Origin of the sequence: Salipiger sp. (assembly GCF_048261495.1) — a bacterium.
Taxonomy (GTDB): domain Bacteria; phylum Pseudomonadota; class Alphaproteobacteria; order Rhodobacterales; family Rhodobacteraceae; genus Salipiger.
Window position 1 is genome coordinate 1 of sequence record NZ_JBLXFX010000002.1, and the last position, 217,087, is coordinate 217,087.

Annotated in this window: 223 protein-coding genes, 2 tRNA genes, 1 pseudogene and 1 riboswitch (1 of these 227 cut by a window edge); of the genes and pseudogenes, 108 read left to right on the forward strand and 118 right to left on the reverse strand. The window is 67.4% G+C overall.

Translation table 11 applies throughout. The features are described 5' to 3' along the window. Nucleotides 1-187 (forward strand): annotated as a pseudogene (locus tag ACN0RJ_RS03350) (ribulose-phosphate 3-epimerase); the annotation flags it as partial. A 31-nt stretch (nucleotides 188-218) separates the two neighbouring features. Here the strand turns inward: ACN0RJ_RS03350 and ACN0RJ_RS03355 are convergent. The 6 genes from ACN0RJ_RS03355 to ccrA form a co-directional block, all read right to left on the reverse strand. Then, entirely contained in the window at nucleotides 219-629 is a 411-nt protein-coding gene (locus tag ACN0RJ_RS03355) for a PaaI family thioesterase (RefSeq protein ID WP_417719230.1), read from the reverse strand. Then, nucleotides 626-2,161 carry an ATP-dependent DNA helicase gene (locus ACN0RJ_RS03360; RefSeq protein ID WP_417719231.1) on the reverse strand — a complete coding sequence of 512 codons (1,536 nt, stop codon included), beginning with the start codon at nucleotides 2,159-2,161 and terminating at the stop codon, nucleotides 626-628. Before ACN0RJ_RS03360 ends, ACN0RJ_RS03355 begins: the two co-directional genes overlap by 4 nt. Nucleotides 2,162-2,269: 108 nt before the next feature. After that, nucleotides 2,270-2,905: an acyl-homoserine-lactone synthase gene (locus ACN0RJ_RS03365; protein WP_417719232.1), complete on the reverse strand. Its 636-nt coding sequence runs from the start codon at nucleotides 2,903-2,905 to the stop codon at nucleotides 2,270-2,272. A 138-nt stretch (nucleotides 2,906-3,043) separates the two neighbouring features. Next, the gene (locus ACN0RJ_RS03370) at nucleotides 3,044-3,754 is read right to left on the reverse strand and encodes a helix-turn-helix transcriptional regulator (RefSeq protein ID WP_417719233.1); all 711 of its coding nucleotides are present in this window, start codon (nucleotides 3,752-3,754) and stop codon (nucleotides 3,044-3,046) included. Next, nucleotides 3,720-3,917 (reverse strand): hypothetical protein, encoded by a 198-nt coding sequence (locus ACN0RJ_RS03375; protein WP_417719234.1) that lies wholly within the window; start codon nucleotides 3,915-3,917, stop codon nucleotides 3,720-3,722. The genes ACN0RJ_RS03370 and ACN0RJ_RS03375 overlap by 35 nt, the downstream gene beginning before the upstream one ends. 228 nt (nucleotides 3,918-4,145) lie before the next feature. Further along, nucleotides 4,146-5,432, reverse strand: coding sequence for a crotonyl-CoA carboxylase/reductase (gene ccrA / locus ACN0RJ_RS03380; RefSeq protein ID WP_417719235.1), 1,287 nt, complete (start codon nucleotides 5,430-5,432; stop codon nucleotides 4,146-4,148). A 337-nt stretch (nucleotides 5,433-5,769) separates the two neighbouring features. On the opposite strand from ccrA, the gene ACN0RJ_RS03385 reads away from it, so the two are divergent. The 3 genes from ACN0RJ_RS03385 to deoD all read left to right on the forward strand — a co-directional run bounded on the left by ACN0RJ_RS03385 (nucleotide 5,770) and on the right by deoD (nucleotide 8,909). Further along, entirely contained in the window at nucleotides 5,770-7,734 is a 1,965-nt protein-coding gene (locus ACN0RJ_RS03385) for a methylmalonyl-CoA mutase family protein (protein ID WP_417723410.1), read from the forward strand. Nucleotides 7,735-7,893: 159 nt separating this feature from the next. Next, nucleotides 7,894-8,205: an H-NS family nucleoid-associated regulatory protein gene (locus tag ACN0RJ_RS03390; RefSeq protein WP_417719237.1), complete on the forward strand. Its 312-nt coding sequence runs from the start codon at nucleotides 7,894-7,896 to the stop codon at nucleotides 8,203-8,205. After that, on the forward strand, nucleotides 8,205-8,909 hold the full coding sequence (deoD, locus tag ACN0RJ_RS03395; RefSeq protein ID WP_417719554.1) for a purine-nucleoside phosphorylase: 705 nt from the start codon (nucleotides 8,205-8,207) through the stop codon (nucleotides 8,907-8,909). The genes ACN0RJ_RS03390 and deoD overlap by 1 nt, the downstream gene beginning before the upstream one ends. Nucleotides 8,910-8,924: 15 nt before the next feature. On the opposite strand, the gene ACN0RJ_RS03400 is transcribed toward deoD, so the two are convergent. Next, entirely contained in the window at nucleotides 8,925-9,770 is an 846-nt protein-coding gene (locus ACN0RJ_RS03400; protein ID WP_417723754.1) for an urea carboxylase-associated family protein, read from the reverse strand. 129 nt (nucleotides 9,771-9,899) lie between these two features. Further along, nucleotides 9,900-10,202 (reverse strand): hypothetical protein, encoded by a 303-nt coding sequence (locus tag ACN0RJ_RS03405; RefSeq protein WP_417719238.1) that lies wholly within the window; start codon nucleotides 10,200-10,202, stop codon nucleotides 9,900-9,902. A gap of 279 nt (nucleotides 10,203-10,481) precedes the next feature. Here ACN0RJ_RS03405 and ACN0RJ_RS03410 point away from each other — a divergent pair, with 279 nt between their 5' ends. The 13 genes from ACN0RJ_RS03410 to ACN0RJ_RS03470 all read left to right on the forward strand — a co-directional run bounded on the left by ACN0RJ_RS03410 (nucleotide 10,482) and on the right by ACN0RJ_RS03470 (nucleotide 18,319). Continuing rightward, nucleotides 10,482-11,333 carry an HpcH/HpaI aldolase/citrate lyase family protein gene (locus ACN0RJ_RS03410; protein ID WP_417723411.1) on the forward strand — a complete coding sequence of 284 codons (852 nt, stop codon included), beginning with the start codon at nucleotides 10,482-10,484 and terminating at the stop codon, nucleotides 11,331-11,333. 38 nt (nucleotides 11,334-11,371) lie between these two features. Beyond that, nucleotides 11,372-11,917 carry an NnrU family protein gene (locus ACN0RJ_RS03415; RefSeq protein WP_417719240.1) on the forward strand — a complete coding sequence of 182 codons (546 nt, stop codon included), beginning with the start codon at nucleotides 11,372-11,374 and terminating at the stop codon, nucleotides 11,915-11,917. A 5-nt stretch (nucleotides 11,918-11,922) separates the two neighbouring features. Continuing rightward, a complete protein-coding gene (locus ACN0RJ_RS03420) occupies nucleotides 11,923-12,126 on the forward strand; it encodes a DUF1737 domain-containing protein (RefSeq protein WP_417719241.1) in 204 nt (67 codons plus the stop codon). A gap of 1 nt (nucleotide 12,127) precedes the next feature. After that, the gene (locus ACN0RJ_RS03425; protein WP_417723412.1) at nucleotides 12,128-13,159 is read left to right on the forward strand and encodes a MaoC family dehydratase; all 1,032 of its coding nucleotides are present in this window, start codon (nucleotides 12,128-12,130) and stop codon (nucleotides 13,157-13,159) included. A 93-nt stretch (nucleotides 13,160-13,252) separates the two neighbouring features. Beyond that, complete coding sequence (locus ACN0RJ_RS03430) at nucleotides 13,253-13,456, forward strand: hypothetical protein (RefSeq protein WP_417719243.1); 204 nt, start codon at nucleotides 13,253-13,255, stop codon at nucleotides 13,454-13,456. A 229-nt stretch (nucleotides 13,457-13,685) separates the two neighbouring features. After that, nucleotides 13,686-14,081 carry a succinate dehydrogenase, cytochrome b556 subunit gene (gene sdhC, locus ACN0RJ_RS03435; protein ID WP_417719244.1) on the forward strand — a complete coding sequence of 132 codons (396 nt, stop codon included), beginning with the start codon at nucleotides 13,686-13,688 and terminating at the stop codon, nucleotides 14,079-14,081. Nucleotides 14,082-14,090: 9 nt separating this feature from the next. Continuing rightward, nucleotides 14,091-14,462 (forward strand): succinate dehydrogenase, hydrophobic membrane anchor protein, encoded by a 372-nt coding sequence (gene sdhD / locus ACN0RJ_RS03440; RefSeq protein WP_417719245.1) that lies wholly within the window; start codon nucleotides 14,091-14,093, stop codon nucleotides 14,460-14,462. 18 nt (nucleotides 14,463-14,480) lie between these two features. Continuing rightward, on the forward strand, nucleotides 14,481-16,286 hold the full coding sequence (sdhA, locus tag ACN0RJ_RS03445) for a succinate dehydrogenase flavoprotein subunit (RefSeq protein WP_417723413.1): 1,806 nt from the start codon (nucleotides 14,481-14,483) through the stop codon (nucleotides 16,284-16,286). Further along, entirely contained in the window at nucleotides 16,286-16,609 is a 324-nt protein-coding gene (locus ACN0RJ_RS03450) for a hypothetical protein (RefSeq protein WP_417723414.1), read from the forward strand. Before sdhA ends, ACN0RJ_RS03450 begins: the two co-directional genes overlap by 1 nt. After that, a complete protein-coding gene (locus tag ACN0RJ_RS03455) occupies nucleotides 16,606-16,923 on the forward strand; it encodes a hypothetical protein (protein WP_417723415.1) in 318 nt (105 codons plus the stop codon). Before ACN0RJ_RS03450 ends, ACN0RJ_RS03455 begins: the two co-directional genes overlap by 4 nt. A 9-nt stretch (nucleotides 16,924-16,932) precedes the next feature. Next, nucleotides 16,933-17,712 (forward strand): succinate dehydrogenase iron-sulfur subunit, encoded by a 780-nt coding sequence (locus tag ACN0RJ_RS03460; protein ID WP_417719249.1) that lies wholly within the window; start codon nucleotides 16,933-16,935, stop codon nucleotides 17,710-17,712. A 184-nt stretch (nucleotides 17,713-17,896) separates the two neighbouring features. After that, nucleotides 17,897-18,055 (forward strand): hypothetical protein, encoded by a 159-nt coding sequence (locus ACN0RJ_RS03465; RefSeq protein ID WP_417719250.1) that lies wholly within the window; start codon nucleotides 17,897-17,899, stop codon nucleotides 18,053-18,055. 69 nt (nucleotides 18,056-18,124) lie between these two features. Continuing rightward, nucleotides 18,125-18,319, forward strand: coding sequence for a hypothetical protein (locus ACN0RJ_RS03470; RefSeq protein WP_417719251.1), 195 nt, complete (start codon nucleotides 18,125-18,127; stop codon nucleotides 18,317-18,319). Nucleotides 18,320-18,332: 13 nt separating this feature from the next. On the opposite strand, the gene ACN0RJ_RS03475 is transcribed toward ACN0RJ_RS03470, so the two are convergent. Then, nucleotides 18,333-19,088, reverse strand: a complete 756-nt coding sequence (locus ACN0RJ_RS03475; RefSeq protein WP_417723755.1) for a sulfite exporter TauE/SafE family protein — start codon at nucleotides 19,086-19,088, stop codon at nucleotides 18,333-18,335. Nucleotides 19,089-19,244: 156 nt separating this feature from the next. Here ACN0RJ_RS03475 and mdh point away from each other — a divergent pair, with 156 nt between their 5' ends. From mdh to lpdA, 10 genes are all read left to right on the forward strand, one after another. Beyond that, nucleotides 19,245-20,207, forward strand: a complete 963-nt coding sequence (gene mdh, locus ACN0RJ_RS03480; RefSeq protein WP_417719252.1) for a malate dehydrogenase — start codon at nucleotides 19,245-19,247, stop codon at nucleotides 20,205-20,207. Nucleotides 20,208-20,317: 110 nt separating this feature from the next. Continuing rightward, nucleotides 20,318-21,196 carry a hypothetical protein gene (locus ACN0RJ_RS03485; RefSeq protein ID WP_417723416.1) on the forward strand — a complete coding sequence of 293 codons (879 nt, stop codon included), beginning with the start codon at nucleotides 20,318-20,320 and terminating at the stop codon, nucleotides 21,194-21,196. Next, nucleotides 21,193-21,936 (forward strand): class I SAM-dependent methyltransferase, encoded by a 744-nt coding sequence (locus ACN0RJ_RS03490; protein WP_417723417.1) that lies wholly within the window; start codon nucleotides 21,193-21,195, stop codon nucleotides 21,934-21,936. Before ACN0RJ_RS03485 ends, ACN0RJ_RS03490 begins: the two co-directional genes overlap by 4 nt. A gap of 204 nt (nucleotides 21,937-22,140) precedes the next feature. Then, nucleotides 22,141-23,334 carry an ADP-forming succinate--CoA ligase subunit beta gene (gene sucC, locus ACN0RJ_RS03495; protein WP_417719255.1) on the forward strand — a complete coding sequence of 398 codons (1,194 nt, stop codon included), beginning with the start codon at nucleotides 22,141-22,143 and terminating at the stop codon, nucleotides 23,332-23,334. 4 nt (nucleotides 23,335-23,338) lie between these two features. After that, the gene (locus ACN0RJ_RS03500; RefSeq protein WP_417723418.1) at nucleotides 23,339-23,761 is read left to right on the forward strand and encodes a hypothetical protein; all 423 of its coding nucleotides are present in this window, start codon (nucleotides 23,339-23,341) and stop codon (nucleotides 23,759-23,761) included. A 1-nt stretch (nucleotide 23,762) separates the two neighbouring features. Beyond that, nucleotides 23,763-24,647, forward strand: a complete 885-nt coding sequence (sucD, locus tag ACN0RJ_RS03505) for a succinate--CoA ligase subunit alpha (protein ID WP_417723419.1) — start codon at nucleotides 23,763-23,765, stop codon at nucleotides 24,645-24,647. Nucleotides 24,648-24,812: 165 nt separating this feature from the next. Then, a complete protein-coding gene (locus ACN0RJ_RS03510; protein ID WP_417719258.1) occupies nucleotides 24,813-27,785 on the forward strand; it encodes a 2-oxoglutarate dehydrogenase E1 component in 2,973 nt (990 codons plus the stop codon). A gap of 4 nt (nucleotides 27,786-27,789) precedes the next feature. Further along, nucleotides 27,790-29,310 (forward strand): 2-oxoglutarate dehydrogenase complex dihydrolipoyllysine-residue succinyltransferase, encoded by a 1,521-nt coding sequence (gene odhB, locus ACN0RJ_RS03515; RefSeq protein ID WP_417723420.1) that lies wholly within the window; start codon nucleotides 27,790-27,792, stop codon nucleotides 29,308-29,310. A gap of 277 nt (nucleotides 29,311-29,587) precedes the next feature. Next, nucleotides 29,588-29,977, forward strand: a complete 390-nt coding sequence (locus ACN0RJ_RS03520; protein WP_417723421.1) for an MAPEG family protein — start codon at nucleotides 29,588-29,590, stop codon at nucleotides 29,975-29,977. 95 nt (nucleotides 29,978-30,072) lie between these two features. Continuing rightward, nucleotides 30,073-31,467, forward strand: coding sequence for a dihydrolipoyl dehydrogenase (lpdA, locus tag ACN0RJ_RS03525; protein ID WP_417723422.1), 1,395 nt, complete (start codon nucleotides 30,073-30,075; stop codon nucleotides 31,465-31,467). A 115-nt stretch (nucleotides 31,468-31,582) separates the two neighbouring features. On the opposite strand, the gene ACN0RJ_RS03530 is transcribed toward lpdA, so the two are convergent. Genes ACN0RJ_RS03530 through ACN0RJ_RS03540 form a run of 3 tightly spaced genes read right to left on the reverse strand, consistent with a single transcriptional unit; the run spans nucleotide 31,583 to nucleotide 33,911 of the window. Beyond that, nucleotides 31,583-32,335 (reverse strand): lysophospholipid acyltransferase family protein, encoded by a 753-nt coding sequence (locus ACN0RJ_RS03530; protein WP_417719262.1) that lies wholly within the window; start codon nucleotides 32,333-32,335, stop codon nucleotides 31,583-31,585. Next, nucleotides 32,335-33,240 (reverse strand): cell division protein FtsX, encoded by a 906-nt coding sequence (locus ACN0RJ_RS03535; protein ID WP_417719263.1) that lies wholly within the window; start codon nucleotides 33,238-33,240, stop codon nucleotides 32,335-32,337. Before ACN0RJ_RS03535 ends, ACN0RJ_RS03530 begins: the two co-directional genes overlap by 1 nt. Then, on the reverse strand, nucleotides 33,237-33,911 hold the full coding sequence (locus ACN0RJ_RS03540; protein ID WP_417719264.1) for a cell division ATP-binding protein FtsE: 675 nt from the start codon (nucleotides 33,909-33,911) through the stop codon (nucleotides 33,237-33,239). The genes ACN0RJ_RS03535 and ACN0RJ_RS03540 overlap by 4 nt, the downstream gene beginning before the upstream one ends. Nucleotides 33,912-34,071: 160 nt before the next feature. Here ACN0RJ_RS03540 and ACN0RJ_RS03545 point away from each other — a divergent pair, with 160 nt between their 5' ends. Continuing rightward, a complete protein-coding gene (locus tag ACN0RJ_RS03545) occupies nucleotides 34,072-35,007 on the forward strand; it encodes a zinc-ribbon domain-containing protein (protein ID WP_417719265.1) in 936 nt (311 codons plus the stop codon). A gap of 30 nt (nucleotides 35,008-35,037) precedes the next feature. Here ACN0RJ_RS03545 and ACN0RJ_RS03550 read toward each other — a convergent pair whose 3' ends face one another. The 3 genes from ACN0RJ_RS03550 to ACN0RJ_RS03560 all read right to left on the reverse strand — a co-directional run bounded on the left by ACN0RJ_RS03550 (nucleotide 35,038) and on the right by ACN0RJ_RS03560 (nucleotide 38,215). Then, nucleotides 35,038-36,303, reverse strand: a complete 1,266-nt coding sequence (locus tag ACN0RJ_RS03550; RefSeq protein ID WP_417723423.1) for an ABC transporter permease — start codon at nucleotides 36,301-36,303, stop codon at nucleotides 35,038-35,040. Then, nucleotides 36,300-37,109, reverse strand: a complete 810-nt coding sequence (locus ACN0RJ_RS03555) for an ATP-binding cassette domain-containing protein (RefSeq protein WP_417719267.1) — start codon at nucleotides 37,107-37,109, stop codon at nucleotides 36,300-36,302. Before ACN0RJ_RS03555 ends, ACN0RJ_RS03550 begins: the two co-directional genes overlap by 4 nt. Nucleotides 37,110-37,225: 116 nt before the next feature. After that, nucleotides 37,226-38,215 carry an ABC transporter substrate-binding protein gene (locus tag ACN0RJ_RS03560; protein WP_417723424.1) on the reverse strand — a complete coding sequence of 330 codons (990 nt, stop codon included), beginning with the start codon at nucleotides 38,213-38,215 and terminating at the stop codon, nucleotides 37,226-37,228. A gap of 336 nt (nucleotides 38,216-38,551) precedes the next feature. Between ACN0RJ_RS03560 and ACN0RJ_RS03565 the strand changes: the two genes are divergently transcribed. Further along, complete coding sequence (locus ACN0RJ_RS03565) at nucleotides 38,552-39,937, forward strand: aspartate aminotransferase family protein (protein ID WP_417723425.1); 1,386 nt, start codon at nucleotides 38,552-38,554, stop codon at nucleotides 39,935-39,937. Nucleotides 39,938-39,940: 3 nt separating this feature from the next. Beyond that, nucleotides 39,941-40,651: a GNAT family N-acetyltransferase gene (locus ACN0RJ_RS03570; RefSeq protein ID WP_417723426.1), complete on the forward strand. Its 711-nt coding sequence runs from the start codon at nucleotides 39,941-39,943 to the stop codon at nucleotides 40,649-40,651. On the opposite strand, the gene ACN0RJ_RS03575 is transcribed toward ACN0RJ_RS03570, so the two are convergent. After that, complete coding sequence (locus tag ACN0RJ_RS03575; RefSeq protein ID WP_417723427.1) at nucleotides 40,648-41,082, reverse strand: MarR family winged helix-turn-helix transcriptional regulator; 435 nt, start codon at nucleotides 41,080-41,082, stop codon at nucleotides 40,648-40,650. The genes ACN0RJ_RS03570 and ACN0RJ_RS03575 overlap by 4 nt on opposite strands. A 107-nt stretch (nucleotides 41,083-41,189) precedes the next feature. Between ACN0RJ_RS03575 and ACN0RJ_RS03580 the strand changes: the two genes are divergently transcribed. Next, entirely contained in the window at nucleotides 41,190-41,618 is a 429-nt protein-coding gene (locus ACN0RJ_RS03580; protein ID WP_417719557.1) for an organic hydroperoxide resistance protein, read from the forward strand. A 90-nt stretch (nucleotides 41,619-41,708) separates the two neighbouring features. Here the strand turns inward: ACN0RJ_RS03580 and ACN0RJ_RS03585 are convergent, their stop codons facing one another. Then, on the reverse strand, nucleotides 41,709-41,996 hold the full coding sequence (locus tag ACN0RJ_RS03585) for an HU family DNA-binding protein (protein WP_417719272.1): 288 nt from the start codon (nucleotides 41,994-41,996) through the stop codon (nucleotides 41,709-41,711). A 142-nt stretch (nucleotides 41,997-42,138) separates the two neighbouring features. Further along, entirely contained in the window at nucleotides 42,139-43,623 is a 1,485-nt protein-coding gene (locus tag ACN0RJ_RS03590; RefSeq protein ID WP_417719273.1) for an AMP nucleosidase, read from the reverse strand. Nucleotides 43,624-43,723: 100 nt separating this feature from the next. On the opposite strand from ACN0RJ_RS03590, the gene ACN0RJ_RS03595 reads away from it, so the two are divergent. Beyond that, a complete protein-coding gene (locus ACN0RJ_RS03595) occupies nucleotides 43,724-44,710 on the forward strand; it encodes a DNA topoisomerase IB (RefSeq protein WP_417723756.1) in 987 nt (328 codons plus the stop codon). A 33-nt stretch (nucleotides 44,711-44,743) separates the two neighbouring features. On the opposite strand, the gene ACN0RJ_RS03600 is transcribed toward ACN0RJ_RS03595, so the two are convergent. Beyond that, nucleotides 44,744-45,229, reverse strand: coding sequence for a transglycosylase SLT domain-containing protein (locus tag ACN0RJ_RS03600; protein WP_417719275.1), 486 nt, complete (start codon nucleotides 45,227-45,229; stop codon nucleotides 44,744-44,746). Between the two features lie 153 nt (nucleotides 45,230-45,382). On the opposite strand from ACN0RJ_RS03600, the gene ACN0RJ_RS03605 reads away from it, so the two are divergent. Next, nucleotides 45,383-46,240: an SDR family oxidoreductase gene (locus ACN0RJ_RS03605; RefSeq protein ID WP_417723428.1), complete on the forward strand. Its 858-nt coding sequence runs from the start codon at nucleotides 45,383-45,385 to the stop codon at nucleotides 46,238-46,240. An 85-nt stretch (nucleotides 46,241-46,325) separates the two neighbouring features. Here ACN0RJ_RS03605 and dxs read toward each other — a convergent pair whose 3' ends face one another. From dxs to ACN0RJ_RS03635, 6 genes are all read right to left on the reverse strand, one after another. Next, the gene (gene dxs, locus ACN0RJ_RS03610; protein WP_417723429.1) at nucleotides 46,326-48,251 is read right to left on the reverse strand and encodes a 1-deoxy-D-xylulose-5-phosphate synthase; all 1,926 of its coding nucleotides are present in this window, start codon (nucleotides 48,249-48,251) and stop codon (nucleotides 46,326-46,328) included. Nucleotides 48,252-48,267: 16 nt separating this feature from the next. Beyond that, entirely contained in the window at nucleotides 48,268-49,176 is a 909-nt protein-coding gene (locus tag ACN0RJ_RS03615) for a polyprenyl synthetase family protein (RefSeq protein ID WP_417723430.1), read from the reverse strand. Beyond that, the gene (locus ACN0RJ_RS03620; protein WP_417723431.1) at nucleotides 49,176-49,418 is read right to left on the reverse strand and encodes an exodeoxyribonuclease VII small subunit; all 243 of its coding nucleotides are present in this window, start codon (nucleotides 49,416-49,418) and stop codon (nucleotides 49,176-49,178) included. Before ACN0RJ_RS03620 ends, ACN0RJ_RS03615 begins: the two co-directional genes overlap by 1 nt. Beyond that, nucleotides 49,415-50,341 carry a histone deacetylase family protein gene (locus ACN0RJ_RS03625; protein ID WP_417723432.1) on the reverse strand — a complete coding sequence of 309 codons (927 nt, stop codon included), beginning with the start codon at nucleotides 50,339-50,341 and terminating at the stop codon, nucleotides 49,415-49,417. The genes ACN0RJ_RS03620 and ACN0RJ_RS03625 overlap by 4 nt, the downstream gene beginning before the upstream one ends. A 241-nt stretch (nucleotides 50,342-50,582) precedes the next feature. Beyond that, nucleotides 50,583-51,284 (reverse strand): response regulator, encoded by a 702-nt coding sequence (locus ACN0RJ_RS03630; RefSeq protein ID WP_417719281.1) that lies wholly within the window; start codon nucleotides 51,282-51,284, stop codon nucleotides 50,583-50,585. After that, nucleotides 51,281-51,793: a MarR family winged helix-turn-helix transcriptional regulator gene (locus ACN0RJ_RS03635; RefSeq protein WP_417719282.1), complete on the reverse strand. Its 513-nt coding sequence runs from the start codon at nucleotides 51,791-51,793 to the stop codon at nucleotides 51,281-51,283. Before ACN0RJ_RS03635 ends, ACN0RJ_RS03630 begins: the two co-directional genes overlap by 4 nt. 162 nt (nucleotides 51,794-51,955) lie before the next feature. On the opposite strand from ACN0RJ_RS03635, the gene ACN0RJ_RS03640 reads away from it, so the two are divergent. Then, nucleotides 51,956-52,825 carry a branched-chain amino acid aminotransferase gene (locus ACN0RJ_RS03640; RefSeq protein WP_417723433.1) on the forward strand — a complete coding sequence of 290 codons (870 nt, stop codon included), beginning with the start codon at nucleotides 51,956-51,958 and terminating at the stop codon, nucleotides 52,823-52,825. Between the two features lie 121 nt (nucleotides 52,826-52,946). Here the strand turns inward: ACN0RJ_RS03640 and metK are convergent, their stop codons facing one another. From metK to miaB, 8 genes are all read right to left on the reverse strand, one after another. Beyond that, the gene (gene metK / locus ACN0RJ_RS03645) at nucleotides 52,947-54,128 is read right to left on the reverse strand and encodes a methionine adenosyltransferase (protein ID WP_417723434.1); all 1,182 of its coding nucleotides are present in this window, start codon (nucleotides 54,126-54,128) and stop codon (nucleotides 52,947-52,949) included. A 3-nt stretch (nucleotides 54,129-54,131) separates the two neighbouring features. Then, a riboswitch (SAM-SAH riboswitch) is annotated at nucleotides 54,132-54,180 on the reverse strand. Nucleotides 54,181-54,217: 37 nt separating this feature from the next. Further along, nucleotides 54,218-55,663: an apolipoprotein N-acyltransferase gene (gene lnt / locus ACN0RJ_RS03650; RefSeq protein ID WP_417723757.1), complete on the reverse strand. Its 1,446-nt coding sequence runs from the start codon at nucleotides 55,661-55,663 to the stop codon at nucleotides 54,218-54,220. A gap of 73 nt (nucleotides 55,664-55,736) precedes the next feature. Continuing rightward, nucleotides 55,737-56,759, reverse strand: a complete 1,023-nt coding sequence (locus tag ACN0RJ_RS03655; RefSeq protein WP_417719559.1) for a hemolysin family protein — start codon at nucleotides 56,757-56,759, stop codon at nucleotides 55,737-55,739. A gap of 41 nt (nucleotides 56,760-56,800) precedes the next feature. Then, on the reverse strand, nucleotides 56,801-57,307 hold the full coding sequence (gene ybeY / locus ACN0RJ_RS03660; protein ID WP_417723435.1) for an rRNA maturation RNase YbeY: 507 nt from the start codon (nucleotides 57,305-57,307) through the stop codon (nucleotides 56,801-56,803). Between the two features lie 71 nt (nucleotides 57,308-57,378). After that, nucleotides 57,379-58,356, reverse strand: coding sequence for a PhoH family protein (locus ACN0RJ_RS03665; protein WP_417723436.1), 978 nt, complete (start codon nucleotides 58,354-58,356; stop codon nucleotides 57,379-57,381). 149 nt (nucleotides 58,357-58,505) lie between these two features. Next, a complete protein-coding gene (locus tag ACN0RJ_RS03670) occupies nucleotides 58,506-58,814 on the reverse strand; it encodes a hypothetical protein (RefSeq protein ID WP_417719287.1) in 309 nt (102 codons plus the stop codon). A gap of 13 nt (nucleotides 58,815-58,827) precedes the next feature. Further along, nucleotides 58,828-59,394 (reverse strand): OmpA family protein, encoded by a 567-nt coding sequence (locus ACN0RJ_RS03675; protein WP_417719288.1) that lies wholly within the window; start codon nucleotides 59,392-59,394, stop codon nucleotides 58,828-58,830. A gap of 257 nt (nucleotides 59,395-59,651) precedes the next feature. Next, nucleotides 59,652-60,959 carry a tRNA (N6-isopentenyl adenosine(37)-C2)-methylthiotransferase MiaB gene (gene miaB / locus ACN0RJ_RS03680; protein WP_417723437.1) on the reverse strand — a complete coding sequence of 436 codons (1,308 nt, stop codon included), beginning with the start codon at nucleotides 60,957-60,959 and terminating at the stop codon, nucleotides 59,652-59,654. 114 nt (nucleotides 60,960-61,073) lie between these two features. Here miaB and ACN0RJ_RS03685 point away from each other — a divergent pair, with 114 nt between their 5' ends. Further along, nucleotides 61,074-61,943, forward strand: a complete 870-nt coding sequence (locus ACN0RJ_RS03685; RefSeq protein ID WP_417723438.1) for a hypothetical protein — start codon at nucleotides 61,074-61,076, stop codon at nucleotides 61,941-61,943. Nucleotides 61,944-61,961: 18 nt separating this feature from the next. On the opposite strand, the gene ACN0RJ_RS03690 is transcribed toward ACN0RJ_RS03685, so the two are convergent. Beyond that, nucleotides 61,962-62,648 carry an FAD-binding oxidoreductase gene (locus ACN0RJ_RS03690; protein WP_417723439.1) on the reverse strand — a complete coding sequence of 229 codons (687 nt, stop codon included), beginning with the start codon at nucleotides 62,646-62,648 and terminating at the stop codon, nucleotides 61,962-61,964. Between the two features lie 127 nt (nucleotides 62,649-62,775). Then, nucleotides 62,776-63,192 carry a Fur family transcriptional regulator Irr gene (gene irr / locus ACN0RJ_RS03695; protein WP_417719292.1) on the reverse strand — a complete coding sequence of 139 codons (417 nt, stop codon included), beginning with the start codon at nucleotides 63,190-63,192 and terminating at the stop codon, nucleotides 62,776-62,778. Nucleotides 63,193-63,378: 186 nt separating this feature from the next. Here irr and fabA point away from each other — a divergent pair, with 186 nt between their 5' ends. The 3 genes from fabA (at nucleotide 63,379) to ACN0RJ_RS03710 (ending at nucleotide 66,103) form a co-directional block, all read left to right on the forward strand. Then, nucleotides 63,379-63,888, forward strand: coding sequence for a bifunctional 3-hydroxydecanoyl-ACP dehydratase/trans-2-decenoyl-ACP isomerase (gene fabA, locus ACN0RJ_RS03700; protein ID WP_417723440.1), 510 nt, complete (start codon nucleotides 63,379-63,381; stop codon nucleotides 63,886-63,888). Nucleotides 63,889-64,049: 161 nt separating this feature from the next. Further along, nucleotides 64,050-65,279, forward strand: a complete 1,230-nt coding sequence (gene fabB / locus ACN0RJ_RS03705) for a beta-ketoacyl-ACP synthase I (RefSeq protein ID WP_417723441.1) — start codon at nucleotides 64,050-64,052, stop codon at nucleotides 65,277-65,279. Between the two features lie 32 nt (nucleotides 65,280-65,311). After that, a complete protein-coding gene (locus tag ACN0RJ_RS03710; RefSeq protein ID WP_417719295.1) occupies nucleotides 65,312-66,103 on the forward strand; it encodes an enoyl-ACP reductase FabI in 792 nt (263 codons plus the stop codon). A gap of 54 nt (nucleotides 66,104-66,157) precedes the next feature. Here ACN0RJ_RS03710 and ACN0RJ_RS03715 read toward each other — a convergent pair whose 3' ends face one another. From ACN0RJ_RS03715 to ACN0RJ_RS03730, 4 genes are all read right to left on the reverse strand, one after another. Beyond that, on the reverse strand, nucleotides 66,158-66,451 hold the full coding sequence (locus ACN0RJ_RS03715; protein WP_417723442.1) for a hypothetical protein: 294 nt from the start codon (nucleotides 66,449-66,451) through the stop codon (nucleotides 66,158-66,160). Next, nucleotides 66,448-66,648 carry a hypothetical protein gene (locus tag ACN0RJ_RS03720; RefSeq protein ID WP_417723443.1) on the reverse strand — a complete coding sequence of 67 codons (201 nt, stop codon included), beginning with the start codon at nucleotides 66,646-66,648 and terminating at the stop codon, nucleotides 66,448-66,450. The genes ACN0RJ_RS03715 and ACN0RJ_RS03720 overlap by 4 nt, the downstream gene beginning before the upstream one ends. 136 nt (nucleotides 66,649-66,784) lie before the next feature. Further along, nucleotides 66,785-66,868: transfer RNA gene (locus ACN0RJ_RS03725), tRNA-Leu, on the reverse strand. A 63-nt stretch (nucleotides 66,869-66,931) separates the two neighbouring features. Next, entirely contained in the window at nucleotides 66,932-67,408 is a 477-nt protein-coding gene (locus ACN0RJ_RS03730) for an Lrp/AsnC family transcriptional regulator (protein ID WP_417719298.1), read from the reverse strand. A gap of 105 nt (nucleotides 67,409-67,513) precedes the next feature. On the opposite strand from ACN0RJ_RS03730, the gene putA reads away from it, so the two are divergent. The 3 genes from putA to ACN0RJ_RS03745 all read left to right on the forward strand — a co-directional run bounded on the left by putA (nucleotide 67,514) and on the right by ACN0RJ_RS03745 (nucleotide 72,155). Next, entirely contained in the window at nucleotides 67,514-70,957 is a 3,444-nt protein-coding gene (putA, locus tag ACN0RJ_RS03735) for a bifunctional proline dehydrogenase/L-glutamate gamma-semialdehyde dehydrogenase PutA (RefSeq protein WP_417723444.1), read from the forward strand. An 86-nt stretch (nucleotides 70,958-71,043) separates the two neighbouring features. Beyond that, nucleotides 71,044-71,790, forward strand: a complete 747-nt coding sequence (locus tag ACN0RJ_RS03740; RefSeq protein WP_417723445.1) for a rhomboid family intramembrane serine protease — start codon at nucleotides 71,044-71,046, stop codon at nucleotides 71,788-71,790. Further along, a complete protein-coding gene (locus ACN0RJ_RS03745; protein ID WP_417719301.1) occupies nucleotides 71,787-72,155 on the forward strand; it encodes a GFA family protein in 369 nt (122 codons plus the stop codon). The genes ACN0RJ_RS03740 and ACN0RJ_RS03745 overlap by 4 nt, the downstream gene beginning before the upstream one ends. Before the next feature lie 21 nt (nucleotides 72,156-72,176). Here the strand turns inward: ACN0RJ_RS03745 and ACN0RJ_RS03750 are convergent, their stop codons facing one another. From ACN0RJ_RS03750 to ACN0RJ_RS03765, 4 genes are all read right to left on the reverse strand, one after another. Further along, nucleotides 72,177-72,968, reverse strand: coding sequence for an inositol monophosphatase family protein (locus ACN0RJ_RS03750; protein WP_417719302.1), 792 nt, complete (start codon nucleotides 72,966-72,968; stop codon nucleotides 72,177-72,179). 96 nt (nucleotides 72,969-73,064) lie between these two features. Continuing rightward, nucleotides 73,065-73,412 (reverse strand): hypothetical protein, encoded by a 348-nt coding sequence (locus tag ACN0RJ_RS03755; RefSeq protein ID WP_417723446.1) that lies wholly within the window; start codon nucleotides 73,410-73,412, stop codon nucleotides 73,065-73,067. A 117-nt stretch (nucleotides 73,413-73,529) separates the two neighbouring features. Next, nucleotides 73,530-73,955 carry a hypothetical protein gene (locus tag ACN0RJ_RS03760; RefSeq protein WP_417719304.1) on the reverse strand — a complete coding sequence of 142 codons (426 nt, stop codon included), beginning with the start codon at nucleotides 73,953-73,955 and terminating at the stop codon, nucleotides 73,530-73,532. Between the two features lie 52 nt (nucleotides 73,956-74,007). After that, nucleotides 74,008-75,210, reverse strand: a complete 1,203-nt coding sequence (locus tag ACN0RJ_RS03765; protein ID WP_417719305.1) for a pyridoxal phosphate-dependent aminotransferase — start codon at nucleotides 75,208-75,210, stop codon at nucleotides 74,008-74,010. A gap of 109 nt (nucleotides 75,211-75,319) precedes the next feature. Here ACN0RJ_RS03765 and ACN0RJ_RS03770 point away from each other — a divergent pair, with 109 nt between their 5' ends. From ACN0RJ_RS03770 to ACN0RJ_RS03780, 3 genes are all read left to right on the forward strand, one after another. Next, the gene (locus tag ACN0RJ_RS03770) at nucleotides 75,320-75,712 is read left to right on the forward strand and encodes a helix-turn-helix domain-containing protein (RefSeq protein WP_417723447.1); all 393 of its coding nucleotides are present in this window, start codon (nucleotides 75,320-75,322) and stop codon (nucleotides 75,710-75,712) included. Further along, nucleotides 75,709-75,969, forward strand: a complete 261-nt coding sequence (locus ACN0RJ_RS03775) for a succinate dehydrogenase assembly factor 2 (protein WP_417723448.1) — start codon at nucleotides 75,709-75,711, stop codon at nucleotides 75,967-75,969. The genes ACN0RJ_RS03770 and ACN0RJ_RS03775 overlap by 4 nt, the downstream gene beginning before the upstream one ends. 91 nt (nucleotides 75,970-76,060) lie before the next feature. After that, nucleotides 76,061-76,558, forward strand: coding sequence for a MarR family winged helix-turn-helix transcriptional regulator (locus tag ACN0RJ_RS03780; protein ID WP_417719308.1), 498 nt, complete (start codon nucleotides 76,061-76,063; stop codon nucleotides 76,556-76,558). Nucleotides 76,559-76,574: 16 nt separating this feature from the next. Here ACN0RJ_RS03780 and ACN0RJ_RS03785 read toward each other — a convergent pair whose 3' ends face one another. From ACN0RJ_RS03785 to ACN0RJ_RS03800, 4 genes are all read right to left on the reverse strand, one after another. Then, entirely contained in the window at nucleotides 76,575-77,288 is a 714-nt protein-coding gene (locus tag ACN0RJ_RS03785) for a DUF1194 domain-containing protein (protein WP_417723758.1), read from the reverse strand. Then, nucleotides 77,282-77,716, reverse strand: coding sequence for a VOC family protein (locus ACN0RJ_RS03790; RefSeq protein WP_417723449.1), 435 nt, complete (start codon nucleotides 77,714-77,716; stop codon nucleotides 77,282-77,284). The genes ACN0RJ_RS03785 and ACN0RJ_RS03790 overlap by 7 nt, the downstream gene beginning before the upstream one ends. Before the next feature lie 66 nt (nucleotides 77,717-77,782). Beyond that, nucleotides 77,783-79,195 (reverse strand): surface lipoprotein assembly modifier, encoded by a 1,413-nt coding sequence (locus ACN0RJ_RS03795; protein WP_417723450.1) that lies wholly within the window; start codon nucleotides 79,193-79,195, stop codon nucleotides 77,783-77,785. Between the two features lie 6 nt (nucleotides 79,196-79,201). Beyond that, the gene (locus ACN0RJ_RS03800) at nucleotides 79,202-80,239 is read right to left on the reverse strand and encodes a hypothetical protein (protein WP_417723451.1); all 1,038 of its coding nucleotides are present in this window, start codon (nucleotides 80,237-80,239) and stop codon (nucleotides 79,202-79,204) included. A gap of 209 nt (nucleotides 80,240-80,448) precedes the next feature. Here ACN0RJ_RS03800 and ACN0RJ_RS03805 point away from each other — a divergent pair, with 209 nt between their 5' ends. From ACN0RJ_RS03805 to parE, 6 genes are all read left to right on the forward strand, one after another. Next, nucleotides 80,449-81,228, forward strand: coding sequence for a thymidylate synthase (locus ACN0RJ_RS03805; RefSeq protein WP_417723452.1), 780 nt, complete (start codon nucleotides 80,449-80,451; stop codon nucleotides 81,226-81,228). Beyond that, nucleotides 81,225-81,728, forward strand: a complete 504-nt coding sequence (locus ACN0RJ_RS03810) for a dihydrofolate reductase (protein WP_417723453.1) — start codon at nucleotides 81,225-81,227, stop codon at nucleotides 81,726-81,728. The genes ACN0RJ_RS03805 and ACN0RJ_RS03810 overlap by 4 nt, the downstream gene beginning before the upstream one ends. 85 nt (nucleotides 81,729-81,813) lie before the next feature. Then, entirely contained in the window at nucleotides 81,814-82,614 is an 801-nt protein-coding gene (locus tag ACN0RJ_RS03815) for a TIR domain-containing protein (protein ID WP_417723454.1), read from the forward strand. 248 nt (nucleotides 82,615-82,862) lie between these two features. Continuing rightward, nucleotides 82,863-83,468 carry an outer membrane protein gene (locus ACN0RJ_RS03820; RefSeq protein ID WP_417719315.1) on the forward strand — a complete coding sequence of 202 codons (606 nt, stop codon included), beginning with the start codon at nucleotides 82,863-82,865 and terminating at the stop codon, nucleotides 83,466-83,468. A gap of 80 nt (nucleotides 83,469-83,548) precedes the next feature. Next, entirely contained in the window at nucleotides 83,549-83,836 is a 288-nt protein-coding gene (locus tag ACN0RJ_RS03825; RefSeq protein ID WP_417719316.1) for a hypothetical protein, read from the forward strand. Nucleotides 83,837-83,930: 94 nt separating this feature from the next. Next, on the forward strand, nucleotides 83,931-85,889 hold the full coding sequence (gene parE / locus ACN0RJ_RS03830) for a DNA topoisomerase IV subunit B (protein WP_417719317.1): 1,959 nt from the start codon (nucleotides 83,931-83,933) through the stop codon (nucleotides 85,887-85,889). Nucleotides 85,890-86,918: 1,029 nt separating this feature from the next. On the opposite strand, the gene ACN0RJ_RS03835 is transcribed toward parE, so the two are convergent. Next, nucleotides 86,919-87,089: a hypothetical protein gene (locus tag ACN0RJ_RS03835; protein ID WP_417723455.1), complete on the reverse strand. Its 171-nt coding sequence runs from the start codon at nucleotides 87,087-87,089 to the stop codon at nucleotides 86,919-86,921. Nucleotides 87,090-87,351: 262 nt separating this feature from the next. Here ACN0RJ_RS03835 and ACN0RJ_RS03840 point away from each other — a divergent pair, with 262 nt between their 5' ends. Beyond that, entirely contained in the window at nucleotides 87,352-88,050 is a 699-nt protein-coding gene (locus ACN0RJ_RS03840) for a DUF1194 domain-containing protein (protein WP_417723456.1), read from the forward strand. Nucleotides 88,051-88,089: 39 nt separating this feature from the next. Beyond that, nucleotides 88,090-88,773: a hypothetical protein gene (locus ACN0RJ_RS03845; protein ID WP_417723457.1), complete on the forward strand. Its 684-nt coding sequence runs from the start codon at nucleotides 88,090-88,092 to the stop codon at nucleotides 88,771-88,773. A gap of 55 nt (nucleotides 88,774-88,828) precedes the next feature. Here ACN0RJ_RS03845 and ACN0RJ_RS03850 read toward each other — a convergent pair whose 3' ends face one another. Together ACN0RJ_RS03850 and ACN0RJ_RS03855 are read right to left on the reverse strand one after the other, a co-directional pair. Beyond that, complete coding sequence (locus ACN0RJ_RS03850; protein WP_417719322.1) at nucleotides 88,829-89,026, reverse strand: CsbD family protein; 198 nt, start codon at nucleotides 89,024-89,026, stop codon at nucleotides 88,829-88,831. A 102-nt stretch (nucleotides 89,027-89,128) separates the two neighbouring features. Further along, the gene (locus ACN0RJ_RS03855; protein ID WP_417723458.1) at nucleotides 89,129-90,637 is read right to left on the reverse strand and encodes a bromoperoxidase; all 1,509 of its coding nucleotides are present in this window, start codon (nucleotides 90,635-90,637) and stop codon (nucleotides 89,129-89,131) included. A 272-nt stretch (nucleotides 90,638-90,909) separates the two neighbouring features. On the opposite strand from ACN0RJ_RS03855, the gene ACN0RJ_RS03860 reads away from it, so the two are divergent. Continuing rightward, complete coding sequence (locus ACN0RJ_RS03860) at nucleotides 90,910-92,967, forward strand: hypothetical protein (RefSeq protein WP_417723459.1); 2,058 nt, start codon at nucleotides 90,910-90,912, stop codon at nucleotides 92,965-92,967. Between the two features lie 109 nt (nucleotides 92,968-93,076). Here the strand turns inward: ACN0RJ_RS03860 and ACN0RJ_RS03865 are convergent, their stop codons facing one another. Continuing rightward, nucleotides 93,077-94,198 carry a phosphatase PAP2 family protein gene (locus ACN0RJ_RS03865; protein ID WP_417719325.1) on the reverse strand — a complete coding sequence of 374 codons (1,122 nt, stop codon included), beginning with the start codon at nucleotides 94,196-94,198 and terminating at the stop codon, nucleotides 93,077-93,079. Between the two features lie 173 nt (nucleotides 94,199-94,371). On the opposite strand from ACN0RJ_RS03865, the gene ACN0RJ_RS03870 reads away from it, so the two are divergent. From ACN0RJ_RS03870 to ACN0RJ_RS03885, 4 genes are all read left to right on the forward strand, one after another. Next, a complete protein-coding gene (locus tag ACN0RJ_RS03870) occupies nucleotides 94,372-95,973 on the forward strand; it encodes an AfsR/SARP family transcriptional regulator (protein WP_417719326.1) in 1,602 nt (533 codons plus the stop codon). A gap of 215 nt (nucleotides 95,974-96,188) precedes the next feature. Continuing rightward, nucleotides 96,189-97,238, forward strand: a complete 1,050-nt coding sequence (locus ACN0RJ_RS03875; protein ID WP_417719327.1) for a hypothetical protein — start codon at nucleotides 96,189-96,191, stop codon at nucleotides 97,236-97,238. Between the two features lie 130 nt (nucleotides 97,239-97,368). Next, nucleotides 97,369-97,656, forward strand: a complete 288-nt coding sequence (locus ACN0RJ_RS03880; RefSeq protein WP_417723460.1) for an I78 family peptidase inhibitor — start codon at nucleotides 97,369-97,371, stop codon at nucleotides 97,654-97,656. A 278-nt stretch (nucleotides 97,657-97,934) separates the two neighbouring features. Further along, entirely contained in the window at nucleotides 97,935-98,225 is a 291-nt protein-coding gene (locus ACN0RJ_RS03885; protein WP_417719329.1) for a hypothetical protein, read from the forward strand. A gap of 119 nt (nucleotides 98,226-98,344) precedes the next feature. On the opposite strand, the gene uvrB is transcribed toward ACN0RJ_RS03885, so the two are convergent. After that, entirely contained in the window at nucleotides 98,345-100,543 is a 2,199-nt protein-coding gene (gene uvrB, locus ACN0RJ_RS03890) for an excinuclease ABC subunit UvrB (RefSeq protein ID WP_417719330.1), read from the reverse strand. A 436-nt stretch (nucleotides 100,544-100,979) separates the two neighbouring features. Here uvrB and ACN0RJ_RS03895 point away from each other — a divergent pair, with 436 nt between their 5' ends. The 4 genes from ACN0RJ_RS03895 (at nucleotide 100,980) to ACN0RJ_RS03910 (ending at nucleotide 102,738) form a co-directional block, all read left to right on the forward strand. After that, nucleotides 100,980-101,291, forward strand: a complete 312-nt coding sequence (locus ACN0RJ_RS03895) for an ETC complex I subunit (RefSeq protein ID WP_417719331.1) — start codon at nucleotides 100,980-100,982, stop codon at nucleotides 101,289-101,291. Between the two features lie 48 nt (nucleotides 101,292-101,339). After that, nucleotides 101,340-101,416: transfer RNA gene (locus ACN0RJ_RS03900), tRNA-Arg, on the forward strand. A 68-nt stretch (nucleotides 101,417-101,484) separates the two neighbouring features. Beyond that, on the forward strand, nucleotides 101,485-101,880 hold the full coding sequence (locus ACN0RJ_RS03905; RefSeq protein WP_417723461.1) for an excinuclease ABC subunit B: 396 nt from the start codon (nucleotides 101,485-101,487) through the stop codon (nucleotides 101,878-101,880). A 267-nt stretch (nucleotides 101,881-102,147) separates the two neighbouring features. Continuing rightward, on the forward strand, nucleotides 102,148-102,738 hold the full coding sequence (locus tag ACN0RJ_RS03910; protein ID WP_417723462.1) for a hypothetical protein: 591 nt from the start codon (nucleotides 102,148-102,150) through the stop codon (nucleotides 102,736-102,738). Nucleotides 102,739-102,743: 5 nt separating this feature from the next. On the opposite strand, the gene ACN0RJ_RS03915 is transcribed toward ACN0RJ_RS03910, so the two are convergent. After that, nucleotides 102,744-103,298 (reverse strand): hemerythrin domain-containing protein, encoded by a 555-nt coding sequence (locus ACN0RJ_RS03915; RefSeq protein ID WP_417723463.1) that lies wholly within the window; start codon nucleotides 103,296-103,298, stop codon nucleotides 102,744-102,746. Nucleotides 103,299-103,335: 37 nt separating this feature from the next. After that, complete coding sequence (locus ACN0RJ_RS03920; RefSeq protein WP_417719335.1) at nucleotides 103,336-103,743, reverse strand: universal stress protein; 408 nt, start codon at nucleotides 103,741-103,743, stop codon at nucleotides 103,336-103,338. Between the two features lie 245 nt (nucleotides 103,744-103,988). On the opposite strand from ACN0RJ_RS03920, the gene ACN0RJ_RS03925 reads away from it, so the two are divergent. Then, nucleotides 103,989-104,684 (forward strand): winged helix-turn-helix domain-containing protein, encoded by a 696-nt coding sequence (locus ACN0RJ_RS03925; RefSeq protein WP_417723464.1) that lies wholly within the window; start codon nucleotides 103,989-103,991, stop codon nucleotides 104,682-104,684. A 28-nt stretch (nucleotides 104,685-104,712) separates the two neighbouring features. Here ACN0RJ_RS03925 and ACN0RJ_RS03930 read toward each other — a convergent pair whose 3' ends face one another. Next, the gene (locus ACN0RJ_RS03930) at nucleotides 104,713-105,033 is read right to left on the reverse strand and encodes an antibiotic biosynthesis monooxygenase family protein (RefSeq protein WP_417719337.1); all 321 of its coding nucleotides are present in this window, start codon (nucleotides 105,031-105,033) and stop codon (nucleotides 104,713-104,715) included. A 206-nt stretch (nucleotides 105,034-105,239) separates the two neighbouring features. Here ACN0RJ_RS03930 and ACN0RJ_RS03935 point away from each other — a divergent pair, with 206 nt between their 5' ends. The 6 genes from ACN0RJ_RS03935 to pssA all read left to right on the forward strand — a co-directional run bounded on the left by ACN0RJ_RS03935 (nucleotide 105,240) and on the right by pssA (nucleotide 109,657). Then, nucleotides 105,240-105,947 carry a DUF484 family protein gene (locus ACN0RJ_RS03935; protein WP_417719338.1) on the forward strand — a complete coding sequence of 236 codons (708 nt, stop codon included), beginning with the start codon at nucleotides 105,240-105,242 and terminating at the stop codon, nucleotides 105,945-105,947. After that, complete coding sequence (locus ACN0RJ_RS03940) at nucleotides 105,944-106,870, forward strand: tyrosine recombinase XerC (RefSeq protein WP_417719339.1); 927 nt, start codon at nucleotides 105,944-105,946, stop codon at nucleotides 106,868-106,870. The genes ACN0RJ_RS03935 and ACN0RJ_RS03940 overlap by 4 nt, the downstream gene beginning before the upstream one ends. Before the next feature lie 4 nt (nucleotides 106,871-106,874). Beyond that, nucleotides 106,875-107,495 (forward strand): FMN-binding negative transcriptional regulator, encoded by a 621-nt coding sequence (locus tag ACN0RJ_RS03945; RefSeq protein WP_417719340.1) that lies wholly within the window; start codon nucleotides 106,875-106,877, stop codon nucleotides 107,493-107,495. Nucleotides 107,496-107,555: 60 nt separating this feature from the next. Beyond that, a complete protein-coding gene (locus tag ACN0RJ_RS03950) occupies nucleotides 107,556-108,161 on the forward strand; it encodes a glutathione S-transferase (RefSeq protein ID WP_417719341.1) in 606 nt (201 codons plus the stop codon). An 82-nt stretch (nucleotides 108,162-108,243) separates the two neighbouring features. Beyond that, nucleotides 108,244-108,921 (forward strand): phosphatidylserine decarboxylase, encoded by a 678-nt coding sequence (locus tag ACN0RJ_RS03955; protein WP_417723465.1) that lies wholly within the window; start codon nucleotides 108,244-108,246, stop codon nucleotides 108,919-108,921. Beyond that, nucleotides 108,911-109,657: a CDP-diacylglycerol--serine O-phosphatidyltransferase gene (pssA, locus tag ACN0RJ_RS03960; protein WP_417719343.1), complete on the forward strand. Its 747-nt coding sequence runs from the start codon at nucleotides 108,911-108,913 to the stop codon at nucleotides 109,655-109,657. The genes ACN0RJ_RS03955 and pssA overlap by 11 nt, the downstream gene beginning before the upstream one ends. A gap of 7 nt (nucleotides 109,658-109,664) precedes the next feature. On the opposite strand, the gene ACN0RJ_RS03965 is transcribed toward pssA, so the two are convergent. Then, nucleotides 109,665-110,327 (reverse strand): lipid A oxidase, encoded by a 663-nt coding sequence (locus tag ACN0RJ_RS03965; protein ID WP_417719344.1) that lies wholly within the window; start codon nucleotides 110,325-110,327, stop codon nucleotides 109,665-109,667. A gap of 229 nt (nucleotides 110,328-110,556) precedes the next feature. Here ACN0RJ_RS03965 and petA point away from each other — a divergent pair, with 229 nt between their 5' ends. The 3 genes from petA to ACN0RJ_RS03980 are packed head-to-tail and all read left to right on the forward strand — an operon-like array spanning nucleotide 110,557 to nucleotide 113,281. After that, nucleotides 110,557-111,120 (forward strand): ubiquinol-cytochrome c reductase iron-sulfur subunit, encoded by a 564-nt coding sequence (gene petA, locus ACN0RJ_RS03970; protein ID WP_417719345.1) that lies wholly within the window; start codon nucleotides 110,557-110,559, stop codon nucleotides 111,118-111,120. Nucleotides 111,121-111,132: 12 nt separating this feature from the next. Next, on the forward strand, nucleotides 111,133-112,476 hold the full coding sequence (gene petB / locus ACN0RJ_RS03975; protein WP_417719346.1) for a cytochrome b: 1,344 nt from the start codon (nucleotides 111,133-111,135) through the stop codon (nucleotides 112,474-112,476). 19 nt (nucleotides 112,477-112,495) lie between these two features. Further along, complete coding sequence (locus ACN0RJ_RS03980) at nucleotides 112,496-113,281, forward strand: cytochrome c1 (protein ID WP_417723466.1); 786 nt, start codon at nucleotides 112,496-112,498, stop codon at nucleotides 113,279-113,281. An 83-nt stretch (nucleotides 113,282-113,364) separates the two neighbouring features. Here the strand turns inward: ACN0RJ_RS03980 and ACN0RJ_RS03985 are convergent, their stop codons facing one another. From ACN0RJ_RS03985 to ACN0RJ_RS04020, 8 genes are all read right to left on the reverse strand, one after another. After that, entirely contained in the window at nucleotides 113,365-113,889 is a 525-nt protein-coding gene (locus ACN0RJ_RS03985; RefSeq protein ID WP_417719348.1) for a cell wall hydrolase, read from the reverse strand. A 79-nt stretch (nucleotides 113,890-113,968) separates the two neighbouring features. Continuing rightward, nucleotides 113,969-114,754, reverse strand: a complete 786-nt coding sequence (locus ACN0RJ_RS03990; protein WP_417723467.1) for an amino acid ABC transporter permease — start codon at nucleotides 114,752-114,754, stop codon at nucleotides 113,969-113,971. 10 nt (nucleotides 114,755-114,764) lie between these two features. Next, nucleotides 114,765-115,553, reverse strand: a complete 789-nt coding sequence (locus ACN0RJ_RS03995) for a transporter substrate-binding domain-containing protein (RefSeq protein WP_417723468.1) — start codon at nucleotides 115,551-115,553, stop codon at nucleotides 114,765-114,767. A gap of 63 nt (nucleotides 115,554-115,616) precedes the next feature. Further along, the gene (locus ACN0RJ_RS04000) at nucleotides 115,617-116,678 is read right to left on the reverse strand and encodes a HesA/MoeB/ThiF family protein (RefSeq protein WP_417723469.1); all 1,062 of its coding nucleotides are present in this window, start codon (nucleotides 116,676-116,678) and stop codon (nucleotides 115,617-115,619) included. After that, nucleotides 116,678-117,133 carry a dUTP diphosphatase gene (dut, locus tag ACN0RJ_RS04005; RefSeq protein ID WP_417723470.1) on the reverse strand — a complete coding sequence of 152 codons (456 nt, stop codon included), beginning with the start codon at nucleotides 117,131-117,133 and terminating at the stop codon, nucleotides 116,678-116,680. Before dut ends, ACN0RJ_RS04000 begins: the two co-directional genes overlap by 1 nt. Nucleotides 117,134-117,214: 81 nt before the next feature. Then, nucleotides 117,215-118,414, reverse strand: a complete 1,200-nt coding sequence (gene coaBC / locus ACN0RJ_RS04010; RefSeq protein WP_417719353.1) for a bifunctional phosphopantothenoylcysteine decarboxylase/phosphopantothenate--cysteine ligase CoaBC — start codon at nucleotides 118,412-118,414, stop codon at nucleotides 117,215-117,217. Between the two features lie 56 nt (nucleotides 118,415-118,470). Then, the gene (locus ACN0RJ_RS04015; protein WP_417723471.1) at nucleotides 118,471-119,295 is read right to left on the reverse strand and encodes a ChaN family lipoprotein; all 825 of its coding nucleotides are present in this window, start codon (nucleotides 119,293-119,295) and stop codon (nucleotides 118,471-118,473) included. Beyond that, nucleotides 119,292-120,170 (reverse strand): RNA polymerase factor sigma-32, encoded by an 879-nt coding sequence (locus tag ACN0RJ_RS04020; RefSeq protein ID WP_417719355.1) that lies wholly within the window; start codon nucleotides 120,168-120,170, stop codon nucleotides 119,292-119,294. Before ACN0RJ_RS04020 ends, ACN0RJ_RS04015 begins: the two co-directional genes overlap by 4 nt. 243 nt (nucleotides 120,171-120,413) lie before the next feature. On the opposite strand from ACN0RJ_RS04020, the gene ACN0RJ_RS04025 reads away from it, so the two are divergent. Then, nucleotides 120,414-121,280, forward strand: a complete 867-nt coding sequence (locus ACN0RJ_RS04025) for a glutathione S-transferase N-terminal domain-containing protein (protein ID WP_417723472.1) — start codon at nucleotides 120,414-120,416, stop codon at nucleotides 121,278-121,280. Nucleotides 121,281-121,283: 3 nt separating this feature from the next. Here ACN0RJ_RS04025 and ACN0RJ_RS04030 read toward each other — a convergent pair whose 3' ends face one another. Continuing rightward, the gene (locus ACN0RJ_RS04030; protein ID WP_417723473.1) at nucleotides 121,284-123,473 is read right to left on the reverse strand and encodes a primosomal protein N'; all 2,190 of its coding nucleotides are present in this window, start codon (nucleotides 123,471-123,473) and stop codon (nucleotides 121,284-121,286) included. Nucleotides 123,474-123,587: 114 nt separating this feature from the next. On the opposite strand from ACN0RJ_RS04030, the gene fsa reads away from it, so the two are divergent. Beyond that, entirely contained in the window at nucleotides 123,588-124,241 is a 654-nt protein-coding gene (gene fsa, locus ACN0RJ_RS04035) for a fructose-6-phosphate aldolase (RefSeq protein ID WP_417719358.1), read from the forward strand. A 90-nt stretch (nucleotides 124,242-124,331) separates the two neighbouring features. Here the strand turns inward: fsa and ACN0RJ_RS04040 are convergent, their stop codons facing one another. Further along, nucleotides 124,332-125,168, reverse strand: a complete 837-nt coding sequence (locus tag ACN0RJ_RS04040; RefSeq protein WP_417723474.1) for a DUF6206 family protein — start codon at nucleotides 125,166-125,168, stop codon at nucleotides 124,332-124,334. A 37-nt stretch (nucleotides 125,169-125,205) separates the two neighbouring features. Further along, nucleotides 125,206-125,847, reverse strand: coding sequence for a ParA family partition ATPase (gene parA / locus ACN0RJ_RS04045; RefSeq protein WP_417723475.1), 642 nt, complete (start codon nucleotides 125,845-125,847; stop codon nucleotides 125,206-125,208). Between the two features lie 173 nt (nucleotides 125,848-126,020). Here parA and ACN0RJ_RS04050 point away from each other — a divergent pair, with 173 nt between their 5' ends. Further along, nucleotides 126,021-126,689: a hypothetical protein gene (locus ACN0RJ_RS04050; protein WP_417723476.1), complete on the forward strand. Its 669-nt coding sequence runs from the start codon at nucleotides 126,021-126,023 to the stop codon at nucleotides 126,687-126,689. A gap of 56 nt (nucleotides 126,690-126,745) precedes the next feature. Here the strand turns inward: ACN0RJ_RS04050 and ACN0RJ_RS04055 are convergent, their stop codons facing one another. The 3 genes from ACN0RJ_RS04055 to ACN0RJ_RS04065 form a co-directional block, all read right to left on the reverse strand. Next, nucleotides 126,746-129,034 carry a glycosyl hydrolase family 28-related protein gene (locus ACN0RJ_RS04055; protein WP_417723477.1) on the reverse strand — a complete coding sequence of 763 codons (2,289 nt, stop codon included), beginning with the start codon at nucleotides 129,032-129,034 and terminating at the stop codon, nucleotides 126,746-126,748. 133 nt (nucleotides 129,035-129,167) lie between these two features. Continuing rightward, nucleotides 129,168-129,584: a DUF4864 domain-containing protein gene (locus ACN0RJ_RS04060; RefSeq protein WP_417723478.1), complete on the reverse strand. Its 417-nt coding sequence runs from the start codon at nucleotides 129,582-129,584 to the stop codon at nucleotides 129,168-129,170. 120 nt (nucleotides 129,585-129,704) lie between these two features. After that, nucleotides 129,705-131,282: a lysine--tRNA ligase gene (locus ACN0RJ_RS04065; protein WP_417723479.1), complete on the reverse strand. Its 1,578-nt coding sequence runs from the start codon at nucleotides 131,280-131,282 to the stop codon at nucleotides 129,705-129,707. 98 nt (nucleotides 131,283-131,380) lie between these two features. Here ACN0RJ_RS04065 and ACN0RJ_RS04070 point away from each other — a divergent pair, with 98 nt between their 5' ends. Together ACN0RJ_RS04070 and ACN0RJ_RS04075 are read left to right on the forward strand one after the other, a co-directional pair. Further along, nucleotides 131,381-131,806 carry a tellurite resistance TerB family protein gene (locus ACN0RJ_RS04070; RefSeq protein ID WP_417719365.1) on the forward strand — a complete coding sequence of 142 codons (426 nt, stop codon included), beginning with the start codon at nucleotides 131,381-131,383 and terminating at the stop codon, nucleotides 131,804-131,806. A gap of 119 nt (nucleotides 131,807-131,925) precedes the next feature. Continuing rightward, entirely contained in the window at nucleotides 131,926-132,354 is a 429-nt protein-coding gene (locus ACN0RJ_RS04075; RefSeq protein ID WP_417719366.1) for a L,D-transpeptidase, read from the forward strand. Between the two features lie 6 nt (nucleotides 132,355-132,360). On the opposite strand, the gene dacB is transcribed toward ACN0RJ_RS04075, so the two are convergent. From dacB to ACN0RJ_RS04090, 3 genes are all read right to left on the reverse strand, one after another. Next, nucleotides 132,361-133,866 carry a D-alanyl-D-alanine carboxypeptidase/D-alanyl-D-alanine-endopeptidase gene (gene dacB / locus ACN0RJ_RS04080; RefSeq protein ID WP_417723480.1) on the reverse strand — a complete coding sequence of 502 codons (1,506 nt, stop codon included), beginning with the start codon at nucleotides 133,864-133,866 and terminating at the stop codon, nucleotides 132,361-132,363. Between the two features lie 58 nt (nucleotides 133,867-133,924). After that, nucleotides 133,925-134,542 carry a nicotinate-nucleotide adenylyltransferase gene (locus ACN0RJ_RS04085; RefSeq protein WP_417723481.1) on the reverse strand — a complete coding sequence of 206 codons (618 nt, stop codon included), beginning with the start codon at nucleotides 134,540-134,542 and terminating at the stop codon, nucleotides 133,925-133,927. Between the two features lie 108 nt (nucleotides 134,543-134,650). After that, nucleotides 134,651-137,044, reverse strand: coding sequence for a methyl-accepting chemotaxis protein (locus ACN0RJ_RS04090; RefSeq protein WP_417723482.1), 2,394 nt, complete (start codon nucleotides 137,042-137,044; stop codon nucleotides 134,651-134,653). Between the two features lie 183 nt (nucleotides 137,045-137,227). Here ACN0RJ_RS04090 and ettA point away from each other — a divergent pair, with 183 nt between their 5' ends. The 3 genes from ettA (at nucleotide 137,228) to ACN0RJ_RS04105 (ending at nucleotide 139,734) form a co-directional block, all read left to right on the forward strand. Then, nucleotides 137,228-138,883, forward strand: a complete 1,656-nt coding sequence (gene ettA, locus ACN0RJ_RS04095) for an energy-dependent translational throttle protein EttA (RefSeq protein ID WP_417719370.1) — start codon at nucleotides 137,228-137,230, stop codon at nucleotides 138,881-138,883. A 195-nt stretch (nucleotides 138,884-139,078) separates the two neighbouring features. After that, nucleotides 139,079-139,399 (forward strand): hypothetical protein, encoded by a 321-nt coding sequence (locus ACN0RJ_RS04100; RefSeq protein ID WP_417723483.1) that lies wholly within the window; start codon nucleotides 139,079-139,081, stop codon nucleotides 139,397-139,399. Continuing rightward, nucleotides 139,396-139,734 carry a hypothetical protein gene (locus ACN0RJ_RS04105; protein ID WP_417723484.1) on the forward strand — a complete coding sequence of 113 codons (339 nt, stop codon included), beginning with the start codon at nucleotides 139,396-139,398 and terminating at the stop codon, nucleotides 139,732-139,734. Before ACN0RJ_RS04100 ends, ACN0RJ_RS04105 begins: the two co-directional genes overlap by 4 nt. Nucleotides 139,735-139,952: 218 nt before the next feature. On the opposite strand, the gene ACN0RJ_RS04110 is transcribed toward ACN0RJ_RS04105, so the two are convergent. Then, the gene (locus ACN0RJ_RS04110; RefSeq protein ID WP_417723485.1) at nucleotides 139,953-140,429 is read right to left on the reverse strand and encodes a DUF2938 domain-containing protein; all 477 of its coding nucleotides are present in this window, start codon (nucleotides 140,427-140,429) and stop codon (nucleotides 139,953-139,955) included. A gap of 228 nt (nucleotides 140,430-140,657) precedes the next feature. On the opposite strand from ACN0RJ_RS04110, the gene ACN0RJ_RS04115 reads away from it, so the two are divergent. Further along, nucleotides 140,658-140,864, forward strand: a complete 207-nt coding sequence (locus ACN0RJ_RS04115) for a cold-shock protein (protein ID WP_417719373.1) — start codon at nucleotides 140,658-140,660, stop codon at nucleotides 140,862-140,864. Nucleotides 140,865-140,999: 135 nt separating this feature from the next. Continuing rightward, complete coding sequence (locus ACN0RJ_RS04120) at nucleotides 141,000-142,130, forward strand: geranylgeranyl reductase family protein (protein WP_417723486.1); 1,131 nt, start codon at nucleotides 141,000-141,002, stop codon at nucleotides 142,128-142,130. Here ACN0RJ_RS04120 and ACN0RJ_RS04125 read toward each other — a convergent pair. After that, on the reverse strand, nucleotides 142,127-142,729 hold the full coding sequence (locus ACN0RJ_RS04125) for a CDP-alcohol phosphatidyltransferase family protein (RefSeq protein ID WP_417719375.1): 603 nt from the start codon (nucleotides 142,727-142,729) through the stop codon (nucleotides 142,127-142,129). The genes ACN0RJ_RS04120 and ACN0RJ_RS04125 overlap by 4 nt on opposite strands. 124 nt (nucleotides 142,730-142,853) lie before the next feature. Between ACN0RJ_RS04125 and ACN0RJ_RS04130 the strand changes: the two genes are divergently transcribed. The 5 genes from ACN0RJ_RS04130 (at nucleotide 142,854) to ACN0RJ_RS04150 (ending at nucleotide 146,486) form a co-directional block, all read left to right on the forward strand. Continuing rightward, on the forward strand, nucleotides 142,854-143,228 hold the full coding sequence (locus ACN0RJ_RS04130) for a winged helix-turn-helix domain-containing protein (protein ID WP_417723487.1): 375 nt from the start codon (nucleotides 142,854-142,856) through the stop codon (nucleotides 143,226-143,228). 63 nt (nucleotides 143,229-143,291) lie between these two features. Continuing rightward, nucleotides 143,292-144,062, forward strand: a complete 771-nt coding sequence (gene modA, locus ACN0RJ_RS04135) for a molybdate ABC transporter substrate-binding protein (RefSeq protein WP_417723488.1) — start codon at nucleotides 143,292-143,294, stop codon at nucleotides 144,060-144,062. A 10-nt stretch (nucleotides 144,063-144,072) separates the two neighbouring features. Next, nucleotides 144,073-144,765, forward strand: coding sequence for a molybdate ABC transporter permease subunit (gene modB, locus ACN0RJ_RS04140; RefSeq protein ID WP_417723489.1), 693 nt, complete (start codon nucleotides 144,073-144,075; stop codon nucleotides 144,763-144,765). After that, a complete protein-coding gene (gene modC / locus ACN0RJ_RS04145) occupies nucleotides 144,762-145,850 on the forward strand; it encodes a molybdenum ABC transporter ATP-binding protein (protein ID WP_417723490.1) in 1,089 nt (362 codons plus the stop codon). The genes modB and modC overlap by 4 nt, the downstream gene beginning before the upstream one ends. A gap of 45 nt (nucleotides 145,851-145,895) precedes the next feature. Then, entirely contained in the window at nucleotides 145,896-146,486 is a 591-nt protein-coding gene (locus ACN0RJ_RS04150; RefSeq protein ID WP_417719380.1) for a thymidine kinase, read from the forward strand. Between the two features lie 6 nt (nucleotides 146,487-146,492). Here ACN0RJ_RS04150 and ACN0RJ_RS04155 read toward each other — a convergent pair whose 3' ends face one another. From ACN0RJ_RS04155 to hemE, 4 genes are all read right to left on the reverse strand, one after another. Beyond that, on the reverse strand, nucleotides 146,493-147,455 hold the full coding sequence (locus ACN0RJ_RS04155) for a 2-hydroxyacid dehydrogenase (RefSeq protein ID WP_417723491.1): 963 nt from the start codon (nucleotides 147,453-147,455) through the stop codon (nucleotides 146,493-146,495). Further along, a complete protein-coding gene (locus ACN0RJ_RS04160; RefSeq protein WP_417723492.1) occupies nucleotides 147,452-147,790 on the reverse strand; it encodes a tRNA-binding protein in 339 nt (112 codons plus the stop codon). The genes ACN0RJ_RS04155 and ACN0RJ_RS04160 overlap by 4 nt, the downstream gene beginning before the upstream one ends. After that, entirely contained in the window at nucleotides 147,783-148,598 is an 816-nt protein-coding gene (proC, locus tag ACN0RJ_RS04165; RefSeq protein ID WP_417723493.1) for a pyrroline-5-carboxylate reductase, read from the reverse strand. The genes ACN0RJ_RS04160 and proC overlap by 8 nt, the downstream gene beginning before the upstream one ends. Nucleotides 148,599-148,688: 90 nt before the next feature. Then, nucleotides 148,689-149,753, reverse strand: coding sequence for a uroporphyrinogen decarboxylase (gene hemE / locus ACN0RJ_RS04170; RefSeq protein ID WP_417723494.1), 1,065 nt, complete (start codon nucleotides 149,751-149,753; stop codon nucleotides 148,689-148,691). A gap of 87 nt (nucleotides 149,754-149,840) precedes the next feature. Here hemE and hemC point away from each other — a divergent pair, with 87 nt between their 5' ends. After that, on the forward strand, nucleotides 149,841-150,800 hold the full coding sequence (gene hemC, locus ACN0RJ_RS04175) for a hydroxymethylbilane synthase (RefSeq protein WP_417719385.1): 960 nt from the start codon (nucleotides 149,841-149,843) through the stop codon (nucleotides 150,798-150,800). A gap of 133 nt (nucleotides 150,801-150,933) precedes the next feature. On the opposite strand, the gene ACN0RJ_RS04180 is transcribed toward hemC, so the two are convergent. The 3 genes from ACN0RJ_RS04180 to ACN0RJ_RS04190 all read right to left on the reverse strand — a co-directional run bounded on the left by ACN0RJ_RS04180 (nucleotide 150,934) and on the right by ACN0RJ_RS04190 (nucleotide 153,712). Continuing rightward, entirely contained in the window at nucleotides 150,934-151,920 is a 987-nt protein-coding gene (locus ACN0RJ_RS04180; RefSeq protein WP_417719386.1) for a quinone oxidoreductase family protein, read from the reverse strand. Nucleotides 151,921-152,031: 111 nt separating this feature from the next. Then, complete coding sequence (locus ACN0RJ_RS04185; protein WP_417723495.1) at nucleotides 152,032-153,015, reverse strand: NAD(P)H-quinone oxidoreductase; 984 nt, start codon at nucleotides 153,013-153,015, stop codon at nucleotides 152,032-152,034. 10 nt (nucleotides 153,016-153,025) lie between these two features. Next, complete coding sequence (locus ACN0RJ_RS04190; RefSeq protein ID WP_417719388.1) at nucleotides 153,026-153,712, reverse strand: COQ9 family protein; 687 nt, start codon at nucleotides 153,710-153,712, stop codon at nucleotides 153,026-153,028. 200 nt (nucleotides 153,713-153,912) lie between these two features. Here ACN0RJ_RS04190 and rpsU point away from each other — a divergent pair, with 200 nt between their 5' ends. Continuing rightward, nucleotides 153,913-154,119 carry a 30S ribosomal protein S21 gene (gene rpsU, locus ACN0RJ_RS04195; protein ID WP_036556662.1) on the forward strand — a complete coding sequence of 69 codons (207 nt, stop codon included), beginning with the start codon at nucleotides 153,913-153,915 and terminating at the stop codon, nucleotides 154,117-154,119. A 283-nt stretch (nucleotides 154,120-154,402) separates the two neighbouring features. On the opposite strand, the gene ACN0RJ_RS04200 is transcribed toward rpsU, so the two are convergent. Both ACN0RJ_RS04200 and ACN0RJ_RS04205 read right to left on the reverse strand, forming a co-directional pair. Continuing rightward, nucleotides 154,403-155,833, reverse strand: coding sequence for a D-alanyl-D-alanine carboxypeptidase family protein (locus tag ACN0RJ_RS04200; protein ID WP_417723759.1), 1,431 nt, complete (start codon nucleotides 155,831-155,833; stop codon nucleotides 154,403-154,405). Nucleotides 155,834-156,162: 329 nt separating this feature from the next. Then, on the reverse strand, nucleotides 156,163-156,861 hold the full coding sequence (locus ACN0RJ_RS04205; protein WP_417723496.1) for an HAD family hydrolase: 699 nt from the start codon (nucleotides 156,859-156,861) through the stop codon (nucleotides 156,163-156,165). Nucleotides 156,862-156,984: 123 nt separating this feature from the next. Here ACN0RJ_RS04205 and clpS point away from each other — a divergent pair, with 123 nt between their 5' ends. The 4 genes from clpS to hemF are packed head-to-tail and all read left to right on the forward strand — an operon-like array spanning nucleotide 156,985 to nucleotide 160,125. Next, on the forward strand, nucleotides 156,985-157,323 hold the full coding sequence (gene clpS, locus ACN0RJ_RS04210; RefSeq protein ID WP_417719562.1) for an ATP-dependent Clp protease adapter ClpS: 339 nt from the start codon (nucleotides 156,985-156,987) through the stop codon (nucleotides 157,321-157,323). A gap of 28 nt (nucleotides 157,324-157,351) precedes the next feature. Next, nucleotides 157,352-158,329, forward strand: coding sequence for a class I SAM-dependent methyltransferase (locus tag ACN0RJ_RS04215; RefSeq protein WP_417723497.1), 978 nt, complete (start codon nucleotides 157,352-157,354; stop codon nucleotides 158,327-158,329). 40 nt (nucleotides 158,330-158,369) lie between these two features. Beyond that, complete coding sequence (locus ACN0RJ_RS04220) at nucleotides 158,370-159,173, forward strand: SDR family NAD(P)-dependent oxidoreductase (RefSeq protein ID WP_417719391.1); 804 nt, start codon at nucleotides 158,370-158,372, stop codon at nucleotides 159,171-159,173. 58 nt (nucleotides 159,174-159,231) lie between these two features. Next, on the forward strand, nucleotides 159,232-160,125 hold the full coding sequence (gene hemF / locus ACN0RJ_RS04225; RefSeq protein WP_417723498.1) for an oxygen-dependent coproporphyrinogen oxidase: 894 nt from the start codon (nucleotides 159,232-159,234) through the stop codon (nucleotides 160,123-160,125). Nucleotides 160,126-160,191: 66 nt separating this feature from the next. On the opposite strand, the gene ACN0RJ_RS04230 is transcribed toward hemF, so the two are convergent. Together ACN0RJ_RS04230 and ACN0RJ_RS04235 are read right to left on the reverse strand one after the other, a co-directional pair. Then, on the reverse strand, nucleotides 160,192-160,731 hold the full coding sequence (locus tag ACN0RJ_RS04230; protein WP_417723499.1) for a pseudouridine synthase: 540 nt from the start codon (nucleotides 160,729-160,731) through the stop codon (nucleotides 160,192-160,194). Then, the gene (locus tag ACN0RJ_RS04235) at nucleotides 160,725-161,189 is read right to left on the reverse strand and encodes a nucleoside deaminase (RefSeq protein ID WP_417723500.1); all 465 of its coding nucleotides are present in this window, start codon (nucleotides 161,187-161,189) and stop codon (nucleotides 160,725-160,727) included. Before ACN0RJ_RS04235 ends, ACN0RJ_RS04230 begins: the two co-directional genes overlap by 7 nt. Nucleotides 161,190-161,267: 78 nt before the next feature. Here ACN0RJ_RS04235 and ACN0RJ_RS04240 point away from each other — a divergent pair, with 78 nt between their 5' ends. The 8 genes from ACN0RJ_RS04240 (at nucleotide 161,268) to ACN0RJ_RS04275 (ending at nucleotide 168,212) form a co-directional block, all read left to right on the forward strand. Continuing rightward, a complete protein-coding gene (locus ACN0RJ_RS04240; protein WP_417719395.1) occupies nucleotides 161,268-162,080 on the forward strand; it encodes a pseudouridine synthase in 813 nt (270 codons plus the stop codon). A 98-nt stretch (nucleotides 162,081-162,178) separates the two neighbouring features. Beyond that, nucleotides 162,179-162,376 (forward strand): hypothetical protein, encoded by a 198-nt coding sequence (locus ACN0RJ_RS04245; RefSeq protein ID WP_417723501.1) that lies wholly within the window; start codon nucleotides 162,179-162,181, stop codon nucleotides 162,374-162,376. Between the two features lie 11 nt (nucleotides 162,377-162,387). Then, complete coding sequence (locus ACN0RJ_RS04250) at nucleotides 162,388-163,224, forward strand: hypothetical protein (RefSeq protein WP_417719397.1); 837 nt, start codon at nucleotides 162,388-162,390, stop codon at nucleotides 163,222-163,224. 174 nt (nucleotides 163,225-163,398) lie between these two features. Then, on the forward strand, nucleotides 163,399-164,292 hold the full coding sequence (locus ACN0RJ_RS04255; RefSeq protein WP_417723502.1) for a 5-bromo-4-chloroindolyl phosphate hydrolysis family protein: 894 nt from the start codon (nucleotides 163,399-163,401) through the stop codon (nucleotides 164,290-164,292). 32 nt (nucleotides 164,293-164,324) lie between these two features. After that, nucleotides 164,325-165,527, forward strand: a complete 1,203-nt coding sequence (locus ACN0RJ_RS04260) for a toxic anion resistance protein (RefSeq protein WP_417719399.1) — start codon at nucleotides 164,325-164,327, stop codon at nucleotides 165,525-165,527. A gap of 5 nt (nucleotides 165,528-165,532) precedes the next feature. Further along, nucleotides 165,533-166,507, forward strand: a complete 975-nt coding sequence (locus ACN0RJ_RS04265; RefSeq protein ID WP_417723503.1) for a DUF2927 domain-containing protein — start codon at nucleotides 165,533-165,535, stop codon at nucleotides 166,505-166,507. A gap of 51 nt (nucleotides 166,508-166,558) precedes the next feature. After that, nucleotides 166,559-166,984 (forward strand): globin domain-containing protein, encoded by a 426-nt coding sequence (locus tag ACN0RJ_RS04270; protein WP_417723504.1) that lies wholly within the window; start codon nucleotides 166,559-166,561, stop codon nucleotides 166,982-166,984. Nucleotides 166,985-167,087: 103 nt separating this feature from the next. Then, complete coding sequence (locus ACN0RJ_RS04275) at nucleotides 167,088-168,212, forward strand: SPFH domain-containing protein (protein ID WP_417723505.1); 1,125 nt, start codon at nucleotides 167,088-167,090, stop codon at nucleotides 168,210-168,212. 34 nt (nucleotides 168,213-168,246) lie between these two features. On the opposite strand, the gene ACN0RJ_RS04280 is transcribed toward ACN0RJ_RS04275, so the two are convergent. Beyond that, nucleotides 168,247-168,816, reverse strand: a complete 570-nt coding sequence (locus ACN0RJ_RS04280) for a hypothetical protein (RefSeq protein ID WP_417723506.1) — start codon at nucleotides 168,814-168,816, stop codon at nucleotides 168,247-168,249. Between the two features lie 126 nt (nucleotides 168,817-168,942). Here ACN0RJ_RS04280 and ACN0RJ_RS04285 point away from each other — a divergent pair, with 126 nt between their 5' ends. The 3 genes from ACN0RJ_RS04285 to dtd all read left to right on the forward strand — a co-directional run bounded on the left by ACN0RJ_RS04285 (nucleotide 168,943) and on the right by dtd (nucleotide 171,440). After that, a complete protein-coding gene (locus ACN0RJ_RS04285) occupies nucleotides 168,943-170,031 on the forward strand; it encodes a primosomal protein N' (replication factor Y) - superfamily II helicase (protein WP_417723507.1) in 1,089 nt (362 codons plus the stop codon). Nucleotides 170,032-170,100: 69 nt separating this feature from the next. Continuing rightward, nucleotides 170,101-171,000, forward strand: coding sequence for a carbohydrate kinase family protein (locus ACN0RJ_RS04290; protein WP_417723508.1), 900 nt, complete (start codon nucleotides 170,101-170,103; stop codon nucleotides 170,998-171,000). Further along, nucleotides 170,997-171,440 carry a D-aminoacyl-tRNA deacylase gene (gene dtd / locus ACN0RJ_RS04295; RefSeq protein WP_417723509.1) on the forward strand — a complete coding sequence of 148 codons (444 nt, stop codon included), beginning with the start codon at nucleotides 170,997-170,999 and terminating at the stop codon, nucleotides 171,438-171,440. The genes ACN0RJ_RS04290 and dtd overlap by 4 nt, the downstream gene beginning before the upstream one ends. A 144-nt stretch (nucleotides 171,441-171,584) precedes the next feature. On the opposite strand, the gene ACN0RJ_RS04300 is transcribed toward dtd, so the two are convergent. The 4 genes from ACN0RJ_RS04300 to ACN0RJ_RS04315 all read right to left on the reverse strand — a co-directional run bounded on the left by ACN0RJ_RS04300 (nucleotide 171,585) and on the right by ACN0RJ_RS04315 (nucleotide 181,956). Further along, nucleotides 171,585-172,766 (reverse strand): HlyD family efflux transporter periplasmic adaptor subunit, encoded by a 1,182-nt coding sequence (locus ACN0RJ_RS04300; RefSeq protein ID WP_417719407.1) that lies wholly within the window; start codon nucleotides 172,764-172,766, stop codon nucleotides 171,585-171,587. Between the two features lies 1 nt (nucleotide 172,767). After that, the gene (locus tag ACN0RJ_RS04305) at nucleotides 172,768-174,945 is read right to left on the reverse strand and encodes an ATP-binding cassette domain-containing protein (protein WP_417723510.1); all 2,178 of its coding nucleotides are present in this window, start codon (nucleotides 174,943-174,945) and stop codon (nucleotides 172,768-172,770) included. Nucleotides 174,946-174,962: 17 nt separating this feature from the next. Continuing rightward, on the reverse strand, nucleotides 174,963-176,255 hold the full coding sequence (locus ACN0RJ_RS04310) for a TolC family protein (RefSeq protein ID WP_417723511.1): 1,293 nt from the start codon (nucleotides 176,253-176,255) through the stop codon (nucleotides 174,963-174,965). 115 nt (nucleotides 176,256-176,370) lie between these two features. Then, nucleotides 176,371-181,956, reverse strand: a complete 5,586-nt coding sequence (locus ACN0RJ_RS04315; protein ID WP_417723512.1) for an Ig-like domain-containing protein — start codon at nucleotides 181,954-181,956, stop codon at nucleotides 176,371-176,373. A gap of 286 nt (nucleotides 181,957-182,242) precedes the next feature. Between ACN0RJ_RS04315 and ACN0RJ_RS04320 the strand changes: the two genes are divergently transcribed. Continuing rightward, the gene (locus ACN0RJ_RS04320) at nucleotides 182,243-182,794 is read left to right on the forward strand and encodes a flavin reductase family protein (protein ID WP_417723513.1); all 552 of its coding nucleotides are present in this window, start codon (nucleotides 182,243-182,245) and stop codon (nucleotides 182,792-182,794) included. A 22-nt stretch (nucleotides 182,795-182,816) separates the two neighbouring features. Here the strand turns inward: ACN0RJ_RS04320 and ACN0RJ_RS04325 are convergent, their stop codons facing one another. The 8 genes from ACN0RJ_RS04325 to ACN0RJ_RS04360 form a co-directional block, all read right to left on the reverse strand. Then, complete coding sequence (locus ACN0RJ_RS04325) at nucleotides 182,817-183,275, reverse strand: NUDIX hydrolase (RefSeq protein WP_417719412.1); 459 nt, start codon at nucleotides 183,273-183,275, stop codon at nucleotides 182,817-182,819. Between the two features lie 180 nt (nucleotides 183,276-183,455). Beyond that, nucleotides 183,456-183,587, reverse strand: a complete 132-nt coding sequence (gene cydX / locus ACN0RJ_RS04330; RefSeq protein ID WP_417719413.1) for a cytochrome bd-I oxidase subunit CydX — start codon at nucleotides 183,585-183,587, stop codon at nucleotides 183,456-183,458. A 17-nt stretch (nucleotides 183,588-183,604) separates the two neighbouring features. Beyond that, nucleotides 183,605-184,765, reverse strand: a complete 1,161-nt coding sequence (gene cydB, locus ACN0RJ_RS04335) for a cytochrome d ubiquinol oxidase subunit II (protein WP_417723514.1) — start codon at nucleotides 184,763-184,765, stop codon at nucleotides 183,605-183,607. A gap of 6 nt (nucleotides 184,766-184,771) precedes the next feature. Then, the gene (locus tag ACN0RJ_RS04340) at nucleotides 184,772-186,409 is read right to left on the reverse strand and encodes a cytochrome ubiquinol oxidase subunit I (protein ID WP_417723760.1); all 1,638 of its coding nucleotides are present in this window, start codon (nucleotides 186,407-186,409) and stop codon (nucleotides 184,772-184,774) included. A gap of 151 nt (nucleotides 186,410-186,560) precedes the next feature. Further along, a complete protein-coding gene (locus tag ACN0RJ_RS04345; protein ID WP_417723515.1) occupies nucleotides 186,561-188,228 on the reverse strand; it encodes an amino acid ABC transporter ATP-binding/permease protein in 1,668 nt (555 codons plus the stop codon). Beyond that, nucleotides 188,225-189,880, reverse strand: coding sequence for an ABC transporter ATP-binding protein/permease (locus ACN0RJ_RS04350; RefSeq protein WP_417723516.1), 1,656 nt, complete (start codon nucleotides 189,878-189,880; stop codon nucleotides 188,225-188,227). Before ACN0RJ_RS04350 ends, ACN0RJ_RS04345 begins: the two co-directional genes overlap by 4 nt. A gap of 76 nt (nucleotides 189,881-189,956) precedes the next feature. Then, on the reverse strand, nucleotides 189,957-191,504 hold the full coding sequence (locus ACN0RJ_RS04355; RefSeq protein ID WP_417723517.1) for a glycerol-3-phosphate dehydrogenase: 1,548 nt from the start codon (nucleotides 191,502-191,504) through the stop codon (nucleotides 189,957-189,959). 143 nt (nucleotides 191,505-191,647) lie between these two features. Next, nucleotides 191,648-192,526, reverse strand: coding sequence for a LysR family transcriptional regulator (locus tag ACN0RJ_RS04360; protein WP_417723518.1), 879 nt, complete (start codon nucleotides 192,524-192,526; stop codon nucleotides 191,648-191,650). A 100-nt stretch (nucleotides 192,527-192,626) separates the two neighbouring features. Between ACN0RJ_RS04360 and glyA the strand changes: the two genes are divergently transcribed. The 4 genes from glyA to ACN0RJ_RS04380 all read left to right on the forward strand — a co-directional run bounded on the left by glyA (nucleotide 192,627) and on the right by ACN0RJ_RS04380 (nucleotide 201,064). Continuing rightward, a complete protein-coding gene (gene glyA / locus ACN0RJ_RS04365) occupies nucleotides 192,627-193,949 on the forward strand; it encodes a serine hydroxymethyltransferase (protein WP_417723761.1) in 1,323 nt (440 codons plus the stop codon). A 321-nt stretch (nucleotides 193,950-194,270) separates the two neighbouring features. Continuing rightward, nucleotides 194,271-198,149 carry a beta strand repeat-containing protein gene (locus ACN0RJ_RS04370; RefSeq protein ID WP_417723519.1) on the forward strand — a complete coding sequence of 1,293 codons (3,879 nt, stop codon included), beginning with the start codon at nucleotides 194,271-194,273 and terminating at the stop codon, nucleotides 198,147-198,149. Between the two features lie 336 nt (nucleotides 198,150-198,485). Then, on the forward strand, nucleotides 198,486-200,366 hold the full coding sequence (locus ACN0RJ_RS04375) for a PAS-domain containing protein (protein ID WP_417719421.1): 1,881 nt from the start codon (nucleotides 198,486-198,488) through the stop codon (nucleotides 200,364-200,366). Then, entirely contained in the window at nucleotides 200,363-201,064 is a 702-nt protein-coding gene (locus tag ACN0RJ_RS04380) for a response regulator transcription factor (protein ID WP_417719422.1), read from the forward strand. Before ACN0RJ_RS04375 ends, ACN0RJ_RS04380 begins: the two co-directional genes overlap by 4 nt. 40 nt (nucleotides 201,065-201,104) lie before the next feature. Here ACN0RJ_RS04380 and ACN0RJ_RS04385 read toward each other — a convergent pair whose 3' ends face one another. The 19 genes from ACN0RJ_RS04385 to uvrC all read right to left on the reverse strand — a co-directional run. Beyond that, on the reverse strand, nucleotides 201,105-201,260 hold the full coding sequence (locus tag ACN0RJ_RS04385) for a hypothetical protein (protein ID WP_417723520.1): 156 nt from the start codon (nucleotides 201,258-201,260) through the stop codon (nucleotides 201,105-201,107). Between the two features lie 99 nt (nucleotides 201,261-201,359). Next, a complete protein-coding gene (locus ACN0RJ_RS04390; protein ID WP_417723521.1) occupies nucleotides 201,360-202,559 on the reverse strand; it encodes a hydantoinase/carbamoylase family amidase in 1,200 nt (399 codons plus the stop codon). A 43-nt stretch (nucleotides 202,560-202,602) separates the two neighbouring features. Further along, entirely contained in the window at nucleotides 202,603-203,076 is a 474-nt protein-coding gene (locus ACN0RJ_RS04395) for an acyl-CoA thioesterase (protein WP_417723522.1), read from the reverse strand. Continuing rightward, nucleotides 203,073-203,837, reverse strand: coding sequence for a TIGR02186 family protein (locus ACN0RJ_RS04400; protein ID WP_417723523.1), 765 nt, complete (start codon nucleotides 203,835-203,837; stop codon nucleotides 203,073-203,075). Before ACN0RJ_RS04400 ends, ACN0RJ_RS04395 begins: the two co-directional genes overlap by 4 nt. Then, nucleotides 203,834-204,739: a sulfite exporter TauE/SafE family protein gene (locus ACN0RJ_RS04405; RefSeq protein WP_417723524.1), complete on the reverse strand. Its 906-nt coding sequence runs from the start codon at nucleotides 204,737-204,739 to the stop codon at nucleotides 203,834-203,836. Before ACN0RJ_RS04405 ends, ACN0RJ_RS04400 begins: the two co-directional genes overlap by 4 nt. A gap of 178 nt (nucleotides 204,740-204,917) precedes the next feature. Continuing rightward, complete coding sequence (locus tag ACN0RJ_RS04410) at nucleotides 204,918-205,478, reverse strand: hypothetical protein (protein WP_417719428.1); 561 nt, start codon at nucleotides 205,476-205,478, stop codon at nucleotides 204,918-204,920. A gap of 144 nt (nucleotides 205,479-205,622) precedes the next feature. Next, nucleotides 205,623-206,588 (reverse strand): ABC transporter permease, encoded by a 966-nt coding sequence (locus ACN0RJ_RS04415; protein ID WP_417723525.1) that lies wholly within the window; start codon nucleotides 206,586-206,588, stop codon nucleotides 205,623-205,625. A gap of 3 nt (nucleotides 206,589-206,591) precedes the next feature. Beyond that, complete coding sequence (locus tag ACN0RJ_RS04420) at nucleotides 206,592-207,227, reverse strand: LysE family translocator (RefSeq protein ID WP_417719430.1); 636 nt, start codon at nucleotides 207,225-207,227, stop codon at nucleotides 206,592-206,594. Nucleotides 207,228-207,231: 4 nt separating this feature from the next. Then, nucleotides 207,232-208,332, reverse strand: a complete 1,101-nt coding sequence (locus tag ACN0RJ_RS04425; RefSeq protein WP_417719431.1) for an ABC transporter permease — start codon at nucleotides 208,330-208,332, stop codon at nucleotides 207,232-207,234. Further along, on the reverse strand, nucleotides 208,325-209,926 hold the full coding sequence (locus tag ACN0RJ_RS04430; RefSeq protein WP_417723526.1) for an ABC transporter ATP-binding protein: 1,602 nt from the start codon (nucleotides 209,924-209,926) through the stop codon (nucleotides 208,325-208,327). The genes ACN0RJ_RS04425 and ACN0RJ_RS04430 overlap by 8 nt, the downstream gene beginning before the upstream one ends. A gap of 8 nt (nucleotides 209,927-209,934) precedes the next feature. Continuing rightward, complete coding sequence (locus ACN0RJ_RS04435) at nucleotides 209,935-210,237, reverse strand: hypothetical protein (RefSeq protein WP_417719433.1); 303 nt, start codon at nucleotides 210,235-210,237, stop codon at nucleotides 209,935-209,937. A 68-nt stretch (nucleotides 210,238-210,305) separates the two neighbouring features. Further along, a complete protein-coding gene (locus ACN0RJ_RS04440) occupies nucleotides 210,306-211,310 on the reverse strand; it encodes a BMP family lipoprotein (protein WP_417719434.1) in 1,005 nt (334 codons plus the stop codon). 156 nt (nucleotides 211,311-211,466) lie between these two features. Further along, complete coding sequence (locus ACN0RJ_RS04445) at nucleotides 211,467-211,880, reverse strand: GNAT family N-acetyltransferase (RefSeq protein ID WP_417719435.1); 414 nt, start codon at nucleotides 211,878-211,880, stop codon at nucleotides 211,467-211,469. Beyond that, nucleotides 211,877-212,443 carry a tRNA (adenosine(37)-N6)-threonylcarbamoyltransferase complex dimerization subunit type 1 TsaB gene (tsaB, locus tag ACN0RJ_RS04450; RefSeq protein ID WP_417719436.1) on the reverse strand — a complete coding sequence of 189 codons (567 nt, stop codon included), beginning with the start codon at nucleotides 212,441-212,443 and terminating at the stop codon, nucleotides 211,877-211,879. The genes ACN0RJ_RS04445 and tsaB overlap by 4 nt, the downstream gene beginning before the upstream one ends. A gap of 19 nt (nucleotides 212,444-212,462) precedes the next feature. Beyond that, nucleotides 212,463-213,020 (reverse strand): NifU family protein, encoded by a 558-nt coding sequence (locus tag ACN0RJ_RS04455; RefSeq protein ID WP_417719437.1) that lies wholly within the window; start codon nucleotides 213,018-213,020, stop codon nucleotides 212,463-212,465. A gap of 196 nt (nucleotides 213,021-213,216) precedes the next feature. Continuing rightward, complete coding sequence (locus ACN0RJ_RS04460) at nucleotides 213,217-213,672, reverse strand: universal stress protein (RefSeq protein WP_417719438.1); 456 nt, start codon at nucleotides 213,670-213,672, stop codon at nucleotides 213,217-213,219. 69 nt (nucleotides 213,673-213,741) lie between these two features. Further along, the gene (locus ACN0RJ_RS04465; RefSeq protein WP_417719439.1) at nucleotides 213,742-214,605 is read right to left on the reverse strand and encodes a branched-chain amino acid aminotransferase; all 864 of its coding nucleotides are present in this window, start codon (nucleotides 214,603-214,605) and stop codon (nucleotides 213,742-213,744) included. A gap of 70 nt (nucleotides 214,606-214,675) precedes the next feature. Beyond that, complete coding sequence (locus ACN0RJ_RS04470) at nucleotides 214,676-215,158, reverse strand: VOC family protein (protein WP_417723527.1); 483 nt, start codon at nucleotides 215,156-215,158, stop codon at nucleotides 214,676-214,678. An 89-nt stretch (nucleotides 215,159-215,247) separates the two neighbouring features. Continuing rightward, nucleotides 215,248-217,087: the 3' portion of an excinuclease ABC subunit UvrC gene (gene uvrC, locus ACN0RJ_RS04475; protein WP_417719441.1), read on the reverse strand. The gene runs 29 nt beyond the window's last position; 1,840 of the gene's 1,869 nt are visible here — the last part of the coding sequence; its start codon lies off the right edge, out of view — the gene reads right to left on this strand; it ends in the stop codon at nucleotides 215,248-215,250.

Here is a 217,087-nt window from a genome sequence, read left to right on the forward strand (position 1 = left end):
GATCGGCGACCGCCCCGTCCATATCGAGATCGACGGCGGCGTCGACCCAGACACCGCCCCGCTCGTCGTCAAGGCCGGCGCGGACGTCCTCGTCGCCGGATCGGCGGTGTTCAGGGGTGGATCGGTGGACACGCCCGAGGTCTACGGCGAAAACATCCGCGCCATCCGCGCCTCGATCGGGGGCTGATGACGCCCGGCGCGGGGGCGAACCCGCGCCGTTATTCCGCCGGGCGGCTGCGGTAGCGGAACACGCCAGTGCCCTTGGCGATCAGCAGGCCGGTGTCGTCGTGAACATCGCCTTCGGCAAAGAAGATGCTCCTGCCTCCCCCGGTCTTGCGCGCCTCCGCGATCAGGCGCGTCCCGGCCGGACGCCCCAGGTACTGCACGTCGAGCGACAGGGTCAGCGTCATCTGCCGCACTGCCTCGCTGCCGGTCCAGCAACCGCAGATGCCCATGGCGCTGTCCAGCAGGGTGGCATGGATGCCGCCGTGCGGAAGCCCCTGACGGTTCGCGTGAAAGGCCTTGAGATCCAGTTCGTAGCGTCCGTAATTCTCGCTCCATCCGGTCAGGCGGTAGCCGAGATGGTCGGAAAAGGCACTAGGAGGGTCATGGGGAAAGTCGTCGGTCATTCCGTCTCCAGATCGGTCATGTCGAGCGCCAGCGGCGCGGGTTTTCCTCCCAGGTCGTCCACGCGCAGGGGGCCCGTCGGTTTCGACAGCCGGTTGCGCACGATCCAGTACAGCCGGTCAGAGGCGCGGGTGATCGCCACGTAGGCCAGCCGTTTCCACAACTGCTGTCCCGCCTCGATCCGCCCCATGCGCGCCGCGACGAAAAGGTCGGGCGCAAAGACCTGCACGTTCTCCCATTGCGACCCCTGCGCCTTGTGGATGGTGACCGCCGCCCCGTGCAAGAACGCCGCCCCCATGCGCGCCGCGAAGGGGATGAAGGGCTCTTCCTCGTCCGGCTTCTCGATCTTCACGATCGAGGCCGCGGACACCTGCGGCTCGAGCGCGCCCATCACGTGCAGGCGGGAAAAGCCGGGCTTGCGCCCCGGTCCGAGGTAGATCACCTGCGCGCCCTTGATGAGCCCGCGCGCTTCGAGATCCAGCCGCTTCTTGCGGTGCTTGACCGGCAGTTCGATGCCGTCGCAGATCAGCGGCTCTCCCTCGAGCAGCTCGGTCTCCGGGGCGCCGTGCACCGCGCGAAAGGCATTGATGAGCCGGATGCGCGTCGCATTGCGCCAGACCAGCACCGGAGAGCGCGCCATCAGGTCGACTTCGACCCGTTGCCCCCAGACCACCCGGTCGTCGGTGCGCGCCTTGTCCTCGACCATGCGCTCGAAATCCTGGAACTCCAGCGCGGGATCGGCCAGAGCATGGGCGAGGTCGAGGATGGGATTGTCCGCCTCCTGACGGTGGATGCGGTGAAGCTCGAGCCGCTGGCTGTCCTTCATCGCGTCGAACACCATGCGCCCGGACTGGTTCACCGGGGCAAGCTGCGCCGGGTCGCCGAACAGCAGAAGGGTCGGAAAGATCTCTTTCAGATCCTCGAACTGCCGGTCGTCCAGCATCGAGGATTCGTCCACGAAACCGATGTCCAGCGGCTCTTCGCGGCGTTTCCATCCGGTGATGAAGTCCGATCCGCGCAACCCGGCCGAGGCCAGCGCGGCCGGCACCGACTTGTGAACCTCGTAGGCCGCGAAGGCGCGGTCCAGCGCCTCGGGGGTCAGCGCCTCGGTCTCGGGCTTCTCGTCGTTGCCCATCAGCCATTCGGCGATGCGCTCGTATTCGGGATCGTAGACCGGGGTATAGAGGATGCGGTGGATCGTCGTGGCCGGAACGCCGCGCATACGCAGCACCGAGGCCGCCTTGTTCGTCGGGGCCAGCACCGCGAGCGTGCGCTTCTCGCGCTTGCGGCGGCTTTCGAAGTCGCCCGAGACGATCTCGACCCCGGCGGCTTCCATCGCCTTGTAGAGTTCGGCCAGGAGCAGCGTCTTGCCCGATCCCGCCTTGCCCATCAGGCCCATGACGCGGGACGGCCCGTCCTTGGCGGGCAGGCACAGGCCCTCGTCCGGATCGACACCGGCCTCGCGCAGCATGGAGGCGGCGCGGTCCCAGGCTTCGGCCTGGTCGGGGGAAAAGGTGATGGAGGGCACATTCATGCGGCGGACCCTACCCAAGCGCCGCGCCGCGCACCAGAGAGCATCGCCCGCAAAAGACCCGGGGCTCGGGTCCGGCCGGCAGGACCGGCCGGGGGGGGGAGCGGAGCGTCAGGCGGCGACGGATACCTTGGCCTCGGCCCCGCCGAAGCTGGCGTCGAACCAGGCCGCCGACTGCTCGGCGGTGATTCCGGCGCTTTCGGACACGCGGGCCTGCGCCTCGGGGGTGAACTCCCAGAGTCCGACGCTGATCCTTTCGCGCCCTTCGCCCTGCGCGCCGATGACTTCGGGGCAGGACCCGATGCGGCGGTAGATCCGCACCATGCGGGCATCGAACACGCCGACGTAATGCGCCACGCCGAAGTTCTGCATGACTTCGCCCCCCGCCAGCATCAGCGCGGCGGCGGCGCCCGCTTCGGTGTCGCGCGACAGGCAGAAGCGGGTGCATTCCCAGATCAGCGGGCTTTCGATGCGCACGCCGCCGGTCAGGTCGAGGAAATGGTCGTTGACCATGCAGCGCCCGACCGTCGGCAGCAGCCGCATCGAGCCGCCATGGGTGCCGTCGGCGCGTTCCCAGATCACGTAGAGCGGGTTCATCGCGTCGTATTCGTCGCGCTCCTCGCCGGTCTCGTCGACCGTCACCTCCCAGCCGAGGCGTGTCTTGAACTGGTCCGCGCGGTCCAGGAACATGGTGCGCTTGAGCAGGGGATAGGCGTCGAGTTGGTCGGCGTAGATGTAGCGGATCATGGTGTCTCTCCCTTCAGTCCGATGGGAGAAAGTTTGCGCAACCAGGCTTAAGAGGCTCCGACACCACCGCGCGCCGCGATTACCGGAAACCTGCCCCGGCGTACGGTGGGGTTAACAAACCCTTGCGCCGGGGCCGCTTCAGACCACGATCAGCCCTCTCGAAAGGGCGCGGGCGACGGCGTGGGTTGTGTTGAGCGCCCCGAGCTTGAAGCGCGCGCTCTCGACATAGACCCGCAGCGTATGTTCCGAGATCGCCAGCGTTTCGGCCACCTGGGCGCGGGAATAGCCGACCGCGAGAAGGGTCATCGCCTCAACCTCGCGCGGGGACAGGGACTGCGCCGCTTCGGGCGTGCGCCCCGGTTCGAGCTCGAGCGCCTTCTGGTTGAAGTAATGCGCCATCAGGATCAGGTCGCGCCGATGCTCCTCGGTAAAGGCGGACCAGGTGTCGTCGTCGCAGGAATGGCTGACGGTGAACAGGGCGAACTGGCCGTTCGGCCCGCGGATCGGGATGGAATAGCCCTGGTTTCCGACCCCGTGGGCGATGGCATCCTTCTGAAACGCCCGCGCCGCCTTGGATGACCAGTCGAGCCGCTTCCAGTCGACCGGGTGGAACCTCTGGTAGCATCCCTGCACAACCGGATCTATGCGCAGGTATCCCTTCTCCAGATAGCGGTCGACCCATTCCGGATCGTAGGTTCCGCACCCGTATTGCTCTCCGTTCGCGCTGACCCAGTGGTAGACATGATGGTCGACCCGGTAGTGCGCGCGCACGGCTTCGCTTATGGCCTGAAGATCCTCCAGTGCCGTGGCCTTCTCAAGCCGCTCCAGAAGCCCGTCTGTCGCGGGCATGTCCCCTGAATAGCCCAATGCTGCTTCCCTTGGCGGACGACGCGATCTCGATCTGCGCCACCAGTTCCGCATCCGCCAGCTGTTCGGCAAGCGCCTCGAGCTGGTTGGAACGCGCGTAGGTCGTCAGGTCGGTCAGGACGTCGATGATCCAGTCGTGTTGCATGGGGAGCCTCCGCCTCAAGTGGTTAACAAAGCATTAACACAACTATAGCATGAGCCGCCTCGCCCTTGATATTCACCGATTTCAACTCCCCAGAAACGGTGAGGGGCCGCTCGGGGAAGTCATTGTTTCCTCTCGGACGGCCCGACGGATGCGAAAACGCCCGCGAGTCGCAGGGGCGATTCGCGGGCGTCCGCCGGACCGTTTCAGGCCCGGTTCGGGATCGAAATGTTACTTGCCGGCGGCCAGCGCGTCCTCGAAGGTCCGCAGCCCCGTGCGCGGCGCCTGGACCAGCACCGACATGTTGCCGGGCTTGTGCTCGTTGCGCAGCATCTTCATGTGGGCGTCGGGGATCTGCGACCACTCGAACACTTCGGACATGCAGGGGTCGAGACGGCGGTTCACCATCAGCCGGTTGGCCGAGGCGGCCTGCTTGAGGTTGGCAAAGTGGGAGCCCTGCAGACGCTTCTGGTGCATCCACATGTAGCGCACGTCGAAGGTGCAGTTGAACCCGGAGGTGCCGGCACAGATGACCACGATGCCGCCCTTCTTGACCACCAGCGTCGAGACCGGGAAGGTCGCCTCGCCGGGGTGTTCGAAGACCATGTCGACGCTCACGCCCTTGCCGGTGATGTCCCAGATCGCCTTGCCGAACTTGCGCGCTTCCTTGAGCCACTCGTTGTATTCCGGCGTGTTCACCGTCGGAAGCTGGCCCCAGCAGTTGAACTCCTTGCGGTTGATGACGCCCTTGGCGCCCTGGTCCATCACGAACTGCCGCTTGCTCTCGTCCGAGATCACGCCGATGGCATTGGCCCCGGCCGTGTTGGCAAGCTGGATCGCGTAGGAGCCGAGGCCGCCCGACGCGCCCCAGACCAGGACGTTCTGGCCCGGCTTCAGTTCGTGCGGGTGATGGCCGAACAGCATCCGGTAGGCCGTGGCGAGGGTCAGCGTGTAGCAGGCCGCCTCTTCCCAGGTGAGGTGCTTGGGACGCGGCATGAGCTGCTGCGCCTGCACGCGGGTGAACTGGGCGAAGGAGCCGTCGCCGGTCTCGTACCCCCAGATCCGCTGGCTGGGCGAGAACATCGGATCGCCGCCGTTGCATTCCTCGTCGTCGCCGTCATCCTGATTGCAGTGGATCACGACCTCGTCGCCGACCTTCCAGTTCTTCACCTTGTCGCCGACGGCCCAGACGATGCCCGAGGCATCGGAGCCCGCGATGTGGTAGTCCTGCCCGTGAACGTCGAAGGGCGAAATCGGAACGCCCTTGCCGGCCCAGACGCCGTTGTAGTTCACGCCCGCCGCCATGACGAGGACGAGAACCTCCTGGCTGTCGATCTTCCAGGTGTCGACCACTTCCTGCTGGAAGCTGGTATCGGGATCGCCGTGACGCTCGCGGCGGATCGCCCACGAGTACATCTTCTTGGGAACGTATCCGAGGGGCGGCATCTCGCCGATCTCGTAGAGGTCTTTCTCCGGCGCGTCGTAGGGCGCGATCTCGGTATGAATGTCCAGAGCCATCGGGGCCACCTTCCTTATGTCTGCCGTTCAGCCATTTTAGCACGTCTCCGGTCGCGCCGCAGCGCAGAATCGCGGACCGTTGGATCATCGAGATACCGCCCATCGCGCAACATTGCAACAGAACCTTAGTCTATTTTGTAATTTTATGACCCAGCGACTGCAGCATATCTTTTGCACACGCAGAAAAATCCAAATCGGTGTACGCTGATTGCAAGGGGACCTGCCCGGCCGTGCCGCGCCGCAGCGCGGCGAATTGACGAGACATAAAATTTCACGTACCCCACCCCGAACGCAACAAGATTGCCCACCCGAATCGATTCCGCCCCCGGAGGATGACATGACCGAAGTGAAGAAAGACAAACCCTGGCTGATCCGCACCTATGCGGGCCATTCCACGGCCAAGGCCTCGAACGAACTCTACAGGTCGAACCTCGCGCGGGGGCAGACCGGCCTCTCCGTGGCCTTCGACCTGCCCACGCAGACCGGCTACGACAGCGATCACATCCTTGCGCGCGGAGAGGTCGGCAAGGTGGGGGTGCCGGTCTGCCATCTCGGGGACATGCGTACCCTGTTCGATCAGATCCCGCTGGACCAGATGAACACCTCGATGACGATCAACGCCACGGCACCCTGGCTGCTGTCGCTCTACATCGCGGTGGCCGAGGAACAGGGCGCGGATGTCAGCAAGCTGCAGGGCACGGTTCAGAACGACCTCATCAAGGAATACCTGTCGCGCGGCACCTATATCTGCCCGCCGAAACCGTCGCTCAAGATGATCGGTGACGTCGCTGAGTACTGCTATACCCATGTTCCCAAGTGGAACCCGATGAACGTCTGCTCCTATCACCTGCAGGAGGCCGGAGCGACGCCGGAGCAGGAGCTGGCCTTTGCGCTTGCCACCGGGATCGCGGTTCTGGACGAACTGAAGCCGCGCGTCGCGCCGGAGGATTTCCCGGCGCTCTGCGGACGCATCTCGTTCTTCGTCAACGCGGGCATCCGCTTTGTCACCGAGATGTGCAAGATGCGCGCCTTCGTCGACCTCTGGGACGAGATCCTCGCCGACCGCTACGGCATCGAGGATCCGAAATTCCGCCGCTTCCGCTACGGAGTGCAGGTGAATTCGCTCGGGCTGACCGAACAGCAGCCGGAAAACAACGTCTACCGCATCCTGATCGAAATGCTCGCCGTCACGCTGTCCAAAAAGGCCCGCGCCCGCGCGGTGCAGCTTCCCGCGTGGAACGAGGCGCTCGGCCTGCCGCGCCCGTGGGATCAGCAATGGTCGATGCGGATGCAGCAGATCCTGGCCTACGAGACGGACCTTCTCGAATACGGCGACCTGTTCGACGGGAACCCCGCCGTGGATGCCAAGGTCGAGGCGCTGAAGGACGGCGCCCGCGCCGAGCTTGCCAACATCGGCAGCATGGGCGGCGCCATCGGGTCGATCGAATACATGAAGGGCCGGCTGGTCGATGCCAATGCCGAACGCCTCAACCGGATCGAGCGCAATGAGACCATCGTGGTCGGCGTGAACCGCTGGACCGAGGGCGAACCCTCGCCCCTCGTCGGCGAGGATGGCGGGATCATGGTGGTCAATCCCGAAGTGGAAAAGGAACAGGTCGCGCGCCTCGACGAATGGCGCGCGAGCCGCGACGACGCCGCCGTGAAGGCCGCGCTGGCCGATCTGCGGGCGGCGGCCAAGGAGGGGCGCAACGTCATGCCCGCCTCGATCGCCTGCGCCAGGGCCGGGGTCACGACCGGGGAATGGGCGACCGAAATGCGCGCCGTCCACGGCGAATACCGCGGCCCCACCGGCGTGTCCCGCGCCATGAGCAACAAGACGGAGGGGCTCGAGGATATCCGCGCCTCGGTCGATGCGGTATCCGACCGGCTGGGCAAGCGCCTGCGCTTTCTGGTCGGCAAGCCCGGTCTGGACGGGCATTCCAACGGCGCCGAGCAGATCGCCTTCCGGGCGCGGGATTGCGGCATGGAGATCGATTACGAAGGAATCCGCCTGACACCCGAACAGATCGTCGAAGCGGCGCGCAACGGCGCGCATGTGGTCGGACTCTCGATCCTGTCAGGCAGTCACATTCCCCTCGTCGAGGAAATGATGGAGCGCATGCGCGCCGAAGGGCTCGGCCATGTGCCGGTCATCGTCGGCGGCATCATTCCCGAAGACGACATGAAACGGTTGAAAGCGATGGGCGTCTCCAAAGTGTATACGCCAAAGGATTTCGAACTGAACGCGATCATGAAAGACATCGTGCACCTTGTTGACCCTGCGGCAGTTGCCGCTGAATAGCACCAATTCAGGTCAAGATAGAACGCAAATACCTCCGCTCATCCCTCGGGATGGGCGGATACCGGCTGTTTTGTGCAAATTGTCGCGGTGACACATTCTGCGGACTTGCAATCATGATATTGTTGGAAAAGAAAGATTCCGGAATATCAGGAGAGATAAATGGAAATTGCACTGGACGCCTTGTCGAAAGACGAACTGAAACAACTCAAGTCGGATGTCGAAAAGGCACTGAAGACCATAGATACCCGCCGCAAGGCCGAAGCGAAACGCGCGGCTGAGCAGGCGGCAAAGGAGTTCGGCTTTTCCCTGGACGAGATCATTGATGCCGGCGGCACCAAGGGATCCAAAGGCGCCCCGAAATACGCCAATCCCGCCGACACCTCGATGACCTGGACCGGCCGCGGCCGCAAACCCAATTGGGTGATCGAAGCGCTGGATGCCGGAAAGACGCTGGACGACCTGCGTCTCTGATGACGGTTCACATCGGCGCCAATCCCGGTGAAATCGCCGAGACGGTCCTTTTGCCCGGAGATCCGCTTCGGGCGGAATGGGCGGCAAGGACTTTTCTGGACGATGCCGTCTGCGTCAACAGGGTGCGCGGCATGCTCGGGTTTACCGGAACGTGGAAAGGCCATCGGGTCACCATCCACGGCTCCGGAATGGGCATGCCGAGCCTGTCGATCTATGCGAACGAACTGATGTCGGAATACGGCGCTAGGACGCTGATCCGCATCGGTTCCTGCGGGGCGATGCAGAAACACGTGGCCGTGCGCGACGTCATCCTCGCGATGACGGCGTCCACCCTGTCCACGCCGTCACGCGGCATTTTCCGGGAGCTCAATTTCGCCCCCTGCGCCAGTTACGATCTGCTCCGGGCGGCCGCCGATGCGGCAGAACGGATGAAGGCGCGGCATCACGTCGGGGGCATCTATTCCTCGGACGTGTTCTACGACGAAAGGCCGGACCTGAACGAGATCATGGTCCGCCACGGCATTCTCGGCGTGGAAATGGAAGCGGCGGAACTCTACAATCTCGCGGCACGCCACGGTGCGCGGGCGCTTGCGGTGCTCACCGTCTCCGACCACCTCCTGACCGGAGAGGCACTTCCGGCATCCGATCGGGAAAGTTCTTTCGGCGACATGGTGGAAATCGCCCTATCCGCAGCCTTTGCCTGAAAAGTCGCGGCGCCGTCAGGTGCCGTGACTCCGGTCATAGCCACTCGGCGCCGGAGACTGCCATCCGACCATATCCCCGTCTCGCGGTTTCAGAATGTCGATGCGCAGCGGATGGCATTGCGCTTCGTCCGAACTGTGTTCCGACGAACAATCCCCTCCCGGACAGGCGCTGAGTGCGCCCAGAAGCGGAATCTCCGCAAGGAATGTCAGCGAATCGCCGGGGCGCACCGGACTGGCCTTCATGAAATACTGCCCGGTGTCCTTGGTGAACCCGGTACACATGAAAACGTTCAGCACGTCGTGAACATGAGCTTCAGCCTCGGCGAGCGGCATGTTCCGAGCGGCCGAAAGCGCTCGGGTCAGATTGGAATGACAGCAGTGATGATATCGGGCGCCGGTCAGGAGCGCGCCGGTATAGGGATCACACCGGGTCCCGATGACATCATGCACCGCGCCTCCGTGCGAATCGCGCCCGTACCAGTCGAGGCTGTCCTCGACGATCGTCGCCATGGGCCGCAGGAACGGAAAGGCGGACCAGAGCCGATTTCCCGTCGTCACATGCGTTCCATGCAGCGCACGGGTCTTCCCGGAATAGAACCGCTCCGAAAGATCGGCGGCATTCCACAGGTCGAGATCCCCGACCTGCGGTCCCTCGACGCTGACGATCCTGAAAAAGCAACCGGCCGGAACTTCGAAACAGCGGGCATCCCGTGGGGGAACCGTGATGCTGTCGGTCAGGACCGCACCGGACAGCGCGGACCGATAGAGCGGCATATCAGCACCGGGCAGCGTATCGGTCGGATAGGCGATGACCGGGGGAATGGCGCGGCGCGCGTCGGCATCCTTGGGGGCTTGGGTCACGGTGGATACTCCTTCCGGAGCGACTGAAACCCGAGCGACCGAGGAAGGCAAGATCCCCGCCAGGATCCGCACCCTGCCCTTTCTTCGCGCGCCGTCCCTCCGCCGTGTTCGGCGAAGGGGGCGCCAGCCTCAGGCGTCGCTGTCGGGAACGGCGAGAACCTCGACCAGTTCCTCGAATGCCTGACCGCTCGCCACGAGGCAGGTCATGCCGTTGGTCATGGTCACGGTGATGGTCCAGCTGCCGGTCTCGTCGGAGGCAAACACCTCCATCACGGCGTTGTTGCTGCCGAGCCCCATGGACTGGCGGGTTTCGCCGTATTTGCTCGCCAGCCGCTCGACCACCTGATCGCGGGGGGCGCAGGCATTGTTCTGTGCGGTCGCGGCGCCGCCCAGCGCCGCAAGCATCATGCTCAGTGCAATCGTCCGTTTCATCGCTTTGCCCTTTCGGCATCTCGCGCTCCGGCCTTCTGCGGCTTTGCCGCCTGCCCTCGCGCCACTATCCCCTCGGCACCTGCTTCGCTCCTGGCGACCTCTCTCAAGGGTCGCGCTCCATGATCCGGAAGCCTGCGCCCGAAACGCCAAAGAATGGTTAACCGAGCGAACGGAGCAGAAACGTCCGCGCTTTTCTCTGCGCTGCGGCATCGCAGCCCTTGCACGTTTCGCAACACCCGGGGCATAAGTTGCGCAACAATATTTCTTCGGGAGAGTCACATGGACCTGACGCTGCGCCCCTACCGCTCGGTGCTCTATATTCCTGGATCGAAGGACCGCGCGCTCGACAAGGCGCGGACCTTGCCGGTGGACGCCATCATCTTCGACCTCGAAGATGCGGTCACGCCCTCCGAAAAGGAGGCAGCCCGCAGCACGCTCGCGGCGGCACTGGCCGAGGGCGGATACGGCAAGCGTGCGCGGATCGTGCGCATCAACGGGCTCGACACACCCTGGGGTGCGGAGGACGCGAAGGCGGCGAACGAGATGGATTGCGATGCGATCCTGCTGCCCAAGGTGGAAAGCGCGGCGCAGCTCGACGCGCTGGCGGCCCTGACCGACAAACCCTTGTGGGCCATGATGGAAACGCCGCGCGGCATGATGGCGGCAATGGAAATCGGCGCCCACCCGCAGCTCGTCGGCATGGTCATGGGGACCAACGACCTCGCCAAGGAACTGAACTCGCGTTTCCGCTCCGACCGCCTGCCGATGCTGACCTCGCTCGGGCTCTGCCTGCTCGCCGCGAAGGCGACCGGCTGCATCATCGTCGACGGTGTCTACAACGCCTTCAAGGATGACGCGGGGCTCAAGGCCGAATGCGACCAGGGGCGCGACATGGGTTTTGACGGCAAGACCCTGATCCACCCCGCGCAGGTCGACGTCGCCAATTCCGCCTTTGCCCCGACGGAGGCGGAAATCGACCTTGCCCGCCGCCAGATAGAGGCCTTCGAAGCCGCCGAAAAGGCGGGGGCGGGCGTTGCGGTCGTCGATGGCAAGATTGTCGAGAATCTGCACGTCGCGACGGCGCAGGGACTGCTTGCCAAGGCGGAGGCCATTGCGGCCCTCTCCGATTGATCGCACCCTGAGCGGGAACCGGCCCGAAGGAGATTCCCATGTTTCTGCTGATTCTCGGCGTAGCGCTCTGGTGGGGCGCGCATCTGTTCAAGCGCCTCGCGCCTGCACGGCGCGCGGCTCTGGGCGATCGGGGCAAGGGCCTCATTGCCGGTCTCCTGGCGGTCTCGGTCCTGCTCATGATCTTCGGCTACCGCGCGGCCGACGGCGCCTTTTTCTGGGGGCGCCATCCGGCAACGGTCGGCATCAACAACCTGATGATGCTCGCCGCGCTCTATTTCACCTCGCCCGGTCCGTCGAAAGGCGCGATCTTCTACCGCATGCGGCACCCCATGCTGACGGGTTTCCTGCTCTGGACGCTCGCGCATCTTCTCGTGAACGGCGACGTGCCGTCCTTCGTCCTCTTCGGCGGCCTCGGCCTCTGGGCCGTGGTCGAGATGGTGGTGATCAACCGGAGCGAGCCCGCCTGGACGCCGCCCGCGAAGGGGGTGATCCGCAAGGATCTGACCTTCGGCGCGGCAAGCCTCGTCCTGCTGCTCGTGATCGGCACGATCCACACCTGGCTCGGCTACCCAACCTTCGGATAATGCACATGAAACTCTACCGCTTTCTTTCCGAGGACGACACCTCGGCCTTCTGTCACAAGGTCACCGCCGCGCTCAACAAGGGCTGGGAGCTGCACGGCCAGCCGACCTATGCCTTCGACGCGGCCAACGGCGTGATGCGCTGCGGCCAGGCCGTCGTGAAGGAGGTGCCCGGCACCTACACCCCCGACATCAAGCTGGGAGAGCAGTAACATGGCCAAGACCAACCCGGGACGTTTCTTCGAAGATTACAGCATCGGCCAGGTGATCGACCACGCCGTGCCGCGGACGATTTCGGGCGGAGAGCGGGCACTCTACCACGCGCTCTACCCGGCCCGCCACGCGCTCTATTCCTCGGACGAATTCGCCCGGGCAAGCGGCCTCCCCGCCTCGCCCATCGACGATCTCGCGGCCTTTCACGTGGTCTTCGGCAAGACCGTGCCGGATGTGTCGCTGAACGCCGTGGCCAACCTCGGATACGCCGAGGGGCGCTGGCTGTTGCCGGTCTACGCCGGCGACACGCTGCGGTCGTCCTCTGAGGTGATCGGTCTAAAGCAGAATTCCAACGGCAAATCGGGGGTGGTCTACGTCCGCACCAAGGGCACCAACCAACGCGGCGAGACCGTGATGGACTATGTCCGCTGGGTCATGGTGCGCAAGAACGACCTTGATGCCCCGGCCCCCGAGACGGTCGTGCCGTCGCTGAAGCCGGCGCTCGCGGTCGAGGATCTCACCGTGCCGCAAGGGCTGGATTTCAGCGGCTACGATTTCACCCTCGCCGGGGAGCCGCATCGCTGGGGCGATTACGAGATCGGCGAGACCATCGACCATGTCGACGGCGTGACCATCGAAGAGGCGGAGCACATGATCGCCACCCGCCTTTGGCAGAATACCGCCAAGGTGCATTTCGACGCCACCTTCCGCACGGGCGGCCAGCGTCTGATCTACGGCGGACACATCATTTCCATGGCGCGGACGCTGTCCTTCAACGGCCTCGCCAATGCCCAGATAATCGTCGGGCTGAACGCCGGTGCCCATGCAAACCCCTGTTTTTCCGGCGATACGGTCAAGGCCTGGTCCGAGGTGCTCGACAAGGCCGAAACCGCGGCACCGGGGGTCGGTGCCATCCGCCTGCGGCTGGTCGCCACCAAGGGCGGCGCCCCCTTCGCCCTCAAGGGCGACGATGGCAAGTACCTGCCCGAGGTGCTTCTCGATCTCGATTACTGGGCCCTGATGCCGCTCTGACCGGGCAGGTCACGAAACTTTCGCGCGCCGGTCATGGATCAGTTACCATGACCGGCGGGTGGAGATTCGTTTCAGGCGACAGTGGGGGCTGTGATGACTGCAATTGACCTGCCGACCGGAACCGCGGAGGTTCTGGATATTCCCGATCGCAACATGCCGGACGTGTTCAGCGCGCTGATCGCCGAACGCCGGCTCAGCCGGCTCGTCGCGACGATCCACGGCGATCTCTGGTCCGGCAATCCCGGCCTCAGGCAGCGCAGCAGGCTGGCCCTGCGCAAACTCGGCTTCACCGACTGAGTCGTTCCTGCCCGTCACGCCGCGCTGCCGCATTTCCGCCAACCCCAAGAAAGCGCCCGGAAAACTGTTAGCGCCACAATTGTGATCACACTTTTTCTGGTGTGATCACATAATTCGCCCATTTTTGTGAAATGGGGCGAAAAAACCTGTCCGAGGCGTCACCACCCGCGTGACAGGTGCGCCCAAAACCCGCTAATACCCGGACACAAGGGAACCGAAAGGACTAGCCATGGCCGAAGCCAAGCGGATCGAGCGCCCGCTCTCCCCCTTCATGATCGGGCCGTATTACCGCCCGCAGCTCACCTCGATGAGCTCCATCCTGACACGTATCACCGGAAACGCCCTGATCGTCGGCATCGTGCTGATGGTCTGGTGGTTCCTCGCCCTCGCCGCGGGTCCCGAATATTTCGAGACCGCCGAATGGTGGATCACCTCCTGGGTCGGCAATCTGGTGATGTTCGGCTCGCTCTGGGCGGTCTGGTATCACTACCTTGCCGGGATCCGGCACCTGATCTGGGACAGCGGCCATTGCCTCGACATTCCGACGGCGGAAAAGCTCGGCTGGGCCTGCGTCTACGGATCGGTCGTGCTGACCGTCCTCACCGTCATCATCTTCTGGATCTGAGGGGGCAACATGCGTTACCTGACCGACCGCAAGCGCGCCGTGGGCAAGGGGTCCGCCCATTCCGGGTCCGAACACCACTGGTACATGATGGTCAGCGCCGTCGCGCTGGCATTCCTCGTCCCCACCTTCCTCTTCATCTTCGGCCGCGCCCTCGGCTCCGGCTACGAGTCCGCGCTCGCCACCTTCCAGCGGCCCTTTCCCGCCATCCTCGCCGGGCTGACCCTGTTCGTCGGCCTGCAGCACTTCCACAAGGGTGCCCGCAGCATGATCGAGGATTACACCCGGGGCTCCACCCGCAAGCTGCTGATCATGGCATTCGTGGGCGTCAGCTACGCGCTGACCGCCGCCGGCCTCTTCGCCATCGCCAAGATCGCTCTCTGAGACAGAAAGACCTGAAAAATGGCTGCATACGAATACGAGACGCATGACTATGACGTCGTGGTCGTAGGGGCCGGGGGCGCCGGCCTCCGCGCGACCCTCGGCATGGCCGAACAGGGCCTGCGCACCGCCTGCGTGACCAAGGTCTTCCCGACCCGCTCGCACACCGTCGCCGCGCAGGGCGGCATCGCCGCGTCGCTCTCCAACATGGGCCCCGACAACTGGCAGTGGCACATGTACGACACCGTCAAGGGGTCGGACTGGCTGGGCGACACCGATGCGATGGAATACCTCGCCCGCTCCGCCCCCGCCGCGGTCTACGAACTCGAACACTACGGCGTGCCCTTCTCGCGCACCGAAGAGGGCAAGATCTACCAGCGTCCCTTCGGCGGCCACACCACCGAATTCGGCGAAGGCCCGCCCGTGCAGCGCACCTGCGCCGCGGCCGACCGCACCGGCCACGCCATCCTGCACACGCTCTACGGCCAGTCGCTGAAGAACAACGCGGAATTTTACGTCGAATACTTCGCAATCGACCTCGTCATGTCGGAAGACGGCGTGTGCCAGGGCGTCGTCTGCTGGAAGCTCGACGACGGCACCATGCATGTCTTCAACGCCAAGATGGTCGTGCTGGCCACCGGCGGCTACGGGCGCGCCTATTTCTCCGCGACCTCGGCGCACACCTGCACCGGCGACGGCGGCGGCATGGTGGCCCGCGCGGGTCTTGCCCTGCAGGACATGGAATTCGTGCAGTTCCACCCCACCGGCATCTACGGCTCCGGCTGCCTCATCACCGAGGGCGCGCGGGGCGAAGGCGGCTACCTCACCAACTCCGAGGGCGAGCGCTTCATGGAACGCTACGCGCCGACCTACAAGGATCTCGCGCCGCGCGACTACGTCTCGCGCTCGATGACGATGGAGATCCGCGAAGGCCGCGGCGTGGGCGAACATGGCGACCACATCCACCTCAACCTGTCGCACCTGCCCGCCGAAGCGCTGGCCGAGCGCCTGCCCGGCATCTCGGAATCCGCCAAGATCTTTGCCGGCGTCGATGTCACCAAGGAACCGATCCCGGTCCTGCCGACGGTACACTACAACATGGGCGGCATCCCCACCAACTACTGGGGCGAAGTGCTGAACCCGACCGCCGACAACCCCAATGCGGTGGTTCCCGGCCTCATGGCCGTGGGCGAGGCAGGCTGTGCCTCGGTGCACGGGGCGAACCGCCTCGGCTCCAACTCGCTGATCGACCTCGTGGTCTTCGGCCGCGCCGCCGCGATCCGCGCCGGCAAGGTCGTCGACAAGGACGCGGCCAAGCACACGCTCAACCAGCCCTCCGTCGACAAGGCCTTCGACCGCTTCGACGGGCTGCGCCATGCCGACGGCGGCACGCCGACCGCGGAACTGCGGCTCGAGATGCAGCGCACGATGCAGGCCGACGCGGCGGTCTTCCGCACCGACAAGACCCTCAAGGAGGGTGTCGAGAAGATGACCGCCATCGCCGGCAAGATGAGCGACATCAAGGTCACCGACCGGACCCTGGTCTGGAACTCCGACCTGATGGAGACGCTGGAGCTGACCAACCTCATGCCCAACGCGCTGGCCACCATCGTCGGCGCCGAGGCGCGCAAGGAATCCCGTGGCGCCCATGCGCACGAGGATTACCCGACCCGCGACGACGACAACTGGCGCGTGCACACCATCGCCCGTGTCGACGGCACGTCGGTGGCGCTCAGCAACCGCCCGGTGGTTCTCGATCCGCTGACGACGGAGGCCGAGGGCGGCATCAGCCTCGCCAAGATCGCGCCCAAGGCCCGGACGTTCTGATGCATCGCGCCGCGCTCGCCCTCGTGCCCTTGCTCGCCGCCTGCTCCGCGCAGGCGCGGGACGGGCTCGCGCGCGAGACGGCCGAAGCGGCCATCACCCCGGTGGTGGCCGAGCGCATCCGCGGCGTGCCGACGACCAAGGCGGTGCGCTGCATCCTCGACAACGCCGACCGCTCGCAGATCAACGCGCTGGCGGCGGACAACGTGCAGGGCCGGACCGGCATCGCTGACGACATTGTCACCGATGTGCTGTTCAGGGACGGAACACGGGAATGCTTCCGCCGTTGGGGCATTGTCACCGCACTGAGCAAGGTTCTCGCATGAAACGTCTTTTCGCCCTGATCGTCCTTCCCCTGATCCTCGCCGCCTGTACCCCGGCCACGCAGGACCAGATCGCCCGCGACGCGGCGCGCTCCACGATTTCCAAGGTGGTCGTCGACCGCTTCCCCGGTGTGCCGGTCCAGCCGGCCATCGACTGCATCATCGACAATGCCTCGTCCACGCAGATCTTCGCGCTGGCCGCGGACAGCGTCACCGGCCCGACCCAGAGCACGGTCGAAGTCGTGTCCGACATCGTCTCGAAACCCGAGACCCTGACCTGCCTGGCAGCCGAGGGGCTGCCGGCGCTCATCCGATAGGAGAGAGAGATGGTTCAATTCACGCTACCCAAGAACTCCAAGGTCCGCACGGGCAAGACCTGGCCCAAGCCGGAGGGCGCGACCAACGTGCGGGCCTTCAAGATCTACCGCTGGAGCCCGGAAGACGGCGAGAACCCGCGCGTCGATACCTATTACCTCGACATGGACAAGTGCGGCCCGATGATCCTGGACGCGCTCATCAAGATCAAGAACGAGGTCGACCCGACCCTGACCTTCCGCCGCTCCTGCCGTGAAGGCATCTGCGGCTCCTGCGCGATGAACATCGACGGGATCAACACCCTCGCCTGCATTTACGGGCTGGACGAGGTCAAGGGCGATGTCCGCATCTACCCGCTGCCGCACATGCCGGTGGTCAAGGACCTGATCCCCGACCTCACGCATTTCTATGCCCAGCACGCCAGCATCATGCCCTGGCTGGAGACCAAGACCAACCGTCCCGAGAAGGAGTGGCGCCAGTCCATCGAGGATCGCAAGAAGCTCGACGGTCTCTATGAATGCGTGATGTGCGCCTCCTGCTCCACCGCCTGCCCGAGCTACTGGTGGAACTCCGACCGTTATCTCGGCCCGGCCGCGCTGCTGCATGCCTACCGCTGGATCATCGACAGCCGCGACGAAGCCACGGGCGAGCGGCTGGACGATCTCGAGGATCCTTTCAAGCTCTACCGCTGCCACACCATCATGAACTGCGCCAAGACCTGCCCCAAGGGTCTGAACCCGGCCAAGGCGATCGCCGAGATCAAGCACATGATGCTGAACCGCGTGGTCTGATCGACCATCCCATATCGCGCCTGTTCTGCCGCCGCCCTCCCCCCGGGGAGGGCGGCGGTTTCCTTTGGGGAACCTTGCGCTCCGCGCATTTCGCACTTGCAGCATCGGTGGTTCCCCCCGCGCCCGCGACTGTTATCTACACCGCGAGGGAGGAACCGACAGACAGAAGACAAGGTCCCGACCGATGCAAGATCTCTCCACCCGAACCGCCGCCGCCCGTGATGCCCTCGCCGCGCTCGATCAGGCGTTCGCCTATTACGCACCCGAGGCCGAGGCGGCCCCCCTTCCCGAAAAGACCGCTTACGAGCCACTGGATGCCGGGGCCTTTGCGCGCGCCGCGTGACCTGCTGGCCATGCGCCGCGGATCGCGGCAGGGTAGCCGCATGACACATGCCGTTCACCGGGGCCGGCGATGATCCTTGTCGTCGGTCTCGTCATCGCCTTCGTCCTGTTGCTGATCTTCACCAACCGGAAAACCCGCCTGTGCCGCTGGCGCGAATCCCGCGCGGGCGAACAGAGCACCTGGCGCTGTATCTCCTGCGGCGCACGGACCACCGGCCCGAAAGGCCAGGCGCCCGAAACCTGTTTCCGCCCGGACCCTCGCTGACGACAGGGGGCGCTCAGCTCAGCCCGTCCCAGATCAGCTTGCCGCCGGTGACGACCAGCAGCATATAGGTCAGTCCGAAGAAGACGCGCTCGGGCACAACCCCGTGCGCGCGGATGCCAAGCCATGTGCCCAGCAAGGCAAAGGGGGCCAGCGCGATGTCGAAAAGCAGGCTTTCCACCGTGAAGATACCCATGGCCGCGTAGAACGCCGCCTTGATGATGTTCACCGCCCAGAACACCAGCACCGTCGTCGCCTGGTAGCGCGTCTTGTCCAGGCCGCGCCCCAGAAGGAAGATCGCCGCCGCCGGTCCGCCGGCGTGACTGACGAAACTGGTGAAGCCCAGAACCCCTCCCGACACCCAGCCCGCGACCACCCCGAACCGCCGCACCGCCCTGCCCCGGCGGCCATAGGTCTGCCACCCCTGCCAGGCCACGAACCCGACCGAAATCACGCCGATCAGGAGGCGGATCATGTCGGGATCGCTGCGGGCATAGAACAGCGCGCCCAGCAAGGTGCCGGGCACCGCCCCCGCCAGAAGCAGCGCCGCATCCGGCCAGGACCACTTGCGCCAATAGGCGGGCAGGCTCGAGGTATCGACCAGCATCAGCAGCGGCAACATCACCCCCAGCGCCTGCCCCGGTTCGATCACCAGCAGGAGAATCGTCGCCGAGGCAAAGGCAGCCCCGGATCCGAAGCCCGCCTTCGAGACACCGGCAAAGATCACTGCCGGGACGGCCACGCAAAAGACCTGCCAGGAAAAGAGCTCAATCAACCGCCTAACCTCTCGATTTCCTTGTCTTTAGCGCCATCACCGTTGCCTTGCCATCCCTTCGGCGGAACAATGCTGCCACGCAGCACCCTTGCGCGTCGTCTTCTAAACCCTTACCCAGACGGCGGATTTCACAAATGGAGCGGAGATAGATCCATGGCCAGACCCAAGATCGCCCTCATCGGCGCGGGACAGATCGGCGGCACGCTTGCGCACCTCGCGGCCCTCAAGGAACTGGGTGATGTCATCATGTTCGACATCGCCGAGGGCACGCCCCAGGGCAAGGCGCTCGACATCGCCGAATCCGGCCCCTCCGAAGGCTTCGACGCCACGCTCAAGGGCACCAACGATTACGCCGACATCGCGGGCGCCGACGTCTGCATCGTGACCGCCGGTGTTCCGCGCAAGCCGGGCATGAGCCGTGACGACCTTCTCGGCATCAACCTCAAGGTGATGAAGTCGGTCGGCGAAGGCATCCGCGACAACGCTCCCGACGCCTTTGTCATCTGCATCACCAACCCGCTCGACGCGATGGTCTGGGCGCTGCAGCAGTTCTCGGGCCTGCCCGCGAACAAGGTCTGCGGCATGGCCGGTGTGCTCGACTCCGCGCGCTTCCGCCATTTCCTCGCGACCGAGTTCAACGTCTCCATGAAGGATGTCACCGCCTTCGTTCTGGGCGGCCACGGCGACACCATGGTGCCCTCCGTGCGCTATTCCACCGTTGCCGGTATCCCCCTGCCCGACCTGGTCGACATGGGCTGGACCACGCAGGACAAGCTCGACGCGATCGTGCAGCGCACCCGTGACGGCGGCGCCGAGATCGTCGGCCTGCTCAAGACCGGCTCCGCCTTCTACGCCCCCGCGACCTCGGCCATCGAGATGGCGGAATCCTATCTCAAGGACCAGAAGCGCGTTCTGCCCTGCGCCGCATGGTGCGACGGCGAATTCGGCCTGAACGGCATGTATGTCGGTGTTCCGACCGTAATCGGTGCCGGCGGCATCGAGAAGATCGTGAACATCAAGCTCAACAAGGAAGAGCAGGAAATGTTCGACGTCTCCGTCAAGGCCGTCAAGGGCCTGGTCGACGCCTGCAAGGGCATCGACGAGTCGCTCGCCTGATCCGCAAGACACGGGCCCCCGGAGCGATCCGGGGGCCCTTTTCCGTCATGGGGCGCAAGCGACAGACCGTCTGGTTCGTGTACCGAAAGGCCCGTATCAATCGCGGCTCCATGATCATGCGCGCCCACCAGCTCTGCGCCCTTGCGCAGCAGCACCTGGGCGAAGACTACGATTTCCGCCTGTTGCGCATGCCGGGTCAGTCCACGCCGGGATTGCAGTCGCTCTGGGCACGGACCCGCCCCCGCGGCGGCATCTATTTCATGACCAAGGTCTGCACCCGCGCCCTGACAACCGAAAACGCGCTGCGCCTGCAGGCCAAGGCGGACGGCGTGATCTTCGACCACGTGGACAGCGATCTGCGCGACATCCGCATTCCCGGCGCCGACGTTCACCTCTGCTGTTCCTACGACATGCTCGCCGCGCTGAAGGCCCGGCAACTCCGCGAGTCGATCCCCGGCAAGCCGATGCTCCTGCTGCACAACGCGGACGCGCGGCTATATGATCAGTCCTTTCCCGGGACCGATCATTTCAGCCCGGTCTATTGCGGTACGGAGAGCCTCGGCCATCTTCCCGACCCGATCAGGGCCCGCATGGACATTCTGGACGGCAGCGGCGTCGCCTCCATGGAAGAGGCGATCCGCCGCCTGCCGAACTACAATTTTCATTACTGCCTGCGCTCGGACGACAATCCGGACGACGAGCTCTACAAACCCTTCACCAAGGGGTTCACCGCCGCCGTCTGCCGCTCGAACGTCATGGCCCACCGCGAAACCTCGGACGTGGTCGAATTCCTCGGCGAGGATTATCCCTACCTCGTTTCCTCGCTATCCGATCAAGAGGTTCTCGACACTCTCGACCGGGCGAGTCTAGGGTTCGGCGGGGCGGATTGGCAGCGCGGCATGGAGATGATGCGCAGCGTCGAAGACCGGATTTCCCCCTCGGCCATCGCGGCCCAGATAAAGAGTATTTTGAGGGAGCTGGGCGTATGAGCCTGTTCGCGCGCAAACCGAAGATCAAACCGGGCTACCATATCGACCCGGAGTTTCAGCCCCACAACGGCACTCATTATATCGAGGTGATGGACAGGCTCGAAGCCCATCTGAAACCCCGGCTCTATCTGGAGATAGGATCGCGCAGCGGCACCTCCGTCGCGCGGCGGTCCTGCAGCTTCATCGCCGTCGACCCGGAATTCCGCATCACCGCGGACGTTTTCAATACCTCCGAACACATGCTGTTCTTTCAGCAGACCAGCGACGATTTCTTCGCTTCCCGTTTCCTGCAGAATGCCGGGCTGGTGCCCGACCTGGCCTTCATCGACGGGATGCACCTGTTCGAATTCGCCCTGCGCGATTTCATCAATTGCGAGGCGTCGATGCGGCCGGACGGCGTGATCTGCCTGCACGATGTCGCGCCCTTCAACCACGACATGATCACCCGCGACCTGGCCTACCTGGGGCGGAGCCTGCCCTGGACCGGCGATGTCTGGAAGGTGATGGCGGTTCTGAAGGAATACCGCCCCGACCTTGCGGTCGAGTTGCTGAACGCCGCGTCGACGGGGCTGGGCGTCGTTTCGGGGCTCGATCCCGAGAACCGCGTGCTCGGTGACCGGATGGACGAAATCCTGGAGCGCTTCGGCGACCGGAGCCTCGCCGACTTCGGCGTCGAGCGGTATTTCGACCTGTTTCCGCTCAAGCGACCCGAGGATCTCAACCTCTGGACCTTTCCCTGAGCGCCTTGCGAATCAGCAGTTTGCACCGTTAGCGCGCGCATTTCCGCCGGCTGTCGAATTTTGTGATCACAGTGAAAAAGAGTGTGATCACAAACCCGAAAATTTGCTCGCATTTCTCTGCGTTCGGCCATATTTCGTTTAACGCAGGCCGCTATGCAGGCGTATACCGGCCCCGAAAACGCAGCAAGACGGGAAGAGTCTTCCATGAACATCCACGAATATCAGGCGAAAGCGCTTCTGCGCGACTATGGCTGCCCGGTCTCGGACGGCCGGGTCGTGCTGAGCGCGAACGATGCCAAGACGGCGGCGGGCGAACTGGACGGACCTCTCTGGGTCGTGAAGGCGCAGATCCACGCGGGCGGCCGCGGCAAGGGCTCCTTCAAGGAATCCGGAGCCGGTGAAAAGGGCGGCGTGCGCCTGGCCAAGTCGGTCGAGGAAGCCGCCGAGCAGGCCAAGCTGATGCTCGGAAACACGCTGGTGACGCATCAGACCGGCCCGGCGGGCAAGCAGGTCAACCGGATCTACATCGAAGACGGCTCGGACATTTCCCGCGAACTCTACCTCGCCCTGCTGGTCGACCGCGGCTCGTCGCGGATCACCGTGGTCTGCTCGACCGAAGGCGGCATGGACATCGAAGAGGTCGCCGCCAGCACCCCGGAGAAGATCCTCAACATCACCATCGACCCGGCCACCGGCTACGTGCCCTACCACGGCCGTCGCGTCGCCTTCGCGCTCGGACTCGAGGGCGGCCAGGTCAAGCAGATGGTCAAGCTTCTGGGCCAGCTCTACACCGCCTTCGTCGAGAAGGACATGGAGATGCTCGAGATCAACCCGCTGATCGTCATGGAAAACGGCAGCCTGAAGCTGCTCGACGCGAAGCTCGGCTTTGACGGCAACGCGCTCTACAAGCATCCCGACATCCAGTCCCTGCGCGACGAGACCGAGGAGGATTCCAAGGAACTCGAAGCCTCGAAATACGATCTCAACTACATCGCGCTCGATGGTGAGATCGGCTGCATGGTGAACGGCGCGGGCCTTGCCATGGCGACCATGGACATCATCAAGCTCTACGGCGCCGAGCCTGCCAACTTCCTCGACGTGGGCGGCGGCGCGACCAAGGAGAAGGTGACCGAGGCGTTCAAGATCATCACCTCCGATCCCAACGTCAAAGGCATCCTCGTCAACATCTTCGGCGGCATCATGCGCTGCGACGTCATCGCCGAGGGCGTGATCGCCGCGGTGAAGGAAGTGGGCCTCAAGGTTCCGCTGGTCGTCCGTCTCGAAGGCACCAACGTGGACCTCGGCAAGAAGATCATCAACGAGTCCGGACTCGACGTGATCGCCGCCGACAACCTGGCCGATGGCGCCGAGAAGATCGTGAAGGCCGTCAAGGGTTGAACGGATGGCGCTGATCGCAAAAATCGACCCCCCGCTGACCATTGCCGACGGGACTGCGCAGATCCATGCGCGGCCCTACAAGCATGCTGCGATCAAGCCGGGGGACGAGATCTTTGTCTGGACGTCGGAAACGTCCGGCGGGCACGGGCTGGCCGCGCATGGCGCGGTCACGGCTGCCCGGATCGACAGCTTTCCGAACAGGACGGGACCCGGCGAGCACAAGGAACTCGTGCTCGACGTCCGGATCGTCAGCGCGGCGCCCCTGCGCCCGCTGACGCTGGACCGGATCGCTCCGCGCCGCGACGGCGACGGGGCCGATCCCGAGGCTCCCGTTGCCAAGGTCCTCTACTCACACGCACTCAACAAGATCACCTCGATAGAGTCCGACATCGCGGACTTTGTCAGGTCGCACTTCGAGGAACATTAGAATGTCCGTACTCGTCGACGAAAATACCAAGGTCATCTGTCAGGGCTTCACCGGCTCGCAGGGCACCTTCCACTCCGAACAGGCCATCGCCTACGGCACCAAGATGGTCGGCGGCGTGACCCCCGGCAAGGGCGGCACGACGCACCTTGACCTTCCGGTCTTCAACTCGGTCCACGAGGCCGTGCACGTGACCGAAGCCAATGCCACCGTGATCTACGTCCCGCCGCCCTTCGCCGCGGACTCGATCCTGGAGGCCATCGACGCGGAGGTCCCCCTGATCGTCTGCATCACCGAGGGCATCCCCGTCCTCGACATGATGAAGGTCAAGCGGGCGCTGATCGACAGCCCCTGCCGCCTGATCGGCCCGAACTGCCCCGGTGTCATCACGCCCGACGCCTGCAAGATCGGCATCATGCCCGGCCACATCCACATGCGCGGCTCGGTCGGCGTCGTGTCGCGCTCCGGCACCCTGACCTACGAGGCGGTCAAGCAGACCACCGACATGGGTCTCGGCCAATCCTCGGCCGTCGGCATCGGCGGCGACCCGATCAAGGGCACCGAACACATCGACGTGCTCGCCATGTTCCTCGACGATCCGGAAACCGAATCCATCATCATGATCGGTGAAATCGGCGGCTCCGCCGAAGAAGAAGCCGCGGAATTCCTCGCCGAGCAGAAGAAGAAGGGCCGCTGGAAGCCGACCGCCGGCTTCATCGCCGGGCGCACCGCCCCTCCGGGACGCCGCATGGGCCATGCCGGTGCCATCGTCGCCGGTGGCAAGGGCGATGCGGAAAGCAAGATCGAGGCGATGAAATCCGCCGGAATCGTGGTTGCGGACAGCCCCGCAACCCTCGGCGAAGCCGTGATGAAAGCCATCAAGGGCTGATCATTGCCGCCGCAAGTCCGGGCGATTGCGCCCGCTTGCGGAAACAACCATATGGCCGGGCAGGAAAGACTTGCCCGGTCGAACCCCGGGGTCGGAGCATCATGACGGGGACCGGTCGGTCCCTCTCCTGCTGCTCCACCGATCGGTCAGAAAAGGACGCGCGCTATGACGGATCAAAGCTCGAACGACATTTTCCATGCCTCCAGCTTCATGCAGGGGGCCAACGCGGAATACCTCGAACAGATGTATGCCCGCTACGCATCGGACCCGAACGCGGTCGATGCGGCCTGGCAGGAGTTCTTCCGCGCCCTGGGCGATGACGACGGCGCGGTAAAGAAGGAGGCGCAGGGCGCGTCCTGGGATCGGGCCGACTGGCCGCCGACACCCGACGACGACCTGACCGCCGCGCTGACCGGCGAATGGCCGATGCCGGTGCCGCCGAAGGAAGCGCGCGGCGCCGCGCAGAAGATCACCGAAAAGGCCGCCGAAGCCGGTGTGAGCCTCAGCAACGACCAGGTGAAGCGCGCCGTTCTGGATTCGATCCGCGCGCTGATGATCATCCGCGCCTACCGCATCCGGGGCCACCTCGCCGCCGATCTCGACCCGCTGGGCCTGCACGGCCGCGAACCGCACCCCGAGCTCGACCCCAAGGCCTACGGCTTCACCGATGCCGACCTCGACCGTCCGATCTTCATCGACAACGTGCTCGGCCTCCAGATCGCCTCGCTGCGCGAGATCGTGGGCGTTCTGAAGCGCACCTATTGCGGCACCTTCGCCCTGCAGTACATGCACATCTCCGACCCCGAGCAATCCGCCTGGCTCAAGGAGCGGATCGAAGGCTACGGCAAGGAAATCAGCTTCACCCGCGAAGGGCGCAAGGCCATCCTCAACAAGATGGTCGAAGCCGAAGGTTTCGAGAAGTTCCTGCATGTCAAGTACATGGGGACCAAGCGGTTCGGTCTCGACGGCGGCGAAAGCCTGATCCCCGCGATGGAGCAGATCATCAAGCGCGGCGGCAACCTCGGCGTGTCCGACATCGTGGTCGGCATGCCCCACCGCGGCCGCCTTTCGGTGCTCGCCAACGTGCTGCAGAAGCCCTACCGCGCGATCTTCAACGAATTCCAGGGCGGCTCCTTCAAGCCCGAGGACGTGGATGGCTCGGGCGACGTGAAATACCACCTCGGCGCCAGCTCGGACCGCGAGTTCGACGGCAACAAGGTGCACCTGTCGCTGACCGCCAACCCCAGCCACCTCGAAGCGGTGAACCCCGTCGTCCTGGGCAAGGTCCGCGCCAAGCAGGATCAGCTCGGCGACATCGAACGCAAGCAGGTCCTGCCGATCCTGCTGCACGGCGATGCGGCCTTTGCAGGCCAGGGCGTCGTGGCGGAATGCTTCGCGCTTTCGGGTCTGCGCGGTCACCGCACCGGCGGCACCATCCATATCGTCGTGAACAACCAGATCGGTTTCACCACGGCGCCGCACTTCTCGCGCTCCTCGCCCTACCCCACCGACAACGCGCTGGTTGTCGAGGCGCCGATCTTCCACGTCAACGGGGATGACCCCGAGGCGGTGGTGCACGCCGCCAAGGTCGCGACCGAGTATCGCCAGAAGTTCGGCCGCGACGTGGTCATCGACATCTTCTGCTACCGCCGGTTCGGTCACAACGAGGGCGACGAGCCCATGTTCACCAACCCGATCATGTACAAGCAGATCAAGGGCCACAAGACGACCCTCACGCTCTACACCGAGCGGCTGGTCAAGGACGGTCTCATCCCCGAGGGCGAGATCGAGGACATGAAGGCCGCGTTCCAGGCCCGCCTCAACGAGGAATTCGAGGCCGGAAAGACCTACAAGCCGAACAAGGCCGACTGGCTCGACGGACGCTGGTCGCATCTCGATGCGCAGAAGGAAGGCAACTACCAGCGCGGCGAGACCGCCATCGTGCCGGAGACCTTCGCCGAGATCGGCAAGGGTCTGACGACGGTTCCCGACGGCTTCCCGCTGCACAAGACCGTGGGCCGCTTCCTCGAGTCGCGCGCGCAGATGTTCGAGACCGGCAAGGGCTTCGACTGGGCAACGGCGGAAAGCATCGCCTTCGGCTCCCTCCTGACCGAGGGCTACCCGGTGCGTCTCGCCGGTCAGGACAGCACGCGCGGCACCTTCTCGCAGCGCCACTCGGGCCTCGTGAACCAGGAGAACGAGGATCGCTACTACCCGCTGAACCACATCCGGGAGGGTCAGGCCCGCTACGAGGTCATCGATTCCGCCCTGTCCGAATATGCCGTGAGCGGGTTCGAATACGGCTACTCGCTGGCAGAGCCGAACGCCCTCACCCTCTGGGAAGCGCAGTTCGGCGACTTCGCCAACGGCGCGCAGATCATGTTCGACCAGTTCATCAGCTCGGGCGAAAGCAAGTGGCTGCGGATGTCGGGCCTCGTCTGCCTGCTGCCGCACGGCTACGAAGGCCAGGGGCCGGAGCATTCCTCCGCCCGGCTGGAACGGTTCCTGCAGATGTGCGGCCAGGACAACTGGATCGTGGCGAATTGCTCGACCCCGGCCAACTACTGCCACATCCTGCGCCGCCAGCTGCACCGCAGCTACCGAAAGCCGCTGATCCTGATGACGCCGAAGTCGCTTCTGCGCCACAAGCTCGCGGTGTCGGATGCCGAGGATTTCGTGACCGGCTCCTCCTTCCACCGCGTCCTCTGGGACGATGCGGAAAAGGGCCACTCGGACACCGTCCTCAAGCCCGATGCGGAGATCAGGCGCGTCGTGATGTGCGCCGGCAAGGTCTATTACGACCTGCTGGAAGAGCGTGACGCGCGCGGCATCGACGATGTCTACCTGATGCGGATCGAGCAGTTCTATCCCTTCCCGGCGATCTCGCTGGTGAAGGAACTGGAGCGGTTCAAGGGGGCCGAGATGATCTGGTGCCAGGAAGAGCCCAAGAACCAGGGGGCCTGGACCTTCATCGAACCCAATATCGAATGGGTGCTCAGCCGCATCGACGCGGCCCATCAGCGGCCGCGCTACGTGGGCCGCGCCACCTCGGCTTCGCCCGCGACGGGTCTGGCCAGCCAGCACAAGGCACAACAGCAGGCGCTCGTGAACGAAGCGCTGACGATCGAAGGGAACTGAGACAATGACGACCGAAGTGCGCGTCCCCACGCTCGGGGAATCCGTGACCGAGGCCACCGTGGCGACCTGGTTCAAGAAACCGGGCGACTCCGTGGCCCTGGACGAGATGCTCTGCGAGCTCGAGACCGACAAGGTGACCGTCGAGGTTCCCTCGCCCATCGAAGGCGTGCTCGAGGATATCGTTGCCAAGGAAGGCGACACCGTCGGCGTCGATGCCCTGCTGGCCAATATCGCCCCCGCGGGCGAAGCCGGCTCCGCCAGTGTCGAGGAGCGTCCCTCTGCCAAGGCCGCCGAGGCGCCCGCCGCCTCCGGCGGTGGCAAGTCCGTCGACGTCATGGTCCCGACCCTCGGCGAATCCGTGACAGAGGCGACCGTCTCGACCTGGTTCAAGAAGGCCGGCGAGTCCGTCCAGCAGGACGAGATGCTGTGCGAGCTGGAAACCGACAAGGTCTCGGTCGAGGTTCCGGCGCCCGCCTCCGGCGTCCTGTCCGAAATCCTCGCCAAGGAAGGCGACACCGTTCAGGCCGGCGGCAAGCTGGGCGTGATCGGCGCCGGAGCGGGTGCGGCCGCGCCCGCCGCCGCGACCGAACCACCCGCCGAGGCATCCGCCCCTGCCGCCTCCGGCAAGGATGTGGAGAATGCGCCTTCCGCCAGGAAGGCCATGGCCGAGGCAGGCCTCTCCCGCGACCAGGTCACCGGCTCCGGCAAGGACGGCCGGGTGATGAAATCGGACGTCTCCGCCGCCATCGCCGCCGCGAAATCGGCCCCCGCGCCGGCCGCTGCCGCCCAGGCCTCGCCGCGTGCCCCCGTAGCCGCCGAGGATGCCGGCCGCGAGGAGCGGGTCAAGATGACCCGTCTGCGCCAGACCATCGCCCGCCGCCTCAAGGACGCGCAGAACACCGCCGCCATGCTCACCACCTACAACGAGGTGGACATGACCGAGGTGATGGCCCTGCGCAGCCAGTACAAGGACCTGTTCGAGAAGAAGCACGGCGTGCGTCTCGGCTTCATGTCCTTCTTCACCAAGGCCTGCGTGCACGCCCTGAAGGAGGTCCCCGAGGTCAACGCCGAAATCGACGGCACCGACGTGGTCTACAAGAACTTCGTGCACATGGGGATTGCCGCCGGCACGCCCCAGGGCCTCGTGGTGCCCGTGCTGCGCGACGTCGATCAGAAGTCCTTCGCCGAGATCGAGAAGGAGATCAACGAAAAGGGCAAGCGCGCCCGTGACGGCAAACTCTCCATGGCCGAGATGCAGGGCGGCACCTTCACCATCTCCAACGGCGGCGTCTACGGCTCGCTGATGTCCTCGCCGATCCTGAACCCGCCGCAGTCGGGCATCCTCGGCATGCACAAGATCCAGGACCGCCCCATGGCGATCAACGGCAAGGTCGAGATCCGCCCGATGATGTATCTCGCGCTCAGCTACGATCACCGCATCGTCGACGGCAAGGGCGCCGTGACCTTCCTCGTCCGCGTGAAAGAGGCGCTCGAGGATCCCCGCCGCCTGCTGATGGATCTCTGACCGAAATGACCCGCCAGCCCCTGATGACCACGCCGACGGACGGAGGCCCCGCAGCCTCCGACTCCGACGGCATTCATGGGCTGGCCGGGGCTCCGTACCGTCGCCCGGCGCGCGCTTGCGAGCGTCGGCTACAGCATTGCGGCATGGCAACAAACCGGAGATCGCGGCCAGCAATCCGCGACATTCCGGCCCTGCGGCCGACGGCTTCCGGTTCCGGTCTGCGGCTTTCCGACCCGGATCGCGCCGGCTTGGCCCCCCGATCCCGAAGGCCGCTGACGTGACCCCCGAACTCACCGCCCTCACCCTTGCTGCCTTGCTCCAGGTCGCGCAGTTCGGGATCTACTCCGTCTCCGCGCAACGACAGGTCGGCACCCGTTACGCCGCCTCTTCCCGAGACACCCCGCGCCAGCTCACGGGCATCGCCGGCCGTGCCCAGCGGGCCATGACCAACCACTTCGAAGGCCTCATCCTCTTCACCATCGCCGTGTTCGTCGTGACCTTCGCCGACAAGGGCAATGCGGTGACCTCCGGCTGCGCGCTGCTCTATCTCGTCGCGCGCGTTCTCTATATCCCCGCCTACCTCTTCGGCTGGACGCCCTGGCGCTCGCTGATCTGGGCAGTCGGCTTTGCCGCCACCACCGCCATGCTCATCGCCGCGCTGCTGTGAGGCATCTTCTGGCTCAAAATATCCCGGGGTGAACGGGCCGCCAGGCCCGGAGGGGCAGCGCCCCTGCCCGCATCGACCAAGAAAGGACAACCGTAATGGCACAATACGACGTCATCGTCATCGGCGCGGGCCCCGGCGGCTACGTGGCCGCCATCCGCTGCGCGCAACTCGGGCTCAAGACCGCCTGCGTGGAAGGCCGCGACACCCTTGGCGGCACCTGCCTGAACGTGGGCTGCATCCCGTCCAAGGCCCTGCTGCACGCCTCCCATCAGCTCCACGAGGCAGAGCACAACTTCGCCGCCATGGGCCTGAAGGGCAAGGCGCCGAGCGTCGACTGGAAACAGATGCTCTCCTACAAGGACGACGTGATCGGCCAGAACACCAAGGGCATCGAATTCCTGTTCAAGAAGAACAAGATCGACTGGCTCAAGGGCTGGGGCTCCATCCCCGAAGCAGGCAAGGTCAAGGTCGCCGATGACATCCACGAGGCGAAGAACATCATCATCGCCTCCGGGTCCGAAGCCGCCTCGGTTCCCGGCGCGGAGGTCGAGATCGACGAAAGGATCGTCGTGACCTCCACCGGCGCGCTGGACCTTCCCAAGATACCGAAGAAGATGATCGTCATCGGCGCGGGCGTGATCGGCCTCGAGATGGGCTCGGTCTATGCACGCCTCGGCACCGAGGTCGAAGTCATCGAATATCTCGACGCCATCACCCCCGGCATGGACGCCGAAGTCCAGCGCAGCCTGCAGAAGCTTCTGGCAAAACAGGGGCTGAAATTCACCCTCGGCGCGGCGGTGTCCAAGGTCGAAACCGGCCGCAACAAGGCCGCCGTCACCTACACCCTGCGCAAGGACGACACCGAACACACCGCCGAGGCAGACGTGGTCCTGGTCGCCACCGGACGCAAGCCGTTTGTCGACGGGCTCGGACTCGACGCGCTGGGGATCGAGATGACGAAGCGCGGCCAGATCGCGACCGATGCCCAGTGGCGCACCAACCTGCCCGGCATCTACGCCATCGGCGACGTGATCGAAGGTCCGATGCTGGCCCACAAGGCCGAGGACGAAGGCATGGCCTGTGCCGAGGTCATCGCCGGCAAGCACGGGCACGTGAATTACGGCGTCATCCCCGGCGTGATCTACACCTGGCCCGAAGTGGCCTCCATCGGCGCGACCGAACAGCAACTCAAGGAAGAGGGCCGCAGCTACAAGGCCGGAAAGTTCTCGTTCATGGGCAATGCCCGGGCCAAAGCGGTCTTCGCCGGCGAAGGCTTCGTCAAGCTGCTGGTCGACAAGGAAACCGACCGCGTGCTCGGCTGCCACATCATCGGCCCCTCGGCCGGCGACCTGATCCACGAGATCTGCGTGGCGATGGAATTCGGCGCCTCGGCCGAAGACGTCGCCCTCACCTGCCACGCGCACCCCACCTTCTCGGAAGCCGTGCGCGAAGCGGCGCTCGCCTGCGGCGACGGCGCCATTCACGCCTGATCGCGACGACGGGGCCCCGCACGACCGCGGGACCCCGTCCCGCAAATTCCTTTCAAGGAATTTGCAAATCTCTTGAAAGAGATTTGGCGCCCGGAACTGCCGGAGCGCGCAGGTCTCAGCCCTGCGCGGGGGCCGGTGCCTCGGCCATGAACCCGGCTTCGACCAGAAGGCGATCCGAGGCGGTTTCGACCTCGGTCTCGAGCCGGTTGAGGAACGGGTCCCGCGCCACCCCCGGCTCGATCACCGGCAGGAATTCGACCACCGCCACACCCGGCTTGCGATAGACGCCGCGCCGGGGCCAGAACACGCCGCAATTCGTGGCGGCAGGCACGCAGGGCTGGCCCAGTTGCTCATAAAGAACCGCAGGGCCGATCTTGTAGGGCATCTTCACGCCCGGCGCGACCCGCGTGCCCTGCGCGTAGATGATCAGCTGACCGGGGCGCACCGCGCCCGCGGCCACATCCGCGACCATCTTCTTGATCGCCGCGCCGCGCTTGCCGCGATTGACCGGCACGCAGCCGATCCGCAGCGCGTATTGGCCCAGGACGGGCGTCCACAGCAATTCCCGCTTCATGATGAAACGGCCCGCGGGCACCGAGGAAAAGATCATGATGATGTCGAGGAAGCTCTGGTGCTTGCCGGCAACCAGCATCGCTCCGGTCGGTGGCGTGCCGCGCACCTCTGTCTTGAGCCCGACCATCCAGCGGGCGCTCCAGCGCACCCAGTGGCACCATGCCAGGCAGGCCGCCTGCGCCCCGTTGCGCGAGATCAGCGCCCAGGGAAAGAACAGGATTCCGACGACCCCCATGGCCACGTACATCTGCGTGTTGAATATCAGCGAACGCAGCCATTGAACGGCATATCTCATCAGCTCAGATCTCCCAGAACCCGCCGCGCCGCACCGGCGGTCGCGGCAAAGGCCACCGCTCCGGCCAGCGGTGGCACCAACAGCGGAACCAGCCAGTGCCAACCCCGGAAGGACAGGCCGGTCAGGAAATCTCCCGCCTCGCCGCCCGAAGGCATCAGCGCGACCGCGACCACCCCGAGGACCGTCCCGACCGCCGCGCCCACCAGCGCCCGCAGCGTGAAGCGGCGCACGAAGGCGCGCGCGATATAGGCATCGGTGGCGCCGACCAGCCGCAGCACCGCGATGACCTGCGCATTTGCCGCCAGCGCCGCGTTGGCCGCAAGCGTCACCATGGCCGCGACCGCCGCCGCGATCAGCCCGGCCGCCAGCCAGCCGAACAACTTCAGCCGCGCGGCCGCCGTGACCAGCGGCCTGCGCCAGCGCGTGTGATCGTCCAGGATCGCGCCCGGCACCTCGGCCTGAAGGCGCAGGCGCAGACCGTTGCCGTCATAGCCGTCCCCGGTCTCGATGACCTCGATAAGCTGCGGCACCGGCAGATCGCCCAGCGGCAGGTCCGGGCCGAACCACGGCTCCAGCAGGGCCTGCTCCTCCTCGACGGAAAGCGCCCGCGCCGAGGCCACGCCGGGCGTCTGTCCCAGCAGGCGGAGCGCGGCTTCGGTCTGCGCCGCGCGCTGACCGTCCGGGGCCGAAATGCGCACCGTCGAGGAGCGGGCGAGTTCGTCGCCCCAGCGCGTCGCCAACCGCCCGGCGGCCAGCGACAGGGCCAGCGCGAACACCGCGAGAAAGGCCATCGCAGCCGCGACGAACAGCGTCAGCCGCGCCGTGAAGCCGGTGGGCGGCACCACGCGATCGGCCTTGGCATCGCCCCGCGCCAATGCCTTGAGAGACGGAAGCGATACTTTCACAGATCCACCCCCGCCGCCTGCAACTGGCGGTTCGAGATCCGCAGGACCCGCGCCTGCACCTGCGCCTTTGCGGCGCGGATCAGGGCAAGGTCATGCGTCGCGATCAGGATGGTCTTGCCCATGCGGTTCAGTTCGACCAGCAGGCGCAGCAGCCGTTGCGACATCTCCCAGTCGACGTTGCCGGTCGGCTCGTCCGCCAGAACGACCTCGGGCGACATGATGACCGCGCGGGCCAGCGCCGCGCGCTGGCGCTCGCCCCCGGACAGTTCCGGCGGCAGCGCATCGGCCCGCTCGGTGAGCCCGACCCAGGACAGCAGCTCGCGCAGGTTCTCGCCCTGCCCCGCCTCCTGCCCCGACACGGCCAGCGGCAGGGCAACGTTCTCGGACAGCGGCAGATGGTCGAGGAACTGGCAATCCTGGTGCACCACGCCGATCCTGCGGCGGCACATGGCGATCTGGTCGCGGTCCATCTGCCGGACATCCCGGTCGAACAGCCGGACCTGCCCCGAGGTGGCGATCAGCGCGCCGTAACAGAGCTTCATCAGGGTGGTCTTGCCCGCCCCGGAAGGCCCGGTCAGAAAGTGAAACGATCCCGGCGCAAGCTGGAGCGACATGGCGGTGAGCAACTCTCCCCCGCCATAGCTGTAGGCCACATTGTCCAGCTCGATCACGCGCGCGCGTCCCCGTCCCCGAAGTTGCCCTGTTGTGCCCGAGCCGCGCCACACATGCAATCCGCCCGGTCAGGGGAAATTGGGCTTTTCGGGGCTTTCCGGGTAACCTATTGTCACGCAACGAACCCGGGAGGCCAATCCCCGGAAAATTGGGGGCGACATGCGGCTCATATGCCCGAATTGCGGCGCGCAATACGAGGTGCCTACGGAAGTCATTCCGTCGGGTGGCCGGGATGTTCAATGTTCCAGTTGCGGGCATACCTGGTACCAGGCACATCCCGACGACGACCCGGAACTTGCCGAAGAGCAGGGCCTCGGCGAGGATGAAACCGGCCTCGGATTCGACCCGGAGCCCGAGCCCGCCCCCGAGGTGGTTCCGCATCGGCGCACCCGCGCCGCGCCGCCACCGGCGCCCGCCCCCGAGCCGGATGACGAGGACGATGAGCCGGAGGAAGAGGAGGAGGCTCCCGTCTCCGCCCCCGAACCCGTCGCCAAACCCAAGCCGCGCGGGCTCGACCCGTCGGTGGCCGAGGTGCTGCGCGAAGAGGCGGAGCGCGAGGCCCGGCACCGTGCCTCTCGGACCAACACCTTGGAAAGTCAGCCGGATCTCGGCCTGATGGAACCTGACGAGGACGAAGCTGCCCGCCGCACCCGCGAAGCGCGCGATCGCATGGCCCGGATGCGCGGCGAGCCGCCGGCCTCCGAGCGTCCGGCAGAGCGCGAGGTGTCGGGCGGTGCCGCCGCCGCGGCGGCCGCCGGGACCCGGCGCGAGCTGCTTCCGGACATCGAGGAAATCAACCAGACCCTGCGCGCCTCGTCCGAGCGGCGCAGCGTCGAAACCGTGCAGGGGCGCGCCGCCATCGAGGAGGAGCGCGACCGCAGGGGCGGCGGCTTCGGCCGCGGCTTCCGCATGGTGCTCGCCCTCGCGGTCATCGCCATCGCCGTCTACGTGCTGGCGCCGAAGATCGTCGATATCTTCCCCGGCGCGGCTCCGGCGCTCGATGTGTACCTCGACAAGGTGGATATGCTCAGGCTCTGGCTCGACGGGCAGATCCGGGTCCTGCTTCCGTCGGAAGGCGGCACGGCCGGGAACTGACCCCCGGGGCGCTGCGGGCGACCGGCGGTTTCAGCCCCGCCCCTTCCAGGGCACGAGACGCCGTTCGGCAAAGCGCATGATCATGTCGATGCCGAAGCCGATGGCGCCGATCAGGATGATGCCCATGATGACGATATCGGTGAGCTGAAACTTCGACGCCACCATGATCATCATGCCCGCGCCCTTCTCGGCCGCCACCAGTTCTGCGGCGACGACGGTGCCCCAGCAGACCCCCATCGCCACGCGCGCGCCGGTAAAGATGTCGGGCAGGGAATTGGGGATGATGACGTGCCGCAGGATCTGCACCTTCGAGGCCCCGAGCGAATAGGCCGCGTGGACCTTGGAGATCTTGACCCCCGACACGCCCGAGCGCGCGGCGATCGCCATGATCCAGAGCGCCGCGAGGAACAGAAGGATGATCTTGCCCGCCTCGCCGATCCCCGCCCAGATGATGACCAGCGGGATCAGTGCCAGCGGCGGCACCGGGCGCATGAACTCCACGATGGGATCGAACCAGCCGCGGAACCAGTCCGAGAGTCCCATGGCATAGCCGAGCGGAATTCCCACCAGCGCCCCGAGCAGGAAACCGACGATCACCCGGAACAGAGAATAGCCCAGATGTTCCCACAGGGTGCTGTCGCGATAGCCGTTGGTCGCGATCTCCTTCAGCCGGGCAAGAACGGCTTCGGGCGGCGGCAGCCATATCGGCTCCATCTGCCAGCCCTTCGCCGGTTCGAAGGTGAGCGTGCCCTTGGGCGACATGCCGACGCGGCCATGCTCGGTCATCACCTCGCCGCCCGGCCGGATCGGCTGGCCGTTCACCGCGACCACCCGGTGCCCGCTGTCCCGGCCGAAGTCGTCGTTGCGGTCCACCCGCAGCAGACCGGAGCGCCAGGCCCCCACGCTGTCGGCATCGTTCTTTGCCCACCCGTCGCCGGGCGCGACCCGAGGCGGCGCGACCTCCTCACCCACGGGGGCGACGCGGATCGTCACCGTCGCGTCATCCGGCGGCGTGCCGTCCGCCTCCGCGGTATAGGTAAAGGTCGCATCCCCGATGAACGGCCCCGGCGCGTGCAGCAGCGGCGGCAACCAGGCGGAGCCGGTGAACGCCCCCCAGAGCAGGAAAATGGCCAGGATCGACACGACCGAGGCGATGCGGTTCGGCCGCACCGCGCTTTCGTCGCCGAAGGTCACCGTCTTGCGGCCCGTGAAGTCGCTGATCGACCGGTGCACCACCAGCTTGACCACGGCGAAGGAGGCCACGAAGATCGCGACATAGATCAGCAGGACGATCATGCCGCGCCCTCCGCGGTGCGGCCCATGATCTCCTCCTCCATGTCCCAGATCATGCCGAGGATCTCTTCGCGCCTCGCGGCGAACTCGGGGTGCTTCTTGACCGCGCGAAGATCCTCGCCGACCCCCAGATCGGCGAAGGGCAGACGGTATTCGCGGTGGATGCGCCCGGGACGGGGCGCCATGACCAGCAGGCGCTCGCCCAGCAACAGGGCCTCCTCGACCGAATGGGTGATGAGGATGATGGTCTTGCCGGTCTCCTTCCAGAGCTTCAGCACCAGCGATTGCATCTTTTCCCTGGTCAGCGCGTCCAGCGCGCCGAGCGGTTCGTCCATCAGGATCACATCCGGATCGTTGGCAAGGCACCGCGCAAGCGCCACGCGCTGCTGCATCCCTCCGGAGAGTTCGTAGACGGCCTTTTCCTTGAAATCGCGCAGCCCGACCACATCCAGCAGATGATCCACGTGCGGGCCCCAGTCCCGCTCCCGGCGCCCCGCCATGCGCGGCCCGAAGCTGACATTGCCGCGCACATCCATCCATTCGAACAGCGCGCCCTGCTGAAACACCATTCCCCGCTCGGCCGCCGGCCCCGTGACCGGCCGACCGTGCAGGCGGAGCGTGCCGTCGGTCGGCGCGAGGAACCCGGCGACGATGTTCAGCAAGGTCGTCTTGCCGCAACCCGACGGCCCGAGCACGGACAGTAACTCACCGCTTTCCAGATGCAGCGAGACATCCTTGAGCGCCTGGACGGAGGTTCCGTTCGGAAGGTCGAACCGCATGGAAAGGTTTTCGATGGTCAATCCGCGCATCGCACCCCCTCTTGGCGCTCCGGCCGGGGCCGGGGGCAAAAGTTTTCAAAACTTTTGCAAAATTCTTGAAGAATTTTGGGCGCGGGATGGAGATGGTCTTCCCCGCGCCCGGACGGTCACATGCTCTCGGCGGTTTCCAGCGGACCGGTGTTCACGTGATCCGCGTAGCTGTCGAGGGCGGAGTCGATGGAGCCCGCCTCGACGAAGACATCCGCCACGCCCTTCATGAACTCCTGCGCGCCGCCTCCGAGCCATTTGACCGAAAGCTGGTCGCCGACGTTGGGGAAGACGAAGGTGGCGATGGTTTCGCGCGTGGCCTCGAGGTCCATGCCCGCATCCTTCGCGATCACCGGCAGCATCTTTTCCTGGTTGGCGGGATCCGCCCACATGGCATTGGCATCCCGCGTGACCTTGAGGAATTTCGCGGCGAGGTCCGAGTTTTCCGCGATCCAGCCCGCCGGGCCGGAGGTCACGTCGAAGACGAGGATGCCCAGTTCCTCCTTTTCGGCGCCGGTCAGCAGCACGTTGCCGTGCTCCTTCATCCGGCGCAGCGACCCGCCCCAGCCACAGGCCATGTCGACGGCCCCTTGGGCGATGGCGGCAGCGCCGTCGGGCGGTGCCATGTCGACGATGTCGAGGCTCGCGAGGTCGACGCCGAAATGCGACATCTGCTTCAGGAAGCCGTAATGCGCCGCGGTGCCGAGCGGCACGGCGACCTTCTTCCCGGCGAGTTCCGCGGCGGAATCCTTGTCGATCTCCAACTCCTCGCGCACGACGCAATTGTCGTTGTCCGAATAGCTGACCGCGACGTCGAGCACCTGCAGATCCTGTCCGGCCGAGGCAGCGACCACGAAGGGCGGCACGCCCTGCGACACCGACAGCTGCACATCGCCCGAGGCCATGGCCGCGCTCATCGCCGTGCCGGTGTCGAAGCTGACCCAGTTGATGTCGACGCCCATGGCGTCTTCGTAGAAGCCCTCGGCCTTGGCGTATTCGAAGGGCATCGGCCATTCGAGGAAATACCCGACCGTTATGCTTTCGGCTTGGGCGCCCCCCGCGACGAGGGATGCCGCGGCAACGGCGCCGAACAAGGATGTCTTCGTCATGCAAATCTCCCCATGGTTCATGCCCCGCGCGTGGCTGGCGGGGCTTGCCCCGATCCGAGCGGAAAACGCCCTTTCGATCAATGATTAATCCTCCGGGATCGGCGTCGGGGCCAGGTCTTTCGCGCCCGGGCGCCCCCGAAGGCGCCGGGACAAACTCCTGATAATGCGGAGGTTTCATCCGCCCTGTGCGGGCATCCAAGGCCCGGCTCCGGCCACTGGCACTACAGGCCACATGAGTCTGGACCTAAGACTTGCCTATCTTTGCGGCTCATCTGCCGGTATCGCGCCGGTGCCGCCCCCTGCGGCCAGCGCCCCATCATCGCTTAGGAGAGCCCCATGGACGGCACCCTCACGCAGAACGATCTTTCCCATGTGGTCGAGGCCGACAAGGCCCATGTCTGGCACCATCTCGTCCAGCACAAGGCCTATGAAACCTCCGACCCGCGCATCATCGTCGAGGGCAAGGGCATGCGGGTCTGGGATCAGAACGGCAAGGAGCATCTTGATGCCGTCTCGGGCGCCGTCTGGACGGTGAACGTCGGCTACGGGCGCAAATCCATCGTCGACGCGATCAGCGAGCAGTTGATGAAGCTGAACTATTTCGCCGGCGCTGCCGGGTCGATCCCGGGGGCGCTCTTTGCCGAGAAGCTGATCTCGAAGATGCCCGGCCTGACCCGCGTCTACTACACGAACTCCGGGTCCGAGGCCAACGAGAAGGCCTTCAAGATGGTCCGCCAGATCGCCCACAAGCGCCATGGCGGCAAGAAGCACAAGATCCTCTACCGCGAGCGGGATTACCACGGCACCACCATCGCCGCGCTGTCCGCCGGCGGTCAGCCCGAGCGCAACGCCCAGTACGGCCCCTTTGCGCCGGGCTTCGTCGAGGTGCCGCACTGCCTCGAATACCGCGCCCAGTGGGACCTGTCGGGCGAGGCCTACGGCCGGCGCGCAGCGGATGCCATCGAGGAGGTGATCCTGCGCGAAGGCCCCGACACCGTCGGCGCGCTCTGCCTGGAGCCTGTGACGGCGGGCGGCGGCGTGATCGTGCCGCCCCCCGGCTACTGGGAGCGCGTGCAGGAGATCTGCCGCAAGTACGACATCCTCCTGCACATCGACGAGGTGGTCTGCGGCGTCGGGCGCACCGGCACCTGGTTCGGCTACCAGCATTACGGCATCGAGCCCGATTTCGTCACGATGGCCAAGGGCGTCGCCTCGGGCTATGCCGCCATCGCCTGCTGCGTGACCTCCGAGCGCGTGTTCGACCTGTTCAAGGACGATGCCTCGGATCCGCTCAACTACTTCCGCGACATCTCGACCTTCGGCGGTTGCACCGCCGGCCCCGCCGCCGCGATCGAGAACATGCGCATCATCGAGGACGAGGATCTGCTCGGCAATACCACCCGCATGGGCGAGTACATGCTCGACCGGCTGGGCGAGCTGCAGGACAAGCACGCCGTGGTGGGCGATGTACGCGGCAAGGGTCTGTTCCTCGGCGCCGAGCTGGTTTCGGACCGCGCGACCCGCGCCCCCGTTTCGGAGAAGGAGGTCGGCGCCGTGGTCGGCGCCTGCAACGCCGCCGGGGTCATCATCGGGGCGACGAACCGCTCGGTTCCCGGGCTGAACAACACGCTGTGTTTTGCCCCCGCGCTGATCGCCACGAAGGACGATATCGACCAGATCGTCGACACGGTGGACGTGGCGCTTACCAAGGTCTTCGGCTGAGCCATGACGCAATCGACCCTGAACACGCTCGGGCAGCCTGTCGGGCTGCCCGTGGACGGCACCTTTCCCCGCCCCCGCCCGTCGCGCAGCCCGATGCGGGGGCGGCGCGTGACGCTCGAACCGCTGGCGGCCTCCCATGCGGCGGGTCTGTTCGAGGCCTTTTCGCTCGACCCCGAAGGCAGCGACTGGACCTACCTGCCGATCGCCCCCTTCACCGACCTGCAGGCGGCAGAGGCCTGGACGGCCACGGCATCTGCCAGCGAAGACCCCCTCTTCTTCGCCATCGTCGGGGGGGACGGCACCGTCCTAGGCTTCTGCTCCTACCTGCGGATCGACCCGGCCGTCGGGAGCATCGAGGTCGGTTTCATCCATTTTTCGCCCCTCATGCAGCGCAGGCCGGAGGCGACCGAGGCGATGTTCCTCATGATGTCCCGCGCCTTCGACGATCTGGGATATCGCCGCTACGAATGGAAATGCGACGCGCTCAACGCCCCCTCGCGCAGGGCGGCACAACGGCTGGGCTTTACCTACGAGGGCACGTTCCGCCAGGCCACGATCGTGAAGGGCCGCAACCGGGACACGGCATGGTTCTCCATCCTCGACAACGAATGGCCCGCGCTGCGCAGCCGCTTCGAGCGCTGGCTGGACCCGTCCAATTTCGATGAGGACGGGCGGCAACGGCAATCTCTGGCCGAGATGCCCGCCGGGGGCTAACCCTCGGCAGGGGCGCGCAGCCGGTCGCGCAGGTTGTTCAACTCTTCCCGCATCCGGACCAGTTCCTCCACCGGCAGGCCGATCCTGTCGGCGAGGCATTGCGGGATGTGCCGCGCCCGCTCCTGCATCACCCGTCCCGCCCCGGTCAGCGCGACGAGAACGCGCCTCTCGTCGGCCTTGTCGCGCGTCCGGGTAATCAGCGCCTGCGCTTCGAGGCGCTTCAGCAGGGGCGTCAACGTGTTGGATTCAAGCTGCAGCGAGCGTCCCAGCGCGCCCACCGTCACCGCGTCCTCGTCCCACAAGGCAGTCATCACCAGGTATTGCGGATAGGTGAGTCCGAGGTCCTCCAGCAGTGGCGCATAGGCCTGTTGCATGGCGTGCTGCGCCGAATAGAGCGCAAAGCAGATCATGTCGGGGGGTGCGAGTGTCATGGGGCATAGTTAGGTCGTACGCGATATGATCGCAAGAGTCTTGACTCGGCGGCTCTCGCCGTCTAATTCAATCGCACACGATATAATCGCTCATGAAAGGATTACCCATGTCGGTCGATACGAAATACTGGACGGAAGCGCAGGCCTTCGGCGGCGGGCGCAATGGCCACGCAAAGCTCGCATCGGGAATGCTGACCGTCACCATGACCAGCCCGAAGGAACTGGGCGGCAGCGGCGCCGGCCACAACCCGGAGGAGCTTTTCGCGCTCGGCTATGCGGCCTGCTACCTCGGCGCGATGCGCTTTGCCGCGCAGAGCGAAAAGCTCGGCACCGTTCCCGAAGAAGCCGCCGTGACCGCCCATGTCGGCATCGGTCCGCGCAGCGACGGCGGTTTCGGCCTGGCGGTCAAGCTGGTCGTCTCGCTCCCCGGCGTCGACAGGGATGCCGCGGAAAGGATCATGGAGCGCGGCCATTTCATCTGCCCCTACTCCAACGCGACCAAGGGCAACATCGAGGTCACGACCGAACTGGCCTGACGACGGCGCCCGGGAACGAAAACACCCCGCCGGAAGCCGGCGGGGTGTCTGGAAATTCAGTCGGGGCTACACAGGCCCCTGCGCAACGGCTCAGCCGTTCACGCTGTCCTTCAGAGCCTTGGCAATGGTCACCTTGACCTGCTTGTCGGCTTCTTTCTTGAACTGTTCGCCGGTGGCGGGGTTGCGCACCATGCGCTCGGGGCGCTCGCGGCAGTAGATCTTGCCGACGCCCGGCAGGGTCACGGCGCCACCTTCGGCGACAGCCGAGGTGATGATCCCCGACAGGGCGTCAAGGGCCGTGGTCGCGGTCTTCTTGTCCGCATCCATCGCCTCTGCCAGTTTTGCAACCAACTCGGTCTTCGTCATCGGTTTGGCCATTTCATGGTCTCCTTCACTGCCCGATCTCTTGGGCCCCAGTGTCGTTATCTAACATCATATGGGCTTCAAACACAACGATTGGTGGGGTTTTGCAAGTGCTTTCTGCGCATTTGGTGCCTGAATCCGGCGGGAATCCGCAGGTTCAGAGGAAAGCCGTCTCGTCGAAGCTGCGCAACTTCCGGCTGTGAATACGTTCAAGCGGCATGGTGCGCAACTGCTCCATTGCGCGAATCCCGATCATCAGGTGCCGTGCGACCTGCGTCTTGTAGAAATCCGAGGCCATGCCGGGCAGCTTCAGCTCGCCGTGCAGCGGTTTGTCGGACACGCAGAGCAACGTGCCGTAGGGCACCCGGAAGCGGAAGCCGTTGGCGGCGATCGTGGCGCTTTCCATGTCGAGCGCGACCGCCCGGCACTGGCTGAGCCGCTGCACCGGGCCGCGCTGGTCGCGCAGTTCCCAGTTGCGGTTGTCGACGCTGGCCACCGTGCCCGTCCGCATGATCCGCTTGAGGTCGTACCCGTCGAGCTGGGTCTCGGCCTCCACCGCCTCTTCCAGCGCGACCTGGATCTCGGCCAGCGCGGGGATCGGCACCCAGACCGGCAGGTCGTCGTCCAGCACCTTGTCCTCGCGCAGGTAGGCGTGGGCGAGCACGAAATCCCCGAGGCTCTGGGAATTGCGCAGGCCCGCGCAGTGGCCCACCATCAGCCAGGCATGGGGGCGCAGCACCGCGATGTGGTCGGTCGCGGTCTTGGCGTTGGAGGGCCCCACCCCGATGTTGACCAGCGTGATCCCCGAGCCGTCCTTGCGCTTGAGGTGATAGGTCGGCATCTGCGGCATCTTGGGGCTGTGCGGAATGGCGGCCCCGGCCTCGGTGATCTCGACATTCCCGGTCGAGACGAAGCTGGTATAGCCGCTGTCCGGATCCGCCAGCCGCGAGCGGGCATAGGCCTCGAATTCGCTGACGTAGAACTGGTAGTTGGTGAACAGGACGTGGTTCTGGAAATGCTCGGGATCGGTCGCGGTGTAATGCGCGAGCCGCGCCAGTGAGTAGTCCACGCGCTGCGCGGTGAAGGGGGCCAGCGGCTCTGCCCCGTCCGCCGCCGGTCGCGCCACGCCGTTCACGATGTCGTCGTTCGTGGTGCCGAGGTCGGGCACATCGAAGACGTCGCGCAGGATGAAGCTGCCCGCGCCCTCCTGCGGGACGGTCAGCTCCGGAAAGTTGGCGACCGCGAAATGCACCGGCATCGGGGTCGTGGACAGCCCGATCTGCACCGGCACCCCGTGATTGGCCAGCAACAGGCCGATCTGCTGCTTCAGGTAGTGGCGGAACAGGTCCGGCCGGGTGATCCCCGTGGCATGGGTGCCGGGGGCCGAGACGTGACCGAAGCTGAGGCGGCTGTCGACCTTGGCGAAACTCGTCGTGGTGATCCGCACCTCGGGGTAGAAGGCGCGGTAGCGGACGCCGGGATGGCCCTTGCTCATCGCCTCCATGAAGCTGTCGCGCAGAAAGGTGATGGCGGTGGTGTAGAGCGCGCAAAGCCGGTCGACCGCCGCCCCCGCATCGTCGAAGAGTTCGGGCGCGGGCGTGTCGGGGGAAACCACGGAAAGCTGTGCCGGCGTGTCCTGCATGTCCTGTCCCTTCGGGTCTTGGCGCCTTTGCGGACAGGTGACACCAAAGCCCGGCCCGGTTCAAGCGGAACCGCCCTGCCCCGCTCCGCGTTCGCTGGCCATGAAGGATCTGCCCGACCTCGTCTACTTCCCCGATGACCGCCCCGGGATCACCCGGCGGCGCTGCGGCCGCGGCTTCAGCTATACCGCCCCGGACGGCACCCGCATCGACGACCGGACGGAACGCGCGCGGATCGCGGCGCTGGCCGTGCCCCCGGCCTACGAGGGGGTCTGGATCTCGCCCCGCGCCGATGGCCACCTGCAGGCGACCGGACGCGACGCGCGGTCTCGCAAGCAGTACCGGTATCATCCGGATTGGACCGCCTTCCGGGCCCGCGAGAAATTCGCCGGGCTTGCTGCCTTCGGCGAGGCGCTGCCGGGCCTGCGCCGCCGCATCCTCGACGATCTGCGGTCGTCCGAGGCCGGCGAGCGCGAGTTTGCCATCGCCGCCGTGCTTGCCCTGCTCGACCGCGCCGGGCTGCGAGTCGGCAATGCCGGCTACGCGCGCGAGAACCGCACCTATGGCGCGACGACCCTGCGGCGCACCCACATGACGCTCGACGGCGACCGCCTGCGCCTGAGCTTTCCCGCCAAGGGCGGCCGCCGCGTGCGCGAGGAGTTGCGGGACCGCACCCTCAACCGCGTCCTGACGCGGCTCGACGACCTGCCGGGCCGGGATCTGGTGAGCTGGGTCGACGACGACGGCACCCCGCATTCCGTGCGCTCGGACGAGGTGAACGCCTTTCTTGCCGAGCGCACCGGCAATGCGGATCTGACCGCCAAGACCTTCCGCACCTGGAACGGATCGGTTGCCGCGCTCGAAGCGGCGGCGGCACCGGGGCGGGTGTCGATCCGGGCCATGGCCGAAGCCGCCGCCGCCCGCCTGCACAACACGCCCGCCATCGCGCGCACCAGCTACATCCACCCCGAGGTCATCGCCCTCGCGGACCTGTCCGAGGCGGACCGCCTGCACCGCATCGCCATCCCGGAAGAGCGGCGCGGCCTGCGCCGCAGCGAGGCGCAACTGCTGGGACTTCTGTCGAAGTAAGCCACCACCGCAGGGCGCGGGTGGCCGAGGCGCTCAGCCCGGGCGCAGGCCGGTTTCGACCAGCATCCCGCGGCGCTTGGCCTCGTAGTAATAGCCGCGCGCGTACCAGCCGATCGCCGCATCCTGGCTTCCGTCCGAGACGAGCCAGGCGCCGCGAAGGTATTTCAGCGCATATTTGAGGTTGGTTTCCGCATCGTAGAGATCCGACGGCTGCCCCTGGAAGCCCATGGTCCGCGCGGTCTGCGGCAGGATCTGGAACAGGCCGTAATAAGGTCCGTTGCGGGCGGCGGGATTGTGGGTGCTTTCGCGAATCGCCAGTCGGTGAACAAGCTTGCGGGGGATCTCGTAGTGGTCGGACCACTTGTTGATCAGGTGCCGCAGTTCGGGCGTTTCGTTGGGATAGAGCGGCGGATCGAAGGTTTCGAGGCGCGACACCTCCGGAGCGGGAGCCCGTGCGGCGCAGGCCGCGAGGCTGCACAGCAGAACCAGAAGGATGACACGACGACAGATGGACGCCATGGGGATTCTCTCAGCTGACCCGGACGGCTCCGGAATTAACGAGTCCTTCATCGTCTGACCATCGGGCAGATTCCGCACCGGCAAAAGCCCGCTCAAATCGCACCGATCCGGGCGGCCTTGCATTCCCGGCGGTGGCACAGCACTCTTTGCGCCATGCAGAACAGCCTTCTCACCCTCGGTCATGGCTATACGGCGCAGGCCCTTGCCTGGCGCCTGGTCCCGCGCGGCTGGCGGGTCATGGGAACGATTCGCAGCGCCGACAAGGCACCGCTGCTTGCCGCGCAGGGCGTCGTTCCGGTGATGTGGGAGGCCGGGGCGGTGCGCGAGGCGCTGAGTTCCGCCACGCATCTGCTGGTCTCGGCCGGGCCTGCTTCCGAAGGCGATCCGTCGTTGCGGCTGGTGAAGGAGGCGGTCGAGGAACGGGCGCGCGAACTCTACTGGGCAGGATACCTGTCGACCACCGGGGTCTACGGCGATCACCACGGCGACTGGGTGGACGAGACCACGCCCCTTGCCCCGACCACCGCGCGCGGAGAGGCCCGCGTCGCGGCCGAGGCGGAATGGGGCGCGATCCCCGGGCTGCCGCTGCATGTCTTCCGGCTGGCCGGGATCTACGGGCCGGGACGCGGCCCCTTCGCAAAGGTGCGCAACGGCACGGCTCGGCGGATCATAAAGCCGGGGCAGGTGTTTTCGCGCATCCATGTCGACGACATCGCGCAGGTGCTGCACGCCTCGATCCGGCGGCCGAACCCCGGTGCGGTCTACAACGTCTGCGACGACGATCCCGCTCCGCCGCAGGACGTTCTGGCCTATGCCGCGCAACTGCTGGGTCTCGATGCCCCGCCCGAGGTCGCCTTCGACGAGGCCGACCTGTCCCCCATGGCGCGCAGCTTCTATGCCGAGAACAAGCGCGTTTCCAACGCGCGGATGAAGGACGAGCTCGGGGTTTTCCTGAAGTATCCGGATTACCGCGTCGGATTGCGCGCGCTGCGCGAAGCGGAGGGGTCCTAGGGGCGCTGCCCCGGTCGCCTGCGGCGCCCTCCCCGGGATATTTCCGGCCAGAAGAAACCGCGAAGGGCGCGCGGGTGGAGCGTGATCAGGCGCGCTTTTCGAGCTTGTCGATGCCCATGAGGGTCAGCACCTTGCGTTCGATCCGGTCGGCGTCGAGACCGGCGGCGGCATACATGTCGGCGGGCGAGGCATGGTCGATGAAGGTATCCGGCAGCACCATCGAGCGGAATTTCAGCCCGTGGTCGAAGACTCCCTCGTCGGACAGCAACTGGGCGACATGGGAGCCGAAGCCGCCGACCGCGCCCTCCTCTATGGTGATGAGCGCCTCGTGATCGGCGGCGAGGCGCAGGATCAGTTCCCTGTCGAGCGGTTTGGCGAAGCGGGCATCGGCCACGGTGGGGGAAATGCCCCGCGCGCCGAGTTTCTCGCAGGCCTTGAGCACCTCGGAGAGGCGGGTGCCGAAGCTGAGGATGGCGACGCCCGCGCCTTCGCGGATCATGCGGCCCTTGCCGATGGCGAGGCATTCACCCTGTTCGGGCATCTCGACGCCTTCGCCTTCGCCGCGCGGATAGCGGAAGGCGATGGGTCCGGAATCATGCGCGGCCGCGGTGGCGACCATGTGCTTGAGCTCCGCCTCGTCGGCGGCCGCCATGACGACCATGCCGGGCAGGTTCGCGAGGAAGGCCACGTCGTAGGCCCCGGCATGGGTGGCGCCGTCAGCCCCGACAAGCCCGGCGCGGTCGATGGCGAAGCGCACCGGCAGGCGCTGGATTGCCACGTCGTGCACGACCTGGTCGTAGCCGCGCTGCAGGAAGGTCGAGTACATCGCGCAGAAGGGGCGCATCCCGCCCGCCGCGAGGCCGGCTGCGAAGGTCACGCCGTGCTGTTCGGCGATGCCGACGTCGAAGACCCGCGACGGGTAGCGCCCGGCCATGAGGTCGAGCCCGGTACCGTCGGGCATCGCCGCCGTCACCGCGCAGATGCGCGGGTCGCGGGCGGCAAGCTCCGTCAGCGTCTGCGCGAAGACCTTGGTGTAGCTCGGCGCGTTGGAAGGCGTCTTTTTCTGCTCGCCGGTGGCGACGTCGAATTTGGCGCGGGCGTGGCCCCTGTCGGCGGCGCCCTCGGCGGGCGCATAGCCCTTGCCCTTGCGGGTCAGCACGTGGACGAGGATCGGCCCGGTGGCCCGCGCCTTGACCGTGCGCAGCACCGGCAGCAGCTGGTTCAGGTCATGGCCGTCGATCGGGCCGAGGTAGCTGAAGCCCAGTTCCTCGAACAGGGTGCCGCCCACGGCCATGCCCTTGATCATCTCCTTGGCGCGCTTGGCACCTTCGCGGAAGGGTTCGGGCAGCAGCGACACCGCGCCCTTGGCGGCGGCCTTGAGATCCTGGAACGGCGCCTCGGCATAGAGCCGGGACAGGTAGGACGACATCGCGCCGGTGGGCGGAGCGATGGACATCTCGTTGTCGTTGAGGATGACGATCAGGCGCTTGCCGAGATGACCGGCGTTGTTCATCGCCTCGTAGGCCATGCCGGCGGACATCGCACCGTCGCCGATCACCGCGACGGCATCGCCCGCGCCGGTGTCGCAGACCCCGCCCAGATCGCGCGCCACGGCAAAGCCGAGCGCGGCGGAGATGGAGGTGGAGCTGTGCCCCGCCCCGAAGGCATCGAACGGCGATTCCGAACGCTTGGCAAAGCCCGACAGTCCGTCCTTCATGCGCAGGGTGCGGATGCGGTCGCGCCGCCCGGTGAGGATCTTGTGCGGATAGCACTGGTGCGAGACGTCCCAGACGATCTTGTCGCGGGGCGCGTCGAAAACCGCGTGCAGCGCGACGGTCAGTTCGACCACGCCCAGGCCCGCACCGAGATGGCCGCCGGTTTCGGACACGGCCGAGATGGTCTCGGCCCGCAGTTCGCGCGCGACCTGTTCGAGCTCGCTGTCCGTGAACTGCTTGAGGTCCGCGGGAAGGGTCACCCGGTCGAGCAACGGCGTATCTGGCCTGTGCGGCATGGTCTTCCTCGGCGTTCTAGCTGCTGCGGGAGATAACGAAACGGGCGGCTTCCCGCAAGGCATCGGCTCCGGTGCCGTAGGGGGATAGCGCCGCGCAGGCCTCGTCGACCAGCGCCCCGGCACGCGCCCTGGCGGCATCGAGCCCCAGCAGCGACAGGAAGGTGGCCTTGCCCCGGCCGGCATCCTTGCCCACCGCCTTGCCGACCCGGTCCGCATCCCCTTCCACGTCGAGAATGTCGTCGGCGATCTGGAAGGCAAGGCCGAGGCAATCGCCGTAGGTCCGCAACGGTGCGGCATCGGCTTCGGCCATGACGGCGCCCGCCGCTGCCGACCAGGTGATGAGCGCGCCGGTCTTGCGCGATTGCAGCCGGGTGATCTGGTCGAGGGTCAGCGGCACCTCGGCGCTTTCGGCCGCGATATCCATCGCCTGACCGCCGACCATGCCGAGGATCCCCCCCGCCCCGGCGAGGCCGGTCACCAGCGCCACCCGCGCCCGGTCCGGGCAATTCGCCTCCGCCACCAGCTGGAACGCGAGGCCCTGCAACGCATCGCCGGCGAGGACGGCGATCGTCTCGTTCCACCTGCGGTGCACCGTGGGCTTGCCCCGGCGCAGATCGTCGTTGTCCATGCAGGGCAGATCGTCATGCACCAGCGAATAGGCATGCAGCGCCTCGATCGCCGCCGCCGCCGGCAGAGCGGCCTCCCGGTCGAACCCGTGCAGGCGCGCGCCCTCCAGAACCAGGAAGGCCCGCAGCCCCTTGCCGCCCTCCACGGCGTAGAGCATCGCCTGCGCGACATCGTCGGTCAGCCCGCCCAGGTGGCGTGCGAGCAGGGCGAAGGTGGCGTCGCGCGCGAGGGTCAGTGCCTGCGGAAACGGAAGGGCGGCGCCCTCCGCCACGCGGGTCGCGTGGAGCGACCCCGGCATCAGAGCCCCTCGACCGGCTTCGTTCCGGCGGGCTGGCCGTCGTCGTCGAGCGTGATCGCGGCGACCTTCTCCTCGGCCGATTTCAGCCGCGCCTCGCAATGGGCCTTCAGCTCGGCGCCGCGCTGGTAGAGCGCGATGGATTCGTCCAGCGGCACTTCGCCCCGTTCGAGCTGGCTCACCACCTGCTCGAGTTCCTTCATCGCCTGCTCGAAGCTCATGTCCTTGACCGGCGTTTCGTTCATTTTCCTGCCTCGATCAGTTCTTCCACATGCGCCCTGGCCGATGCCGCCAGCGCCTCGAGATCATATCCGCCTTCGAGGACGGAGACCACCCGCCCTCCGCACAGCGTCTCCGCGCGACGGCAGAGCTCGCGGCTGAGCCAGCGGAAATCCTCGGTCGACCAGGCGAGCTCTGCGAGGGGGTCGTCCTGGTGCGCGTCGAACCCGGCCGAGATCAGCAGCAACTCCGGCGCGAAGGCGTCGAGGCGCGGAAAAACAAGGGTTTCGTAGGCGGCCCGCATCTCCGCCCCGCCGCTGCGCGGGGCCAGCGGGACGTTCAGGATCTGACCGTGCGCGCCCCGCTCGGAGGGTGCGCCGCTCCCCGGCCACAGCGGCATCTGCTGGGAGGTCACGAGCAGCGCGCGCGGCTCGTCCCAGAGCAGCGCCTGCGTGCCGTTGCCGTGATGAACGTCGAAATCCACCACCGCAACGCGCTCCAGCCCGTGATGATCCAGCGCGTGCCTGGCGGCGATCGCCACGTTGCCGAACAGGCAGAACCCCATCGGCGTTTCCTGTTCTGCGTGGTGACCCGGGGGCCGCGTGGCGCAGAAGGCATTGCGCACCTCCCCTCCCAGCACCGCGTCCACCGCCCGCACCGCCGCCCCCGCCGCGCGCCGCGCGGCCTCTTCCGAGCCGGGCGAAAGCCAGGTGTCGGCATCGAGCTGCGCAGCCCCCCCGGCGGGAAGCGCGGCCCGGATCCGGTCGAGATGGGCCTGCGGATGGCACCGCAGCAGATCGGCGTCGCCGGCGCGCGGCGCGGCAATGCGCAGAAGATCCAGCGCCGCCATCGCATGCAGCACATGATCGAGCCGGGCAACCCGCTCCGGGTGTCCCGGGGGGGTCACATGTCCGAGGCAATCGGCATGGGTGATGAGCGCGGTGGTCATGGAGGGCCTCCCTGTGTCTGTCCGGCCCGGCCGCCGGAGAGGTGTCGCGCAGATGAGCGCGAATGGTCCGGATCCGCAAGAGCGTCACGGGTCGAAGAGGCTCTGCCTCTCTGCCGCGCGGGGCGCGGCATTCACTCCGGGATATTTTGTGCCAGAAGAAGCCATGGCGCGGTCCTTCGGGTTTCTTCTGGCGGAAAATATCCCCGCCGGAGGCATCGGCCCGGTGCCGCCGGGCGGTACGTCAGTCAGGCGCGAGCATGTAACCGGAGCCGCGCACGGTCTGGAGGTAGCGCGGTTGCTTGGGGTCGGCTTCGATCTTGCGCCGCAGGCGGGTGATCTGCACATCGACGGCGCGTTCCTGCGCCTGGCCCTTGTCGCGACCCAGTTCCTCGACCAGGGTTCCCCGGCTCAGCGCCTCGCCCGGGCGGGCAGAGAAGATGCGCATGAGCTGGCTTTCCGTCGCGGTGAGGCGCACAAGGTCGTCGCCCTTCCACATCTCGCCGCGCTCGATGTCGTAGCGGATCGGGCCGAGGCTCAGCAGTTTCGGGGCGGCGGCCTCCGACACGATCTCCGGCATCCGGCGCAGGATGGCATTGATCCGGAGCAGCAGTTCCTTCGGCTCGAAGGGCTTGGCGAGGTAGTCGTCCGCCCCCGCCTCCAGCCCCGCGATGCGATCTTCCGTCTCGCCGCGGGCGGTGAGCAGCATGACGGGGGTCATGCGGGTTTCACGGATCGCCCGCGTGAGGCTGATCCCGTCCTCGCCCGGCATCATCACGTCGAGCACGATCATGTCGAAATCCAGCCCCGCAAGAAGGCGCCGGGCATGCGCGGCATCGCGCGCCGCGCTGACCAGGAAACCGTGCCGGATCAGGAACTTCTGCAAGAGGCCGCGGATGCGTTCGTCGTCGTCGACGATCAGGAGGTGGGCGTCGGGGTCGCTCATCCCCGGCTCTCCCGCAGGCGGGCATACTGGCGGTACATCTCCGGCTCCATCATCGCTTCGAGCACCTTGCGGAACCCGGCGACGGCGTCCGGCCCCACCTGTCGGTAGGCCGACCGCATCCGGGCCCGCTGCGCATCGGACAACTGCCGCTCGAGTTCCTCGCCCTCGCGGGTCAGGTACAGGTGCCTTTCGCGCTTGTCCGCGCGCCCGACCCGGCTTTCGACCAGGCCGTCCTCGACCAGCGTTCTCAGAACACGGTTCAGCGACTGCTTCGTGACACCGAGAATGTTCAGAAGGTTGTTGACAGTGGTCCCCGGTGCGCAATTGATGAAATGGACCGCCCGGTGATGCGCGCGCCCGTAGCTCATGCCGATCAGGATGCGGTCGGGGTCCGCCGTAAAGGCCCGATATGCAAAGAACATTGCTTCGATACCCTGCCGAAGCTGTTCGTCCGTGAGGTAGAGAAGCGACTCTCCGCCCTGGACCTGCGCACCGGATGCCTCTGCCATATCCCGTCCCCGTTCTGCCGTGTTTTACGGCACTTTAAGTCAGCCTTGTTGACATTCCAAGCACCAACTGGTAGCGAGTCGCAGTTTTTGCGCAAGAATGTGTCCACTTCGGTCCGATCCAGCGCAACAAATGAAAATTCTGCGTCTGCAAGGAGAGAGACCATGGACGGGGCATATGACGATCGCGACGGCAAGATCTGGATGGACGGCCAGTTGGTGGACTGGCGGGACGCGAACGTACACATTCTGACCCATGCCCTGCACTACGCGAGCTCGGTCTTCGAGGGCGAGCGCTGCTACAACGGCAAGATCTTCCTCGGCACGGAACATTCCAAGCGCCTGCATTTCTCGGCCAACCAGCTGGATTTCGAGATCCCCTACACGGTCGAGGAAATCGACGCCGCGAAGGATGCCGTGCTGAAGGCCAACGGTTTCGACAATGCCTACGTGCGCGCGGTGGCCTTCCGGGGCGCCGGGCAGGACATGGGCGTCGCGTCCAAGAAGAACCCGGTGCGCCTGTACATCGCGGCCTGGGAGTGGGGCAACTACTACGGCGATGCCAAGATGAAGGGCGCCAAGCTCGACGTGGCGAAGTGGAAGCGGCCCTCGCCCGAGACCGAGCCCTCGTTTGCCAAGGCGGCGGGCCTCTACATGATCTGCACCATGGCCAAGCACGCGGCCGAGGCCAAGGGCTGTTCGGACGCGATGATGTTCGACTATCGCGGCTACGTGGCCGAGGCGACCGGGGCGAACATCTTCTTCGTCAAGGACGGCGAGGTGCACACGCCGCTGCCCGACTGCTTCCTGAACGGGCTGACCCGGCAGACCGTCATCAAGCTGCTGAAGGAAAAGGGCATCACGGTGCACGAGCGCCACATCATGCCCGAGGAGCTGGACGGGATGCAGCAGTGCTGGCTGACCGGCACCGCGGCAGAGGTCACCCCGGTGGGCCAGATCGGCGACTGGACCTTCGAGGTCGGCGCGCTGACCCGCGACATCGCGGAAACCTACGAAAAGCTCGTCCGCTCCTGAGCGGTCGATACGGCAGGACAAGGGGCGCGTCGTACGAACGACGCGCCCCTTTTGCGTTGCAGCCGAAGTGATTGCGAGCCCCCCGCCCGGCAGCCGATGGGCGGCGGGCTGGGGGCGGCGGTCAGACTTCGGTCTTGAGCGCCTCGGCGAGATCGGTCCTCTCCCACGAGAACCCGCCGTCCGCTTCCGGTGCGCGGCCGAAATGGCCATAGGCCGCCGTGCGCTGGTAGATCGGGCGGTTCAGATCCAGGTGGGTGCGGATGCCGCGGGGGGTCAGGTCCATGACCTTCGGGATCGCCCGTTCGACGGCCGCCGCGTCCGCATCGCCGGTGCCGTGGGTGTCGACGTAGATCGACAGCGGCTTGGCCACGCCGATGGCATAGGACAGCTGCACGGTGCAGCGTTCCGCCAGCCCGGCCGCGACCACGTTCTTGGCGAGATAGCGCGCCGCATAGGCGGCCGAGCGGTCGACCTTGGACGGATCCTTGCCCGAGAAGGCGCCGCCGCCGTGCGGGGCCGCGCCGCCGTAGGTGTCGACGATGATCTTGCGCCCGGTGAGGCCGGCATCCCCGTCCGGGCCGCCGATCACGAAGGTGCCGGTGGGGTTCACCCACCATTCGGTCGCATCGGTCAGCCAGCCCTCCGGAAGGACCTCGCGGATGTAGGGTTCGACGATGGCGCGGATGTCGTCCGAGGTCTGGCCTTCGTCCGTGTGCTGGGTCGAGAGCACCAGCGAGGTGACGCCGACCGGCTTGCCGCCCTCGTAGCGGACCGAGAACTGCGATTTCGCATCCGGGCCGAGCAGCGGTTCCTGACCGGACTTGCGCACCTCGGCGAGGCGGCGCAGCGCGGTATGGGCGTAGAGGATCGGCGCGGGCATGAGCTCGGGCGTCTCGTTCGTGGCATAGCCGAACATGATCCCCTGATCGCCGGCGCCCTCGTCGCGATTGCCCGCGCCGGTCACGCCCTGGGCGATGTGGGCGGACTGCTCGTGCAGCAGGTTGGTGATCTCGCAGGTGGCGTGGTGGAACTTGTCCTGCTCGTAGCCGATGTCCTTGATGCAGGCGCGCACGATGTCCGGGATCGCCTCCATGTACTCGGCAAGCTTGGCCTGATCGGTCAGGCCGATTTCGCCCCCGATGACGACGCGGTTGGTGGTGGCAAAGGTTTCGCAGGCAACGCGGGCCAGCGGGTCCTCGGCAAGCAGCGCATCGAGCACTGCATCCGAGATACGGTCGCAGACCTTGTCGGGATGGCCTTCGGACACGGATTCAGAGGTGAAGATATAGTTCTGACGGGACATGGTCGCTCCATTGTGTACCGGCCGTCACGCCAGGAAGCCGTTGTGACGGGGATATGAACGCCTCTCGCTACGCGCACGGGGCGCAAGGGTCAATCCGAAACGGATCGGCGGGGCCACAGTGCGGTGATCCCGAGAAACAGCAACACCAGCAGCATCGGCAGATCGCCCGTCCGGCTGTAGAGGGTGAGGCGCAGCGGCGGCGGCAGCGGGGTGTCGAGATAGCCCGCCTCGTCCAGCGGCAGACGGTCGAGCACCCGCCCCGCCCCGTCGATCACCGCCGAAACCCCGGTGTTGGCGGCGCGCAGCAGGGGCAGCCCCTGTTCGATGGCGCGGAACCGGGCCTGGGCGAGATGCTGGTACGGGCCGGAGAATTGGCCGAACCAGGCGTCGTTGGTGATCTGCAGCAGAAAATCCGGACGTTCGGGCGCGCGGTGCACGTCCTGCGGGAACACCGCCTCGTAGCAGATCAGCGGCAGGGCTCGGCCCAGCTCCGGGCCCAGATCCAGCAGCACCGGACCGGGACCGGGCGAATAGCCGGCCTCCGCGCGCGAGGCGAGGCCCGCGATGTTCCACCGCGCAAAGATCGCGGCGGCGGGCATGTATTCGCCGAAGGGCACGAGGTGGTGCTTGTCGTAGAGCTGTTCCAGTTCCGGCCCGCGCGAGACGAGCGCCAGGGAATTGTACCAGCGCCCCTCTTCGCTGCGCTGGATGCCGACCACGACCTGCGCGGGAAAGGCTGCGTCGGTGACGATCCCCAGCGCCTCGTCCGCATTGTGCAGCAGCATCGGCAGCGCGGTTTCGGGCCAGACCACGAGAGCGGGGCGCGGCAGCCCGCCGTGCGACGGCGCGGCGGTGAAATCCACCTGCCGTTCGAAGAACATGCGGACCTTGTCGCGGTCCCATTTCTCGCGTTGGGGGGCGTTGGGCTGGAGCAGGCGCACGTCCGGGCGGCCCGTCAGATCCTGCAGGGGCGGCAGCAGAAGCGCCCCGCCGCCGATCAGCGCGGCGAGCAGGACGGCAGAGCCCAGCGCCGGCCACGCCTTGCGCTCGGCGCCCGGCACCGAGGCCGCGAGCGCGCCCAGTGCCAGTGTTGCCAGCGTCAACCCGTGCGGGCCGATCACCGAGGCCCATTGCGCCGCCGCGCTCGGCGTCCAGATGTAGCCCACGAGGCCCCAGGGAAATCCGGTCAGCACGTAGGCGCGGGCGAATTCCGCCGCGGCCCAGAGCACCGCCAGCGCCATCATCCGGCGCCGCGCCGCATGTGCCGCGCCCCAGAACGCCAGCGCCCAGAACAGCGCCAGCCCGGCGGCGATGCCGAACAGGGCGAAAGGCGCCATCCAGCCCGTCGCGGCGGCATCGACCTGGAAGGGTTCGACGATCCAGCTCAGGCTCAGCCCGAAATAGGCCACCCCGACCGACCATCCCGCGCCGACGGCCCGCATCGGCGTTTTCGCTTCGGAAAACAGAAGGCATGCCCCGACTAGCCCCGCCAGCGCGACCGGCCAGAGATCGTAGGGCGCCTGTCCGAGCGCCATGAGCCCGCCGCAGACGAGGCCGGCCAGCAACCGCGCGCCCTTCGGAACGTCGCGCCGGGGGGCGCGCAGGCGATCACGCACTCCGCGCCTCGCCCCCCGAGAGCAGGACCGCGGTGGATTGCGGTGTCGGGGTCTCGGACGCGGCGGCCCCGGAGGCCGGCTCCGGCGCGTTGGCGGTCTCGGCCTCCGGCGTCACCTTCACCGCGGACTCCGGCGGGGTGCCCGTCGACGGGCGCACGCGCAGCCGCTTGATCCGGCGCGGGTCCGCATCCACCACTTCGAGGTCGATGCCCTCCGGGTGCTGGATGATCTCGCCCCGCGCGGGTACGTGCCCCGCCAGCATGAAGACCAGGCCGCCGAGGGTGTCGATTTCCTCGTCGTCGATGTCTTCGTGGGCGGTCAGGCCGATGCCCGTGCCCTGTTCGAATTCCTCCAGCGGAGTCTTGGCCAGCGCCAGCCAGGCGCCGGATTTCTCTCGGAAGAAATTGCGGCCTTCGTCGATGTCGTGCTCGTCCTCGATCTCGCCGATGACCTGCTCGATGAGGTCCTCGATGGTCACGAGCCCGTCGACACCGCCGTATTCGTCGATCACCAGCGCCATGTGCCGCCGTTCGGCCTGCATCTTGGAGAGCAGCACCCCGATCGGCATCGAGGGCGGCACGAAGAGCAGCGGCCGCAACAGCCGTTTCAGGTTGAAGCGGCTGCCGGAACCGTTGAACCCGTGCTTCAGCGCGAAATCCTTGAGGTGGGCCATGCCGACGGGCGTATCCAGCGTGCCGGAATAGACCGGCAGCCGGGTCATGCCGCTGTCGCGGAAGACCTTGACCAGTTCGTCCTTGGTGATCGTATCGGGCACCGCGACGATTTCCGCCTTAGGAATCGCCACATCCTCCACCCGCATGCGGCGGAGGTTGATCATGCCGTGTACCGGCGGATGCGCCACCGGCGCCGTCGGCGTGGCCTCATCCCCCTGAGGGGTGCCGCCCAAACCTTCGAAAATACGTCGGAAAAACCCCGTTCTTCCGTTCGACTCGGTCATCTGTCCCGTCTCAGGCGCGCCTTGCGCTGCCGTAGACGAGCCGTCGTTATCGCCCATCGGTCCCGTTTTGTCCTGTGTCATGGCGAGGGTCGCGACCCTCAATCCTGCGAATATGGGTCCGCGACCCCCAGTTTGCCAAGTATTTCCGTCTCCAATGCCTCCATCAGCGTGGCATCGGCGTCACGAACGTGATCATAGCCCAGAAGATGCAAGGTTCCGTGAACAAGCAGGTGGGTCACATGGTCGCTGACCGGCTTGCCGAGATCATGCGCCTCGCGCAGGCAGGTGTCGAGCGAGATGGCGATGTCGCCGAGCTCGGTGGCGAAGGGTCCGTCCTCCGCTTCGGGGGGCTCGGGCGCATCGCCCGCCGCGTCGGCGCCGCGCTCCTCCGAGGGCCAGGACAGCACGTTCGTCGGCACCGGCTTGTCGCGGAATTCGGTGTTGAGCTCGGCGATGCGGGAATCGTCGCAGCCCAGCACGGCGATCTCGAACGCCTCCGGGTCGAGCCCGAGATGGTCCAGCACCGCGCGGGCGGCCGTTTCGGCGAGGCTGTCGAGGCCGGCATCCTGCCAGCGCGCATCCTCAAGGACGGTTTCTGTGAGCAAGGTCGCACCTCCGGGGGCGCTGCCCCCGGACCCCCGGGATATTTCGAGCCAGAAGAAAGCCGGAGGGAGGTTCAGCCCCCCTGTTCGGCATCCTTCTCATAAGCTTCGATGATCCGGGCCACAAGCGGATGACGCACCACGTCGGCGGAGGTGAAGTAGTTGAAGCCGATCTTGTCGATCCGGGTAAGAAGGCGTTCCGCATCCGCCAGGCCGGAGGCGACGCCGCGCGGCAGGTCGACCTGGGTGCGGTCGCCGGTGACGACCATGCGCGAGCCTTCGCCGAGGCGGGTCAGGAACATCTTCATCTGCATCGATGTGGCGTTCTGCGCCTCGTCCAGCACGACGAAGGCCCCGGAGAGCGTGCGGCCGCGCATGAAGGCGAGCGGCGCGATCTCGACGGTTTTCTCCTCCATCATCTTGGCAAGCTGCTTGCCGGGAAGGAAATCGTTCAGCGCGTCGTAGAGCGGCTGCATGTAGGGGTCGACCTTGTCCTTCATGTCGCCGGGCAGGTAGCCGAGCTTTTCACCCGCTTCGACCGCGGGGCGGGACAGGATGATCTTGTCGACGGCCCCGGTGATGAGCATGTTCACGCCCACCGCGACGGCGAGATAGGTCTTGCCGGTGCCCGCCGGACCGATGCCGAAGCAGAGCTCGTTCTGGTAGAGCGACCGGACATAGGCCTTCTGCGCGTCGGTGCGGGGTTCGACGAGCTTCTTGCGGGTCTTGATCTCGACCTTGCCGCCTTCGAACATCTCGAGCTGGGCGTCCGGGCCGCCTTCGGGCGCGAGGCGGAACTCGCGGTCGATGTCGCCCTTGCCGACGCTGCGGCCCTGTTCCAGCCGCGCATAGAGCGCGTTCAGGACCTCGCGGGCGGCGGTCTGCGCTTCTTCGGGACCGTGAATGGCGAGCTGGTTGCCCCGTCGGAGGATCTGCACGCCGGTGCGGCTTTCGATGTCCGTGAGGTTGCGGTCGAATTCGCCGCACAGGTCGATCAGGAGGCGATTGTCGGGATATTCGAGGATGACTTCGGTCAGTGTGCCTGTTGTCACGCATGTCTCCTGCGCTTGAGTCCTGAGGAATGGTGCCAAGCGGTGGCGGGCAGCGCAAGCGCGACCTGCCCTTTCCGCCGCCGCCCGGCGCAAAAAGGCCGCGCGATGGGCAATCGCGCGGCCTCGGATGTGTCAGGATACCCCATGGGTCAGAGCGGGTCGCCGATGATCGAGGTCGCACCCTGCTTGAAGTCGCCCGTGGCGACCGTCGGCGGGGCGACCCCGGAGCAGACCGGCCGGCCGTAGCGGTCGAGCCGCCGGGCCAGGTATCCTTCCAGCCCGTCGTCGGCAATCCAGTTGTCGCAGCCGTCCGGGTCGACCCAGACCCCCCATTTCAACTGGGCGAGATCGCCGCGGTCGATGGACTGACGGTCCCGGCTCTTGTCGGCGCCGGCGGTGTCGCAGGCGGCGAGCGCGGCAAGCGACGCGATCAGGAGGACGGTTTTCACGAATGTCATCGGGCGGACCTCCTCAACGCACGCACAGGATTTCGACACGGCGGTTCTTGGCCATGCCCGCGGCGGAGGTGTTCGGAGCCACCGGGTAGTTCTCGCCGTAGCCGCGCACGTCGATGATGCGCGAGCCCGAGGCGCGGGCGACCCCGGCCACCGAATTGGCGCGGTTGTAGCTCAACTTCATGTTGTATTCCTGGCTGGCGCGGGAATCGGTATGGCCGACGATGATGAAACCGAAGGCATCCGAGGCGCGGAAGAAATCCTCGAGCCGCGAGCGCCCGCCGGAATGGATCCTGTAGCTGTCGGTGGCGAAATACTGGTCGGCGTTCAGCGTTCCGCAGACGTTGATATCATGGCAGACCGGGCGGCCGTCCGGGCGCACGCGGGTGACCGCATAGCCTTCGGCGCCGTCGTCCATCACCCAGACCTCGCAGCCGTCCGGCGTGATCGAGATGCCGGGTATGTAGCGCTCGCCCTTGATGGTCCGCGTGTTCTGGGTGGAAAGTGTCGGCGCGGAACCGTCCACGCTGCCGGCGGTGGCGGCAAGCGCCGGCCCGGTGGCAGCGAGGGCGGTCAGAGCCACGGCGCAAACGGCGCCACTGAAGGCTTTGAAAAAGCGGTGAGCCACAGCCTCGGTCCTCGTAATTGTTGAATCCCCCGGTTGCCGGTGCGGCGCCGAATTCGCCGCGCATGAGCAAACATTCCTGTAAGGAGGAGACTAGCAGAGTTGACGCAACTGTGAAGTGAAAACCACCAGATATTGTGTGCGCGCGCGAAACGCCCGGCTCAGGTCGGGGGCATCGGCGCAAGGTTCGGCAGTTTTCCCGGCGGGGTGATCGGTCAGGCCAGCACGCCTTTCAGCGAATTGGGTCCGCTTTCGACGATCCTCACTTGTCGCAGGTCGCCGGGACGCACGCCCTCGCAGGCGACATGTACCGCGTGGAGGTGGTCGGACTTGCCGACCATCTGGCCCGGCATCCGCCCGGTCTTTTCGAAGAGCACGCCGACCTCGCGGCCGACCATCGCATCCTGAAGCGCCTTCTGCTGCTGCCCCAGCAGCGCCTGAAGCCGTTGGAGGCGGTCGTCCTTCTCGGCCTCGGGCACCTGCGCGCGTTCGGCGGCGGGGGTCCCGGGACGGGGCGAATACTTGAACGAGAAGGCCGAGCCGTAGCGCACCGCCCCGATCAGGTCGAGCGTGGCGCGGAAATCCTCTTCGGTCTCTTCCGGGAAGCCGACGATGAAATCCCCCGACAGGTGCAGATCGGGACGCACGGCGCGCAGGCGCTCGATCAGCGCGAGGTATTGCGCGGCGGTGTGCTGGCGGTTCATCCGCTTGAGGATACGGTCGGAGCCCGCCTGAACCGGCAGATGCAGATAGGGCATGAGCTTGTCGCAATCGCCGTGCGCGGCGATCAGCTCTTCGTCCATGTCGTTGGGGTGCGAGGTGGTGAAGCGGATGCGCGCCAGCCCGTCGATCCGCGCCAGTTCGCGGATCAGCCCGGCGAGGCCGCGCGGATGGCCGTGGTAGGCGTTGACGTTCTGGCCGAGAAGGGTGATCTCGCGCACGCCGCGTTCCACCAGGTCGCGCGCCTCGGTCAGGACCCGGTCGGCGGGGCGCGATACTTCGGCGCCGCGTGTGTAGGGCACGACACAGAAGGCGCAGAACTTGTCGCAGCCTTCCTGCACGGTGAGGAAGGCGGTCGGGCCGCGGGCGGCCTTGGGGCGCGCGCTCAGGTGTTCGAACTTGTCTTCCTCGGGGAAATCGGTGTCGAGCATCTTTGCCCCCTGCCCCGCCTTCGCGGTCAGTTCGGGCAGGCGGTGATAGCTCTGCGGGCCGACCACGAGATCGACCAGCGGCTGGCGGCGCATGATCTCCCGGCCCTCGGCCTGGGCCACGCATCCCGCCACGCCGATCTTGAGATCGGGCTTCGCTTCCTTCAGCCCCTTGTAACGGCCGAGCTCTGAATAGACCTTTTCCGCCGCCTTTTCCCGGATGTGGCAGGTGTTGAGCAGGATCATGTCGGCATCGTCGGGTGTGGCCGTCTCGACGTATCCCTGCCCGCCCAGCGCCTCGGCCATGCGCTCGCTGTCGTAGACGTTCATCTGGCAGCCGTAGGTCTTGATGAATAGCTTCTTGGGCTGGGTCATGGCGGACTCCGGGGGATGCGGGTTCAGGCCGTGCGGATACAGCATTCCGCCCCCACCTTGCAATGCGCGAGATTTTCACCGAATCTTTGCGCGACCCCCGCAAAGAGGCAGGCGATGCAGTATTCCGGTCTGAGCGAATTCCTGAAGGATGCACGGGCGCTGCCGGGCAAGGGCCCGGTCGCGATGATCTTCTGCGAGGACGAGGTCGAGATCGACACAACGCTGCGCCATCACATGCAATGCGGCTTTGCCCATGTCCTGGCCTTCATGCCGACGCATTTCTCGCTCGCCCCGGATGTCGCGGCAAAGGTCCACCGCCTGCCCTTCGACCCGGCGGCGGATCAGGCCGTGCCGCGCATCGTGAGCCGGGTCGCCTCGGCCGCGCCGGGGCTGTGGATGTTCTACTGCTACAACGCCGAATACCTGTTCTACCCGTTCTGCGAGACGCGCTCGGTCGTCGAACTGATGGCCTTCCATGCCGAAGAGCGGCGCGATGCCGTGCTGACCTATGTGGTCGATCTCTATGCCGACGACCTGACGCGCCACCCCGATGCGGTGTCGCTGGACGATGCCTTTCTCGACCGCTCCGGCTACTATGCCCTGGCGCGCAAGGATGCGGAGGATGACGACCGCCCCAAGGAACGCCAGCTCGACTTCTTCGGCGGCCTGCGCTGGCGCTACGAGGAACACGTTCCCGCCGAGCGGCGCAAGATCGACCGCATCGCGCTGTTCCGCGCCAAGCCCGGCCTCACCCTGCGCGAGGATCACACCTTCGACGACGAGGAATACAACACCTATGCCTGCCCCTGGCACAACAACCTGACGGCGGCGCTGGTGTCGTTCCGCACCGCCAAGGCGCTGAAACGAAACCCGGGGTCGACCTTCGACATTCCGACCTTCAAATGGCACAATTCCACCCCGTTCGAATGGCATTCGCGCCAGTTGCTCGACCTGGGGCTGATGGAGCCGGGACAGTGGTTCTGACCCCCGGCCCCCGGCAGATCAGTCGAATTCCTCGGTGACGATGTCATCCTCGGGCACGCCGATCCGGCGCAGGTCCGCCGTCATGTCATCGAGCATTGCGTCTGGCCCGCAGACATAACAGGTGTCCCGCCCCGGCACGACATGGTCGGAAAGCAGCGCAACGTCGATCTTGTCCCGGTGCAGCGGGCTGTCCGGTTCCCCCGTCACCACGAACACCGGCTTCAGCCCCGGCATCTTGTGGAAGCTGTCGCGCAGGATGATGTCGGCCTCGGTCCGGTTCGAGAACACCAGCGTGTTGCCCTCCAGCGTCCCGGCCTTTTCCAGCTTTGCCTTCAGGATGGCGATGAAGGGCGTGATCCCGGCGCCCCCGGCGATGAAGACCCCGTCTCCCTCGTCCCGGATCGCGCCCCAGGGCTCTTCGACCAACACCGCATCGCCGGGCGACATCCGCCCGATCCGCCGGGTCATACCGGTGTGCCCCTCGGCACTTTCGGGATAGGACTTGATGACGAATTCGAGCGTCTTCTCTCCCGGAAGCGAGGTCATGGTGAACGGATGACGCTCATCGCGCCAGCCGTCACGGTCCAGCGCCATGTCGACGGCCTGCCCCGGCTCGAAGGCAAAATCCTCCGGACGGTCGAAGACCAGGTGATGGGTGTCATGCGTGACGGGTTCGATGCTTCTGAGCACGAGCTTGCGGGACATGGGAGCCTCCTTTTCGGTCTCCCGAAAAACACGCGGGACCGCATGGAAGTTCCTGCAAAGCCGAATCCCTGCGGCTTCTTCTTGTTTCAAATACGCATTCGATACATCGCCGCCCGGCGGGCCGCGCTCAGGTGCGCCGCAGCCGGATGACCACGTCGACGGCCGAAATCTCGGCCCCTTCCGGCGCATCGGGCAGCTTTGCGATCACCAGTTGGTCGGCGGGCGCATCGGTGAGATGACCGTCGTCCTCCCAGTAGAAATGCGGATGCTCCCGGGTGTTGGTGTCGAAGTAGCTGCGGCTGCCGTCGACCGTCACTTCCTGCATCAACCCGGCATCGCAGAAGGCGCGCAGCGTGTTGTACACGGTGGCGAGCGACACGCTCTCCCCCCGGTCCTTGGCCGCTCCGAACAGGCTTTCCGCGGTCACGTGGCGGTTGCGCCCGTCGCCCACGAGCAGCGCCGCAAGCGCCACCCGCTGGCGCGTCGGGCGAAGCCCCGCGGTTCCCAGCCAGTCCGTACCCTTCTGAATGGCTTCCGCCTTCATGGATGCGATGCTCCTTCGTGATCCCGTCATATATAAGTGCCGCGACCCGTGGATTACAAACGAAAACGCACAGGAAACGGGCATGGATCGCGAAACCGGCAGGCTTGCAAGGCGCGCGGCCGCGATGATAGAGGGGGCCAATTCGCAACCCGATACCGCAACCCAGACACGAGGGGGCCCGCCCGCATGGCCGATTATCCCACCAGCTTCGGCAAGGACGACCTTCTGAAATGCGCCCGCGGCGACCTTTTCGGCCCCGGCAACGCGCAGCTTCCCGCCCCGCCCATGCTTATGATGGACCGGATCACGGAGATTTCGGGCGACGGCGGCGCGCATGGCAAGGGCCATGTCATCGCGGAATTCGACATCACGCCGGATCTTTGGTTCTTCGAATGCCATTTCCCCGGCAACCCGATCATGCCCGGCTGCCTCGGCCTTGACGGTCTCTGGCAGCTCACCGGCTTCAATCTCGGCTGGCGCGGCTGGCAGGGCCGCGGCTACGCGCTCGGCGTGGGCGAGGTCAAGCTGACCGGCATGGTCCGCCCGGACCGCAGGATGCTGACCTACAAGATCGACTTCACCAAGGCGATCCAGACCCGCCGCCTGACGATGGGCGTCGCCGACGGCATCGTGGAGGCCGACGGAGAGGTCATCTACCAGGTCAAGGACATGAAGGTCGCGCTCAGCGAAAGCTGACGCCACCCCGGGCGGCGGCGCAGACCCCCTGCGCTTGCCGTCACCGGCCGGACCGGCACCCGCCGCCCCGCGCGGGCTATCACCAGCGGGAGAGCCATCCGCTGCTTGCGTCCCCCCGCCTGCTTGCCCTACATAACACCCAACTTACGAAGGGAGGCCTCATGCGCCGCGTCGTCGTCACGGGACTGGGCATCGTCTCGTCCATCGGGAACAACGCAGCCGAAGTTCTGGCCGCGCTCAAGGCCGGAACCTCCGGCATCACTGCCAACGAGGCCATGCAGGAACACGGGTTCCGCAGCCAGATCGCCGGCAATCTCAAGATCGACGTGGCCGAGCACGTGGACAAGCGGACCCTGCGCTTCATGGGACCGGGTGCCGCCTACGCCCATATCGCCATGCAGCAGGCCATCGCGGATTCCGGGCTCGAGGAGAGCGACATCGTCAACCCGCGCACCGGGCTGGTCGCCGGGTCGGGCGGGCCCTCCACCAGCGCCCTGCTGTCGGCACATCAGACGGTCCTGAAATCCGGCGCGACCAAGCGCATCGGTCCCTTCGCCGTGCCCAAGTCCATGTGCTCCACGATCAGCGCGAACCTCTCGACCGCGTTCCGGATCAAGGGCATCAATTATTCCATCACCTCGGCCTGCTCCACATCGCTGCACTGCATCGGCAACGCGGCCGAGCAGATCATGATGGGCAAGCAGGACGTGATGTTCGCCGGCGGCGGCGAGGAACTGGACTGGACCCTGTCCTGCCTCTTCGACGCCATGGGCGCCATGTCCTCCAAGTACAACGACACGCCCGAAAAGGCCTCGCGCGCCTTCGATGCGGGCCGTGACGGCTTTGTCATCTCGGGCGGCGGCGGCATCCTCGTGCTCGAGGAACTGGACCATGCAAAGGCCCGCGGCGCGAAGATCTACGCCGAGGTGACCGGCTATGCCGCCACGTCGGACGGTCACGACATGGTCGCACCGTCGGGCGAAGGCGGCGAGCGGGCGATGCGGTTGGCGCTGTCCACCCTGCCCGAGGGCCGCAAGGTCGGCTACATCAACGCGCACGGCACCTCGACCCCGGTCGGCGATGTCGGCGAGATCGAGGCGGTCCGGCGCGTCTTCGGCGACGGCAGCACGCCGCCGGTCTCCTCGACCAAGTCGATGACCGGCCACAGCCAGGGGGCGACCGGCGCGCAGGAGGCGATCTACTGCCTGCTTGCCCTGCACGACGATTTCATCATCCCGTCGATCAACGTCGAAACCCTCGACCCGGCGCTGAAACCCGCCGAAATCGCGACCGCACTGGTCGAGAACGCGGGCCTCGACACCGTGATGACCAACAGCTTCGGCTTCGGCGGCACCAATGGCTCCATGCTGTTGAGCCGCCACATCGACTGACCCAAGACCAACAAGAAACGGAAACGAGCGACATGTCGGAGCTACTGAAGGGCAAGCGCGGGCTGGTCATGGGGGTGGCGAACGACCGCTCCATCGCATGGGGCATCGCAAGGGCGCTGCACGGGGCCGGGGCCGAACTGGCCTTCACCTACCAGGGCGAGGCATTCGGCAAGCGGTTGGAACCGCTCGCGGCGTCGGTCGGCAGCGATTTCATGGTCGACGTGGACGTGACCGACGACGCCTCGCTCGACGCGGCCTTCGAACAGCTGGGGGCCCGCTGGCCGACGATCGACTTCGTGGTCCATGCCATCGCCTTTTCCGACAAGTCGGAACTGACGGGCCGGTTCCTGAACACCTCTCGCGCGAACTTCAAGAACTCGATGGACATTTCCTGCTACAGCTTCATCGACGTCGCCCGCCGCGCCCACCCGCTGATGGTCGAGAACGGCGGAACCCTCCTGACCCTGACCTATCAGGGCTCGCAGCGGGTCGTGCCGAACTACAACGTGATGGGCGTGGCAAAGGCCGCGCTCGAATCCGCGACGCGTTATCTCGCCAATGACCTCGGCCCCGAGGGGATTCGCGTCAACGCCATCTCTCCCGGACCGATGAAGACGCTGGCCGGAGCTGCCATCGGCGGTGCCCGCAAGACCTACAAGCACACCGACATGAACGCCCCCCTGCGCTCCAACGCCACGCTCGAAGCGGTGGGCGGCACGGCGGTCTGGCTCTGCTCGGATGCGGGGGCCTGCACGACGGGCGAGATCGTCCGCGTGGACGGCGGATTTCACGTCCTCGGAATGCCCCAGGCCGAACATCTCTGACAGGCCTGCTCCGGGAAGCGATGCCTCCCGGCGCCGCGCATCATGAGACGTCCCTCAGCGGGCGCCGACCGCCAGCGAGCAGGGAGGCTCCGGGCGCCAGGTCGGGCTTTCATCCCGGAAGCCGCCTGCAGCAGCCGCCGTCCGGGGCGCCATCATCTCGCGCTCCATCGCGACCCGGGCACTGATGTGACGCAGGTTGCGGTGGCTGTTGATGAAGGCATTCTGTTCCCCCACGTAGTCCCGCAGGGTTTGGCAGACCAGGTCGCGAAAGGCCGGGTCCAGCCTATACTGAGGCAATGTGCGCAGATCTTCCATGAGATGCACGAAATCTTCCTGAAGCCGCTTCATGTCCGATCCCCCACGTCCGCGTCGGGCACGGCGCGCAGCGCGGGCCACGCAGTGACGCGCCGCTCCGGGGTCGCGTCGACCTCTGCCAACAGGCTGCTCAGCAGCAGTTGCAGATTCTTCGCGGACCGTTGAAATCCGAACGTCTCGCACCGTTCCGAAACGGTGTAGATCCTTGTCATCAGGGAACTTTCCAGCATTTCTCAGTCAAGCCTCAGGCATGGTTCACTCATCCGTGATGAAACACCCGGATTGGTTAATGCCGACTTAAGCGAGCGCGGAAACGGCGCCGTTTCAAAAACGACGCGCCGGGGCGATGCAGACATGGTTTGCGCCTGGTACCCGCGGCCGGACTCGAACCGGCACGGCAAAAGCCTGGGGATTTTAAGTCCCCTGTGTCTACCATTCCACCACGCGGGCGCGGTTTCCTCTTGCCGGATTTCGGGCGGTTTGACCAGTCATCGCGACGATCCCGGCGGGGCCTCAGCTCACCTCGGCGATTCCATCGTCCTTGACCGCCTGCATGGCCACGTAGGTCGATGTGGCGGAGACCCCCGGCAGGGTCGAAATCTTTTCCGCCAGGACCGCGCGGTAGCTGCGCATGTCGGCCGTGCGCACCTTGAGCAGGTAGTCGAAATTTCCGGCGATCAGGTGCACCTGTTCGATCTCGGGGATGGAGGCGACCGCCTGGTTGAACGCCTCGAGCGAGGCTTCGCGCGTGTCGGCCATGCGCACCTCGACAAAGGCGACATGGTCCAGTCCCAGCCGGATCGGGTCGAGAATGGCGCGGTAGCCCCGGATCACCCCGATCTCCTCAAGCCGCCGCAACCGGGCCTGGGTCGGACTTTTCGACAGGCCGATCCTGCGCGCCAGTTCGGTGATGGAGATTCGTCCCTCCTCGGCCAGGGTGGTCAGAATCGCCCGATCGAAGCGGTCATATGCCTCGAATTCGTCCTGCATCGAAAAATCTCCGAAAATGAGGCGCTCTGGCTGCCGTTATCCGGTTAATCAGTCGGATCGTCTGCCCGCTTCGCGCTAGATTACTCCAAACGCCCGGAGATCACCATGCCCAAAGACACCCGTCCAGACCTGCGCGCCCTGATTGATGCCGAGACCTATGCCGACGAGGCCACGACTGTCGAGCGGCTGACCGCGCTTGCCGCGCTGAGCACCGCGGATCGCGCCGCGATCAGCGCCCGCGCCGCGCAACTCGTCCGCGACATCCGCGGTTCGACCCGTCCGGGGCTGATGGAGGTCTTCCTGGCCGAATACGGCCTCTCCACCGACGAGGGTGTCGCCCTGATGTGCCTCGCCGAGGCGCTTCTGCGCGTGCCCGATGCCGAGACGATCGACGCGCTGATCGAGGACAAGATCGCGCCGTCGAACTGGGGCAGGCACATGGGCCGCTCGACCTCGCCGCTGGTCAATGCCTCGACCTGGGCGCTGATGCTGACCGGCAAGGTCCTGGACCCGTCCCAGCGCCCCGGCCCCGCCGGGCACCTGAGGGCCGCGGTCAAGCGTCTGGGCGAACCGGTGATCCGAACCGCCGTCGGACGCGCGATGAAGGAGATGGGCTCGCAGTTCGTGCTGGGAGAGACCATCCGGTCCGCCATGAAGCGCGGCAGCGCGATGGAGGCCAACGGATATACCTACAGCTACGACATGCTGGGCGAAGCCGCGCGGACCGAGGCCGACGCGCTGCGCTATCTCGACGCCTATTCCAAAGCGATCGGCGCCATCGCCACGGCGGCGAAATCGGATGACATCCGGGCCAACCCCGGCATCTCGGTAAAGCTGTCGGCGCTCTTTGCGCGCTACGAAGAGGCCCAGTTCGCCGCCGTGATGGAGGTGCTCGTCCCCCGTCTTCTGCGCCTCTGTCAGGAGGCGAAGGCAGCCAACATCGGCCTCAACATCGACGCCGAGGAGGCCGACCGCCTGTCGCTTTCGCTCGACGTGATCGAGGCGACGCTGGCCTCGGAGACGCTGGCGGGCTGGCACGGTTTCGGCGTGGTGGTGCAGGCCTACGGGCAACGCGCGTCGCATGTGCTCGACTGGCTCCATGCGCTGGCCGAACGCCACGACCGCAAACTCATGGTGCGGCTGGTCAAGGGCGCCTACTGGGACACCGAGGTGAAGCGCGCGCAGGTGCTCGGGCTCGACGGCTTCCCGGTCTTCACCTCGAAGCACGCCACCGACATTTCCTACATCGCCAACGCCCGCAAGCTGCTGGGCATGACCGACCGGATCTATCCGCAGTTCGCCGGGCACAACGCCCATACCGCCGCCGCGATCCTGCACATGGCGACGGACCGGAGCGCCTTCGAATTCCAGCGCCTGCACGGGATGGGCGAGACGCTGCATTCCCTTCTGAAGAAGGGCGAGGGCACCCGCTGCCGCATCTACGCCCCCGTCGGCGCGCACCGCGACCTTTTGGCATACCTGGTCCGCCGGTTGCTGGAAAACGGCGCCAACTCGTCCTTCGTGAACCAGATCGTCAATGACGAGGTCCCGCCGGAGGTTGTCGCCGCCGATCCGTTCGACGCGCACAAGCCCCGCCCCCTCGCACGCGGGCCCGAACTGTTCCTGCCGGAGCGCCCGAACTCCGCCGGGTTCGACCTGACGCACCGCCCGACGCTGGAGGCGATCAATGCCGCGCGCGATCCGTTCCGCACCCATGTCTGGCAAGCGGCGCCGCTGACCGTCGCCGATCCGCAGCCCGGCGGCGAAGAGGTGCTGACCAACCCCGCCGATCCCTCCGATACCGTCGGCCGCGTGGCACCCGCCGCTCCGGAGACGGTCCGGGCAGCGGCGGCCGCGGCTAGCCCGTGGTCGGCGGATGCCGCCTCCCGCGGCGCCGCGCTGCGACGCGCGGCGGACCTCTACGAGGCGCATTTCGGAGAGATCTTCGCCCTGCTCCACCGCGAGGCGGGCAAGACCCAGATGGATGCCGTCGCCGAGCTGCGCGAAGCGGTCGATTTCCTGCGCTACTACGCCGCCCGCGCCACCGACCGGACGGCCCCCGGAGCGATGCCGCAGGGGGTCTTTGCATGCATCTCGCCCTGGAACTTCCCGCTTGCGATCTTCACCGGACAGATCGCCGCCGCGCTCGCCGCCGGGAATGCCGTGCTGGCGAAACCGGCCGAGCAGACGCCGCTGATCGCGCACCGGGCCACGCAACTGCTGCACGACGCGGGCGTGCCCCTGTCGGCGCTGCAACTGCTGCCCGGCGCCGGTGACACGGGCGCGGCCCTGACCGCCTGCCCCGAGGTCTCGGGCGTCGCCTTCACCGGCTCGACCGACACCGCGCAGATCATCCACCGCGCCATCGCGACGCATCTCGCCCCCGGCACGCCGTTCATCGCGGAAACCGGCGGCCTCAACGCCATGATCGTCGACAGCACCGCGCTGCCGGAACAGGCCGTGCGGGCGATCGTGGAAAGCGCCTTCCAATCGGCGGGTCAGAGATGTTCCGCCCTGCGCTGCCTCTACGTTCAGGAAGACATCGCGCCGCATTTCACAGAGATGCTGGTCGGCGCGATGCAGGCACTGTCTCCCGGCCGGCCCTGGGATCTTTCGACCGACCTCGGACCGGTGATCGACGCCGAAGCGGCTGCCGGTATCGCCGCCTATGTCGACGCCGCGCGCGCCGAAGGCCGTGTCATCGCCGAGATCGACGTGCCGCGCACCGGGCATTTCGTCGCCCCGACGCTGCTATCGGTAAGCGGTATCGACGTGATGGAGCGCGAGATCTTCGGCCCGATCCTGCACCTCGCCACGTTCAAGGCACAGGACCTCGACAAGGTGATCGACACGATCAACGCCACCGGCTACGGGCTGACCTTCGGACTTCAGACCCGGATCGACGACCGGGTGCAGCACGTGACCGAACGCATCGCGGCGGGCAACATCTACGTCAACCGCAATCAGATCGGCGCCATCGTCGGCTCCCAACCCTTCGGCGGCGAAGGGCTCTCCGGCACCGGGCCGAAGGCGGGCGGGCCGCTCTACGTGAACCGGTTCCGCAGGCACCCTGCCCCGAAGGTCGACGGCAACTGGTCGACGCCGGATCTGGAAAGCCGCATCGCCGCCGCCATCGACGCGGCCGGCAAGAGCCCGCAGCCGGTGACCCGCGACCTGCCCGGCCCCACCGGAGAGGCGAACCAGTACACGACCCATGCCCGGCCCCCGATGCTCTGCCTCGGGCCGGGGTCCGAGAACACCGCAGCCCAGGCCGAAGCCATCCGCGCCCTCGGCGGCATCGCGGTGCGCAGCCACGGCAAGGTCGCCCCGGAGGTGCTGGCACGGCTCCGGGGCTTCTCGACGGCGCTCTGGTGGGGCGATGCGGCGACCGCAAGCGACTACCGCAAGGCACTGGCGAACCGCGACGGCGCCATCCTCGCGCTGGTCACCGGTGCGCCGGACAAGGGCCACGCCCGCGCCGAGCGTCACGTCTGCATCGACACCACCGCCTCGGGCGGCAATGCGGCACTGCTGGGCGGCAACATGTAGGATCCGGCACCGCGCTCCCGGCCTTTTGTCGGGGGCGCGGCGCGGCCTCCCTTGACGCCCCCGGTTTCCTCGCCAATCGTGGCGCGATGTTTCCGATCCGCGATCACAACCCCTCGGGGCGCACGCCCTATGTCACCTACGCGCTGATCCTGGCGAATGTCGGTATCTTCGTGAGCTATTGGGGCCTGTTTTCCAACCCCCGCGCCCTCAACGCCTTTTTCGCGGACTACGCGCTGATACCGGCGCTGGTGACGCAGGGCGACGGCGTCACAGGGCTGCTGACCTCGATGTTCCTGCACGGCGGGCTGACGCACCTCGCGGGCAACATGCTGTTCCTGTTCATTTTCGGCGACAATATCGAAGACGAGATGGGCCATGTCCGCTACCTCGGTTTCTACCTTGCCTGCGGACTGATCGCGGGGCTGGCACAGGTGGTGTCGGGGCCGCTCTCTCCGGTTCCCACCGTCGGCGCCTCGGGCGCGATCGCGGGGGTCATGGGCGGTTACCTGCTGCTTTACCCGCGGGCGCGGGTCGACATCTTCATCTTCCTGATCGTGTTCTTCAAGATCCTGCCCATCCCCGCCTGGCTGCTGCTTGCGGTCTGGTTCGGGCTGCAGATCTACGGCGGCTTCGGCGCCCGCGCGGGCGACGGAGGCGTCGCCTACTGGGCCCATGCCGGAGGGTTCATCGCCGGGCTCGCGCTGACCGTTCCGGCATGGCTGCGCAAGGGCGGACCGGCCTACTGGCGGCGCACCGACGGGCATCCGCCGCACCCGGCGGGACAGTACGATTCCGCGCGCACCCACATCCCGAGGACAGGACGACGCAAATGACCGAAACCGTACACACCTCCTGCCACTGCGGGGCAGTCGAGCTGCGCGTGGAGCTGAGCGATGGTCTGAAGTCGGCGCGACGCTGCACCTGTTCCTACTGCCGCCGCCGCGCCGCCCCCGCGGTGACGGCGCCGACAGGCGGAATCGAGGTTGTTAAAGGCGCGGACAGGCTGACGCTCTACCAGTTCAACACCATGACGGCACAGCATTACTTCTGCTCGGTCTGCGGCATCTACATGTATCATCGACGCCGGTCGAACCCGAACGAATTCGGCGTGAACATGGGCACGATCGACGGCGTCAATCCCGCGGATCACGAACCGATCGTCTGGAATGACGGAATGAACCACCCGTCGGACCGCTGAGCGGCCGCGACTGCACCACGATCAGACCTCGCGGATCACCTTGGAGAAGGCGGCAAAGACGTTGTTGCTGGCGCAGAGGATGGAGCCGCTCTCGAGCGGGTCCTGATCGGCGCGCACGCCCTCGACCAGTGCCCCGGCCTCCTGGGCGATCAGCGATCCCGCGGCGATGTCCCAGATATTGAGCTCGCGCTCCCAATAGCCGTCGTAGCGTCCCGCCGCGACATAGGCGAGGTCGAGCGACGCCGCACCCCAGCGCCGCACGCCGGCGCATTCCGGCATCAGCCGGGCGAAATCCTTGAGCGTGGCGGGAAGGGTCTTCTTGGCGGCAAAGGGCACGCCGGTGGCAAAGATCGACTCGATCATCCGGGTGCGGCCGGACACCCGCAGGCGGCGGCTGTCGTTGAGCCAGGCGCCCGAACCCTTTTCGGCATAGAACATCTCGTCCTTGGCCGCGTCGAAGACCACGCCCGCGACGATCCTGCCCTTGTGCTCCAGCGCGATGGAGATCGCCCAGTGCGGCAGGCCGTGCAGGAAGTTGGTGGTCCCGTCGAGCGGATCGACGATCCAGCGGCGGGTCGGATCCTCGCCGTCCTGGCCGCCGCCCTCTTCGCCCAGCCAGCCGTAGGTCGGGCGGGCGCCGAGAAGTTCCTGCTTGAGCACCGCTTCGGCCGCGATGTCGGCGCGGCTGACGAAATCGCCCGCACCCTTCATCGAGACCTGCAGGTTCTCGACCTCGCGGAAATCCTTGACCAGCGACCGGCCCGCCTTGCGCGCGGCCTTGATCATGATGTTGAGGTTGGCACTGCCCTGCATGGCGAACGGACTCCCGGATACGGCTCAGGCCGCGCGTATACGCGGCCCGCCCCCCTTTGCCAAGGGCAAGCGGGACCGCATGGCGCGGCCCCCGCGTCAGTACTCGTCGGCGATCACGTAGGGGCGCGGCAGGTAGATGCTGTCGTCCACCGGGGGCGGTGGCGGCGTCGCCGCGCGAAACACCCTGCGCGGCGCCGGCGCGGGGGCCGGTTCAGGCGCGAGCCCGGAGGCATCGGTCGGCACGCCGCAGTAGATGACGCCGCCGGAAATCACCGGCTGACGCCCGGCGGGGCAGTAATTGGCCGCCGGGTATGCCTGCACCAGCGGTTCGCGCGCGGGATCGGAGGTGGCATCGCCCCGGTACATGTCCCCCTCGGCGAACGCGGGTGAGCTGGCGACGAAACAGGCGAACAACGCGGCAGTCGATTTCGGGAAAACGGGCATGAACCACTCCTCAAACGTCGGGAAACCCACTGGCCGCCACGATATCAGGCGGCGCACGGGTTTCAATCCGGGCTTATGGCATGCCCGAGCTTTCCGGGAGGTAAACGGGGAACTGCCTCAGTCGTCGGCAGTCCGGTCCGGCGGCGCGGCCCGCACGAGGCGGTCGGCCTTCTTGCGCACCAGCACCGAACGCAGATCGTGCATCGCCAGCAGCAGCGCGTCCGTCACCGCCTCTAGCTGATCGTCGGTCGCCCTGGATTGGACCCATTGCGTCGTGAGGTTGAGGTGATCCACCGCGCGATGGATGTCGTCGATGTCCCGCATCGCCAGCAGCGCCTTGCGCCCGGCCATCCAGTCCTCGATCGCCGCGATATCGGCCGTGCTCAGATCCCGGTCGCCCTGCGGCTTGATTTCGCTCCGGTTGAGATTGACCACCGCGATCTGATCCATGTCGATCCGCCGCTGGCGGTTTTCCGTATCCACGCGAAACACCGCCGCGCCGTTGTCGCGCACGCGAAAGTAATATTCCGGCAGATCGCTCATCGCGCCGCGGCCCCGGGGCGCGGCACAAGGCCGGATCGGGGGTCGGATGCCGTCATGTCAGACCCGCGCAGAAGGCCGTGATCCGCTTGCAGGCCTCGGTCAGCGCCGCGTCCGAGGTCGCATAGGAAATCCGGAAATTGGGAGAGAGCCCGAAGGCCGCACCGAACACCACCGCGACGCCGGTCTCCTCGAGCAGAGCCTTGGCAAAGGCTTCGTCGGTGTCGATCAGCGTGCCCCCGGCGGAGGTCCTGCCCAGCAGCCCCGCGATCGAGGGATAGACGTAGAACGCCCCCTCCGGTACCGGGCAGTCGATGCCCTCGATGGCGTCGAGTGCGCTCACCACCAGGTCGCGGCGCCGCTTGAACATCTCCGCGTTGGGCGCGAGGAAATCCTGCGGCCCGTTCAACGCCTCGACCGCCGCCCACTGGCTGATCGAACAGGGGTTGTTCGTGCTCTGCGACTGGATCTTGCGCATGGCGTCGATCAGCACCTTGGGCCCGCCCGCGTAACCGATGCGCCAGCCGGTCATGGCATAGGCCTTGGATACGCCGTTGCAGGTGAGCGTGCGCTCGTAGAGGCCCGGTTCGACCTGCGCGGGGGTGCAGAATTCGAACCCGTCATAGGCGAGGTGCTCGTACATGTCGTCGGTCATCACCCAGACATGCGGATGCCGCATCAGGACATCGGTCAGCGCCTTCAATTCGTCACGGGTATAACCCGCACCGGTCGGGTTCGACGGCGAATTGAACAGGAACCACTTGGTCTTGGGCGTGATCGCCGCGTCCAGTTGCTCGGGCGTGATCTTGTAGCCGAGCTCCGGACTGCCCTCGATGAAGACGGGCGTCCCCTGCCCGAGCAGCACCATGTCCGGGTAGCTCACCCAGTAGGGCGCCGGGATGATCACCTCGTCTCCGGGGTTCAGCGTCGCCATGAAGGCGTTGTAGAGCACCTGCTTGCCGCCGGTGCTGATGGTGATCTGCGCGGGCTGGTAGGTCAGTCCGTTCTCGCGGGCGAACTTGGCACAGATCGCCTGCTTCAGCTCGATGATGCCGTCCGGCGCGGTGTATTTCGTCTTGCCCGCATGGATCGCCGCGATCGCCGCCGCCTTGATGTTTTCGGGCGTGTCGAAATCGGGTTCGCCCGCGCCGAGACCGATGACATCCTTGCCCGCCGCCTTCAGTTCGGCGGCAAGCTGGGTCACCGCCACGGTGGGCGACGGTTTCACGCGGGCGAGGGTATCGGAAAGCAGGGGCATGGCCGGACCGTTTGTATTGTGTCGGTTCCTGTCATAGGGTGCGCCCGGTCCCCGTTCAAGCGGTCATGCCGCCGGGGTCGCCGGCCCCGCGTCAGGGGAGGAGAGAACGATGAACGATACCGATTACTACGGCCCGGACACCGCCACCTTCGGCGACCGCGTCGCCGCCGCGCGCGATGCCGCCGGGATGGACCAGGAACAGCTCGCGCGCCGTCTCGGCGTCAAGCTGAAGACCCTCCAGGCCTGGGAGGACGACCTGTCCGAACCCCGCGCGAACCGGCTTCAGATGCTGTCCGGGCTGCTGGGGGTGTCGATGCCGTGGCTGCTGACCGGAGAGGGCGACGGCCCGCCGCCCCCCGACGAGGCCGCGACGCCCCTTCCCGCCGATCTCGGTGCCGCCCTGCTGGAACTGCGCACGCTCAGAACCCAGATCCAGGCCTCGGGCGAAAAGCTCGGGCGGCTGGAAAAGACCCTCCGCTCCCTGCTCAAGGCCGACGCATGACCGAAACCGCCGAACACCGCCTGAAACGCCTCGCCATGCGCTCCATGCGGCGCGGCATAAAGGAGATGGACATCATCCTGGTGCGCTACGCCGATGCACGGCTGGCCACGATGTCCGCGGCCGAGCTCGATACCTACGAGGTGCTGCTCGAGGAGAACGATCAGGACCTCTACCAGTGGGTCTCGGGCCAGAGCGCCGCGCCGGAACATCTGCGCCCCCTCGTGGCCGATATTTCGCGGGTCGCCGGCGCGGGCTGAGGCGCGATTCCCAAGTATCTTTCACGGCTTAACCGATTGTTTGGGTTTTTCGCTCAAATCTTCCGCTCAAACATAACAGGCGGAGACGGTTATGAGCATTCATGCCCCGATGGCAAAAAAGCCGGTACAAGGCTATCTTGCGGGATACCTCGAAACACTGGCGTTGGTGGAGCGGTTGCACCGCCTGCTGCTGGACGTGATCAAGGACGAATTCGAACGGGTCGGCATCATCGAGATCAACGCCGTCCAGGCGCTGCTGCTGTTCAACATCGGCGACAACGAGGTGACGGCAGGCGAACTGAAGTCGCGCGGCTACTATCAGGGGTCCAACGTCAGCTACAATCTCAAGAAGCTGGTCGAGATGGGATACATGCACCATCAACGATGCGAGATCGACCGCCGTTCGGTGCGCGTGCGCCTCACCGCGCGCGGGCGGGAAATCCGCGATATGGTGGATACGCTGTTCGAACGCCATTCCGAAGGCATGGAAACCCGCAACATCATCGACCTCGAAGGCATCGACACCATCAACAATGCGCTGAAACGGCTCGAACGCTACTGGACCGATCAGATCCGCTACATCTACTGATCGTCCCCTCGGCGCGTCATCGGCGCAGGCCGGCCCCCGGCGGCGCGAGATTTCCGATGATCATGTCGTTGAGTTCGCGAAACAGCTTTCGCGTCATCGCCCGGCGGAAATCGGAATAGCCTTCGGCGATTTCCACGAAGGCACCCGGACCGTGCGCGACCTCGCCGCGATAGTAGTCGACCACCCGCGGGTCGGACCCCAGCACCGCCAGCCCGTTCACCACGACACCGTCGAACGGATAGTGATCATAGGCCTGTTGCGGGCGGAAACCGTCGTTGGTGATGCCGTCTCCGGACACGTCGATCACCCGCCGGTCGCAGGCCGGGGCCCGTGTCATCAGCGTCGCCCCGAAGCCCAGCGCATACCCCATCGCGGTCGGATAGCGGTTGAAGCTTCGCGGCGTGCCCAGGATGATGCCCGCCGCCCGGTCGATCGCGTCGGGCCCGTCGATCAGCGACCAGCCGAGGATCACCGTGGACTGGTTGCGCCCGCTCCATTCGTAGACCGCCAGCGCGACCGGGCCGCCGTCGAGCAGCGCGCGCCGCACGTCCGGATCGCCCAGCGCGCCGACCAGCCCCTCCTTCTGGAGCCGGTATTCTCCGTCATCGACCGAGGATGACACGTCGAGCGCCAGCAGAAGCGACAGGCGGCAGCCCGCTTCATCGGCTGCCGCCGGTCCGGCCGTCAGCACCGCAAGCAGCAGCGCCAGCGTCCGGAGCGCGCTCACCAGTGACCCGTGTTTTCCATGCTGGCCCAGGGTTCGGCGGGGGCCAGGGCATCGCCCTGTTGCAGGATCTCGATCGACACGTTGTCGGGCGAGCGCACGAAGGCCATATGCCCGTCGCGCGGCGGCCGGTTGATCGTCACCCCCGCGTCCATCAGCGAACGGCACATCTCGTAGATGTCGGGCACGGAATAGGCGAGGTGGCCGAAATGCCGGCTGTCCGAGGGCAGCCCCTCGTCACCGTCCCAGTTGTAGGTCAGCTCCACGTCCGCCGTGCCGTCCGCCTGTTCCGGTGGGCAGAGGAACACCAGCGTGAACCGTCCCTTGTCATTTTCGATGCGCCGACGCTCGGTCAGGCCCAGCAGCTTGTAGAATGCGATGGACGCGTCCAGGTCCTTCACCCGTACCATGGTGTGCAGAAAACGGGTTCCCATGCGATCTCTCCCTTTCGATTTCGGTTCGGGAGGGATGCTAGCGGGCAAAGCCGGATTGTCGAGGACTCAGAAGCGCGACTTGAAGCCCAGCGTCACCGAAAGATCCTCGGTTTCGAACCGGCTGACGTTGGAGGTGCTGCGTTCCGCGCGGAAACGGACCGTCGGAACGAAGCCTGCATAGTCCATCTTGTGCAGGGTCAGGTCGACATCCGCCGCCCAGATGCGGTCCTGGCGCCCGCCGGGAACCGGCAGCAGCACGCGGTAGTCGGGATAGTCGCTTTCGGTCGCCGACAGCCCCAGCCCGAGCTTGACCGGCCCCAGCGCCGGGCCGAGTTCGAACCCCGCCCTGACGCCCCGCGTCTCGCGGATCGCCTGCGGATTGTCGGAGGCGCTGTCAGAAAGCTGGAAAGCCAGCGTGATGCGGCTCTCGCCCCAGACCTTCCGGCCGATCCCGATGGACCAGGCCCGGGTCGAGACCGATTCCGCACTGCCGACCAGATCGTATTGCTCCTGCCGCATGAGGCCCAGCGTCAGCGCCGTCTTGTCGCCGAGCGGCTGGATCAGCGTGGCGCTGATCCGTCCGAAATCATAGGTCGCCTCGCCGCCCGACCACGCCCGGCCCACATGCGCGCCGAAGGCCAGCAGCGGCCCGCCCTCGGACAGCTTGCGGCGGTGGAGCAGGCCGAATTCGACCAGGCTGGTGCCGAAATCGGCATTCTCGGCGCGCGGCGCCTTGTCCTGCGCCGCCTCGCTCAGCCAGACCCGCTTGATCGACCCGTGCGCCCGCAGATCGGTTTGCGAGGTCTCGGTCCGGTGCAGCCGGTAGCGCAGCGTCAACTCCCCGCGCGCCTCGGTGCCGGACAGCGCCTGCGCCGTGGGCGACAGGATGCCGACCAGCGGCAGGCCCTCGACGGTGCTGATCTCTTCGGTCGACCCGCCGTTCACGTTGGACGATGGCGCGACGGAGATGCTGCCGTCGACGCTCAGCCTGGCGCGGCTGCGTACCGCGCGGAATTCATTGGCCGCGCGCGAGGTCATCTCCGCGTCGGGAGACGCGGCAAGCGCCCGCCGCATCCAGATCTGCGCGCCGAAATAGCGCTCCTGACGGGCCGAGGCCATGGCCGCCGCGCGGGCGGCCTCGTGTTTCTGCACGTCGGTGGTGGCAAAGCGGTAGGCCTTGCGGGCCGCCTGCCGGGCCTTTTCGGCATCGCCACCGCGCAGATAGGCCTGCGCGATGATGAAATGCGCATAGGGGTCGTCGGGGTTCGCGGTCAGCATCAGCCCGGCGATCTTGACCGCAAGCGCGTAGCGCCCGGTCTGGATCGCCTGTGCCGAAAGCGTCTGCAGTTGCGGCAGCGTCAGCTCGTAGCGATGCTCGGTCTTCGCCCCGTCAGGCGCGCGGTCTTCGGCCGTCAGCGGACCCGTCAGGGACAGGACCGCCGCAAGCGTCAGGCATAGGGCATGCGCGCCGCGCCTCATGGCCGATCAGGGCTGCACGAGGTCGCAGATGCGGTCGTAGTCTCCGGCCATGCCGCACTGGGTCAGGACGAACACGCCGACTTCCTCGACCGAGGAATAGGTATCGTTCGACCAGGTGACCGAGGTGACGCCCGCAACATAGCCCGCGTTCTCGCCCCCGAAGATGCCGCCGTAGCTGCCGGTCGAACCGCCGGATCCGCCGTCGAGCGGATCGCCGCTGGCGGCGCCGTCGATCATCTCGACATCGCCGAGGAATTCGCCGTTCTCGTCGATGGCGGCCAGTTGCAGCGCGAGGTCCTCGAGCGACAGGGTTTCCGAGTTGTCGCGCGGATCGAGCAGCACTCGGGCGAAGATCTCGCCGTTGACGGTGGCATCGGCAAAGTTCGCGTTGAGGAAGATGAGGCCGGTGACCTGCGCCGGCTGGCCGGGAAGATCGGGCAACGGCCCGCCGGTATCCGGCACGGGCAGAAGCTGACCGCCTTCGTCGGTCTGCAGGTTCGTCACGGCCCCGTAATAGCCCGCATAGGACACCTGGCCCGACGCGGGCGAGAACGTCCCCTCGCGGCTGTAGCCCGCGCCCTGCTGGACTTCGGTGAACTGGCCGCCATCCCCGGCCACGAGCGCCGAGACGCTGCCGTCCGCACTGGTGTTGCCGAGGGCAAGGAAGAAGCGGTCGAGCGGATCTTCCTGCACGGAATAAGCGAAATAGGCGACGGAGCCGTCCTCGGCCATCACGTCGAGAGCGGAGAGGCGGGCATAGGTCGCCTCGATCGGCGTGGTGTCGAGGCCGGTCAGCGCAACCGTCACCGTGGACTTGTCATCCGAGATCGAAAAGCTTGCCATGTTCTTTGCAAGCTCGTCGGGAATGCCTTCCTCGGGCGGCGTCTCCTCTTCCTCTTCCGGAACCTCGCATTCCTCCAAGGGGTTGTCGCGCACGCATTCCGTGCCGTCGTCCAGCGGGTTGTCCCCGCTCTTGCTGCCGCCGCTGCTTCCGCAAGCGCCCAGCGCGCCCGCAAGCGCGAGCGCAATCAGAATTCGATACATGATACTGCCCCGGTCTGCCCGTGTATGTTTTGCCGTAACGCTACGGGAGCATGGCGGAAAGTCAATTGAACCCGCGCTTTTTTGAGGCAGGTGAGGCAATTCCGCCTCCACCCGATATGGTGGTTCAAACCGCCTTCTCTGCCAGATATGGTCAGGAAACGACTCATCTGGTGGCCTAGACCGCCAATCGGTAACCAAGGGAGCGGACCTTGCGGCAATATCACGACGCGCTGAAAACCATTCTCGAGCAGGGCCAACGCTCCACCGACCGCACCGGAACCGGCACGATTTCCCATTTCGGGATGCAGGCGCGCTATCCGCTGTCGGAGGGTTTTCCGCTTGTCACGACGAAGAAGCTGCACCTGCGGTCGATCATCCACGAGCTTCTCTGGTTCCTCTCCGGGGACACCAACATCCGGTATCTCAAGGAGAACGGCGTCTCGATCTGGGACGAATGGGCGGACGAACACGGCGACCTCGGCCCCGTCTACGGCAAGCAGTGGCGCGACTTCGGCGGGGTCGACCAGATCACCACGCTGATCGACATGATCCGCAAGAGCCCGGACAGCCGCCGGCTGATCGTCTCGGCCTGGAATCCCGCGGATGTTCCCGACATGGCGCTGCCGCCCTGCCACACGCTCTGGCAGGTGCGGGTGCTGGGCGGCAAGCTGCATCTTCAGCTCTACCAGCGCTCGGCGGACATGTTCCTCGGGGTGCCCTTCAACATCGCCTCCTATGCGCTGCTGCTGGTCATGCTGGCGCATGTGACCGGCTACGAGCCCGGCGATTTCGTGCATTCCATCGGGGACGCGCACATCTACCTCAACCATCTCGAGCAGGTGGAAACGCAGCTGTCCCGCACCCCCAAGGCGCTGCCGCAACTGCGCATCACCCGCAAGGTCGACAGCCTGTTCGACTTCCGCTTCGAAGATTTCGAAGTGCTGAACTACGATCCCGACCCCGCGATCCGCGCGCCGGTGGCGGTATGATCTCGCTCATCGTTGCCCGCGCCCGGGGCGGCGCCATCGGGCGGGACGGAGACATTCCCTGGCACGCGCCCGAGGATCTGAAGTTCTTCCAGCGCGAGACCACCGGCGGCGCGCTGATCATGGGCCGCAACACCTGGGACAGCCTGCCGGTGAAGCCGTTGAAGAACCGGCTGAACCTTGTCGTATCCTCGACCATGGAGGGCGATCACGTGGTCGGCTCCGTCGCGGCGGCGATCGAGCGCGCCCATACCGAGGGGTATCGTCGCCTTTACGGGATCGGCGGCGCCGGCATCTACGGGGCGATGCTGCCGCTGGCGCACAGGCTGCTGATCACCGAGGTCGCGCTGGACGTGCCCGACGCCGACACATTCTTTCCGCCGATCGACGAGACCGAGTGGCAGGAGATCGGCACGGCGACATTGCGCCACGACCCTCCGCGATGCACCCTGCGCGAACTGCTTCGGGATTCGCCGGACGGGCCGGGCAAGCGCGAAGGCTGACGATCCGCCCGGGTCGCCGGAAACACGGCGCCGCGCGACCTCGGTCCGCAGGGCTTCTCCGAAGTACACATCGCGGAGGCTCGGGATGAAACTGGATCTGTTGCTGACCTCGCTTGACCAACTCTCGGCCAGGGCCGCTCTCCAGACCGATCTCGACGGAGACGTCCTGCCGTCGGTGACCGCCGAACTGACCGAACTTCTGAACGACATCACCGAATGGCTCAGGGCGTCGGACAATGATTTCCTGGCCGAAAGGATCGAGACCCTGAAGGCGCTGCCCTCGGGGCCGCGCGGCACGCCCTTCGTGCCCGTCGACCTGCTGACCTCGCACATCCGCCGCATCCAGCGCACGCTGTCGCTCTACGACATCAAGGACGGCGCGGGACCGGCGGACCGGCGGGGCCTTGTCGAGGGCAAGGCGGGCCGCCTGAACGCCGCGCCGGCCTCCGGCCGGATCTTCGTGGTCCATGGCCACAACGACCTGCTTCTGATGCAGGTCGTCGAAACGCTTCGGCAGTTGTCCTGCCAGCCCATCGTTCTGAAGGACCAGCCCAACGAAGGCCGCACGATCATCGAGAAATTCGAACACAATGCCGATGTCGGTTTCGCGGTCATCCTCATGTCGGCGGACGACTTCGGCGGTTCGAGACACGACACACTCGGCATGCAGCCGCGGGCGCGCCAGAATGTCATCATGGAACTGGGCTATTTCACCGGCGTACTCGGCAGGCGGCGCACCATCATCCTGAAGGAGGACGAGGTCGAGGCCCCCTCGGACATCCTCGGCATCGCCTATACTCCCGTCGATCCGGGCGGCGCGTGGCGATACCGGCTGGCCAAGGAGCTGAAGGCCGCCGGTTTCGACATCGACCTGAACGCGATCTGAGCCGGACACGCGTCGCACCGCGCCGGATCGGTTCCAATGACGTTGCGTCAGTCAGGCCGTTCCTTGCCACATCCCCCTCACGGCTCGGCAAGTCCCTGCTTTTTCGTGAAACAATCCGCCATTCTGTGCCAGTTCCGCCACTGCAACTTGATGTGACCGCCCCGTGTGGAGCCGATCCCGGCCCGCGTCGTTATTTCCCCAGTCGCCGCATCGCAGCGGCCAACGCAGATACGACAAGGAGCAGACACATGTCCCGCAAGCTTTTCATTCTCGCACCGGTTCTCGCCGCTGCCACCGCCCTTCCCGCCTTTGCCGGCAGCGTCACCCCGCCGCCCTCCGATCCCGTCGTGATGGCGCCCGCACCGATGCCGGTGGTCTCGTCCAAGGACTGGACCGGCGCATATGTCGGCGGCCAGCTCGGCTACGGCAACATCAACACCGATGATCCCGACACCGAAGGCGACGGCGCCCTCTACGGCCTGCGCGCCGGTTACGACTGGGATTTCGGCAACTGGGTCGCCGGCACCAACCTGCAGTACCAGGGTGGTGAAATCGAACTCGACAACGCGGCCAAGCTCGATGGCCTTCTCCGTCTCGGCGGTCGTGCCGGTTACGACGCCGGCAACACGCTGGTCTACGGCACCGGCGGTTTCGCCAAGGCCTTCACCAGCGACGACGCGATCTCGCCGGGTGACTCGAACGGCTATTACGTTGGCCTCGGCCTCGAACAGTCGGTCACCGAGAACGTCTCGGTCGGCGGCGAAGTGAACTACAACAAGTTCAACGACTTCGACGTCAGCGGCATGGAAGCCGACGCGACCACCTTCGACGTCTTCGTCAACTACCGCTTCTGATCGGCATATCGCCCGGCCGCCCCGCGTGGCCGGGCGAATTTCCTTTCGCGAACCGTCATGCCTCTGTTACAATTTCATGCATGCGCTTCGTTCTCTCCCTTCTCCTGCTCGTCCCGACCGCCGCTGCCGCGACCTCGCCCATTGCCGACGTGCTGTGCGAGCCGAGCGCGCGGATGTCCGAACGGCTGTCACGCCAGCAGGGTGCGTCGCTCACCTCGACCGGGCTGCGCGATCCGGAACAGGTGATGGAGGTCTGGACCGCCGAAAACGGCGCCTGGACCATGGTGATCGCCTATTCCACGGGCACCTCCTGCATCGTCGCCATGGGTGAACACTGGGCCAGCGTGCCCCCGCGCGATCCGGCCTGAACCCCTGTAAAACATGGCGACTTCGGGCTTCCCCCCGCCGGGAGGCTCTGCCATACTCGGGCGCGATCAACGAAATCAAAAAAGAGCAGCGCACATGGCCGACGACCTTCTCGCCGCAACCGAATCCTTTACCTATGACGCCTCCTCTATCGAGGTGCTCGAAGGGCTGGAGCCGGTCCGCAAGCGCCCCGGCATGTACATCGGCGGCACGGACGAGCGGGCGCTGCATCATCTCGTGGCCGAGGTGCTCGACAACTCCATGGACGAGGCCGTCGCCGGCCACGCCAACCGGATCGAGGTCGAGCTGCACGAGGATCACGCCATCACGATCCGCGACAACGGCCGCGGCATCCCCATCGACCCTCACCCGAAATTCCCCGGCAAGTCCGCGCTCGAGGTCATCCTCTGCACGCTGCACGCGGGCGGGAAGTTTTCCGGCGATGCCTACGAGACCTCCGGCGGTCTGCACGGCGTCGGCGCCTCAGTGGTGAACGCGCTCTCGGACAGCATGGTGGTGCAGGTCGCCCGCAACAAGGAACTCTACGAGCAGCGGTTTTCCCGGGGCATTCCGCTCGGCCCGGTGGCCAAGGTCGGCGCCGCCCCGAACCGGCGCGGCACCACCACCACCTTCCATGCCGACGAGGAGATCTTTCACCATCACCGCTTCAAGCCCGCGCGGCTGTTCAAGATGGTGCGCTCCAAGGCCTACCTGTTCTCGGGCGTCGAGATCCGCTGGAAATCCGCCATCGACGACAAGGAAACCCCGACCGAGGCGACCTTTCACTTCCCCGGCGGCCTGGCCGACTACCTGACCGAAACGCTCGGCGGATCAAGCACCTATGCCGACCGCCCCTTCGCGGGCACGGTGGATTTCCGCGAGAAATTCAACGCGCCGGGCAAGGTGGAATGGGCGATCAACTGGACCCCGATGCGCGACGGCTTCATCCAGTCCTACTGCAACACCGTCCCCACTCCCGAAGGCGGCACCCACGAGCAGGGGTTCTGGGCCGCGATCCTCAAGGGCCTGCGCGCCTATGGCGAGCTGATCTCGAACCGCAAGGCCGCGCAGATCACCCGCGACGACCTGCTGACCGGGGGCTGCGCGCTGGTGTCGTGCTTCATCCGCGAACCGGAATTCGTCGGCCAGACCAAGGACCGCCTCGCCACGACCGAAGCCGCGCGGCTGGTCGAAGGCGCGGTGCGCGACCACTTCGACAACTGGCTGGCCTCGGACACCAAGTCCGCCGGCGCGATCCTCGACTTCCTCGTGCTGCGCGCCGAAGAGCGGCTGAAGCGGCGCCAGGAAAAGGAGACCGCGCGCAAATCGGCCACGAAGAAGCTGCGCCTGCCCGGCAAGCTGACCGACTGTACCGCCAAGAACCGCGAGGGCACGGAGCTGTTCATCGTCGAGGGCGACTCGGCCGGCGGTTCCGCCAAGGGCGCCCGCTTCCGCGAGACCCAGGCGCTTCTGCCGCTCAAGGGCAAGATCCTGAACGTGCTCGGCGCGGCCTCGTCCAAACTCGGGTCCAACGCCGAGATCAGCGACCTCTGCGAGGCGCTCGGCGTGGGCATGGGGACGAAGTTCAAGGTCGACGATCTGCGCTATGACAAGATCATCATCATGACCGATGCCGACGTGGACGGCGCGCATATCGCCTCGCTGCTGATGACCTTCTTCTTCACCCAGATGCGGCCGCTGATCGACAAGGGGCATTTGTACCTCGCCTGCCCGCCGCTCTACCGGCTGACACAGGGCGCCCGGCGCATCTACGTCGCGGACGATGCGGAAAAGGAGGTCTGGCTGGCCAAGGGCCTCGGCGGCAAGGGCAAGATCGACGTCCAGCGCTTCAAGGGCCTGGGCGAGATGGACGCAAAGGACCTCAAGGAAACCACGATGGACCCGGCCACGCGCAAGCTGATCCGCGTGACCATCGACGAGGACGAACCCGGCGAAACCGGCGATCTGGTGGAACGGCTGATGGGCAAAAAGCCGGAACTGCGGTTCCAGTATATTCAAGAGAACGCGCGGTTTGTGGAGGAGTTGGATGTTTAAGAGTAGTCGAAATGCTTTTCTGGCAGACGATCTCTACGTTGCGGTAGGTCATACAGCACACGGCAATCCTCCTTCCTCGGAAACCTTACTTCGATAAAATCTCCCAATACGCACTTATAGTCCGTTTCCGCATGAAATTCAACGGAACCGCGAGAAGGCCCCCAATTGTCTTCGCCAAATTGGCTCAACAACAGGATATGCAGCGCACAGTACGCTTCACAAGCAGTAGAAAACGTCGCATGTTTCTGCGATTGAAGCGCATTGTGTTTCGCAGAACCATACGCCTTGTACCAGTCCGGTGTTAAATTATCGCCATTGGGGTCAGGCTCACGCTCCCAAGCCCCAAATGGAGTGAAGTTACCCGATGCACCTGACCAGCCGTGTATCCGTGCATGATATCTAGAGAGGGTGTGACTTCGTTCAACTCTCGAGAAGTTCTTGACCATTTTACATCTACTATTGGATACACCATTTCTAGATAATATGGATTTAAAACACGACTCGATCTCCACGCAAACCTGCACAAGAAACAAAGTAATTCGCGTTGAGTGGCAGAGCCTATTGGCGTCCGATGGAGCTACATACTGAAGTATTCTCGCGAAATCTTTATCCAACACAGATATCGTTGAAAATCGGAGATCTTGAAGCTGTCGAAGTTCAGACTCCCCCAGATAGATGGGGATATCAATTTCTTTTCATACCACCCATAGGTTGCCAAAAGTGGGGCGACTTCTGTAATGCTAGTTTGCTCGGTCATATCCATGCTTCTAAAATTAGCTACTAAGCAAATTATACAACAGAGAAATAACGTAGGGTAGCCGCGCGATCGCCGGTCCGCGGGATGGCGATGCAACGGTCGAACGACGCGTTTTATGCCGGCCACGTCCGGACGACCTCGGACCATCAGACCAGCCTCACCAAATCGCCAGCCCGGGGGGCGGGTCATGCCGGAGGCATGCCTGCGGCATGACGATCGCGCGGCGGCGCTGCGCGCCTTGATTCCGCGCGGGGGCGCTCCGGATCGGACGGTCACGCCTCCAGCAGCGTGTAGGTGAAGCGGCCCTTGCGGCCGAACCTCCCCAACTCGCACAGGGCGATGGACAGAGCGCAATCCTCGCACGGCGCGACTACCTTGGCGCTGGCGGGCCGGGGATACTTGCCCGCGAGGTCCAGCGCCTCCTCCGGGATCGCGGCTATCATGCGATCTGCGCGACCTCGCGCCCCGGGAACCGGTCGGTCGAAGGGTGCGGCAGCACCGCTCCGCCCCGGCAATGGCGCGGCGGTCCGACGGGCGCCGCGACCGTCCCCGGATCACCGACCCGCCGTCATCCGCCAAGGCGCCGGTGCCTGCCGATCGGGCACGGGACGGCCCGATCCCCCACTTGTGAACATCTCTCCGCTTCGCAAAGCCGTCATCGGTCGCTAGCCTTCGGGTCAGCCCCCCAGGACGGAGACCTGCCGCATGCGACCGATCTGCCTCGCCCTCTGCCTTTCCGCCTCCCCCGCCGCCGCGCAGGATACCGATCTGGAGCTGGTGCTTCTGGCCGACGCCTCGGGGTCGATCACGCAGGAAGAACTGCTGTTCCAGCGCGAAGGCTATGCCCGCGCGATCACCGACCCCGATGTGCTCTCGGCCATCTCGCGCACCGCCTACGGTGAAATCGCGGTGACCTACGTCGAATGGGCGGCCAACCAGGCGCAGGTCGTGGACTGGACGCGGATCGCCGGGCCCGACGAGGCGCAGGGCTTTGCCGATGCACTACTCTCCATGCCCCGGCAGGCCTACGGGCGCAACGCCATCGGCGCGGCCCTGCTCGAGGCGCTGCGGCTGATGGAGGTCAACGAGATCGACGGTTGGCGCCGTGTGATCGACTTTTCCGGCGACAGCGCGGGTAATTTCTCCGGACCGGGGATCGAGGAGGCGCGCGATCACGTGGTTGCGCAGGGGGTCACGATCAATGCCCTGCCGATCCTGCGCCCCGACGATCCGGGGCGCGCGCAGGGCGGGCTTGAGCGGATCTACGAGGATCGCATCATCGGCGGTCAGGGCGCCTTTGTCGTCACCGCGCGGGATCGCGGCAGTTTTTCCGAGGCGGTCAAGCGCAAGCTGATCCTCGAAATCTCCGGCGAGATGCCGGAGCGGTTCGCGCGGGCGGATTGAGCCTTGATCCCGCCCGGAATCCGGGCTGGTAATGGCGCCATGCGATGGTTGACCCTTTTCCTGTGCCTCGGCCTTCTTGCCTGCGGCCGTCCCCTCACCCCGAACGAAACGGCCTTTCTCGGCGCCATTCAGGGCGAGATGACGGATACGGGCCGGGTGCGGTTCCACGACGGGCTGGCGGCGGGATCGGTGACCTACCGGCGACCGATCCGCCCGCGCGTCACCTGCATGGAACGGATCTGGCCGGAATCGAAGGGCGAGACGGTCACCGTGTCGCCGGGGGCCATGACGCTCTTCAACCGGGTGTTCTATCGCAAGGATCTCTACCTCGACGATTACATGGCGGGATATCCGGAGCGCGTCGATCTCTACGGCGCGATGCTGCTGGCGCACGAGATGACCCATGTCTGGCAGTGGCAGAACCGGAGGCTGACCGGCTACAACCCGCTGAAGGCAGCCTCCGAGCATGGCGCCTCTCCCGACCCCTACCTCTTCGACCCGGACACCCGGACCCGCTTTCTGGAACATGGCTACGAACAGCAGGGCGCCATCGTCGAGGAATTCGTCTGCTGCCAGGTCCTCGACCCCCGCGCGCCGCGGACCGCGCGCCTGCGCGCCATGATTTCCGAAGTCATGCCGGTCGCGGACCTGGAACGGACTCTGGCAAGGACCGAAGTGCATGTCCCCTGGGCAGGGGTAGAGCCCGAGGCAATCTGCCGCTAGGACAGGAAAAGGGGCCGCACTGGCGGCCCCTTCCATGGTCTCGGGATGCGGCGGGTTACAGGCCGTTCACCCAGGAATCGACCTGGCGTTCAGCGTCTTCGCGGGCGATGCCGTATTTCTCCTGCACCACGCCGACGAATTGCTCGCGCTTGCCTTCGGCCTGATCGATTTCGTCATCGGTCAGCTTGCCCCACTGCTCGCGCGCCTTGCCTTTGAATTGCTTCCAGTTGCCTTCGATCTGATCCCAGTTCATGGCGGATACCTCCTTGATTTCCGTTGTGCAGACAAACGGACAGAGCCCGCCGGAGGTTCCGCGCCATGACGGGGCCGCGCCGTTTTCCGCCGCAGGCCCCGCTCAGACCACGGCGAGGTGCGCAGCGGTGCGCGACTGTTCGAGAGGCCAGGGCGCGAGGCGACCGTCGATGCGCAGGGAGGCGTGGCCCGCCCCGAGCGCACCCGGATGCGCCGACACCGTGACCGCCCGGCCGTCGAAATCGGTGAAGCCGAGCGACAGGTTGGTCCGGGCCGCTTCGAAATGCAGGCGGATCGTCTGGATCGCCAGCGCCTCGCCCAGGCGCAGATCCTGATGGTTTTCGGCCTGGAACCAGCCGCCGGAGACGGAGCGCGACAGCGCGATGTCGGCGGCAAGCCGGTCGGCCTCTGCGCCGATGTCGATGCCGCCGCCGGGCACCCCGACCATGCGCAGACGCGCGTGGCGGCGGGTGTCGAACAGCGCCTTGAGCAGGGTCGCCATGGCCCCGGCGATCACGCCCTGCGCGGCGCAATCGGCCCGGTGCGGCATGACATCGTCGCCCGGCATGACCGGCAGAAGCAGCGATTCCCCGCTACAGGCGGGCGGTTTGGCGGCGGCGTTGCGGCGCGCCACCCAGGTCATCAGGTTCGGCGCGTGGCGGGTCAGTTCGTCGAGCGCCGCAAGGATGGTGTCGTTGCCGCCGCCCGCGGGATCGTCGAGCCCCGCCATGGCGGCGAAGCGGGCCGCGAAGACCGCCGGGCGGCTGAGACGTCCGGCGCGCGAATGGCGGCGCATCGCGGCATCGAAGGCGCGTTCGGCGGTTTCGGCCATGCTCGACAGGACGGTCTGGCCGTTGACGCCGGGGGGGCCGCCCGCCGGGCCGTTCAGCCCCGGATCAAAGGCCGACCCTCGCGCCAGCAGCATCAGCGCCGCGCTGTAGAAGGTGCGGCAGGGGTGGCTGGCCCGCATGTCCTCGGCCAGGCCGCGCGGCGTGCGCCAGGACAGCACCGAAACATCGTCCGCACCGGGTCGGCCGAGGCCCGCGCCGGCGCTGCGCTCGACATAGCGCACCCAGCTCGACAGCGGTGCGTCGGTCGCCGGGCGCGGGCAGCTTTCCGGCGCCTCGCCGGTCAGGCAGTCCGAGGCATGAAAGGCCGAGAAGCGCAGATCGCTCGCGCCACCCGAAACCACCCCCCGGAACAGCGTCCTCAGGGTCAGCTGACCATCGCCGTTGAGCCGAAGCTCGCGGCGGTGGTCAGCCTCGCCATCGGCAGCCCGGGAGCCGTGGGCCGCCAGGACGACGGGGCCTCTCGCGGAAAAGGTCCCGCCGTCGAACCAGGACAGGCTGCGCAGCTCGCACAGCAGCTCGTGCAGGGTGAAGCGCGTGGTGGCATCCACACGCACCACGTGATGGGGGTCGGCCATGGCCGCGAACGGCACGTCCCGGAGCAGGGACAGCGCATAGAGCTCGGCCATTTCGGCGGCCAACTCCGAGGCCGACATGACCGGCGGTTCGGGAAGGCTCAGCGGGACGGGAGCGGGGGCGCCCGGCACGCGTCCGCCGTCGATCACCTGGAACCTGCGTTCTCGGGTCGTGGTCCGGATGGTCATGCGAAATCCCCTGTCTGTACGGCGCCCTTGTCGCGGCGCCTCATTGACGAAACGTAAACGTAAATTGCCAAGTCAGCGTGAACGCAGCGTGAGAGCAGCGCGAAAGGGGCGTGAATTTCGCGGGAATTTCGCAGGAATTTCCCAAGGATTTCCGCAGTCCCGCGCCGATCAGAGCGTGAATAAAGCGCAATCCCCCGGTCCCGGCTTGACCTGCCGCCGCGCGGGCAGTCTGCTCGGATCATCCTGAACCCCGTCGCATCGAGGAGCCCCGCATGCCCCTGACCTGGACCGCCCCCGCCCCGCTGGAGTTTCGCGACGCCTATCTCGACTTTTCCTGGCTCGTGCGGCAGCGGCGCCAGCCGCCGGTGGGCAGCGATCTGCACGAACCCGCCTTCGTGCGGCTCAAGGGGGCGGACCCGGCCAAGGCGCGGCGCGCCCTGCGCGACCTCGTGCGCGACGCCACCTCGCCCCTGCTGATGGAGCCGCATGAATTCGGCGTGCTCGACGCGCGTTGCGGCGCCACCGACCCCGACGCCGGTCTGCCCGACGAATATGCGCTCTACCGCCGGCTCGGGACGGCGGATGCCGACCACGCCGCGCTGTTCGACGTGCTCGACACCGGCAGCCCGGTCTCCCTCCAGCCCGACACGGCGCCCGCCGCGCCCGCCATCCCCGCCGCGCCGCGCCGGCGCCCGACGAGTCGCCCCATCGTCGCGGCGATCGACGACGGTATCGGCTTTCTCAACGGGCGGTTCCGCGCCTCCGCCGGGGCGACCCGGTTCCACGCGGTCTGGTTGCAGGCGCTGGAACAGGGCGGCCCGCAGAAGTCGGCGCATCTCGGGCAGGTGCTGACGGCGGCCGAGATCGACGCGGCGATCGCCCGCGCGGGCATGGACGAGACCGCCGAATATTGCGCCGTGAATGCAGGGCTGATCCACGCCGATGCGCACCGCTCCAGCGAACACGGCGCGAGTCACGGCACCCACATGCTCGACCTCGCCGCCGGGGCCGATCCGGCAGAGCCCGGCGATCCCGCGCTCGACTGGCCGCTGCTGGCGGTGCAATTGCCGCCGCAGGCCATCGCCGACACCTCGGGCACCCGCTTCGAAAGCTACATGGTGCAGGCGATGCGCTGGATCCTGCGCCGCGCGCAGGAGATCGACCCCGCCGCCCCGGTGATCGTCAACATCTCGATGGGGATGCACGCCGGCCCCAAGGACGGCACCCGCTTTGCCGAATACCAGATCGCCCGCGAGGCGGCGCTCTGGGAACAGGTCAAGAAACAGCCGGTGCGCGTGGTCTGGGCCTTCGGCAACGATCACGACAGCCGCCTCATGGCCGAGCTGTCCTATGAAAAGGCACAGGCGCGCAAGGCGACCGACCAGTCGATCGAATGGCGCATCCAGCCCGGCGACCAGACCGAGAGCTACCTCGAACTGCGCACCCCGTCCAAGGACATGCCCGTCTCGGCGCTGCAGATCGAACTGGAAACGCCCGACGGGCTGGCCTCCGGCTTTGCCGCCCTGGCGGAGGGCGAGGCGCGCAGCCTCGATGTCGACGGCGCCGCCGTCGCGCGCCTCTATCACCTGCCCGCCCGAACCCTCGACACCGGGATCGAGCAGCGGGCCCACATGGTCATCGCCGTGGCGCCGACCGAATCCTGTCACGGCGAGCCGCTCGCCCCCGCCGGAGCCTGGACCCTCCGGCTGCGCTACAAGGGCGCCCCGGCCCTGCGCGCGACGCTTCAGATCCAGCGCGACGTGAACCTCGTCGGCTACCGGGGCGAGGCACGGCAGTCCTATTTCGACAGCCCCGAGGCCTATGGCTGGGATGATCGTCAGCAAGATCACACCGCGCTGGAAAGCGACAGCCCGATCCGTCACGAAGGCAGCCTCTCGGCGCTCGCGACGGTCCGGGCCCGGCAGATCTTCACCGCCGGCGCCGCCGTGGAGGATGCCGAAAACGCGCTGAAACGGCCCGCCCGCTACGCGGCCCGCGGTGCCGACTGGACCGTAAGCGGCCCGACCGCATCCACCGTGGCGGATCGCAGCGGCAACCGGCCGGGGCAGCTTGGCTGCGGCACGCTGTCCGGCACCTCCCGCGCGATCAACGGCACCAGTGCCGGAGCGGCGCTGATGACCCGCGCGCTTGCGCTTTCGGCAGACAGGATCGTCGCCAATGCCGCGGCTGGCGGCGGCACGCAGCTCGACGATTTCGACTGGACCGTGCTGGACCGCTGGATGGTGCCGCAGGCCGACACCGGCCGGCTCGGTCCCTATGTCATCCGCCCGCGGGACGAAACCGGACCCGCGTCGGGCCCCGCCGCCTGACTGCGCGGGGGGCCTGCCGCAAAAAGGAGAAGCCGGGATTGCGACATCCCGGCCCCCACACACGCGAACCCGCAAACTGCGGCTCCACACCCCTTATTTCGTCCGAGGATCAGCCCTCGGTCTTGGCGGCCTTCCACATCTCCGCCAGCCAGGCCGGAACGATCGCGGGATCTATCGGGATCGTCGCCTCGGTGATGTTGGTGCCGGCCTTCAGTTCGGTGCCGAACAGGCCGACGTTGAAATCGCCCTCGTAGAGATCGCCGCGGTAGACGCGGCTCGGCGTCTTGTCCCTGCCGTCCAGAAGGTTGACCAGCGCTTCGGCCATGGTCAGGCCCAGTGTGTGGCCCGCCATGCTGTCGGTCGGGTAATGCACCCCGGCCACCGTCCGGTTGGTCGCGATCCGCGCCGCATGGCGGTAGAACAGGTTGCCGCCGCGCAACGCTCCGACCGGATCGAAGGGTTCGTCGCAGAACAGCCGGTAGAGAATCGTCGCCGCCGCCGCGCTTTCAGTGGCGTGACCGCTGGGCCAGGCGCCGTGGCCCGGCGTCTGGATGATCGGCTGCACCTCGTAGGCCAGCGTGATCGGGCGCGGCACGTCGAAGGCCATCTTCAGCGGCATTTCCATCATCGTGCAGAGCCGCAGCATCGCGCCGCAGATCCAGTGCGACCACTTCGTCGCCTCGGGATGCATGTAGCCCAGCATCCCGAAGACGGACAGGATGTCCGACGTCTCGACCTGGATCTCGGCGAGCCGGTCCATCCGCAGATCGGCCGCGGTGCGCAGATGCTTGAGCTGGTGATCCTTGAGCAGCTGATCCGAGGGCTTGTGCAGTTCGACCAGCGTCTGGCCGCAGAAGGTCAGCCGCGCGGTGGTGTTTGCGCCGGTGCTCGCCGGAATCTCGACACCGAAGAAGCTGCCCAGCGCCTGATCCAGTACCGCCCGGCGCGGAAAGGAGTCGAGCCGCTGGAACGCCTTCCAGCTCGATTGCCCCGTTGTGACCGGCTCCCGCGAGGGGCCGCCGCTCCAGTAGCCGACGGTGCCGTCGCGCGCCCCGGCAAGGGCGATGCTGAGGTAGGGAGAGGCCGGGCCGCCGGCGTGGGACTGACCACCCTGTCCGCCCTGTCCGCCTTGCCCCCCCTGGCCTCCCTGGCCGCCCTGACCACCTTGTCCGCCCTGGCCGCCCTGCCCTCCCTGGCCGCCTTGTCCGCCCTGGCCTCCGAAAATGGTCATGATCTACCCCCCGCCTTTTGAAATTCCTTTCCCCGAGTAATCAAAAAAGCGGCAGGGCTCGTCAAAGACAAATCACTTGTAAGAAAACATTTTTACGATCAATTCACGACCGTTGCCGCTACGTCGCGCCGATGCTACCTTGGCGCGCAACCTGTGGGATAGGTGGTAGGCAAATGGCGAAGGATGCAAGTCTGCTCTCGATCGAGCTGGCCGGGCCGTTGCGCGTCACCGGACCGGGAGGAGATTGCCTCACGCCCCTCGGTGCCAAGAACCAGGCCGTTCTCGCGCTGCTGGTGCTCAGCCCCGGCATGACCCGCCCGCGCCGCTGGCTCGAAGACAAGCTGTGGTCGACCTTCGGCCCCGAACAGGCCAGCGCCAACCTGCGGCAATCCCTGTCCAAGCTGCGCCGCACCCTCGGCGCCTTCGACAGCGTGCTCTCTGCCGACCGCAACACCGTGTCCCTCGATGCCGCGCGCATCCATGCCGACGTGCTCGAGAACGATTTCCGCATCGACGACGCGCACGAGCTGCTGGAAGGCATCGACGTGCGCGATCCCGAATTCGAGGACTGGCTGCGCGCCGAACGCTCGCGCTTTGCCGCGCGGCTCGAAGCGGCGATGCCCTCGATCCCCACCGGCCTGCTGATCCAGTGCCGCACCGATGCGCACGGCGGCGGCATGAACGAGGTCCTCGGCGAGATCATCGCCAACCGCATCGGCGAGAACATCGCCGAACAGGTCCGCGCCTGGCGCCAGTCCGGCCGTCACGTCGATGCGGGCACCAACGACCATGGCGACCTGGAAATCTCCTGCGACCTGCTCGAAACGGACGGCAGCCTCAACGCCTTCGTGAAGGTGGTGCACGCCCCCTCGGCGCGCATCCTCTATTCCAAGCTTCAGAACGTGCCCTCGGCCGAGGCGGTGATGGGATCGCACCCCGGCCTGTCCGCGGTGATCTTCGAGGCCGCCGACCGCACCCTCGGCCGCCTGCCGCTGGCCATCGCCAACGCCCGCCCCGAGGCGCGCGCCACGGCGCTGGCCCGCCTCGCGCTCTACCGGATGTTCACCTTCCAGCCCGACGCCCTGCGCGAGGCCGACAGCCTGCTGCGACAGGCCTACGAGGTCGACCGCAACGGCATCTACACCGCCTGGCGCGCGCTGATCCGCAACATCCAGCTCATCGAACTGCTGGAACCGGATGTCGCGGCACTGCGCGAGGAATCCGTCACGCTCAACCAGCACGCGCTGGAACAGGGGGCCGACAATGCGCTGGTGCAGGCGCTGGTCAGCCAGGTGCGGGTCATGGCGCTGGGGGATGCGGCGGGGGGCGTCGACCTTGCCGAACAATCGGTCGAGCGCAACCCGGCCGGCGGCTTCGGCTGGCTCTCGCTCGCCGTGGCGCGGATGCTGGCGGGCGAGCCGCGCAAGGCCTTCGAAGTCTCCCAGCATGCGCGCTCCATCGCGCGCTTCTCGCCCTTCCGGCACTGGTGGGATCTCTACCACTGCATCGTCAGCGTCGCCTGCAACCAGCCGCACCTCGCCATCGAGGCGGGCGAGGCCGCGGCCCGCGCGGCCCCCGCCTTCCGACCCGCCCACCGCCACCTCCTCGCGCTCTACGCGCTCGACGGACAGCACGACAAGGCGCTGGCCGTGGCCGGGAAACTGGCCAAGATCGAGCCGGGCTTCACCCTCGACCGCTTCGTCAACGACGAGGCCTACCCGGTGCGCACCCTGCGCAGCAACGGCCTTCTGGAACCGATCCGCGCGCTGCTCTGACCGGATTCCGCCCATGCGCGCAAAGCCGCCCCCGGGGGCGTATCCCGGGTGTGGACCCGACGCGCGCCTTGCACTAAGAAGCGGCACCGGGCCCGGAGACGGCGAGCCCCGACCCGGGTGCAGGATCGGCGCCGCCCGCCCCCTGCACGGTTCGAAACCGGTTCGCGGCCCCGCCACGCCGCGCACCACCAGTCAGAGTTGCGTATCCGAACAGAATGCCGAGAACGATCTTCCTGCATGTCGGCATGCCGAAATGCGCCACCACGACCGTCCAGTATTTCCTCGACCAGAACAGCGCGTGGCTGCAGGACGCGGGCATTTCCTATGTGAAGCACCCGGAGGACCGCACCACCGGGCAGGGCAATGCCGCCGAGCTCGCCTCGCTCTTCATCCATCGCCATTGCGACGAGGCGCTGGCGATGCTGGATCACTTCCTGACCGCCGAGGGCAGCGTCGTGCTCAGCAGCGAGATCCTGTTCGGCGCGGCCCGCGGCGATGCCTTTCTGCCCTTCGTGGACAGGGTGACGGCCCGCGGCTTCGATCTGCGGGTGATATGCTATTTCCGGCGGCAGGATCTCTGGCTGGAATCCGACTTCAAGCAGCACATCAAGGGCAGCGCCGACTGGGTCGACCCGATCGGCGCGCTCCTGCGCCGCCGGATGAAGACCCACACGCTCAACTACCACTGGATGATGCAGAACTGGGAGCGCGTGGCAGGCAGCGGCAGCGTCACCGTGGTGCCGCTGAACCGCGGTCAGGCGCCGGACTATCCGATCACGCGGTTCCTCGATTTTCTCGGCCTGCCCGACCGGGGCGGGCTGCAGATGGATGTGCCGTCGCAGAACGTCAGCCCGGCGACCGGCCTCATGGAGGCCGCGCGCCACGTCAAGCGCGAGGCGATCCGCATGGGGCTGCCCGAAATTCAGGTGGTGTCGGCAGTCGACCAGTTCCTCGACCTCGCACCCCGGGTGATCGACACGCCGCCGCGCCGCTTCCTGCTGCCCTACGAGACCCGCGCCCGCCTGCTGCACAAATACGCCGAATCCAACGCGAAGCTGGCCGCCGACCATCTCGGCGGCGCCACGCCCTTCGACCCGCTGGAACCGGATGACGGCACTCCCTTCGGCAACCCGCAGGAAGAGGCGACCGACGTGCTCGCCGCCTATACCCTGCGGTCGGGCCCGTTCCTGGGCACCGCCCGGAACGAGGACATGCGCAACAAGGTGCGCTTCGGTCTCGGCAAGCTGTTTCCGACCCGGAAGTAATCCGCCCCGCCCCGCATCCGGCGGCAAGGAATCGCTGAGACGGCCCCGCGCGGCGCGCACCTGTTGCAGCCGCGCCCGCGCCGTGACGCTATGCAGTCAGCTTGTCCCGTCATCACGCCAGGGGGTCTTCATGCGACTTACAGTGCTTCCCGTCATCCTCTTCCCGCTGCTGGCCTGCCAGCCCGAGGCCCCGGCCGATGCAGCCGAAACCGACACCCGCCCGCCCGAGGCGACGGCCTGCAAGCCCGACAGCTACGCGGCCTTCCTCGGCCGGCCGGGGAGCGAGGTCTCGCTGCCCGAGGGCACCCTCTACCGCGTCATCGGGCCCGGCGACATGATCACCATGGATCAGCGCGCCGAGCGGGTGAACTTCGAAACCGACGCGGAGGGGATCGTGCGGCGCATCCGCTGCGGCTGACCCGAACCCGGCGCCGTCAAGGCCGGTTGCGGGGCCCCCGCCCCCGCTGACCCCCCCTCCCCCATCAACGGCGACCGGACATGCCCGGACGCTGCGCCGATCCCTGCGCGCAGGGCGCCCGGATCCGCCGGGATCAATGGCGATGCGCGCAAGGCCGCGCCGCCGGCCCGATCGGAAATGCGGCGCGACCTTGGAACCGAACCCGCTCACACCGGGTTGACGCAGCAATGACGCCACCGTGAAACGGTTGGCAACACGATACGAGAAAGGACAAATTCATGAGAACCGGACCCACCATCGCCCTCGTTGCCGTTGCCGCCGCTGCCGTGGCCTTCGGCGTCTACATGGTCGACCTCGACGTCACCGACAACGGCGCCCTGCCCGACGTGGACGTGTCGGTCGAAAGCGGCGAACTGCCCGAAGTCGATGCCGATGTGGGCAGCATCTCCGCCGGCACCACCTCCGAGACCGTGACGGTGCCCGATGTGGATGTCGACGTCGACACCAAGGAAGCCGAAGTGAAGGTTCCGACGATCAGCATCAACCCGCCCAACGACGACAACGGCTGACACCCCGTTCCCTCGGGTGAGACGGCACGAAAGCCCCCGACCGCACCCGCGGCGGGGGCCTTTTCATGTCACGGGCTCTCGGACCGGCCACGGCGCCCGGACCGGTGTTGCGCCCCGCGCTACCGCTTGCGCCGCTTCACGTTGCCGCCATGCTGCCCCGGCCGACCCGCGGTCGAGCGTCCCTTTGCCTTGACCGCCGCTTCCGAGGCGGCCTCGACCGCGGATTGCCGCGCCATCGGGTCGTCATGCAGGGCAAGGTCCACCGCTTCGAGGCGCTTGACCTCGTCGCGCAGGCGCGCGGCCTCTTCGAATTCGAGGTTCTCGGCGGCCTTGCGCATGTCGGCCTTCAGCCCGTCGAGCACGGCGGCAAGGTTGGCCCCGGCGCGCGCCGGGTCGATCTTGGCCGTGACGCGGTTCATGTCCACGTCGCCCTTGTAGAGCCCGGCAAGGATGTCGTCGACGTTCTTGCGCACCGTCGCGGGGGTGATCCCGTGTTCCTCGTTGTAGGCGATCTGCTTGTCGCGGCGCCGGTTGGTCTCGGCCAGCGCCCGCTCCATCGAGCCGGTCATCCGGTCGGCATACATGATGACCCGCCCTTCGGCATTGCGCGCCGCCCGGCCGATGGTCTGGATCAGCGAGGTTTCCGACCGCAGGAAACCCTCCTTGTCCGCGTCGAGAATGGCCACCAGCCCGCATTCGGGAATGTCGAGCCCCTCGCGGAGCAGGTTGATGCCGATCAGCACGTCGAAGGCCCCGAGCCGCAGGTCGCGCAGGATCTCGATCCGCTCGATGGTATCGATATCAGAGTGCATGTAGCGCACCTTGATGCCCTGTTCGTGCAGGTATTCGGTCAGGTCCTCGGCCATGCGCTTGGTCAGGGTGGTCACCAAGGTGCGGTAGCCGCCGGCGGTGACATGCCGGATTTCGTCGAGCAGGTCGTCCACCTGCGTCGTGACCGGGCGGATCTCGACCTGCGGATCGAGGAGTCCCGTGGGCCGGATCACCTGCTCGGTGAAGACCCCGCCCGCCTGCTCCATCTCCCAGTTCGCGGGGGTCGCGGAGACGAACACCGACTGCGGTCGCATCGCGTCCCATTCCTCGAACTTGAGGGGGCGGTTGTCCATGCAGGACGGCAGGCGGAAACCGTGTTCGGCCAGCGTGAACTTGCGCCGGTAGTCGCCCTTGTACATGCCGCCGATCTGCGGGACCGAGACGTGGGATTCATCGGCGAAGACGATGGCGTTGTCGGGGATGAACTCGAAAAGCGTGGGGGGCGGCTCGCCGGGCGCGCGGCCGGTCAGGTAGCGCGAATAGTTCTCGATCCCGTTGCAGACGCCGGTCGCCTCCAGCATCTCGAGGTCGAAATTGGTGCGCTGTTCCAGCCGCTGCGCCTCCAGCAGCTTGCCCTCGGCGACGAGCTGGTCGAGCCTCTGGCGCAGCTCTTTGCGGATGCTCACGATGGCTTGATTCATCGTCGGCTTGGGGGTCACGTAATGCGAATTGGCATAGACGCGGATGCGGTCGAAATTCGCCGCCCGTTCGCCGGTCAGGGGATCGAATTCGATGATGCTTTCGAGCTCTTCGCCGAAGAAGGACAGCTTCCACGCCCGGTCTTCGAGGTGGGCCGGCCAGATTTCCAGCGAATCGCCGCGGACCCGGAAGGTGCCGCGCGAAAACCCCTGATCGTTGCGCTTGTACTGCTGGGCGACGAGGTCGGCCATGACCTTGCGCTGATCGTATTCCTTGCCGACGTGCAGATCCTGGGTCATCGCGCCGTAGGTCTCGACCGAGCCGATGCCGTAGATGCACGAGACCGAGGCGACGATGATCACGTCGTCGCGTTCCAGCAGCGCCCGGGTGGCCGAGTGGCGCATCCGGTCGATCTGTTCGTTGATCTGGGATTCCTTCTCGATATAGGTGTCCGAGCGGGCGACATAGGCCTCGGGCTGGTAATAATCGTAGAAGCTGACGAAGTATTCGACCGAGTTGTCGGGGAAGAAGCCCTTGAATTCGCCGTAAAGCTGGGCGGCGAGCGTCTTGTTCGGGGCCAGGATGATCGCCGGACGCTGGGTTTCCTCGATCACCTTGGCCATGGTGAAGGTCTTGCCCGTGCCGGTCGCGCCGAGCAGCACCTGGTTGCGCTCTCCGTCGCGCACCCCGGCGGCAAGTTCGGTGATGGCGGTCGGCTGGTCGCCGGCGGCGCTGAACTCGGTATGCATGACGAAGCGCTTGCCGCCCTCCAGCTTCTCGCGGACTTTCACATCCGGTGCCGGGGCGTGCATCATCGGTCGGGATTTGTCGGAATGGGCGAAGGGCATGGGGCGGTGGTTCTCCTGGCGCTGTCCACAATTGTTCCCGGCGCGCCGGGATTCAAGGGCAAGGGCGTGCCGCTGTCGATTCCGGCGGCATTTCGGGCGCCGCGCACGGCCCTGCCGCTTTTTCCGCCGCGGCACCGGCGCGGGGGGCGGGACAGGTGGTTTTTGTTGTGAAAAGGCATGTCCGAAATGTACCTTCGGGGGGCAAACAGCTGGCCCGGCCGTTGTCCGGCCGCAGCTTCCCACCCCTCGCTCCCGGCGGCCGATTCCGGGTCGGGCCCTGTTTGCACCATTCCCTGCACTCCTTTCCGCGCCGCCCTTTTGCAGCTTCCTGCTGACAGGTCATGTCAGTTGATGGCAGGACAAGGATGATGCCGGTGATCTCTTGCCCTGTGGCGGCAAATCCCGGATAAGTCTCGTGATGTTACGGAGGGATTCCATGCGGGCACGGATCTACCAGCCAGCCAAGACGGCCATGTCTTCCGGCCAGGGCAAGACCAAATTCTGGTTCCTGGAGTACAGCGCGGACACCCCGCGCGAGGTCGACCCCCTGATGGGCTGGACCTCGTCCAGCGACACGCAGAGCCAGGTGCGCCTGCGGTTCGACACCAAGGAGGCCGCCCTGGCCTATGCCAAGGACCGCGGCATCGAGGTGCAGGTGAGCGATCCGAACAAGCGCCGCGCCAATATCCGCCCGCGCGGCTATGCCGAGAATTTCGCGGTTGACCGCAAGGGCGCCTGGACGCATTGAGGCGCGGGCCGGGCGGTCCTCGGATCGCCGGCCCCGATCATATCTTCCGGTCCCGTAGCTCAACTGGATAGAGCACCTGACTTCTAATCAGGATGTTGGGGGTTCGAGTCCTCCCGGGATCGCCATTTCCTCCGATCCGGTGCGCACGCCAAGGTGAATCGACGGCGAAGCGCGGGCGGGGTAAGGTCGCGACATGCGTCGATTTGTGTTCCTGTCCCTGCTCCTGCTTGCCGCTTGCGGCACGCCGGTGGAGCGCTGCCTGTCCGGGGCCGCCGCGCCCTACCGGGATGCGCTGAAGGAGCGCGAGCGCATCGCGCGGGACCTGTCGCGCGGCTTTGTCTTCCAGACGAAATTCGAGCAGGTGACGCGGTTCACCGGATGCCGCCAGAGCCGCCATGACAAGAGCGCCTTTCCGTGCTGGCGCACCGACATGCAGCCGGTCACGCGCCGCATTCCCGTGGATCGCGACGCGTTGCGCCAGCGCGATGCGCAATTGGCGCGGGACCTGCCGGCCCTGCGCAGGGCGGCGGCGGAAGACCAGCAGCAATGTCGCGCGGCCTTCCCCCCGGAGGAGTCGGTTCCGGGCTGAGCGCAATCTGCCTCACCCGCAAGCGACCGCATCCCAGGGCAGAACCGATCCGGCGGGGCGCGCAGGCGCGCTCCGGGCCTCTCGGCGTCGGGCCGTGCCCGCCGCCTCGGCGCGCGTGGCCGGCTGACGCCCTTTCCGGGCGGATCGCTCTTGGCTCGCGGCCTGCCGGTGACGGATCACATCCCCGTAGGTCGGGCAAGCTCTGCTCGACACGCCGCGCGGATTTCGCTAACGACGTCCGGAATGACTGGGAGCCGCCGCAACTCCATGATGATGCTACACTTTCCCGCCCGGCTTGTTGTTCTCCTCGGGGCGCTCTGGCTGAGTGCCTGCGGCATGCCCCCGCCACCGCCGGACCAGTTGCCGCCGGTCCGGGCCTCGGAGGTCGCGGCCCTGGCGCGGACGATCCTCGCGCTCGGCCCGCATGTCGATCCCGAGGAGGCCGCTCGCGCCGCCGAGGTCTCCCTGACCTATCCGCGCAAGCTGGCCGTCGCCTACGAGATCACCGACCCGCCCTATCTGCACAACATCAAGGTCAACCAGGGCAAGCGCCCGCGCGGCCTGTGCTACCAGTGGGCCGACGACATGGAGGCGCGGCTGCGCCAGGAGCAGTTCCGCACGCTGACCCTGCACCGTGCCATCGCCAATTCCGACAACCCGCTGCGGATCGAGCACAGCACGGTCATCGTCAGCGCCGCGGGCGACACCATGTGGGAGGGGATCGTGCTGGACCCCTGGCGCAACGGCGGCATCCTCTACTGGGGGCCGGTGCTGGACGATCACAAGTACCCGTGGAAGCCGCGCCAGCAGGTCTTCGACGAAAAGCGCCGGCTGTCGCTGGCAACGGCGGCACGGTAGAGGCGCTATTCCAGCCCCGCGGTGCCGTGCCTGAGGATCACCGGCACGACGAGATCCTCCTCGTCCCAGAGATGGCGTTCCAGCATCGCGGAGAAGGACAGCAGTTCTTCCCGGAAGGTGCCGGTTTCCGCCTCGCCCCGGATGACCGCGTTGGCCGAGCGCGCGAAGCGGTCGAGCAGCCCGTCCATGGCGTGATGGTCCTTGTCGAGAATGTCGAACCCGCGCAGCAGCCGCCGGTCCATGACGGCGAGGCGCGGGAAATAGTGCTGGTCCTCGATCTGGTGGTGACCGTGCAGCCCCTGCACCAGCGCGCTGCCCAACCGCCCGATGCGCAGTGCCAGCGCGTCCCGCGCCATGGCCCCGTCCATCTCGGACTCGGCGGCCTGCTGCAATCCCGAGGTGAGGTTGCGGAACATCAGGTGCCGGTCGAGCCAGAAGGCCACCAGCCCGCCGAACCCCGGATCGGAGGGCCACCCCTCGCGCGGGTAATCGGCCAGCAGAACGCGCAGCGTCTCGGGGAGGCCGCCGCGCGCCTCGAGGGAAAGATCGTCCTGTGTCATGGCCGGTCATGCAATCGGCCATGACGGGCAATGTCAATCAGCGCAGGACGTGAACCGCGCATTTCGCGTGGCGCACCACCTGCGTCGCCGTCGAGCCGATCAGCATGTCGGCCATGCCGGGCCGGTGCGAGGCGATGACGATCAGGTCGCTGCCCGTCTCCTCGGCATAGTCGAGGATGGTGCGACCGGAATGGCCGTCGACGACGACTCCCCTGCCGTGGCCCAGTGTCGCCGCCATCGAGTCGAGCTCCTCCTGCACCGCCGCGCGGGACTGCGCGATGTAATCCGGCGGCATGTAGGTGATCGCATAGCCCGGCACGTGTTCCATCACGTGCAGCAGGGTGATGTCGCCATCGTCCCCCGCAAGAAGCCGCGCCACCGCCAGCGCGGCTTCGGCCTTGGCATCGTCGTCGAACGCGATCGGGACAAGAACGGACTTGTACATGAGAGACCCTCCTTTGCTCTGCAAACGGAAGCCTGCGCCATCCGGAAGGATAGCGCCTTGATACAGGTCATCCCCGCAGGGCCCGGATTCGATCACATTTCCGGCGTATTCCGCAGGTAGACAGGAGGACGTCGGCAGAATGCCTCCCGATCCGGTCCGCAAGCGCCAGAAGGCCCGAGCGACAGGGGATCCGCGCCATCGCGCGCACCCCGGACCATCCGATGCGGAATCAGAGGAGCACGCCGATGCGCTATCTTGTTGCGGAAACCACCTGGAAGCTGATGGGTCTGTCGCAGGCTCTGGCCGAGTCCGGAACGCTGGTCACGCGCTGTGACCAGGGCGAGGATATCGACGCCTTCCAATCCACCGGGGAACACGATCTCGTCGTGCTGGATGCCGGGGCGCTCGGCAAGCACACGACGCTTGCCCGCCTGCGCGATGCGCGCCCCGCCCAGCCGGTCTGCGTCCTGGCGCGGCAACCGGATCACCGGAAGGTGGCGGAGATGCTGAATGCCGGGGCCGACATGGTCCTGCCGGAAGACATCCCCCTGCCCGAGCTCGTCACACGGCTGCACGCCCTGTCCCGGCGCGCCCATGGCGTCGCCCTGGGCGAGATGGACTGCGGCCCGCTGCGCTTCGATCTGGAATCCCGGCGGGTGCACCTCGAGGACGTCACGTTGTCGCTGTCGCCGAAGCTTTACGAAATCCTCGAATTCCTCGCGCTCCGGCCCGGACGGCTTGCCACCCGCGAACAGCTTCTGAACCATGTCTACGGGTTCGAGAACGAACCGGCCCCCCGGGTCTTCGACGTCTACCTGTGCAACCTGCGGACCCAGTTGGCCAACGTGGCCGGGGCCCTGACCATCGAGACGGTCCGGGGATCGGGCTACAGGATGATGGTCAGGGAAGCGGGCACGGCCGACGGGTCGATCGCGGCCTGAGCCGCGCCGGATCGGCGGCGGCGCGGCCTCAGCCGAAGACCGCGGCCACGTCGTACATGACCGGTTCGAAACTGCGGCACAGCTCGTTGAAGCGACGATTGCGCACGCGCATCTCCTCGCTGCGCAGCATCGCCTGGAAGTCCTCGCGCCGGGCCCATTGCGAATAGTTGGCGATGCGGGTCTGGGCGTCGTTCACATGCAGGCCCGCCGCCACGAATCCCGCCTGCCGCGAGATGAAGCTGTCGTAGGCGTCCTGCAGTTCGTCGAGCAGATCCTGGCAGGTGCCGGGCGAGGTCTCGAAGGTGGTGATGACGGTTTGCAGATGGCTGGATCGGGTGATTTCGGGCATGGCTCTCTCCTCCGCTGGGTCCAGTCTGACATGGAACCCCGGCGCCTCCAAATCTTTCCAGCCGTTAACGAAATCCTCACCTTTTCCCGCCCGGCTGACACAAGCGCAACAGCTTCGGGAAACCCGGCCCCCGCTCCGCAAAAAGGCGCGAAACGGCGGCGGCGACCTGATAATGTCACCCTCAATCAAAAAAGAACGAGACCGGAATGAGCAGCAATCCCCGAATTGACGACTCCCTGCGGGAGGAGATCATCTCGCGCCCGGACATGATCCTGGATGACCGCGACCTGATGCAGGCGCTGATCGCCGCGAACGAGCGCGCCATGGGGGGCAATATCGTCGACCTCCGCGGCATCGCGATGGAGCGGCTGGAAACGCGGCTGGACCGCCTCGAGGACACGCACCGCAGCGTCATCGCCGCCGCCTACGAGAACCTCGCAGGGACCAACCAGATCCACCGCGCGATCCTGCGGATGCTGGACCCGGTCGCCTTCGAACCCTTCCTGCACGGTCTGGCCGGCGAGGTGGCCGAGATCCTGCGCGTCGACGTGGTGCGGCTGGTGCTGGAATCGGCGCAGAACGATTCCGATCCGGCGATCCGTCGACTGGGCGAGGTGCTGTCGGTCGCGGAACCGGGGTTCATCTCGGATTACATCTCGGACGGGCGCGGCTCGCCTCTCCGGCAGGTCACGCTGCGCCAGTTGGGCGAGGGCGATACCGGGATCTATGGCGACAAGGCGGCCTGGGTGCGCTCCGAAGCCTGCCTGAAGCTCGATTTCGGCCCCGGGCGGCTGCCGGGCCTGCTCGCGCTCGGCTCCGAGGACCCGCACCTCTTCACCGCGCAGCAGGGCACCGACCTTCTTGCCTTCTTCGCGGGGGTGTTCGAACGCGCCATGCGGCGCTGGCTGTCGTGACGCTGACGCTCTCTCCCGCGTCGCGCGATGCGCTCGAGGGGTGGCTCGCCTCGTCCCGGGCGCTCAAGGGCGCGGCAGAGAACACCATCACCGCCTATCGCACCGACGTGGTCGAGTTCATCAGCTTCCTGACCCTGCATCACGCGGAACCGCAGGGGCTGGCCCCGCTGGCGCGGGTGACAACCCCGGACATGCGCGCCTTCATGGCCCACCTGCGGGGCTCGGGGGTGGCGTCGCGCTCCATGGCGCGCAAGCTTTCGGCGGTAAAGAGCTTCTACCGCTGGCTGGCCGACCGGGAGGGGTTCGAACCCACCGCCGTGCTGCTGGCCCGCTCGCCCAAGTTCCAGAAGAAGCTGCCGCGCCCGCTGACCGAAGACGCCGCCCGCGCCATGATCGACACGGTCGAGATGCAGGCGGCCGACAGCTGGATCGGCGCCCGCGATGCGGCGGTGATCACCCTGCTCTACGGCTGCGGCCTGCGGATTTCCGAGGCGCTGGGGCTTTGCGGGCGCGATCTGCCGCTCGGCGACACCATGCGCATCATCGGCAAGGGCGGGAAGGAGCGGATCGTGCCGGTCCTGCCCGTGGCCCGGCGCGCGGTCGACACCTACCTGCGCCTCTGCCCCTATCCGACCGAACCCGACACGGCGATCTTTCGCGGTGCGCGCGGCGGGGCGCTGAACGCGCGGCTGATCCAGAAGGTCACCGAACAGGCGCGGATGCAGCTCGGCCTGCCGGCCACCGCCACGCCCCACGCCATGCGCCACAGCTTTGCCACGCATCTGCTGGCGGCGGGCGGCGATCTGCGCTCGATCCAGGAATTGCTCGGCCATGCCTCGCTGTCGACGACCCAGGCCTACACGGCGGTTGACACGGTGCATCTCATGAAGGTCTACGAGGCGACGCACCCCAAGGCAGGCTGACCCGATGCATCCCAACCCGATCTACCGCCCGGACGATCAGGCGCGCAACCTCGCCCTTGCCCGCGAGCGCGCCTTCGGGACGCTTGCCGTCTCCGCCGACGGGCCGCCGCTGCTGTCGCACGTGCCCTTCCTGCTCTCCGACGACGGCACCACCGCCGATCTGCACCTCGTGCGCTCCAACCCCATCGCCCGCGCCCTGTCGGAGCCTCGGCCGGCGCGGCTGGCGGTGACCGGGCCGGATGGTTACATCTCGCCCGACTGGTACGGGATGGACCACCAGGTTCCGACCTGGAACTACGTCGCCGTGCACCTTGCGGGGCGGCTGGAACGGCTGCCGCAGGACCAGATGCGCGACATGCTGGACCGCCAGTCCGACGCCTACGAGACGCGCCTGCTGCCCAAGCCCGTCTGGCGGGTCGACAAGATGCCCGCCGATGCGCTCGACAAGCTGCTGCGCATGATCCTGCCCTTCCGGCTGCATATCGAGGACGTGCAGGGCACCTGGAAATTCAGCCAGAACAAGCCGGAGGCGGCCCGCACCGGCGCCGCCGACCTGCTGGAGCGATCGGAGTTCGGGGCCGGAACCGCCGCTCTCGCCGCCTTGATGAGGGATTGGCAGGGTTGAGCTTTCCTCCCGCCGCAATCACCCCTAGGCTTGCGGTGAATGCAACCGACGGGTGACGCGATGAAACTGCTCAAGGCCGGGCCTTCCCCCTTTGTCCGCAAGGTCCTGGTGACGCTGCACGAGACCGGGCAGTACGACGATGTCGAAATGATCGACGTGGTCGCCTCGCCCCTCGCGCCCGATCCCCAGCTGATCGCGGCGAATCCGCTGGGCAAGATCCCGGCGCTGATCCGCGAGGATGCGCCGACGCTCTATGACAGCCGGGTCATCTGCCGCTTTCTCGATGCCCGCGCCAAGGCCGGGCTCTACCCCGAGACGCGGCCCTGGGACACGCTGACGCTGGAGGCGACGGGCGACGCGATGATGGAGGCCGCCGTCCTCATCATCTACGAAGAACGCTTCCGCCCGCCGGAGAAGGTGTCGATGGAGTGGATCGAGGGCCAGTGGGCCAAGGTCTCGCGCGCGCTGGATGCGGTGAACACCCGCTGGATCAGCCACCTGAAGGGGCGGATGGACATGGGCCATATCGCCATCGGCTGCGCGCTGGCCTATCTCGACTTCCGCCACGACGTGCGCAAATGGCGCACCGGCCGGGATGCGCTGGCCGGGTGGTACGACGGGTTCGCAGCCCGCCCGTCGATGACGGCGACCGACCCCGGCGCCTGACGCCGGACCCCCGGCGCAAATCCTTGCAAGACCCGGCCCCAGCCAATAGCAGGGCCGGAAACAGACAGACCGGAGCACCCCGATGCGCATGCGCGACACCTTCATCAAGCCGATGCACCCCGAGGGTCGCAAATTCGTCGCGATCTTCGCGGCGATCACCCTCGTGCTGTTCCTGATCTGCGATCCGCTGGGCTGGATCGGGGTCGGGCTGACGGTCTGGTGCTATTACTTCTTCCGCGATCCCGAACGGGTGGTTCCGCAGCGTCCCGGCCTTGTCGTCAGCCCCGCGGATGGCGTGGTGTCGCTGATCGAACCCGCTGTGCCACCCGCCGAACTCGGCATGGGCCCCGAGCCGCTGACCCGCGTGTCGGTCTTCATGTCGGTGTTCAACTGCCACGTGAACCGCTCGCCCGTCGCGGGAGAGCTGGTCAAGATGGCCTACCGGCCGGGCAAGTTCCTGAACGCCTCGCTCGACAAGGCGTCCGAGGACAACGAGCGAAACGCCCTGCGCATCCGGCTCGACGACGGGACCGAGATCGCGGTCGTGCAGATCGCCGGCCTCGTCGCGCGGCGCATCATGTGGTGGAAGAAGGACGGCGACCGGCTGGAGCGGGGCGAACGCTTCGGCCTGATCCGCTTCGGCTCCCGGCTGGATGTCTACCTGCCCGACGGCGTGCCGCCGCTGGTCGGCATCGGTCAGACCATGGTCGCCGGGGAAAGCGTGATCGCGGATCTGGGCGGGCAGTCCCATGGCCTCTGAGGACCCGACCCCGAGCACGCCGGAAAAGCTGACGCTGATCCAGCTTCTGCCCAACCTCATGACGATCGCCGCGATCTGCGCCGGGCTGACGGCGATCCGGTACGGGCTTTACCGGTCCTACGAAACCGCCGTCCTGCTGATCCTGCTGGCCGCGCTGCTCGACGGGCTAGACGGGCGGCTGGCGCGGGCGCTCAAGTCCGAAAGCAAGATGGGCGGAGAGCTCGACAGCCTCGCCGATTTCCTGAATTTCGGGGTGGCGCCGGTGCTGCTGCTCTACACCTGGGCGCTGGCCGACAGCCGCAGCTTCGGCTGGCTCGCCGTGCTGGCCTTCGCGGTCTGCGCCGTGCTGCGGCTTGCCCGGTTCAACGTGCAGCGCAAGTCCGAGGACAAGGAGCACGACAACCGCTTCTTCACCGGCGTGCCCTCGCCCGCCGGGGCGATGCTGGTCATGCTTCCGATGTTCCTCAGCTTTGCCTTCGCCACCGGGCCGTTCCTGCCCGACCTGGTGCTGGCCGCCTGGATCGTCCTGGTCGGCCTGTCGATGATCAGCCGCATCCCCACATGGTCGTTCAAGACCACCAAGGTCCCGCGCAAGCAGGTGAAATACTTCCTCGTGGGGGTGGTCTGCGGCGGCGCCGCGATCATCACCTGGACCTGGGCGTCGCTCGCGGCGCTCTGCGTGGCCTATATCGTCGCGGTGGTCATCATGCTGCCGCGGCGGCGCCGCAGCAGCTGAGGGTGTCTCAGAACCGCATCGTCACGCCGAAGTTGAGCGCGTTGGTCTTGATGTCGGTCTTGAACGAGCCGCCGCCGTCGAGGTCGCCCTCGTTCGTCGAATAGACGAACTGGTATTCCCCGAAGAGCGAATAGCGCTCGTTGATCGGATAGCTCACCCCGGCAAGCAGGCGCATCGCCGGGCCGGTCAGCTGGTAGCCGTAGGTCTTGTAGCCGCTGGTGGTGGTGAAATCGACATGCGGAAAGGCGATGCCGAGACCGCCGCCGACATAGGGCGTCGCGGTGCCCCACTGTTCCGGCCAGCGGTACATCGCGTTCAGCGTCAGGATGTTGTGCCCGTCGGTGAACTCCATCCGGTCGAAGCCGAGCGCCTTGCGCTCGTCCTCCGGCGCGTAGACCTTGGTGTGGGTGAATTCGACCGCGAAGCCGAGATTCTCGCTCCGCCACCAAGTGCCGCGGGCGCCGTAATAGGGCGGCATTTCAAAGCTCTTGCCATCCCAGCCGATCAGCGCGTCGTAGCTGGCGCCGGTGCCGGGAAAATCCCCCGAGATGCGGCTGTGCGGCGCGGTCTGCCAGCCGGTGTAGAGGGATACTTCATAATCCTGGGCTACGGCCTGCGAGGCCACGACACCGGATGCCGCGAAGGCGAGAGGGAGAATCAGGGATTTCATGTTGCAACTCCGAAGCCTGCTCCGAGCCATGGGCAGCCTTTAATGTGCACTTAAGCACTCCAACCCCTTGCTTTCAACCGCGACACATCGGCACTGTTGTTCACAAGGCACGTGATGATCGCTTTACGGGCAGGGGACGGACCGCTAATAACGCCAACGGAATAGCTGCGCCCGCGCGGCCCCTAAGCGCATTTCGGCCCACCCGGCCCAGATGAATGGAGAAGACCCAGTGTCCCACGCAGAAGAACACGAAGGCACCCGGAGGGATTTCCTCTACTATGCCACCGCCGGCGCAGGCCTCGTCGCCACCGGCGCGGCCGTCTGGCCGCTGGTCAACCAGATGAACCCCTCGGCCGACGTGCAGGCGCTGTCCTCGATCCGCGTCGACATCGGCGGTGTCGAAGAGGGCACCCAGCTGACCGTGAAATGGCGCGGCAAGCCGGTCTTCATCCGCAACCGGACCGAGAAAGAGATCGAAGAAGCCCGCGCCGTCGAGCTGTCCGACCTCGTGGACGTCAACGCCGAGAACGACAACCTGCCCGCGGGCGCCTCTGCGACGGACGCCAACCGCGCCCTGTCCGAAGACGGCAAGTGGCTGGTCATGATCGGTGTGTGCACGCACCTCGGCTGCGTGCCGATCGGCAACAATTCGGGCGATTACGACGGCTGGTTCTGCCCCTGCCACGGCTCGCACTACGACACCGCCGGCCGTATCCGCAAGGGCCCGGCCCCGCGCAACCTGCTGGTCCCCGTCGCTGCGTTCGACGGCGATACCACGATCGTTCTCGGATAAGGAAACGCTCACATGGCCGGAATTCCGCACGACCATTACGAACCGAAGACCGGGGCCGAAACCTGGCTGCACAAGCGCCTCCCCGTCGTCGGCCTTCTGTACGACACCATCATGATCCCCACGCCCAAGAACCTGAACTGGATGTGGATCTGGGGCATCATCCTGACCTTCTGCCTCACGCTTCAGATCGCGACCGGCGTGGTTCTGGTGATGCATTACACCCCGCATGTCGACATGGCCTTCGCCAGCGTCGAGCACATCATGCGCGACGTGAACGGCGGCTACATGCTGCGCTACCTGCACGCCAACGGCGCCTCGCTGTTCTTCGTGGCGGTCTATGCGCACATCTTCCGCGGCCTCTACTACGGCTCCTACAAGTCCCCGCGCGAGGTGACCTGGATCGTCGGCATGCTGATCTACCTCTGCATGATGGGCACGGCCTTCATGGGTTACGTGCTTCCCTGGGGCCAGATGTCCTTCTGGGGCGCGACCGTGATCACCGGCCTGTTCGGCGCCATCCCCTTCATCGGCGAACCGATCCAGACCTGGCTGCTGGGCGGACCGGCCGTGGACAACGCCACGCTCAATCGCTTCTTCTCGCTGCACTACCTGCTGCCCTTCGTCATCGCGGCGCTGGTGGCGGTGCACATCTGGGCCTTCCACACCACCGGCAACAACAACCCCACCGGGGTTGAGGTCCGCCGCACCTCGAAGGCGGATGCCGAAAAGGACACGGTTCCGTTCTGGCCCTACTACGTCATCAAGGACCTGTTCGCCCTCGCGGTGATCCTCGCGGTGTTCTTCGCCATCGTCGGTTTCATGCCGAACTACCTCGGCCACCCCGACAACTACATCGAGGCGAACCCCCTGGCGACGCCCGCGCACATCGTGCCGGAATGGTACTTCCTGCCGTTCTACGCCATCCTGCGCGCCTTCACCTCCGAAGTCTGGGTGGTGCAGATCGCGTCCTTCGTGACCGGCGGCATCGTCGATGCGAAGTTCTTCGGCGTGCTCGCCATGTTCGGCGCCATCATCGCCATGGCGCTGGCACCGTGGCTCGACACCTCCTCGGTGCGCTCGGGCAAATACCGCCCGCAGTTCAAGTGGTGGTTCTGGCTGCTGGTCATCGACTTCATCGCGCTGATGTGGCTGGGCGCCATGCCGGCCGAAGAGCCCTATGCCAGCTTCTCGCTGATCGCGGCGGCCTACTGGTTCGGATACTTCTTCGTCATCCTCCCCCTGCTGGGCGTGCTCGAAAAGCCGCTGCCGCAGCCTGCCACCATCGAAGAAGACTTCGAGGCCCACTACGGCAAGTCAGACGCGGCCGGCGCCTCGTCGACGACCCCGGCCGAGTAAGAGAAAGGACACCAGAAAGATGTTCAGGAAACTTGCCCTTTCCACGGTTGCGGCCCTCGGCCTTGCGTCCGGCGCGATGGCCGCCGGCAACGAAGGCCACGTGGAGGACTACAGCTTCTCGTTCGAAGGCCCGTTCGGCGCCTTCGATCAGAACCAGCTCCAGCGCGGCCTGCAGATCTACACCGAGGTCTGCTCGGCCTGTCACGGTCTGAAGTTCGTGCCGCTGCGGACCCTCGGAGACGAGGGCGGCCCCGGCCTGCCCGAAGATCAGGTCCGCGCCTATGCGGCCCAGAACTTCACCGTCTACGACGCCGAGCTGGACGATGACCGCCCCGCGATCCCGGCGGACCACTTTCCGGCCAACACCGGCGTCGGCGCACCGGACCTGTCGCTGATGGCCAAGGCCCGCGCGGGCTTCCACGGCCCCTACGGCACCGGCATCAACCAGATGCTGCACGGCATCGGCGGCCCGGAATACATCGCCTCGATCCTCACCGGCTACACCGGCGAGACCAAGGAAGAAGCCGGGACGACCTTCTACGAGAACCACGCCTTCCCCGGCGGCTGGATCGCCATGGCCCCGCCGCTTGCCGGTGAGGACGTGGAATTCGCCGACGGCCATTCCAACGAACTGCACCACGAGGCGCAGGACATCGCCGCCTTCCTGATGTGGACCGCGGAACCCAAGATGATGGACCGCAAGCATGCGGGCTTCCTGGGTGTCTTGTTCCTGACCCTGCTCTCGGTCCTGCTGTACCTGACCAACAAGCGCATCTGGCGCCCGATCAAGCACAAGCACGACTGATCCCGCCCCGGCGGATCACAAGAACGGACAAGGCCGCGCCCCACGGGGACGCGGCCTTTTTCATGACCGGACGCCGGGGGCGCCTAGCTGCCGGTCAGCCCTTCGATCAGCGGCAGCGGATAGGGCTGGGTGACGTTCTCGGGGCGGCGCTTTTCGTAGAATGCGTTGCCTCCGGCCGAGACCGTGTAGTGCATGTTGTTGTAATTGGCGCGGTAGCTGATGGCGTGGAAGAACTGCGCATTGCCGATCAGCGGATGCCGTTCCCCCCGCAGGACCGAGGCCGCCGCCTCGCGCACCATCGGGGCGGAGCGTTCGTCCATCGCGCGGGTCATGACGCCCGGCGCGAACTGGTTCTTCTGGCCCACGACGCCGCAGACCGTCTCCGGGAAATCGCCCGACCGCACGCGGTTCATCACCACGCTGCCGACGGCGATCAGGCCGTCCCGGCTCGACCGGATCGATTCGAAATACATGGCGCGGGCCATGCAGTCGATGTCCCTGCGGGCGGGTTCCGGTCCCTCGCGCCGCGCACATCCGGCCAGCGCCGCCAGCACCGCCGCGACCAGCGTCGCGCGCAGCCCCCACCCCTGCCGGTTCCTTGCAGTCATCTCCCGAAGATCTCCACCTGTCACACTGACGCCAGCCTACACGACCGCGCCGGGCTCCGCCAATTCCCGAACCGCGCGGTCAGGGCCGCGACCGCAACCGCGCCTCGAGCCGCCGCAACGCCAGCGACAAGCCGATGGTCATGGTGAGATAGATCAGCGCGACCACGTTGTAGGTCTCGAAATACCGGAAATTCCCCGCCGCCGTGACCTTGCCGAGCTGCGTGACGTCGAGCACGCCCAAAACGCTCACCAGCGAGGAATCCTTGACCATCGCGACAAAGTCGTTGCCGAGTGGCGGCAGGATGGTCCGGATCGCCTGCGGCAGGACGATGAACCGGAAGCGATGCCAGCGCCCGAGGCCGAGCGCCTTCGCGGCCTCGATCTGGCCCGGATCGACGGACAGCAGCCCGGCGCGGAAGACCTCCGCGATGAAGGCGGAATACCCGATGGTCAGCGCGATGATCGCCCGCCACAGCAGCGAGAAATCCCGCACCCGCAGCGGCTCGGCCCCGACCAGCCCGAGCAGCCAGTTCGCCGCGACGACCAGCCCCGGCGCGAGCACGAAGGCGACGTAGAGCAGCAGCACGAGGATCGGGATGCCGCGCACGATCTCGGTGTAGAAGCGCGCCACCTGCCGCAGCACCAGCCGCCCCGAAAGCGACATCAGCGCGATGCCCATGCCCAGGAGCACCGCCAGCAGGAAGGCGACGAGGGTGACGAAGACGGTGATCCGGACGCCCTTGAGCAGCGTCGCCAGCACCCGCGCCTGCGCCTCGTCCGCCAGCACCGCCGCAAAGGCCGCGGCCCCCAGAAGCGCGACGGCCACCAGCCACCAGGGGAAATCCTTGTCCCGGTCCGCCGTCACGCCGGGGCGCTCATTCGCCCATCTTGTAATCGAGGAACCAGGTCCGGTTCAGCGCATCCAGCGTACCGTCCGCCTTCATCGCCGCAATCGCGGCGTTGATCGGCGCAACGAGTTCCGATCCCTTGGGGAAGATGAAGCCGAAATCCTCGGTGCCCATGGTCTCGCCCACGATCTTGAGCGCGCCGTCCGAGGCCTCGACATAGCCCGCGCCCGCGGTGCCGTCGGTCAGGACCAGGTCGACATCGCCTGTCCGCAGCGCCTGAACCCCGGCACCGAAGGTCTCGAACAGCTTGATCCTCGGATTGGCCTCGTCGCCGTCCAGCACCTCGTAGACGCCGACATAGAACGGCGTCGTGCCGGGCTGCGCCGCCATCAGAAGATCAGGATCGGCGGCAAATCCCGCGGCATCCGAAAAGCGCTCTTCGTCGCCGCGCACCAGCATGACCATTTCGGACCGCATGTAGGCATCGGAAAAGTCGACCATCTCTGCCCGGTCCTCGCGGATGGTGATGCCGGTCATGCCCATGTCGAACTGCCCGTCCGAAACGGCGGGAATCATCGCGTCCCAGGAAATCGCCTCGTAGACGGGCGTGATGCCGATGCGCGCCGCGATCTCGGTCAGCGCGTCGTATTCCCAGCCGATGGCCTTGCCGGTTGCGGGATCCACGAACTGCAGCGGCGGATAGGCGTTTTCCACCGCGATCACCACCTCCCTGCCGCCGAGGTCCGGCATGTGGCTTTCGGCAAGGACGGGATGGGCGCAGAGGCAGGCCGCAAGCGCGGCGATGAGGCGGTTCATGGGTCGGGCTCCCTGTCAGGTTTGGTGCAGTATGCCGCACCTCCCGGCGCTGGCAAGAACCCTTCAGACCGCGTGCGCGCCGCCCTCGCCGCAGATCGGGCAATCCTGCCGGCGCGAGATGCGGATCTTGCGGGTCTCGCCCCAGAGCGCGTCATAGATCAGCATCTCGCCGAGCAGCGGCTGCCCCGCGCCCGTCAGCACCTTGATGGCCTCTACCGCCATCATCGCCCCGACCACGCCCGGCAACGGCCCGAGAACACCGGCCTCGGCGCAGGAGGGCGCGAGGCCGGGGGCCGGGGCCTCCGGGAACAGGCATTGATAGCAGGGGGCGCCGCCGGCGGGATGGAACACCGAAAGCTGCCCCTCCCATTGGCTGAGCGCGCCCGAGACCAGGGGCTTGCCGAGCGCGACGGCGGTGCGGTTCGCGAGATAGCGCGTGGTGAAATTGTCCGTCCCGTCGAGGATCAGGTCGTAGTCGGCAAAGAGTTCCTGCGCGATCTCCGCATCGAGCCGCCTCCGGTAGGGTCGGACGGTCACGTGGGGGTTCTGCGCGGTCATCGCCGCTTCGGCCGAGAAGACCTTGGGCATGCCGATGCGCGCGTCGGTGTGGATGACCTGGCGCTGGAGGTTGGCGTTCTCGACCACGTCGTCGTCGATGACGCCGATCGTGCCGACCCCGGCCGCCGCGAGGTATTGCAGTGCCGGAGCGCCGAGCCCCCCGGCCCCGATCACCAGGACCTTTGCCTGTTTCAGGCGCTTCTGCCCCGGCCCGCCCAGTTCGCGCAGAACGATGTGGCGGGCGTAGCGCTCCAGTTCGCTGTCCCCGAAGCGGTCCGCCGCGCGCGGCGGCGTGGGCGCAGGCACCGCTGCGACGGCGCGCGCCTTGACCCGCTTCAGCACGGCGGCATAGGCGAGCACCAGCGCGCCCAGACCGCCGAGAATGAGCCAGGGCGCCGCGCTCTCCCCGGTCGCGAGGCGCAGGGGATGCCCCTCGGGCAGCGCGACATGGACCATGAGAACGGCCACGTAGAGCAGCGCGAGAAGGTAGAGCCGCGCCATGCGCGAGGCCCCGAGCAGATGCCCCAGCCCCCAGATCAGCGCCGCAAGCCCGAGGACCAGCATCATCAGGCGGTCCCCGTCGAGCCGAACCCGCCGCTGCCGCGCACGGTTTCGGGCAGGGTTTCGACAAGGTCGAAGGCGGCCCGTGCCACCGGGGCCGCGACCATCTGCGCGATGCGGTCGCCATGCGCGATGGTGAAAGGTTCGGTCCCGGCGTTCAGCAGGATCACGCCCAGCGGACCACGGTAGTCGGAATCGATGGTGCCGGGCGCGTTGGGCAGGGTGATCCCGTGCTTGAGCGCCAACCCCGAGCGCGGGCGGATCTGCACCTCCCATCCCGCCGGGATCGCCAGCCGCAGACCCGTCGGGATCAGCGCGCGCGCGCCGGGCAGCAGGTCGACCGTGCCCCGGTCCGGGAAGTTCGCGCGCAGATCGGCGCCCGCCGCGCCCTCGGTGGCATAGGCCGGCAAGCCCGGCGCGCGGTCCGCGCCCTCGTCCCAGATCACGGCGATCGTCACCATGGCATTCCCTTCCTGCAGTTCATGTCGCGCGCGCATCGCCGTCGACAGCCGCGATGTTTCGTCGAAAACCCGGGCGACCGTTCAGAGCCCGGCGAGGGTGTCGGCGATGCGCGCCGCGAGGCGGGCGGCGACGTCGGACTTGGCCGCTCGCGGCCAGTGTTCGGCGCCGTCACCGGTTATCAGCACCACCGCGTTTTCCGTGCCGCCCATGATTCCCGTCGCCGGGGAGACATCGTTCGCGACGATCCAGTCGCAGCCCTTGCGCGCCCGCTTCGCGGTTGCGTGGGCGACGACATCGTCGGTTTCGGCGGCGAACCCGACCACCAGCCCCGGCCGCCCCTCGGTCAGGGCCGATATTTCGGCCAGGATGTCGGGATTCTCGGTGAATTCGAGCACGGGAAGCGCGCCCGCCACCTTCTTGATCTTCGACCCGCTTTCGCTGACGACCCGCCAGTCGGCCACCGCCGCCGCGAAGACGGCAGCATCCGCAGGGAGCGCGGCGAGCGCGGCGGCGCGCATCTCGCGGGCGGTTTCGACCTCGACGACCTCGACACCGGCGGGGCGCGCGACTTCGGCGGGGCCGGTCACGAAGACCACCTCCGCCCCGAGATCCCGCAGCGCCGCCGCGATCGCGGTGCCCTGCGCTCCGGAGGAGCGGTTGGCGATGTAGCGCACCGGGTCTATGGGTTCGTGCGTCGGGCCCGAAGTCACCAGCACGCGGCGCCCCGTCAACGGCCCGCCGGACAGTGCCGACTCGACCGCCGCGACGATCTCGCCCGGTTCGACCATGCGGCCCGGGCCGAATTCGCCGCAGGCCATGTCGCCGGAGGCGGGGCCGACGACGCGCACGCCGTCCCCGGTGAGGGTGGCGAGGTTGCGCCGTGTCGCGGCATGTTCCCACATGCGCACGTTCATGGCGGGCACGATCATCACCGGCGTATCCGTGGCGAGCAGGAGCGTCGAGGCAAGGTCCCCCGCCAACCCCTGCGCCATCTTGGCCATCAGGTCCGCCGTCGCGGGCACGACCAGCACCAGATCGGCCACGCGCGACAACTGGATATGGCCCATCTCGGCCTCGTCGGTGAGGTCGAACAGGTCGGTGTAGACCTTTTCCCCCGCAAGCGCGCCGACCGAGAGGGGGGTGACGAATTCGCGTGCCGCGCGGGTCAGCACAGGCGTCACCGCCGCGCCGCGCTCGCGAAGGCGGCGGATGGTTTCCAGTGCCTTGTAGGCCGCGATGCCGCCGCCGATGATCAGAAGGATGCGCTTGCCGCTCAGCATCACCCGCTCTCCCCGCTGTTGTCCGCCACGAGAGTTAGAGCCCCCGCGCGGAAAACTCAATTGGCAGGCGACCCGTCGCCGGTGAAGGCCTTGCAGGGATCTTCGCGTTCGACGGCAGGAGAATCCTCGACCGCGTCGAAGCCGCCGTCAGGGGGTGTGCCCCCTTCGCCCTGCCCCAGCGCGGCGACGCGGACCTCCGGCGCGGCCATGTGCACCATGGCGGGCGCACCCCAGTCCTTGCGGGCATGGCCGTTGCCGGTGATGACCACCACCGGCCCGCCATGAACCGCCAGCGCCTCGAGCGCGGTTTCGGCAAGGCGCGCGTCGCGCAGGCGCTGGATGCCGACCATGACGGGCAGCATGTCGGCAGGCAGGGCATCGCAATGCGCGGACTTCTGGAGCGCCTCGCGTTCGGCCATGATTTCGAGAGGCAGGGGTTCGTCGAGCCCGTAGAAGCCCGCCGTTTCACCGAAGATCGCGGCAAGGTCACCGCCCTGCACCTGGCGCGCCTCTTCGCGCGGCAGGGCGGCGCCGAAGATCGCGGCCTCGGGGGCGGCGGTGAAGATGGGGTAATACATCGCGAAATCGGGCCAGCCGCTGTCGTCCCACTCCAGCGCCTCGGCCATGGCCGCCGCGTCTTTCAGATGTTCAGGGTGGATGCGCGCAGCCTGGTCGGTGGTCAGCATCTCGAACACCAGCGCCGTCGGCTTCATCTCGCCCACCAGCGCACTCTGGCGCTCGTGATGGGCGGGATTGTCGTGCACTTCCCCCAGAAAGACCACCTCTGCGCCGCTCAGCGCCTCGTCCCCCTCTTGGGCAAGCGCTCCGCAGGGAAGCAGGAGGAGGGTGAGGGCGAGGCGGCGCGCGATGAGTCTGTTCATGCGAGGAAGTGTTGCACCTCGCGCGAGTTGGCTTCAAGAGACTTGCGCATCTTGGCAAAGGCGGCGGCTTCGAGTTGCCGAACCCGCTCCTTCGAGAGGCCGAGTTCCTGACCGAGGCTTTCCAGCGTGCGGCTTTCGTCGCGCAGCTTGCGCTCGCGCACGATGAAGCGTTCGCGTTCGTTCAGGGAGGTCAGCGCGCTGACCAGCCATTCCCGCAGTTGCGCGTTGTCGAGCCGCCCTTCCACGATGGAGGAACTCTGTTCACCCTCGTCTTCGAGGGTGTCGATCCACTCGCGCCCGTCCTCGTCCGTCGACTGGGTGGCGTTCAGCGAGAAATCGGAACCGGAGAGCCGCCCCTCCATCATGATGACGTCGTTGAGGGGCACGCCGATCTCGGTCGCGATGGCATTGCGCAGCTCGTGCCGTTCCAGCACGAGCCCCTCGGCAGCCGCCTCGCGTTCGAGACGGGCCTGCACGCGGCGCATGTTGAAGAACAGCGATTTCTGCGAGGAGGTGGACCCGGTGCGCACCATGGACCAGTTGCGCATCACGTAATCCTGGATGCTGGCCTTGATCCACCACACCGCATAGGTCGAAAAGCGCACCCCGCGGTCGGGATCGAACTTGTCGGCGGCCTTCATGAGGCCGAGCCCGGCCTCCTGGATGAGGTCGTTCATCGGGGCGCCGTAGCGGCGGAACTTCGAGGCCATGGAGATCGCCAGCCGCATGTAGGCCGTGATCAGCCGGTGGAGGGCCTGTTCGTCCCGCTCGTCCCGCCAGGCATAGGCCAGTTTCAACTCGGTTTCGGCATCGAGAAGCTCGGCCTTCATGGCGCGGCGGGACAGGGTCTGATCGTTGAATGTATCGAGCGCCATGGAAATTCCCCGCTGTATCGGACCGCCGTCAGGGTCCGGCTGTCTCAGTCTACTACGGAAGGGTAACGCCGATGTATCACGTTTGGTTTCCTGAAAAATGCGCGGGGAGGATGTCTTTTTCGAAATCGGTGCCCGGAAGGGGGCATTCATCACCTCCCGTGATCGCCCCCCGCACGAAAGGGCATTTCCAAAACCGGCCGGCCCGGGCCACTCTGGAACGAACCGAAATTGCAGGGTACGGCAATGAGTTACGAACTTGTCCTGGGGAATTACACCTATTCGAGCTGGTCTCTGCGGGGCTGGCTTCTTCTGCACCGCTTCGACATTCCCTTCCGGGTGCGGCGGGTCGACTTTCTCGACGGCTCCGTGGCCGACCAGGTGGCCGCCCTGCGCCCGGCGCGTACGGTGCCGGTGCTCGTCGCCGATGACGGCGCCGTGATCTGGGACAGCCTCGCCATTGCCGAGGAAATCGCCTCGCGCCATCCGGACGCGGGGATCTGGCCATCCGATCCGGCGGCGCGCGCCATGGCGCGCAGCCTCGCGGCGGAAATGCACGCCAGCTACGGGGCGCTGCGCGGCGAATGCCCGATGCACCTGCGCACCGCCTATTCGGATTACGCGATCTCGGACGAAGCGAGGGCCGACGTGGCCCGGATCGAGGATCTGTGGTCCTTTGCCCGCGCCCGGTTCGGCGGGGACGGCCCCTGGCTCTGCGGGGCCTATTCGGCTGCGGATGCCTTCTTTGCCCCGATCGCGGCGCGATTCGCCACCTACGGGCTGGGAACCGGCGACGCCGCGCGGGACTATGTGGCGGCGCATCTGGGCGACCCGGCGTTCCGCCGCTGGCGTGCGATGGGTATCGCCCGGCAGGAACATCTGCCCTGGTACGACCGCGACGCACCGCGCACCGACTGGCCCGGTCCCGCCCCGCGCGCCGCCCGCGCGGTCGAGGACGGTACGCCCGAAAACGACGCCTGCCCCTATTCCGGCAAGGACATCACCCACCTGCTGGAGATCGACGGGCGCGTCTTCGGCTTCTGCAATGCCTTCTGCCGGGACAAGACCCTGGCCGATCCCGAGGCGTGGCCCGCCTTCACCGCCCTGCTCTGAGCGTCAGAAAAAGCTCTGCGGGTCGATGTCGATGGCAAGGCGCAGCGACCCCTTGAGGCGGAACTGCGCGGTCCATTCGGCCAGCGCGGGTTGCAGGGCGACCCCCTTGGGCGCCTTGACCAGCAAGCGTGCCCGGTGGCGTCCGCGCACCCGGGCGATGGGCGCGGGCGCAGGCCCGTAGACCTGCGCCCCGATGCGGCGCAGCGGGGCGTCCTGCCGCGCCATGGCGTTGCCGAGGTCGAAGACCTCCTGAACCTCGGTCGAGGACAGGATGACCCCGGCCAGCCGTCCGTAGGGCGGCATCCCCGCCGCCATGCGTTCGCCCGCCTCGGCCTTCCAGAAGCCTTCCTCGTCCCCCGACAGAATGGCGCGGATCACCGGATGTTCCGGCTGGAAGGTCTGCATCAGCGCCGTGCCACGCTTTTCGGCCCGCCCGGCGCGCCCCGCCACCTGCCGCATGAGCTGAAAGGTCCGTTCGGCCGCGCGCAGGTCCGACCCCTGCAGCCCGAGATCGGAATCGATCACCCCGACCAGCGTCAGCAGCGGGAAATTGTGACCCTTGGCGACAAGCTGGGTGCCGATGATGATGTCGGCACCGCCGGCGGCGATGGTCTCGATCGCCTCCTTGAGTGCCCGCGCCGAGCCGAAGAGGTCCGAGGACAGCACCGACAGCCGCGCGTCGGGGAACAGCGTCTGCGCCTCTTCCGCCAGCCGCTCGACCCCCGGGCCGACGGCGGCCAGCTTGTCCTCGGCCGCGCAATCGGGGCAGGCAGAAGGCTTGGGGATCGTTTCGCCGCACTGGTGGCAGACGAGGCGCTGCAGGAAGCGGTGTTCGACCATCCGCGCGTCGCACTGGCTGCAGCCGATCTGGTGGCCGCAGGCGCGGCAGACCGTGACCGGCGCATAGCCCCGGCGGTTGATGAACAGCATCGCCTGTTCGCCGCGTTCGAGCCGCAACCGCACCGCCGCCTGCAGGCTGGGCGAGATCCAGCGGTTTCCCGGCAGATCCTCGGCCCGCATGTCCAGCGCGCGCATCTCGGGCATGACCGCCTCTCCGAACCGCGCGGTAAGGTCGAGCCGCCGGTACTTTCCCGCATCGGCATTGGCCCAGCTTTCCAGCGACGGCGTGGCCGAGGCCAGCACCACCTGCGCGCCGTTGATCGAGGCGCGCAGCACGGCCATGTCGCGGGCGTTGTAGAGTACCCCCTCCTCCTGCTTGTAGGAGGTGTCGTGTTCCTCGTCGACGACGATCAGCCCCAGGTCGCGGAACGGCAGGAACAGCGCCGAGCGCGCGCCGACCACCAGCTCCGCCCCGCCGCCGGAGACCATCTTCCAGACCCGCCGCCGTTCGGTCACGGTGACGCCGGAATGCCATTCCGCGGGTTTCGCGCCGAACCGCGCCTCGACCCGGGTGAGGAATTCCGAGGTCAGCGCGATCTCGGGGAGCAGAACCAACGCCTGGCGCCCCTGCGCGAGGCATTCGGCGACGGCTTCGAGGTAGACCTCGGTCTTGCCCGAGCCGGTGACGCCCTTGAGCAGGGTCGTGCCGTAGCGACCCGACGCGACGCCCTCGCGCAGGGCGGTGGCGGCGGTCTGCTGGTCGCCGGTCAGATCCTTGCCGCCGTAGTCGGGATCGAGCCGGGGAAAGGGCGTGTCGCGGGGGGCGTCCTCCTCGCGCACGGCGCCGGATTTCGTCAGCCCCTTGACCACCGAGGTGGTCACGCCCGCGGTCTCGGCCAGTTCGCCCAGCGTCAGCGCCAGCCCGCCCATGTCGCGCAGCACCTCCAGCACCCGGCGGCGGGCATCGGTCATCCGGTCCGGCTCGCCCTCGCCCAGCCGGTAGATGCGGCGCATCGACGGTGCCTCGCCAAGGCCCGGCGCGCGGGTGGCAAGGCGCAGCATGGCGCTGAGCGGGGTGAGCGTGTAGTCGCCGGCGCGTGCCAGAAAGCTGCGCAGTTCGGCGCGCATCGGCACGGCGTCGAGCGCCCGGTGCACGGCGCGGATCCTGGACAGGTCGTAATCGCCCTGCCCCGGGCCCCAGACCACGCCCAGCACCCGGCGCGGGCCCAGCGGCACCTCGACGAAGCCGCCCTGCCAGCAGCCGCCTTCGGGGGCGCGATAATCCAGAGGCCGATCCAGCGGCTGCGTCGTCAGCACCGCGACCAGATCGCCTTCGGCATAGAAATCGTCCATTACGGGGTTCCGAGGAGTTCCGTTAGCGCTTGACCATCGGGCCTTCCGGCCCGGCCCCTCATGGGGTAAGACACGCGCGACCGAAAGCCAAGCGACCCCGGGAGGGAGACCCACATGAAATTCTTCGTCGACACCGCCGACATCGACGCCATCCGCGAACTGAACGACCTCAACATGGTCGACGGCGTGACCACCAACCCCTCGCTCATCATGAAGTCGGGGCGCGACATCCTCGAAGTGATCGCGGAGATCTGCGACATGGTCGACGGCCCGGTTTCGGGCGAGGTGGTCGCGACCGACTACGAGGGCATGATCGCCGAGGGCAACAAACTTGCCGAGATCGCGCCGAACATCGCCATCAAGGTGCCGCTGACGCTGGACGGCCTGCGCGCCTGCAAGACCTTCTCGGACGACGGCCGCATGGTCAACGTCACGCTGTGCTTCTCCGCCAACCAGGCGCTGCTCGCGGCCAAGGCCGGGGCGACCTTCATCTCGCCGTTCATCGGCCGTCTGGACGACATCAACATCGACGGGCTGGACCTGATCGCGGACATCCGCACGATCTACGACAACTACGGGTTCGAGACGCAGATCCTCGCCGCGTCGATCCGCACCGCGAACCACGTGTCGGAATGCGCCAAGATCGGCGCGGACGTGATGACGGCACCGCCCTCGGTCATCAAGGGCCTCGTCAACCACCCGCTGACCGACAAGGGCCTTGCCGCCTTCGTCGCCGACGCGCAGAAGGCGGGCATCAAGATCGTCTGATCCGCGAGGACCCGGTCTTTCATCGAAGGATCGGGCGCCGCGCCCGACTGCCGGCCCGGGGGATTTCCGATCCGTCCGGGCCGCCTCGTTTCAGACGTTGGGGGCGCCCTGAAGCCCCAGCAGTTTCCGGAACCCCGTCCAGTAGCCCGGCAGTCGCGGAACCTCCTGCATGTGCGGCAGCGCCTCCTCCGCCCAGAGCGGCATGGCGCGCTCCGCGAAGTCGCACCCCCAGTCGAGATAGGCGCGGGCATCGTCCGGCCGCAGGCGGCAGGCCGAGCCGACCAGCCCGACGAGGGTTTCGGGCGGGGAATACCATTCGTCCTGTATCCCCGTGACCCGGCGCTGCATCAGCGGCCCCACCATCCGCATAAGGCGGCTTTCCGAGAAGGTCAGCAGCATCCGCCCCATCTCTTCCCGCGAATAGTGGATGAGCGGCGGGAAGGTGTCGAAGAAAACCGCCTGCCCGTCGCGGATCGCGAAATTCCGGATCGAGGGATGAAAGCCGATGCGGGTTTCGAACCGATCGGCGTAGTTCCAGAACCGCGCGATCACCTGTCCCGCGGCCTCCATCATCGCGAGGCTCTCCTCCCGCCCGACCTGCTGCATGAGCGGGCGCATCAGCGATTCCGCCGGCAGCGCCTCCTGCACGATGACCGGCAGCCGTGCGGTGCCCTCTTCCAGCAGGTGAAAGGCGGTGTCGGGCAGCGGCACGCCGGCCTCGACCAGGGCGGCGGCGTAGTCGTCGTGGCAGCGGGCCAGCCGTTCGGCCACGGCCCTGTCCCGCAGCGGCTGATAGACCTTGATGACCCTGTCGGCAAACGGCCCGTCCGCCGGGCGGAACGGCGCGCAGAAATAGCCCAGCTTCGACACCGGCTGCGTGGCGCGGTTGCGCGTGATCGTGTCGGACAGCGCCGCAAGGTCGGTCATCGTCGGGTCTCCCTGCCCACCACGGGCAGGCACGGTCTTAGCCGTTCGCGAGAACCTCCGCCACCTCTGCGGCCAGCGCCTCGACCTCGCCGCGGGCGGCGGTCTTGCGGCCCTCGGCGGCGCTGCGCCCCTGGCCGAAGGCCTCGGCATAGCCGACGCGGTTGGCAAAGCGGCTGTCGGCAACCCGCGCCGACATCTTCTGCGCGGCCTCCTCGACCTCTCGCGCGAGGCGGGTGCCGGGGCGGGTGCGGTTCAGCACCACGAGCGTCTCGCGATTCTCGCGCCGGGCAAGGTCCAGAACCCCCTCGGTAGCCCAGAGGTCCACATGGCTCATCGAGACCGGAACGATCACCAGGTCCGCCGCGCGCAGCGCCGGGCGCAGGTCGCTGTCGGCCTTGGGCGGGGTGTCGACGATCACGACGTCATGGGAATCGGCCAGCTTGCGGCATTCGTAGGTGATTCCCCAGGCCGAGGATGTGGCGAATTCCAGCCCTTCCGCCGCGCCGGGGTCGATCTCGATCCGGGTCATGAACCAGCGGCCGAGACTGCCCTGCGGATCGATGTCCACCAGCGCGACCTTCAGCCCCCGCATCCGCAACCCAATCGCCAGATTGGCGGAAATCGTGGTCTTGCCCGATCCGCCCTTCTGCTGCGCCACCGTGATCACAGATCCCGTCATGGAAACACCCCCGAAGTCCGCCCGATTCGCCAGCCCTCCCGACGTCTCGTTTTGCAGATGCAGCATAGGCATTCCCCCGACCCCGTCCAGCCCGCTTAACCGGGCGTCACCTCAATCCTTAACCGTGCCTTAACCAAGATGAAGCCATGCTCGGACAGGCCGGGAGGGCGTTGATGACGTATTGGCGAGCATTGATCCTCACGTTCCTGCTGCTGGCGGGAGAGCCGCTTGTGGCCGGCGCCTGGCTGCGCCCCGAAGGCGAGGCCTTTCTCAGCACCGCCGCGCGGTTCTCCTGGCCGAAGGACCTGTCCCGCATGGTGTCGAAGGACCCGCACGGCCGGTATCATTCGCTCTACTTCGAATACGGGCTGACCGAGCGATACACCCTCGGGCTCGACCTCGGGCGGTCCGGCACCGGCGGGGGCAAGGCGATCGTCTTCCTGCGCCACCCGCTGCGCGACCGCGAATCCGGGCTCCGGATCGCGGCCGAGCTGGGCCTCGGCCGGATCGACGACGCGCCCGTGCTGCGCCCCGGCCTGTCGCTGGGTCTCGGGCTGGAAAACGGGTGGCTCTCGGCGGAGGGGCTGATGGAATATTCCGCCGTGACCGGCCTCGCCGATTACAAGCTGGACCTGACCCGCGGGTTGAAGTTCGACAACGGGCGCATGCTGATCCTGCAATTGCAGACCGGGTTTCCCGCCGGCAAACCGGGCTATGCGCGCCTTGCACCCTCCCTCGTCTTTCCGCTGGCGCCGGGCCTCAAGGCCGAGGTCGGCGGCGCGTGGGGGCTGACCGGCGACGAGTCGATGGGCGTGATGCTGGGCCTCTGGGCCGAATTCTGACCCCCGTCCATGAAAAGACCGGCATTCCGGGAAACGAAATGCCGGCCCGGGCCGCCTCAGCTGTCCATGCGCACCGTCACCGCAAGGTCGCCGCGCATCGGCTCCGGCCAGATCGCATGGACCCGGTCCTTGCCGCTGCCCTCTTCGGTCGAGAAATAGGGCGTGACGAATTTCGTGACATTGTCCGCATCCCGCGGACGCGAGGTCAGCACGACCGAAGTCACGTAGCGGGCATGTCCGCTGAACGGCAGCTTTGAATCGGTCTCGATCTGCCAGGTGTCGGCGTGGCTGTTCTGGCTGAACCGTACCAGAAGCGGGTTTTCGGTGCCGTAGGCGACGTTGTTATAGTTGTTGCCGGTGAAATGGACGTTCTTCATCGCGCCCAGATTCAGCGGTGCGAACGAGGTATCCACGCGCTCGACCCGGTTGATCGTCGTGCCGACGCAGCGGAACAGGTTCCCGGACACGTTCAGCCCGTTGACGATGTTGTTCGCGCCGTAGGGTTTCACCACGAGGAACGAGAACCACGCCGCGACATGCGAGCACAAAAAGACGTTCCCGGTCACCGTCATGCCCGAAAAGCCGAACCCGCCGGTGTGATCGGGGTCCGTCTCGCGTTCGTTGGTCCATTCGATGTGGCAGTTGTCGATGTAGTTGTTGCTGATCGTGGTGTTGCAGGCCTTGTAGGCCAGCACGATCCCTGCGCTGCGCACCCCCGCCGCCGCATCGTCGCCCTGAAAGAAATGATTGCCCATGATGGTCGAATGCTGCCCGCCGATCACCGCGAAATGGCGGAACTGCGACGCGCGGTTGTTGCGCACCTTCACGTCGTTGGCGTTGGTGTTGAATGCGATGGTGACCCGGTTCTGCGTCAGCGCGCCGCCTTCGGCGCTGATGAACTGGTTGCTTTCCAGAACCAGCCCCTGGCAGCCCGTCCCGATCGAGGTGATGCCGCGCGCCGCGGGCCGGTTGAACACGCAGTTGCGCACCACGTTCACCGTGCCTTCCTTCGGCAGCATCAGCCCGCTGGACATCTCCTGGCACTGGAATTCGACATCCTCGATCTCGAACTTCTCGAGCTTGGTGAAACCGCTGAAATCGAGGAGATACCGGAACCGCGTGAAGGTGTAGTTCTGGGTTCCTTCGGCGTCGTGAAGATTGTCCGACAGGGTCACTTCCTGAGTCGCGTTGTTCTTGGCCGTCACGTAGATCTCGCGCCCGACGCCCGCGCCCTCGACAAGACTGCCCACCGCGATGTTGGCCACGTTGGCGACATTGGTCAGCTTGCCGGCGTTCGAGATCGCATAGGTCGCGTTGGAATTGACGCTGAGCGGCGCCCACTGGCCGCTGTCCTCGGCGCGAAGCTGACCGTTGCGCAGGACCCGTCGCTGCGAAAAGGTGTCGCGATTGCTGACCGCCGCGTGCACATCCACCGGCGCATCGAGCGACACCCGCCGCCCGCCCAGGTCGAGGCTTTCGTGATCGGCCCCGTTCAGCAGGGATTGCAGGGCCTTGCGCAGGGCCTCCTCTTCGTCGCCGCCGAACGCATCCACATAGGTGGGGAGGTCGAAATCCTTGGTCAGCGACAGGATCGCGGCACTCGGCATCGTCAGCGTGCCCTCGAAGACCACGTGGTTCTCGAAGGTCACGGAATTCGACACCCTGTAGGTGCCCGCCGAGACGAAGACTGTGCGCCCGGCCGCCGCCGCATCGGCCGCTTCGAAGGCCGCGCTTTCATCGGCCACGCCGTCGCCGACGGCGCCGTAGTCGCGGACATCCACCACGTTGACGAGATCGCGGATGAAAACCTCGGTCACGTCCTCGATCACGATATCGTCGACGCGGACCACGCCTCCGTTCGGACCGAAAAGGTCGATGCCGAAATGGCCGTGATGCGCCCCGGGGCCCCAGGGCATGTCGACGCCCCGCCGCGAGCCGACGCCGACGATGGCCGAGACTTCGACCACCTCGCCGTAGGAAGACAGGGTCGCGGTCGCCCCGGACAAGGTCACGCCGGGCAGCGCATTGCCGTTGCCGTCCCCCGCCCAGGCGCCGATGCGCACGTTCGGAAGGCTGCCCGCCAGCGCCTTTATCCGTGCGGTCACGCGCAGGTAGACGCCCGGAAAGATGGGCGTTTCGCCCATGTAGCGCAGTTTCTGCACCGTCTCGGTCTTCTGGATTTCGAGGCAGCCGGCGAAATCGGCATCCGCAGGCACGAAGGCGGCCGTGGCAAGGTTCTGGTAGCTGTCCGATCCGGGCAAGCCGTCCCCCCGAGACCAGACATCGAGCCCCTCGGAAAAGGGCGTCGGCATGAGGACCACGCCTTCCGTTACCGCAATGTTCATGCCGTGCATCCTTTGCTGCTTCACCGCCCGACCGCCACGACGGTCCGGTGCAACAGCAAATACTTACGACATGTTAACGGTTTCCGGGCCCACCGTCACGGCGGCCCGGCCGGGGCGCAACGGTCCGGACGCGTCAGGCGCTCACGCCGGGCAACCGGGCGATCTGAACGCCGGCGATGCGCCAGTCACCGTCGATCTGCTCCATCCGGTAGTCGAGCGCGTGGACCGTGCCGCCGGGATCGGTCACGAAGACCCGCTGCCAGAGCACGCCTTCGACGTCGCGCAGGTCGCCGAATTGCACGTCGTCGTGCCGCCAGACCATGGGATAACCGCGCTGGACCATGGCACCGAAATTGTCGGCGCTGCGGAACATGCCCTGGATGCCGGGGCTGGCATAGTCGAAGGCCGTTTCGAAATCGTCACCCTCGAAGGCCCGCATCTGCCCCGAGATGACCGCCTCGATCCCCGGCACGGGCGCGACGGCCTCCTGCGCCATGACCGACGTCGCCAGCATCACGCCCGCGACCATTCCCATCAAACCTTTCCGCATCAGCCGACCTCCTACCTGACTGCATCAGGAAATAGGTCGGCTTTCCGCAACGTCAAAAAGAAGCGGGCCGGGAGTGGATTCCACGCCCGACCCGGTATTCCTCCAGCGATGGCAGCCGTGTCAGACCAGCTCGCCCGCGGTTGCCTTGCGGATAAGCGCCGCCGTCTCGGTCACGCCGTAAAGCGCGATGAACCCGCCGAAGCGCGGGCCCTGGCTCTGCCCCAGAAGCACCTCGTAGAGCGCCTTGAACCACTCGCGCAGGTTCTCGAACCCGTGTTCCTTGCCGACCGCAAAGACCAGCGTCTGCAGGGACTCGTCGTCGACGGTACCGTCATAGGCTTCAAGCCGCGCGGCAAGATCCTCCATCGCCGCCCGCTCCTGCGCGTCCGGCGCCCGGAACTGCTTGGAGGGCTTCACGAAATCCTGATAGTAGCGCACCGCGAAACCGGCCGCCTGATCCAGGTCGCGATTGTCGTGGGGCGTGGCCTCCGGCGCGTAGCGGCGGATGAAGGCCCACATGCTGTCCTTGTCCTCGGCCCCGGCGGCGGAAGCCAGGTTCAGCAGCATCGAGAACGGCACCACCATCTTCGATTCCGGCACGTCGCCGCCGTGAATGTGCCAGACCGGGTTGGCCAGCTTCTGCGTGTCGTCCTGATCCGGGTAGGCGCGCAACTGCTGGTGATACTCGTCCACCGCCTTGGGGATCACGTCCCACCACAGCCGCTTGGCGGTCTTGGGCTTCTGGTACATGAAATAGCTCAGCGACTCGGACGAGGCATAGGTCAGCCATTCGTCGATCGACAGGCCGTTGCCCTTGGATTTGCTGATCTTCTGCCCCTGATCGTCGAGGAACAATTCGTAGGTGAAATGCTCCGGCGGGCGCACCCCGAGGGTCCGGCAGATGCCGTCGTAGATCGGCGTGTTGGTGGAATGATCCTTGCCGTACATCTCGAAATCGACATCGAGCGCCGCCCAGCGTGCGCCGAAATCCGGCTTCCACTGCAGCTTCACGTTGCCGCCCGTGACCGGGAGCGTCCACTCCCTTCCGTCATCGTCGTCGAAGGTGATCGTCCCCTCGGTAGCATCCACCGCCTTCACCGGCACGTAGAGAACCCGACCGGTTTCCGGGTGGATCGGCAGGAAGATCGAATAGGTCTGCTGGCGCTCGTCGCGCAGCGACTTCAGCATGATCGCCATGAGGTCGTCGTATTTCTCGACGCAGCGCAGCAGGATCTCGTCGAACTTGCCGGACTTGTAGAACTCCGTCGCCGAGTAGAAATCGTACTGGAACCCGAAGGTGTCGAGAAACCGGCGCAGCATGGCGTTGTTGTGGTGCCCGAAGCTTTCGAATTCCTCGAACGGGTCCGGAACGCTGGTCAGCGGGCGCTGCAGATTCTCCTGCAGCAACGCCTGGTTCGGCACGTTCTCGGGCACCTTGCGCATCCCGTCCATGTCGTCGGAAAAGCAGATCAGCCGCGTCGGAATGTCCGAGATCAGCTCGAACGCCCGGCGGATCATCGTGGTCCGCGCCACCTCGCCGAAGGTGCCGATATGGGGCAGGCCGGAGGGGCCGTAGCCCGTCTCGAACAGCACGTACCCCTTCTCGGGCGCCTTCTTCTCGTAGCGTTTCAGCACCCGGCGCGCTTCTTCAAAAGGCCACGCCTTCGAGGTCATTGCTGCGTCGCGCAGTGCGGACATGAGAGATACTCCTTGGTATACAGGCGTCCGGGTCCTATTGCAGGGCAGCGGCAGCGTCAATAAATTGTCGCCAGCAACCAGAGAAAGAAGAGCAGACGATGTCCCAGCCCGAGCCCCACCCGCTCACCCCGCAGGATTGCCTCGTGGCCCTGATGATCGCCGTGTCCGCTTCGGACGAGAATCTGCGCACCGCCGAGCTGGTGAAAATCGACAGCGCCGTCAACAACCTGCCGGTCTTTGCCGATTACGACATGGAGCGCGTCAGCACCATGTCGTCGCTGGTGTTCGACCTGTTCGAACAGGAAGACGGGCTGGATGCCCTCTTCGGCCTGATCCGCGACAACCTGCCGGAACGGCTGTTCGAAACCGCCTATGCACTGGCCTGCGACGTTGCAGCCGCCGACGGCACCCTGCGCGAGGAGGAACTGCGCCTGCTCGAGGAAATCCGCTACGAACTGGACCTCGACCGGTTGCACGCGGCGGCCATCGAACGCGGCGCCCGCGCCCGCCACATGAGCGCCTGACCCGCGCGGCCTGACCAGGGGTCAGGTTTCCCGGACTTTCCCGACCCCGGCGCAACGAGCTAAAAGAAAACAGGCATATTCAGCCATTTTCGACTGCTCATTGCACACCGGGGGATATTATGAACCGCTTTGCCTTCACGCTCGCCGGAGCGTTGATCCTGTGCCTTCTGCCGATCATCGGCGCCGCCGCGCCGCTTGTCGCAAAGGTCGACATCTCGGACCAGACCATGACCGTGATCTACAACGGCAAGGTCGCCTACAGCTGGCCGGTGTCCACTGCCCGCAAGGGCAAGTGGACACCGCGCGGCGCCTTCACCGCGCAGCACCTGTCCCGGCACCACAAGTCCAGCCTCTACGACAATGCGCCGATGCCCTACTCGATCTTCTTCCGCGGGAATTACGCGATCCACGGCACCAACCAGATCGGCCGTCTCGGCCGGCCGGCCTCGGCAGGTTGCGTGCGCCTTCACCCGGATCACGCCGCGCGCCTCTTCGCGCTCGCCCGCGAAGTGGGACCCCGGAACATGCAGGTCGTCATCCGCAACTGACGGACGTCAGCCCGCGTAGAGCACGCCCCAGCGCTGGATCAGGGCCTGTTGAAGCGCCTTGGCCCGCGCATTCCAGCTGGCGGCACCATCGGGCCGCTCCCGCTCCGCACGGGTCAGCTTTGCGCGGCGGTCGAGATCGCCGCAGAAGATCGCAAAGGCCAGCTCCCTGCCGTCGTCGAGATCCACGAACCCGGCCAGACCGCTCACGAAATTCAGCGTGCCGGTCTTGGCGTGAATGGACATTCCGGCGTTGCGCACCGCGCGGCGGTTGTCATCCAGCACCGGGATCGCCTTGAGCAAGGGTTTCAGCCCCAGCCGTTTGCGCACGTCCGTCAGTGCCCTTGCCATGTCTGCCGCCGCGATCCGGCTGTCGTCGCCCAGCCCGGAATGGTCGATGAGCGCCACATGCGTGAGGCCCAGCGTCTCGCGCGCCCAGGCCGACATCTCCTCGGCCGAGGAACGGATCGACACCACCGCGCCCTTGCGTTTCCGCGTCGCCGACATCCCGACGACCTCCGCCGTGAGGTTGGTGGACCATTTCAGCATGTCGCGCAGGATGATGCGCAGCGGCGCACTTTCGCGCGACGCCACCACCGTTCCCCCCGGCGAGGTCGGCGTGACCTCCGGCGCGGGCAGCACGACCCCCTTGCCCACGGACAGCGCGCGGAACACCTCGCCCGCGTAAAGCTCGGGCTTGCGCACAGGCAGCCAGCGCGACCCGCCATTGCCGAGCGCATTGCGCGCCACGGTCCATTCGTCGCGGCCGTTGCTGTCGGCATAGGTATAGACCGGCAGACTGCGGGCGATGACCGCCATATGCGCCATCTCGACGGCCGGCCGCAGGGTTTCGGAGCGCGCATCCATGCTCACGCTGTAATCTTTGCCGCCCTTCTTCCACTCGAAATGCACGCGGTTGTAGTTGAGGTTCAGCCCGGAAACCGCCGGATTGTAGCCGACATGCTCGGGCTGCTCGGGGTCGATCGCCGCAGAGTAGGGCAGAGCGTCACCACAGACGAGGAACCGCCCCGACACCTTGCGCACACCGGCCTTGGCCAGGTCGGAGACAAGCGAGGCGAGCCCGTCGGTGTCGAGCGTCGGATCGCCGCCGCCCACGAGGACGATATCGCCCTTGACCGTTCCCTCCTCGACCGGACCCGTGGTCAGGACGACCGTGGAAAAATGGTGCCCCGGCCCCAGCGCTTCCAGCGCATAAGAGGCAGTGAGCGCCTTGGCCACGCTCGCCGGCGGCATCCCGGTTTCGGCACCGTGCCCCTCGAGCAGGGTGTCGGAGCCGGTGTCGATGACCGAAAAGCCGACCGTTCCGTCCAGTTTGGCCCGCGCGATCAGATCCTCGATCGACGGCAGGGACCGCAACCGCAGGTCCTCGCCGCGCGCCACGGGCCTCAGCGACGAGGAGAGTGGCGTGACGGCATGCGCGGGCCCTGTCGCGGCAACGACCGCTGCCGCGCTCGAGGTGAACAGAAACCTGCGTCTCGAAATGTCAAACATCATGCCCGTGATTTAACCCGTTCCGCAGGGGTCCGACAAGGTTGTGCACATGCCGGACCGATCACGTCTTCGCTCCGGCCCGCCTTGCGCGCAGCGCGGAGGAGCTGAGCGGGCTCATCGGCATGTTCACGAAGCACCACGCCGGGGGCGCCGCGCGGGCGAGCAGCCCGGCGTCGCGCGCCGGAAGTCGCGACAGCCTGAGCACCGTGGCCGCGACCGAGCCCCGCGCGGCAAGCCGGCTGCCCGGCCGCGCCAGAACCCCGATCGGCACCTGTCCGGCGATGCCGCGCCAGTCGTCCCAGAGGTGGAACTGCGCGAGGTTGTCTGCCCCCATCAACCAGACGAAGCGCGTCGCGGGAAAGGCCTCCTTCATCGCGGCGATCGTGCGCGCCGTGCACCTCGTGCCGACCCGAGCCTCGAAATCGCTCACGATGACGCGGGGGTGATCCATCAGGGTACGCGCCGCCGCCATCCGCTCGTCCAGCGGCGCGGGGCCGCGGGCCTTGAGCGGATTGCCGGGGCTGACCAGCCAGATGACCCGGTCGAGGCGGAACCGGCGCAGCGCCTCCAGCGTCAGGTTCACGTGCCCGGCATGCGGCGGATCGAACGATCCGCCCAGAAGCCCGACCGCCTGTCCGGGTTCCACATGGAATCCGTTCTGATATGCATCCCAACGCATCCGGCGCCTTCTCCTGCCTCCGTTCGCAGAGAGTCACCGGAACGCGCTGAACTTCAACCGGAATCTGCACCACGCCGGCCCGACGCGGGTGCGCGTTGCGTCCAGGGGTCAGAAATCCTCCCACATGTCGTGGCCGCCGGCGGTGGCGATCCTGGCGGGTGGTGCGGTCTTTGCCGCAGGCCCCGGCTTCTGCTCCTCCCACCCGTCGGCGGTCCCGGGACGGTCGCGTCTCCGGTCTGGCTGGCCCGCATGGACCGGGTCGGGCAGGATCTGTTCCGAGAGCCCCTCGAACCGGGAGACGAGGCCTTTCAACGTGGCAGCCTTGTCCAGCAGCGTCCGCGCAGCCGCCGCGCTTTCCCCGACCATGGCCGCATTCTGCTGCGTGACCTCGTCGAGCATGGCGATGCCGGAATTGATCTCCGCAAGACCCGTCGATTGCTCGGAGGCGCCCACGGCAATGTCCTGCACCTGCGAGGTCACGCCCACGATCTCGGAGCGGATCTTTTCGATCGCCCCGCCCATTTCCGAGACCAGCTTCACGCCGTTGCTCACGCTCGTGTTGGAATTCACGATCAGGCTGCGGATTTCCGCGGCGCTGTCGGAGGAACGCTGCGCCAGGGCTCGCACTTCGGAGGCGACCACCGCAAAGCCCCGGCCGACCTCCCCCGCGCGCGCCGCTTCGACCCCGGCGTTGAGAGCCAGGAGGTTGGTCTGGAAGGCGATATCTTCCATCACCCGGATGATCTGTCCGATCTGCTTGGACGAATCCTCGATGCTCGACATCGCCTCCACCGCGCGGGTCCGCACCTCTTCGCCACGTTCGGCGGCGGCGGCGGCGGCCCCGATCGACACCACGATGGCATTGGCGCCTTCGGAGGTGGATTTCACGTTGGAGGTGATCTGTTCCATCGCGGCGGCGGTCTCCTCCAGCGTGGCTGCCTGGTTTTCGGTGCGCTGCGACATCCGGTCGGCATTTTCGCTCATCTCGCCCGCGTCGCTGTCGATGCTCCGCGCGCTGTCGCGCAGTTCGGAAACCACGCCGGCGAGAGAATCGACCGTCGCGTTGAAATCGCGGCGCAGTGCCTCGTAATCGCTGCCCATGGGCGCTTCGATGCGGCAATCAAGCCGCCCCCCGGAAAGGTCGGACAGCGCTCGGCTCAGACGGTCCACGACCTCGCGCTGCTGGCGCCCCAGCGCCTCCCGTTCGTCCGACGCCTTGCGCCCCTCGACAAGGTCGCGCTTGAAGCTTTCGAGCGCGCGGGCGATGTCGCCGATCTCGTCTCCCGTCCTTGTCTGGTCGATGGGCGTGTCGAAATCGCCGTCCGACATTGCGCGCACGCTTTCCGACAGAAGGGTGATGCGGCTGGTCAGGATTCGCGCCAGGGCCACGGCCAGCAGCGTCACGACAAGCGCGACGATGCCCAGCATCATGAGCGTGAGGTTCCGCAACTCACGGGTGGCCACCATTGCCTCGCTCATGTCCTGTTCCAGCACGAATCCGAAGCTGGACCCGGCGAACCCGGCCTGGTCGGTCAAGGCGATCACCGGATTCCCGGAAAGCCCCGGTACACCGCTTACATAGGTCGTCTCCCCGCGTGCAGCGGCCGCGACCTGCGTCAGGTCCGGCAGCGGATCGAGCGCCTCATATCCGCGCTCGCCGTCCCTGTCGTTGAGCGCCCGGCCCTGATGATCCACCAGGTAGACGACCCCGGTCCGGCCGAGGAGGTCCGACCCGGCAAGGACGGTGGCCATGTTGTCGACCGGAATTTGCAGGGCCAGAACCCCGATCCGCTTGCCGTCATTGGAAAACACCGGAATTGCGGCGAACTTCGCGGCCGCTCCGGCGCTCGGGGCGTAGCGCGCGAAGTCGGAGAAATACACCGTCCCGCGATCCGCCGCGATCGAGGCGGCGACCGCTTCGCCGAGGCCGGTCGCCGCATAGGGTCCGGTCAGGAAGTTCGTGGCGAAATCGTTTTCCTTGAACACGGTGTAGACGAGATTGCCCTCGAGATCGAAGAGGAACAGGTCGTAGTATCCGCCCTCCTGCTGGAAGGACCGGAACCCGGGGTGAAAGCCGGCGTGGATGCGGCTCCAGCTCGATCCGTCGCCCGCGTCGTCCAGCGCATCCTTGCTGCCGACCGGATTGGGGTTGTCCTCTATATAGGCGCGCTGAAGTTCAGTGCCGGCGGCCGCCCCCATGCCGTGCCAGGCGGAGGCGAAGAGCGGCAGCGCCCGCTGGACCGAATTGCTCAGCGACAGCGACCTGAGATCGGATCCGATCCCGGTCATCCATGACTGCAGGGCATGTTCCCGATCCCCCAGGACCTGTTCGAAGGCGATGCGGCGCTGCACCTCGAGCGAGGTTGCAGCGTGATAGTAGCTGATCATCACCACGGCAGCCGTCACGAGGACCGTTGGAACGCTGATCAGGATGGGCATCTTCCACTTGAGTTTCAGACGCTTCCACTTGCTTCTGCGGTATTTCCGAATGGGTTCGCTCACGGCACTGCTCCCGGCACTGGCCAATCCCCCGCCTTCGTGCGGGGGCCTCCGGGTCCCCTCATGCCGTCAAATTCCTTTCGATCGGCTTAAGTTGGCACCGCGCGTCCACGGCTTGCCAGTTTGCCATTTTCTTTCGCCCGGTCGGGTGCGATACAGCCGCCCTGACTCACACCGGAGGACGACATGGCCACCTATCAATACGTCTACCACATGGATGGCGTCTCCAAGACCTATCCCGGCGGCAAGAAATGCTTCGAGAACATCAAACTCAGCTTCCTGCCCGGGGTGAAGATCGGTGTCGTCGGTGTGAACGGCGCCGGCAAGTCGACGCTGATGAAGATCATGGCCGGGACCGACAAGGATTTCTCGGGCGAAGCCTGGGCCGCGGAGGGTGTGCGCGTCGGCTACCTGCCGCAGGAACCGCATCTCGACCCGGCGCTGACCGTGCGCGAGAACGTCATGCTGGGCGTGGCGGAAAAGAAGGGCAAGCTCGACAAATACAACGAGCTGGCAATGAATTACAGCGACGAGACCGCCGACGAGATGGCCGCGCTGCAGGATCAGATCGACGCCGAGAACCTCTGGGATCTCGACAGCCAGATCGACGTCGCGCTCGAGGCGCTGCGCTGCCCGCCCGACGATGCCGACGTGACCACCCTGTCGGGCGGTGAGCGCCGCCGCGTCGCGCTGTGCAAGCTGCTGCTCGAAGCGCCCGAGATGCTGCTGCTCGACGAACCGACCAACCACCTCGACGCCGAGACGATCGCCTGGCTGCAGAACCACCTGATCGAGTACAAGGGTACGATCCTGATCGTCACCCACGACCGTTACTTCCTCGATTCGATCACAGGCTGGATTCTCGAACTGGACCGCGGTCGCGGCCTGCCCTACGAGGGCAACTATTCCGCCTGGCTCGATCAGAAGGCCAAGCGTCTCCAGCAGGAAGCGCGCGAGGACAAGGCCAAGCAGAAGACGCTGGAACGCGAACTCGAATGGATGCGGCAGGGTGCCAAGGCCCGGCAGGCAAAGTCCAAGGCCCGCATCCAGTCCTACGAGAAACTGGCGGACCAGTCCCTGCGCGAGCGTGTCGGCAAGGCCCAGATCGTCATTCCGCACGGCGAACGGCTCGGCCAGAAGGTGATCGAGGTCGAGAACCTGACCAAGCACATGGGCGACAAGCTCCTGATCGAGGATCTGAGCTTTTCCATCCCCCCCGGCGGCATCGTCGGCGTGATCGGTCCCAACGGCGCGGGCAAGTCCACGCTGTTCAAGATGATCACCGGCCAGGAAACCCCGGATTCCGGCTCCATCGAACTCGGCACCACGGTGCAGCTTTCCTATGTCGACCAGTCGCGCGACGATCTCGACCCGGATGCCAACGTCTGGGAAGCGATTTCCGGCGGGGCGGAACTGATCAAGCTTGGTGACGCGGAGATCAACTCCCGCGCCTATTGCGGCGCCTTCAACTTCAAGGGCAGCGACCAGCAGAAGAAGGTCGGCCTGCTGTCCGGCGGCGAACGCAACCGCGTTCACATGGCCCGGCTTCTGAAGGAGGGCGGCAACGTCATCCTGCTCGACGAACCGACCAACGATCTCGACGTGGAAACCCTGCGGGCGCTCGAAGATGCGCTGGTCGACTTCGCCGGCTGCGCCGTGGTCATCTCGCACGACCGGTTCTTCCTCGACCGGATCTGCACGCATATCCTCGCATTCGAGGGCGATGCGCATGTGGAATGGTTCGAGGGCAACTTCGAAGACTACGAAGAAGACAAGAAGCGGCGGCTCGGCGCGGATGCGCTGGAACCCAAGCGCGTGAAGTTCAAGAAGTTCTCGCGGTAATTCCTTACCGCATCGGCAACTTCAAGAAGACTTCCCCGACTCCGGACGCAACCGGGGTCGGGGAGTTGCGGCGAAGACAAGACACTTCATTTGACGCTTTCGGATTTCCGGAAATAGTGAAATCGCCATCCGGCGTCAGGGAATTTTACGATGACCATTTTTCGAATTGCGGCATTCGTCGCCTTCATTCTGCCTATGCCTGCCTTCGCGGCGACCTTCACCATAGAGGTCTACGCCCAATCCATCGGCACGGTCAGCGCCGCCGAAACCTACCTCGCGACAGATCCCGCTGCCGTGGCGCGATACACCGCCACCACTCTGCCGCTGATCGAGGCCGCCGGAACCGGCACGCCGCTCAGCACGGTTCCGAGCTTCGCCACCTACATTTCCGGGAATGCGCCCCAGACCTTCCAGAATACGCTCTACGTCATCCGGGGCCCGCACGCCCTCACTCCGGCGGTTCACACCTATTCCATCAGCGCCAACGACGGGTATCAACTGACCATCGGGGCGTGACCGTGCTGAGCGGCAACGCTCAGACCGCGCTGGACCCGCGTCGCAATACGCAGAGCCTCGTGTCGGCGACCGCAAACCCGGACGGCGGCACCAAGGATTTCGAACTGATCTACTACAACAACGCCTCGGGCGGTCACATGAATCTGCTGATGGACGAGACCTTCGTCACGCCTGCGTCCAGCGCCGTGCCGCTCCCCGCCGCGTTTCCGCCGCTTCTCGGCGCGCTCGGCGTCATGGGCGGGGCGGTCCCCTCCGGCGCCGGCGCAAGTCCGCAGTCTGAGGCGGGTAGTACCGCACGCCATCGGGGCACTCCCGTTTTCGGGGCGCCTTTTTGATGCTGCGCGTCCCGCAGTCCGGAGTTCGCGCAGGGCAACTACCGGAATCCCCGACCTGACGGCGGGGCGCGGTTGCGGCAGACTATCCCCATTGTTCAGGACATTGACGGAGGCCCGCATGAAACCCCGCATTCGCATCAAGACGCCACCAGCGCCGGCCGCCGAAGCACCGCCGTTCCGCTTTACCGACTGGGCGATGATCTGACCGTGCGCCGGGATCAGATCGTCAGCGCCACGAGCCACATCCCGAGGCCGAAGACCGTATGCGTCACCAGCCCGAGCGCCCGTCCCTTCCAGGGTGTCGGCGTTTTCGACAGGGCCGTACCGAGGCCCATTCCGGGCTGAAGCAGGAACCAGCCGGCCGCGATCGTTACGAGGGCAAAGATCCAGACCGGCACGAACGTGGGGGCGGCCAGCCAACCGGCCCCCGCAAGCAGCGCCCAGATGATCCCGTAGGCGATCCCGACGCCGTAATGCACCGCCCAGCCCAGCGCCAGCTCGCCCTGAACGGGAGCGACCGCCGCGATGTCGTCGTGAAAGACCCGGCCCTCGGGCAGGTGCCCGGCCCAGCGTCCGACATTGGCCCAGTTCGGCTTGCCCTGTCCGAAAACCCGGTTCAGGACAATCGCCCAGAGGTCCATCGCCACCGTTCCGCCAAGCCCCATCGCGACACCGGCCGCCACCAATCCGAACATCTCTCACACTCCTGTTTGCGCTCGCGGATGATTGGGCCAGAGACAGCCTGCAGGCAAGCCCGGCGGCAAAATTCCTTGCACCGAATCCCTGCATGTGAGATGTGGTTGCCCGCTACGTTCTTCTACTTCGACGACCCTGTCCTATCCGGCCAAGTCACTCGAACACGACGACAATGCCGCGCTGCCGCACTCCCGCGGGCAGCATACTCAGGATAAAGGGTCACACCCATGGCAACTGGCACCGTGAAGTGGTTCAACACCACCAAAGGTTACGGCTTCATCGCCCCCGATGGCGGCTCCAAGGACGTGTTCGTCCACATTTCCGCTGTCGAGCGCTCCGGCCTGACCGGCCTGCAGGACAACCAGAAGGTCACCTACGATCTTCAGGCTGGCCGCGATGGCCGCGAAAGTGCCGTCAACATTCAGCTCGCCTGAAGCAGACGCACCTGTACGGATTTCAAAGCCCGGCTGCCCCGCGACAGCCGGGCTTTTTCGTGCCCTCCGCGCCGGGATGCCGGGGGCCGCGACACGGGAAGGACCGGCCACCCGGTCGCGCCGAGGGGGGCCGCCGTGACCACCGCCTTTGACGTGATCGTTCTGGGGGCGGGACCCGCCGGGTCCGCCGCCGCGATCGGGGCCGCCCGCGCCGGCCTTCGCACCGCCATCGTCGACCGCGCGGTCTTTCCCCGCGACAAGCTGTGCGGCGGCCTCTTGACCGCGCGCGCCCTTGCCCGGATCGACGCCCTCGCGCCGCTGCCGCCCGACGCTCTGGACCGTCACGACCGCATCGTCTTTTTCCGCCACGGGCAGCCGCTGGGCGAGGTGTCGGGCTGCCCGCCGGTGCACCTGACGACGCGCCTGTCTCTCGACCATCACCTGTTGCAGGCGGCGCTCGCCGCCGGGGTGACCGACCTGACCGGCACCCGCGTCGCCGGGATCGAGGCGGGCCACCTTCGCCTGCACGACGGCACGGCGCCCGGCTTTTCGATCCTCATCGGCGCCGACGGGGTCGCCAGCCCGACGGCGCGGCACCTGTTCGGTCGGGCCTTCGATCACGCGACCATCGGCTTCGCGCTGGAGGTCGAAACGCCCCCGTCCGACGACCGCACCCTGCGGATCGACTTCGACGCCGCTGTCGCCGGGTACGGCTGGCGCTTTCCGAAATCCGGCGGCACGACCATCGGGGTCGGCGGCCTGCACCGTTGCAACCCCGACCTCGGCGCGCGCATGTCGGACTACCTGTCCCTGCTGGGCGCCTCCGGGTCCGCGCGGGTCAAGGGCCATTTCCTGCCGTTCGGCGCAGTGCGCAGGCATCCCGGGCGCGGAAATATCCTGCTCGCCGGAGACGCCGCCGGGCTGGTCGACCCGATCACCGGCGAAGGCATCGCCCACGCCCTGCACAGCGGCAGCCTCGCGGCGCGGGCCTGCGCGGAGGCGTTGCGCGCCGGGTCGCCGGGCAGTGCCTATGGCCACTACCGCCGGTCGCTTGTCCCGCTGCATCGCGAACTGGCCTGGGCGCGGATGCTTCGGCACCTCGTCTTCTCGCCCCGTGCCGCCGACCGCTTTGCCCGCGCCTTTCGCCGGTCGGATCCGGCCCGGCAACGCTACATGCGCCTTCTGGCGGGCGAGATGGGCTACCCGGCCTTCGTCGGCCTGTCGCTGGCACGCCTCCCCCGCCACCTGCTTGCAGGCCGGAGCTAGAAACTGCGCCACCCCGCCAGAAGCCGCGAGAGCGTGGTGAGCGCGCAGGCGCAGGCAAAGATCCAGGCCAGCAGCGCGAACTGCGACGGCAGCAGGCAGAAGAGCACGAACAGCGCGATGGTCTCCGCCCCTTCCGTCAACCCGCCGAGGTAAAAGATGCCCTTGGCGGGATAGTCGTCCGAGGTCATGCCCCGCCGCTCCGCGATCAGCGAAAACGCGAGGAACGACGACCCGGTGCCGACGAAACTGACCACCAGCGCGGCGGCGGCGAGGGCATTGGCCCCCGGATCGGCAAGGGCAAATCCCAGCGGAAACAGCGCGTAGAACAGGAAATCCAGCGCGATGTCGAGGAACGCGCCCCGGTCCGTGGGCCGCGTCATCCGCGCCACCTCGCCATCCAGACCATCGGCCAGCCGGTTCCCGGCCAGCGCGGCCAGGGCCGCCAGCGGCCAGCCCGACGCGGCAAACACCACCCCAGCCAACCCCACCGCGAACCCGGCGAGCGTGATCGCATCGGCCCCGACGCCACCCGCCACGAGCGCGCGGGCAACCGGGCGCAACAGGCGGCGCTGAAAGGGAAGCAGGACGGCGTCGAACATCGGGCCTCGCGCGGCAAATCTTGCGGGCCTGCACCTTGGCCTGCTGCCGGGGGCGGCACAAGCGCCCTCTCGAGCGCCTCGCGCTCTTGTCATGGCTCCGGCGATACCGGACACTCCGCCCACCATGACAGCGCTTCCCGATCCCCTCCCTGCCCGCCTTTCCCTCCGCCTGCGGTTCGGGGAGGTCATGATCGGGCCGGGCAAGGCCGACCTCCTCGAACATATCCGCGAAACCGGCTCCATCGCGGCGGCAGGGCGAGCCATGGGCATGAGCTACAAGCGCGCCTGGAGCCTGGTGGAACAGATGAACGCCGCCTTCCGCGCCCCGCTGGTGGCGCGGTCGCGGGGCGGCACGAGGGGCGGCGGCGCCGAACTGACCGAAACCGGCGCCCGCGTCCTGTCCCACTACCGCCAGCTCGAAGCGCGCGCGATCGCGGCCGGCTCCGGCGACATCGCGGCCCTGCGCGACCTGCTGGCCGATATGTCCGAAGGAAAATAACGCTTGCCCGAGGGACGATCCCGAGCGATATGTTCCGCAAGACATATCCGGATCGGGGGCCTCATGCATCTCATCAGAACCGCTGTCCTGCGCACGCTTGCCGTCGCCGCCACCTGCCTCGGCCTTGCCGCGACGGCCGAAGCGCAGATCACCGTCTTCGCCGCCGCCAGCCTCAAGAACGCCCTGGACGAGATCGCCCCCGCCTACGAAACCGAAACCGGAGAGAATCTGGCGGTGTCGCTGGCCGGGTCCTCCGCGCTGGCCCGCCAGATCGGCCTCGGCGCACCGGCGGATGTCTTCATCTCCGCCAACACCGACTGGATGGACAGGCTGGCGGAAGACGGGGCCATCCGGCCGGAAACCCGTGTCGAGCTGCTGTCGAACCGCCTCGTGCTGGTCGCGCACCGGCCGGCCGAGGCGGTCGTGATCGGCCCGGCGCTCGACCTCGCCGGGCTTCTCGACGGCGGGCACCTGGCGATGGCGCTGGTCGATGCGGTCCCGGCGGGGATCTACGGCAAGGCCGCGCTCACCTCGCTCGGGCTCTGGGACGGCGTTGCGCCGATGGTCGCCCAGACCGACAACGTCCGCGCCGCGCTCGCCCTCGTGGCCTCCGGAGAGGCGCCGCTCGGCATCGTCTACGCCTCCGACGCGGTGGCCGACCCCGGCGTCACCGTTCTCGGCACCTTTCCGGCGGACAGCCATCCCGAAATCCTCTATCCGGCCGCCCTGACCACCCGCGCCGCCCCCGAAGCGGCAGGTTTTCTCGATTTCCTGCAAGGGCCTGTTGCGCGCGCCGCGTTCGAACGGCAGGGTTTCACCGTCCTGACGGAGTAGACCCCACCCCATGATCCTGTTCGGCCCGGAAGAATGGCAGGCCATCGCCCTGTCCCTGCGCGTGTCGGTCTGGGCCACGGTCTGTTCGCTGCCGCTCGGCGTGTTCCTGGCCTATGCGCTCGCGCGCTGGCGCTTTCCCGGCAAGCAGATCCTCAACGGGCTGGTGCACCTGCCGCTGATCCTGCCGCCGGTCGTGACCGGCTACATCCTGCTGCTCACCTTCGGGACCCAAGGGCCGGTGGGCCGTTTGCTTCAGGAGGTCGGAATCGTCCTGGCCTTTCACTGGACCGGTGCCGCGCTGGCGGCCGGGATCATGGGCTTTCCCCTGATGGTGCGGGCGATCCGCCTCTCCATCGACGCGGTGGACCCGAAACTCGAGCAGGCCGCCTCGACCCTCGGGGCGTCGCGCGGCTGGGTCTTCGTCACCGTCACCCTGCCGCTGATCCTGCCGGGGGTGCTGGCGGGGGCGATCCTCGCCTTTGCCAAGGCGATGGGCGAATTCGGCGCCACCATCACCTTCGTGTCGAACATCCCCGGCCAGACGCGCACGCTGCCCTCGGCCATCTACGCCTTTCTGCAGGTGCCGGGGGGCGAAGGCGCGGCGATCCGGCTGGTGATCGTCTCGGTCGTGCTCGCCCTCGCCGCGCTGTTCCTGTCCGAGGCGATCTCGCGCCGCGTGGCAGCGCGGGTGGCGGGCGCATGACCGTCTCCATTTCGCTCAGGCACGATTTCGGGGCCTTCCGGCTGGACATCGGGATCGAGGCCCCGCCCGGCCTGACCGTGCTGTTCGGGCGCTCCGGCTCCGGCAAGACCAGCGTCATCAACGCGGTCGCCGGGCTGCTGCGCCCGGATTCCGGGCGTATCGTCATCGGCGACCGGGTGCTGCAGGACAGCGCGCGCGGGCTCTGGCTGCCGGTCCACCGGCGCCGGCTCGGCTACGTGTTCCAGGAATCCCGCCTGTTTCCGCATCTGTCGGTCCGGGCCAACCTGCTCTACGGCCAGCGCTTCGCCCGCCGCCGTGCCGGCGGACCGGACCCCGGCCTCGTGGTGGATCTGCTCGGCATATCCCACCTGCTCGACCGGCGCCCCGGCGCGTTGTCCGGCGGAGAGCGGCAGCGGGTCGCGCTCGGGCGCGCGCTTCTGGCACGGCCCGACGTGCTGCTTGCGGACGAACCCTTTGCCGCACTGGACGAAGCCCGCAAGGCCGAGATCCTGCCCTATTTCGAGCGCCTCCGGGACGAGACCGACCTTCCCATCCTCTACGTCAGCCATTCCGCCGCCGAGGTCGCGCGGCTCGCCACCTCGGTCGTCGTGCTTCAGGATGGCAAGGTGGTGCGGCAGGGTTCGGCCGCCGATGTCCTGAGCGATCCCGAGGTCACGCCGCTCGGGGTGCGCCACGCCGGAGCCCTGCTGGAAACCCGGGTCCTGGCACACCACCCCGACGGGCTCAGCGAATTGCAGGCGGGCGGCATCCGCCTGCTTCTGCCGCAGGTCGACCGCGCCCCCGGCGAGGCGATCCGGGTGCATATCGAAGCGCAGGACGTCATGCTCTCGCTGACGCGCCCCGAGGGTATCTCGGCCCTCAACATCCTCCCCGCGACGGTGCAGACGCTGCGCATGGGCCAGGGTCCGGGCGCGCTGGTGCAGCTCGACGCGGGCGGCAACCGGCTGCTCGCGCGGATCACCCGGCGCTCGGCCTCGGCGCTGGACCTGCAGCCGGGCAAGGCGGTCTTTGCCGTGCTCAAGGCCGTTGCCGTCGCGCGCGAGAACGTGGCCGACGGGCGATAGCCGCGGACCTTGCGTCCGGGCGCGGGCTGCGGCAAGGCTGCGGCCATGGCCAAGCTGCATTTCAATTATTCGACCATGAACGCGGGCAAGTCGACGCTGCTCCTCCAGGCGGCGCACAACTACCGCGAACGGGGGATGGAGGTTCACCTTCTGACCGCGGCGCTGGATCACCGCGCCGGCGAGGGGCGGATCGGCTCCCGGATCGGGCTCGGGCAACCTGCGGACATGTTCGCGCCCGACGACGACCTTTTCACGCGCCTCTCGGACCGGCTCGACCGGGGCCCGCTGGCCTGCATCTTCGTCGACGAGGCGCAGTTCCTGACCGAAGCCCAGGTCTGGCAGCTGGCGCGGGTGGTCGACGACCTGAACGTGCCGGTGATGGCCTACGGGCTGCGGGTCGATTTCCGCGGCCGGCTGTTCCCCGGATCGGCCGCCCTGCTCGCCCTCGCCGACACCCTTCGCGAGATCCGCACGATCTGCCATTGCGGACGCAAGGCGACGATGGTGATCCGGCAGGATGCCGCCGGGAATGTCGTGACCGACGGCGCACAGGTGCAGATCGGCGGGAACGAGACCTATGTTTCGCTCTGCCGCAAGCACTGGCGCGACGCGATGGGCGACGACCGCCCTGCCTGAGCCGGGTCAGACCGGGTTCGGAACCGCCTCTCCGGCAAAGAAGGCGCGCAGGTTCGCGACCGCCATCCGCCCCATGCTCTCGCGCACTTCGAGCGTTGCCGTGCCGAGATGCGGCAGCAGCGTGACGTTGTCGAGCGCGCGCAGCGCCGCCGGCACGTCGGGTTCGTGTTCGTAGACATCCAGCCCCGCCCCCGCGATCCGCCCCGCCTGCAGCGCGTCGATCAACGCGGTTTCGTCGACGATGTCGCCCCGCGCGATGTTGACCAGATGCGCCGTCGGCTTCATCGCGCCGAGGATTTCGGCATCCACCGCGTGGTGCGTTTCCGGGCTGGCGGGCATCGCGATGACAAGCACGTCCACCTGCGCCGCCAGATCGACCGCCGACTTCACGTAGCGGGCCGGAAACTCAAGCGTCTTCTCGGACCGGCTCGCATAGGCGACCGTCATGCCGAAGCCGAAATGGGCCCGCCGCGCGATGGCCTGCCCGATCCGGCCCATCCCGAGGATTCCGACCGTCTTGCCGGTCATGTGCAACCCCAGCATCTGCACGGGGTGCCAGCCCTGCCAGCCGCCCGACCGCACCAGGCGCTCGCCCTCCGCCGCGCGGCGGCAGGACATCAGCATGAGCGTCAGCGCCACGTCCGCCGTGGCATCCGTCACGGCCCCCGGCGTGTTCGTCACCACCAGCCCCGCCGACCGCGCCGCCGCGATGTCGATGTGATTGTACCCCACCCCGAAGTTGGCAAGGATGCGCGCCCGCACTTCCCCCGCGGCCGCCGCCGCCGCAAAGACCCCGCCCGAGTAGCGGTCCCCGAGGGTCGGCAGTACGCCGTCAAAGTCCAGAAGGCTCTCGACCATCTCCTCCCGGCTCATCGGATCGGGGCGGTCGCGGTAGGTGATGTCGAAGAGGGAGCGGGCCTCCTCGACCACGCGTTCGGGCAGGTTCCGGGCGATCAGGACGCGGGTCAATGCAGGCGCCCTCCCACCGGGACGGCCTGATCCGGCGTCGCAAGGACGATGGCACCGGTCTCGTCCTCGAACCCGAGGGTGAGGCATTCCGACATGAACGGGCCGATCTGGCGGGGCGGGAAGTTGACCACCGCCATGACCAGCGTCCCGACGATGGTTTCGGGGGTGTAATGCACGGTGATCTGCGCCGAGCATTTCCTTTCCCCGATCTCGGGCCCGAAATCGATCCAGAGCTTGATCGCGGGCTTGCGGGCCTCGGGGAAGGGCTCGGCCCGCACCACGCGGCCCACCCGGATGTCGACCTTGAGAAAGTCGTCGATCCCGATCTCAACCATTGGCCAGCTCGCGCGAGCGGTCCGCCGCGGCGGCCACCGTCGCCTTCATCAGCGGCGGCAGCCCGGTAGCGGCATCCATCAGCACCTCCAGACCGGCCTGCGTCGTGCCGTTGGGTGAGGTCACGTTCCGCCGGAGCTGAGCCGGGTCCTCGCCCGCCTGCATCGCCAGCGCTCCGGCACCCGCAACGGTCGCCCGAGCGAGCTGCAGGGCAAGCGCGGGCGCCAGCCCCTGCGCCTCGCCCGCCGCCGCAAGGCATTCGATCATGTGAAAGACATAGGCCGGTCCGGACCCGCTGACCCCGGTCACCGCATCCATCTGGCCTTCCCCTTCGAGTCGCACGACCTCGCCCACCGCCGACAGCAGCGCCTCCGCCGAGGCCAGGTCGGCCTCGTCTGCCCGCGCGTTGCCGGCAATGGCGGTGATGCCCTGCCCCACCGCGGCGGGCGTGTTGGGCATGGCGCGGATGATCGGCGTCCGCTCGCCCAGCATCTCCTCGTAGCGGGCGATGGTGACCCCGGCGGCCACCGACAGAAACAGCGTTCCGCCATTGCCGTAGCCCTTCAGCGTCGGCAGCGCTTCGGCCATCATCTGCGGCTTGACCGCGACCAGCACGATGGCGGGCGACTCCGGCAGCGCGGCATTCAGATGCACGCCCTGCGCGCGCAGCCAATCCGACGGATGGGGGTCGTTCACCCAGACCGACGTCGGCGGCAGGCCGCGCTTCAGCCACCCTTCGAGCATGGCCGACCCCATTTTACCGCAGCCCAGCAGGACCAGGCCGCGGCGTGCGATGTCACCGTCTTTCATCGTGTCGTCTCCCTGTTCTGTCGACACTCTGGCGCGACAGGACAGGGACTGCAAGGCGGCTTGCCCCGCCCCCGGGGCAGGCCGGGACCGTCAGACGCCGCAGTCCGCACCGCCCCCGGTATCGCGCCGGGTTTCACGCACCGTGTCGATCATCAGCTTCACGTTCTCCGGGTCCGCATCCGGCGTGATCCCGTGTCCGAGGTTGAAGATATGCGGACCGTTGCCGAAGGCCTCCACCACCCGGCGCGTCTCGGCCACGAGGGCGTCGCCCCCGGTCACCATGTGGGACGAGGCGAGGTTGCCCTGCACGCAGCCCGATACCTGCACGTGTTCGGCCGCCCATTCCGGCGTCACGCTGTCGTCGACCGCCACGCAGTCGGCGCCGGTCGCGGCGTGAAAGCCGACATAGCCCGCGCCGGCCTGCCGCGGAAAGGCGATGACCGGCAGACCGGGGTGGCGCGACTTCAGTTCCTGCGTGATCCGCCGTGCCGACTCCCGCGCGTACAGGGCGAAATCCGCATCATCCAGCGACCCGGCCCAGGAATCGAACAGCTTCACCACCTCGGCCCCGGCCTTCACCTGCTCCGAAAGGTAATCCACGGTGGATTCCTCGAGCCGCGCCATGATCTTCTCGAACAGCGGCCGGTTCTCGGCCTTGAGCGCATGCGCCGGGCCCTGGTCCTTGGTGCCGCGCCCGGCGATCATGTAGGTCGCCACCGTCCAGGGCGCCCCGGCAAAGCCGATCAGCGTCGTCTCCTCAGGCAGGGACCGGCGCAGCCGCCGCACGGTTTCGTAGATCGGCGACAGCGTGTCGTGGATCATCTCCCCGCGCCCCAGCTTGTCGAAATCGGCCTCGGTCGTGACGGTCGACAGGCGCGGCCCCTCGCCGGTCACGAACCACAGATCGCACCCCAGCGCCTGAGGCAGCAGCAGGATGTCGGCAAACAGGATCGCCGCGTCGAACCCGTAGCGCCGGATCGGCTGGAGCGTGACCTCGGCCGCAAGCTCCGGGTTGTAGCAGAGCGACAGGAAATCCCCCGCCTCCGCCCGCGTCGCGCGGTATTCGGGCAGGTAGCGCCCCGCCTGCCGCATCATCCAGATCGGCGGCACGGGCAACACTTCACCGGCCAGCGCGCGCAAGATCGTCTTGGTCATTCGGAGCCTCCCGTCCGTGGTCCCGGCGGCAATATGTCAAAACCGGCGCCATTGCCACCGCGCAAGGCGCGACATAAAGCTTGGCCCATGACCGACACGCTCCCCACCCCCTCCGCGCCGCTCCGGATCGGCACCCGCGGCTCCCCCCTGGCGCTGGCCCAGGCGCATGAAACCCGCGACCGTCTCGCCGCCGCCTTCGGCCTCGCGCAGGCGGCCTTCGCTATCGTGGTCATCAAGACCACCGGCGACGACCGCACGCTGATCGACAAGGACGTGCCGCTCAAGACCATCGGCAACAAGGGCCTCTTCACCAAGGAGATCGAGGACCAGCTCCTCGACGGCGGCATCGACATCGCGGTCCATTCGATGAAGGACATGCCGACCCTCCAGCCCGCGGGCCTGCGTCTCGACTGCTACCTCCCGCGCGAAGACACGCGCGACGCCTTCGTCTCGCCGCAGCACGCCGCCATCGCGGATCTGCCGCAGGGCGCCACCGTCGGCACCTCGTCCCTGCGCCGCCGCGCGCAGCTGCTCCACCGCCGGCCCGACCTCCGCGTCGTGGAATTCCGCGGCAACCTCCAGACCCGGCTGAAAAAGCTCGACGACGGCGTCGCTTCCGCGACCTTCCTCGCCATGGCCGGCCTGCGCCGCATGGGCCTGACCGAGGTCGCCCGCGCCCCCATCGCCCCGGAGGACATGCTCCCCGCCGTCGCCCAGGGCGCCATCGGCATCGAACGGCGCGAGGACGACGCGCGCACCGCACGGATGCTGGCAGCGATCCACGACGGCGCGACGGGCCTGCGCCTCACCGCGGAACGCGCCTTCCTCGCCGAGCTCGACGGCTCCTGCGAAACTCCCATCGCCGCCCTGGCCGAACTCGACGGTCCGACCCTGCGCCTGCGCGGAGAGATCCTGCGCCCCGACGGCAGCGAGGCGCACGGCGCCGAAACCGCCGGCCCCGCCGCAGAGGGCGCAAGCCTCGGCCGCAGCCTCGCCCGCCGCTTGCGCGACAGGGCCGGTCCCGGCTTCTTCGACTGGCGGGGCTGACCCCGCAGCTTCTTCGGTTCGAAAATATCCCGGGGTGAATTGAGGCCCCCGGCCTCAAGAGGGGCAGCGCCCCTCGACCGCCGGGGGCCGCCAAAGGCGGCACCCGGCTCGGGCCAGCGCGCGTCAGCGCCCCTCAGCCGAGCGTCAGGATCGTCTGGCCGGTGGTCTTGCGCGCCTCCAGGGCGCGATGCGCCGCGGCGACCTCCGCCAGCGGAAAGCGCTGCTCGATGCGGATGCTCACCGCCCCCGAACTCACCTTTCCGAACAGCATCGCCGCCATCTCCTGGCAGGCGGCGTGATCGGAGATATGGGTGAACAGCGTCGGGCGCGTCAGCTTCAGCGACCCCTTCTGCCCGAGAATTCCGAGGTTGAACGCCTCCACCGCCCCCGAGGCATTGCCGAAGGAGATCATCATCCCCAGCGGCTTCAGCGAATTCAGCGAGCCCTCGAAGGTCGACTTGCCCACGGAATCCATCACCACGTCGACCCCTGCGCCGCCGGTCAGCTCGCGCACCTTGGCCGGCCACTCCGGATCGCGGTAATCGATGCAGACATCCGCACCGTGGGCCTCGGCCAGCGCGCATTTCTCCGGCGACCCGGCAGTACCGATCAGCCGGATGCCCTCGGATTTCGCCCATTGGCAGGCGATCAGACCGACCCCGCCCGCGGCGGCATGGAACAGCACGGTATCCCCGGCCGCGAGCGGCGTCGTCCGGTGGAACAGGTACTGCACCGTCAGCCCCTTGAGCATCATCGCCGCACCTTCCTCGAAGGAGATGTCCTCGGGCAGGCGGCAGACCTGCGCGGCGGGCATCACCCGCCCCTCGGTATAGGCACCCGGCGGCGCCGCGGCATAGGCGGCGCGATCCCCGACCACCAGATGCGTGACCCCCTCGCCCACGGCTTCGACCACGCCCGCGGCCTCCATGCCCAGCGCATGCGGCAGCGTCATCGGGTAGAGCCCCGAGCGCTGGTAGCAGTCGATGAAGTTCAGCCCGCAGGCCTCGTGGCGGATGCGGATCTCGCCCGGGCCGGGCTCTCCGACCTCCCGCTCGACGATCTTCAGCGCCTCCGGGCCGCCGTGTTCCTCGATGATGACGGTTCTTGCCGTATCGGCCATGTCCTGATCCTCCCGATGTTCGGAACCTGTTTTCGGCGCCGACCTTGCGCCGGGTCGCCGGCGCGCGCAAGGGTCGGCCGCCACCGCGCGCCCGACGCCGGCGCCCGGCCGTCAGGCGACCTTGAGGACGATCTTGCCCACGTGGGTCGAGCCTTCCATCCGCGCATGCGCCGCCGCGGCCTCGGCCAGCGGGAATTCGGAATCCATCACCGGCGCGATCTTGCCCGCGGCCAGCAGCGGCCAGACCCGCGCCTTCAGCGCCCCGGCGATGCGGCCCTTGGCCAGCACGCTCTGCGGACGCAGGGTCGAGCCGGTGATGGTCAGCCGCCGCATCATCACCTGCGCAAAGTTCAGCTCGACCTTGGGCCCTTCGAGAAAGGCGATCTGCACCAGCCGCCCGTCATCCGCCAGCGCCTTGACGTTGCGCGGCAGGTAGCTGCCCCCGACCATGTCGAGGATCAGATCGGCGCCGCCCTCGGCACGCAGCACCTCGACGAAATCCGTCTCGCGATAGTTCAGCGCCCGCTCGGCCCCGAGTTCCTCGCAGACCCGACACTTTTCGGCGGAGCCCGCCGTGGTGAACACCCGCGCCCCGAAATGGGCGGCAAGCTGGATCGCCGTCGTCCCGATGCCCGACGAACCGCCATGCACGAGGAACCGCTCCCCGGCGGTCAGCGCACCGCGTTCGAAGACATTGGACCAGACGGTGAAGAAGGTCTCCGGCAGGCAGGCCGCCTCGCGCAGGGCCATGCCCTCGGGCACGGGCAGGCAATGGGCCGCCGGGGTCGCCACGTATTCCGCGTATCCGCCCCCCGGCAGCAGCGCGCAGACGTCCTCTCCGACGGCGGGCCAGGTCACGCCCTCGCCCACCGCGACCACGACGCCCGACGCCTCGAGTCCCGGCAGATCGCTCGCCCCGGCGGGCGGCGCGTAGGACCCCGCCCGCTGCAGCGCATCAGGCCGGTTCACCCCGGCCCAGGCGACGCGGATGACCACCTCGTCATGCGACGGCTGCGGCACCGGCCGCTCGCAGGAGGTCAGAACCTCCGGACCGCCGGGGCGGGAAATCTCGACGGCATGCATGGTTTTCGGCATGGAACCCCTCCTAACGCGGGGCGGTCCATCCCCCCGGCACGTTCATGTCCTTCTGCGCCTGAGGCGCGCGCACCTTGCTTAACACCCGTTCCGGCCCGGCGAAAACCCGTTTCAGCAAGGGGTTGTCGCGGAGCGCGGCCTTGGTCTTTTCAAAGCGCATCACATCCTCGATGCGCCGGTCGAGAAAGGCCCGGGTGGCCTGGTGATCGACGGAGTCGTCGCCGAGCCAGTACAGCACGGTCGAGGAATAGACCCCGGACAGCGTGGCCCGCTTGGAATACCAGTTGAAATCACGTGCCGTATCGCCGAGCGCCGCCCAGATCGCATCGGCGGTGCCCCAGATCAGCTTTGCCCCGTCGGGCGCATACATCGGCAGCGCGAACAGCGACATCCCGCGCCGGACCGCCTCGCGGTCCTTGACCACCTCGAGCCGGGTCTGCACGGCAAAGGCGACGCGGTCGCGGTAGCGCATGGCGGACAGGTCGGTTTCCGCGACCTTGCGGACCATCGCCGCATCGCCGCGCTTGTGAAATGCGATCGCGAGATCGACCGCGCCTCGTGGATACAGCCCCCGCGCGACCACCGGGTCCACGGCCGCCTCCGCCACCGCCTCCCGGAAGGTCGTCTCCGACCAGCCATCAAAGGCGACATGGTTGAGCGCCGCATCCAGCAGGCGCCCCGAAACATCGTCAGTCATGGGCACTCTCCTTCGACTCCTGAGAGCCATCATATAGCGCGTTTGCACGAAATGCGACCTGATGCGCGGGGGCGGGCACGGCTGTTGCGTGTCGGACTGACGCTGCGTCGCGCCAGTCTGGACAAAGGGCGCGGGCTTTGCTATGGACCGGCTTCCTGCAATTCCTTGCAACTCAAACTTAGAAAGGTGGTGAAAACCACATGCAGGTCAGTGTTCGCGACAACAACGTCGATCAGGCGCTCCGCGCTCTGAAGAAGAAGCTGCAGCGTGAAGGTGTCTTTCGTGAGATGAAGCTTCGGCAGCATTTCGAAAAGCCTTCCGAGAAGAAAGCACGCGAGAAGGCCGAGGCCATCCGCCGCGCCCGTAAGCTCGCACGCAAGAAGGCCCAGCGCGAAGGGATGCTCTGACGTCCCGCGCCAGGTCGGGCAGCCGCCCTTCCGACACAAGAAGACGACCCCCGGGGCGAGAGCCTTTCGGGGGTTTGTCATTTCCGGCGGTCCGATTTCGACGAATCACCACCATGTCACGGCCCTCGCACCTGACGGACATGGCCATGCAGCTTCGGTCGGCCTCGCCGAACCGCAACGAACGGCCGGGCAAAAGAAAACCCCCGGTGCATGCGCCGCCGGGGGGTAGTCTTCTGGAGGTCGGCCGGCGCTTGGGACACCGGCCGTCTTGAAAGTCTTGGGGTCAGCTCGGCCCGATCATGAAGCAGGTGACCTGGCGGGCCTGCAGGCGGCGGCAGGCAAGGTCGGCCGTCTCGCGCGTGAGCCCCATGAAGTTCGCATCGTATCCGCCCTTCCGGTTGACCACCTTTCGCAGGCTGCCGTCAAGCGTGCTGACTTCCATCAGCGCGGTCTGCAGCAGGATCTTCTCGGCGGCATAACTGCTCGAATAGCGGCCCACGTTGATTCCCCAGTGACGTCCGCCCGAGGTCGAGACCCGCTCAACCACTTCCTGCGGCTGCGGCGCCTGCGTTTCTGCAGATGCCAGGGCCTCGGCGGTGGCTTCCGCCCCGCCGGCGCTGGCAAGCAGCACGGCCTGCGGACGGCGCACGGGCTTGATCGAGGATTCCGGTGCGGCGCCATCGGCAAGGGTAGCGACGACCGGCGCGGCTTCGGCGGCAGCGGCTTCGGCCACCGCGGCAGCGGCATCGGCCACCTGCACCTCTTCGAGTACGGAGGTGATGTCGTCCTTCACCTCGGCCACCAGCGGCGCCACGTTCGGCGTCTCCGAGCCCGGGCGATGCTGCGGCCGCAGGCTGCGGGTCACGGCGGCGGCGACCACGCGGATGGTTTTGCCGCGCAGGCCGTCCGGCGACGGGTCGGCGGTCTTTGCGACGACGACCTCGGGGTTGTCGACCTTGCCCTCATAGGCAGGCTTGTCCGGCTTGCTCAGCGCGACGTTGTTCTTGTTGTTGCGGAATCCGAGGTCCAGCAGTTCGGCGACACGGGCGTTGCGCGCCGGGGTGGAGGCGCCGCCGAAGACCGTCGCGATGATGCGCTCGCGGCCACGCTCGGCAGAGGCCACGAGGTTGAACCCGGCGGCACGGGTGTATCCCGTCTTGATGCCGTCGGCGCCCTTGTAGGTCTGCAGGATCTTGTTGTGGGAATAGACGGTCTTGACCCCGGCATCGGTCGCGTTGCGGGAAAACAGGCCGTAGTATTCGGAGTAGTCGTAGATCAGGTGACGCCCGAGAATCGTCATGTCATGCGCGGTCGACAGGTGACCTTCCTCGGTCAGGCCGTGCGCGTTCTTGAAGGTGCTGCGCGTCATGCCGAGGTTCTTGGCCGTGCGGTTCATCCGCCGCGCGAAGGCCGCTTCGGACCCCGAGATCGCCTCGCCGATGGCGGTCGCCGCGTCATTGGCGGATTTCACCGCCGCGGCGCGCACCAGGTAGCGCAGCTTGATCTTCTGACCGGCCTTGAGACCCAGCTTCGACGGCGGTTCGTTCGCGGCATTGCGCGACACCGTGACCACCGTATCCATGCTGAGTTCGCCATGCTCCACCGCCTCGAAGGCGATGTAGAGCGTCATCATCTTGGTGAGCGATGCCGGATGCAGCCGGGTATCGGCATTCTCCGCATGGATCACCTGACCCGACCTGGCATCCATGACCATCGCGGCATAGGGGGCCGCACGCGACGCCAGGGGCACCGCGATCAGGAACCAGATGAGTGTGAATATATACAGGCCAAATCGGCCCGGCTGCTGCCTGCGCCGTCCCGTCACGGTTGTCCGCCTTCTACTGCCTCGCGCCCCCGATTCTTTTTGCGATGATCGGTGAGCATTTGTTTTGATTTGAACAAAGGCTAACACGGAGATGACTTTAAATAAACCCCGCAATGCCTTGATTAAGGGGGGTTTTCGCCGATCCAAAAATCCACATCTAGTATCGGCGGCCGAGTCGGTCCCAAGGGAGGCGATTGTGGCAGGAATGTGGCGAAGGGTCAGCCGATCCGGCGGACCAGCTCGGGCAGACCGCCGAGGTCGGGCAGTTCTCGGAACTTCGGATGATCCGGCTTCTCGGCATGTTCCAGAGCCCACATCAGATCATGCGGCACGTGGGTGCCCCACCCGCCCGCGTCGATGGCCGGTCGGACGTCGGATTTCAGGGAATTGCCCACCATCATGGCCGCCGCGGCCCCGCCCGGACAGGCGCCGAAGATCCGGGCATAGGTCGCGGCCTGCTTGTCCGACACGATCTCGACAGCGTCGAACAACTCTCCCAGGCCGGACTGCGCCAGCTTGCGCTCCTGATGCAGCAGATCGCCCTTGGTCACGAGAACCAGCCGGTGCGTGTCGGCCAGTGCCTCGACCGCCTCGCGCGCATGGGGAAGCAACTCCATCGGGTGATTCAGCATCTCCTGCCCGGCCTTGAGGATGTCGCCGATCACCGCCCCCGGCACCCGGCCCTCCGTGACCTCCACGGCGGTCTCGATCATCGACAGGACAAAGCCCTTCACCCCGAAGCCGTAGTGCCCGATATTGCGCCGTTCGGCTTCAAGGAGACGCGCCCCGAGGTGCTCCCGGTCGGCGTGATCGGCCAGCAGATCCGCGAATCGCTCCTGCGTGAGCGAGAAGAATCGTTCGTTGTGCCAGAGCGTATCGTCGGCATCGAAACCGATTGTTTGCAGAATCCGGGTCATATGGGCACTACTCCGCGTCCTGCCCCTTTCCTCCGGGGGCGCTCCGAATTATATAGACCCTTCAAACCCGGAACCGCAAAGCGCAAGCGACCCGTGATGAAACACCCCGAAACGGACATGACCATGGTGATCGTCGGCACGACGCCGGACAAACCCGGCGGCGATGACAGCGACGCGAACGTCGTTGTCCAGACCAAGCCCAAGACAAAGCGCCCGCCGCTCTACAAGGTGCTTCTGCTGAACGACGACTACACGCCGATGGAATTCGTCGTGCACGTTCTCGAGCGGTTCTTCGGCATGACCCACGCGCAGGCCTTCGAAATCATGCTGACGGTGCACAAGAAGGGTGTCGCCGTCGTCGGCGTGTTCAGCCACGAGATCGCGGAGACGAAGGTCGGCCAGGTGATGGATTTCGCGCGCCGCCACCAGCATCCGCTGCAATGCACAATGGAAAAGGAATGAGCCGCCTCTTCGCCGCGGCTGTCCTGCCATGACCTCCGACCGATTGAGCCATGCTGTCGAGGCAGGAATGACCCTGCCGGCGACCGGTCGTATCCTGCTGTTGGGGGCACCGGGCGACCTGGACCTGCGCGATTTCCCGGAGGACCGCTGCGACGTGGTGCAGGGCTTCCGGCCCGACCATGACGCCTGGGCGGCACGCGGCCTGCCGGTCTCGACCGAAGCGGGCGGTGACCACGGCGCGGCGGTCGTCTTCCTGCCCCGCGCCCGCGACCGGGCCGAGGCGCGGATCGCGGCGGCCTGCGCCGCGGCGCCGGGCGGGCTGATCGTGGTGGACGGCCAGAAGACCGACGGCGTCGAATCCATGCTGCGCGCGGTCAAGGCGCGGGTGCCCGTGGCCGGGCACGTTTCCAAGGCGCATGGAAAGTGCTTCTGGTTTACCGCCTCGGATGCCTTCGCCGACTGGGCGCGCGGCCCGGCGTGCAACGCCCACGGGCACTGGACGGCACCGGGCGTTTTCTCCGCCGACGCGCCGGACCCCGGCAGCGAAAGGCTGCTCGCCGCGCTGCCGCCCAAGCTGGGCGGGACGGTCGCGGACCTCGGCGCGGGCTGGGGCGGTCTCGCCTCCGGGCTGCTGACGCGCGACGGCATCCGCACCCTGCATCTGGTCGAGGCCGACCATGCCGCGCTCGACTGCGCGCGCCGCAATGTCGAGGATGCCCGCGCCGTGTTCCACTGGGCCGACGCGACACGGTGGAAGCCGACTTCCCCGATCGACACCGTGGTGATGAACCCGCCTTTCCACCAGGGCCGCCGCGCCGATCCCGCCATCGGTCAGGCCTTCATCACCGCCGCTGCAAAGGCGCTGAAACCGACGGGGCACCTCTGGCTCGTCGCGAATCGCCACCTGCCCTATGAATCCGTGCTGGAAAGCCGCTTCCGCGAGACCGCCGAAGTGTCCGGCGACGCCCGGTTCAAGATCCTTCACGCCTCCCGCCCCGCACGGTGACCCCCCTCCGCGTCCCGCCAAACAGCAAGGACCCCGATTCATGAGCCTCTCCATCGAAGGCAAGACCGCCATCGTCACCGGTGCCGCCAACGGGCTCGGCCTGGCCATCGCCCGCCATTTCGCCATGAAGGGCGCGAATGTCATGTTCGCCGACATGGACGAAAGCAGACTGGCCAAGGAATGCACCGCCGCGCGCGAGGAAGACAGCAAGATGCGGTATTTCGCCGGGGACCTGCGCGAGCGCCTGACGCTTGCCAACCTGCTGTCGGCGACCATCGACGCCTTTGACCGGGTCGATATTCTCGTCAACGGATCGCGCCAGCTGGTCTGGTCGGACCCGCTCGACGTGCAGGACGACTCGATGGATGCCGCGCTGGGCCAGAACCTGATGCCGGCGCTTCGCCTGAGCCAGATCGTCGCCAAGCGCATGATCAAGCAGGCCGAGGGGCAGGACGGCGGCCAGGCCGGGGCGATCATCAACATCACCTCCATCGCCTCGCGACGCACCCATCGCGATCTGCTGGGCTATTCGGTGTCCTGCGCCGCGCTCGACCAGATGACCCGCTCGCTTGCCGTGGCCCTCGCCCCGCACCGCATAAGGGTCAACGGCCTCGCCTTCGGCTCGGTGATGTCGGCGAGCCTCAAGGAACTTCTCAAGGCGACCCCCGACTACCGCAAGGAGATCGAGGCGCACACGCCGATGGGCCGGATCGCCGCCCCGACGGAGATCGCGGAAGCGGTCCAGTTCCTGGCCTCGGACGGGTCCGGCTTCATGACCGGCCAGATCATGACGCTGGACGGCGGCCGCACCCTGCTAGACCCGGTCGCCGCGCCGGTGCACTGAAGGCGCTTGCCCCGCTTCGGGCTTGACGCTACCCCCGGCACGGGGAGGAGATCAGGACATGACCGATACCGATTTCACCGAGCGCAAGGCCCGGGCCTCCGACTGGTTCCGCAACCTGCGGGACGAGATCGTCGCCGCCTTCGAGACGCTGGAGGCGAACCACGCCTCCGGTCCGTTTTCCGACGAGCCCCCCGGCCGGTTCGAGGTGACCCCCACCACGCGCCGGAGCGACGACGGCTCGGACGCCGGCGGCGGCGTGATGAGCGTCCTGCGCGGCGGACGGGTCTTCGAAAAGGTCGGGGTCAATGTCTCGACGGTCTACGGCACGCTCGGGGCCGCGGCGCAGAAGGCGATGGCCGCGCGCGGCGTTCCGGGGATCGAGCTGGACCCCTCGTTCTGGGCCTCCGGCATCTCGCTGGTCGCCCACATGCGCAATCCGCAGGTGCCGGCCGTCCACATGAACACGCGCATGTTCTGGACACCGCATGCCTGGTGGTTCGGCGGCGGGTCGGACCTCAACCCGGCCCTGGAATACGCCGAGGACACGGCGCATTTCCACGCGGTGCAGAAGACCTTTCTCGACCCGCACGGCACGCAGCTCTACCCGGAACTGAAGGCCTGGGCGGACGAGTACTTCTTCATCCCGCATCGCAACCGCGCCCGCGGTGTCGGCGGCATCTTCATGGACGACCGCAATACCGGCGATTGGGAGGCCGATTTCGCGCTGGTGCAGGACATCGGACGCGCGTTCCTGCCCGCCTTCGTCCCGCTGGTCGAGCGGCGCCGGGGCGCGGAGTTCACCGAGGCGGACCGGGACACGCAGCTCGTGCACCGCGGCCTCTATGCGGAATACAACCTTGTTCACGACCGGGGCACGAAGTTCGGCCTGGCCACCGGCCACGATGCGAATGCCGTACTGATGAGCCTTCCGCCGCTGGCGAAATGGGTCTGAGCGGCGCGCCCCAAATTCCTTGAAAAGGAATTTGCAAATCTTTTCGCAAAAGATTTGCGCCAGGCCTCAGGCCTCGCGCCAGCACCCGGGTTCGAGACCGCTCACCGACCAGTCCCCGATCGACCAGCGCACCAGCCGCAGGCAGGGCAGGCCGACATGGGCGGTCATCCGGCGCACCTGGCGGTTGCGCCCCTCGGTGATCGTGATTTCCAGCCAAGCGTCCGGAACGCTCTTGCGATACCGCACCGGCGGCACGCGGGGCCAGAGATCCGGGGGATCGATCCGGCGGACCTCCGCGGGCCGGGTCGGGCCGTCCTTGAGCGCCACGCCGCGTCGCAGCTGGTCGAGGCTGGCATCCTCCAGATCGCCTTCCACCTGGACGAGGTAGGTCTTGGGTTTGCGGAACTTCGGATGCGCGATGCGCGCCTGCAGGCGTCCGTCATCGGTGAGCAGGAGCAACCCCTCGCTGTCCCGGTCCAGCCGCCCGGCCGGGTAGACCCCCTTGACCGCGACCAGATCGGACAGCGTCGCTCGCGGAGATCCGGCGTTCCCTGCATCGGTGAACTGCGACAGCACGCCGAAGGGTTTGTTCAGCAGGATCAGCACGTCCCCTCCTCCCGCCGCGCGGCAAAGAAGGCCCGGAGAATTGCCTGCGATTCCTCATCCGCGATCCCGTCGTAGACCTCCGGCACATGGTGGCATTGGGCATGGGCAAAGACCCGCGCCCCCTGCGCGACACCGCCCGACTTCGGATCCGCCGCGCCGTAATATAGCCGGCGGATCCGCGCAAACGAGATCGCGGCGGCGCACATGGGACAGGGTTCCAGCGTCACGTAGAGATCATGGTCGATCAGCCGTTCCGAGCCGATCGCCGCGCAGGCCGCGCGCAGGGCCAGCACCTCGGCATGGGCGGTGGGATCGGTCAGTTCCCGCGTGCGGTTGCCCGCCGTCGCCACGATATCGCCGGAGGGCGCGACGACCACGGCGCCGACGGGGACCTCGCCGCGCTGCGCGGCGGCGCGGGCTTCGGCCAGGGCGGCCTCCATATGGCTGCGGAACGTCATGGCGCGCCTCATACCCCGGGTGCCGACGCTTGGCGAGGCACCTTCCCCACCGCATCGCTTTGCGTTATGGCAACGCGTATGAACAAGCCCCCCGCCCGCCCGCAACAGACCGTCCCCGGAGACCGGATCGCCAAGGTGCTTGCCCGCGCCGGGGTGGCCTCGCGCCGCGAGGCGGAGCGCATGATCGAAATGGGCCGCGTCTCGGTCAACGGCCGGATCATCGAGCGCGCCGCGCTCAACGTGACCGAGGCCGACCGTATCGCCGTGGACGGCAAGCCGATCGAGGCGGCACAGGCAGCGCGCCTCTGGCTCTATCACAAGCCTCCGGGGCTGGTGACGACCACCAAGGACGAACAGGGCCGCCCGACGGTCTATGACGACCTGCCCGACGATCTGCCGCGGGTGATGAGCGTCGGACGTCTCGATCTCAATTCCGAGGGCCTGCTGCTGCTCACCAATGATGGCGGCATCAAGCGCCGTCTCGAACTGCCCTCGACCGGCTGGCTGCGCCGCTACCGGGTCCGGGTGAACGGCCGGCCGAGCGACGACATGCTCGCCCCGCTGCGCGCCGGGCTCGTGGTCGACGGCCAGGTCTTTCAGCCGATGCAGGTGACGCTCGACCGCCAGCAGGGCGCCAACGCCTGGCTGACCATCGGCCTGCGGGAGGGCAAGAACCGCGAGATCCGGCGGGCGATGACCGACATCGGCCTCACGGTGAACCGGCTCATCCGCGTCTCCTACGGGCCCTTCCAGCTCGGCGAACTGAAGCCCGGCGAGGTCCAGGAGGTGCGCGGCCGCGTGCTGCGCGACCAGCTCGGACTCGACGGCGCCGAACCCGACCGGCCCAAGCCGAAGCGTCAGCGGCGGCGCGCGGATGGCGGGAAACCCTGATCCCCGCCTGTTTGCAAAGCCTTAACCAAGATTAAGAAATCGCGTTTTTTCCCGCGATCTGCCCCGTTTTCGCCCGGATTCGCGCCCACCTTCGGCGCATGATGACAACGCTTCTCGCCATAGCAATTCTCTCGGGTACGACGCTGCTGGTTCTCGGCAGCCTGCGTTCCGTGGCGCAGGATACCTATGACGCGCTGCACCAGGTGCTGCGCCAGCTTCGCCATGGCAGAGACATGATCGCCGCGGGCGCCTTCGCGATCCTGTGGCTGCTGATCTTCGGCCTGAGCTATTTCTGAATGGAGCCGGCATGACGACCCGAATCGGCCGCCCGGCGTCAGGGCAGACCACGCAACCGCCTCTGGATACCGGCCTCGGCATGCTGCTGCTTGCCGCCTTTCCGATGATCCTGCTGCTGTTCCAGGGCTCGATGGCCACCGCGCTTGCCGCGGTCCTGCAACTCGGCCTGCTGCTTACCGCCGTCGGGCTGATCCACCGCGGGCAGGAAATCCGTCGCGACTACGACCTGGACGAGACCGCCAGGGCACCGCGCCTGCCGCGCAAGGCGCTCGGCTCCGTCCTGCTCGGCGTTCTGGTGATGATCCTGGCGGGGCACCATTTCTCCGACCTGCTCTTTCCGCTGGTTCTGGGCGCGATGGCCACCGGCCTCTCCCTCGCCGCCTTCGGGCTCGACCCGCGTACCGACAAGCGCGCCGAGGACCCGGAGCGCGAACGCCGTCTCCGGATGGAGGGTGCGCTCGAGCGGATCGAACGGGACCTGAAGGCCCCCGTGCTCGAGGTCGAACCGCTCGGCGATGCGGAACTCACCCGCCGGGTGGATGCGCTGACCACCGGGGTCTTCGTGCTGGTCCGCACCCTCGGTGAACGGCCCGCCGACATTGACCGCCTGCAAAAACCGGTGTCGAAGTTCATCGAGATCATGACCCGCGAAAACCGCACGCTGATCGAGCGCTGGAAGGGCCGCGACCGCGCCCTCGCCCGCCAGCGCTACCTTGCCCGGGTCTCCGCCCTGGCAGAGGCCTTCGGCGAACGCGCCCGCTCCAAGGGGGCCAGGACCGGGCGGGATGTCTTCGAAATCGAGGCCGACCTGCTCTGGAACCGCATGCACCGCGACCGCGCGGCGTGACGCAAAACCGGCCCAGTTTCCCCTAGCAAGTCCGGATGATAGTCCCTAAGTTTGCGCTGAACGGCGAAAAACCGGAGGGGGCCATGTCCGGCTCTGCGTTGCAGAAAGTCACCTACGTACTTCTGATCGTGCTCCTTTTCGGGGTCACGTCGGGATGGCTCGGGGGGCTCTGACATGGCGCGACGCTATGGCGGAAAATTCAGCCCCGACGGCACCGATCCGGGGACCGGGACGACCGGCGCCGAGACCTCGCACTACCGCGGGGCCAAGGTCGATCCGGTCGGCGCGCGGTCCAACGTTCTGTTCGTGCCCCCCATCGTGCTGGCCGCCACCTCGCTCGGGGACGGGGCCGCCGGGCTCGCCACCGGGCTGATCGGCGCCGGGGCGCTGCTGCTCGGGGCCTGGCTGTTGCGCGACGGCCTGCGTGCGCAGGCGCTCTACGAGGAGCGCCGCGTCGCCCGGCGCCCCGCCATCCCGCGCAAGCTGCTGGCCGCCGGCGCGGCCGGGATCGGCGTCGCGATCGCCGCCTGGAAATCCGAACCCGGCCTCGTCGCGCCGGTCATCTACGGCCTGTCCGCCATCGCGCTGCACGTCGGGGCCTTCGGCATCGACCCGATGTCCGACAAGGGCATGGAGGGGATCGACACCTTCCAGCAGGATCGCGTCGCCCGCGTCGTGGACGAGGCGCGGACCTATCTCGACGCGATGGAAGACGCGGTGCGCCGGGCCGACGACCGCCAGGTCGAGGCGCGGGTGGAGCGGTTCCGCTCCAAGGTGTCCGAGATGATCCGCACGGTCGAGGAAGATCCCCGCGATCTTTCTGCCGCGCGCAAGTATCTCGGCGTCTACCTGATGGGCGCGCGCGATGCCGCGGTCAAATTCGCCGACATCTACAGCCGCACGCAGGATCGCGGGGCGAAATCCGATTTCATGATGCTTCTGACCGACCTCGAAGAGGGATTCAGCCAGAAGAACCGCAAGTTGCTGCTCGACAACAACGCCGACCTGACGGTCGAAATCGACGTGCTGCGCGAAAGACTGCAGCGCGAGGGTGTCCGGCTCGACTGAGCCGGAGTGCAGACGAGAACGGGGGACCACCGATGTCTGAGAACGTGAGAGCCGAGGCGCAGAAGGCCGTGGCGATGGTTGATGAAGTGACGACCGCGATCCTGCCCGAACCGGCCGAGGCAAACGCGATCGTTCCCCTGGCCTCCGCCACACCCGACGTCAGCGACGAGATCCGCTCGCGCATGGCGGAAATCGACATGGGCGACACCAACTCCATCGTCTCCTTCGGGTCCGCCGCCCAGGCCGAGCTGCAGGAAATCTCCCAGGCGATGCTGGCCGACGTGCGCAACAAGGATGTCGGCCCCGCGGGTGACAGCCTGCGCAACATCGTGACCACGATCCGGGGCTTTTCGGTGTCCGAGCTGGATGTGCGCCGCAAGCAGAGCTGGTGGGAAAAGCTGCTCGGCCGCGCTGCGCCCTTCGCCAAGTTCACCGCCAAGTTCGAGACCGTGCAGGGCCAGATCGACAGGATCACCGATGACCTGCTCAAGCACGAACACACGCTGCTGAAGGACATCAAGTCGCTCGACCTGCTCTATGAGAAGACCCTTCAGTTCTACGACGAACTGGCGCTCTACATCGCCGCGGGCGAGGAAAAGCTCAAGGAACTGGACTCCGTGGTGATCCCCGCCAAGGAGGTCGAGGTTCAGGCCGCCCCCGAGAACGACCAGGTGATGCTCGCCCAGGAACTGCGCGATCTGCGCGCCGCGCGCGACGACCTCGAACGCCGGGTGCACGACCTGCGCCTGACCCGCCAGGTGACGATGCAATCGCTGCCCTCGATCCGGCTGGTGCAGGAAAACGACAAGTCGCTGGTGACCAAGATCAATTCGACCCTCGTCAACACCGTGCCGCTCTGGGAAACCCAGCTCGCGCAGGCGGTGACGATCCAGCGCAGCGCCGAGGCCGCCAAGGCCGTGCGCGAGGCCAACGATCTCACCAACGAGCTGCTGACCTCCAACGCCGCGAACCTGCGCGAGAGCAACAAGATGATCCGCGAGGAAATGGAGCGCGGCGTCTTCGACATCGAAGCGGTGAAACAGGCCAATGCCGATCTTGTCGCGACGATCCAGGAAAGCCTGCAGATCGCCGACGAGGGCAAGGCGCGCCGCGCCAAGGCCGAGGAAGAGCTGAAGAAGATGGAGCACGAGCTGCGCGACACGCTGGCGTCGGCCAAGGCCCGCAAGGACGGGATCGGCGACAATGCGGGCACCTCCGTGCCGCCGAGGGGCTGACGGCCATGCGGCACGGCTGGTCACGCACGGCACTTGCGGCGCTCTGTCTTGCGGGCCTCACGGCCTGCGAGACCTCGACGCTTGCGCCGCGCCGGACCGAAGTCGCGCCGCATTCCCGCCCGGACGGCCTGAAACCGCCCGAAGCGCCGGTGAAGCCGGTGGAACAGGGGCCGTCCAGGGCCAGCGAGGATCTGAAGCTCTATTATGCCCGCGTCCAGGCCGACCTGCTGGCCCAGGGGCTGCTGCGCACCGATGGCGGCGGCCCGGACACACCCTTTACCGACACCATGCTGATGCGCAATTTCGAGCGCATCGCGCTGGCCGAGGAATATGAACGCGGCGCCGGACTGCGACCCTCTGCGGGAGAGCTCGGTTTCATCAAGAAATGGGTGCGCCCGATCCGCGTCACCACGGAATTCGGCGCCCATGTGCCGCAGGATCAGCGCGTGACCGACGTCAATCAGGTTACGCAGTACGTCAACCGGCTGGCGCGGGTGACGGGGCATCCGATCTCCATGACCAAGGGCGAGGCGAATTTTCACGTTCTGTTCATGTCAGAGGATGACAAGGACACGATCGCGCCGCGAATCCGGGAACTGGTGCCCGACGTGAACCCCTCCGCGCTCGACCTCTTCAACGATCTGCCGCGCTCCATCCATTGCCTGGTCATTGCCTTTTCCGAAGAGGAGGGCGGCTATGATTACGGCATGGCGATCGCCGTCATCCGGTCCGAACACCCGGATCTGCTGCGCCGCTCCTGCATCCACGAAGAGGTCGCGCAGGGGCTCGGGCTCGGCAATGACAGCCCGCAGGCCCGGCCGTCGATCTTCAACGACGACGACGAGTTCGCCCTGCTGACCACCCATGACGAGACCCTGCTCAAGCTGCTATACGATCCCGCGGTCAAACCCGGCATGACGGCAGACGAGGTGCGGCCGATCATCCGCAGCCGGATCGCGGTTCTTCTCGGCGGCCTTTAACCCCATTTCCACGATTCGCCTGCTATCCCCTCCCGAAAGAGGAGGCGAACGATGTTCGAGGAACAGGTCAAGCAAACCGTCCGTTCCGGGCTCGCGCGTCTGCGCGGCTCTCCGGGAAACGTCACCCGGGATTTCTATGACCACCTGTTCAAGGCCGCGCCATCCGTCCGCCCTCTGTTCCGCGACGATGTGGACGTGCAGGCGGACAAGCTGCTCGACATGCTGGTGGTGCTGGTCCAGTCGCTCGACCACCTCCAGGAACTGGTGACGGAGATCGAGTCGCTCGGCGTCCGGCACGCGGCATACGGCGTCAAGGAAGAGCATTACATCCTCGTGGCCAGGGTGCTGATGGCGACCCTGCGCGACCACATATCGAACTGGTCCGACCAGGATGAAAACGCCTGGGGGATGCTGCTCGACTACGTTGCGGACCTGATGATCACCGGCGCCCGCGAGGCGAACGGCGCCGCCGCCTGATCCCGCCCCGGGAAGGTCGGCGGGAATTTCCCCGCGCGCCCGCTTGTGTCACGGGACCCCGTGGTTAAGTTAGGGGCAGACGCAAAAGCTCCAAGGGGCGGCCATGGGCATTCTCGACTTTCTCTCCGGACAGTTCATCGACGTGATTCACTGGGTGGACGACACCCGGAACACAATGGTCTGGCGGTTCGAACGCTACGGCCACGAGATCAAGTACGGCGCCAAGCTGACGGTGCGCGAAGGACAGGCCGCTGTCTTCGTGCACGAAGGCCAGCTGGCGGATGTCTTCACCCCCGGTCTCTACATGCTCGAGACCAACAACATGCCGATCATGACCTCGCTCCAGCACTGGGATCACGGCTTTCGCTCGCCGTTCAAGTCGGAGGTCTATTTCGTCAACACCACCCGGTTCAACGGCCTCAAATGGGGTACGAAGAACCCGATCATGTGCCGCGACCCGGAATTCGGCCCAGTGCGTCTGCGCGCCTTCGGGACCTATTCGGTGCGGGTCAGCGACCCGGCGAAATTCCTCAAGGAGATCGTGGGCACCGACGGCGAATTCACCGCGGACGAGATCAGCTTCCAGATCCGCAACATCATCGTGCAGGAGTTCTCGCGGCTGATCGCCGGCTCAGGCATTCCGGTGCTCGACATGGCCGCCAACACCGCCGATCTGGGCAAGATGCTGGCCGACGGCATCTCCTCCACCATCGCCGAGTACGGTCTCACCCTGCCCGAGCTCTATATCGAGAACATTTCCCTGCCCGAAGCCGTCGAGGCCGCGCTCGACAAGCGCACCTCGATGGGGGTGATCGGCAACCTCGATGCCTATACCAAGTTCCAGGCCGCCGAGGCGCTGGGACAGGACGGATCAGCCGCCGGGCAGGCCATGGGCACCGGATTCGGCGCCGGTCTCGGCATGGCGATGGGTGCGCAGATGACCGGCGCGCAGGCCGGCCCTTGGGGTGCCCGCGCCCCTGCGCCCGCGGCATCGGCCCCGCCGCCGCCGCCTCCGCCGCCGGTCGAACACGTCTGGCATGTCGCCGAGAACGGAGAGACGAAGGGCCCCTTCTCCAAGGCGCGCATGGGTCGCATGGTGACCGAAGGCGGGCTGACCCGCGACAGCTACGTCTGGACGCAGGGCCAGGACGGCTGGAAAAAGGCCGAGGACGTGACCGAGCTTGCGCAGCTCTTCACCATCATGCCGCCGCCGCCTCCGGGCGCCTGACGGCCTGACCGCGCGCTGCAACGGGTCCGCCCCGTCAGCGGTAGCGCGGTTCCAGCGCCCCCATGAGCACCGGCCCGGTGCAGGCATCGCCGGGAAACCGGTAGCTGTCCGGCGCCGGGGTTGCCGGCATCGGCCGCGACGGAAACACCCGCGAGTCGTTCAGCAACTTGCCGTCGAGACAGAGATCCTGCGCCGCGTTGCCGATGTTGAAACCGAACCCGCCGTCGCCGCAATCGGTCCCGAAACCGTCCATGTTCCAGGCCTGCGGCATCGGCTGGCCGGGCCCGTAGACCGGGAAATCGGGAACGTCGGGGCGAAAGGTCAGGATCCAGGTGGTCTCCTCGTTCAGCATTCCCAGCGCCCACCGACCGATCGGCGCGCCGTCGCGAAAGCCTTCCACCACGAAACACTGCACGTCCCGCGCGGTCACGATCCCCTCTGCCGCCAGTTCCGCATCGAAGGACAGCGCGCCCTTCATCGAATAGCCGCCCGAGCCCTGCCACTCGAAGACATAGGCGGCATCCTGCGCGGCGAGCGGCGCTCCGGCGGCGGCGAAAAGCACCGTCAGGGCCGCGATCCGGCGGCCTATCGCGCCTTTCCACATGATCTGCCCCCTCCCGGTCCCGGCATCGTTCCGCCGGAGCCTAACCTCCCCCGGGGCTGAGGAAAACCGGTTCCCTCCCGCCGCCGCGCACACTAAGTTGTGCCTGCCGGACAGGAGACCCCGAGCATGGACGAAGAACACCGTTTTCCCTGCGAAAACTGCGGTGCGGATTACCGCTACGACCCGGCAAGGGGGGAGCTGATCTGCGACCATTGCGGCGATGTGAAAAAGATCGCCGGGCCGGGGCCGTGGGAGGGCGGGATCCGGGAACTCGACTTCCGGACCGCGATGGACAACCTCCTGCCGCTGCAGGAGATGGAGGATCTCCGCGTCACCCGTTGCCCGAATTGCGGCGCCGAAGTGGAATTCGATCCCGACTCCCATGCCACGGAATGCCCGTTCTGCGCCACGCCCGTGGTGACCGACACCGGCACCCACCGCCAGATCAAGCCGCGCGGCGTGCTGCCCTTCGCGGTCAATGCCGACGCGGCACGCGACGCGATGAACGACTGGCTGGGGCGGCTCTGGTTCGCGCCGAACGGCTTGCAGGAATATGCCCGCAAGGGTCGCAAGATGCAGGGCATCTACGTGCCCTACTGGACCTATGACGCACAGACCGCCTCGGGATACAGGGGCGAGCGCGGGACGATCTACTACGAAACCCGCCAGGTGATGCGCGACGGCAAGATGCAGACGGTCCGCGTGCAGAAGATCCGCTGGCGCCCGGTCAGCGGGAAGGTGGCGCGGTTCTTCGACGATGTGCTCGTGCTCGCCTCGCGCTCGCTTCCCAAGAAATACACCGATGCGCTGCAGCCCTGGGATCTGACCCGGCTCGAACCCTACCGGCCGGAATTCCTCGCCGGGTTCCGGGCCGAGGGCTACCAGGTCGATCTGGACGAGGGCTATTCCGAGGCCCGCGCCATCATGGATCGCCAGATCGAGCGGGACGTGAAGTTCGACATCGGCGGCGACCAGCAACGCATCCACCGGATCGACACCGACATCTCGGCCGTGACCTTCAAGCACGTGCTGCTGCCGGTCTGGCTGGCCGCCTACAAGTACCGGGGCGAAACCTATCGCTTCGTGGTGAACGGCGTCTCGGGAAAGGTGCAGGGCGAACGCCCCTGGTCGGCCTGGAAGATCGCGCTGGCGGTCCTGGGCGGGCTCATCCTCGCGGGGGGAATCGGTTACGCGATCTCGCTCGGACAGGTCTGACACCCATCGCCCCTTGCGCCGGGTGCCGCGGGACGGCAGGTTATAGCGCTAACATTGAGGGAGAGAGACATGATCCTCTGCTGCGGCGAATCTCTGATCGACATGCTTCCGCGCGAGACGGCTGCGGGCGAGCCCGCCTTTTCGCCCGTCGCGGGCGGGGCCGTTTTCAACACCGCCATCGCGCTCGGGCGGCTCGGCGCGCCGTCGGGGTATTTCGGCGGCCTCTCCACCGATCTCTTCGGGCAGATCCTGGAACGGGCGCTCGAAGCCTCGGGCGTGGACCACTCGCTCAGCCGGCGGTCGGACCGCCCGACCACGCTGGCCTTCGTCACCCTGACCGACGGACAGGCGCGCTATGCCTTCTACGACGAGAACACCGCCGGCCGGCTTCTGACCGAAGCCGATCTGCCCGATCTCGGCCCCGAGGTCGAGGCGCTGTTCTTCGGCGGCATCAGCCTGGTGCCGACGCCCTGCGCAGACAGCTACGCCGCGCTCTGCGCCCGTGCCGGCAACCGCCTCGTGATGATGGACCCGAACATCCGCCCCGGCTTCATCACCGACGAGGCGTCCTACCGCGCGCGGCTTTCGGCCATGCTGGCCCGCGCCGACGTGGTCAAGATCTCGGACGAGGACATGGACTGGCTCGGAACCACCGCCGAATCCCTGATCGACGGCGGCAGCGCGCTGGTGCTGGTGACGCGCGGCGCGGACGGGATCGACGCGATCTCGGCCTCCGGGCACATGTCGGTGCCCGCGCGCAAGGCGGTCGTGGTCGACACGGTCGGCGCGGGCGACACCTTCAACGCCGGGTTCCTGGCCGGGCTCGCGCGTGCCGGGCTGCTGGCGCGCACGGCGCTCCGGTCGGCCTCGCTCGACGCGCTGCACGACGCGGTGGCGCTGGGGGCGGCGGCGGCCTCGGTCACGGTCAGCCGCGCCGGGGCGAACCCGCCCTGGGCTTCCGAGCTGTGAGAGCGCTGATCCAGCGCGTCGCCGAGGCGCGCGTCGAGGTCGAGGGCGCGACCCTCGGCGAAATCGGCCCCGGCCTGCTGGTCCTGGTCTGCGCCATGCAGGGCGATTCCGAAGCCGAGGCCGACCGCCTCGCCGGCCGGATCGCCCGGCTGCGCATCTTCAGGGACGACGCCGGGCGCATGAACCTCTCCGTCCGCGACATCGGCGGCGCCGCGCTGGTGGTCAGCCAGTTCACGCTTGCCGCCGACACCTCGCGCGGCAACCGGCCCGGGTTCTCCTCCGCCGCCGCGCCCGAGGACGGCCGCCGCCTCTACGACCATTTCGCGGGCCGGCTCCAGTCCGAAGGCCTGCCCGTCGCCACCGGCCGGTTCGGCGCCGACATGAAGGTCTCGCTTCTCAACGACGGGCCGGTGACGATCTGGATGGATACCGCGGACTGACCGACAGCCGTCTTCGCGCGTGGTTCGAGGTTCCTGACCACGAAGAGACACAAGGCGCCCCGGACGGGGCAAGGGCGCGACTCCGCCCTTCTTCTTGTCCCAAATACGCCTCTTCGGGTGGCCCCCCGACACCCGCGCGGCGTCTCAGGGTTCGCGGAAGGCTTCCCGCGATTTGTAGAGCGGTTTCAGCAGGTACTGCAGCACGGTCTTTTCGCCGGTGTGCAGTTCCACCTGCGCCAGCATCCCCGGACGTATGTCGATTCCCGCCTGCCGGTCGGTCAGCGACGACAGGTCGACCCGCACCGTCACCTTGTAGTGGGGTTCGCTCTCGGGGCGGCGTTCGTCCTTGAAGGTGTCGGCCGAGATCACGTCGACCCGGCCCTTCAGCGTGCCGTAGATGGTGTAGTCATAGGCGGTCAGCTTGATCGTCGCTTCCTGTCCGCGCCGGATGTTGGCGATGTTCTCGGGTTTCACGCGGGCGTCGACGAAGAGCTGTTCGTCCATGGGAATGATCTGCAGGATCTCCTCTCCGGGGCGCACGACGCCGCCGATGGTCGTGACCTTCAACCCGTTCACCACGCCGTGCATCGGCGACACCAGGACCGTGCGGTTCAGTTGGTCCTGCGACGCCTTGAGGTTCTGGCGCAGCGTCGCCAGTTCCTTGAGCGTGTCGGAATAGCCCTCGGCGCGCGTCAGCTCGGTCCGGGTGACGATGTCGTCATAGCGGATCCGGGCATCCGCATAGGCCTTGCGCGCGCGGGTGACCTCGATCAGCGCGACGACCTTCTTGTCGAGCAGATCCTCGAGCAGCGCCATCTCCTGCCTTGCCTGTTCCAGAACCCGCTTCGCACCGGAAGCGCGGCTCAGGTAGTCCGCCTGCCCCGCCGCGAGCAGCGCGCGTTCCGACGTGACGATATCGGGCGAGCGCGCGGCGAGGGCGGCAGGCACCTCGAACGCGGCGTCTCCGGCCAGTTCCGCCTCCAGCCGCAGGCGGCGGATTTCCAGCGCGGTGATCTGGTCCTGCAGATCGTCGACGGAGGAGCGGAATTGCGTGCCGTGGAGCCGCGCCAGCACGTCGCCGCGCAGCACTTCGTCGCCCTCCCTGACCAGGAGTTCGGACAGGATGCCGCCTTCGAGGTTCTGGATGATCTGGGGACGGGAGGAGGAGATGATCTCGCCCTCGGCCCGCACGATCTCGTCCACCCAGGCATAGGCCGCCCAGAGGATGAACACCCAGACCGAGATGGCGCAGAGCCAGATGGTCAGGGACGGCCCCCTGAGATCCCTGAACACCTGTGCAGATAGGTTGGTCGCCGCGCCTGCCATATCAGCCCCCCTGCCCCGCGGTCCGCAGGTGGCTCAGCACCTGGTCGCGCGGTCCGTCGATGGCCATGCGCCCCCCGGCCAGGACCAGCGTGCGATCGGCAAGCGCGAGGATCGGCACCCGGTGCGTCGCGATCACCGAGGTGCGCCCCGCGAGCCAGCCTTCCAGCCGCGAGATCAGCGTCTTTTCCAGCGTCTGGTCGAGCGCGGCGGTCGGTTCGTCCAGCAGGCAGATCCCGGGATCCTGCAGCCAGAGCCGCGCCCAGCCGATGCTTTGCCTCTGTCCCACCGACAGCCCCTCGCCGCCGTCGCGGATGTCGAGGTCGAGCCCCTTGGGATGCGCCTTCACGTATTGGCCGAGCCCCGCGAAATCCAGCGCCTCGTAGAGGCGGTCGTCGTCGCGCTCCAGCATCGAGAGGTTGAGGTTGTCGCGCAGCCTGCCCTGGAACAGCCGCACGTCCTGCCCGAGATAGCCGATCCCCCGGCGCAGGTCGCGCGGTTCGATCTGGGCCATTTCGGTGCCGTCGATCATCAGCTTGCCCGAGGTCGGCGCGTAGAGCCCGGTCAGCATCTTGAGCAGGGTGGACTTGCCCGATCCGTTGGCGCCCAGCACCGCAACGGTCTGACCGGGCTGGATGACCAGCGACTTCAGCTCCACCACCGGCGCGCCGTCCGGATCGTAGCGAAAGGTGACGTCGCGCAGTTCGTAGGCGCCGCGCAGGGTCTCGCGGCGCAGGTAGCTGCGCGCGCCGTCGCGGTCCTGCGGCGCGTTCGCAACGCCGTCGAGCGCGTCCAGCGCGCCCCTGACGTTGCCCCAACGCGCCATGATGCCCGAAAGCTGGGTCAGCGGCGCCAGCGTGCGCGAGGTCAGGATGCCCGTCGCGATGATCGACCCCACGGTGAACTCCCCCGCGAAGACAAGGTAGGTGCCCGCGATCACCGCCGTCACGTAGGTGGCCTGCTGCACCCCGGCGCTCCAGAACGACAGGATCGCCGACAACCGCCGCTGTTCCGAGGATTTGAGCGACTGCACCGCCGTCAGCTCCTCCCAGATGCGGCGGAAGCGGTCTTCGGCGCGCTGCGACTTGATCGTGTCGATCTCGGACACGGTTTCCATGAGCAGGCGCGACTGGCGGGTCGAGGCGCCCTGCATCTCCTGCGTCAGGCGGATCATCCGCCGTTGCAGGAAGAAGCCCGGCAGCACCATCAGGACGCCGCCGAGGATCAGCACGCCGACCACAGGCCCGGCGATGGACCAGACCAGCAGCAGGAAGACGAAGATGAACGGGATGTCAGCCAGCGCCCCCACGGTCGAGGCGGTGAAGAATTCGCGCACCGAGGAAAACTCGCGCATGGAGGAGAACAGCGCCGAGGGCGACCGCCCCGGTGTGTCCGACCGCATCCCCAGCAGGCGCGACATCAGGAGTTCCTGCAGCGTCATCTCGATCTGCCGCCCCGCCCCGTCCATCAGCTGCGACCGCGCGATCTTGAGAAAGGCTTCGAGCAGCAGAGCGAGGAAGGCCCCCGCCGCCAGCACCCAGAGCGTGCTTTCCGACTGGTGCGGGATCACCCGGTCGTAGACCTGAAGCGAGAACAGCGCGACCGAGACCGCGAGCAGGTTGGCGACGAAGGACCCCAGCGCGACCTCGGCGAAATGGCGGCCGAACCGGTGGAACCGGCCCCAGAACCAGTGCGCCTGCCGGTCGACGGCAGCATGGGTGTCGGACAGGGTCCCGACCGGCGCTTCGGCCGCGATGAGCGTGCCCGAGAAATGCGGGGCGAATTCCTCCAGCGGCACTTCGGAGCGGCGGCCGGGGGCGGCGGCGTCATAGAGGATCAGGCCGCCGGTCTCCTGCCCCAGCACCAGCACCGCCTGTCCGTTCGACATCAGCGCCAGGGCCGGCCAGAGATCGGCGCTCAGCGGTCCGGGCCTGCGACAGTCCGCCAGCAGCCCCGCCGCCGCCAGCCCCGCGCGCAGCGCCTCCGGGCCGATGGCACCGTCGCGCCCCTCGTTGCGGGAAAGCGCCTCCAGGATGTCCGGGGCCTTGGCCTCGACCCCGCGCAGCCCGGCGATGACCCTGATCAGTTCGGCCCGGGCGCGGGCGCGGTCGGAATGCCGCGGGGCGCGCGCCGCTTCGTTCGCGGGCGCGGCGGGCGCCCCCTGCGCCTTGATGGCCGGCATCTGAAGCGGCTTGCCGGTCAAATGCGCGACCCTTCGGCCAGTGCACCCTTGAGTCGGGCAAGCTCCAGCTCGGCGCGCGCCGCCTGGTAGCGGATGTCGATTTCCCTTTCGAGCGCGGCGGCAAGGGTTTCGTAGACCCCGACCACATCCATCACCTGCCGCTGACCGCCTTCGTACTGGCTCTGGAACAGGTCGAGGTTCTGCTGCGCCTGACGGCTCAGGACCTTGGCTTCGGCAAGCTGCGCCCGGTAGGCCGCGATCCGGCGCGACTGGCCGGCGATGCCGCGTTCGGCCGCCTCGCGGGCGTCGGTCACGCGGCGTTCGGCGGCCTCCTTGCCGGCCTCCAGCGCGCCGAGTTCGGCGGTGGTGCCGAACCCGAAGAGGGAATCCGTGGTGACCTCAAGTCCGCCCGTCGTGCCGGTCTTCGACACCGCCGCCGTGGCCCCCAGCCCCGGCAGATGCGCGGCGCGCTGGATGCGTGCGCGGGCAAGGGCGGCATCGCGTTCCGCCTGCGCCCGCAGCACCCCGAGCGGCACGTTCGCCGGCGTCTCGCGCAGGCCGGAGGTGCCGCGCAGGTCGTCCAGATCACGCGCCGACATGGCGTCGAGTTCGGCCATCGCGGTGCGGGTGTCTTCCTCGGCCCCGGTGGCCCGCGCCGCGATCGAGGCAAGCTTCTGGCGCAGCACGTTGAGATCGGACATGTCCGACACCCCGCCCTTGACGCGCTCGTTCATCACCCATTCGAAATGCGACATGTCCTTGTGCGCACGGCGGAAATGGGCGGCGGCATCGCGCCCCTCCTCGGCCCGCAGGAACAGGCTCAGCGCCTCGTGGACGCGGGTGTTGCCATCCTCGACGAGGGCGACGGCGGCGATCTCCACATCGGCCTTGGCCAGGTCGCGCTCTGCCACCTTGCGGCCGTTGTCGAACAGCACCTGGTTCACGACCAGCTCGGCCACCAGATCGCCGAGCGAGCTGAGCGAGACGCGCGGCCCGATCCGGGGCAGCCAGTTCTTCTGCGCCGCCTCCTGCCTCAGGCGCGCGACGCGCAGCTCGGCCTCGGCAACGCGGGCGTCGCTTGCCATGACCGCCTCGGCCACCCGCGCATAGGGGGTGCCGGGAACCAGCGCGCCGGTCCGTGCCTGCAGCGCGGCGATGGTGGGCGATGCTTCCGAGGTCGCCGCAGCGCCCGGTTGCGCCACGGCAGACGCGGGCGCCGTGGCCGTGGGCTCAAGGCCCGTGAACCGCGACACCACGCCGTCTCCGCCATCCGTCATGCAGCCGGGGAGGATCGCGAGCAATGCGATCATCCCCGGGCTGCGCCTGCATCTCTGCCTCATGTCGTGCCCCCGTTGAACGGCGCGATTTTATGTTTTTTTCGGGATCCGGAGGCCGCTGCCGGCCCCCGGACGTTTCGTGGCCGTCTCAGATCACCACGTTGGTGATGTCTTCGTCGATGCGCAGGACCGCATCGCCCAGTTCGTAGAGGTTGTAGCCCTGGCCGTCGTTGCCCGCCGCATGTGCGCCGGTGATCGTCACCGCGTCGTCGATGCCGCCTTCGACGGTCAGCACGTTGTTGTTCGACGACAGCGCGACAAGCTGCGCTTCGGTGATGGTCAGGTGGCTGTCCTCGGCGAATTGCAGGTCGATGGTTTCCACGTTGAACTGCGACAGGGTAGCGGCCAGCCGGTCGGTCATCGTCACTTCCGAGGTCGTGGTATCGTCCACCACCAGGTAGGTGCCCGAGCTGTTGCCCGCGGCATCGGCCGAGGTCACGACGAGGTGCGACCCGTCCGGCACCACCTGGTTGAAGCTGAACGCCGTCTCTCCCAGCACCGGGATGTCGTAGGACGAGAACGCCACGTCGTCGATGTCGTAGTCGCCGCCCGCCGCCACCACGTGCCCGATGGAAATCTCGCCCTCCGCCGTGGCCAGGGTGATGCCGCGCAGACCGGTGTGGTCGCGGGTGTAGCTTTCCACGTCCGGGTTGGCCGGCGCCAGCGTGTCGACGTTCAGCACCTCGGTCATCGACCGGGTGTTGCCCGCGCCGTCCACCGCCTCGATCAGCAGGTCCGCCGTGAGCTCTCCGGTCGGGATGGAACTTGCCGGGATCGCCACGCTCCAGCTTCCGGTCGCATCGACGCTTGCCGTGTGGCGCACCCCGCCCATGGTGACGGTGACGGAGGAGCCCGCCTCGACCAGCCCGGTGAGGGTGAAGCCCGCCGCCGCCTCGTCGGCGTTGAGCACGCCGTCCCCGCCCGTCGGATCGCCCGTTGTCTCGAGACGGTCGACGAAGGTGTCGACCCGGATCTCGCGTTGGGCCGTGCCGGTATTGCCCGCGCGGTCGGTGGTCAGCACCTCGACCGTGGCATCGTACTGGCCATCGGCGATGGCCGAAGCCGGGATCCCCGCGCTCCAGTTGCCCGCCGCATCGACCGTGGCCGCGACGGTCACCCCGCCGAAGGTCACGTCGACCGTCGCACCGATCTCGGTCGTGCCGACGAGCACGACCCCGTCCGACGCTTCGACCATGTTCACCACGTCGTCGCCCTCGACCGGCGTGGCGGCGATGGCGAAATTCTCGACCTCGGTGTCGATCCAGACCGCATCGGTGCGCTGCAGCTCGTTGCCGGCCTCGTCGACGATGCGGGCCGAGATATCGGCATTGTGCGTGCCGAAGCGGATCTCGGAGGCGGCAAAGGTCGCCGCCCAGGTGCCGTCGGCGGCGGTAAGGACGTTGTGGGTCACGCCGTCCATCGTGACCTCGACCGTGCGGCCGGGGTCCGATGTGCCGGTGACGACGACGCCGTCCGACGCCTCGGCATGGTTCACGATGTCGTCGCCTTCCATCGGCGCCGCGTCGATGGTCAGCGTGCCCGCGATCGTGTCGATCACGATGTCCTGCGTCAGAACCGCCGTGTTGCCCGCGATATCGGTCGAGGTCGCCGTTGCCGTCACGGTCTGCTCGCCCGACGGCAGTTCGGCGGCGTCGAAGCTGACCGTCCAGTTGCCCGCTGCGTCCACCGTGGCCGACCGGGTGATGCCGTTGAAGGCCATCTCCACCGTTGCGCCGGGTTCGGTCGTGCCCGAGAGGGTCAGACCCTCTGCGGCCTCGATCAGATTGATGACTCCGTCCGCCCCGCCGGGGGTCGAGGTGATGGCGTAGTTGCGCACCAGCGTGTCGAGCTCGACCTCGCCCGTGGCCGAGGCCGTGTTGCCCGCCGCATCGGTCGACACGGCGGTGACCGGCACGCTCAGCTCGCCCTCCGGGATGTCGGTGGCGGCAAAGGTCGCCGTCCAGCTTCCGTCCGCCGCGACCACGGCGGCCACCGTGGCCGAACCGAGGGTGACGTCGACCGAGGCGCCGGGTTCCGCCGTTCCGGTCAGCACCACGCCGTCGGCCCGCTCGTCGAAGTTGACGATGCCGTCGCCCTCGACCGGGGTGTCGGAAATATCGACGGCGGTTTCGGTGTCCACCTCCACCGTGCCGGTGGTCGTCGCGGTGTTGCCCGCCGCATCCGTCGCGGTGACCGAGATCGCCGCGCCGTAGGTGCCGGGACGCACATTCGCCGCGGGAACGTTCACCGACCAGAGCCCCGCCGCATCCGCCGTGGCGGTATAGCTCGTGCCGTCGAAATCGATGACCAGCGACGCCCCCGCTTCGGAACTGCCGGTGAGCACAAGCCCGTCCGCGGCTTCGGCGGCGTTCACCATGTCGTCGCCCTCGATCGGGCGGTCCAGCGCGACGGAGATCTCCGTATCCACGTCGAAGCCGTGCGTCGCCGTGGCGGTGTTGCCCGCCGCATCGGTCGCGGTGACGGTGGCTTCGGTCGCGTAGCTGCCCGCCGCCAGCCCGTCGAAGGTGGTGGTCCAACTGCCGTCGGCGGCCACCACGGCCTCCTGCGCAAGGCCGCCGACCTCGACCATCACGGTCGAGCCGGGTTCCGAGGTGCCGGTCAGCACCAGCCCCTCCGCCACTTCGGACGCGCTGATGAGATCGTCGCCGGTCAGCGGCGTGTTGGTGAAGGCGACGCGCGCCTCGGTGTCCACCGCAACGCTGCCGCTGGCAGAGGCACTGTTGCCCGCCGCGTCCGTCGCGGTGACCGAAATCGCAGCGTCATAGTCGCCGCCGCGGATATCGGCAGAGGGGACGAGCACGCTCCACACCCCCGCGGACGAGGCGGTGGTGCTGTAGCTGTTGCCGTCGAACACCACGACGACGGTGGCCCCTGCCTCGGTCGTCCCGCTGAGCGGAAAGCCGATGCCCGCCTCGGCCGCGTTGACGAGGTCGTCCTCCGCGATCGGGCCGTCCAGCGTCACCGCGATCTCGGTATCCACGGCAAACCCGTGCGAGGTCGTGGCGACGTTGCCCGCAAGGTCGGTCGCGGTCACGGTCGCCTCGGCGGCATAGGTGCCGGGGGTGAGGGAATCGAAGGTGACGGTCCAGGTGCCGTCCGCCGCAACGGTCGCCTCGGTCGCCACGCCGCCGACCTCGACCATCACGGTCGCGCCGGGTTCGGTGGTGCCGGTCAGGACCAGGCCCTCGCCCGCCTCGATGGCGCTGACCCTGTCGTCGCCCGCAACCGGCGTGTCGATGGTCACCGCGGCCTCGGTGTCGATGTCGAAACCGTGGGTGGCGCTGGCGGTGTTGCCCGCGCTGTCGGTCGCGGTCACCGTCGCCTCGGTCGCATAGGTGCCGGGCACGAGGTCCGCGAAGGTCGCCGTCCAGCTTCCGTCCGCCGCGACCTCCGCTTCCTGCGAAAGGCCCGCGACCTCGACCATCACGGTCGATCCGGGCTGCGCGAGGCCCTCGATCACCAGCCCCTCCGCCACTTCGGAGGCGTTGATGAGGTCGTCGCCGGTGAAGGGCGTGTTGGTGAAGCCCACCGTCGCCTCGGTGTCCACCTCCAGCGCGCCGGAGGCGGTGGCCACGTTGCCCGCCGCATCGGTCGCCGTGACGGTGATGCCGGTCGCATAGCTGCCCGCGCGGATGTCCTCCGTCGGGACAAGGACGCTCCAGCCGCCGCTCTCGGTGGCCACGGTGTCGTAGCTGCGCCCGTCGAAGTCCACGACCACGCTCGCCCCCGCCTCGGCGGTTCCGGAAAGCACGAAGCCCTCGGCCGCTTCCTCGGCATTGACGAGGTTGTCCCCCGCCACCGGGCTGTCGAGCGTGACGCTGATCTCGGTGTCGATGCGGAAGGGATGGGTGACGGTTTCCGTGTTCCCGGCGCCGTCGGTCGAAGTCACCTCGGCTTCGGTATCGTAACTGCCGGCGTCGAGCCCGGTGAAGATCACCGACCAGGTGCCGTCCGCCGCGGTATCGGCCTCCTGCGTCAGACCGCCGATGGTCACGAGAACGGTCGACCCCGCCTGCGACGTGCCTTCGAGCGTGACGCCGCCGGCGAATTCCCCGGCGTTGATGATGTCGTCGCCGGTCAGCGGGGTGTTGGTGATGGCAAGGTCGTTGACCGTGTCGATGGTCACGACGGAGGCCGCGTTCGACACGTTTCCGGCCCGGTCCACCGTGGTCGCGGTGACGTCCTCGAGGTATTCGCCGCCGGGGAAATCCTCGGACCCGACCATGACCACCCAGGTTCCGGCTTCGTCGACGACGGTTTCATAGGTGTTGTCGCCGAAGGTCACGATGACCGTCGCGCCCGCGGTCGACGTGCCGGTGATGGGAAAGCCCGCATCGGCCTCGGCCCCGTTGACCAGATCGTCGCCGGTCACCGGGTCGATGGTCAGCGGATGCGGGATGGTATCGATATCAAGCGCATCCTCGACCACCGTGCCGTTGCCGAACGGGTCGGTCGCGGTGACGGTGATGTCGTCGATATGCTCGCCATCGGCAACCGCCTCGGGTCCGAGATCGAAGATCCAGGTGCCGTCCTCGCCGACGACGACGGAATCGGTGTAGTCGCCCACGGTGATCGTCACCGTCGCGCCGGGTTCCGAGGTGCCCGACACCTCGACCCCGTCGCCGTAATCCTCGGCATTGACGATGTCGCCGACCGACACCGTGCCGTCCAGGATGTCGAGAGGCGGCGGCGTGAGGTCGATGATGACCTCGGGTCCGCCGAGATCGGTCACCGTCTCGTCCGGATCGACCACGCGCACGGTCACGTCGTCATGGGTGCCGTCTTCGGGGAAATCCTCGTCGTCAAAGACCACTTCCCAGGTCCGGTCCTCGTCCGCGATCACGGTCTCGGTGACGTCGCCGACGGTCACGATCACCTCGGAGCCGGGATTGGCGGTGCCGCCGATCACGATCTCCGGGGTGTCGGTGCCGCCCACGACGATCGGGCCCTCGGTGTCGACGGTGGGCGGAATCCAGGTGTCGTCGCCGTCCCCGATCCCGATGTCGGGCCCGTCGCCGTCGCCGGTGCCATCACCATCGCCGTCGCCCGTACCGTCGCCGTCGCCGTCGCCGTCACCATCCCCGTCCCCATCGCCGGTGCCGGTTCCGCTGCCGTCGGGGCTGCCGCTGCCGCTGTCGGTGCTGCCCGAGACCGCGCCGATCAGCAATCCGCCCCCGACCACCGCCGCGGCCGCCGTCCCCGCGGTGCCGAGCCCCACGCCGAGCAGCGCGGGCGCGAACATGCTCACCTCGTCCTCTTCGCCCGCGGCCACCACGACCGGGTCGTCGTAGAACATGAGATCCTGCGAGGGCGTCCACTTGCCCCAGGTTTCGGTCGGCCCGTATTGCGCGTAGAGCGCGCCGGTCCCGGTATCGACGAAGCTGACCTCGTTGAGAATGCCGTCCGCGCTCAGGAAGAGGTGGTTCTCCGCTCCGGTGAAATACCCTTCGAGGACGATCACCCGCCCGTCCGCCAGCGTGACCAGCAGGTCGCTTCCGGCACGTTCGTAACTTGAAACTTCGCTTTGCCGCAGGTTCAGGGAAATCTGGTTCCCGCTGCCCGCATCAATAAGAAAACCCTGTCCGTCGCCGCCAATACTGCCGCGCTCGACCGCACCCACAGGGGTACGGACTACGAAATCAATCGCATTCATGATCACACCGCTCTACCCACGTCGCCCTTTGTTTTTTGTTCGGCGACTGTTTTATCAGGTATTGGACTACCTTATTTTGGCCATATTCGCCAGATAGAATTTCTTTCACCGAACGAATTTACCCGCGCGTCAACAACCTGTTGTGAAAATCCAACAACGGCCGGACCGGGGCACACATGCCCGCAACGCCCGGCCAAGATGCTGAAAATTCGACAATAATCTGCCGAACTTCGCGGCGTTTTGCCCCCATCGGCCCCCGCGGCCGGAGGAAACCGGAGCCGTTGCCATGAATGCCTTGCCGGACACGCCACTGCTCAGCGACGATGGCATCTCCGCTTCCCCGACCCTGTTCGACCCCGCGCTGTCCGACCCCCGCCTGCTGCGCTCCGCGCTCGGGCGGTTCGCGACCGGCGTGACCGTCGTCACCTGCGCGACAGCCGACGGGCCGGTCGGACTGACCGCCAACAGCTTTGCCAGCGTTTCCCTCGACCCGCCGCTGGTGCTGTGGTCGGTGGCGAAGGCGACGGCGCGCTATCCGGCCTTTGCGGCGGCCCGGCATTTCGGCATCCACGTCCTCGGCCGCGAACAGGAGGCGCTGAGCCGCAGCTTTGCGCGCAGCGCCGATGCCGGGTTCGCCGCGGACGGTGCGCACCCCGGCATAGCGGGCATTCCGCTGCTGGACGGTGCCCTGGCCCGGTTCGAATGCGAGCTCGACGCGCACCACGATGGCGGAGACCACACGATCCTCATCGGTCGCGTCCTGCGCGCCGCCTTCAGGGAGGGCGCACCGCTAGCCTTTGCCGGTGGCTGTTACGGAGATTTTCTGCCCGCGTCGTGATCCCGCACGGTGACGCGGCGGGTCAGGAGGCGCGGAGCAATTCCTGGATGACCGGCTGTTTGCGCGGCTTCCGGCACAGACTGAGGAGCAGTTCGGACAATTCCTCCTCGTCGACCCGTTTCGCGGCGGATTTGGGAGAGAACCATTTGCGGCGGCGCTGCTTGCGTTCTTTCCAGTCGCGCTGAAGCTTTTCGACGATCATCGGAAAGACGCGGACCCGGCAGGGCAATATCTCGCCGGATTCGAGAACCTTGGGATACCGGTAGCTGCCGATTTCCTCCTGGCTGATGTAGCCCTTGGCGCCGGCCTCTTCCAGCGCCTCGATCTCGGCCGCATGCCAGGGCTTCTTGCCGTCCATCTCCCAGCCTTTCGGCATCACCCACCGCCCCGTATCCCGGGATGTCACCATGAGGACCCTGAGGTTGCCCTTCCTGTCCCAATGGATCGGCATTGCCGCAATCTGTTCTCCCAATCTTGCCATGCCCTCGCGCCCGCAATCACTTTTTTTCTACACGTTTCTCCCTTCAAGAGTGTGACGATTATGTAAAATGTCAATTCAATGATTGCTACCGAGCGTGACGAAATCTCCGAAATCCGGCAAAAACTGCCGGAAATTGCGGCAGTTCCGGCACCTCAGGGACGGGGTCGGACCGCTGCCCGCTCAGGGCGTTTCGCTGCTCTCGTCCGCCTCTCCGGCCAGCACGGCGTCGGTGCGCAGTTCCAGCCACATGGCGTTCAGAACCGCGAAGAGCGCGGCAAGCGGCAGGCCGAGCATCCAGGCAAAATACCACATCGGATCAATCCTTTCCGTCAGTAGCTGTGGCCCGGGCCGGTCACGTCCTCTTCGGTGACCTTGCCCCAGAGCACCTTGTAGACCCAGGCCGTGTAGGCGAGGATGATCGGCAGGAAGATCACCGCCGCCACCAGCATCACGAACAGCGTCAGGTGCGAGGAGGAGGCATCCCACACCGTCAGCGACGACCGCGGGTCGACCGTCGAGGGCAGGATGAACGGAAACATGGTGAGACCGACGCTCGACACGATCCCGACGATGGCCAACTTGGACCACAGCAGCGTCGAAATCTCCCTTCCGCCGATCAGGCCGCGCACCGCCAGGGCAATCCCCGCGAAGCCCATGAGCGGGGCGACGGCGATCCAGGGCCGGGTGCCGTAGGCGGCCAGCCAGGAGCCCTCGCGCCGGACCTCGGAGAACAGCGGGTTGGAGGGGCCGTCGGTCACCACGTCGCCGACAAGGTGGTAGCCGTCGATCCCGAAGGCCAGCCAGAGCCCGGCGAGCGCATAGCCGACGGCCGCGATGCCCCCGGCCACGACACCGATCCGCCGGGCGCGGATGGCGATCATCCCCTCGGTCTTGAGCGTCAGCCACGCCGCGCCGTGCATGATCAGCATGGAGAGCGACACCGCCCCCGTCAGCAGCGCGAAGGGGCGCAGCAGTCCGAGGAACTTGCCGTAGAAGGTGCCGTCGTACCGCGTCATGAGGTCCGGCGTCAGGTGGAACGGCACCCCGAGCAGCACATTGCCCACCGCCACCCCGAACAGCAGCGCGGGCACGGCGCCGCCGACGAACAGCGCCCGGTCCCAGCCGTTGCGCCAGCGCGCGCTTTCGCGCTTGGAGCGGTATTTGAACCCCACGGGGCGCAGGATCAGCGCCGCGAGGATGGCGAACATCGCCAGGTAGAACCCCGAGAAGCTGACCGCGTAGAGCGGCGGCCAGGCGGCAAAGATCGCCCCTCCCCCCAGGATGAACCACACCTGATTGCCCTCCCAGACCGGGCCGATGGTGTTGATGACCACCCGCCGCTCGACATCGGTCCTGCCGACGAAGGGCAGCAGCGCGCCGACGCCCATGTCGAAGCCGTCGGTCAGCGCGAAGGCGATCAGCAGCACCCCCATCAGCGCCCACCAGATCAGGCGCAGAGTTTCGAAACCAAGAAGATCATGCAGGATCATCGCCGCTCACTCCGCCGGGGTTGTCGCGCCGGTGGCGCTGCCGGGTTCGGCAAAGGGGCCGCGCCCGTCATGGGTCCGCAGCCGGTGTTCGTGACGCGCCATCCAGCGGTCGGTCTCTTCCACGTCCTCGACGGGACCCTTGCGGATGTATTTCAGCATCAGGCTCATCTCGATCGCGAAGAGCACCGTGTAGAACAGCGCGAAACCCGCGAGGGTCAGCAGCAGGTCGCCCACGCTCAGATGCGACACCGACAGCGCCGTCGGCAGCATCCCGTCCACGGTCCAGGGCTGGCGGCCGTATTCCGACACGAACCAGCCCATCTCGGCCGCGATCCAGGGGGCCGGGATCATCACCACCGCCACCCGCAGCGCCCAGCGCGGAAAGCGGCCGGTGCGGAAGTTCGAGGCCACGAAGAAATAGCCCATCAGCGCGATGAAGCTGAAGCCCAGCCCCACCATGATGCGGAACGACCAGAACAGCGGCGCGACGCCGGGGATCGTGTCGTTGGCGGCGGCGAGGATCTGATCTTCGCTCGCCTCGCGCGGGTCGTCCACGTAGCGGCGCAGCAGCAGCGCAAAGCCGAGATCCTCCGAGTGATCCTCGAAGCTCAGGCGCACGTCCTCGGGGGTCTCGGCGCGCAGCTCGCGCAGGGTCATCAGGTCGTCATAGGCGATCAGTCCCGACCGGATCCGCGATTCCGCCTCGGTGACGAGCTGGTCGATGCCCGGAATGACCTGGTTGAAGGACCGCGTGCCGATGATCCCCATGACCCAGGGGATTTCCACGGCATAATGCGTCTCGCGCGCCTCCTTGTCCGGGAAGCCGATCAGGGTAAAGGGCGCGGGGGCGGGGTGCGTTTCCCACATCGCCTCGATGGAGGCGAGTTTCATCTTCTGGGTGTGGCTGGCCGAGTAGCCGGATTCATCTCCCAGAACCACGACCGACAGCGCCGCCGCGAGCCCGAAGGACGAAGCCACCGCGATCGAGCGGCGCGCCAGCTCCAGGTGCCGCCCCTTCAGCATGTACCAGGCCGATACCCCCAGCACGAAGACCGAGGCCGTGACATAGCCCGCCGAGACCGTGTGCACGAACTTGGCCTGCGCCACCTCGTTGAACATCACCTCGAAGAAGGAGGTCATCTCCATCCGCATCGTCTCGGGGTTGAACTCGGCCCCGACCGGGTTCTGCATCCAGCCGTTGGCGATCAGGATCCAGAGCGCGGAAAAGTTCGACCCGATGGCGACCAGCCAGGCGACGATCATGTGACCGACCTTGCTCAGCTTGTCCCAGCCGAAGAAGAACAGGCCGACAAAGGTCGCCTCGAGGAAGAACGCCATCATCCCCTCGACCGCGAGGGGGGCGCCGAAGACGTCGCCGACGTAGTGCGAATAATACGACCAGTTCATGCCGAACTGGAATTCCATGGTGATGCCCGTGGCCACGCCGAGCACGAAATTGATGCCGAAGAGCGTGCCCCAGAACTTGGTCATCTGCCGCCAGATCGGGCGGTTGGTCATCACGTAGACGGTTTCCATGATCGCGACGAGGATCGACAGGCCCAGCGTCAACGGCACGAACAGGAAGTGATACATCGCCGTCATCGCGAACTGCAGTCGCGACAGGTCCACCACATCGAACTCCACGGGCATCGCACTCCTGGGTTGATCATGTCCGGGTCGGGATCGCGCGGGCGCGGCCTGAGGGGCGGCGGCGCGACAACCTGGATCACGGGATCAGATTTCGCTCATGTGTACGACGTTGAAAGTGGCCGGAACCTGACCGAAATCAAACAGATTAATTTTCGGGAATATGATCTTCGAGGCGCAGAACCCGGTCTGTGGAGGCCAGTTCCGCCGCCCTGTGAGAGGCCGTCACGATGGCGGTCGAGGGCAGGAAGTTTCTCATGTTTTCAAGAACCTGAACCGATGTTTCCGCATCCAGACCCTCGGTCGGTTCATCCAGCAGAAGCACCGCCGGACGGCGCAGCAGCGCACGGGCAAGGACCAATCGTCGCGCCTGCCCGCCCGAGAGGCCCTGACCGCCCTCGCCGAGCGGTGTCAGCGGCCCGCCGCGCCCGGCGAGGGCCGTGTCTAGCGCGACGACCCGCAGGATCCGCTCCGCCGCCACCTCGTCGAGATCGGGATCGCCAAGCCGGAGATTGTCGAGAACGCTGCCCCCGATCAGCGCGGCGCGCTGGGGAACGAGGGTCAGCACATCGCGCAGCGCGCCCTCCTCCCAGCGCTCCAGCGGCCGGCCGAGCAGGCGCACCCCGCCGGCGGTGCCGGGGGAAATCCCCGCGAGCACGTCGAGCAGCGTGCTCTTGCCCGACCCGCTCGGCCCGCGAAGCGCCAGGGTCTCTCCGGCGGCCACCTCGAAGGAGAGGTCGCGCAGCAGCGGCAGCCTGCGGCCCGGTCGCGCGACCGACAGGCCCGCTGCGACCAGCGGCGCGGCGGCCTCTGCGGTGTCGGTCCCTGCCGCGCGGGCCATGGCGGGCACCGTGGGCTCGGCAAGGACGCGGGTCGCGGCATCGCGCATGCGGCCGATCTCCGCGATCCCGCGCCGGAGCGGCAGCAGCGTCTCGGCCAGGGCCAGGGCGGCAAAGACCCCGATCGCCGCGGGGGCCGGCAGAAGCAACCCGGCATCGACCAGCACCCCCGAGACGGCAAGCACCGCCGCCACCACGAGAGCGACGACGCAGGCCAGCGCCATGCCTGCCCCGCTATCCAGCCGGTCGAGCCTGTCGAGTGCTGAGCGGGCCTCGGCTTCGGTGGCGTCGATGGTGGCGCGCAGGGCGGGAAGCGTGCCCTGCAGAACGGCCTCGCGACGCCCCCGGAACAGGCCGATGGACTGGCGGCGCAGGCGCTGCATCGCCTCTTCCGCCCGCGACGAGGGGCCGAAGGTGCTGCGACCGACCCGCCACAGGACCAGCGCCCCGCCGGGCAGGTAGCCCGCCGCGACCGAGATCGCGATGACCGGAGAGCTGAGCAGCCAGAGCCCGGCAAAGGCGACGGCATGGGTGATCACCGCCGCGACCACCGGCAGCGCCAGCCGCAGCAGCACCCCGTCGAGCGCATCCACATCCGCCGTGATCCGCGTCAGCGCCGTCGCGCCGCGCATCCGGCGCAGCTCGGCCAGGGGAAACCGTTCGAGCCGGGCCAGCAGCGTCACCCGCAGCTGCGCCAGCGCGCGCAGCGTCGCATCGTGGGTCGTCAGCCGCTCGCCGTAGCGCGCCGCGGCCCGCCCCAGCGACAGCGCCCGCACCCCGGCGCTCGGTCGGAAGATGTCGAAGGCGATGCCGAGTCCGGCCAGCCCGGCGAGGCCGGTCGCGGTGATGAACCAGCCCGACAGCGCCAGAAGCGCCACCCCCATCAGCATCACGAGAACGCTCAGCGCCGCGCCGCGCCGCATGGCACGGGGTTCGGCGCGCCAGAGCAGCCGCAGAATCCCGAGCAGGGGTCTCATGCCGCGCCCCCGTCACCGAAGCGAACGGTGCGGTCGAGCGCGGCGATCAGCGCGGGGTCGTGGCTGGCGACGATCACCGTGCGCCCCTCGGCCACCACTTCGCGCAGCGTCGCGATGATCGCCGCCGCCGTCGACCCGTCGAGATCCGCGGTCGGTTCGTCGGCCAGGACGATCCCCGCCCCCGAGATCAGCGCGCGGGCCAGCAGCAGGCGCCGCGCCTCGCCACCCGACACCCCGGCGCCGGTTTCCCCGAGCCGGGTGTCGAGCCCGTCGGGAAGCGCCGCGACGATGCGGTCGGCACGGGCGCGCGCCAGAAGCGCGTCGCTGATCCCGCCGGTGCCGTGCGGATCGAGGAACGCCCGGAGGGTGACATCCGGCACATGCACATGCTGCGGCACGAAGGCGATGCGCGCGCGCCAGGCGTCGGCGGTGTCGGGGTCGAGCGCCTGCCCCGCCACCCGCACCGCGCCGCCGTCCGGGCGCAGCAGCCCCGCCATCAGGTCGAGCGCGGTGGTCTTGCCCGACCCGCTCGGCCCGCACAGCGCGACCCCCTCGCCCGCCGCGACCGCGAGGTCGGGCAGGACGAGCCGCTGCACGCCGCGCAGAACCGACACGCCCTCCAGCGCGACGGAGGCCGGACCCGGCAGCGGCGCGACGCGGGCACCGTGGCCCGGCACCGGCAGCGGCGCCTCGGCGGCGAGGGTGTCGAGCTCGTCCGCCACCGCCTCGGCGGCGGCACGGTCATGCCAGGCGGCCGCGAGATCCCGCAGCGGCTGAAAGAAATCGGGGGCAAGCAGCAGCAGGAAGATCCCCTCGCCCAGCGTCAGCGGTGTGCTCCAGGCGCCGAAGGTCAGCTCTCCGAGCAGCGACAGCCCGACGTAGAGCGCGACCATCGCGACCCCAAGCGCCGCGAAAAGTTCGAGCACGGTGGAGGACAGGAACGCCACCCGCAGCACCGCCATGGTCCGGGTCCGCAGCGCCTCGGCCCGCACCGCAAAGGCGCGGCGCGACGCGGCGGCGGCGTTCAGCAACAGGATGTCGGGCAAGGCCGCGATGCGGTCGATCAGCAGCGTGTTCATCGCGCCGACCTCGACCATCTGCCGCCGCGACGCCTCCTTCGCGGCGATGCCGACCAGTGCCATGAACATCGGGATCAGCGGGCCCGCCACCAGCAACACCGACCCCGCCGCCCAGGAGATCGGAAAGATCAGCGCGAGGTAGAGCAGCGGCAGCCAACGCGTGCGCAGCATGGCCGGGTGGTAGCGGGTGATCCAGGGCGCCAGCGCCGCCAGCTTCTCGGTCAGGAGCGCGGCCAGCGCGGCCGAGGAGGGGCCGCCTTCGGGCCGCAGGGCCTCGCGGTCGAGCAGGTCGCGCCGATGGGTGTGGATCGCGGCATCCGCCGCCGTCCAGGCCAGCCGCGCGGCGCGGCGTTCCGCCCGCGCCCGGAGCATCCCGACGACCGCGAAGACCGCCGCGGCCGTCAGGCCTCGTGCCAGCCCCGCGCCCGTCACCCAGCCCGAAATCGCCACGGCCACCGCCAGCGCCTGCACCGGCCAGAGCGCCGCCCCGGCCAGCGACAGCCACGCGGCCCGGCGCAGCAGCGCGCGGGCGTCGGGGCTCAGCAGTCGGTCTGCGGTGGTTCGGGGTGCCACGGGCCTGTCCGGTCGGAAAATGCGTCCCTCCGGCTATAGTCCCGACGGGCCGGGCAAGGCAAACCGCCGTGCCGCGTCACTCCGCCGCCGCGCGGCGGGTTTCCGGCACATGCGAGGTCATCCAGGCATCGAGCGCGGCGATTTCCGCGGCGCTCATCTTCAGGCCGAGCCGGGTGCGGCGCCAGACCACGTCCTCGGCCCGCTGCGCGAATTCCCGTTCCATCAGCCAGCCGACCTCGCGCGCGGTGAGGGTGGCGCCGAAGGCCTGGCCCAGCTCCGCCTCGGTCGCGGCCTTGCCGAGCAGCTCCCAGGCCTCCGTTCCGTAGGAGCGGATCAGCCGAAGCCCCCAGGCCGGGGTCAGGAAGCCGTATTCCGACACCAGCCGGTCGGCCAGCGTCTGCACGCCGTTCACCACGAAATCCCCGCCCGGCAGGGGCGCTGTCGCGGTCCAGGCCGGGGCCGCGCCGCCGAGATGCCGTGCCAGCCGGTCGACCGCGTGTTCCGCCAGCCGCCGGTAGGTAGTGATGCGGTTGCTCAGCACGCTGAGAAAGGGCGCACCGGCCGCCTCGTCGAAGGCCAGTTCGGAGCCGCGATGCAGCAGGCTCACCTCGGTGAAACTGCGAAGCACGTCCCCCGGCCGGATCGGCGTGGCGAAATGGCGGTTGGCGGCGGCCAGAACCGCGGCCTCGCCCCCGGCCTGCGCGGCACCGGCAGCGGCACCGGATTTTCCCGGCGCGTCGATGCGCCCGATCAGCGTGAATTCCGCCTCGAAGGGGATCGCGAAGAGCAGGCCGCCATCCGGTTCGGCAAAGGCATAGCCCTTGTCATGGTCGTAGAGCTTCGGCACGACGATATGGGTGCGGTACGTCTCTTCCGGCATGGTGAGGGCGCGGGCCCCGGCAACCCCGCCGATGACCTCGGATACCCAGGGCCCCGCCGCGTTGACGAGGCTGCGCGCCCGGCACAGGCGCCGGTTCCCGGCGGCATCTTCGAGGATGACGTGCCAGACGCCGTCCACCACCTCCGCCGACACGGCGCGGGTACGCACGAGAACCTCGGCCCCATGCGCCGCCGCATCGCGGGCGTTGAGCACGACGAGGCGGGAATCCTCGACCCCGCAATCGGAATATTCCCAGGCGGTGCGATACCCCGGCTTCAGCGGCGCGCCTTCCTCGGTCCCGGGCAGCGCGCGGGAGACGGCGCCGGGCAGGATGCTGCGCCCGCCGAGATGGTCATAGAGGAACAGCGCCAGACGCTTCGGCAGCGACCCGGCACCCCCCTTGCGGCGGCGCGGCAGTTCCGCCCCGGTGGTCGGACAGACCGCCGGCGCAGCCCCCCGCCCCACCGGCATCACGAAGCGCAGCGGCCGGACGATATGCGGCATGGCGCGCAGCAGCACGTCGCGTTCGAGCAGCGCCTCACGGACCGGGAGCAGCCTCAGATCGTCCAGATCGCACAATCTGCCATGCAGGAGCTTGGCAGTCGCCGAGGACCCGGCCGAGGCCAGATCCCGCATTTCGACAAGGGTCACGCTCAGGCCACGCCCGGCGGCATCCCTTGCAATTCCGCAGCCATTGATCCCTCCGCCGATCACCAGCACGTCGCGCATCGCGGTAGATGTCATGCAGTCTCCAGAATTCGTCGGTGCATATGCTAGCACTCACTCGGGACAAGGAGAATGATCGCTCTTGTCGCATTTTCCCTATCGGCGGATTTCGGATCACTCGTTGCGGGGGGAACGCACAGCGCGGCGCCGGGTTGCATGGCTCACGCGAGATCCCCGAGCGCGCGCAGAACCTTGCCGACCGACGCCTGCGCCGCATCGCCCGGCAGCCGCCAGAGCGCGATGCCCTCGCGGAGCGGCGCTGCCACCCCGAACGGCGCGACGAGCGCGCCCGACGCGAGGTGTTGCGCCACCAGCGCACGATGGGCCATCAGCACGCCCGCGCCGTTCAATGCTTCCTGCACCGCGAGGGCATAGAGCGAAAAGATCGGGCCGCGGGGCGCCAGCCCCCGGCCGGGCATCGCGACCGCCGCCCAATTCTGCCAATCCTCCGCCCAGGCGGTGTCGGTCAGACAGACGGCATCGATCAGATCCTCGGGGCGGGACAGATCGCGCGCGAGCCCCGGCGTGCAGACCGGCAGAAGGTCGTCCGCGACCCGCACCGCGCCGGGCGGCGGATCGGCGCGCAGGAACAGGCACAGGTCGAACGGCACCCGCTTGAGGTTCGGCGGCTGCTCCATCGCGGTGACCGACAGTTCCACCCCCGGAAGCCGCCGGCGCAGGTCGGGCAGGCGCGGTCCGAGCCAGAGTTCGGCCAGCGCGGGCAGCGCGGCGACATGGACCCGCCGGGGCGCCGCGTCCCGGCGCAGCGCCCGCACCGCATCCCCGAGCGCATCGAAGGCCGCGACGAACCCCGGCGCCGCCCGCCGCCCGAGCGCGGTCAGCCGCACACCGCGCGCGCGCCGCTCGAACAGCGGCGCACCGACCTCGGCCTCCAGCGCCTTGACCTGCGCGGTCACCGCGCCGGGTGTCACGTTCAGCTCTTCGGCGGCAAGGGCAAAGCTGCCCAGCCGCGCCGCCGCCTCGAAGGCACGCAGGGCGTTGAGCGACGGCAGGCGGGGAAAGGGCGGCGCGACGGACATGGCTGAGACTCAGTTTTTCTGACCCTATAATTGCTGAAACCTGCGTTGCCGAAAAGCCCCGCCTCCGCCATCGTCGCGGATGACAACGATGGAGCATCCGATGACCGCCTTGCCGAACCGCCCCTGGCTTCCCGCCGCCGCCGCCGCCCGTGTCGGCCAGATCGAAACCGACACCGCCGGCGCGACGAGCGCCGCCCTTGCCGCGCGGCTCGAAACGCTGACCGAGGACAACCTCCGGATTCACGATCGCGAGTGTTTCAACCTCAACCCAGCGACAAACGTGATGAACCCGCGCGCCGAGGCGCTGCTGGCGCGCGGTCTCGGCACCCGCCCCTCGCTGGGCTATCCGGGCGAGAAATACGAGATGGGGCTGGAAGCGATCGAGGAGATCGAGGTCATCGCGGCCCGCCTCGCCGCCGAGGTCTTCGGCGCCGCCCACGCCGAGGTCCGCGTCGCGTCGGGCGCGCTGGCCAACCTCTACGCCTTCATGGCGACCACCCGCCCCGGAGACGCGATCATCGCGCCCCCGGCCTCGGTGGGCGGGCATGTCACCCACCACGCCGCGGGCTGTGCCGGGCTCTACGGGCTGACCACCCACGCCGCCCCGGTGGATGCCGACGGCTACACAGTCGATCTGACCGGGTTGCGCGACCTTGCGCGGCGGGTGCGCCCGAAGCTCATCACAATCGGGATGAGCCTGAACCTCTTCCCGCATCCGGTGGCCGAAATCCGCGCCATCGCCGACGAGGTCGGGGCTCTGGTGCTGTTCGACGCCGCCCACCAGTGCGGAATGATCGCGGGCGGGGTCTTCGGCAATCCGCTGGCCGAAGGTGCGCACCTGATGACCATGAGCACCTACAAGAGCCTCGGAGGACCCGCAGGCGGCCTGATCGTCACCGACGACGACACCCTTGCCGAACGGCTCGACGCCATCGCCTATCCCGGCCTCACGGCGAATTTCGACGCCGGGCGGGTGGCGGCGCTGGCGATGGGGCTGCTCGACTGGAAGGACCACGGCGCGGCCTATGCCCGGACCATGGCCGACACCGCGCTTGCCCTCGCCGAAGCCCTGAAGGCCGAGGGCCTGCCGCTGTTCGAGACGCCGCGCGGCATCACCCGGTCGCACCAGTTCGCCGTCGAGGCCGCCCGCTTCGGCGGCGGTCAGACGGCATCGGCGCGGCTGCGCAGGGCCGGGTTCCTCGCCTGCGGCATCGGCCTGCCGCGCCCGGAGGTGCCGGGCGACGTCAACGGGCTGCGCATCGGCACGCCCGAACTCGTGCGCCGGGGCATGACCGCCGGGGACATGCCGCGCCTCGCCGCGCTGATCGCGCGGGGGCTGAGCGACGAGGCCCCCGGCCCTCTCGCCGCCGAAGTCGCGGACTGGCGCAGGGACTTCGACACACTGGCCTTTGTCCACCGCTGACTCGCCAGCCGACGGCGGACAACCCGGGCGGCCCGAATCATCCGGAGCCGCCCGCGCCGGCGTTCGAGACGAAAAAGAGCAAATCAAGTCTTAAAAAACGCCATTGCCCCAAGGGACGCAATGTCGCAATGTTCGACGGGCACGGTCTTCCCCAGCGTCAGCGCGGGAGGGTCGCGTTTCGGATTGTGCCACCTTTTGTGGCGGAACCAGGCGATCCGTTCATTCCGAAGGCCCGCGCGGCCCTCATTCCGACGGCCGACCGGCCACATTTGTCCCGAAGAGCGGTCCGCAACGGCCGCTCCCACCGAAAGGCTTTTAGCGATGCCAACCACACCCGAAGTCTGGCTCGATCAATTCCAGGCCAACACCCAGGATGTCGGCTCCTCCGGCGACGACCAGTACGACAGCGTCACCATCCAGCTGACAAACGGCAACCTTGTCGTGCTCTGGGTGGACAATTCCGATTCCGCCCCCGCCGGAGTGAACGGTCTGGACATCGTCGCACAGGTCTACGACCCGCTCGGCAACCCGCTCGGCAACGAATTCCGCGCAAATTACAGCTGGAACGCCGATGACGAATTCCAGTTCGACGCCGCGCCGACCGAGAATGGCTTCGTCGTCGTCTATGTCGACGACCAGGGCGGCGCAGCGGCGGATTACGTCATCCGCGCCTCGGAATGGACCGTCGCGACGGACGGGACCATCGGCAACAGCACCAACAACACCATCGCCTCGTCGCCCACCGCCGGTGACTGGGTCCGCTTCCCCACCGTGACCTCCGACGCTTCGGGCGGCTACCTCGTGGCCTGGGAGCACTACGATTCCGCCCAGACGGATTACGACATCGAAGCGCGCTACACCAATGCCGACGGCACGATGAACGCCACCTACACGATGATCGGCGGTTCGAGCGTCTCGGTCGGTCCGCTGGAAAGCGCGACGCTCAGCGACGGCAATTTCGTCGTCGTCGGCGAGCGCCGGTTCGGCGCCTCCACCGACAATGCCGTGATCCATACCCGCGGCAACGAGACGGGCGGGCTCGGGTCATCCTATGTCAACGATACCGACAGCAACGGCGATACCGATTACGACGCCTCGGTCACGGCCCTGACCGGCGGCGGTTTCGTCGTCGCCTACACCAATCTCGACGCCAACGACTACGACATCGAATACGAGGTCTTCAGCAACACCGGCGTGTCCGTGTCCACCGGCACCGTCAATGGCAGCGCGTCGACCGACATCAACTTCGCCCCGCACCTGATCGCGCTCCAGGACGGCGGCTTCGTGGTGGTCTACGACGACGACGAGTCCGGCAACACCATCGCGCTTCAGCGCTACGACTCCGGCGGCACCTCGGTCGGCGCCAGGGTGGACGTGGATTCCAGCACGTCGAACTACGACGCTTCGGGCGTCGGTCTCGGGGATGGCCGGTTCGTGGTAAGCTGGACCGACGGCTCCGGCAGCAATGCCGACGTCCTGACCGAGATCTACGACACCCGCGATGCCGTGAACGCCCCAAGCGTCTATTCCCCCGACCAGTGGGAGGTGGGCACCATCGGCAACGACACCTTCGTCTCGACTTCCGGCACCGAATTCACCCACGGTTGGGACGGCGATGACGACATCTCGGAACTGGGCACCACGCAGGAATACTACGGCGACGCGGGCAACGACATCATCCGCGTCTTTTCCCCGATCAATGCCGACCTGCATGACGGCGGCACCGGGGACGACACCATCGACTGGTCCGGCAACATCTACGAAACCACGGGCGCCACGCTGGTCCTCGACCTTGCGGCGGGCACGGCCAGCACCGGTGGCCAGACCGAGGTGATGACGAACTTCGAGAACCTCATCGGCTCCGATTTCGACGACAGCATCATCGGCACCGACGGCGCCAACGACCTGTTCGGCGGAGCCGGCGAAGACACCATCATCGGCGGCTTCGGAGCCGACAGCATCGAGGGCGGCGCCGACGGCGATTCCCTGTCCGGCGACGGCCAGAACGACACCATCCGCGGCGGTGGCGGCAACGACACGATCACCGGCGGCGGCGGCCAGGACAGCCTCTTCGGCGACGACGGCGACGACCTGTTCGTCCTGGGCGCCAACAACATCGACGATGTGGACGGCGGAACCGGCACCGACACGCTGGATGCCTCGACCCACAGCGAGGACATCGTCGTCAATGTGGCCACGGGGACCTGGGACGGATTCGGTCCGGCACAGTCGATCACCTCCGTCGAGCACATCATCGGCACGGGCTTCGGCGACAGTCTGACCGTCGGGAACATCGCAAATATCACGATCGAGGGCGGCGGCGGCAACGACACCATCCTCGGCGGCGGCGGGTTCCAGAACCTCAGCGGCGACGGCGGCGACGATTCCATCGACGGCGGCTTCTACGTCAGCTCGGCCATCGGCGACATCCTGTCCGGAGGCGCCGGCAACGACACGATCATCGGCGCCGACGGCGCGGACACCGTCGACGGCGGGGATGACAACGACAGCCTGACCGGCAACGGCGGCAACGACACGCTCGACGGCGGGTTGGGGAACGACACGCTCGAGGGGGGCAACGGGGACGACAGCCTTGTGGGGGGTGACGGCGACGACAGCTTCATCGGCGGCGCGGGCACCGACACCTTCGTCGGCGGCACGGGCACCGATACGCTGGACTACGGCGCCAATGTCACCGGCGGCACGATCAACATGCAGGCCGGGACCGCGACCTTCGGCGGGATCAACGAGACCTTCTCATCGATCGAACACCTGATCTCCGGGTCGGGCAACGACGACATCACCGTCAGCTCGAATGCCGTGATCGACGCCGGCGAGGGCAACGACACGATCACCGATTCCTTCGGCTCCACCCCCGGCGAGACGATCAACGGCGAGGCCGGAAACGACCTCTACCGCCTGGAGGGATCGGTCTTCGGCGCCAATTTCGACGGCGGCACCGGGACGGATACGATGGACCTGTCCGGCTTCGGACCGATCAGCGATTTCGACTTCTTCGTCGATCTGGCAAACGAGACCTGGTATCACGTCTTTGCCGGCGGTCCCTACGTGACCGTCTTCGACGTGATCTCGGTCGAGAATGTCGTCGGCTCGGACTACCGCGACGAGATCATCGGCTCGGACGTGGCCAACGAGCTTGACGGCGGGGCCGGGAACGACACCGTCATCGGCAACGGCGGGGCGGACTTCATCCTCGGCGGCACCGGGCGCGACAGCCTGACCGGCGACGGCGGGTCCGACACGATCAACGCCGGCGGCGGGGCCGACACGGTCTACGGCGGGATCGGCGCGGACACGCTGCGCGGCGATGACGGCGACGACGTGATCTACGGCGGCGACGGCAACGACTCGATCACCGGCGGGCGTCAGCACGACACCATCCGGGGCGAGAACGGCGCCGACACGATCATCGGCGGCGACGGCAACGACAGCCTGATCGGCGGCGGCAACACCGACAGCATCCTCGGCGGCGACGGCAACGACACGATCCTCGGCAACCTCGGCAACGACACGCTGCAGGGCGGCACCGGGACGGATTCGATCACCGGCGGCGACGGGCGCGACCTGATCGAGGGCAACACCGGCAACGACACGCTGATCGGCAACAAGGCCGACGACACGATCAACGGCGGCGGCGGGTCGGATTCGATCCTCGGCGGCGACGACGACGACAGCATGATCGGCCAGAGCGGCAACGACACGATCATCGGCGGCAACGGCGACGATTACGCCGAGGGCAACGACCTCGACGACAGCCTGGAAGGCAATGCCGGCATGGACACCCTGCTGGGCGGCGACGGCGACGACACGATCAACGGCGGCGGCGACGACGACCTGATCTACGGCGAGGACGGCAACGACCTGCTGCTCGGCGCCGAGGGCAACGACACGATCTACGGCAACGGCGGAGACGACACCATCGACGGCGGCGCGGGCAACGACCGGCTGTTCGGCGGGCTCAATGCCGACACCTTCCAGTTCCAGGCGGCCTTCGGCAACGACAGCGTGCAGGGCTTCTCGGCCGGGACGGACACGATCGAGATGATCGGCTACACCTCGGGCGACCTCACGCTGAGCAACTCCGGCGGCAACACCCTCGTCGAAATCTCGGGCCAGCTCGACACCATCGAGATCGTCGGCGCCGTCCTGACCGACTTCTCGGATTTCGTGTTCAGCTGATCCCGCATCAGCGCCGAAAGGAGAGCGGGCGCCCCCGGACGGGGCGCCCGTTTTCGTGCCGAGGTGGCGGGCCGGTGCCGCTCCGCCGCCGCGCGATCGCGGGGCTCCGCCCTTTGTAGATTGCGGGGCTCCGCCCCTTGTAGGTTGCGGGGCTCTGCCCCTTGTAGGTTGCGGGGCTCTGCCCCTTTGGGTTGCGGGGCTCCGCCCCGACGCGCGCGGGGCGCGCTCCCCCGGGATATTTCGGGCCAGAAGAAACCGGGGCGGAGGCGCTCCGGGGCAGGACGCTTTCGCAGGGCGGTGCGGGGTGCTAGCCATGTCGCGGGAGGAGCGTGACGGATGGACAAGGATGCATTGACGCAGGCCGGGCTGAACCTGATCCAGCAGGCCCTGTCGATCTATGACAGCGACCTGCGGCTGGCGGTCTGGAACCGGCCCTTCGTCGAGATGTTCGACCTGCCGCCGGAGCTGACCGAGCGCGGGGCGCGCTTTGACGACACCATCCGTCACCTGGTGCTGTCGGGCGAATACGGGCCGGTGGACGATCCCGACGGCTTTGTCCGGGCGCGGGTCGAGCAGGCCCGCGCCTTCGAGCCGCACTACATGGAGCGCAGCCGCGCCAACGGGCGCACCATCAGCGTCGAGGGCGCGCCGCTGCCGCAGGGCGGCTGGGTCACGGTCTATACCGACATCACCGCGATGAAGACGCAGGAGAGCCTGCTGCGCACCCGGTCGGAACTGCTCTCGGGCGAGGTCCTGCGCCGCTCGGAGGAGCTTTCGGCCACCAACCGCCAGCTTGCCGCGACCAATGCCGCGCTGCAGGAGGCGCGGCGCGAACTGACCGAGATCGAGGCGCGCACCCGGCTGACCACCGAGATGATGCCGGCCCATATCGCCCGTGTCGACGCGGAGGGGCGCTATACCTTTTCCAACCGGCGGCTGTCGGCGGTGATGCCGGGACGGCCGTCGAACATTCTCGGGCTGCACATCTCGCGCGCGCTGGGCGCGGCCTATGCTTCGGTGCGGCCGCACCTGGAAGCGGCGTTCGAGGGGCGTCAGAGCACCTTCGAATTCACCGACGAGGGGTCCTCGCGCCGCATCCGTGCGGTCTTCACCCCCGATCCGGTGGAGACCGGCGTCTACATCCTGTCCCAGGACGTGACCGAGGAAACCCAGGCCCGCGCCGCGCTTCAGCAGACCCGGCGGCGGGAACTGGCGGCGCAGATGACCTCGGGCATGGCGCATGATTTCGCCAACCTGCTGACCATCATCCTCGGGATGCAGTCGCGGCTGTCGCGGCTGGTCGACCATCCCGAGGCCGAGCCGCTCATCACCGCCACCCTGCAGGCGGCGCGGCGCGGCGGCGACCTGCTGAACCGGATCGCCGACATCACCTCGCACCGGGTCTGGCGGCCGGAACCGGTGGAGCTTTCCGGGTTTCTCGACGGGTTGAAGACGCTGGCCTCGCCCACCCTGCCCGACGGCGTCGTGCTGGAAACGCTCTGCGAGGCCGGCGGCGGGCACCTGATCGACCCCGGGCTGTTGCAGGACGCGATGCTGAACCTGATCCTGAACGCCGCCGACGCCTGCGGCGCACAGGGCCGGATCACCGTCGCCGCGCGGCCGCTCAAGGATACCTGGCTGGAGATCACCGTCTCGGACACCGGGCCGGGCTTCGGGCCGGAGGCGCTGAAACACGCGCTGGATCCGTTCTTTACCACCAAGGGCGACAAGGGCACCGGGCTGGGGCTGGCCATGGTCTACGACATGGTCAAGCTGGCCGGCGGCGCCGTGCGCATCGGCAACGGCGCCAGCGGCGCGCGGGTCGTGCTGCGCCTGCCCCTGCGCCCGGTCGGCGCGCTGCCGCAGACCGGGCTGGTGCTGCTCGTCGAGGACAATGCCGACCTGCGCACCCAGATCCGCGACATGCTCACCGCGATGGGCTTTTCCGTGGCCGAAGCCGCCTCGGTCGACGAGGCGCGCGCCCTGGCCGACGGGCTGGACATCGCGCTGGTGCTGTCGGACATCGTGCTCGAGGGCGAGGGCTACGGCACCGCCCTGCCGCCCGAACTCGCCCCGCTGCCGGTCTTTCTGATGACCTCGCTGCCGCCGGATCATCCGCTGCACGCCGAGGCGCGCAGCCTGGCGCCGGTGCTGGCCAAACCCTTCGATGCGGCGGCACTGTCCGCCTTTCTCGGGCGCGGAAGGAGCGCGGCATGACGGCGCCGCTGATCGCCATCCTCGACGACGAACCGGCGATCCGCGCCATCCTCTCGGAGGCGCTGACCGAGGCCGGCTTCCGCACCTTGACCTTTGCCCGCGCGACGGAATTCGAAGCGGCGCTGAAGCGCACCACGCCGGATGTCTGCCTGGTGGACCTCGGGCTTCCGGACCGCGACGGGCTGACCCTGGTGCACCGGCTGGCGCTGGAACAGGGCGCGGCGGTCATCATCATCTCGGGACGGGCGCAGGTGCAGGACCGGGTGACGGGGCTGGAGCTGGGCGCGGACGACTACATCATCAAACCCTTCGACCCGGCCGAGGTGGTGGCCCGCATCCGGGTGCGCCTGCGCGCGCCCAAGGCCTCGGTCTCGCGCGGGGATACCGCGCGGTTCGCCGGCTGGACGGCGCATTTCGACCGCTACGCGCTGGTGGATTCCGAGGGCACCGAGACGCCGTTCTCCCATGCCGAAGGAGAGGTGCTGCGGCTGTTCCTCGAAGCCCCCAAGCGCCTCATCACCCGGGCGCAGATGCAGGAATCGCTCGGCGGCGGGGCCGGGGAGAGTTTCGACCGCGCCATGGATGTCCGCATCTCGCGCCTGCGCACCAAGCTGCGGGAGGACCCGAAGAACCCCCGCCTGATCAAGACGATCTACGGCGCGGGCTACCTCTTTCTGGGCGACGTCACCTGGGGGTGAAGCGCCCCGCGGGCTGACGTGATCCGGGGCCGACGGACGGTCAGATCATCGCCTTCAGCGCCGGCAAAACCCCGGCCGCGACCAGACCGACCAGAACCCCGATGCCGAAGCGGATCGCGGGCCTGCCGAGCCGCGGACCCGCCAATCCGAGCGCGCCGCAGATCAGGCCGTAGTAGAGCAGAGACAGCGCATCCATCCTCGACCTCCCGGCAAAGGATACTCCGCCCGAGGGGATTTCCCAAACGAAATGACGCCCCGGCCCCGGCCCACCGGGCGCGGGCGCGGGCGCGCGGGCTCAGTCCAGCGCGGCGACGGCGCGGGCAAGGCAGTTGAGGCCGCTCACCAGGTCCGCCTCGGCGGTATCCTCGGCGAAATCGTGGCTGATCCCGCCGATGGAGGGCACGAAGAGCATCGCCACCGGCATCAGCCGGGCCACGTTGGTGCTGTCATGCAGGGCGCCGGAAGGCATGACCCGCCAGGCGCCGGGCGCCTCGGCCTCGGCCGCGCGTTCCAGCGCGCCGCGCAGCCCCGCATCCATGGTCACCGGGTCGAGCCCCAGCATCGGGCCGAAGTCCAGCGTCATGCCGCGCGCCGCCGCCACCTCCTCCGCCGTGCGCCGGATGATCTCTTCCATCCGCGCCAGCCGGTCGGTATCGCCGTCGCGCCACTGCATCGAGAACCGCACCCGCCCCGGCACGATGGAGGCCGCGTTCGGATGCAGCGCGACATGGCCGATGGTCCAGACGGTCGAGGGCGCGACCACGTTGGCAAAGCGCTCCTGCAGCAGGCCGTTGAACGCGGCGAGGGCCTGAAAGGCATCCTTGCGCAGGGCCATCGGGGTGGTGCCCGCGTGGTTCTGCTGGCCGCCGAAGCTCATGTGCATGTCGCGGATGCCGACGATCGCCTCCACGACCCCCAGCGTCCCGCCGGTGGAATCGAGCACCGGCCCCTGTTCGATATGCATCTCGACAAAGCCGGAAAAGCGGGTCGGATCGACGAAATCGCCCCGCCGGTCCCCGAAGGCCGCGCGCATGTCGGCAAAGCGATGGCCCGCGGGATCGACCAGCGCGTCGGCGCCTTCGAGCGTCTGGTTCCCCGCCCAGACCGAGGACCCGGTGGTGACGCCGAACCGGCCCTCCTCGTCCTCGAAACTGACGACCGAGACCGGCGGCCCGCCCGCCTCGCGCGCGGCGCGGGCCACTTCCAGCGCCGCGATCACCCCCAGCGCACCGTCGAGCCAGCCGCCCTCGGGCTGGCTGTCGGAATGCGATCCCATGAGCAGCGAGCGCCCCTCGGCCAGACCGAAGAGCGAACCGACCGGATCGAAATGCGGCGTCAGCCCGGCCTCGGCCATGCGCGAGGCAAGCCAGTCGCGCGCGGCGATGTCGGGTTCGGTGAAGGCGGGGCGGCTCACCCCCTTGCCGACCCCCGAGGCACCGAACCGGCGCAGGTCGTTCAGATCGTCGAGAAAGCGGGCAGGATCGACAGGCAGCATGGGGGCCTCCTTTGCCCCCATCATCGCCATCCCCGCGCCGCCGTCAAACCGGTCCGGCGGGATCCGGCGAACCGGCGCCGCCGGAGGGGTGCAGCAGGCTTTCAAAGGCCGCGCGGGCCGGGTCCGGGATCGGCAGCGGGCGCATCGCCTCGTCGACGCAGACATGCACGAAGAATCCCTCCGTGCAGGCGCGGTCGTCGTCGTTGCGGAAGACGCCGACCTCGTAGCGGACCGAGCTGCTTCCGATCCGGCTCACCCGCACCCCGAGGTGCAGGACATCGGGAAACCGCGCCTCCTCGAAATAGGTGCAGCCGCTCGCCGCCGCCACGAACCGCAGCCCGCCGGGGCCGGAAATGTCCATCCCGGACTCGATCTGCCAGAGCGTGATCGCGGTGTCGATGAAGGAGTAGTAACTGGCGTTGTTGATGTGGCCGTAGGCGTCGTTGTCCTTCCAGCGCGTGGTCAGCGACCGGAAGGCGGCAAAGTCGGCGCGGCGGGAGGGGGGCGTGCGGCTCATCCCGATTTCAGCGCCCGGAACGCGGCAGAAGCCCCCCAGCCCGCCAGCACGGCGATCGCGATGGACATCAGCCCGTAGATCAGCGGCTGCGACCGCGACAGGTTGTAGAGCCAGCGTTCCAGCCCGACCTTGCGGACGTCGATCTCGGTGGAATGGCTGGCCACCACCTTGCCGCCGCGGGTGAGGAAGACGCGCGTCATGTACAGTCCTTCGGTGATGTTGGCGGGCATGGCGATGGCGGTGTCGAACAGCGTCGATTCCCGCAGTTGCACCGCGCCCTCGTCGAGATGGTACAGCCCCGCGCGTTCGCGGATGCGGATGAGCGCGTTGGTGAAGCTCTGGGAATCGAGAATCGTCATCGGCGCCCCGACCGAACGGATGGCGCGCGGGATCGAGATGTCGTGCCGCAGGTCCTCGACCTCGGACAGCACCTCCCCGAGCGGGGCGCTGGTGGCGACGGCATAGAAGGTCGGGGCGGAATCGACCTCGACCGCTTCGGAGTTGACCCAGATCCCCAGACGTCGCGCCTTGCGCCAGACGGTGACCGGCTCTTTCGGGCCCTCCACCGTGACGATGACCTGCAACGGCGGGTCCGGGCGGATCGCGACCTCGCGCTTGACCGCGCCGAAGATCAGGATTTCCGAGCCGTCGAAATCCGTCGAGATGGAAACGCTGGACTTGCTCAGCCCCATCACCACCTCTTCGGCGACCGCCGGCGCGCCCGAGAGCGCAAGGAGAAGGAAGAGCGCCGCGCGGATCATGGCGCCCCCAGTTCGTAGAGGTCGAGCGGCGTGGCAAAGAGATCCCAGGCGATCTTGCCGCAGACCAGCAGCACCAGCGAGGCAAGCAGGATGCGCAGTTGTTCCGCCTTGAGCCGGGTGCCGAAGGCGGTGCCGATCTGCGCGCCGATCACGCCGCCGATCAGCAGGACCAGGGCCAGCAGCACGTCGACGGTGTGGTTGGTGGTGGCGTGAAGCAGGGTCGTGAAGGCGGTCACGAAGATGATCTGGAACAGCGAGGTGCCGATCACCACCTTGGTCGGCATGCCGAGCAGATAGATCATCGCCGGCACCATGATGAAGCCGCCCCCGACCCCCATGACCGCCGCGAGCACGCCGACGCTGGCCCCGACCATCAGCGGCGGGATGGCCGAGATGTAGAGACCCGAGGTGCGGAAGCGGACCTTGAACGGCAGGCCGTGGACCCAGCCGTGGTGGCGCCGCTTGGGCGCGCCGCCCCTGCGGGAGCGGGTCAGGGCGCGCAGGCTCTCGACGAACATCAGCCCGCCGATGACCCCGAGAAAGACGACGTAGCAGATCCGCACCAGCAGATCGACCTGGCCCACGGATTTCAGCAGGTTGAAGACCCAGACCCCCAGCGCGGAACCGACGAGGCCCCCGGCCAGCAGCACCCCGCCCATGCGCAGATCGACCGTCTTGCGCTTGAGATGCGCCAGCACCGCCGAGACCGAGCTTGCCACGATCTGGTTGGCGCCGGTGGCCACCGCGACGGCCGGCGGAATGCCCATGAAGAACAGCAGCGGCGTGATGAGAAAGCCGCCGCCGACGCCGAACATTCCCGACAGGATGCCCACGATCCCGCCCACCCCGAACAGCAGGAAGACATTGACCGAAACCTCGGCGATGGGGAGGTAGATCTGCATGCGCCGACTTTGCGCGGGACTCGGGACTTTGGCAACTCACCGCGGCACGCGGGCCGCGCCCGGCGTTGCGGTTTTGCCCGCACCGGGCAAGCCTTGGGCGCGCCGCGCGGGGGCCGCGATCCGTCACCGAAGGATCGCCCCCCTTGCCCGGCGCGCGACGCTGCGGCCCCGGCGGGGGTCAGCCCGCCGCGCGCAGCCGGGCATCCGGCCAGAAGGCGTAGAAGCCGTGGCCCTCGTGGGACCCGAACACCTGCATGGTACCGGTCGCCTCGATCGCCTGTTTCAGCATGTGGTTGAAGGGCCGCGTCCGCGCCTGACCGTCCCAGACCCCCATGCAGATCCCCTTGACGTAGATCGCCACCGACAGCGGCTCCTGGTATCCGAGGTCGGGGAAATCCCCGGGGCGCATGACCTCGACCCGATGCTGTTCCCGGGCGCTGCGGAACGCCGGGTCGCGCCCGTGCGCGGTTTCGAGCAGGTCCACCACCTCGGCGCGGAACGCCTCCATGTCATGGATCGGCGCGGGCTTCAGCACCTCGGCATGGTCGGCACCCAGCGCCTGCATGCAGCGCACCGCGGGGAAATCCGCCCCCGCCATGCGCGCGAGCTTCCTGCAATCGACGCGGATCCGGCGCTGGCAGGTCCAGGCCAGCTGGTGCGGGCCGGACAGGGTCACGCCGTGGATGCGGTTGCTGTCGGAATGTCGTGGGTCGAGCGTGGTCGTGCCGTTCGTCAGCATGGTCGGTCTCCTCCCGATATGCCCGGCTGTTTCCGGGTCGTTGTCGGCAAGGGTAGACCAGAATCAGTGAAATCTGGTTAACAAAGCACTTCAATCCTCTGCGATTGTGCGCGCCCCGGCGCATTCGCCTGCCGTTACGGCAGGCTAGCGCTCCTTGACATAGGGTTCGCCCCCGGCGCGCGGCGGAATCGCCTTGCCCACGAAGCCCGCGAGGATGACCACCGTCAGGATGTAGGGCAGCGCATCCATCACCTGCACCGGGATGGTGATGCCGCCGAGGTCGATGTTCTGGTAGCGCAGCGCCACGGCCTGCAGCAGGCCGAACAGCAGGCAGGACCACAGCGCATAGACCGGCCGCCACTTGGAAAAGATCAGCGCCGCCAGCGCGATATAGCCCCGCCCCGCGGTCATTTCCCGCACGAACCCGGCCTGCAGACCCGTGGCGAGGTAGGCCCCCGCCAGCCCGCAGAGCAGCCCGCAGATGCCCACGGCGGCAAAGCGCAGCCCGATCACCGACACCCCCGCCGTGTCCACCGCCTCGGGGGCCTCGCCCACGGCACGCAGGCGCAGGCCGAAGCGGGTGCGGAACAGGATGAACCAGGTCAGCGGCACCATCAGGAAGGCCACGTAGACCAGGATCGAATGCCCCGAGATCAGCTCGGCATAGACCGGCCCCAGCACCGGCACGCCGCGCAGCGCCTCGGCAAAGGGCAGCGTGATCGCATCGAACCGGCCCGCGCCCATGAGCGACGGCGTCCGCCCGCCCTGCCCGAACCAGTCCTGCGCGATCAGCACCGTGATCCCCGAGGCCAGAAAGTTGATCGCCACGCCCGAAATCAGCTGGTTGCCGCGAAAGGTGATCGACGCGACGCCGTGGATCGCGCTCATCACCAGCGAGGCGGCGATTCCCGCGAGCAGTCCCAGCCAGACCGACCCGGTCACCGCCGCGACGGCCGCCGACATGAAGGCCGCCGCCAGCATCTTGCCCTCGAGCCCGATGTCGAAGATCCCGGACCGTTCGCTGAACAGCCCGGCAAGGCAGGCCAGCAGCAGCGGCGTCGCCAGCCGGACGGTGGAATCGAGCACCTGGAGAAGCGTATCAAGATCCATCGGTCATCCTCTCGCGGTTGCGATCTTCCAGGCGGCAAAGGCAAAGAACACGCCCAGCGTGCCTTCGACCCAGCGCCGTGCCCGAGCATAGCCCGCCCGCACCGGCCCCGAGGACAGCAGCAGCGCCCAGGCGGCATGGCACAGGAACGAGATGGCAAAGGCCCCGGCCACGAACAGCGCCACGATGCCCGCGCCGCCGCCGTGGGTCGCCCCGACCGAGGCGATGGCCAGCCAGAAGACGATGGCCTTGGGGTTGGTCACCTGCAGCAGGTAGCCCATGGCCAGCAATCGCCCGGTCGAGGCGGGCAGATCCCGCGCCGCCATCAGCGCCGGCGGGTTCAGCGCCTTGCGAAAGGCCCCCACAGCCAGCCAGGCCAGATACCCGGCCCCGATCAGCCGCATCGCCGTCATCGCCCAGGCGACCTGGCTCAGCAGCAGCCCCAGCCCGAGCAGCGTCAGCAGGTTGATGGTGACGCTGCCCGCCGCGATCCCCGTCGTGACCACCAGCGCAGCGCGCCGCCCGCGGCCGCTCGCCACGCCCAGCAGCAGCGCCACCGCCGGCCCCGGAGAGCTGGCCGCAACCACGAGGATCGCATAGGCCGCGAGGAATTTCGGCAGGAAGGGCAGCAGGCTCTCCATGATGTCAGCCCCTCTGGCCGCTGCGGCGCATCGCCAGGAACAGCTTTTCCAGCGGCATCCGCACCATGTTGTCGAGCGCCCCGGTGAACAGGATCACCAGCGCCTGGATGACCGTGATCAGCTCGCGCGGGATATTGGTCCAGAGCGCCAGCTCGGCCCCGCCCTGGTAGAGGAACCCGAACAGCAGCGCGGCCAGGAACACCCCGACCGGATGCGACCGCCCCATCAGCGCCACCGCGATGCCAATGAAGCCCGCGCCCTCGGTCGCGTTCAGCACCAGCCGCTCGGCCTCGCCCATGGTGGTGTTGAGCGCCATGCACCCCGCCAGCCCGCCCGAGATCAGCATCGCGATGATGGTGATCCGCACGGGCGAGATCCCGGCATATTTCGCCGCGCTCTCGGAAAAGCCGAAGGCGCGGATCTCGTAGCCCAGCTTGGTGCGCCAGATCAGGAACCAGAAGCCGATGCAGGCCAGCACCGCGAGGAAGAAGGTGACATTGGCTGGCGAGCCGCGGAACATCGGGCTGCCCTCCGGGGCGAACATGTCCTGAAAGGTCGGCAGATGCGTCGCGGCGGGAAAGTTCGCCGTCGCCGGGTCCATCGCGCCCACCGGGCGCAGCAGGTTCACCAGGACGTAGTTCAGCACCGCCGCGGCGATGAAGTTGAACATGATCGTTGTGATGACGATATGGCTGCCGCGTTTCGCCTGCAGATACGCCGGAATCAGCGCCCAGGCCGCGCCGAACACCGCCCCCGCGGCCATCGCCGCCAGCAGCGCGATGCTCCAGTGCGGAAAGGGGACGAAGAGGCAGACCAGCGCCACCCCGAGGCCGCCGATCATCGCCTGCCCCTCGCCGCCGATGTTGAACATGCTGGCATGGAAGGCGACCGCGACGCAGAGCCCGGTGAAGATGAAATTCGTCGTGTAATAGAGCGTGTAGCCCCAGCCGGTCGAGCGCATCAGCGCCCCGTCGACCATCAGCTTGAACGCCTCCACCGGGTTTTCCCCGATCGCCAGGATCACCAGCGCCGACAGGATCGCCGCCAGCAGGATCGAGATCAGCGGAACGAGGACCGCATCGGCCCAGGCGGGCATCTTATCCATGCTGTTCGGCCTCCCGGGCCTCTTTTTCCTCGAGCGCGGCATCCACCGCCTCGATCAGCGGGCGGTCGGGCCGCTCCGTCACTCCCGCCATCAGCAGGCCCAGCTCGGTCTGGTCGGTCTCCGAGGGCAGGCGTTCGCCCATGATCCGGCCGTCGAACATCACCGCGATGCGGTCCGAGAGCGAAAAGATCTCGTCCAGTTCGACCGAGACCAGCAGGATCGCCTTGCCCTTGTCGCGCAGCCGCACGATTTCCTGGTGGATGAACTCGATCGCGCCGATGTCCACCCCGCGCGTCGGCTGGCCGATCAGCAGGATGTCCGGGTCGCGCTCGATCTCGCGCGCCAGCACGATCTTCTGCTGGTTGCCGCCCGAGAAATTCCGCGCCGCCAGCATCGGGTTCGGCGGGCGCACGTCGTAGCGGGTCATCTTGTCCGCCGCCTCTTCGCGGATGCGGGCGTTGTTCATCAGGATGCCGGTCTGGTACTTCGGATCGCGGTGATAGCCGAAGACGATGTTCTCCCAGGCGGTGTAGGCCATGATGAGCCCCTCGGACTGGCGGTCCTCCGGCACATGCGCGATGCCGCGCGCCCGCCGCGAGCGGCCGTCGGAGTGCTTGCCGGTCAGGTCGATCTCCTGCCCGCGCACCAGCACCCGGCCGGTGGCATCGGCATAACCGCCCAGCACCTCGAGCAGTTCGGACTGGCCGTTCCCCGCCACCCCCGCGATGCCGAGGATCTCTCCCGCCCGCACGGTCAGCGAAATGCCCTTCAGCCGCTCGACGCCGTGGCGGTCGGTGTGGCGCAGGTTCTCGACCTCCAGAAAGGTCTCGCCCGGGGTCGCGGGCGCCTTGTCCACGCGCAGCAGCACCTTTCGGCCCACCATCAGCTCGGCCAGTTGCTCGGGCGAGGTCTCGGCGGTCCTGACCGTCGCGGTCATCTCGCCGCGCCGCATCACGCTCACCGTGTCGGTGATCTCCATGATCTCGCGCAGCTTGTGGGTGATGAGGATGATCGTCTTGCCCTCCTTGCGGAGGTTGTCGAGGATGCGGAACAGGTGGTCGGCCTCGGCCGGGGTCAGCACGCCGGTCGGCTCGTCGAGGATCAGGATATCGGCCTTGCGGTAGAGCGCCTTGAGGATCTCGACCCGCTGCTGGTGCCCGACGCTCAGGTTCTCGATCAGCTGGTCGGGATCGACGGACAGTTCGTATTCCTCGGCCAGCGCCTTCAGCTCGCCCCGCGCCCGCGCCAGCGACGGGCGCAGCAGCGGCCCGTCCTCGGCGCCGAGGATGACGTTTTCCAGCACCGTGAAATTCTGCACCAGCTTGAAATGCTGGAACACCATGCCGATGCCGGCCGCGATGGCGGCCTGGCTGTCGGTGATGTCCTTGCGCGCACCGTTGACCCGGATCTCGCCCGCGTCGGCCTTGTAGAAACCGTAGAGGATCGACATCAGCGTCGACTTGCCCGCGCCGTTCTCGCCGATGATGCCGTGGATCGTGCCCGGCATGACGCGGATCGAGATGTCCCTGTTGGCCTGCACCGGGCCGAAGGCCTTGGAAATGCCCAGCAGTTCGATGGCGGGGGTGTCGGTCATGGCGGGCCTCAATCCTGACGGCGGCAGATGACGCGGTCGATGGCGGAGATCGCGAGATCGTCGAACCGGACGAACCCGGCATCCGCAAAGGAGGCCTCCACCGCCAGCGGCGCGCCGTCCGGTCCGAGCGCGACACATTGCAGGCGGTCCTTGCCGTTCGCCAGGAATTCGTAGCGCGCATCGCCACCCGCATCCCGGCCCCGCACGATCAACACGCTGTCGTCATGCTCGAAAAGGATGGTTTCGGCGGAGGCCGCGATGGCCGACAGGCCGATGGCACCTCCGAGTATCGCGCCGCGAATGTTTGGCATCGGCCGGCTCCTGACGGACGGGGCCGCGGCGCTGACGCGCGCGGCCCCCTTCACTCGGTGGGGAGGGTTCAGAAGTTCAGCGCCGGGCAGGTATCGTCGGCGGAGTAGTCGTGCACCTCGATCTCGCCCGCGATGATCTTGGACTTGGCATCCTCGACCGCCGCCGTCATTTCCGGCGTCACCAGCGCGGCGTTGTTGTCGTCCACCGCATAGCCCACGCCGTTCTCGTTCAGACCCAGCACCATGACGCCGGTCTTGAGGTCGGCGCCCTGCTCCATCGACTCCTTCACCGCGACGTCGACCCGCTTCAGCATCGAGGTCAGGACCTTGCCGGGGTGCAGGTAGTTCTGGTTGCTGTCCACGCCGATCGACAGGATGCCCTCGTCGGCCGCGGTCTGCAGCACGCCGAGCCCGGTGCCGCCGGCGGCGGCATAGATCACGTCCGCGCCCTGCGAGATCTGCGCCTTGGTCAGCTCCGACCCCTTCACCGGGTCGTTCCAGGCCGCCGGGGTGGTGCCGGTCATGTTCGAGATCACCTTGGCATCCGGGTTCACCGCCAGCGCGCCCTGCGCATAGCCGCAGGCGAACTTGCGGATCAGCGGGATGTCCATGCCGCCGACAAAACCCACGGTGCCGGATTCGGAGGCCATCGCCGCCATCATCCCGACGAGGTAGGAGCCCTCGTGCTCGGAGAACAGGATCGACAGGACGTTGGGATGCTCCCCCGGATCGACGAAGCCGTCGATGGTCACGAACTTGGTGTCCGGGTAATCCGCCGCGACCGAGGCGATGGGCGAGGACATGGAAAAGCCCGTCGTCACCACCGGGTTGAACCCGGCCTCGGCAAACCGGCGCAGCGCCTGCTCGCGCTGGGCTTCGGACTGAAGCTCGATGTCCTTGTAGGCGCCGCCGGTCTCCTTGGCAAAGGCCTCCGCCCCGTTGAACGCCGCCTCGTTGAAGGACTTGTCGTACTTGCCGCCGAGGTCGTAGATCAGCGCCGGATCGGCCAGCGCGGCGCCCGCGGTGAGCGCCAGCATCGCGGCGGCGCCGAGGAATTGGGTCTTGAGGGTCATGTCTTGCTCCCGGGTGTTGGACGGCGGCGCCTCGGTGGGGGCCGCTTCTCATGCACGATCCATGCAGATCATGGTTGATTAAGGCGTTGGCACCGGGGAGGGTCAACAGCTTTTTGCGAGGGGCCGCGACGGGTTGCGCGCACGCGGGACGTGACCTCAGGTCAAAGCACGGCTCATGAGCAGCGCATCGTCGCGCGTGCCGTCGGCCAGGTGGTAGTAGCCCCTGCGCCGCCCGGTCCCGGAATAGCCGCAGGCGGCATAGAAGGCGCGCGCCGGCGCGTTGGCGGCGGCCACCTCCAGGAACACCCGAACCGCGCCCCGCGCCCGCGCCTCCTGCTCGAAGGCGGCCAGGGCGGCGCGCGCGGCCCCCCGGCGCCGGGTCGCGGGATCGCTGGCGACGGCGAGGATCTCCGCCTCGTCGACCACCACCCGCCCCAGCACGAAGGCCGCATCCCGCACCGTCAGCACCACCCCCGGCAGTTCCAGCATCCCGGCGAAATCCGCCTCGCTCCAGGGAGTCGTGTGGCGATAGGCCCGGCCGGCGAGCTCAGCCAGTTCGGCGGGTGTCACGACAGGATCACCGGCGGCGCATCCCGCGACGGCGCCGCGTCGGCGGGCCGGACATAGAGCGGCGCCGGGCGCGCGCCGGGCACCGCCTCCGCCGCGATCCGCGCGATGCCGACCGCCAGCGCGTCGGCCTCCGGCGGCCAGACGGGGGACTGCGCCGCCTCCGCCTCGTCGAGGCGCGGTGCGCCCCCCGGTGTCTTCAGATAGGCCCGCCCGCGCGGCGCCGGAACCGCCGCCAGCGCACCGGGCGCGTCGCGATGGATGACGGCAAAGGTATCCACCCCCACCGCCGGCACGCCGAGCCCCAGCGCAAGCCCGCGCGCCGTGGCGACCGAGATCCGGATGCCGGTGAAATTCCCCGGTCCGACCCCGACCCCGATGCGGTCGAGATCGCCCCAGCCCAGCCCGGCCTCCGCCAGGATCTCCTCCAGCAGGGGCACGAGCCGCTCCGCCTGGCCCCGGCCCATCTCCTCTGCCCGCACCGCGAGAACCTCCCGTCCGCGCAGCAAAGCGGCCGCGCAATGCGCGGCCGATGTGTCGAAGGCAAGGATCGTGAGGTCGGCCATAGGGGGGCGGCGCCTTCGCTCAGACGGCGACGGGGCGCACTTCGGTCACTTCGGGGATGTAGTGGCGCAGCAGGTTCTCGATCCCCATCTTCAGCGTCAGGGTCGAGGACGGGCAGCCCGCGCAGGCCCCCTGCATGTGCAGGTAGACCACGCCGCGCTCGAATCCATGGAAGGTGATGTCGCCACCATCCTGCGCCACGGCAGGCCGCACGCGGGAATCGAGCAACTCCTTGATCTGGTTGACGATCTCTCCGTCCTCGCCGTCATGCTCCGCATGACCCGAGGCCGCCTCGCCCGCCATCACAGGCTCGCCGGACTGGAAATGCTCCATGATCGCGCCCAGCACGGCGGGCTTCACGTGATCCCAGTCGGTCGCGTCATCCTTGGTGATGGTCACGAAATCGCTGCCGAAGAACACGCCGCAGACGCCCTTCACGGCGAACAGCCGCTGCGCCAGGGGAGAGCTGGCCGCCCCCTCCGCGCTGGGGAAATCGGCGGTGCCCGCGTCCAGCACGGTCTGGCCGGGCAGGAACTTCAGCGTCGCGGGGTTGGGTGTGGATTCGGTCTGAATGAACATCTGGGAGGTCCCTTTCTCCGGGTTGCTACCTATATGCGCCTCCACCCGCCGGGCGTCAAGGATTGGAACCGTTCTAAACTGCTTCCCGCCGCATCCCCCGGCCCGGAAAGCTGCGCGGGGACGGCGCGCCGCCGCCCTGCTTCTTCTTGTCCGAAATACGCAAATCCCGCCCCGCCGCGGGCGCCGCCGCCGGGCGTCAGGTGATGCCTTCCAGCCGCTCCTTCGAGATGTCGCCCGGCACGATGGTCACCGGGATCGGCAGACTGCCCGACGACTTGCTCATCATCGAGACCAGCGGCCCCGGCCCCTTCTTCCCCGAGGCCGCGCCGAGCACCAGCACCCCGATCTCCGGGTCCTCGCTGATCTGGGCGAGGATCTCCGTCACCGTGTCGCCCTCGCGGATCACCAGTTCCGGATCGACCCCCTGGCGGTCGCGCATCCACTTGGCGAAGACCTCGAAATGCGCATGGATGCGCTCGCGGGCCTCCTCGCGCATGACCTCGCCGACGCCGATCCAGTGGTTGAACTCGTCCGGCGCGATGATCGACAGGATCGCCACGCCGCCTCCCGTGCGCGCGGCCCGCATGGCCGCAAAGCGCATGGCGTTCAGGCATTCCCGGCTGTCATCCAGAACGACAAGAAACTTGCGCATCTCGGCTCTCCTTCGGGCGGGATCATGCGCCAAGCGGCGCAGGCTGGCAACCGTGCAGCCGGACCGGACTCAGCCTTCGCCGGCGGCCCAGTCCCAGTACAGCTCGCGCACGCGGCGCGTCACCGGGCCGACCTGGTAGGAGACATCCTCGAACCCGGTCACCGGCGTGACCTTGTTCATGTTGCCGGACAGGAACACCTCGTCCGCCTGCGCGAAGTCGTCAAAGCTCAGAACGGCTTCGTGCACCTCGATGCCGTCGGCCCGCATGTTCGACAGATGCCGCGCCCGGGTGATCCCGGCAAGAAAGGTGCCGTTGGCGATGGGGGTGAAGGCCACCCCGTCGCGCACCATGAAGACGTTGGCCGTGGCGCTCTCCGCGACATTGCCCATGGCATCGGCCACCAGCGCATTGCCGAAGCCGCGCGCCTTCACCTCGGCCAGCATCCGGGCGTTGTTGGGATAGAGACACCCCGCCTTGGCATTGACCACCGCATCCTCGATCACCGGCCGGCGGAACCGCGTCCGCCCCAGCGTGGTCGAGGCATCCGCGGGCGCCATCGGGATCTCTTCGAGGCAGATGGCAAAGCCGGTGCCCTCGGGCGCGGGCACGATGGCGCTCGCGTCCCCCGCGATCGCCCAGTACATCGGCCGGATATAGACCGCCGCCCCCGCCGGATAGGCCGTCAGCCCCTCCATCACGATCTGCACCATGTCCTCGGTGGCGATCGTCGGCGTGATCATCAGCGCCTCGGCCGAGCGGTTGACCCGCGCGCAATGCGCCCAGAGGTCCGGCGCCAGCCCGTTGACCCAGCGCGCGCCGTCGAACACGGTCGAGCCGAGCCACGACCCGTGGTCGGCCGCCCGCATCACGGCAAGGTCGCCGTCGTGCCAGCTTCCCTGGAAATAGGTGCGGATGTTCTTGCCCACGGCCATGTCGGTGCCCTCCGGTCTTGCGCGGCAACCCTAGGGCTGCCGCGCCCGGAGGTCCACCCCGGCGCCCCGGCTATTCCGCCTCGGCCAGCAGCGCTTCGAGATCGAGCCGGGAGTTCACCATCTTCAGCTCGCCCCCGGCGTCGCGCGGCCAGTCCGCGGGATCGCGATCGCGGTAGAGCTCGATGCCGTTGCCGTCGGGATCGCGCAGGTAGACCGCCTCGCTCACCCCGTGATCCGCCGCGCCCTCGAGCGCCACACCCGCCTCGACCACGCGCTTCAGCGCGGCGCCGAGCGCGGCCCGGTGCGGATAGAGGAACGCCACGTGGTACAGCCCCGTGGCCCCCGGGGGCGGCCAGGCGCCGTCCTTGCTTTCCCAGGTATTCAGGCCGACGTGATGGTGATACCCGCCCGCCGACAGGAACGCCGCCTGCGTCCCGTAATGCTGCATGACGTCGAAGCCCAGGACTTCGGTATAGAAACGGATCGCCCGGTCCAGGTCCGCCACCTTGAGATGGACGTGACCGATGCGCGTGTCGGGATGTGCCTTGCTCATCTGTGTTCTCCTTCGAGATACCAGATACGCCCGCCGGGCCCGCGCACAAATAGCTGAATCCGATCACATTCGGTGCGCGGACGCACAAGTCACCCCTGCTCGTGGAAAAACGCGTAGATCCGCTCCGCCAGCGCCTCGCTCACCCCGTCGACGGCGCGCAGGTCCGCGAGGTCGGCCCGGCCCACCGCCTTGGCGGAGCCGAAATGCGCCAGCAGCGCCCGTTTGCGCGCGGCACCGACGCCCGGCACCTCGTCGAGCGGGTTGGCCGCCATCGACTTCGCCCGCTTGGCGCGGTGGGTACCGATGGCAAAGCGGTGCGCCTCGTCGCGCAGGCGCTGCACGAAATACAGCACCGGGTCGTTGTGGCGCAGCGCGAAGGGGCGGCTGCCGACGCGGTGGAATTCCTCCTTGCCCGCGTCGCGGTCGATGCCCTTGGCGACCCCGACCATCGGCACGTCCTCGACCCCGTGCTCGCGCATGATCTCCGCCACCGCCGAGACCTGCCCCGCCCCGCCGTCGATCAGCAGCAGATCCGGCCAGAGCCCCTTGCTCCGCTCCGGGTCGTCCTTCAGCAGCCGGGTGAAGCGGCGCGACAGCACCTCCTTCATCATGCCGAAATCGTCGCCGGGGGTCAGCTCCTCGCCCCTGATGTTGAACTTGCGGTACTGGTTCTTGAGAAACCCGTCCGGCCCCGCCACGATCATCGCGCCCACCGCGTTGGTGCCCATGATGTGCGAGTTGTCGTAAACCTCGATCCGCTGCGGCGGCGCGTCGAGGGCAAAGGCCTCGGCCAGTCCGCGCAGCAGCTTGGCCTGGGTCGCCGTCTCGGCCATGCGCCGGGCCAGCGATTCCCGCGCGTTGCGCGCCGCGCCCTCGACCAGCTCCAGCTTTTCGCCCCGCTTGGGCACCGCGATCTCGACCTTGCGGCCGAGCTTGCCGCTCAGCGCCTCGGACATCAGGTCCGGGCTTTCGATCTCGTGCGACAGCAACAGCAGGCGCGGCGGCTCCTTGGTGTCGTAGAACTGGCCCAGAAAGGCCTCCAGCACCTCGGCGCTGTCCACGTCCTCGCCGACGCGGGGGTAGAAATCCTTGTTGCCCCAGTTCTGGTTGGCCCGGATGAAAAACACCTGCACGCAGGCCTGCCCGTGCTCCATGTGCAGCGCGATCACATCCGCCTCGGCCACGCCCTGCGGGTTGATGCCCTGCACCGACTGCACCTGCGTCAGCGCGCGGATTCGGTCGCGCAGGGCCGCCGCCCGCTCGAACTCCATCGCGTCCGAGGCCGCCTGCATCTGCTCCGCCAGCTCGCCCTGCACCCGCGTCGACTTGCCCGACAGAAAGCGCTGCGCATCGGCGACGCTCTCGGCATAGTCCGCCTCGGGGATCAGCCCGACGCAGGGCGCGCTGCAGCGCTTGATCTGGTGCAGCAGGCAGGGCCGGGTCCGGCTCTCGAACATGGAATCCGTGCAGTTGCGCAGCAGGAACACCCGCTGCAACTGGTTCAGCGTCCGGTTCACCGCTCCGGCGCTGGCGAAGGGACCGTAGTAGGCGCCCTTCTCGGTCTTGGCGCCGCGATGCTTGCGGATCTGCGGAAAGGCGTGGTCCGTCACCTGGATGTTGGGAAAGGACTTGTCGTCGCGCAGCAGCACGTTGAACTTGGGCTTGAGCTGCTTGATGAGGTTCTGTTCGAGCAGCAGCGCCTCGGTCTCGGTCCGGGTGGTGAGGAACATCATCGACGAGGTGTCCGCGATCATCCGCGCGATCCGCCGCGAATGCCCCGAGGGGCGCGCATAGTTCGACACCCGCGCCCGCAGGTTGCGCGCCTTGCCGACGTAGAGCACCCGGCTCTGCGCATCCAGCATCCGGTAGACGCCGGGCGAGGAATCCAGCGTCTTGAGATAATCCTGGATCACGACATGCCCGCGCCGC

What these genes read in the sequence shown, in the direction of transcription:
- ACN0RJ_RS03355 (WP_417719230.1), bottom strand. Translation starts at nt 629, where the DNA reads ATGACCGACGACTTTCCCCATGACCCTCCTAGTGCCTTTTCCGACCAT.
- ACN0RJ_RS03360 (WP_417719231.1), bottom strand. Translation starts at nt 2,161, where the DNA reads ATGAATGTGCCCTCCATCACCTTTTCCCCCGACCAGGCCGAAGCCTGG.
- ACN0RJ_RS03365 (WP_417719232.1), bottom strand. Translation starts at nt 2,905, where the DNA reads ATGATCCGCTACATCTACGCCGACCAACTCGACGCCTATCCCCTGCTC.
- ACN0RJ_RS03370 (WP_417719233.1), bottom strand. Translation starts at nt 3,754, where the DNA reads ATGCCCGCGACAGACGGGCTTCTGGAGCGGCTTGAGAAGGCCACGGCA.
- ACN0RJ_RS03375 (WP_417719234.1), bottom strand. Translation starts at nt 3,917, where the DNA reads ATGCAACACGACTGGATCATCGACGTCCTGACCGACCTGACGACCTAC.
- ccrA (WP_417719235.1), bottom strand. Translation starts at nt 5,432, where the DNA reads ATGGCTCTGGACATTCATACCGAGATCGCGCCCTACGACGCGCCGGAG.
- ACN0RJ_RS03385 (WP_417723410.1), top strand. Translation starts at nt 5,770, where the DNA reads ATGACCGAAGTGAAGAAAGACAAACCCTGGCTGATCCGCACCTATGCG.
- ACN0RJ_RS03390 (WP_417719237.1), top strand. Translation starts at nt 7,894, where the DNA reads ATGGAAATTGCACTGGACGCCTTGTCGAAAGACGAACTGAAACAACTC.
- deoD (WP_417719554.1), top strand. Translation starts at nt 8,205, where the DNA reads ATGACGGTTCACATCGGCGCCAATCCCGGTGAAATCGCCGAGACGGTC.
- ACN0RJ_RS03405 (WP_417719238.1), bottom strand. Translation starts at nt 10,202, where the DNA reads ATGAAACGGACGATTGCACTGAGCATGATGCTTGCGGCGCTGGGCGGC.
- ACN0RJ_RS03410 (WP_417723411.1), top strand. Translation starts at nt 10,482, where the DNA reads ATGGACCTGACGCTGCGCCCCTACCGCTCGGTGCTCTATATTCCTGGA.
- ACN0RJ_RS03415 (WP_417719240.1), top strand. Translation starts at nt 11,372, where the DNA reads ATGTTTCTGCTGATTCTCGGCGTAGCGCTCTGGTGGGGCGCGCATCTG.
- ACN0RJ_RS03420 (WP_417719241.1), top strand. Translation starts at nt 11,923, where the DNA reads ATGAAACTCTACCGCTTTCTTTCCGAGGACGACACCTCGGCCTTCTGT.
- ACN0RJ_RS03425 (WP_417723412.1), top strand. Translation starts at nt 12,128, where the DNA reads ATGGCCAAGACCAACCCGGGACGTTTCTTCGAAGATTACAGCATCGGC.
- ACN0RJ_RS03430 (WP_417719243.1), top strand. Translation starts at nt 13,253, where the DNA reads ATGACTGCAATTGACCTGCCGACCGGAACCGCGGAGGTTCTGGATATT.
- sdhC (WP_417719244.1), top strand. Translation starts at nt 13,686, where the DNA reads ATGGCCGAAGCCAAGCGGATCGAGCGCCCGCTCTCCCCCTTCATGATC.
- sdhD (WP_417719245.1), top strand. Translation starts at nt 14,091, where the DNA reads ATGCGTTACCTGACCGACCGCAAGCGCGCCGTGGGCAAGGGGTCCGCC.
- sdhA (WP_417723413.1), top strand. Translation starts at nt 14,481, where the DNA reads ATGGCTGCATACGAATACGAGACGCATGACTATGACGTCGTGGTCGTA.
- ACN0RJ_RS03450 (WP_417723414.1), top strand. Translation starts at nt 16,286, where the DNA reads ATGCATCGCGCCGCGCTCGCCCTCGTGCCCTTGCTCGCCGCCTGCTCC.
- ACN0RJ_RS03455 (WP_417723415.1), top strand. Translation starts at nt 16,606, where the DNA reads ATGAAACGTCTTTTCGCCCTGATCGTCCTTCCCCTGATCCTCGCCGCC.
- ACN0RJ_RS03460 (WP_417719249.1), top strand. Translation starts at nt 16,933, where the DNA reads ATGGTTCAATTCACGCTACCCAAGAACTCCAAGGTCCGCACGGGCAAG.
- ACN0RJ_RS03465 (WP_417719250.1), top strand. Translation starts at nt 17,897, where the DNA reads ATGCAAGATCTCTCCACCCGAACCGCCGCCGCCCGTGATGCCCTCGCC.
- ACN0RJ_RS03470 (WP_417719251.1), top strand. Translation starts at nt 18,125, where the DNA reads ATGATCCTTGTCGTCGGTCTCGTCATCGCCTTCGTCCTGTTGCTGATC.
- mdh (WP_417719252.1), top strand. Translation starts at nt 19,245, where the DNA reads ATGGCCAGACCCAAGATCGCCCTCATCGGCGCGGGACAGATCGGCGGC.
- ACN0RJ_RS03485 (WP_417723416.1), top strand. Translation starts at nt 20,318, where the DNA reads ATGATCATGCGCGCCCACCAGCTCTGCGCCCTTGCGCAGCAGCACCTG.
- ACN0RJ_RS03490 (WP_417723417.1), top strand. Translation starts at nt 21,193, where the DNA reads ATGAGCCTGTTCGCGCGCAAACCGAAGATCAAACCGGGCTACCATATC.
- sucC (WP_417719255.1), top strand. Translation starts at nt 22,141, where the DNA reads ATGAACATCCACGAATATCAGGCGAAAGCGCTTCTGCGCGACTATGGC.
- ACN0RJ_RS03500 (WP_417723418.1), top strand. Translation starts at nt 23,339, where the DNA reads ATGGCGCTGATCGCAAAAATCGACCCCCCGCTGACCATTGCCGACGGG.
- sucD (WP_417723419.1), top strand. Translation starts at nt 23,763, where the DNA reads ATGTCCGTACTCGTCGACGAAAATACCAAGGTCATCTGTCAGGGCTTC.
- ACN0RJ_RS03510 (WP_417719258.1), top strand. Translation starts at nt 24,813, where the DNA reads ATGACGGATCAAAGCTCGAACGACATTTTCCATGCCTCCAGCTTCATG.
- odhB (WP_417723420.1), top strand. Translation starts at nt 27,790, where the DNA reads ATGACGACCGAAGTGCGCGTCCCCACGCTCGGGGAATCCGTGACCGAG.
- lpdA (WP_417723422.1), top strand. Translation starts at nt 30,073, where the DNA reads ATGGCACAATACGACGTCATCGTCATCGGCGCGGGCCCCGGCGGCTAC.
- ACN0RJ_RS03530 (WP_417719262.1), bottom strand. Translation starts at nt 32,335, where the DNA reads ATGAGATATGCCGTTCAATGGCTGCGTTCGCTGATATTCAACACGCAG.
- ACN0RJ_RS03545 (WP_417719265.1), top strand. Translation starts at nt 34,072, where the DNA reads ATGCGGCTCATATGCCCGAATTGCGGCGCGCAATACGAGGTGCCTACG.
- ACN0RJ_RS03550 (WP_417723423.1), bottom strand. Translation starts at nt 36,303, where the DNA reads ATGATCGTCCTGCTGATCTATGTCGCGATCTTCGTGGCCTCCTTCGCC.
- ACN0RJ_RS03555 (WP_417719267.1), bottom strand. Translation starts at nt 37,109, where the DNA reads ATGCGCGGATTGACCATCGAAAACCTTTCCATGCGGTTCGACCTTCCG.
- ACN0RJ_RS03560 (WP_417723424.1), bottom strand. Translation starts at nt 38,215, where the DNA reads ATGACGAAGACATCCTTGTTCGGCGCCGTTGCCGCGGCATCCCTCGTC.
- ACN0RJ_RS03565 (WP_417723425.1), top strand. Translation starts at nt 38,552, where the DNA reads ATGGACGGCACCCTCACGCAGAACGATCTTTCCCATGTGGTCGAGGCC.
- ACN0RJ_RS03570 (WP_417723426.1), top strand. Translation starts at nt 39,941, where the DNA reads ATGACGCAATCGACCCTGAACACGCTCGGGCAGCCTGTCGGGCTGCCC.
- ACN0RJ_RS03575 (WP_417723427.1), bottom strand. Translation starts at nt 41,082, where the DNA reads ATGACACTCGCACCCCCCGACATGATCTGCTTTGCGCTCTATTCGGCG.
- ACN0RJ_RS03580 (WP_417719557.1), top strand. Translation starts at nt 41,190, where the DNA reads ATGTCGGTCGATACGAAATACTGGACGGAAGCGCAGGCCTTCGGCGGC.
- ACN0RJ_RS03585 (WP_417719272.1), bottom strand. Translation starts at nt 41,996, where the DNA reads ATGGCCAAACCGATGACGAAGACCGAGTTGGTTGCAAAACTGGCAGAG.
- ACN0RJ_RS03590 (WP_417719273.1), bottom strand. Translation starts at nt 43,623, where the DNA reads ATGCAGGACACGCCGGCACAGCTTTCCGTGGTTTCCCCCGACACGCCC.
- ACN0RJ_RS03595 (WP_417723756.1), top strand. Translation starts at nt 43,724, where the DNA reads ATGAAGGATCTGCCCGACCTCGTCTACTTCCCCGATGACCGCCCCGGG.
- ACN0RJ_RS03600 (WP_417719275.1), bottom strand. Translation starts at nt 45,229, where the DNA reads ATGGCGTCCATCTGTCGTCGTGTCATCCTTCTGGTTCTGCTGTGCAGC.
- ACN0RJ_RS03605 (WP_417723428.1), top strand. Translation starts at nt 45,383, where the DNA reads ATGCAGAACAGCCTTCTCACCCTCGGTCATGGCTATACGGCGCAGGCC.
- dxs (WP_417723429.1), bottom strand. Translation starts at nt 48,251, where the DNA reads ATGCCGCACAGGCCAGATACGCCGTTGCTCGACCGGGTGACCCTTCCC.
- ACN0RJ_RS03615 (WP_417723430.1), bottom strand. Translation starts at nt 49,176, where the DNA reads ATGCCGGGGTCGCTCCACGCGACCCGCGTGGCGGAGGGCGCCGCCCTT.
- ACN0RJ_RS03620 (WP_417723431.1), bottom strand. Translation starts at nt 49,418, where the DNA reads ATGAACGAAACGCCGGTCAAGGACATGAGCTTCGAGCAGGCGATGAAG.
- ACN0RJ_RS03625 (WP_417723432.1), bottom strand. Translation starts at nt 50,341, where the DNA reads ATGACCACCGCGCTCATCACCCATGCCGATTGCCTCGGACATGTGACC.
- ACN0RJ_RS03630 (WP_417719281.1), bottom strand. Translation starts at nt 51,284, where the DNA reads ATGAGCGACCCCGACGCCCACCTCCTGATCGTCGACGACGACGAACGC.
- ACN0RJ_RS03635 (WP_417719282.1), bottom strand. Translation starts at nt 51,793, where the DNA reads ATGGCAGAGGCATCCGGTGCGCAGGTCCAGGGCGGAGAGTCGCTTCTC.
- ACN0RJ_RS03640 (WP_417723433.1), top strand. Translation starts at nt 51,956, where the DNA reads ATGGACGGGGCATATGACGATCGCGACGGCAAGATCTGGATGGACGGC.
- metK (WP_417723434.1), bottom strand. Translation starts at nt 54,128, where the DNA reads ATGTCCCGTCAGAACTATATCTTCACCTCTGAATCCGTGTCCGAAGGC.
- lnt (WP_417723757.1), bottom strand. Translation starts at nt 55,663, where the DNA reads ATGGCGCTCGGACAGGCGCCCTACGATCTCTGGCCGGTCGCGCTGGCG.
- ACN0RJ_RS03655 (WP_417719559.1), bottom strand. Translation starts at nt 56,759, where the DNA reads ATGGGCGATAACGACGGCTCGTCTACGGCAGCGCAAGGCGCGCCTGAG.
- ACN0RJ_RS03670 (WP_417719287.1), bottom strand. Translation starts at nt 58,814, where the DNA reads ATGACATTCGTGAAAACCGTCCTCCTGATCGCGTCGCTTGCCGCGCTC.
- miaB (WP_417723437.1), bottom strand. Translation starts at nt 60,959, where the DNA reads ATGACCCAGCCCAAGAAGCTATTCATCAAGACCTACGGCTGCCAGATG.
- ACN0RJ_RS03685 (WP_417723438.1), top strand. Translation starts at nt 61,074, where the DNA reads ATGCAGTATTCCGGTCTGAGCGAATTCCTGAAGGATGCACGGGCGCTG.
- ACN0RJ_RS03690 (WP_417723439.1), bottom strand. Translation starts at nt 62,648, where the DNA reads ATGTCCCGCAAGCTCGTGCTCAGAAGCATCGAACCCGTCACGCATGAC.
- irr (WP_417719292.1), bottom strand. Translation starts at nt 63,192, where the DNA reads ATGAAGGCGGAAGCCATTCAGAAGGGTACGGACTGGCTGGGAACCGCG.
- fabA (WP_417723440.1), top strand. Translation starts at nt 63,379, where the DNA reads ATGGCCGATTATCCCACCAGCTTCGGCAAGGACGACCTTCTGAAATGC.
- fabB (WP_417723441.1), top strand. Translation starts at nt 64,050, where the DNA reads ATGCGCCGCGTCGTCGTCACGGGACTGGGCATCGTCTCGTCCATCGGG.
- ACN0RJ_RS03710 (WP_417719295.1), top strand. Translation starts at nt 65,312, where the DNA reads ATGTCGGAGCTACTGAAGGGCAAGCGCGGGCTGGTCATGGGGGTGGCG.
- ACN0RJ_RS03715 (WP_417723442.1), bottom strand. Translation starts at nt 66,451, where the DNA reads ATGAAGCGGCTTCAGGAAGATTTCGTGCATCTCATGGAAGATCTGCGC.
- ACN0RJ_RS03720 (WP_417723443.1), bottom strand. Translation starts at nt 66,648, where the DNA reads ATGCTGGAAAGTTCCCTGATGACAAGGATCTACACCGTTTCGGAACGG.
- ACN0RJ_RS03730 (WP_417719298.1), bottom strand. Translation starts at nt 67,408, where the DNA reads ATGCAGGACGAATTCGAGGCATATGACCGCTTCGATCGGGCGATTCTG.
- putA (WP_417723444.1), top strand. Translation starts at nt 67,514, where the DNA reads ATGCCCAAAGACACCCGTCCAGACCTGCGCGCCCTGATTGATGCCGAG.
- ACN0RJ_RS03740 (WP_417723445.1), top strand. Translation starts at nt 71,044, where the DNA reads ATGTTTCCGATCCGCGATCACAACCCCTCGGGGCGCACGCCCTATGTC.
- ACN0RJ_RS03745 (WP_417719301.1), top strand. Translation starts at nt 71,787, where the DNA reads ATGACCGAAACCGTACACACCTCCTGCCACTGCGGGGCAGTCGAGCTG.
- ACN0RJ_RS03750 (WP_417719302.1), bottom strand. Translation starts at nt 72,968, where the DNA reads ATGCAGGGCAGTGCCAACCTCAACATCATGATCAAGGCCGCGCGCAAG.
- ACN0RJ_RS03755 (WP_417723446.1), bottom strand. Translation starts at nt 73,412, where the DNA reads ATGCCCGTTTTCCCGAAATCGACTGCCGCGTTGTTCGCCTGTTTCGTC.
- ACN0RJ_RS03760 (WP_417719304.1), bottom strand. Translation starts at nt 73,955, where the DNA reads ATGAGCGATCTGCCGGAATATTACTTTCGCGTGCGCGACAACGGCGCG.
- ACN0RJ_RS03765 (WP_417719305.1), bottom strand. Translation starts at nt 75,210, where the DNA reads ATGCCCCTGCTTTCCGATACCCTCGCCCGCGTGAAACCGTCGCCCACC.
- ACN0RJ_RS03770 (WP_417723447.1), top strand. Translation starts at nt 75,320, where the DNA reads ATGAACGATACCGATTACTACGGCCCGGACACCGCCACCTTCGGCGAC.
- ACN0RJ_RS03775 (WP_417723448.1), top strand. Translation starts at nt 75,709, where the DNA reads ATGACCGAAACCGCCGAACACCGCCTGAAACGCCTCGCCATGCGCTCC.
- ACN0RJ_RS03780 (WP_417719308.1), top strand. Translation starts at nt 76,061, where the DNA reads ATGAGCATTCATGCCCCGATGGCAAAAAAGCCGGTACAAGGCTATCTT.
- ACN0RJ_RS03790 (WP_417723449.1), bottom strand. Translation starts at nt 77,716, where the DNA reads ATGGGAACCCGTTTTCTGCACACCATGGTACGGGTGAAGGACCTGGAC.
- ACN0RJ_RS03795 (WP_417723450.1), bottom strand. Translation starts at nt 79,195, where the DNA reads ATGAGGCGCGGCGCGCATGCCCTATGCCTGACGCTTGCGGCGGTCCTG.
- ACN0RJ_RS03800 (WP_417723451.1), bottom strand. Translation starts at nt 80,239, where the DNA reads ATGTATCGAATTCTGATTGCGCTCGCGCTTGCGGGCGCGCTGGGCGCT.
- ACN0RJ_RS03810 (WP_417723453.1), top strand. Translation starts at nt 81,225, where the DNA reads ATGATCTCGCTCATCGTTGCCCGCGCCCGGGGCGGCGCCATCGGGCGG.
- ACN0RJ_RS03815 (WP_417723454.1), top strand. Translation starts at nt 81,814, where the DNA reads ATGAAACTGGATCTGTTGCTGACCTCGCTTGACCAACTCTCGGCCAGG.
- ACN0RJ_RS03820 (WP_417719315.1), top strand. Translation starts at nt 82,863, where the DNA reads ATGTCCCGCAAGCTTTTCATTCTCGCACCGGTTCTCGCCGCTGCCACC.
- ACN0RJ_RS03825 (WP_417719316.1), top strand. Translation starts at nt 83,549, where the DNA reads ATGCGCTTCGTTCTCTCCCTTCTCCTGCTCGTCCCGACCGCCGCTGCC.
- parE (WP_417719317.1), top strand. Translation starts at nt 83,931, where the DNA reads ATGGCCGACGACCTTCTCGCCGCAACCGAATCCTTTACCTATGACGCC.
- ACN0RJ_RS03835 (WP_417723455.1), bottom strand. Translation starts at nt 87,089, where the DNA reads ATGATAGCCGCGATCCCGGAGGAGGCGCTGGACCTCGCGGGCAAGTAT.
- ACN0RJ_RS03840 (WP_417723456.1), top strand. Translation starts at nt 87,352, where the DNA reads ATGCGACCGATCTGCCTCGCCCTCTGCCTTTCCGCCTCCCCCGCCGCC.
- ACN0RJ_RS03845 (WP_417723457.1), top strand. Translation starts at nt 88,090, where the DNA reads ATGCGATGGTTGACCCTTTTCCTGTGCCTCGGCCTTCTTGCCTGCGGC.
- ACN0RJ_RS03850 (WP_417719322.1), bottom strand. Translation starts at nt 89,026, where the DNA reads ATGAACTGGGATCAGATCGAAGGCAACTGGAAGCAATTCAAAGGCAAG.
- ACN0RJ_RS03855 (WP_417723458.1), bottom strand. Translation starts at nt 90,637, where the DNA reads ATGACCATCCGGACCACGACCCGAGAACGCAGGTTCCAGGTGATCGAC.
- ACN0RJ_RS03860 (WP_417723459.1), top strand. Translation starts at nt 90,910, where the DNA reads ATGCCCCTGACCTGGACCGCCCCCGCCCCGCTGGAGTTTCGCGACGCC.
- ACN0RJ_RS03865 (WP_417719325.1), bottom strand. Translation starts at nt 94,198, where the DNA reads ATGACCATTTTCGGAGGCCAGGGCGGACAAGGCGGCCAGGGAGGGCAG.
- ACN0RJ_RS03870 (WP_417719326.1), top strand. Translation starts at nt 94,372, where the DNA reads ATGGCGAAGGATGCAAGTCTGCTCTCGATCGAGCTGGCCGGGCCGTTG.
- ACN0RJ_RS03875 (WP_417719327.1), top strand. Translation starts at nt 96,189, where the DNA reads ATGCCGAGAACGATCTTCCTGCATGTCGGCATGCCGAAATGCGCCACC.
- ACN0RJ_RS03880 (WP_417723460.1), top strand. Translation starts at nt 97,369, where the DNA reads ATGCGACTTACAGTGCTTCCCGTCATCCTCTTCCCGCTGCTGGCCTGC.
- ACN0RJ_RS03885 (WP_417719329.1), top strand. Translation starts at nt 97,935, where the DNA reads ATGAGAACCGGACCCACCATCGCCCTCGTTGCCGTTGCCGCCGCTGCC.
- uvrB (WP_417719330.1), bottom strand. Translation starts at nt 100,543, where the DNA reads ATGCCCTTCGCCCATTCCGACAAATCCCGACCGATGATGCACGCCCCG.
- ACN0RJ_RS03895 (WP_417719331.1), top strand. Translation starts at nt 100,980, where the DNA reads ATGCGGGCACGGATCTACCAGCCAGCCAAGACGGCCATGTCTTCCGGC.
- ACN0RJ_RS03905 (WP_417723461.1), top strand. Translation starts at nt 101,485, where the DNA reads ATGCGTCGATTTGTGTTCCTGTCCCTGCTCCTGCTTGCCGCTTGCGGC.
- ACN0RJ_RS03910 (WP_417723462.1), top strand. Translation starts at nt 102,148, where the DNA reads ATGATGATGCTACACTTTCCCGCCCGGCTTGTTGTTCTCCTCGGGGCG.
- ACN0RJ_RS03915 (WP_417723463.1), bottom strand. Translation starts at nt 103,298, where the DNA reads ATGACACAGGACGATCTTTCCCTCGAGGCGCGCGGCGGCCTCCCCGAG.
- ACN0RJ_RS03920 (WP_417719335.1), bottom strand. Translation starts at nt 103,743, where the DNA reads ATGTACAAGTCCGTTCTTGTCCCGATCGCGTTCGACGACGATGCCAAG.
- ACN0RJ_RS03925 (WP_417723464.1), top strand. Translation starts at nt 103,989, where the DNA reads ATGCGCTATCTTGTTGCGGAAACCACCTGGAAGCTGATGGGTCTGTCG.
- ACN0RJ_RS03930 (WP_417719337.1), bottom strand. Translation starts at nt 105,033, where the DNA reads ATGCCCGAAATCACCCGATCCAGCCATCTGCAAACCGTCATCACCACC.
- ACN0RJ_RS03935 (WP_417719338.1), top strand. Translation starts at nt 105,240, where the DNA reads ATGAGCAGCAATCCCCGAATTGACGACTCCCTGCGGGAGGAGATCATC.
- ACN0RJ_RS03945 (WP_417719340.1), top strand. Translation starts at nt 106,875, where the DNA reads ATGCATCCCAACCCGATCTACCGCCCGGACGATCAGGCGCGCAACCTC.
- ACN0RJ_RS03950 (WP_417719341.1), top strand. Translation starts at nt 107,556, where the DNA reads ATGAAACTGCTCAAGGCCGGGCCTTCCCCCTTTGTCCGCAAGGTCCTG.
- ACN0RJ_RS03955 (WP_417723465.1), top strand. Translation starts at nt 108,244, where the DNA reads ATGCGCATGCGCGACACCTTCATCAAGCCGATGCACCCCGAGGGTCGC.
- pssA (WP_417719343.1), top strand. Translation starts at nt 108,911, where the DNA reads ATGGCCTCTGAGGACCCGACCCCGAGCACGCCGGAAAAGCTGACGCTG.
- ACN0RJ_RS03965 (WP_417719344.1), bottom strand. Translation starts at nt 110,327, where the DNA reads ATGAAATCCCTGATTCTCCCTCTCGCCTTCGCGGCATCCGGTGTCGTG.
- petB (WP_417719346.1), top strand. Translation starts at nt 111,133, where the DNA reads ATGGCCGGAATTCCGCACGACCATTACGAACCGAAGACCGGGGCCGAA.
- ACN0RJ_RS03980 (WP_417723466.1), top strand. Translation starts at nt 112,496, where the DNA reads ATGTTCAGGAAACTTGCCCTTTCCACGGTTGCGGCCCTCGGCCTTGCG.
- ACN0RJ_RS03985 (WP_417719348.1), bottom strand. Translation starts at nt 113,889, where the DNA reads ATGACTGCAAGGAACCGGCAGGGGTGGGGGCTGCGCGCGACGCTGGTC.
- ACN0RJ_RS03995 (WP_417723468.1), bottom strand. Translation starts at nt 115,553, where the DNA reads ATGAACCGCCTCATCGCCGCGCTTGCGGCCTGCCTCTGCGCCCATCCC.
- ACN0RJ_RS04000 (WP_417723469.1), bottom strand. Translation starts at nt 116,678, where the DNA reads ATGATGCTGGTCCTCGGGCTTGCGGCGCTGATCTGGGGGCTGGGGCAT.
- dut (WP_417723470.1), bottom strand. Translation starts at nt 117,133, where the DNA reads ATGGTGACGATCGCCGTGATCTGGGACGAGGGCGCGGACCGCGCGCCG.
- coaBC (WP_417719353.1), bottom strand. Translation starts at nt 118,414, where the DNA reads ATGCTGAGCGGCAAGCGCATCCTTCTGATCATCGGCGGCGGCATCGCG.
- ACN0RJ_RS04015 (WP_417723471.1), bottom strand. Translation starts at nt 119,295, where the DNA reads ATGAACAGACTCATCGCGCGCCGCCTCGCCCTCACCCTCCTCCTGCTT.
- ACN0RJ_RS04020 (WP_417719355.1), bottom strand. Translation starts at nt 120,170, where the DNA reads ATGGCGCTCGATACATTCAACGATCAGACCCTGTCCCGCCGCGCCATG.
- ACN0RJ_RS04025 (WP_417723472.1), top strand. Translation starts at nt 120,414, where the DNA reads ATGAGTTACGAACTTGTCCTGGGGAATTACACCTATTCGAGCTGGTCT.
- ACN0RJ_RS04030 (WP_417723473.1), bottom strand. Translation starts at nt 123,473, where the DNA reads ATGGACGATTTCTATGCCGAAGGCGATCTGGTCGCGGTGCTGACGACG.
- fsa (WP_417719358.1), top strand. Translation starts at nt 123,588, where the DNA reads ATGAAATTCTTCGTCGACACCGCCGACATCGACGCCATCCGCGAACTG.
- ACN0RJ_RS04040 (WP_417723474.1), bottom strand. Translation starts at nt 125,168, where the DNA reads ATGACCGACCTTGCGGCGCTGTCCGACACGATCACGCGCAACCGCGCC.
- parA (WP_417723475.1), bottom strand. Translation starts at nt 125,847, where the DNA reads ATGACGGGATCTGTGATCACGGTGGCGCAGCAGAAGGGCGGATCGGGC.
- ACN0RJ_RS04050 (WP_417723476.1), top strand. Translation starts at nt 126,021, where the DNA reads ATGACGTATTGGCGAGCATTGATCCTCACGTTCCTGCTGCTGGCGGGA.
- ACN0RJ_RS04055 (WP_417723477.1), bottom strand. Translation starts at nt 129,034, where the DNA reads ATGAACATTGCGGTAACGGAAGGCGTGGTCCTCATGCCGACGCCCTTT.
- ACN0RJ_RS04060 (WP_417723478.1), bottom strand. Translation starts at nt 129,584, where the DNA reads ATGCGGAAAGGTTTGATGGGAATGGTCGCGGGCGTGATGCTGGCGACG.
- ACN0RJ_RS04065 (WP_417723479.1), bottom strand. Translation starts at nt 131,282, where the DNA reads ATGTCCGCACTGCGCGACGCAGCAATGACCTCGAAGGCGTGGCCTTTT.
- ACN0RJ_RS04070 (WP_417719365.1), top strand. Translation starts at nt 131,381, where the DNA reads ATGTCCCAGCCCGAGCCCCACCCGCTCACCCCGCAGGATTGCCTCGTG.
- ACN0RJ_RS04075 (WP_417719366.1), top strand. Translation starts at nt 131,926, where the DNA reads ATGAACCGCTTTGCCTTCACGCTCGCCGGAGCGTTGATCCTGTGCCTT.
- dacB (WP_417723480.1), bottom strand. Translation starts at nt 133,866, where the DNA reads ATGATGTTTGACATTTCGAGACGCAGGTTTCTGTTCACCTCGAGCGCG.
- ACN0RJ_RS04085 (WP_417723481.1), bottom strand. Translation starts at nt 134,542, where the DNA reads ATGCGTTGGGATGCATATCAGAACGGATTCCATGTGGAACCCGGACAG.
- ettA (WP_417719370.1), top strand. Translation starts at nt 137,228, where the DNA reads ATGGCCACCTATCAATACGTCTACCACATGGATGGCGTCTCCAAGACC.
- ACN0RJ_RS04100 (WP_417723483.1), top strand. Translation starts at nt 139,079, where the DNA reads ATGCCTGCCTTCGCGGCGACCTTCACCATAGAGGTCTACGCCCAATCC.
- ACN0RJ_RS04110 (WP_417723485.1), bottom strand. Translation starts at nt 140,429, where the DNA reads ATGTTCGGATTGGTGGCGGCCGGTGTCGCGATGGGGCTTGGCGGAACG.
- ACN0RJ_RS04115 (WP_417719373.1), top strand. Translation starts at nt 140,658, where the DNA reads ATGGCAACTGGCACCGTGAAGTGGTTCAACACCACCAAAGGTTACGGC.
- ACN0RJ_RS04125 (WP_417719375.1), bottom strand. Translation starts at nt 142,729, where the DNA reads ATGTTCGACGCCGTCCTGCTTCCCTTTCAGCGCCGCCTGTTGCGCCCG.
- ACN0RJ_RS04130 (WP_417723487.1), top strand. Translation starts at nt 142,854, where the DNA reads ATGACAGCGCTTCCCGATCCCCTCCCTGCCCGCCTTTCCCTCCGCCTG.
- modA (WP_417723488.1), top strand. Translation starts at nt 143,292, where the DNA reads ATGCATCTCATCAGAACCGCTGTCCTGCGCACGCTTGCCGTCGCCGCC.
- modB (WP_417723489.1), top strand. Translation starts at nt 144,073, where the DNA reads ATGATCCTGTTCGGCCCGGAAGAATGGCAGGCCATCGCCCTGTCCCTG.
- modC (WP_417723490.1), top strand. Translation starts at nt 144,762, where the DNA reads ATGACCGTCTCCATTTCGCTCAGGCACGATTTCGGGGCCTTCCGGCTG.
- ACN0RJ_RS04150 (WP_417719380.1), top strand. Translation starts at nt 145,896, where the DNA reads ATGGCCAAGCTGCATTTCAATTATTCGACCATGAACGCGGGCAAGTCG.
- ACN0RJ_RS04160 (WP_417723492.1), bottom strand. Translation starts at nt 147,790, where the DNA reads ATGGTTGAGATCGGGATCGACGACTTTCTCAAGGTCGACATCCGGGTG.
- proC (WP_417723493.1), bottom strand. Translation starts at nt 148,598, where the DNA reads ATGAAAGACGGTGACATCGCACGCCGCGGCCTGGTCCTGCTGGGCTGC.
- hemE (WP_417723494.1), bottom strand. Translation starts at nt 149,753, where the DNA reads ATGACCAAGACGATCTTGCGCGCGCTGGCCGGTGAAGTGTTGCCCGTG.
- hemC (WP_417719385.1), top strand. Translation starts at nt 149,841, where the DNA reads ATGACCGACACGCTCCCCACCCCCTCCGCGCCGCTCCGGATCGGCACC.
- ACN0RJ_RS04180 (WP_417719386.1), bottom strand. Translation starts at nt 151,920, where the DNA reads ATGGCCGATACGGCAAGAACCGTCATCATCGAGGAACACGGCGGCCCG.
- ACN0RJ_RS04185 (WP_417723495.1), bottom strand. Translation starts at nt 153,015, where the DNA reads ATGCCGAAAACCATGCATGCCGTCGAGATTTCCCGCCCCGGCGGTCCG.
- ACN0RJ_RS04190 (WP_417719388.1), bottom strand. Translation starts at nt 153,712, where the DNA reads ATGACTGACGATGTTTCGGGGCGCCTGCTGGATGCGGCGCTCAACCAT.
- rpsU (WP_036556662.1), top strand. Translation starts at nt 153,913, where the DNA reads ATGCAGGTCAGTGTTCGCGACAACAACGTCGATCAGGCGCTCCGCGCT.
- ACN0RJ_RS04200 (WP_417723759.1), bottom strand. Translation starts at nt 155,833, where the DNA reads ATGGTCATGGATGCCAGGTCGGGTCAGGTGATCCATGCGGAGAATGCC.
- ACN0RJ_RS04205 (WP_417723496.1), bottom strand. Translation starts at nt 156,861, where the DNA reads ATGACCCGGATTCTGCAAACAATCGGTTTCGATGCCGACGATACGCTC.
- clpS (WP_417719562.1), top strand. Translation starts at nt 156,985, where the DNA reads ATGGTGATCGTCGGCACGACGCCGGACAAACCCGGCGGCGATGACAGC.
- ACN0RJ_RS04215 (WP_417723497.1), top strand. Translation starts at nt 157,352, where the DNA reads ATGACCTCCGACCGATTGAGCCATGCTGTCGAGGCAGGAATGACCCTG.
- ACN0RJ_RS04220 (WP_417719391.1), top strand. Translation starts at nt 158,370, where the DNA reads ATGAGCCTCTCCATCGAAGGCAAGACCGCCATCGTCACCGGTGCCGCC.
- hemF (WP_417723498.1), top strand. Translation starts at nt 159,232, where the DNA reads ATGACCGATACCGATTTCACCGAGCGCAAGGCCCGGGCCTCCGACTGG.
- ACN0RJ_RS04235 (WP_417723500.1), bottom strand. Translation starts at nt 161,189, where the DNA reads ATGACGTTCCGCAGCCATATGGAGGCCGCCCTGGCCGAAGCCCGCGCC.
- ACN0RJ_RS04240 (WP_417719395.1), top strand. Translation starts at nt 161,268, where the DNA reads ATGAACAAGCCCCCCGCCCGCCCGCAACAGACCGTCCCCGGAGACCGG.
- ACN0RJ_RS04245 (WP_417723501.1), top strand. Translation starts at nt 162,179, where the DNA reads ATGATGACAACGCTTCTCGCCATAGCAATTCTCTCGGGTACGACGCTG.
- ACN0RJ_RS04250 (WP_417719397.1), top strand. Translation starts at nt 162,388, where the DNA reads ATGACGACCCGAATCGGCCGCCCGGCGTCAGGGCAGACCACGCAACCG.
- ACN0RJ_RS04255 (WP_417723502.1), top strand. Translation starts at nt 163,399, where the DNA reads ATGGCGCGACGCTATGGCGGAAAATTCAGCCCCGACGGCACCGATCCG.
- ACN0RJ_RS04260 (WP_417719399.1), top strand. Translation starts at nt 164,325, where the DNA reads ATGTCTGAGAACGTGAGAGCCGAGGCGCAGAAGGCCGTGGCGATGGTT.
- ACN0RJ_RS04265 (WP_417723503.1), top strand. Translation starts at nt 165,533, where the DNA reads ATGCGGCACGGCTGGTCACGCACGGCACTTGCGGCGCTCTGTCTTGCG.
- ACN0RJ_RS04270 (WP_417723504.1), top strand. Translation starts at nt 166,559, where the DNA reads ATGTTCGAGGAACAGGTCAAGCAAACCGTCCGTTCCGGGCTCGCGCGT.
- ACN0RJ_RS04275 (WP_417723505.1), top strand. Translation starts at nt 167,088, where the DNA reads ATGGGCATTCTCGACTTTCTCTCCGGACAGTTCATCGACGTGATTCAC.
- ACN0RJ_RS04280 (WP_417723506.1), bottom strand. Translation starts at nt 168,816, where the DNA reads ATGTGGAAAGGCGCGATAGGCCGCCGGATCGCGGCCCTGACGGTGCTT.
- ACN0RJ_RS04285 (WP_417723507.1), top strand. Translation starts at nt 168,943, where the DNA reads ATGGACGAAGAACACCGTTTTCCCTGCGAAAACTGCGGTGCGGATTAC.
- ACN0RJ_RS04290 (WP_417723508.1), top strand. Translation starts at nt 170,101, where the DNA reads ATGATCCTCTGCTGCGGCGAATCTCTGATCGACATGCTTCCGCGCGAG.
- ACN0RJ_RS04300 (WP_417719407.1), bottom strand. Translation starts at nt 172,766, where the DNA reads ATGGCAGGCGCGGCGACCAACCTATCTGCACAGGTGTTCAGGGATCTC.
- ACN0RJ_RS04305 (WP_417723510.1), bottom strand. Translation starts at nt 174,945, where the DNA reads ATGCCGGCCATCAAGGCGCAGGGGGCGCCCGCCGCGCCCGCGAACGAA.
- ACN0RJ_RS04310 (WP_417723511.1), bottom strand. Translation starts at nt 176,255, where the DNA reads ATGATCGCATTGCTCGCGATCCTCCCCGGCTGCATGACGGATGGCGGA.
- ACN0RJ_RS04315 (WP_417723512.1), bottom strand. Translation starts at nt 181,956, where the DNA reads ATGAATGCGATTGATTTCGTAGTCCGTACCCCTGTGGGTGCGGTCGAG.
- ACN0RJ_RS04320 (WP_417723513.1), top strand. Translation starts at nt 182,243, where the DNA reads ATGAATGCCTTGCCGGACACGCCACTGCTCAGCGACGATGGCATCTCC.
- ACN0RJ_RS04325 (WP_417719412.1), bottom strand. Translation starts at nt 183,275, where the DNA reads ATGGCAAGATTGGGAGAACAGATTGCGGCAATGCCGATCCATTGGGAC.
- cydX (WP_417719413.1), bottom strand. Translation starts at nt 183,587, where the DNA reads ATGTGGTATTTTGCCTGGATGCTCGGCCTGCCGCTTGCCGCGCTCTTC.
- cydB (WP_417723514.1), bottom strand. Translation starts at nt 184,765, where the DNA reads ATGATCCTGCATGATCTTCTTGGTTTCGAAACTCTGCGCCTGATCTGG.
- ACN0RJ_RS04345 (WP_417723515.1), bottom strand. Translation starts at nt 188,228, where the DNA reads ATGAGACCCCTGCTCGGGATTCTGCGGCTGCTCTGGCGCGCCGAACCC.
- ACN0RJ_RS04355 (WP_417723517.1), bottom strand. Translation starts at nt 191,504, where the DNA reads ATGACATCTACCGCGATGCGCGACGTGCTGGTGATCGGCGGAGGGATC.
- ACN0RJ_RS04360 (WP_417723518.1), bottom strand. Translation starts at nt 192,526, where the DNA reads ATGTCCGTCGCGCCGCCCTTTCCCCGCCTGCCGTCGCTCAACGCCCTG.
- glyA (WP_417723761.1), top strand. Translation starts at nt 192,627, where the DNA reads ATGACCGCCTTGCCGAACCGCCCCTGGCTTCCCGCCGCCGCCGCCGCC.
- ACN0RJ_RS04370 (WP_417723519.1), top strand. Translation starts at nt 194,271, where the DNA reads ATGCCAACCACACCCGAAGTCTGGCTCGATCAATTCCAGGCCAACACC.
- ACN0RJ_RS04375 (WP_417719421.1), top strand. Translation starts at nt 198,486, where the DNA reads ATGGACAAGGATGCATTGACGCAGGCCGGGCTGAACCTGATCCAGCAG.
- ACN0RJ_RS04380 (WP_417719422.1), top strand. Translation starts at nt 200,363, where the DNA reads ATGACGGCGCCGCTGATCGCCATCCTCGACGACGAACCGGCGATCCGC.
- ACN0RJ_RS04385 (WP_417723520.1), bottom strand. Translation starts at nt 201,260, where the DNA reads ATGGATGCGCTGTCTCTGCTCTACTACGGCCTGATCTGCGGCGCGCTC.
- ACN0RJ_RS04390 (WP_417723521.1), bottom strand. Translation starts at nt 202,559, where the DNA reads ATGCTGCCTGTCGATCCTGCCCGCTTTCTCGACGATCTGAACGACCTG.
- ACN0RJ_RS04395 (WP_417723522.1), bottom strand. Translation starts at nt 203,076, where the DNA reads ATGAGCCGCACGCCCCCCTCCCGCCGCGCCGACTTTGCCGCCTTCCGG.
- ACN0RJ_RS04400 (WP_417723523.1), bottom strand. Translation starts at nt 203,837, where the DNA reads ATGATCCGCGCGGCGCTCTTCCTTCTCCTTGCGCTCTCGGGCGCGCCG.
- ACN0RJ_RS04405 (WP_417723524.1), bottom strand. Translation starts at nt 204,739, where the DNA reads ATGCAGATCTACCTCCCCATCGCCGAGGTTTCGGTCAATGTCTTCCTG.
- ACN0RJ_RS04410 (WP_417719428.1), bottom strand. Translation starts at nt 205,478, where the DNA reads ATGCTGACGAACGGCACGACCACGCTCGACCCACGACATTCCGACAGC.
- ACN0RJ_RS04415 (WP_417723525.1), bottom strand. Translation starts at nt 206,588, where the DNA reads ATGGATCTTGATACGCTTCTCCAGGTGCTCGATTCCACCGTCCGGCTG.
- ACN0RJ_RS04420 (WP_417719430.1), bottom strand. Translation starts at nt 207,227, where the DNA reads ATGGAGAGCCTGCTGCCCTTCCTGCCGAAATTCCTCGCGGCCTATGCG.
- ACN0RJ_RS04425 (WP_417719431.1), bottom strand. Translation starts at nt 208,332, where the DNA reads ATGGATAAGATGCCCGCCTGGGCCGATGCGGTCCTCGTTCCGCTGATC.
- ACN0RJ_RS04430 (WP_417723526.1), bottom strand. Translation starts at nt 209,926, where the DNA reads ATGACCGACACCCCCGCCATCGAACTGCTGGGCATTTCCAAGGCCTTC.
- ACN0RJ_RS04435 (WP_417719433.1), bottom strand. Translation starts at nt 210,237, where the DNA reads ATGCCAAACATTCGCGGCGCGATACTCGGAGGTGCCATCGGCCTGTCG.
- ACN0RJ_RS04440 (WP_417719434.1), bottom strand. Translation starts at nt 211,310, where the DNA reads ATGACCCTCAAGACCCAATTCCTCGGCGCCGCCGCGATGCTGGCGCTC.
- tsaB (WP_417719436.1), bottom strand. Translation starts at nt 212,443, where the DNA reads ATGGCCGACCTCACGATCCTTGCCTTCGACACATCGGCCGCGCATTGC.
- ACN0RJ_RS04455 (WP_417719437.1), bottom strand. Translation starts at nt 213,020, where the DNA reads ATGTTCATTCAGACCGAATCCACACCCAACCCCGCGACGCTGAAGTTC.
- ACN0RJ_RS04460 (WP_417719438.1), bottom strand. Translation starts at nt 213,672, where the DNA reads ATGCGCAAGTTTCTTGTCGTTCTGGATGACAGCCGGGAATGCCTGAAC.
- ACN0RJ_RS04465 (WP_417719439.1), bottom strand. Translation starts at nt 214,605, where the DNA reads ATGGCCGTGGGCAAGAACATCCGCACCTATTTCCAGGGAAGCTGGCAC.
- ACN0RJ_RS04470 (WP_417723527.1), bottom strand. Translation starts at nt 215,158, where the DNA reads ATGAGCAAGGCACATCCCGACACGCGCATCGGTCACGTCCATCTCAAG.